The sequence below is a fragment of the Dyadobacter subterraneus genome (assembly GCF_015221875.1).
Lineage (GTDB): Bacteria > Bacteroidota > Bacteroidia > Cytophagales > Spirosomataceae > Dyadobacter > Dyadobacter subterraneus.
Genome location: NZ_JACYGY010000001.1, coordinates 1787813 through 2018498, shown reverse-complemented (window position 1 = coordinate 2018498; position 230686 = coordinate 1787813). Strand labels below are relative to the sequence as shown.

At 40.1% G+C, this 230686-nt stretch carries 197 protein-coding genes, 1 tRNA gene and 1 riboswitch (1 of these 199 only partly in view); of the genes, 104 read left to right on the top strand and 94 right to left on the bottom strand.

Annotated features, from left to right (window positions below):
* Window positions 1-488 precede the first annotated feature (488 nt).
* The gene (locus IEE83_RS08320) at window positions 489-1373 is read left to right on the top strand and encodes an NmrA family NAD(P)-binding protein (RefSeq protein ID WP_194120137.1); all 885 of its coding nucleotides are present in this window, start codon (window positions 489-491) and stop codon (window positions 1371-1373) included.
* Between the two features lie 60 nt (window positions 1374-1433).
* On the opposite strand, the gene IEE83_RS08315 is transcribed toward IEE83_RS08320, so the two are convergent.
* Entirely contained in the window at window positions 1434-1868 is a 435-nt protein-coding gene (locus IEE83_RS08315) for a hypothetical protein (RefSeq protein ID WP_194120136.1), read from the bottom strand.
* Between the two features lie 26 nt (window positions 1869-1894).
* Window positions 1895-2488: a TetR/AcrR family transcriptional regulator gene (locus tag IEE83_RS08310; RefSeq protein ID WP_194120135.1), complete on the bottom strand. Its 594-nt coding sequence runs from the start codon at window positions 2486-2488 to the stop codon at window positions 1895-1897.
* A 245-nt stretch (window positions 2489-2733) separates the two neighbouring features.
* Between IEE83_RS08310 and IEE83_RS08305 the strand changes: the two genes are divergently transcribed.
* The 5 genes from IEE83_RS08305 (at window position 2734) to katG (ending at window position 8874) form a co-directional block, all read left to right on the top strand.
* Entirely contained in the window at window positions 2734-3669 is a 936-nt protein-coding gene (locus tag IEE83_RS08305; RefSeq protein WP_228101728.1) for an alpha/beta fold hydrolase, read from the top strand.
* 42 nt (window positions 3670-3711) lie between these two features.
* Window positions 3712-4572: an alpha/beta fold hydrolase gene (locus tag IEE83_RS08300; protein WP_194120134.1), complete on the top strand. Its 861-nt coding sequence runs from the start codon at window positions 3712-3714 to the stop codon at window positions 4570-4572.
* Between the two features lie 106 nt (window positions 4573-4678).
* The gene (locus IEE83_RS08295) at window positions 4679-5359 is read left to right on the top strand and encodes a metal-dependent hydrolase (protein WP_194120133.1); all 681 of its coding nucleotides are present in this window, start codon (window positions 4679-4681) and stop codon (window positions 5357-5359) included.
* Between the two features lie 137 nt (window positions 5360-5496).
* Window positions 5497-6312 carry an alpha/beta fold hydrolase gene (locus tag IEE83_RS08290; protein ID WP_194120132.1) on the top strand — a complete coding sequence of 272 codons (816 nt, stop codon included), beginning with the start codon at window positions 5497-5499 and terminating at the stop codon, window positions 6310-6312.
* 204 nt (window positions 6313-6516) lie between these two features.
* Entirely contained in the window at window positions 6517-8874 is a 2358-nt protein-coding gene (katG, locus tag IEE83_RS08285; protein ID WP_228101727.1) for a catalase/peroxidase HPI, read from the top strand.
* 303 nt (window positions 8875-9177) lie between these two features.
* Here katG and IEE83_RS33550 read toward each other — a convergent pair whose 3' ends face one another.
* From IEE83_RS33550 to IEE83_RS33545, 6 genes are all read right to left on the bottom strand, one after another.
* On the bottom strand, window positions 9178-9378 hold the full coding sequence (locus IEE83_RS33550; RefSeq protein ID WP_194120131.1) for a recombinase family protein: 201 nt from the start codon (window positions 9376-9378) through the stop codon (window positions 9178-9180).
* A gap of 188 nt (window positions 9379-9566) precedes the next feature.
* A complete protein-coding gene (locus IEE83_RS08275) occupies window positions 9567-9998 on the bottom strand; it encodes a hypothetical protein (protein WP_194120130.1) in 432 nt (143 codons plus the stop codon).
* A gap of 697 nt (window positions 9999-10695) precedes the next feature.
* Window positions 10696-11487, bottom strand: a complete 792-nt coding sequence (locus tag IEE83_RS08270; RefSeq protein WP_228101726.1) for a type IV secretory system conjugative DNA transfer family protein — start codon at window positions 11485-11487, stop codon at window positions 10696-10698.
* Between the two features lie 20 nt (window positions 11488-11507).
* Window positions 11508-11867, bottom strand: a complete 360-nt coding sequence (locus IEE83_RS32880; protein WP_228101725.1) for a YWFCY domain-containing protein — start codon at window positions 11865-11867, stop codon at window positions 11508-11510.
* Between the two features lie 11 nt (window positions 11868-11878).
* Complete coding sequence (locus IEE83_RS08265) at window positions 11879-12277, bottom strand: NAD(P)-binding domain-containing protein (protein WP_194120129.1); 399 nt, start codon at window positions 12275-12277, stop codon at window positions 11879-11881.
* A gap of 397 nt (window positions 12278-12674) precedes the next feature.
* Window positions 12675-13049 carry a YceI family protein gene (locus IEE83_RS33545; RefSeq protein ID WP_369009352.1) on the bottom strand — a complete coding sequence of 125 codons (375 nt, stop codon included), beginning with the start codon at window positions 13047-13049 and terminating at the stop codon, window positions 12675-12677.
* Between the two features lie 526 nt (window positions 13050-13575).
* On the opposite strand from IEE83_RS33545, the gene IEE83_RS08255 reads away from it, so the two are divergent.
* The gene (locus IEE83_RS08255; protein WP_194120127.1) at window positions 13576-14178 is read left to right on the top strand and encodes a DUF1579 family protein; all 603 of its coding nucleotides are present in this window, start codon (window positions 13576-13578) and stop codon (window positions 14176-14178) included.
* A 288-nt stretch (window positions 14179-14466) separates the two neighbouring features.
* Here the strand turns inward: IEE83_RS08255 and IEE83_RS08250 are convergent, their stop codons facing one another.
* From IEE83_RS08250 to mnmE, 4 genes are all read right to left on the bottom strand, one after another.
* On the bottom strand, window positions 14467-15429 hold the full coding sequence (locus IEE83_RS08250; RefSeq protein ID WP_194120126.1) for a virulence RhuM family protein/type II toxin-antitoxin system death-on-curing family toxin: 963 nt from the start codon (window positions 15427-15429) through the stop codon (window positions 14467-14469).
* A gap of 80 nt (window positions 15430-15509) precedes the next feature.
* Entirely contained in the window at window positions 15510-16640 is a 1131-nt protein-coding gene (locus IEE83_RS08245) for a site-specific integrase (protein ID WP_194120125.1), read from the bottom strand.
* Complete coding sequence (locus IEE83_RS08240; protein ID WP_194120124.1) at window positions 16637-17101, bottom strand: helix-turn-helix domain-containing protein; 465 nt, start codon at window positions 17099-17101, stop codon at window positions 16637-16639. Before IEE83_RS08240 ends, IEE83_RS08245 begins: the two co-directional genes overlap by 4 nt.
* 383 nt (window positions 17102-17484) lie before the next feature.
* Window positions 17485-18852, bottom strand: a complete 1368-nt coding sequence (mnmE, locus tag IEE83_RS08235; protein WP_194120123.1) for a tRNA uridine-5-carboxymethylaminomethyl(34) synthesis GTPase MnmE — start codon at window positions 18850-18852, stop codon at window positions 17485-17487.
* 273 nt (window positions 18853-19125) lie between these two features.
* On the opposite strand from mnmE, the gene IEE83_RS08230 reads away from it, so the two are divergent.
* The 15 genes from IEE83_RS08230 (at window position 19126) to IEE83_RS08160 (ending at window position 37474) form a co-directional block, all read left to right on the top strand.
* Window positions 19126-19707 carry a 7-carboxy-7-deazaguanine synthase QueE gene (locus IEE83_RS08230; protein ID WP_194123340.1) on the top strand — a complete coding sequence of 194 codons (582 nt, stop codon included), beginning with the start codon at window positions 19126-19128 and terminating at the stop codon, window positions 19705-19707.
* Window positions 19707-21608, top strand: a complete 1902-nt coding sequence (locus tag IEE83_RS08225; RefSeq protein WP_194120122.1) for an OmpA family protein — start codon at window positions 19707-19709, stop codon at window positions 21606-21608. The genes IEE83_RS08230 and IEE83_RS08225 overlap by 1 nt, the downstream gene beginning before the upstream one ends.
* A 180-nt stretch (window positions 21609-21788) precedes the next feature.
* Window positions 21789-22757 (top strand): thioredoxin-disulfide reductase, encoded by a 969-nt coding sequence (gene trxB, locus IEE83_RS08220; RefSeq protein WP_194120121.1) that lies wholly within the window; start codon window positions 21789-21791, stop codon window positions 22755-22757.
* Between the two features lie 86 nt (window positions 22758-22843).
* A complete protein-coding gene (locus tag IEE83_RS08215; protein WP_194120120.1) occupies window positions 22844-23920 on the top strand; it encodes a M23 family metallopeptidase in 1077 nt (358 codons plus the stop codon).
* 68 nt (window positions 23921-23988) lie between these two features.
* Window positions 23989-24720 (top strand): bacillithiol biosynthesis deacetylase BshB1, encoded by a 732-nt coding sequence (gene bshB1, locus IEE83_RS08210; protein ID WP_194120119.1) that lies wholly within the window; start codon window positions 23989-23991, stop codon window positions 24718-24720.
* A 114-nt stretch (window positions 24721-24834) separates the two neighbouring features.
* Window positions 24835-25392 carry a peptide-methionine (R)-S-oxide reductase MsrB gene (gene msrB / locus IEE83_RS08205; protein WP_194120118.1) on the top strand — a complete coding sequence of 186 codons (558 nt, stop codon included), beginning with the start codon at window positions 24835-24837 and terminating at the stop codon, window positions 25390-25392.
* A gap of 311 nt (window positions 25393-25703) precedes the next feature.
* Window positions 25704-26876 carry a DUF4856 domain-containing protein gene (locus tag IEE83_RS08200; protein ID WP_228101724.1) on the top strand — a complete coding sequence of 391 codons (1173 nt, stop codon included), beginning with the start codon at window positions 25704-25706 and terminating at the stop codon, window positions 26874-26876.
* Between the two features lie 78 nt (window positions 26877-26954).
* Window positions 26955-28103 (top strand): imelysin family protein, encoded by a 1149-nt coding sequence (locus IEE83_RS08195; protein ID WP_194120116.1) that lies wholly within the window; start codon window positions 26955-26957, stop codon window positions 28101-28103.
* 68 nt (window positions 28104-28171) lie between these two features.
* On the top strand, window positions 28172-29521 hold the full coding sequence (locus IEE83_RS08190) for an HTTM domain-containing protein (RefSeq protein WP_194120115.1): 1350 nt from the start codon (window positions 28172-28174) through the stop codon (window positions 29519-29521).
* A gap of 22 nt (window positions 29522-29543) precedes the next feature.
* A complete protein-coding gene (locus tag IEE83_RS08185; RefSeq protein WP_228101723.1) occupies window positions 29544-31919 on the top strand; it encodes a TonB-dependent receptor domain-containing protein in 2376 nt (791 codons plus the stop codon).
* Between the two features lie 96 nt (window positions 31920-32015).
* A complete protein-coding gene (locus tag IEE83_RS08180; protein ID WP_194120113.1) occupies window positions 32016-34418 on the top strand; it encodes an ABC transporter permease in 2403 nt (800 codons plus the stop codon).
* Between the two features lie 147 nt (window positions 34419-34565).
* Window positions 34566-35084 (top strand): GFO_1088 family ECF-type sigma factor, encoded by a 519-nt coding sequence (locus tag IEE83_RS08175; RefSeq protein WP_194120112.1) that lies wholly within the window; start codon window positions 34566-34568, stop codon window positions 35082-35084.
* Window positions 35068-35865, top strand: coding sequence for a HEAT repeat domain-containing protein (locus tag IEE83_RS08170; RefSeq protein ID WP_194120111.1), 798 nt, complete (start codon window positions 35068-35070; stop codon window positions 35863-35865). Before IEE83_RS08175 ends, IEE83_RS08170 begins: the two co-directional genes overlap by 17 nt.
* 105 nt (window positions 35866-35970) lie before the next feature.
* On the top strand, window positions 35971-36753 hold the full coding sequence (locus IEE83_RS08165) for a DUF4097 family beta strand repeat-containing protein (protein WP_194120110.1): 783 nt from the start codon (window positions 35971-35973) through the stop codon (window positions 36751-36753).
* Window positions 36754-36778: 25 nt separating this feature from the next.
* Window positions 36779-37474 carry a DUF4097 family beta strand repeat-containing protein gene (locus tag IEE83_RS08160; RefSeq protein ID WP_194120109.1) on the top strand — a complete coding sequence of 232 codons (696 nt, stop codon included), beginning with the start codon at window positions 36779-36781 and terminating at the stop codon, window positions 37472-37474.
* Between the two features lie 66 nt (window positions 37475-37540).
* Here IEE83_RS08160 and IEE83_RS08155 read toward each other — a convergent pair whose 3' ends face one another.
* Window positions 37541-38020, bottom strand: coding sequence for a low affinity iron permease family protein (locus IEE83_RS08155; protein ID WP_194120108.1), 480 nt, complete (start codon window positions 38018-38020; stop codon window positions 37541-37543).
* Between the two features lie 147 nt (window positions 38021-38167).
* Here IEE83_RS08155 and IEE83_RS08150 point away from each other — a divergent pair, with 147 nt between their 5' ends.
* The gene (locus IEE83_RS08150; RefSeq protein WP_194120107.1) at window positions 38168-38920 is read left to right on the top strand and encodes a hypothetical protein; all 753 of its coding nucleotides are present in this window, start codon (window positions 38168-38170) and stop codon (window positions 38918-38920) included.
* A 17-nt stretch (window positions 38921-38937) separates the two neighbouring features.
* On the opposite strand, the gene IEE83_RS33540 is transcribed toward IEE83_RS08150, so the two are convergent.
* Complete coding sequence (locus IEE83_RS33540; RefSeq protein WP_194123339.1) at window positions 38938-39105, bottom strand: ATP-binding protein; 168 nt, start codon at window positions 39103-39105, stop codon at window positions 38938-38940.
* A gap of 357 nt (window positions 39106-39462) precedes the next feature.
* Between IEE83_RS33540 and IEE83_RS33410 the strand changes: the two genes are divergently transcribed.
* From IEE83_RS33410 to IEE83_RS08130, 3 genes are all read left to right on the top strand, one after another.
* Window positions 39463-39996: a TetR/AcrR family transcriptional regulator gene (locus IEE83_RS33410; protein WP_310588573.1), complete on the top strand. Its 534-nt coding sequence runs from the start codon at window positions 39463-39465 to the stop codon at window positions 39994-39996.
* Window positions 39965-40375: a nuclear transport factor 2 family protein gene (locus tag IEE83_RS08135; RefSeq protein ID WP_194120105.1), complete on the top strand. Its 411-nt coding sequence runs from the start codon at window positions 39965-39967 to the stop codon at window positions 40373-40375. Before IEE83_RS33410 ends, IEE83_RS08135 begins: the two co-directional genes overlap by 32 nt.
* A 659-nt stretch (window positions 40376-41034) precedes the next feature.
* Window positions 41035-43572 carry a M12 family metallo-peptidase gene (locus IEE83_RS08130; protein ID WP_310588572.1) on the top strand — a complete coding sequence of 846 codons (2538 nt, stop codon included), beginning with the start codon at window positions 41035-41037 and terminating at the stop codon, window positions 43570-43572.
* A gap of 70 nt (window positions 43573-43642) precedes the next feature.
* Here the strand turns inward: IEE83_RS08130 and IEE83_RS08125 are convergent, their stop codons facing one another.
* The 3 genes from IEE83_RS08125 to IEE83_RS08115 are packed head-to-tail and all read right to left on the bottom strand — an operon-like array spanning window position 43643 to window position 46264.
* Entirely contained in the window at window positions 43643-44215 is a 573-nt protein-coding gene (locus IEE83_RS08125) for a Crp/Fnr family transcriptional regulator (RefSeq protein WP_194120103.1), read from the bottom strand.
* A gap of 46 nt (window positions 44216-44261) precedes the next feature.
* Window positions 44262-45467, bottom strand: a complete 1206-nt coding sequence (locus IEE83_RS08120; protein ID WP_194120102.1) for an ATP-binding protein — start codon at window positions 45465-45467, stop codon at window positions 44262-44264.
* Window positions 45464-46264 carry an alpha/beta fold hydrolase gene (locus tag IEE83_RS08115; protein WP_194120101.1) on the bottom strand — a complete coding sequence of 267 codons (801 nt, stop codon included), beginning with the start codon at window positions 46262-46264 and terminating at the stop codon, window positions 45464-45466. The genes IEE83_RS08120 and IEE83_RS08115 overlap by 4 nt, the downstream gene beginning before the upstream one ends.
* An 899-nt stretch (window positions 46265-47163) precedes the next feature.
* On the opposite strand from IEE83_RS08115, the gene IEE83_RS08110 reads away from it, so the two are divergent.
* Entirely contained in the window at window positions 47164-47385 is a 222-nt protein-coding gene (locus tag IEE83_RS08110) for a hypothetical protein (protein ID WP_228101722.1), read from the top strand.
* Window positions 47386-47680: 295 nt separating this feature from the next.
* Here the strand turns inward: IEE83_RS08110 and IEE83_RS08105 are convergent, their stop codons facing one another.
* The 3 genes from IEE83_RS08105 to IEE83_RS08095 all read right to left on the bottom strand — a co-directional run bounded on the left by IEE83_RS08105 (window position 47681) and on the right by IEE83_RS08095 (window position 51101).
* Window positions 47681-48922 (bottom strand): cation:proton antiporter, encoded by a 1242-nt coding sequence (locus tag IEE83_RS08105; RefSeq protein WP_194120100.1) that lies wholly within the window; start codon window positions 48920-48922, stop codon window positions 47681-47683.
* A gap of 103 nt (window positions 48923-49025) precedes the next feature.
* The gene (locus tag IEE83_RS08100; protein ID WP_194120099.1) at window positions 49026-50306 is read right to left on the bottom strand and encodes an aminotransferase class V-fold PLP-dependent enzyme; all 1281 of its coding nucleotides are present in this window, start codon (window positions 50304-50306) and stop codon (window positions 49026-49028) included.
* Window positions 50307-50414: 108 nt separating this feature from the next.
* Complete coding sequence (locus IEE83_RS08095; protein ID WP_194120098.1) at window positions 50415-51101, bottom strand: phosphatase PAP2 family protein; 687 nt, start codon at window positions 51099-51101, stop codon at window positions 50415-50417.
* Window positions 51102-51440: 339 nt separating this feature from the next.
* Here IEE83_RS08095 and IEE83_RS08090 point away from each other — a divergent pair, with 339 nt between their 5' ends.
* Entirely contained in the window at window positions 51441-52181 is a 741-nt protein-coding gene (locus IEE83_RS08090; protein WP_194120097.1) for an Ig-like domain-containing protein, read from the top strand.
* Window positions 52182-52255: 74 nt separating this feature from the next.
* On the opposite strand, the gene IEE83_RS08085 is transcribed toward IEE83_RS08090, so the two are convergent.
* From IEE83_RS08085 to IEE83_RS08075, 3 genes are all read right to left on the bottom strand, one after another.
* A tRNA-Val gene (locus IEE83_RS08085) sits at window positions 52256-52330 on the bottom strand.
* 23 nt (window positions 52331-52353) lie between these two features.
* A complete protein-coding gene (locus IEE83_RS08080) occupies window positions 52354-53670 on the bottom strand; it encodes an MFS transporter (RefSeq protein ID WP_194120096.1) in 1317 nt (438 codons plus the stop codon).
* A gap of 78 nt (window positions 53671-53748) precedes the next feature.
* On the bottom strand, window positions 53749-54207 hold the full coding sequence (locus tag IEE83_RS08075; RefSeq protein ID WP_194120095.1) for a hypothetical protein: 459 nt from the start codon (window positions 54205-54207) through the stop codon (window positions 53749-53751).
* Window positions 54208-54366: 159 nt separating this feature from the next.
* Here IEE83_RS08075 and IEE83_RS08070 point away from each other — a divergent pair, with 159 nt between their 5' ends.
* Window positions 54367-56022 carry a T9SS type A sorting domain-containing protein gene (locus IEE83_RS08070; RefSeq protein WP_194120094.1) on the top strand — a complete coding sequence of 552 codons (1656 nt, stop codon included), beginning with the start codon at window positions 54367-54369 and terminating at the stop codon, window positions 56020-56022.
* A complete protein-coding gene (locus IEE83_RS08065) occupies window positions 56022-58031 on the top strand; it encodes a thioredoxin domain-containing protein (protein ID WP_194120093.1) in 2010 nt (669 codons plus the stop codon). Before IEE83_RS08070 ends, IEE83_RS08065 begins: the two co-directional genes overlap by 1 nt.
* Window positions 58032-58083: 52 nt before the next feature.
* Here IEE83_RS08065 and IEE83_RS08060 read toward each other — a convergent pair whose 3' ends face one another.
* Complete coding sequence (locus IEE83_RS08060) at window positions 58084-58605, bottom strand: DinB family protein (protein ID WP_194120092.1); 522 nt, start codon at window positions 58603-58605, stop codon at window positions 58084-58086.
* Window positions 58606-58851: 246 nt separating this feature from the next.
* Between IEE83_RS08060 and IEE83_RS08055 the strand changes: the two genes are divergently transcribed.
* The 3 genes from IEE83_RS08055 (at window position 58852) to IEE83_RS08045 (ending at window position 62056) form a co-directional block, all read left to right on the top strand.
* Window positions 58852-59400, top strand: coding sequence for a hypothetical protein (locus IEE83_RS08055; RefSeq protein WP_194120091.1), 549 nt, complete (start codon window positions 58852-58854; stop codon window positions 59398-59400).
* A gap of 152 nt (window positions 59401-59552) precedes the next feature.
* Window positions 59553-60473: a hypothetical protein gene (locus IEE83_RS08050; RefSeq protein WP_379993002.1), complete on the top strand. Its 921-nt coding sequence runs from the start codon at window positions 59553-59555 to the stop codon at window positions 60471-60473.
* Between the two features lie 23 nt (window positions 60474-60496).
* Window positions 60497-62056 carry a vanadium-dependent haloperoxidase gene (locus IEE83_RS08045; protein ID WP_194120090.1) on the top strand — a complete coding sequence of 520 codons (1560 nt, stop codon included), beginning with the start codon at window positions 60497-60499 and terminating at the stop codon, window positions 62054-62056.
* A gap of 78 nt (window positions 62057-62134) precedes the next feature.
* Here the strand turns inward: IEE83_RS08045 and IEE83_RS08040 are convergent, their stop codons facing one another.
* Together IEE83_RS08040 and IEE83_RS08035 are read right to left on the bottom strand one after the other, a co-directional pair.
* Window positions 62135-64297 (bottom strand): xanthine dehydrogenase family protein molybdopterin-binding subunit, encoded by a 2163-nt coding sequence (locus IEE83_RS08040; protein ID WP_194120089.1) that lies wholly within the window; start codon window positions 64295-64297, stop codon window positions 62135-62137.
* A 27-nt stretch (window positions 64298-64324) separates the two neighbouring features.
* Window positions 64325-64816 carry a (2Fe-2S)-binding protein gene (locus tag IEE83_RS08035; RefSeq protein WP_194120088.1) on the bottom strand — a complete coding sequence of 164 codons (492 nt, stop codon included), beginning with the start codon at window positions 64814-64816 and terminating at the stop codon, window positions 64325-64327.
* A gap of 177 nt (window positions 64817-64993) precedes the next feature.
* Between IEE83_RS08035 and map the strand changes: the two genes are divergently transcribed.
* Window positions 64994-65758 (top strand): type I methionyl aminopeptidase, encoded by a 765-nt coding sequence (map, locus tag IEE83_RS08030; protein ID WP_194120087.1) that lies wholly within the window; start codon window positions 64994-64996, stop codon window positions 65756-65758.
* Window positions 65759-65768: 10 nt separating this feature from the next.
* Here map and IEE83_RS08025 read toward each other — a convergent pair whose 3' ends face one another.
* The 3 genes from IEE83_RS08025 to IEE83_RS08015 all read right to left on the bottom strand — a co-directional run bounded on the left by IEE83_RS08025 (window position 65769) and on the right by IEE83_RS08015 (window position 67730).
* Window positions 65769-66224, bottom strand: a complete 456-nt coding sequence (locus IEE83_RS08025; protein WP_194120086.1) for an RES family NAD+ phosphorylase — start codon at window positions 66222-66224, stop codon at window positions 65769-65771.
* 3 nt (window positions 66225-66227) lie between these two features.
* A complete protein-coding gene (locus tag IEE83_RS08020) occupies window positions 66228-66737 on the bottom strand; it encodes an Xre family toxin-antitoxin system antitoxin (protein ID WP_194120085.1) in 510 nt (169 codons plus the stop codon).
* A gap of 78 nt (window positions 66738-66815) precedes the next feature.
* Window positions 66816-67730, bottom strand: a complete 915-nt coding sequence (locus IEE83_RS08015) for a sugar phosphate isomerase/epimerase family protein (RefSeq protein ID WP_194120084.1) — start codon at window positions 67728-67730, stop codon at window positions 66816-66818.
* A 129-nt stretch (window positions 67731-67859) separates the two neighbouring features.
* Here IEE83_RS08015 and IEE83_RS08010 point away from each other — a divergent pair, with 129 nt between their 5' ends.
* From IEE83_RS08010 to IEE83_RS07995, 4 genes are all read left to right on the top strand, one after another.
* Window positions 67860-68354, top strand: coding sequence for a VOC family protein (locus IEE83_RS08010; RefSeq protein WP_194120083.1), 495 nt, complete (start codon window positions 67860-67862; stop codon window positions 68352-68354).
* Window positions 68355-68418: 64 nt separating this feature from the next.
* A complete protein-coding gene (locus IEE83_RS08005; protein ID WP_194120082.1) occupies window positions 68419-69111 on the top strand; it encodes a molybdopterin-dependent oxidoreductase in 693 nt (230 codons plus the stop codon).
* Between the two features lie 38 nt (window positions 69112-69149).
* Window positions 69150-69497: a Rha family transcriptional regulator gene (locus tag IEE83_RS08000; RefSeq protein ID WP_228101721.1), complete on the top strand. Its 348-nt coding sequence runs from the start codon at window positions 69150-69152 to the stop codon at window positions 69495-69497.
* Window positions 69498-70129: 632 nt separating this feature from the next.
* Complete coding sequence (locus tag IEE83_RS07995) at window positions 70130-72730, top strand: hybrid sensor histidine kinase/response regulator (RefSeq protein WP_194120081.1); 2601 nt, start codon at window positions 70130-70132, stop codon at window positions 72728-72730.
* An 8-nt stretch (window positions 72731-72738) separates the two neighbouring features.
* Here the strand turns inward: IEE83_RS07995 and IEE83_RS07990 are convergent, their stop codons facing one another.
* The 8 genes from IEE83_RS07990 to ruvC form a co-directional block, all read right to left on the bottom strand.
* The gene (locus IEE83_RS07990) at window positions 72739-74163 is read right to left on the bottom strand and encodes an amidohydrolase family protein (RefSeq protein ID WP_194120080.1); all 1425 of its coding nucleotides are present in this window, start codon (window positions 74161-74163) and stop codon (window positions 72739-72741) included.
* Window positions 74164-74283: 120 nt separating this feature from the next.
* Window positions 74284-75120: a helix-turn-helix transcriptional regulator gene (locus IEE83_RS07985; RefSeq protein WP_194120079.1), complete on the bottom strand. Its 837-nt coding sequence runs from the start codon at window positions 75118-75120 to the stop codon at window positions 74284-74286.
* A gap of 194 nt (window positions 75121-75314) precedes the next feature.
* Window positions 75315-76889 carry a DHA2 family efflux MFS transporter permease subunit gene (locus IEE83_RS07980; protein WP_194120078.1) on the bottom strand — a complete coding sequence of 525 codons (1575 nt, stop codon included), beginning with the start codon at window positions 76887-76889 and terminating at the stop codon, window positions 75315-75317.
* A 74-nt stretch (window positions 76890-76963) separates the two neighbouring features.
* Window positions 76964-78076 (bottom strand): HlyD family secretion protein, encoded by a 1113-nt coding sequence (locus IEE83_RS07975; protein ID WP_194120077.1) that lies wholly within the window; start codon window positions 78074-78076, stop codon window positions 76964-76966.
* Window positions 78077-78145: 69 nt separating this feature from the next.
* Window positions 78146-79477, bottom strand: a complete 1332-nt coding sequence (locus IEE83_RS07970; protein WP_228101720.1) for a TolC family protein — start codon at window positions 79475-79477, stop codon at window positions 78146-78148.
* Window positions 79461-80102: a TetR/AcrR family transcriptional regulator gene (locus tag IEE83_RS07965; RefSeq protein WP_194120076.1), complete on the bottom strand. Its 642-nt coding sequence runs from the start codon at window positions 80100-80102 to the stop codon at window positions 79461-79463. The genes IEE83_RS07970 and IEE83_RS07965 overlap by 17 nt, the downstream gene beginning before the upstream one ends.
* 284 nt (window positions 80103-80386) lie before the next feature.
* Complete coding sequence (locus IEE83_RS33535; RefSeq protein ID WP_194120075.1) at window positions 80387-81493, bottom strand: acyltransferase family protein; 1107 nt, start codon at window positions 81491-81493, stop codon at window positions 80387-80389.
* Window positions 81494-81592: 99 nt separating this feature from the next.
* Complete coding sequence (gene ruvC, locus IEE83_RS07955; RefSeq protein WP_194120074.1) at window positions 81593-82180, bottom strand: crossover junction endodeoxyribonuclease RuvC; 588 nt, start codon at window positions 82178-82180, stop codon at window positions 81593-81595.
* Between the two features lie 7 nt (window positions 82181-82187).
* On the opposite strand from ruvC, the gene IEE83_RS07950 reads away from it, so the two are divergent.
* The 7 genes from IEE83_RS07950 (at window position 82188) to IEE83_RS07920 (ending at window position 92425) form a co-directional block, all read left to right on the top strand.
* Window positions 82188-83189 carry a lysylphosphatidylglycerol synthase transmembrane domain-containing protein gene (locus IEE83_RS07950; RefSeq protein ID WP_194120073.1) on the top strand — a complete coding sequence of 334 codons (1002 nt, stop codon included), beginning with the start codon at window positions 82188-82190 and terminating at the stop codon, window positions 83187-83189.
* 43 nt (window positions 83190-83232) lie between these two features.
* The gene (locus IEE83_RS07945; RefSeq protein WP_194120072.1) at window positions 83233-84384 is read left to right on the top strand and encodes a glycosyltransferase family 2 protein; all 1152 of its coding nucleotides are present in this window, start codon (window positions 83233-83235) and stop codon (window positions 84382-84384) included.
* A 119-nt stretch (window positions 84385-84503) separates the two neighbouring features.
* Window positions 84504-84740, top strand: coding sequence for a hypothetical protein (locus tag IEE83_RS07940; protein ID WP_194120071.1), 237 nt, complete (start codon window positions 84504-84506; stop codon window positions 84738-84740).
* 741 nt (window positions 84741-85481) lie between these two features.
* Window positions 85482-86387: a helix-turn-helix domain-containing protein gene (locus tag IEE83_RS07935; RefSeq protein WP_194120070.1), complete on the top strand. Its 906-nt coding sequence runs from the start codon at window positions 85482-85484 to the stop codon at window positions 86385-86387.
* Between the two features lie 198 nt (window positions 86388-86585).
* A complete protein-coding gene (locus IEE83_RS07930; protein ID WP_310588483.1) occupies window positions 86586-87959 on the top strand; it encodes a TolC family protein in 1374 nt (457 codons plus the stop codon).
* Between the two features lie 66 nt (window positions 87960-88025).
* Complete coding sequence (locus IEE83_RS07925) at window positions 88026-91268, top strand: efflux RND transporter permease subunit (RefSeq protein WP_194120068.1); 3243 nt, start codon at window positions 88026-88028, stop codon at window positions 91266-91268.
* 17 nt (window positions 91269-91285) lie between these two features.
* Entirely contained in the window at window positions 91286-92425 is a 1140-nt protein-coding gene (locus tag IEE83_RS07920) for an efflux RND transporter periplasmic adaptor subunit (protein WP_194120067.1), read from the top strand.
* 70 nt (window positions 92426-92495) lie between these two features.
* On the opposite strand, the gene IEE83_RS07915 is transcribed toward IEE83_RS07920, so the two are convergent.
* The gene (locus IEE83_RS07915) at window positions 92496-93071 is read right to left on the bottom strand and encodes a DUF1543 domain-containing protein (protein ID WP_194120066.1); all 576 of its coding nucleotides are present in this window, start codon (window positions 93069-93071) and stop codon (window positions 92496-92498) included.
* 18 nt (window positions 93072-93089) lie between these two features.
* On the opposite strand from IEE83_RS07915, the gene IEE83_RS07910 reads away from it, so the two are divergent.
* Both IEE83_RS07910 and IEE83_RS07905 read left to right on the top strand, forming a co-directional pair.
* Window positions 93090-95135, top strand: a complete 2046-nt coding sequence (locus tag IEE83_RS07910; RefSeq protein WP_194120065.1) for a T9SS type A sorting domain-containing protein — start codon at window positions 93090-93092, stop codon at window positions 95133-95135.
* A 73-nt stretch (window positions 95136-95208) separates the two neighbouring features.
* Window positions 95209-95275, top strand: a riboswitch (Fluoride riboswitch).
* A gap of 21 nt (window positions 95276-95296) precedes the next feature.
* Window positions 95297-96610 carry a voltage-gated chloride channel family protein gene (locus tag IEE83_RS07905; protein ID WP_194120064.1) on the top strand — a complete coding sequence of 438 codons (1314 nt, stop codon included), beginning with the start codon at window positions 95297-95299 and terminating at the stop codon, window positions 96608-96610.
* Window positions 96611-96616: 6 nt separating this feature from the next.
* On the opposite strand, the gene IEE83_RS07900 is transcribed toward IEE83_RS07905, so the two are convergent.
* Window positions 96617-96913 (bottom strand): GNAT family N-acetyltransferase, encoded by a 297-nt coding sequence (locus IEE83_RS07900; RefSeq protein WP_194120063.1) that lies wholly within the window; start codon window positions 96911-96913, stop codon window positions 96617-96619.
* Window positions 96914-97201: 288 nt separating this feature from the next.
* On the opposite strand from IEE83_RS07900, the gene IEE83_RS07895 reads away from it, so the two are divergent.
* The 4 genes from IEE83_RS07895 (at window position 97202) to IEE83_RS07880 (ending at window position 98721) form a co-directional block, all read left to right on the top strand.
* Window positions 97202-97366 (top strand): lmo0937 family membrane protein, encoded by a 165-nt coding sequence (locus IEE83_RS07895; RefSeq protein ID WP_194120062.1) that lies wholly within the window; start codon window positions 97202-97204, stop codon window positions 97364-97366.
* Window positions 97367-97528: 162 nt separating this feature from the next.
* A complete protein-coding gene (locus IEE83_RS07890) occupies window positions 97529-98068 on the top strand; it encodes a hypothetical protein (protein ID WP_194120061.1) in 540 nt (179 codons plus the stop codon).
* Between the two features lie 44 nt (window positions 98069-98112).
* Window positions 98113-98397: a hypothetical protein gene (locus IEE83_RS07885; protein WP_194120060.1), complete on the top strand. Its 285-nt coding sequence runs from the start codon at window positions 98113-98115 to the stop codon at window positions 98395-98397.
* A 39-nt stretch (window positions 98398-98436) separates the two neighbouring features.
* Window positions 98437-98721: a hypothetical protein gene (locus IEE83_RS07880; protein ID WP_194120059.1), complete on the top strand. Its 285-nt coding sequence runs from the start codon at window positions 98437-98439 to the stop codon at window positions 98719-98721.
* Between the two features lie 13 nt (window positions 98722-98734).
* On the opposite strand, the gene IEE83_RS07875 is transcribed toward IEE83_RS07880, so the two are convergent.
* On the bottom strand, window positions 98735-99415 hold the full coding sequence (locus IEE83_RS07875) for an arylesterase (RefSeq protein ID WP_194120058.1): 681 nt from the start codon (window positions 99413-99415) through the stop codon (window positions 98735-98737).
* 202 nt (window positions 99416-99617) lie between these two features.
* Here IEE83_RS07875 and IEE83_RS07870 point away from each other — a divergent pair, with 202 nt between their 5' ends.
* Both IEE83_RS07870 and IEE83_RS07865 read left to right on the top strand, forming a co-directional pair.
* Entirely contained in the window at window positions 99618-100307 is a 690-nt protein-coding gene (locus IEE83_RS07870; protein WP_194120057.1) for an ABC transporter ATP-binding protein, read from the top strand.
* Between the two features lie 43 nt (window positions 100308-100350).
* Window positions 100351-102921 carry an ABC transporter permease gene (locus IEE83_RS07865; RefSeq protein ID WP_228101719.1) on the top strand — a complete coding sequence of 857 codons (2571 nt, stop codon included), beginning with the start codon at window positions 100351-100353 and terminating at the stop codon, window positions 102919-102921.
* 52 nt (window positions 102922-102973) lie between these two features.
* On the opposite strand, the gene IEE83_RS07860 is transcribed toward IEE83_RS07865, so the two are convergent.
* Window positions 102974-103540 (bottom strand): Crp/Fnr family transcriptional regulator, encoded by a 567-nt coding sequence (locus IEE83_RS07860; RefSeq protein WP_194120056.1) that lies wholly within the window; start codon window positions 103538-103540, stop codon window positions 102974-102976.
* Between the two features lie 501 nt (window positions 103541-104041).
* Here IEE83_RS07860 and IEE83_RS07855 point away from each other — a divergent pair.
* The 11 genes from IEE83_RS07855 (at window position 104042) to IEE83_RS07805 (ending at window position 115683) form a co-directional block, all read left to right on the top strand.
* Window positions 104042-104686, top strand: a complete 645-nt coding sequence (locus IEE83_RS07855) for a hypothetical protein (protein WP_194120055.1) — start codon at window positions 104042-104044, stop codon at window positions 104684-104686.
* A 21-nt stretch (window positions 104687-104707) separates the two neighbouring features.
* On the top strand, window positions 104708-105214 hold the full coding sequence (locus tag IEE83_RS07850; protein ID WP_194120054.1) for a phage tail protein: 507 nt from the start codon (window positions 104708-104710) through the stop codon (window positions 105212-105214).
* A gap of 36 nt (window positions 105215-105250) precedes the next feature.
* Window positions 105251-105754 (top strand): phage tail protein, encoded by a 504-nt coding sequence (locus IEE83_RS07845; RefSeq protein WP_194120053.1) that lies wholly within the window; start codon window positions 105251-105253, stop codon window positions 105752-105754.
* 49 nt (window positions 105755-105803) lie between these two features.
* A complete protein-coding gene (locus tag IEE83_RS07840; protein WP_194120052.1) occupies window positions 105804-106319 on the top strand; it encodes a phage tail protein in 516 nt (171 codons plus the stop codon).
* Window positions 106320-106326: 7 nt separating this feature from the next.
* Window positions 106327-106830 (top strand): GNAT family N-acetyltransferase, encoded by a 504-nt coding sequence (locus IEE83_RS07835; protein ID WP_194120051.1) that lies wholly within the window; start codon window positions 106327-106329, stop codon window positions 106828-106830.
* Window positions 106812-107120: a DUF6916 family protein gene (locus IEE83_RS07830; RefSeq protein ID WP_194120050.1), complete on the top strand. Its 309-nt coding sequence runs from the start codon at window positions 106812-106814 to the stop codon at window positions 107118-107120. Before IEE83_RS07835 ends, IEE83_RS07830 begins: the two co-directional genes overlap by 19 nt.
* Before the next feature lie 78 nt (window positions 107121-107198).
* Window positions 107199-111362 (top strand): Ig-like domain-containing protein, encoded by a 4164-nt coding sequence (locus tag IEE83_RS07825; RefSeq protein WP_194120049.1) that lies wholly within the window; start codon window positions 107199-107201, stop codon window positions 111360-111362.
* Window positions 111363-111571: 209 nt separating this feature from the next.
* A complete protein-coding gene (locus tag IEE83_RS07820) occupies window positions 111572-112477 on the top strand; it encodes an alpha/beta fold hydrolase (RefSeq protein WP_194120048.1) in 906 nt (301 codons plus the stop codon).
* A gap of 104 nt (window positions 112478-112581) precedes the next feature.
* Window positions 112582-113352: an SDR family NAD(P)-dependent oxidoreductase gene (locus IEE83_RS07815; RefSeq protein ID WP_228101718.1), complete on the top strand. Its 771-nt coding sequence runs from the start codon at window positions 112582-112584 to the stop codon at window positions 113350-113352.
* A 93-nt stretch (window positions 113353-113445) separates the two neighbouring features.
* Complete coding sequence (locus tag IEE83_RS07810) at window positions 113446-113622, top strand: DUF6496 domain-containing protein (protein ID WP_194120046.1); 177 nt, start codon at window positions 113446-113448, stop codon at window positions 113620-113622.
* 246 nt (window positions 113623-113868) lie between these two features.
* Entirely contained in the window at window positions 113869-115683 is a 1815-nt protein-coding gene (locus IEE83_RS07805) for a glycogen/starch synthase (RefSeq protein ID WP_194120045.1), read from the top strand.
* 69 nt (window positions 115684-115752) lie between these two features.
* Here IEE83_RS07805 and IEE83_RS07800 read toward each other — a convergent pair whose 3' ends face one another.
* The 22 genes from IEE83_RS07800 to IEE83_RS07695 form a co-directional block, all read right to left on the bottom strand.
* Window positions 115753-116937 carry a PP2C family protein-serine/threonine phosphatase gene (locus IEE83_RS07800; protein ID WP_194120044.1) on the bottom strand — a complete coding sequence of 395 codons (1185 nt, stop codon included), beginning with the start codon at window positions 116935-116937 and terminating at the stop codon, window positions 115753-115755.
* A gap of 44 nt (window positions 116938-116981) precedes the next feature.
* Window positions 116982-117869, bottom strand: a complete 888-nt coding sequence (locus IEE83_RS07795) for a sensor histidine kinase (RefSeq protein ID WP_194120043.1) — start codon at window positions 117867-117869, stop codon at window positions 116982-116984.
* Between the two features lie 41 nt (window positions 117870-117910).
* On the bottom strand, window positions 117911-121618 hold the full coding sequence (locus tag IEE83_RS07790; RefSeq protein WP_194120042.1) for a sensor histidine kinase: 3708 nt from the start codon (window positions 121616-121618) through the stop codon (window positions 117911-117913).
* On the bottom strand, window positions 121615-124227 hold the full coding sequence (locus tag IEE83_RS07785; RefSeq protein WP_194120041.1) for a hypothetical protein: 2613 nt from the start codon (window positions 124225-124227) through the stop codon (window positions 121615-121617). Before IEE83_RS07785 ends, IEE83_RS07790 begins: the two co-directional genes overlap by 4 nt.
* An 11-nt stretch (window positions 124228-124238) precedes the next feature.
* The gene (locus IEE83_RS07780) at window positions 124239-125060 is read right to left on the bottom strand and encodes a class I SAM-dependent methyltransferase (protein WP_194120040.1); all 822 of its coding nucleotides are present in this window, start codon (window positions 125058-125060) and stop codon (window positions 124239-124241) included.
* 21 nt (window positions 125061-125081) lie between these two features.
* Window positions 125082-127760: a TonB-dependent receptor plug domain-containing protein gene (locus IEE83_RS07775; RefSeq protein ID WP_194120039.1), complete on the bottom strand. Its 2679-nt coding sequence runs from the start codon at window positions 127758-127760 to the stop codon at window positions 125082-125084.
* 18 nt (window positions 127761-127778) lie between these two features.
* Entirely contained in the window at window positions 127779-130925 is a 3147-nt protein-coding gene (locus tag IEE83_RS07770) for an nSTAND1 domain-containing NTPase (protein WP_194120038.1), read from the bottom strand.
* Between the two features lie 14 nt (window positions 130926-130939).
* A complete protein-coding gene (locus tag IEE83_RS07765; protein WP_194120037.1) occupies window positions 130940-131359 on the bottom strand; it encodes an ATP-binding protein in 420 nt (139 codons plus the stop codon).
* 11 nt (window positions 131360-131370) lie between these two features.
* Complete coding sequence (locus IEE83_RS07760) at window positions 131371-131691, bottom strand: anti-sigma factor antagonist (protein WP_194120036.1); 321 nt, start codon at window positions 131689-131691, stop codon at window positions 131371-131373.
* 135 nt (window positions 131692-131826) lie between these two features.
* Entirely contained in the window at window positions 131827-133947 is a 2121-nt protein-coding gene (gene glgX, locus IEE83_RS07755) for a glycogen debranching protein GlgX (RefSeq protein ID WP_194120035.1), read from the bottom strand.
* Window positions 133948-133950: 3 nt separating this feature from the next.
* The gene (locus tag IEE83_RS07750; RefSeq protein ID WP_194120034.1) at window positions 133951-134289 is read right to left on the bottom strand and encodes an STAS domain-containing protein; all 339 of its coding nucleotides are present in this window, start codon (window positions 134287-134289) and stop codon (window positions 133951-133953) included.
* Between the two features lie 27 nt (window positions 134290-134316).
* The gene (locus IEE83_RS07745; protein ID WP_228101717.1) at window positions 134317-136140 is read right to left on the bottom strand and encodes an AGE family epimerase/isomerase; all 1824 of its coding nucleotides are present in this window, start codon (window positions 136138-136140) and stop codon (window positions 134317-134319) included.
* Window positions 136141-136206: 66 nt separating this feature from the next.
* Window positions 136207-136629: a VOC family protein gene (locus IEE83_RS07740; RefSeq protein WP_194120033.1), complete on the bottom strand. Its 423-nt coding sequence runs from the start codon at window positions 136627-136629 to the stop codon at window positions 136207-136209.
* 4 nt (window positions 136630-136633) lie between these two features.
* A complete protein-coding gene (locus tag IEE83_RS07735) occupies window positions 136634-137212 on the bottom strand; it encodes a DJ-1/PfpI family protein (protein WP_194120032.1) in 579 nt (192 codons plus the stop codon).
* A 26-nt stretch (window positions 137213-137238) separates the two neighbouring features.
* The gene (locus IEE83_RS07730; RefSeq protein WP_159471397.1) at window positions 137239-137631 is read right to left on the bottom strand and encodes a nuclear transport factor 2 family protein; all 393 of its coding nucleotides are present in this window, start codon (window positions 137629-137631) and stop codon (window positions 137239-137241) included.
* 97 nt (window positions 137632-137728) lie between these two features.
* Window positions 137729-138151, bottom strand: a complete 423-nt coding sequence (locus tag IEE83_RS07725; RefSeq protein ID WP_194120031.1) for a hypothetical protein — start codon at window positions 138149-138151, stop codon at window positions 137729-137731.
* 32 nt (window positions 138152-138183) lie between these two features.
* Window positions 138184-139716, bottom strand: a complete 1533-nt coding sequence (locus IEE83_RS07720; RefSeq protein WP_194120030.1) for a GMC family oxidoreductase — start codon at window positions 139714-139716, stop codon at window positions 138184-138186.
* Between the two features lie 29 nt (window positions 139717-139745).
* On the bottom strand, window positions 139746-141452 hold the full coding sequence (locus IEE83_RS07715) for a thiamine pyrophosphate-binding protein (protein WP_194120029.1): 1707 nt from the start codon (window positions 141450-141452) through the stop codon (window positions 139746-139748).
* Window positions 141442-142269, bottom strand: coding sequence for a type 1 glutamine amidotransferase domain-containing protein (locus tag IEE83_RS07710; protein ID WP_194120028.1), 828 nt, complete (start codon window positions 142267-142269; stop codon window positions 141442-141444). The genes IEE83_RS07715 and IEE83_RS07710 overlap by 11 nt, the downstream gene beginning before the upstream one ends.
* 118 nt (window positions 142270-142387) lie before the next feature.
* Window positions 142388-142828, bottom strand: coding sequence for an ester cyclase (locus tag IEE83_RS07705; RefSeq protein ID WP_194120027.1), 441 nt, complete (start codon window positions 142826-142828; stop codon window positions 142388-142390).
* Between the two features lie 67 nt (window positions 142829-142895).
* A complete protein-coding gene (locus tag IEE83_RS07700; RefSeq protein WP_194120026.1) occupies window positions 142896-143309 on the bottom strand; it encodes an ester cyclase in 414 nt (137 codons plus the stop codon).
* A 34-nt stretch (window positions 143310-143343) separates the two neighbouring features.
* Window positions 143344-144204, bottom strand: coding sequence for an ester cyclase (locus IEE83_RS07695; protein WP_194120025.1), 861 nt, complete (start codon window positions 144202-144204; stop codon window positions 143344-143346).
* Between the two features lie 589 nt (window positions 144205-144793).
* Here IEE83_RS07695 and IEE83_RS07690 point away from each other — a divergent pair.
* The 8 genes from IEE83_RS07690 to IEE83_RS07655 all read left to right on the top strand — a co-directional run bounded on the left by IEE83_RS07690 (window position 144794) and on the right by IEE83_RS07655 (window position 153755).
* Window positions 144794-145795: a bestrophin family protein gene (locus tag IEE83_RS07690; protein ID WP_194120024.1), complete on the top strand. Its 1002-nt coding sequence runs from the start codon at window positions 144794-144796 to the stop codon at window positions 145793-145795.
* A 309-nt stretch (window positions 145796-146104) separates the two neighbouring features.
* Window positions 146105-147049 (top strand): GAF domain-containing protein, encoded by a 945-nt coding sequence (locus IEE83_RS07685; protein ID WP_194120023.1) that lies wholly within the window; start codon window positions 146105-146107, stop codon window positions 147047-147049.
* A 161-nt stretch (window positions 147050-147210) separates the two neighbouring features.
* On the top strand, window positions 147211-148191 hold the full coding sequence (locus IEE83_RS07680) for a GAF domain-containing protein (RefSeq protein ID WP_194120022.1): 981 nt from the start codon (window positions 147211-147213) through the stop codon (window positions 148189-148191).
* Between the two features lies 1 nt (window position 148192).
* Window positions 148193-149233: a sensor histidine kinase gene (locus tag IEE83_RS07675; protein WP_194120021.1), complete on the top strand. Its 1041-nt coding sequence runs from the start codon at window positions 148193-148195 to the stop codon at window positions 149231-149233.
* Window positions 149230-150003, top strand: coding sequence for a LytR/AlgR family response regulator transcription factor (locus IEE83_RS07670; RefSeq protein ID WP_194120020.1), 774 nt, complete (start codon window positions 149230-149232; stop codon window positions 150001-150003). The genes IEE83_RS07675 and IEE83_RS07670 overlap by 4 nt, the downstream gene beginning before the upstream one ends.
* A 508-nt stretch (window positions 150004-150511) precedes the next feature.
* Window positions 150512-151231, top strand: a complete 720-nt coding sequence (locus tag IEE83_RS07665; RefSeq protein WP_194120019.1) for an LCIB family protein — start codon at window positions 150512-150514, stop codon at window positions 151229-151231.
* A gap of 32 nt (window positions 151232-151263) precedes the next feature.
* Window positions 151264-151863 carry a glutathione-regulated potassium-efflux system oxidoreductase KefF gene (gene kefF / locus IEE83_RS07660; RefSeq protein WP_194120018.1) on the top strand — a complete coding sequence of 200 codons (600 nt, stop codon included), beginning with the start codon at window positions 151264-151266 and terminating at the stop codon, window positions 151861-151863.
* A complete protein-coding gene (locus IEE83_RS07655; protein WP_194120017.1) occupies window positions 151860-153755 on the top strand; it encodes a monovalent cation:proton antiporter-2 (CPA2) family protein in 1896 nt (631 codons plus the stop codon). The genes kefF and IEE83_RS07655 overlap by 4 nt, the downstream gene beginning before the upstream one ends.
* Window positions 153756-153832: 77 nt before the next feature.
* On the opposite strand, the gene IEE83_RS07650 is transcribed toward IEE83_RS07655, so the two are convergent.
* Window positions 153833-155344 (bottom strand): DUF1501 domain-containing protein, encoded by a 1512-nt coding sequence (locus tag IEE83_RS07650; protein ID WP_194120016.1) that lies wholly within the window; start codon window positions 155342-155344, stop codon window positions 153833-153835.
* Window position 155345: 1 nt separating this feature from the next.
* On the bottom strand, window positions 155346-158522 hold the full coding sequence (locus IEE83_RS07645) for a DUF1553 domain-containing protein (RefSeq protein WP_228101716.1): 3177 nt from the start codon (window positions 158520-158522) through the stop codon (window positions 155346-155348).
* A gap of 183 nt (window positions 158523-158705) precedes the next feature.
* On the opposite strand from IEE83_RS07645, the gene IEE83_RS07640 reads away from it, so the two are divergent.
* The 3 genes from IEE83_RS07640 (at window position 158706) to IEE83_RS07630 (ending at window position 164660) form a co-directional block, all read left to right on the top strand.
* Window positions 158706-159584 (top strand): helix-turn-helix domain-containing protein, encoded by an 879-nt coding sequence (locus tag IEE83_RS07640; RefSeq protein ID WP_194120014.1) that lies wholly within the window; start codon window positions 158706-158708, stop codon window positions 159582-159584.
* A gap of 207 nt (window positions 159585-159791) precedes the next feature.
* Window positions 159792-162194: an ABC transporter permease gene (locus IEE83_RS07635; RefSeq protein ID WP_194120013.1), complete on the top strand. Its 2403-nt coding sequence runs from the start codon at window positions 159792-159794 to the stop codon at window positions 162192-162194.
* 51 nt (window positions 162195-162245) lie between these two features.
* A complete protein-coding gene (locus IEE83_RS07630; protein WP_194120012.1) occupies window positions 162246-164660 on the top strand; it encodes an ABC transporter permease in 2415 nt (804 codons plus the stop codon).
* 31 nt (window positions 164661-164691) lie between these two features.
* Here the strand turns inward: IEE83_RS07630 and IEE83_RS07625 are convergent, their stop codons facing one another.
* Window positions 164692-165093: a PIN domain-containing protein gene (locus IEE83_RS07625; RefSeq protein ID WP_194120011.1), complete on the bottom strand. Its 402-nt coding sequence runs from the start codon at window positions 165091-165093 to the stop codon at window positions 164692-164694.
* Window positions 165086-165316 (bottom strand): hypothetical protein, encoded by a 231-nt coding sequence (locus IEE83_RS07620; RefSeq protein WP_194120010.1) that lies wholly within the window; start codon window positions 165314-165316, stop codon window positions 165086-165088. The genes IEE83_RS07625 and IEE83_RS07620 overlap by 8 nt, the downstream gene beginning before the upstream one ends.
* Before the next feature lie 150 nt (window positions 165317-165466).
* Between IEE83_RS07620 and IEE83_RS07615 the strand changes: the two genes are divergently transcribed.
* The 3 genes from IEE83_RS07615 to IEE83_RS07605 all read left to right on the top strand — a co-directional run bounded on the left by IEE83_RS07615 (window position 165467) and on the right by IEE83_RS07605 (window position 168985).
* Entirely contained in the window at window positions 165467-167878 is a 2412-nt protein-coding gene (locus IEE83_RS07615) for an ABC transporter permease (protein ID WP_194120009.1), read from the top strand.
* Window positions 167879-168088: 210 nt separating this feature from the next.
* Window positions 168089-168487, top strand: a complete 399-nt coding sequence (locus IEE83_RS07610; protein ID WP_194120008.1) for a hypothetical protein — start codon at window positions 168089-168091, stop codon at window positions 168485-168487.
* Window positions 168488-168619: 132 nt separating this feature from the next.
* Entirely contained in the window at window positions 168620-168985 is a 366-nt protein-coding gene (locus IEE83_RS07605; RefSeq protein ID WP_194120007.1) for a hypothetical protein, read from the top strand.
* A gap of 126 nt (window positions 168986-169111) precedes the next feature.
* Here the strand turns inward: IEE83_RS07605 and IEE83_RS07600 are convergent, their stop codons facing one another.
* Together IEE83_RS07600 and IEE83_RS07595 are read right to left on the bottom strand one after the other, a co-directional pair.
* Window positions 169112-169600, bottom strand: coding sequence for a hypothetical protein (locus tag IEE83_RS07600; protein WP_194120006.1), 489 nt, complete (start codon window positions 169598-169600; stop codon window positions 169112-169114).
* A gap of 19 nt (window positions 169601-169619) precedes the next feature.
* Complete coding sequence (locus tag IEE83_RS07595) at window positions 169620-170171, bottom strand: RNA polymerase sigma factor (RefSeq protein WP_194120005.1); 552 nt, start codon at window positions 170169-170171, stop codon at window positions 169620-169622.
* A gap of 169 nt (window positions 170172-170340) precedes the next feature.
* On the opposite strand from IEE83_RS07595, the gene IEE83_RS07590 reads away from it, so the two are divergent.
* From IEE83_RS07590 to IEE83_RS07580, 3 genes are all read left to right on the top strand, one after another.
* Window positions 170341-170682, top strand: a complete 342-nt coding sequence (locus tag IEE83_RS07590) for a DUF6249 domain-containing protein (RefSeq protein ID WP_194120004.1) — start codon at window positions 170341-170343, stop codon at window positions 170680-170682.
* Between the two features lie 131 nt (window positions 170683-170813).
* A complete protein-coding gene (locus IEE83_RS07585; protein ID WP_194120003.1) occupies window positions 170814-173261 on the top strand; it encodes an outer membrane beta-barrel family protein in 2448 nt (815 codons plus the stop codon).
* Between the two features lie 43 nt (window positions 173262-173304).
* Window positions 173305-174216 (top strand): Rpn family recombination-promoting nuclease/putative transposase, encoded by a 912-nt coding sequence (locus IEE83_RS07580; RefSeq protein ID WP_194120002.1) that lies wholly within the window; start codon window positions 173305-173307, stop codon window positions 174214-174216.
* A 127-nt stretch (window positions 174217-174343) separates the two neighbouring features.
* Here IEE83_RS07580 and IEE83_RS07575 read toward each other — a convergent pair whose 3' ends face one another.
* From IEE83_RS07575 to IEE83_RS07550, 6 genes are all read right to left on the bottom strand, one after another.
* Window positions 174344-176881 carry a zinc-dependent metalloprotease gene (locus IEE83_RS07575; RefSeq protein WP_194120001.1) on the bottom strand — a complete coding sequence of 846 codons (2538 nt, stop codon included), beginning with the start codon at window positions 176879-176881 and terminating at the stop codon, window positions 174344-174346.
* A 38-nt stretch (window positions 176882-176919) separates the two neighbouring features.
* Entirely contained in the window at window positions 176920-177366 is a 447-nt protein-coding gene (locus IEE83_RS07570; protein WP_194120000.1) for a hypothetical protein, read from the bottom strand.
* Window positions 177367-177369: 3 nt separating this feature from the next.
* Window positions 177370-178551, bottom strand: a complete 1182-nt coding sequence (locus tag IEE83_RS07565) for an ABC transporter permease (protein ID WP_194119999.1) — start codon at window positions 178549-178551, stop codon at window positions 177370-177372.
* A 6-nt stretch (window positions 178552-178557) separates the two neighbouring features.
* On the bottom strand, window positions 178558-179184 hold the full coding sequence (locus IEE83_RS07560) for an ABC transporter ATP-binding protein (protein ID WP_194119998.1): 627 nt from the start codon (window positions 179182-179184) through the stop codon (window positions 178558-178560).
* A gap of 121 nt (window positions 179185-179305) precedes the next feature.
* A complete protein-coding gene (locus IEE83_RS07555) occupies window positions 179306-180865 on the bottom strand; it encodes an amidohydrolase (RefSeq protein ID WP_228102009.1) in 1560 nt (519 codons plus the stop codon).
* A gap of 138 nt (window positions 180866-181003) precedes the next feature.
* The gene (locus IEE83_RS07550; protein WP_194123332.1) at window positions 181004-182584 is read right to left on the bottom strand and encodes an amidohydrolase; all 1581 of its coding nucleotides are present in this window, start codon (window positions 182582-182584) and stop codon (window positions 181004-181006) included.
* A 430-nt stretch (window positions 182585-183014) separates the two neighbouring features.
* On the opposite strand from IEE83_RS07550, the gene IEE83_RS07545 reads away from it, so the two are divergent.
* Window positions 183015-183491 carry a group II truncated hemoglobin gene (locus IEE83_RS07545; RefSeq protein WP_194119996.1) on the top strand — a complete coding sequence of 159 codons (477 nt, stop codon included), beginning with the start codon at window positions 183015-183017 and terminating at the stop codon, window positions 183489-183491.
* Between the two features lie 55 nt (window positions 183492-183546).
* Here IEE83_RS07545 and IEE83_RS07540 read toward each other — a convergent pair whose 3' ends face one another.
* Together IEE83_RS07540 and IEE83_RS07535 are read right to left on the bottom strand one after the other, a co-directional pair.
* Window positions 183547-184389: a sulfurtransferase gene (locus IEE83_RS07540; protein WP_194119995.1), complete on the bottom strand. Its 843-nt coding sequence runs from the start codon at window positions 184387-184389 to the stop codon at window positions 183547-183549.
* A gap of 130 nt (window positions 184390-184519) precedes the next feature.
* Entirely contained in the window at window positions 184520-184837 is a 318-nt protein-coding gene (locus tag IEE83_RS07535) for a DUF3175 domain-containing protein (RefSeq protein WP_194119994.1), read from the bottom strand.
* Window positions 184838-185086: 249 nt separating this feature from the next.
* On the opposite strand from IEE83_RS07535, the gene IEE83_RS07530 reads away from it, so the two are divergent.
* The 7 genes from IEE83_RS07530 (at window position 185087) to IEE83_RS07500 (ending at window position 190669) form a co-directional block, all read left to right on the top strand.
* Window positions 185087-186925, top strand: a complete 1839-nt coding sequence (locus IEE83_RS07530; RefSeq protein ID WP_194119993.1) for a right-handed parallel beta-helix repeat-containing protein — start codon at window positions 185087-185089, stop codon at window positions 186923-186925.
* Window positions 186926-187016: 91 nt separating this feature from the next.
* Window positions 187017-187337, top strand: a complete 321-nt coding sequence (locus IEE83_RS07525; RefSeq protein WP_194119992.1) for a hypothetical protein — start codon at window positions 187017-187019, stop codon at window positions 187335-187337.
* Window positions 187338-187340: 3 nt separating this feature from the next.
* Window positions 187341-187496, top strand: a complete 156-nt coding sequence (locus IEE83_RS07520) for a hypothetical protein (RefSeq protein ID WP_194119991.1) — start codon at window positions 187341-187343, stop codon at window positions 187494-187496.
* 276 nt (window positions 187497-187772) lie between these two features.
* Complete coding sequence (locus IEE83_RS07515; protein ID WP_228101715.1) at window positions 187773-188165, top strand: anthrone oxygenase family protein; 393 nt, start codon at window positions 187773-187775, stop codon at window positions 188163-188165.
* 205 nt (window positions 188166-188370) lie between these two features.
* Window positions 188371-189078 carry a DUF2490 domain-containing protein gene (locus IEE83_RS07510; protein WP_194119990.1) on the top strand — a complete coding sequence of 236 codons (708 nt, stop codon included), beginning with the start codon at window positions 188371-188373 and terminating at the stop codon, window positions 189076-189078.
* A gap of 195 nt (window positions 189079-189273) precedes the next feature.
* Window positions 189274-189942 carry a hypothetical protein gene (locus IEE83_RS07505; RefSeq protein WP_194119989.1) on the top strand — a complete coding sequence of 223 codons (669 nt, stop codon included), beginning with the start codon at window positions 189274-189276 and terminating at the stop codon, window positions 189940-189942.
* A 253-nt stretch (window positions 189943-190195) separates the two neighbouring features.
* Complete coding sequence (locus IEE83_RS07500) at window positions 190196-190669, top strand: VOC family protein (protein ID WP_194119988.1); 474 nt, start codon at window positions 190196-190198, stop codon at window positions 190667-190669.
* A gap of 53 nt (window positions 190670-190722) precedes the next feature.
* Here IEE83_RS07500 and IEE83_RS07495 read toward each other — a convergent pair whose 3' ends face one another.
* Genes IEE83_RS07495 through IEE83_RS07485 form a run of 3 tightly spaced genes read right to left on the bottom strand, consistent with a single transcriptional unit; the run spans window position 190723 to window position 196064 of the window.
* Window positions 190723-191424, bottom strand: coding sequence for an MBL fold metallo-hydrolase (locus IEE83_RS07495; protein WP_194119987.1), 702 nt, complete (start codon window positions 191422-191424; stop codon window positions 190723-190725).
* A gap of 54 nt (window positions 191425-191478) precedes the next feature.
* The gene (locus IEE83_RS07490) at window positions 191479-195120 is read right to left on the bottom strand and encodes an ABC transporter permease/M1 family aminopeptidase (protein WP_194119986.1); all 3642 of its coding nucleotides are present in this window, start codon (window positions 195118-195120) and stop codon (window positions 191479-191481) included.
* Window positions 195121-195176: 56 nt separating this feature from the next.
* Window positions 195177-196064 (bottom strand): ABC transporter ATP-binding protein, encoded by an 888-nt coding sequence (locus IEE83_RS07485; RefSeq protein ID WP_194119985.1) that lies wholly within the window; start codon window positions 196062-196064, stop codon window positions 195177-195179.
* Window positions 196065-196417: 353 nt separating this feature from the next.
* Here IEE83_RS07485 and IEE83_RS07480 point away from each other — a divergent pair, with 353 nt between their 5' ends.
* Entirely contained in the window at window positions 196418-196888 is a 471-nt protein-coding gene (locus IEE83_RS07480) for a DUF1801 domain-containing protein (RefSeq protein ID WP_194119984.1), read from the top strand.
* A gap of 24 nt (window positions 196889-196912) precedes the next feature.
* Here the strand turns inward: IEE83_RS07480 and IEE83_RS07475 are convergent, their stop codons facing one another.
* From IEE83_RS07475 to IEE83_RS07465, 3 genes are all read right to left on the bottom strand, one after another.
* Window positions 196913-197164: a hypothetical protein gene (locus IEE83_RS07475; protein ID WP_194119983.1), complete on the bottom strand. Its 252-nt coding sequence runs from the start codon at window positions 197162-197164 to the stop codon at window positions 196913-196915.
* Window positions 197165-197252: 88 nt separating this feature from the next.
* Window positions 197253-197531, bottom strand: coding sequence for a hypothetical protein (locus IEE83_RS07470; RefSeq protein WP_194119982.1), 279 nt, complete (start codon window positions 197529-197531; stop codon window positions 197253-197255).
* A 10-nt stretch (window positions 197532-197541) separates the two neighbouring features.
* Entirely contained in the window at window positions 197542-198135 is a 594-nt protein-coding gene (locus IEE83_RS07465) for a sigma-70 family RNA polymerase sigma factor (RefSeq protein ID WP_194119981.1), read from the bottom strand.
* 194 nt (window positions 198136-198329) lie between these two features.
* Between IEE83_RS07465 and IEE83_RS07460 the strand changes: the two genes are divergently transcribed.
* The 3 genes from IEE83_RS07460 (at window position 198330) to msrB (IEE83_RS07450) (ending at window position 200448) form a co-directional block, all read left to right on the top strand.
* Window positions 198330-199049, top strand: coding sequence for a cytochrome b/b6 domain-containing protein (locus tag IEE83_RS07460; protein WP_194119980.1), 720 nt, complete (start codon window positions 198330-198332; stop codon window positions 199047-199049).
* Between the two features lie 25 nt (window positions 199050-199074).
* Window positions 199075-199860: a molybdopterin-dependent oxidoreductase gene (locus tag IEE83_RS07455; protein WP_194119979.1), complete on the top strand. Its 786-nt coding sequence runs from the start codon at window positions 199075-199077 to the stop codon at window positions 199858-199860.
* Between the two features lie 87 nt (window positions 199861-199947).
* Window positions 199948-200448 carry a peptide-methionine (R)-S-oxide reductase MsrB gene (gene msrB / locus IEE83_RS07450; RefSeq protein ID WP_194119978.1) on the top strand — a complete coding sequence of 167 codons (501 nt, stop codon included), beginning with the start codon at window positions 199948-199950 and terminating at the stop codon, window positions 200446-200448.
* A 93-nt stretch (window positions 200449-200541) separates the two neighbouring features.
* Here msrB (IEE83_RS07450) and IEE83_RS07445 read toward each other — a convergent pair whose 3' ends face one another.
* From IEE83_RS07445 to IEE83_RS07435, 3 genes are all read right to left on the bottom strand, one after another.
* Window positions 200542-201480, bottom strand: a complete 939-nt coding sequence (locus IEE83_RS07445; protein ID WP_194119977.1) for a proline iminopeptidase-family hydrolase — start codon at window positions 201478-201480, stop codon at window positions 200542-200544.
* A gap of 26 nt (window positions 201481-201506) precedes the next feature.
* A complete protein-coding gene (locus IEE83_RS07440; protein ID WP_194119976.1) occupies window positions 201507-204800 on the bottom strand; it encodes a S41 family peptidase in 3294 nt (1097 codons plus the stop codon).
* 142 nt (window positions 204801-204942) lie between these two features.
* Entirely contained in the window at window positions 204943-205341 is a 399-nt protein-coding gene (locus IEE83_RS07435) for a cupin domain-containing protein (protein ID WP_194119975.1), read from the bottom strand.
* Between the two features lie 151 nt (window positions 205342-205492).
* Between IEE83_RS07435 and IEE83_RS07430 the strand changes: the two genes are divergently transcribed.
* Window positions 205493-206794: a YihY/virulence factor BrkB family protein gene (locus tag IEE83_RS07430; RefSeq protein WP_194119974.1), complete on the top strand. Its 1302-nt coding sequence runs from the start codon at window positions 205493-205495 to the stop codon at window positions 206792-206794.
* Window positions 206795-206861: 67 nt separating this feature from the next.
* Here IEE83_RS07430 and IEE83_RS07425 read toward each other — a convergent pair whose 3' ends face one another.
* The 5 genes from IEE83_RS07425 to IEE83_RS07405 form a co-directional block, all read right to left on the bottom strand.
* Entirely contained in the window at window positions 206862-209279 is a 2418-nt protein-coding gene (locus tag IEE83_RS07425; protein ID WP_194119973.1) for a T9SS type A sorting domain-containing protein, read from the bottom strand.
* A 314-nt stretch (window positions 209280-209593) separates the two neighbouring features.
* On the bottom strand, window positions 209594-210718 hold the full coding sequence (locus IEE83_RS07420; RefSeq protein ID WP_194119972.1) for a glycoside hydrolase family 18 protein: 1125 nt from the start codon (window positions 210716-210718) through the stop codon (window positions 209594-209596).
* A gap of 217 nt (window positions 210719-210935) precedes the next feature.
* Window positions 210936-213269 (bottom strand): xanthine dehydrogenase family protein molybdopterin-binding subunit, encoded by a 2334-nt coding sequence (locus tag IEE83_RS07415; RefSeq protein ID WP_194119971.1) that lies wholly within the window; start codon window positions 213267-213269, stop codon window positions 210936-210938.
* Window positions 213266-214249, bottom strand: coding sequence for an FAD binding domain-containing protein (locus tag IEE83_RS07410; protein WP_194119970.1), 984 nt, complete (start codon window positions 214247-214249; stop codon window positions 213266-213268). The genes IEE83_RS07415 and IEE83_RS07410 overlap by 4 nt, the downstream gene beginning before the upstream one ends.
* Window positions 214250-214264: 15 nt before the next feature.
* Window positions 214265-214900: a (2Fe-2S)-binding protein gene (locus tag IEE83_RS07405; protein WP_228101714.1), complete on the bottom strand. Its 636-nt coding sequence runs from the start codon at window positions 214898-214900 to the stop codon at window positions 214265-214267.
* 120 nt (window positions 214901-215020) lie between these two features.
* Here IEE83_RS07405 and IEE83_RS07400 point away from each other — a divergent pair, with 120 nt between their 5' ends.
* A complete protein-coding gene (locus tag IEE83_RS07400; RefSeq protein WP_194119969.1) occupies window positions 215021-215242 on the top strand; it encodes a hypothetical protein in 222 nt (73 codons plus the stop codon).
* A 68-nt stretch (window positions 215243-215310) separates the two neighbouring features.
* Here the strand turns inward: IEE83_RS07400 and IEE83_RS07395 are convergent, their stop codons facing one another.
* Both IEE83_RS07395 and IEE83_RS07390 read right to left on the bottom strand, forming a co-directional pair.
* Complete coding sequence (locus IEE83_RS07395) at window positions 215311-216018, bottom strand: LytR/AlgR family response regulator transcription factor (protein WP_228101713.1); 708 nt, start codon at window positions 216016-216018, stop codon at window positions 215311-215313.
* Between the two features lie 32 nt (window positions 216019-216050).
* Window positions 216051-217532, bottom strand: a complete 1482-nt coding sequence (locus tag IEE83_RS07390; protein ID WP_228101712.1) for a sensor histidine kinase — start codon at window positions 217530-217532, stop codon at window positions 216051-216053.
* 175 nt (window positions 217533-217707) lie between these two features.
* On the opposite strand from IEE83_RS07390, the gene IEE83_RS07385 reads away from it, so the two are divergent.
* Complete coding sequence (locus tag IEE83_RS07385; RefSeq protein WP_194119968.1) at window positions 217708-218991, top strand: aminotransferase class V-fold PLP-dependent enzyme; 1284 nt, start codon at window positions 217708-217710, stop codon at window positions 218989-218991.
* A gap of 64 nt (window positions 218992-219055) precedes the next feature.
* On the opposite strand, the gene IEE83_RS07380 is transcribed toward IEE83_RS07385, so the two are convergent.
* Window positions 219056-219397, bottom strand: coding sequence for a cupin domain-containing protein (locus IEE83_RS07380; protein ID WP_194119967.1), 342 nt, complete (start codon window positions 219395-219397; stop codon window positions 219056-219058).
* Between the two features lie 159 nt (window positions 219398-219556).
* Between IEE83_RS07380 and IEE83_RS07375 the strand changes: the two genes are divergently transcribed.
* The 8 genes from IEE83_RS07375 to IEE83_RS07340 form a co-directional block, all read left to right on the top strand.
* Window positions 219557-221614 (top strand): beta-L-arabinofuranosidase domain-containing protein, encoded by a 2058-nt coding sequence (locus IEE83_RS07375; RefSeq protein ID WP_310588482.1) that lies wholly within the window; start codon window positions 219557-219559, stop codon window positions 221612-221614.
* A 601-nt stretch (window positions 221615-222215) separates the two neighbouring features.
* The gene (locus IEE83_RS07370; protein WP_194119966.1) at window positions 222216-222857 is read left to right on the top strand and encodes a response regulator transcription factor; all 642 of its coding nucleotides are present in this window, start codon (window positions 222216-222218) and stop codon (window positions 222855-222857) included.
* A gap of 220 nt (window positions 222858-223077) precedes the next feature.
* Complete coding sequence (locus IEE83_RS07365) at window positions 223078-223965, top strand: oxidoreductase (RefSeq protein WP_194119965.1); 888 nt, start codon at window positions 223078-223080, stop codon at window positions 223963-223965.
* Between the two features lie 95 nt (window positions 223966-224060).
* On the top strand, window positions 224061-224879 hold the full coding sequence (locus tag IEE83_RS07360) for a helix-turn-helix domain-containing protein (protein ID WP_228101711.1): 819 nt from the start codon (window positions 224061-224063) through the stop codon (window positions 224877-224879).
* 298 nt (window positions 224880-225177) lie between these two features.
* Window positions 225178-225846 carry a hypothetical protein gene (locus IEE83_RS07355; RefSeq protein WP_194119964.1) on the top strand — a complete coding sequence of 223 codons (669 nt, stop codon included), beginning with the start codon at window positions 225178-225180 and terminating at the stop codon, window positions 225844-225846.
* A 62-nt stretch (window positions 225847-225908) separates the two neighbouring features.
* Window positions 225909-228740, top strand: coding sequence for a T9SS type A sorting domain-containing protein (locus IEE83_RS07350; RefSeq protein WP_194119963.1), 2832 nt, complete (start codon window positions 225909-225911; stop codon window positions 228738-228740).
* A gap of 235 nt (window positions 228741-228975) precedes the next feature.
* Window positions 228976-229929, top strand: coding sequence for a bifunctional helix-turn-helix transcriptional regulator/GNAT family N-acetyltransferase (locus tag IEE83_RS07345; RefSeq protein ID WP_194119962.1), 954 nt, complete (start codon window positions 228976-228978; stop codon window positions 229927-229929).
* A 628-nt stretch (window positions 229930-230557) separates the two neighbouring features.
* Window positions 230558-230686, top strand: partial view of a glycosyltransferase family 39 protein gene (locus IEE83_RS07340; protein ID WP_194119961.1) — the 5' portion only. 1377 nt of this gene lie beyond the right edge of the window; the window shows 129 of its 1506 coding nt (coding positions 1-129); its start codon is at window positions 230558-230560; its stop codon lies beyond the right edge, outside the window.

Below are 230686 nucleotides of genomic sequence, written 5' to 3'. Positions count from 1 at the left end.
ATATGCGGTAATTGCGCATACCACTTTTACCCGTGCTTTCGGGAAAGATAAAGCCGCGAAACCTTCAATTGACTGGAAGTCCTATATCCCGATGGGTTTTGTTACGCACAGCAAACGCCAGGTATTTTATTTTGACAAAAACGGATTAATAAATCGCCATGATTACTGGCCGGAAATATTATGAGGTACATCACCTATGCAGATTATAGAAGACCATAAGGTATTTGATGGAATCGTTCTTAGCACCAAACGCAGGGGTCTACATAATAAATGATGATGACAATAATAACCTGATAAATCCTGTCTTGGTTTCCCTCGACATATCGGGTGCTGGCTTCATGTAAGCGCTGTTACATCTCTCTGCCATTTTAAAAGCAGAAGCCGGACTCACCCAAAACTACACTGAAAATACACTATGAATTAAGGCTGTCAAAAGCTTGGATATTAAATATTTTTAACTAAAATATACCAATCGGTATAAAATAATCATGAACACAAAAGAGAAATTCCTGGTGACAGGTGCAACAGGCTACACTGCAAGTTATGTTATCCCATTACTGCTGGAAAAAGGTGTACACGTAAGAGGTTTGGTCCATAAAGTTGATCAGCGTTCTGAAAAGCTGGCTGAAATGGGCGTTGAAATTGTTCAAGGCGATCTGAACGATTTTTATGAAGTAAGCAAAGCTTTGAAGGGGATTACAGGGGTGTATTTCGTTTACCCGATCCTGACACCGGGTATCCTGGCCGGAACAACTTACCTGATACAGGCTGCCCGGGAAGAAGGTGTACGTAATATTGTCAATATGTCACAAATCTCAGCCCGTCGTGATGCGAAGAGTAACGGTGCCAGGGAACATTGGCTCGCCGAACGTCTTCTGGATATTTCAGGAATAAAAGTAACGCATATCCGTCCAACCTTTTTTGCGGAATGGCTGATTTACAGCGATACAATAAAAAAACAAGATCAGGTTGTACTTCCATTTGGTGAAGGGCGTTATGCCCCTATTGCAGCCGAAGATCAAGGTAGGGTCATCGCAGAACTGCTGATAAATCCGGATGGTCACGAAGGCAAGATATATCCGCTTTTTGGCCCAACCGAATATAATGTGTTTGATCTGGCAGACATCCTCAGCGAGGAATTGGGAAGAAAGATCACTTATGAGCCTATCAGTATCGAAACCTATCAAACTGAAGCAAAAAAACAAGGATACCATCCGCACTTCATACAGCATGTATCCAGTGTTGCACAGGATTGCAGAAACGGATTATTTGCCGGAACGAACACCGCTGTAAAAGATATTACAGGCAGGGAGCCAATGGGTATCCGGGAATTTATTCAAAAGCACCGTTCTAATTTTGAAGAAATCAATTAGAAAAAATAACCTTAACAGGTACAGATGGCCGGAAGCAAATTCCGGTCATTAGTACTCTAATTAATTATTAGTTACGATATTACCCAGATTGTTCTTTTGAAGCTCCCACATATCTTCTGGTATCATATCCTTCAAAAGCTCATACATGGCTGATCGAAAGAGCGTAATTACCGGATAAGGTTTAAACGCCACCGACCGGTATTTAATCTTGCCTTCTTCGTCATCGACAATTAACTCAAAACTAACGAGTTTATGGCCGTCAATAAAGCCTTCCCAGATCAATACGGTTTCATTACCTTGCTTAAACTCATGTGTGAATTTTCCGTCACGTACTGTTGTAGAGGTTAGCATTACTTTAGATACCATCTCTTTGCCAACAACTTCTCTGGTAAATATCGGGCTCGAGAAAACGACATCTTCTGCAAGAAGCGACTGCAACCCTTCCAGGCTTGCACCGGGCGTTTCTTTAAATTCCCTTAACGGATGCTTGTTCATATCGAATCATCTAAAAGTCTTCTTTTTTAAATTTCCCGTGTTTGCTCGGTAAGCTCTCTTTTCAAAAGGTTGATCAGCACTTGCATTTGCGTGATATTCTGGGATACACGCGCCACAAGAATACCCCCCTCGACCATTGCATAGGCCTTTATAGCAAATTCTTTATAATTCCAATCAGCGTTGAAGGCTCCGGTTTTAACCCCTTCTTCCAAAATATCGATCATATATTGTTGAACAATGCAGATCGTTTCGTATACCTTATTCCTGATCACCGGGCTTGTATCATCTGATTCCATCCCGAAATTCATCATAGGACATCCACCCTGTACTGGCGGGTTTAGTGGGTCACCCAAATAATCCAGCATTCCAAAAAATTTTGCCTTTGGGCTATTGAACTTTTCGGTTTCTGCTGATACTCTATCTATAAACTGCTGAAGGTTCCAGTCTACGGCACAGTAAGTTAACTCTTCCTTATTTTCAAAATGCACGTACAAGCTTCCTTTCGCCATTTGGGTGGCCTGCATAATATCGCTTACGGCAGTGCCTGCAACTCCTTTTGTATTAAATAATGGCGCTGTCTTTTCAATGATATACTGACGGGATTTCTCTGCCTTACTCATAATTCATTCTTTTTCTGCAAAGTTATTATCAATTTGATCTATCACAAATATTTATGAACATTCGTTCATTTTATTTTAATTTTCTCCAAATTTTCGCATTCTGTTTGGAAATGAACGATCGTTCATTTAGGTTTGTATTGTCGTTAAGGTCATGACAAAAATCCGGATAACGCAAAAACAAAGTGAACGATTTAAATCCGCATATGGGTGTGATCAGCCTTCTTGCGATTAATTAAAATAATTATATGAAAAGGAATGAATTTTTAAAACTGGGCACTATTGCTACTGCCGGGCTGGCATTACTTCCGAAAAGTAACCTGATAGCTTCGGTGCCTTCCAAAATAATGGCAAAGACCGTTCCGACCAGTTATGTTTTGGTGGATGGGGTTAAATTCGCTTACCGGAGATATGGTAAGAAGGTGGGAATCCCGATGGTATTCACTAATTATCTGACAGGCACCATGGACAACTGGGACCCTGCCATTATTGACAGTCTGGCTCTTAACCGTGAGGTGATCATCTTTGACAACAGAGGCGTCGCATCCTCTGAAGGAAAAACTCCTGACACCATCGCTGCCATGGCTAAAGATGCAGCAGCATTTATTGATACGCTTGGCCTGCATAAGATTGATCTTTTCGGTTTTTCAATTGGTGGTATGGTTGCCCAGCAACTTACCATTGACCGTCCGGAGCTGATAAGAAAGCTGATTTTGATTGGTACCGGCCCAAGAGGAGGAGAAAGAATGGCAGATTACTCAACGCATGTATGGTCGCTTTTTAAAAAGCAATATCCACACCCGGATGAACTTCTGTTGGATACATTTTTCACCCCGACCGCAAAAAGCCAGAAAGCCGGCTGGGCATACCTGACCAGAATCCGTTCAAGACCGGACAAGGAGCCGGCATTAACTGACCAGGTCGTACCGGCTCAGCTTTCTGCCATTTTTGCCTGGGGGAAATTACAAGAGCATAGTTTTGATTACCTGAAAGGCATCAGACAGCCCACGCTTATCATCCATGGTGATCAGGACATTATCTGTCCGGCAATAAATGCAGTTACGCTAAAAGAAAACCTGCCGAATGCCTCATTGATCATTTTTCCTGATGCCAATCATGCACCGCATTTTCAGTATCCCGAATTGTTTTTAAGCCAGATTAAGCAATTTATGACCGGGGTCTAAAGGTTTCCATTTAAAAAGCTAAAATCCAAAAACATTGAAATCATGAGTTCATACACCACATTGACCGTACCAACCTCTTTTGCAGACGTTAATGGTACTAAATTCGCTTATCGCCGATTTGGAAAGGCAGGAAAACTTCCCCTGGTACTTTTCCAATATTTTACCGGTACGCTTGATAACTGGGATCCAGCCGTACTAGACCCATTATCCCAGCAGCGTGAGATCATCATCTTTAACAACCGCGGAATCGCAGGTTCCGAAGGAGAACCACCGCATACCATTGCCGAGATTGCCAGAGATGCAGAAGATTTCATCGAAACTCTTGGCCTTACCCGGATCGATATCCTTGGATTTTCTATGGGTAGTTTTGTTGCTCAGCAAGTCGTTTTAGACAAGCCTGAGCTGGTAAACCGTGTAATACTTGTCGGCTCTGGCCCGAGAGGTGGTGAAGGTTTAGAAACTTTTAGTCCGGAAGTTTGGGCTCTGTTTGATAAACCTTACAATCAGCCTGATGAATTATTGTTGGATACTTTCTTCGCACCGACAGAAACGAGTCAGTCGGCCGGCTGGGCATACTTGGAAAGGACACGTTCACGTACCAAGGAACACGACGGCTCCCTGAGTGACAAAGTGGTTCCATCACAGCTAGCTGCAATCTCAGAATGGGGCAAAGTCCGCGCCGGTTCTTCCGACTACCTGAAAGAGATTAATCATCCGGTACTTATCGTTAATGGAAAAAGAGATGTAATCTTTCCGACCATTAATAGCTATACGTTACAGCAGCAACTGCCGGATGCCCGTCTCATCCTCTATCCGGATTCGTCCCACGGTTCACAATTCCAGTTTCATGAAAACTTCGTTATCCAGGTAAATCTTTTTCTTGACGAGATTCCTGCAAGATAAGTACCCCTCCTGAAACAGATTTACCGGTTGATATGATTAATTATATACCAACCGGTATTTTAATTAAGTATTTGGACATGATATTCTAATAAAACATCATAATAAAATGAAGCTAACTTATTATGGCCATTCTTGCTTTTCTGTAAATGCAGGTGGCAAAATCCTTCTGTTCGACCCCTTCATAACAGGTAATGAGCTTGCCAAAGATATTAATGTAGAAAGTATTAATGCCGATTACATTTTAGTATCACACGGACATTTTGATCATACGCTCGATGTTGTTACCATAGCCAACCGAACTGGGGCCAAAGTCCTTGGTGTCTGGGAGCTTTACGAGCATTTTACCAAAGCCGGTTTAAAAAATGTGCATCCGATCAATCCTGGCGGGCAGTTCAGTTTCGATTTTGGAACAGTAAAATCTGTGTCAGCCAACCATTCAAGCAGTTTTCAGGACGGAACTTATGCGGGCGTCGCTGCAGGATTTGTAATTAAAACCGAAGATGGCAATTTTTATTACAGTGGGGATACTGCACTCAACCTGGATATGACGCTGATTCCTAAATGGGCTAACCTTGATTTCGCTATTCTGCCAATAGGCGACAACCTGACCATGGGAACGGATGATGCTGTTGAAGCTGCTAAAATGATAAAAGTAGACAAGGTCCTCGGCGTTCATTACGACACTTTCGGCTTTATCCGGATTGACAAACAACAAAGTATTGACAAATTCAGACAATCCGGTATTCAACTTCATCTACCTGCAATCGGGAAGACTGTTGATTTATAATCGATATGTCAGATTACAAAAATGACGGTACACCCAACTCAGTTTCTATTAATATCAAAAAATCGAAGTGCTTATTCCGGATTCAGATTATCATTGTTAATCCGGATCAGTTTTTACAATTAAACAAAATAATAAAGATGAAAACAACAATAATGTCACTACTGTTTTTAATTTCATTTACAGTAGTCCTTTTCGCTTGCTCAAATGATGATGACAGTAAGCAGCCAGGCAAATCAGTAACATATGTTTTGGTACATGGCGCCTGGCAGGCCCCTTATGTATGGGATAATGTAAAAGCTTCCCTGGAAAAAAATGGACATCATGCCTTGGTAGTTGAGCTGCCTGGCCATGGTAATGATCAGACTGCGCCACAACACCTCAGCATTGACGTATATAGAGACAAGGTAATTGAAACGCTAAACAAAATTGATGGCAAAGTGATTCTTGTCGGCCATAGCCTTGGCGGTATGGTCATTTCCGCTGTTGCTGAAAAAGTACCAGCCAAAATTCAAGAACTGGTTTACATCGGTGCTTATCTTCCTTCCAGCGGTCAATCGCTACTTGATCTGGCAAATACAGATGCCGATGCACTTTTAGGTCCGTCACTCAGACCCTCAACAGATCAGTTAACACTTGACGTACTGCGTGATAACATTACCAATATCTTTATTCAGGATGGCACCGATGCTATAAAAAATCTGGTTTTGAAAAACTATCGGGCCGAACCGGCTATTCCATTTACCAACAAAGTTGTGTTGACCAGTGGAAATTTTGGTTCTGTTAATAAAATTTACATTAAAACACTTCAGGACCATGTTATATCGCCGTCGTTACAAGGTCGCATGATTAGTGCGGCTGGTATTAAAAATATATTTCAACTAAATACCGGCCACTCACCTTTTCTGTCTAAACCGGATTCTGTAAGTACCCTGCTGATAAACATCGGTCATTAATTTATTCCAATTGGTTCGCTGCCAGGGGAATGAAACGGACTCCTGGTGCGAACTACATATTGTTCAGCTGATTGAATAAATCAGCTGAAACAGGTAGTTTTTAGCTAGTTAATGCCCTCCATCTACCAGAACAAAGAGATTCTGGAACCAGGAATTTTCATTCCAAAATGAACACTATTTATTTTCTGATCAAATAAAATAACAATGGAAAGCAATTTAACTGACATGGGCAAATGCCCTTTTCCACACGGAGAAACATATCCAAAAGAAAGCAGCGCGTCCGTGGGCAACTCAGCTGATACCGGTAAATGCCCGTTCCCACATGAAGCACTAAAGCAAAGTGTACCCACTGCTTCCAGTGGTACGAAAAACAAAGATTGGTGGCCTGATCAATTAAAACTTAATATTCTACGGCAAAATCATCCGGGATCAAACCCAAGAGATGAAAATTTTATTTATTCACAGGCTTTTAAGACGCTTGATCTGGAAGCAGTTAAAAAAGATCTGCATGAGTTAATGACAGATTCACAAGATTGGTGGCCTGCGGATTTTGGACATTATGGAGGTCTCTTTGTTCGAATGGCATGGCACAGTGCAGGCACTTACCGTATTACGGATGGCCGCGGCGGTGCAGCACAGGGTCAGCAACGCTTTGCACCTTTGAATAGCTGGCCAGATAATGTAAGTCTGGATAAGGCCCGCCGATTGCTTTGGCCCATTAAACAAAAATATGGCCGTAAAATCTCATGGGCTGACCTGATAATACTCGCTGGCACTATTGCCCTTGAATCTATGGGCCTTAAGACAATTGGTTTTGCTGGCGGGCGCCAGGATGTATGGGAGGCTGATGAAGCTGTATACTGGGGTGCGGAAAAAAACTGGCTTGGTGGCGATGTCCGTTACAAACACGGCTCCAAAGGTGTAAGTAATGGGCATGGAGTATTGGTAGCTGACGACAATGCTGACGGCCATATCCATGAACGCGACTTACAAAAGCCACTTGCCGCAGTTCAAATGGGACTTATTTATGTTAATCCGGAAGGTCCTGACGGTAATCCCGACCCGCTTGCATCAGCAAAGGACATTCGTGAGACATTTACCCGAATGGCACTAAACGATGAAGAAACGGTAGCTCTGATTGCCGGTGGACACAGTTTCGGTAAGGCACATGGGGCTGCATCTGCTAAGCATGTAGGCAAAGAGCCGGAAGCAGCAGGCATGGAATCTCAGGGTTTGGGCTGGTCCAATAGCTTTGAATCCGGTAAGGGACCGCACGCTATTACCAGCGGGCTAGAAGTTACCTGGACCAAAACGCCTACCCAATGGAGCAATGATTTCTTTGAACACCTTTTTGAATATGAATGGGAATTGACGAAAAGTCCGGCAGGAGCTTTTCAATGGGTGGCCAAAAATTCTGAGAATGTCATCCCAGATGCATTCGACCAAAATAAAAAACATGCTCCTGGTATGTTAACCACGGATGTGGCCCTGAGAAGTGACCTGGAATACGAAAAAATTTCTCGTCGCTTTTACCAGAATCCTGACCAATTCGCCAAAGCATTTGCACGTGCATGGTTCAAGCTGACCCATCGCGATATGGGACCCCGCGAACGCTACCTGGGAACAGATATTCCCACCGAAGAATTTATATGGCAGGATCCTATACCGAAGATCGATCATGTATTGGTTGATGATCAGGATATATCAGACCTTAAATTACAGCTTCTGAATTCTGGTTTAACTATTTCGCAATTAATATCTACTGCCTGGGCTTCGGCATCTACTTTTCGTGGAGGCGATAAACGAGGTGGCGCTAATGGTGCCCGTATCCGGCTCGCCCCTCTAAAAGATTGGGAAGTCAATAATCCGGCTCAGTTAATTCATGTTCCAAATGTGCTTGAAGGCATCCAAAACAAGTTCAACAGTACACAAAAGGCTGATAATAAAAAGATTTCACTTGCAGACATCATTGTTCTTGGCGGAGCAGCAGGAATTGAACAAGCGGCAGATAATGCAGGATTATCTGTAATAGTCCCTTTTAGAGCAGGCCGTACCGATGCATCCCAAGAACAAACAGATATTGAATCTTTCCATTACCTGGAACCGGTTGCTGACGGTTTCCGGAATTATCAACGTGCTGGTTTGGATGTTCCTTCCGAGTACCTTCTGGTGGATAAAGCGCATCAATTGACTTTATCTGCGGCTGAATTAACGGTGCTGGTCGGTGGGTTGCGTGCCCTGAATGTCAATTACAACGGAGTTAAACATGGAGTATTAACTTCCAGACCCGGGCAGTTAACAAATGATTTCTTTATTAATTTGCTTGATATGGCAGTACAATGGAAACCTGTGGGTGACAGTAAACTTGTTTATGAGGGTTATGACCGTATAACCAATGAGGTAATTTGGACCGCGACCCGCGCTGATCTGATATTTGGTTCACATGCCGAACTCAGGGCCATAGCAGAAGTTTATGCCGAATCAGACGGGAAGGAACACTTTATACAAGATTTCGTAGAAGCGTGGAACAAGGTTATGAATCTGGACCGGCTAGTTGAATAAATTTGATCTATATAACGAAAATGGGCCGGTTAAGCCGGCCCATTTTCGTTATATCCAGAGCCAGTTGACTAAAATAACTATTTTACTTTAAAGAAACTTCAAAAACTAAGACATTTTTCGTTCCATGACCAACAAACGGTGTCACCATTCGCTGAATACAGGCATTGTTTGGTATAAATAAATGATAGCTATGTGTTGAATTTATGCCAAAAGTGTTTAAACTCATCATCTTTTAACTTTATTAGAAACTTATATGGATTCAAGTATTAGAAATCTGGAAGGGCTAAACGCAAGTGTTATTTTTTAAGCATTGATGAATCTCCAGACAACGATGACATCCCCTTTTAGAAGCTCCGAAATCATCCTTATATATTCCGGTCTTTGCAATGAAGCTCCGGATATCTTTTCATGATATGTTTTCTTACAACCTGCCTTCTTAAGCGCATCAAATTGCAGATCCTGGTTCTGCTTGGTCTTCGAGACCCTGATGTATCCAATTACCATTCCAAATAGTACAGTTTAACGTGCCGCTTCGCAGTATACGGTAATTTGTTTTGGTGTACCACTATAATGAAATTTCAATTTAGCAAAATCGGGCATTTTAGGAACCAAAAGGGAAGAAAAATGGAAAGGTGCTAGAGTACACTTATACCACCGTTTTCTGATACCTATACACTCGGGACTGTACAATGTCACTTTTTTGTTAGGGGGATGATCATATCAATGCCAAAATCTTGGTCGTCATATTTCAATAACATATCTAAGGTTAGAGTTGTTGACTTCAACGTCCCAATACCCCTATATCGAACAATTTGCCCGTTTCCAACTTCGCGAAATGAATTAAAGCTAAAGCTATCGGACGAAGTCAAAGTAATTTGGTCAAATGTATAACTATCCACATAGTCTTCAAATTTTCCATCCAGGCTTTCAAAGTGTTCATTTACATTAATGTGCAGTGACTTCTCAGTTGATCTACTTATCTCATAAGTAGCGAAATAAACTCGGTCATTTGATCTTTGCACGTCTGTCTGCCACGTCCCGAGAAAATTATCGGTAGCATCCGGTTCGTTTGAAGAGCAGGAAATTGCAAGTATCCCTACGAATAATAGAAGGATTCTTCTCATGATCGTTCTTATATTAGTTATTATGTGAATAACGTTGATCTATAAATGTAATTATAATCTAAATAAATCAAAAAAAGATCTAAGATTTGCTTGGCTGTAACTACCTATCCACGCTAAAAGTAAATAGACACCGCAATCAAATTTGTTAAACGGTCGTTGAGAAAACTTACTCTAAGAACAAATTGTTTAATTTTTCTTCTTAGCGGTCGTAAGTCGTTGTCTTGAAGTTATGGATTCTCTTAAAACTGTACTTGCCAAACCGATTAATGTCCTTAAAATGTGCAGGTTATAAAATCGAACCGAGTTGTTGGAGCATCATTTCGCCGACAACATATTCTTCCTAGTGTAGTTGTAGATAATTTGCAGTTGCTATACTGTGTTCCAGATCAGGAAATATTGTTCACTTTTGTTTACTAATCGTTATCGAAATATCCTTTGTATATGGAATCAGAAATCCGGTATACGGAATGTTGAGAAAATTACTTTGCTCCCAAAAAGGCATGATGGTTTCGCTTTCAGGAAGCCCAATATAATCAAAATTAAGGCATTGTACAGTTGTTCAAAATAACTGGTAACCGTGAAATAATTCATTGATCAAAAGTTACTAGATAGAAAAGGGTGCTGCTTTAGACCTCGAATTGTTATCGAAATATTTATGTGTTTGCTCTCCAAATGAGCTAAAAACGACGTTAGTAAACTATACTTTTAGATTTGACTTCTCAATTGTTAACGACCATTGAGAAGTCAAATCTAAATTTGTGTTCAGGTTTCCAACTACTTTTTCTGCCCGAAGGATTGTAAAAAGTTTATCATAGGGAACCTGCATGAGCTCAATCACATGAGGCAGCGTGCAGTACTCTCCGTCTTGATACCGCCGTAAAAACCAGATGATCGCTGTAAGAAAGTTGATGGGTGATTCTACGAAAAAATCGCCTTGTCTTTTGATCCATTCCCGGTTTAGTCCCATTAGAATGGTGCGGGCTGATTCGGCGGCATCTGTAATATCCAGAAGGCTCTTTGGATCCAGCGGATTACAGCGGTGCGTTCGCGCAAGATCATCAAAATTGATCACATAAAACTTAGGTACAATCTCGTAGGCGTCCTGATTATTCAGCCAGGTGTTGTAGGTAATAACAGTGAGATCATCGAATTTGAAGTCGTACACAAACATAGAAAATCCCTTTTTGATGTGTTGGGTGATCACATGGCGGATAACGAAATAACTCTTCCCTGCACCCGGCGATCCCAGTACTAGAAGGCCCCTAAACGGATTAATAATGTTAATCCAGCTACTGTGAACTTTGTCCTTTAAATGATAACGGGCAGGAAGATTAATCGAAAACTCGTTCTCTAACAGCCGCTGCTCCTGAGGAAAAGTCTCGTTTTCCTTATTAAAAATATCTTTGGTGTTCATCTTTAAATGAATCACCCGCGACAGCAGTGTTCCGCCCGTCAGCACCAGGCAAAATCCGCTGGTAGTGATCAGCATATAAGACATTGAAATCACAATCAGATCGCTATCACTACCAACAAAAACTGGCTTATAAAGTAAAGAAACGTTCCGACAGCGATAACAACGAACCCTTTTTTGACACTAAGGTTCTCCTCCTTTTTCCCCTTCGCTCCCATCAAAGAAATCAAAAGGAAGCCCAGCGCAATCAGTTTAGTCCTGTTAAATCCGTTGAAAAGACCGGTCCTGTAAATATTGGAAAGTATACGGTCGCTGAATACGGAAGACAATTTCCAGTGAGCGAATACACCATAAAAAAAATAATAAAAATGTAGCGCCAGAATCAGAATGCTGATGAGCCTTGTCATGTCCGTAATCCTATGCAGCGCCTGCTGATTTTCTCCGGTTTGTGAAGCCATGTTACGGTTGTTTAAAGGTGATTACTGATACTTTTGTTCTTTCTTTTCTTCTTTCTTCGCAGCGCAAAGGGCAGTGAACCGTCATCTTTAATTGGATCAAGTAATGAATCCAGCATTTCATATCGTCCGTTGTGCTCACCGGAATCATGCTCAAAAGATGCCACCTGATCTCTCCTTTTGAAATATTCTGCTTCGTGAGGAATCTTACGATTTGCCTGCTGCTGCCCCTTTTCCTGGCGGGAAGTTTGGCCCAATGTCGCCTGCCTGCACCGCCCCAAATCCTCAGAAAGCCGGTATAAAGAATGAGGGCCTCTGCTATTGCTAATAAGTACTGTTAAACCACAGTGTGTAAACCTCCTGGCTAAGGCTTTCGCAACCCTACCAGCTCCAATGATTCCAATTGCTGCCATATCAACCAATATTAAAATAGTTTGAAGCTTCTCTTCCAATACATTTTTAACAGAAGCGCTTGTTTTTACACCTGTTCGGTCGATGTTTTACCTATACAAATTGTAATCTTTAGCCGGCAATTGTTTCGTTCAAAAGGTGATCATTGTAAACCTTTTCGTTTCTAGCAGCCATCAGGGCATCAGTCAAACCCTACCAGCAAGAGCTTGTCTTTTTTTTAATCAAAAATAGTCATTTGTAAATTTGACTTTCGCTCTAACTTAGCTAACCTCAGGATAAAAAATTAGTGTTTTTGACCTCTGAACGAGAGAATTAATTTAAAATATTTTATTCAACTGGATCTCGGCATTGAATTTGACCTTATCTCCTAACACAATACCGGCTAATTGCGAAATAGAATCACAACTTAAGCCGTATGCTTCGCGACTTATTTCCCCAAATAACGAAAAGTCGATTTTTGTTACTCCATCCGGCGCAACCGTTTTTTCCGTTAAATTCAATCGTAATATCCAATGATTTGGTTATATCTTTAAGTGTCAAACTGCCTGTCAAATGACCTTTGTTATTAAGACTCCCGAATTTCTTACCAACAAATTTAAGCGACCTGAATTTTTCAACGTTAAGGAAGCTTGGAGACTTTAGCAAGTTGTCCCTTTGCTCATCATTAGTGTCCAGACATGAGAGATCAGCGTTGAATAAAACGCCGTAAAACTTGGTAAAATCATCATCCTCAGTTGCAATCTCTAGATAAAATTTTCGCAAGTACCCGGTCAGATCTTCAAAGACAAATTATGACACATTAAAAAGTACTTCGCTTGTCAGCGGATCCGCCTCCCACTTCGTTGTTGCCATGGCAATTTGCATTTAGTATTACCTTAATATAAACTGGAATTCAAATATCCAATTTGTAGTTAGTGAAATAAATGGCTGGACCGAGGGAAATGATGTACAACTTGACTATTACAAGATATTTTAAAAGTGCCGTTTTTTAGAAACGCCGTTGATTTAGATAGAATTAATATAGTAACTTATGGAAACTTCTATATAGCATTGAACCACTGTACAAGGAAAATACATGTTAAGCAATTAATCTTAACTTGGTATACGATTTTTGTTAACCGCATATTTTTATAATTTGTTAAATGTATCCGTGACTTTTTGTGGTAGCTCACACTCCTTGATCTACTTTGTCAAAGCTCTGTTTTAAATAATAAAGTGAACATACCTATTATTAAATTTAACTATGACCAGACCTAATACCTTACAATCTCTTGAACGGATTTTTTCTAAATTTGAAATAGTGGTAATCTTTGTTTTACTACTTTCAATAACGACGACTTTCGCCCAATTACCTTCCAATGCAAATAAACAGGGTAATACCAAAAACGAAAATGATATCATGACGCGGATGCTTGATTACTCTGGGCCTAGTGAAAACCACGCGATTCTGGATCAGCTAGCAGGCAAGTGGAATTTTATGGATCCAAAACGCTCGTTTATAAAAGGTACACTCAGCAGGAAACCCATCTATGACGGTCGTTTTTATATCGTTGAAATCACAGGCGGTAAGTTACCGCTTCCGGTTGGTAACGGAAAAATGAAAGATGGCAATTATCAAAACTTGCAAATCGAAGGTTACGATAATCCAAAAGCAAAGTTTGTTACAACTTCAGTTAATAATCACATTGGCAGCGATATTGAAATGCAAATCGGATCTTTTAATAAAGAAAAAAATACTTTTACATATGAATGGGAAACTGAGCTGGTTCCTGGATTAAAGAAAACCAACACACGGATATTACGGATTGTTGACAAGCAGCACTATATAGAAGAATATTTCGAAATGCAAGACGGCCGTCAAGTCAAGATTAGAGAATTAGATTATGCCAGGTCACCAGAGTAAAGACAATTTTTAACCCAACTTGGAACTCATTTTTAAGTCAAATAATCAGTCTCCTGGCCTCATAAAGCTCGAATCAAAAATGTTAAGTCGAAATAAATGCTAACCCAATTCTTGGGCAGCTAAAATTCAAAAACCGAGACTGTATTGAGGGCCTCCCAATTCTTGGACAACTAAAACTGGAAAATCGGGTTTACATTTTCCTCTTTTTTCACCAAATCACAATCTCATACATTAAATAAGTAATTGGCAACTATACTTGGAACATCGAATTTAAGAAATTCGAATAAGCTAACGATTCCTGTTTAAAACACTTATAATTAGCTTTTTAACTGTGCCCATTTCCTCTGGTTTACTTGCCGCAGCAAAAAGAGTCAGACTTGCCAGTGCTTCATTACTTATGATCATAAGTCCAGATTTTGTTTTTAAAATATTGTTATTTTCTAAAAAAAGTAAAAAGCAGGCAGCAGCAATTCGCTTATTCCCATCAACAAATGAATGGTTCTTAATAATCAGATAGAGTAATGTAGCTGCTTTTTCTTCAATTGAGGGATAGAAGTCGATATCGCCAAATCCTTTACTGATTTGTGCAACGGAGCTCTGAAAGCTATCATCCTTTTCCCTGCCAAAAATATCTGAGTCGAAATCTCTTCTCATACTCTCGATGATATTTCGGTAATCCGATAAATCCGGAAACTGTGCCTGGCGTGTTGTAATACCCTTTGAATCCAATTTTTCATGATCGTAATCGTCTAGTAATTCAAGACCTTTGGCGAATTGGTCGAGCAATGTTAGATCGGCATCGCCTATTTTTGTTACAATTGCCCGGCTTAGTATCCGAATTCCATCCTTCAGGGTCTGTACTTCTTGTTGCTTTTGATTCAAGCGTTTCTCGTTAATGGCATACCCCTGAACCAGATAATCTTTTAAACGCTGTGTGGCCCACTGCCGGAATTGAGTTCCTTGCTGTGATTTAACCCGGTAGCCAACTGATATTATTACATCAAGATTATAGTGATCTACCTGGTAAACCTTACCGTCTGCTGCAGTTGTCGCAATATTTGCGACAACTGCACACTTCTCTAATTCTGCTTCAAGAAATACATTGTTTACATGCTTACCTATTGTTTTCACATCACGACCAAAAAGGTCAGCCAATTGATTCCTATTGAGCCATACGGTTTCTTCTCCAAAATTTACCTCAATTTGAGTCTGGCCATCACTGCTACGATATATTTCTATTTGATTTTGCATAAAGCTGAAAAGGTTTGATCTTAAAATAAAAAAGGAAAACAATTAATGATGGATCAGATAAAATTGATGCTCAGGATAATTTAAGCTACCGATAGCCAATTCTTTCCAAAATCCAGCTTGATTCTGTGTGACGCATCTCTTTTGAGTTTGTCAACAATTTTCACATAGATCATCGTTGTTTTGATATCACGATGTCCCAGTAATTTAGAGACCGTCACAATGTCTGTCCCCAGAACTAACTGAAGTGTAGCAAATGTGTGTCTAAAACAATGGAATGTGATATGTTTATCTATCCCTGCTGTCTTAAGCCAATCCGGAAGTATATTGTCTACATTGTGATACTTCAACCCTTTAAAAACTTTGCCATCTCCCTTTTCACCAAGCAATCCATAAGCTTGATCTGAAATCGGTAAAAACTCAGCACTTCCTGTTTTATCGGTTGAAAATTGAATAAAGTAATTTCCTATCGAACCTCTTAATTCCTTCCATTCAAGCGAATGAATATCTGAGAACCTCAATCCGGTCAGAGCGGAAAAAAGGGACGCTTTCCTAACTACCTCAGATTTACACGGGGCGTCTGTAAGATTTTGCAATTCGTCAAGGAACAAGAACTCACGGTGTGTATCTTTGGGAGAGATGCTCTCGACGATTTCACCCAGATTGCTTGCTAAGAAGCCTTTTCTATATGCTTCTTTAAGCGTGGCCCTGAATTTTGCGAAATAACTTACGGCCGTGTTTTTGGAAATCTTTCTTCCTCTCCGGCCAATGCCTGGAGCCGACAAAAGATAATCAGCATATTCTTCACAAAAGGTTTCGTTTATATGCGGGAAAAGAAGTTTCTCACCAGCAAAACTCTTAAAATAATTCACTGACATTCGCCAGTTCTCAGCATTCCCCGTTTTTCGCTTGGCCCTTTGATCTTCAAAAAAACTAACAAAATCGCCATTGAGCATCCTGCTCGATAAAAAATCAAACCGCCGGTTTTGAACTTCCAGCTGCCTTCTAGCACGGATGGTTTCAGCCAATTCGATTGTTTCCCTGTTATGTGCTCTTTCAAGCTCGGTCTTAGGCTTATTATAAATGTAAATTTTCAAATAATGCTTCCGGGTCAAAATTCCTGTGTCAGGATGTACCACAGGCGGGTACATATCAAGAAATAATGAACTTCTTCCCTTCCCAATTACCTTTCTTCTTAAAGTTACTTTACTCATTTTCCTGCTCCTTTTGATAAACGATATGCTTTCTCAATGTGCTTTTTGGAAATATAAATCTCTTTCCCTTCCTGAAATTTGGGAATCCGCCTCCTATTAACCATGCTATACACTGAGTCCCGAGACACACCAAACAAGGTGGTAATCTGTTCAACCGTGTAGCAATTTGCCTTTGTAAGGGGTTCTTCAATTAATTCAACTTTTTTTACGGGCTTAACGGCTAATTCTGGTAAAACGAAAAGCTTCTGAATTTCACTCCGTAAAATCCCAGTCTTTCTTTGACTAAGATTGACTGCGTTTAACCTGCCGGATCTAATCATTAGATGTATTGCCTTTGTCGAGCAACCTAAAACGAAGGCAGAATCTTTAACTGTTAGGAATTCTTTATTGAGAACCAAATTCTTAGGTTCGTCCCTCAGCGCCTGAGTCTTTTTGTCACTTTCCAGAATCTTAGTTCTCATGATTTTTTGCTTTGCATTCTTACGTCGAAGCTTATAATCACGCTTTGCACACACGTCTCCACAAAACCGCGTTACAGTCGTTCTGGCGGTGAATTCTTGGTCGCAGTGCTCGCAGATTCTTGTTATACTAATGTTGGAACTCATAAGCGCCAATAAGGTTACCTAAGGGTAAATAAGATGATTTAAGGGTAAATAAGGGAAGTAATCTCTCCCCTATTTGTTACCCTCAATATTTTCCAAATCTTGAGGGACAAATGAGGGACAAAAATGAAAAAATCTACGTAAAAATCCAAAAAGAAAAGGTTTGAAAATTTCGCCTAATTGGCTAATTTTCAAACCTTTATATATTTTTGATTAGTGTTATTTATCGTTGTTTTGAACGCCTACTTTCCGATACAAAACTTCGAAAAAATATTATCCAACAAATCATCCGTAACAATAGTCCCCGTAATTTCCCCCAAATGATGCAGCGACAACCTGATATCCTGCGCCAGGAAATCACCTGTAATCCCAGTATCCAAACCATTGATAACTTCATTCAAAGCATCCTGCGTTTTTAATAGATGCTCGTAATGACGAAGATTAGTCACAACCGTATCCGTAGCCGCCTGCCCATAAACGCGATTTACCAAAACCTGCGTTAATGTCTGTAAACCTTCCTGGGTTTGAGCGGAAATGCCGATAATTTCCGGATTTTCAGATTTTAACTTATTGAAAGTTTCAGGTTCAATATCAATTTTGTTAAAAACCCATAGCAGATCTTTTCCAACAGCAAGTTCAGTAGCAACTTGCTTGTTTTCTTGAAATGTCTGTTCGCTGTCAAACAGAAAAATTACAATATCCGCTTTTTCCATCGCTCCGCGCGAACGTTCGATTCCTATCGATTCAACCAGATCCGTAGTTTCACGAATTCCGGCGGTGTCGATGAATCTGAATTTCAATCCTTCCAGAATCATCGTGTCCTCAATCACATCACGGGTTGTTCCTGCGACACTGGTTACGATGGCTTTTTCTTCATTCAAAAGCGCATTCAATAATGTAGATTTTCCAACATTTGGAGAACCGATAATCGCTACCGGAACACCTTCTTTCAGCGCATTTCCAAAATCAAAAGATTCAATTAACGGAGCGATTGTTTGGCGCAATTTCTGAATCAATCTTCTTAAATCGTCCCTTTCTGCAAACTCAACATCTTCTTCGCCGAAATCCAGTTCAAGTTCAACCAGGGAAGCAAAATGAATTAATTCAGTTCTTAGCGAAGCCAATTTTTTTGAAAAACCGCCTCTCAATTGATTTAAAGCAGTTTTATGACTGGCTTCTGAATCGGCTGCAATTAAATCCGCTACTGCCTCAGCCTGTACCAAGTCAAACTGTCCGTTCAAAAAGGCGCGCTGCGTAAATTCTCCCGGACGTGCGATTCTTGCTCCTTTTTTGATAAGAAGTTTTAAAATCTGTTTGATTATATAATCCGAACCATGACAGGAAATCTCAACGGAATCTTCTTTGGTAAAGGATTTTGGATTTTTGAAAACAGTTACCAAAACCTCATCAATCAATTCAGTATCCGATTGGATTGTTCCAAAATGTGCGGTATGGCTCTCAACCAAATTCAGGTTTTTACCTTTAAATATATCGTTGACAATGGAAATAGAATCTTGTCCTGAAACGCGGATCACGCCGATTGCGCCCACGCCGGATGGTGTAGCCAAAGCGCAAATTGCTTCCTGCTGTTGTACTGTGTTACTTATCATAATGCAAAGATGGCATTCATTCAGCTATTTTATTTGCTGACTATAAAGTTTTCATTATTTGAAGACTAACAAGCCTTGCACAAAATTCATTTTATCCCGACTGAAATTTTTTAAAATTCAGTATCTCAGACACAAAGACTTTTCCTGATTTTAAATTATTTCAGGATTTCTTTTGTTACCATCTATCTTTGTACTGAATTTTTATATCGTTTATCTACTTTTTGAATTTTGCTAACTGAAACATTACCCATCGTCACCAGCCAGCTTCCGGTCATGGAAGCCTTTTACACTTTGCAGGGAGAAGGCCAGCATAGTGGAAAAGCTGCCTATTTTATCCGTCTGGGCGGATGTGAAGTAGGTTGTCACTGGTGTGATGTGAAAGAATCCTGGGATGCCAATGCGCATCCGAAACAGGAAATAAGTACAATTGTTGAAGGTGCCCTGGAATACCGCGGCCGCCTGGCTGTCATTACTGGCGGAGAACCATTAATGTATCATCTTGATGCCCTTACCGGTGCTTTGCAAGAAGCTGGTTTCCAGACAAATATTGAAACTTCCGGTGTTTATCCGTTTACCGGACATTGGAACTGGGTTTGTTTTTCTCCAAAGAAATTTAAAACGCCACACCCGGATATTTATGAAAACGCGAACGAACTTAAAGCGATCATTTATAACAAGAGTGATTTTGAATTTGCAGAAGAACACGCTTCCAAAGTGAATGAAAACTGCACTTTACTTTTGCAGCCGGAATGGAGTAAACACGAACAGATGCTTCCTTTGATAATAGATTACATCAAAGACAATCCGAAGTGGAAAATGTCGTTACAAACTCATAAATATATGAATATTCCGTAATGCGCAGCCTTCTTCTGACACTGCTTTTTTCAGGTTGGTTTTTTTCAACAAACAGTCACGCACAAGATGCGCCTTTGTCGCGTCGTGGCAAGGAAAATTTTGATAAAGCGCAAAAAGCATGGCAGACAAGGCAGCTGAATGAAGCAATGGTATTGTTTGAAAAAGTGGAAGAAACAGATCCAAACAATTCCGAAATTCATTTAAGACTGGCGCAGATATATGAACTGCAAAAGAAAACGGAACTTACCAGAAAACATTTCGCCCGATTTGTGCAACTCCGTCCATCGGATCCTCAATCTTCTTCCGCTTATCAATGGCTGGGAAGTAATTTATTTAAGGAGGAAAAATATGATTCTGCGGCCGTTTATTTTGAAAAAGCGCTGGCACTTTCTCCACCAAAATCAGGATTAGCGCGCCTGGCAAAGAAAAGTTCGGCTTCTTCAAGGTTCGCACAAATGGCGATGAAAAATCCAATGAAGGTGCATAAAAAATCATTGGGCGATACGGTCAATTTTCTCAATTCCCAATTTTTTCCTGTTATGACGGCGGATGATGAAACACTTATTTTTACCGGATTGACGGAAAATCGGGATGAAAATATCTATGTAACACACCGCATTCCCGGCGGCTGGGATGTACCGGAGGAAATTTCAAAAGCAATCAATACCACAAATAATGAAGGAACCTGCAGTATTTCAGCCGATGGAAGAACATTGGTTTTGACCGCCTGTAACCGTCCTGATAGTTATGGCGGCTGTGATTTGTACATTTCTCACAAACAGGGAAATGAGTGGAGTACGCCGCAAAATGTAGGTGAAAATATAAATTCGAGAAACTGGGAATCACAACCTTCCTTGTCTGCAGATGGCAGGACTCTTTATTTCGCATCAGACCGTCGGGGCGGAATTGGGCGATCGGATATCTGGTTTTCGGTTTTGAAGGATAAAGGTCAATGGTCTGATCCTAAAAATCTTGGTCCGGTAATCAATACGCCTGATGACGAAAATGCTCCTTTTATTCACGCTAACGGCCGTACGCTTTTTTACGCTTCTAATGGATTGACAGGTATGGGCGGATTTGATATATTTTTATCAGAAAAAGCTGATACCACCTGGACAACGCCGAAAAATATTGGTTATCCGATTAATACACAAGCAGATCAGGTTGGTTTGTTTATTTCCTCAAATGGGAAAAAAGGATATTATACCGACGATAGTTCTGAAAAATCCAAAGGCCGTTCCTTATTATATACTTTTGATTTACCAGATTCACTGCAAAATCTGGTCACCCCTACCCGCTATGCAAAAGGTAAGGTTTTTGATAAAAAAACAAACAAACCGCTGGCGTCGAGTATTGAATTGTATGATCTGAAAAGACAGGAAAAAGTAGCTGAATTTTCTTCTGATACGCAAACCGGTAATTTTCTCGCTGTATTAAATAAAGGAAGTGAATATGCTTTCTACGTTTCCAAAAGTGGTTATCTGTTCAAAAGTCTTACTTTTTCAGTTACGGATTCTGCTTCTTCGGTGAATCTGGATATTCCTTTGGAGGCGATTGAAAAAGACAGGATTGAAGTATTAAATAACATTTTCTTCAATACCGGTGAGTTTACGCTAGACGACAAATCGAAAGTGGAACTGAACCGGATGGTTGAATTTTTAAAAAACAACAAACAGATCAGCATAGAAATATCCGGACATACAGATGATGTTGGGAGCGAACAGACCAATCTGGAATTGTCTAAAAAAAGAGCACAATCCGTTCTGGATTATTTGAAAAAATCAGGCGTTGAACCCGAAAGACTTACCGCAAAAGGTTTTGGAAAAACAAAACCAGTGGCAAAAAATGACTCCGAAGAAAATCGCCAAAAGAACCGCCGGATTGAATGGAGGGTTTTATAAGAAATTTGCATAAAGGAGTGAAATTTCGCACTTTTGTACAAAATGATATGTTATCCTTGCGTGAGCGTAAAATTACAAATCGCTCCATAATCACACTGACACACTGAATAGCAAAATGGCTGTTCTGCACTGTAAATACTTGAATTAAAGATTTTTGAATACTATAAGTAAGAAATTAACATGACATCTGAAAAAGTAGACTGCCTTATTATTGGTTCCGGTCCTGCCGGCTACACCGCTGCTATATATGCTTCAAGAGCTGGTTTAAATCCTGTTCTTTACCAGGGAGCCCAGCCTGGTGGTCAATTGACAATTACTACCGAAGTGGACAATTATCCGGGATATCCTGACGGAATCACAGGGCCTGAAATGATGGTCAATTTCGAAAAACAAGCAAGACGATTTGGTGCTGATATCCGTTACGGTATGGCCACAGCGGTTGACTTTACTACTTACCCTCGCAAAGTAATTATTGATGGTAAGAAAGAAATTCTTGCTGATTCAGTGATTATCTCCACTGGCGCTACTGCAAAATGGCTTGGCATCGAAGGTGAAGAAAGACTGAATGGCCGTGGGGTTTCTGCCTGTGCGGTTTGTGATGGTTTCTTTTTCCGTGGACAGGATGTTGTGGTTGTAGGCGCTGGTGATACTGCGGCTGAGGAAGCGAGTTATCTTGCCAAGTTAGCTCGTAAAGTATATCTGGTAGTTCGTCGTGATGAAATGCGTGCTTCTAAAATCATGCAGAAACGTTTGGAAACACTTCCAAATATTGAAATTCTTTGGAACACTGAAACCGTTTCTTTGAATGGAGAAGAAGGTTTGGAAAGTGTTTTGGTGAAAAATAATAAAACAGAAGAAGAAACACTTCTTGACGTAACCGGATTTTTCGTAGCGATTGGTCATAAACCAAATACTGAAATTTTCAAAGGTTATATTGATATGGACGAAACAGGTTATATCAAAACCATCAAAGGAAGTGCGCATACCAATGTTCAGGGTGTGTTTGCTTGTGGTGATGCTCAGGATAACGTTTACCGTCAGGCTATTACAGCCGCGGGAACTGGCTGTATGGCGGCACTGGACGCTGAACGATTCCTGATGGAACGTGAAGTGGAAGTGATCGCTGATGATATCCTTGAAATAAACTAAGAATAACCCTGGAATAAATTTGACATTTAAGTCGGGCTGGCCATTGTGGAAATCACAGTGACCAGCCCGATACAGTAATTATATTTATGAGAGAAAAGCTTATTGTTGGTTTGCTAATGGTCGTGTGTCTGATCCCCTGGAACACGCAAGCGCAAGAGCGAGGAAAGTTCAAAAAAAATCCAAAAATCAATCAGGCCGGCAGTAATGCCAACGAAGGCCCAACCAAAGTAGGGACACCTCAACCCGAGGACGAATTTCAAGTCGAAACTTCCACTTTAAAATTCCAAAGCCAGTTCGAACCCGTAAAACCGCTAAATCCGGTTGTCAGTGAAGATACCTCCACGATTGACGAAGGAGAAACGGATGTTGTTGAAGTTGTAGATTCTCTTCTTGTTGGCGACGAATGGGTAAAATCTGCTGAATATTATGTAATCTGGGATTCGCGCACTATTAATCCTTATGGATTAAGTCCGTTGGATTTTGATGAACCTGTTGACCTTACTTTATACAATCCTGCTATCAACCGTATGTGGAGTACGCCCATGACGGAGACAAAAACAACTTCGAATTTCGCATTTCGCTGGGGCCGGTGGCACAACGGAACTGACCTTGACCTGGAAACGGGTGATACTGTAAGATCAACTTATGACGGTATGGTCCGCATTGTTGCTTTTGACGGAAGTGGTTATGGTAAATTTATTTTGGTTCGACATTATAATGGTCTTGAAACCTTGTACGGCCACCTTTCTAAACAGTTGGTAGAATCCGGACAAATGGTAAAAGCCGGCGAAGTGATTGGTTTGGGGGGAAATACAGGCCGCAGTTCAGGCTCACATTTACATTATGAAAACCGGTATGAGGGAAATCCTTTTGATGCCCGAAACATTTTTGACTGGGACAATAAACAAATCAAATCTGATCATTTTCTGTTAACCAGCAGTGTCTGGAATCACCTTCGTGGCGGACGGGCGACAAAAAGCGAATTTGAATCAGGTGATGCTCCCGTAGCTTACACCCGTTCAATTTTGCACAAAGTACGTTCCGGAGACACTTTATCATCCATTGCCGGAAAATATGGCGTTTCGATTTCAACCATCGCCAAAAAGAACAGGATCAGTACCCGTTCAACCTTACGTTTGGGACAAAAAATAAGAATTAAATAGAGCAGAAAATGGAGCTGAATTTGATTCAGCTCCATTTTTTTTAAAAGAATAAATAAAAAATTCACCTAATGAAACTTGATATTCTGGCCATTACGGCCCATCCTGATGATGTTGAACTAGGCTGCGCAGGTACTTTGCTTGCACAAATGGCATTAGGAAAAAAAGTTGGGATTGTTGATTTGACACGTGGAGAACTGGGAACAAGAGGAACACCGGAAGGCCGCATTCAGGAAGCTGCTGATGCGGCGGATGTTCTGGGAATTTCAGTTCGTGACAATGTTGGTATTGCTGACGGATTTTTTGCGAATGACGAAGCGCATCAAAAAGCGATCATTCCGTTTATCAGAAAATACCAACCGGATATTGTCATTACTAATGCTTTCGACGACCGCCATCCTGATCATGCACGTGGTGGAAAACTGGTTTCTGACAGTTGTTTTTATTCAGGACTGAGAATGATTGAAACATTTGACAGTGAAGGAAACAAGCAGGAAGCATGGAGACCTCGTCTGGTATTTCATATTATCCAGGATCGTTATATCAAACCGGATTTTGTTGTGAATATCACCGATTTTCATGATCAGAAAGTTCAAGCCATCAGAGCATTCAAGAGCCAGTTTTTCAATCCGGATTATGACGAAAACAGCAACGAACCACAAAGCTATATTTCATCACCCGAATTTTTAAATTTCATCATCGCCCGCGCCCAGGAAATGGGACATGCGATTGGCGTGAAGTATGGTGAAGGTTTTACGACAACCAGAATGTTGGGAGTGCAGGATTTATCGTCGTTTATTTAATATTGAATCTCTCTATTTTTGACCAAACGGAACATTGACAAATTTCGTAATGTTTAATCTTTACGGATACAAATTTCGTATATTTTTTACATCAGGATTTCAAACTAAAAACATATGAGAATTAAGTTAGTGATGCTAGTTTGCAGCGTATTGGCATTTTGGTTTCAAAGTTCATATGCTCAGATTACGACACCAAAAAGCCCGGTTTACTCTCATACCGACACCAGTAAGGTCACAACATCAGAAACGGAGTGGAAAAAGATTCTTCCGGCAGAAGTTTTTCAGGTGGCGAGATTGAAAGGAACAGAGCGTCCCGGCACGAGCAAATTTGAAACTTCAAAAGAGATAGGAACCTATTACTGTGCAGTTTGTGGTAATCCACTTTTCAAAAGTGATACTAAATTTGATAGCGGTTGCGGCTGGCCAAGTTTCTACGAACCTATCAGCAAAACTTCTATCGTTTATCATACCGACAAATCGTTAGGAATGGTTAGAACGGAAGTTACTTGCGGAAGATGTAAATCGCATTTAGGCCACGTTTTTGATGACGGACCGCCACCAACAGGCTTACGCTATTGTATCAATGGTGTCGTACTGGATTTTGAAAAAGCAAAAACGGCTGAAAAAAGTTACGCAAAGAAAAACAAGAAAGAAGCCAAGGGCGGAAAGTAATAAAGTTTAACTAAGCCAACCTCGTTTTAAAACTCCTGAGAAATTCCCTAACCGGATTTTTCTCAGGAGTTTTTTATTTTTTATGCTTGTTTTATCCTGTTGAATATCATCTGGTTGAAGGCTGCGCTTCATTTGAAGTGTAATGATACTGATCAATTATTTCGTGCAAAAAGAATAAACAATTTGTTCTAATTCTAAATAATACATATGTTTGTGATGCTCATTTGGTATTAGTCTAAATAATTGGTGCCGAATGTTGCTTCATATCCTAACAAAAACTCACTTCACGAATGTTGAAAAGCAATTTTACAATGAAATCGCTGTTGTTCGCGGCAATAGTAGCGGTTAGTCTATCCTCATGCAGCGATGACGACGACGATGTTCCTGCACCACCCGTTGCTGTTGACCTACGCACCAAAATCGATTACGCAAAAGTTACTCCAACCACACCGTACAAAGCGCTTTTTATTGATGCAAAAGGCGACACAACAGTTGATCTGTCATCCGGCAACAACCGCTACAGAATGTTTCAGGCACTTAATTATTACTTGGGAGCAGCCGTTAGAGATTCAGCCACATTGGACGCTGCGGTGATGAAAAACATGTTTGCAAATACATCGAATGCTTTTGTTGACGTACCTTCTTTGAAAATCGTTGGAGCAACTTTGAATTCTTCTGGTGTTCAGTTGAAAGACAAAACGGCTTCTTCCAAAACTGCGGCGGAAATCACTGCCGCTAACACGTATCTTGAAACAAGTTTTGCAGCACATGCAGAAGCTAGTAAATCTGTCAAGAAAGCAGCTTCTAAAGGTGTAGCCGGAAAATCAGGAACTTATCTTCTTGATGCAAAGGGAATTGAGCATGCTCAAATTATTCAAAAAGGCTTAATCGGAGCTCTTCAGCTGGATTATATTTCCAATGTATTATTAGTAAAAGGTCTTGAAGCCGACAACAAAACGCTGGTATCAGGTCAAAAATATACTGCTTTGGAACACAACTGGGACGAGGCATACGGTTTGTTGACTTTAAATCCGGTTTACCTTGCAGGCTCTACGGATGCTGTTAGAGGAACTTCGGAATCTTTCCTTGGATCTTACATCTGGGAATACAACAAGGCCAGCTACGCAAAAATCCATCCTGCGTTTGTAAAAGGTCGTGCTGCTATCGTGAACAACGATGCGACCGAATTGAAAACACAGGCAACTTTCATCAGAACAGAAATGGAAAGAGCTATTGCACAAGCGGCAGTAGGTTATTTGGGCAAATGGAAAACTTCAACTACGGATGCTGCACGTGCACATGCCATGGGTGAAGGTCTTGGATTCATTTACTCTTTGCGTTATGCTTCGATCAATGGTGCGGATGCTGCTTTTTCTGATGCTATTTTGGTTGGACTTGTTGGTTCAGCAAATGGTTTCTGGGACTTAACTCCTGATAAAATCAATGCAGCTTCTGACGCTATCAAGGCTAAATTCAAGCTTTAAGATCTGATAAATTTCGTTATTAATTTCCCCGGTGGACTGGTGTGCATGCGCATCAGTCCACTATTATTGTTTAAAAAGATGACACTACTTAACTTTCAAAAAAGTGCCGTAATCTTGTTTTTAGCAAGTGTATTATGGTCGTGTTCAGGTTCAGGAAGCGGTGATGCTCCGGCAGAAACCATTGATGTCAAGGATAAGAATAGAAAAGATATGTTGACGAACCTGGCCGACAATATCATTATTCCTTCTTACGCCAGTTTTCAGACCAAATTTGATTTGATGGTTGCCAAAAAAACGGCTTTCGTCTCTAAACCTGAGCAATCGGAATTGACAGCCCTCAGACAAGCCTGGGCCGATGCATATGTAGAATGGCAAAAGGCTGAGCTTTTTGAATTTGGTCCGGGTGAAAAATATTCAATCCGAAATTATTTCAACATTTACCCTGCAAATGTTGCAGGCATCACCAGCGATATTTCTGATACCGCACCAAATTTTGAAGTCCCTGCCTCCTATGACAGACAGGGTTTTCCAGCTTTGGACTATATGATCAATGGTGTGGGGGCGAATGACGCAGCCATTTTAGCATATTACGCGGCACCAACGGAAGGGGCAAAACGTCTGGCACATCTGGATCGGCTTACCAACAGAATGAGCGGACTAATCACCAAAGTAAGAACCGACTGGGCGGGTACTGCGCGAGAAACTTTTGTGAGCAAAACGGGATTGGATATCAGCTCCTCATCATCTTTGATGGTCAACGCTTATGTGCTTCATTATGAAAGATATATCCGGTCAGGAAAATTCGGTATTCCTTCCGGAGCGATGTTAAACGGAATTCCGGCTGCTGAAAAAGTAGAAAGTTTTTACAAAAAAGATTTGTCGTTAACCCTGGCGAAAACTGCTCAACAGGCATTTGTTGACTTTTTCAATGGAAAAAACTTTACCACCGGTGTTGAAGGAGCTTCATTGAAAACCTATCTGAACGCTTTGGGAGCAAAAGACAGCGCAACCGGAAAAACTTTAAGTGAAACTTTAAACACACAGTTTGAAGCGATCAAAACCAAGCTGAATGTGCTAAAACCAAGTCTCTATGATGAGGTAAAAACAAATAATCAGGCGATGAAAGATACTTACACGGAAATGCAAAAAGCCGTTCGGATGTTGAAGGTAGATATGACTTCGGCGATGAGTATTGCAATTACCTATACTGATAACGACGGCGACTGACAATCATTAGCGCACTGATTATCAATGCACTAAACTCATTTCTACGTTGTTTGACTTGCTTATTCAGCATGCTTAAAATTTTACGATCTTATACTGCTGCCGCTCCCCTGGCCGTTTTCAGGATTGCTTTTGGAACCATGCTTTTTTTGAGCATAGTACGGTTTTGGAGCAAAGGCTGGATCGGACAGCTGTATATTCAACCCAGGTATTTTTTCCCGTTTTATGGTTTTGAATTTATAAAACCGCTGGGTGAATACACGTACTTTTTATTTACCATTTGCGCTATTTCGGCCTTCTTGGTGGCGTTGGGTTTATTTTACAGATTTGCCAGTATCGGACTATTCCTAAGCTTTACTTACATTGAACTGATCGACAAATCCACTTATCTCAATCACTATTATTTTGTAAGTATTGTCAGTTTTATGCTGATCTTTTTGCCCGCTCACGCTTACTTTTCCATTGACGCTTATCGGAATAAAAATATACAAGCAAGCTTAATTCCGGCCTGGTGCATTTTTTCAATCAAAGTCATGGTCTGCATACTTTATTTTTATGCTGGTCTGGCAAAATTAAATAGTGACTGGCTCCTGAACGCCTTGCCGCTAAGAATCTGGTTACCTGCAAAAAACGACATGCCAGTCATTGGTTTTCTTTTCAATTATGAATGGATTGCTTATGTATTCAGCTGGTTTGGATGTTTTTATGATCTGAGTATTCCATTTTTTCTTTGGAACAAAAAAACACGACCGTACGCTTTTGTGGCCGTAGTCATTTTCCATGGCCTCACCGCTCTGCTTTTTCCTATCGGCATGTTTCCATACATCATGATCGTTACGGCATTGATTTTCTTTTCCGGCCAATTTCATCAGAACATAATTTCCAGATTGGCAAGTCTGCTGAATTTACCGGTTTCGTTTTTATCAAATGACAAAAAGTATACGCCCAATAAACTGACTATTAATAGTATAATTTTTACTTTTTCAATTTTTTTTCTGATTCAGCTGACTCTGCCTTTCCGCTATTTATTATATCCCGGCGAATTATTTTGGACAGAAGAAGGCTATCGTTTTTCGTGGCGGGTAATGCTGATGGAAAAAGCAGGATATACCCAATTTCAAATAAAAGATAAAACAGGAAAAAGCCTGATTGTAAATAACAATTTGTTTCTGACCACTTTACAGGAAAAGGCTATGTCCACACAGCCGGACATGATTTTACAGTATGCCCATATACTCCGGGATTATTACAGTCGGCACGGATTCACGAATCCGGAAGTGTATGTAGATTCTTACGTCGCGCTTAACGGCCGTTTGGGAAGACCACTGATAAATCCCGATGTTAATCTGGCCGCAGAAACCGAATCATTCCAACACAAATCCTGGATAACTCACTTCGATAATGAAATTAAAGGTTTTTAATATTTTTCTATTTTGTCTGATAATGACCAAAACGCTGGCACAAACTCAGCTTTCGGGAATTATTATTTCAAAAAAAGACAGCCTGCCCATTCAAGGCTGTACAATTTTTGTGACCAAAGGAGGGCATAGTACAACAAGCGATGAAAACGGAAAATTCTCAGTTCCAGTTATAAGTCCGGGTAATCACACCGTGCACATCTCCCACCCCGATTTTAAATCATATCAGCATTCTATTAAAACAGATGGCCAGCCGATTATTTTAAAAATTGTATTACACAGCAGAGAAAACGATCTGGAGGAAGTTACTGTCACTGAAAAACAAAGCGATTTTGGTTATACCCGAATGCGCGGCGTTGAAAATATGGGAATTTATGAAGGCAAAAAAACAGAAGTAATTTTACCGGATAAGCTGGTTGCAAATCTTGCAACAAACAATGCCCGACAAGTTTACGCCCGTGTTCCGGGACTTAACATTTATGAAAATGACGGAGCCGGATTACAGCTTAGTATCGGCGGCCGTGGTTTGGATCCCAACCGGAGTTCCAATTTTAATGTCCGGCAAAATGGTTATGATATCAGCGCTGATGCGCTCGGATATCCTGAGAGTTACTACACGCCGCCGATTGAAGCTGTGGGAAGAATTCAAATTATCCGTGGCGCTGCATCTTTACAATACGGAACGCAGTTTGGCGGATTATTGAATTTTGTAATGAAAAAGCCTACTGAAAATCGAAAAGTGGAACTGGTCGTGAGACAAAGTACTGGCTCATTCGGTTTCTATAATTCCTTTACGAGCGTGAGCGGGACGGTTGGAAAACTTAGTTATTACACTTTTGTTCAATACAAAAGAGGTGACGGATGGAGACCAAATTCACATTTTAATAACGTGACCGTTTTTTCAAATGTCAACTATCAAATTTCTGAAAAAACGAAGGTTGGCATTGATATTACGCACATGAATTATCTGGCTCAACAGCCAGGCGGACAATCCGACGACATGTTTAATACAGATCCCCGTCAAAGTAATCGCGAACGCAACTGGTTCAAAGTAAACTGGAATATGCTTGCTTTAAATTTTGACCATAAGTTTAATGCGACAAATGAATTTAACCTTCGCGTTTTTGGCTTATCGGCTTTCCGATATTCGCTGGGTTTCCGGCCAAACCGCGTGGCGACTGTTGATGATAACAGCGAAAGAGATTTGATCAAAGGAGATTTTACAAACTGGGGCGCAGAAGCCAGATATCTTAAACGTTATTATACCGGAAAAATACAAAATGTTTTATTGGTAGGAACAAGATATTATCACGGTTTCAATCACAGCTTACAAGGAGCCGGAAGTAATGGGAAAGATGCGAATTTCAACTTTGTTGATGCGGATAAACTGGTAACTTATGACTACCGTTTTCCAAACCGGAATGTTTCTGTTTTTGCTGAAAACATATTATATGTCAATGATAAATTTTCAATCACCCCAGGCATTCGTTTTGAATATATTCGTACCATCGCAGACGGTTACTACGGAAATATTTCCAGAGATTTGGCAGGAAATATTATCAATATATCAAAAACAGATGAATACAGAACCAATGGGCGACAATTTGTAATTGCCGGTTTAGGACTGAGTTATAAACCAGCACCACATCTGGACATGTACGGAAATTTATCCCAGAATTACCGTTCGATCACTTTCAGCGATATGCGGATTTCGAATCCTTCATCCGTTATTGATCCAAATATGAAAGATGAAAAAGGTCATTCGCTGGATCTTGGAATCAGAAGCTATCAAACTTCACTTTATAATTTTGATGTTAGTGGCTTTTATCTGAATTACAACAATCGTATTGGAGAAGTACAATTTTATGATGAGAGCAACCGCGTCCTTCGTAAAAGAGGAAATGTTGGCCGGGCAGTAATTATGGGACTGGAATCTTATGGTGAAGCTGATTTTTGGAGATTATTGATACCAAAAACAAATTTCAGCGGCGTGTTATTTACCAATATTGCAGTCATTCATTCAACTTATAAAGAAAGTGAGATCGTAGGTGTTAAAGGAAAACAAGTTGAGTTTGTGCCAAAATTCAACCTGAAATCCGGTGTACGGTTTGGTTACAAAAACCTGAAAGCATCTTTCCAATATACCCATTTATCCGACCAGTTTACCGAAGCAACCAATGCAGTTGACGGCGGGGTGACAGGTGTAGTCGGGATTATTCCTGCCTACACGATTATGGATGCCAGCGTTTCATATGAATACAAAAAACTGAGATTTGAAGGAAGTATCAACAATCTGGCTAACCGCATGTATTTTACCCGTCGCGCTACGGGCTATCCCGGACCAGGAATTCTACCCTCAGACGGACGAGGATTTTATGTTACAGTTCAGGTGAAAATTTAAGAAGATTCTGATGTGTGAAAGTTAAAAATCGTTAAATAGCTTTCATACATTAGATTAGCAGTTTTGAGGCCGTTACTTTTAGTACAAAAAAACCTCATGCTGGAAAACTACTTCAAAATCGCGTGGCGAAATCTCGTCAAACGGAAATTCTTTTCACTGGTAAGTATATTCAGCTTGTCTGCCGGAATGACATTTACATTCCTGATCGGGAGTTATGTCTGGGGTGAATTGCGGGTAAATGCTGTATTAAACAATCCTGATAACCAATACATTCTGCAAAGCAAGTGGAAGCAACCGGATTTGGGCATCGACTTTGGAACGCTTGGTCCTTTGGGAAAAACGCTGAAAGAGGAATATCCGAACCTGGTCGCCAACTATTATCGTTATGATGGAATAACCGTCGCGGTATCAAATGGTGAAAAACATTTCCGCGAAGAAGTACAGGCTGGCGACTCGACTTTACTTTCCATGTATGGTTTTCCTTTGGTTTATGGTGATGCCAGGACAGCACTTTCACAACCCAATTCAATTGCCATCACCGAAGAAAAGGCCGTCAAGTATTTTGGGACAAATGATGTTTTAAATAAAAATATTACCCTTGATAATTTTGTCGGCGGCAAACAGGAATTTCGGATTACAGCCGTTTTAAAAAGTCTTCCCAATAATTCAGTAACCAATCTATTAAAACTCCCGGCCGAAATTTTCATTCCCTTAAAAAGCTTAAACGGCAGAAATGGCTCGGATAGTTGGTCATTTCCGTACATGATCACTTTTATCGAGCTTAGAAAAGGTATTACGCCAAAAGATCTTGAAAAGCCAATTGCACAGATTTTAGCAACAAATACACCAGAAAATGTCAGAGCTAATTTACAGGTTTACCCTACCCCGCTGAAAACTTTTTACATGGAACAAAATAACGGTCTGGTCAGAAAAATGATCTATACACTTTTGGGTGTTTCCATTTTCATTCTGCTCATGGCTGTTGTTAATTTTGTGAATATTTCCATAGGCAATTCGTCGTCAAGATTAAAAGAAATTGGCGTTCGGAAAGTACTCGGCAGTATGCGAAAACAATTAATTTTCCAACTCCTGGCCGAATCCTTCATTCTGGCATTTATAGCCATGTTCTTATCCGTCGGATTCTACGAAATATTCCGCCCATATTTTGAAGATATGCTGGGGAAAAGGATCAGTTCTGTTTTCACACTTCTTCCCTACTCCCTCATTATCATTGTGTTGATTGCATCTGTCACAGCTTTATTGGCAGGGATTTACCCCGCATTTATTCTATCCGCGCTTCCGGCTGTTGAGTCGGTTAAAGGAAAACTTAAATCCGTTAAGGAAAATATTCTTTTTCGGAGAATGTTGATCGCTTCCCAGTTTTCGATTGCGTTATTTGTATTTGTAGCCGCAACTTTGGTAGCCCGTCAAGTGAGTTATTTTTTCAGTAAAGATCTTGGTTATAACAAAGAATCCATCATTTCCATCGCTACGCCCCGCGACTGGACGCCGGAGGGAATTGTGAAAATGGAAGCGATCCGTGATGAAATGTCTCATTTAAAGGAAGTCAACCAGGTAAGTTTGTCTTATGAAATCCCTAATGGAAATTTTGGCGGAAATACGGGATTATATAAGATTGGCCAGGATTCAACCCAGTCAATTTATACACAGCTTCTTTCCACCGATGAAAAGTATGCGGACACTTATCAGTTGTCTGTTTTAGCAGGGAAATTTTTCCATGCTAAAGAAGACGCTTTCAGGCCGGACGAAATTGTCCTGAATGAAGAAGCGGCCAAATCACTGGACTACACAAACCCGACAGATGCTGTTGGGCAACAGATCCGTATGCATTTCAACTCGGCGCCACTTACCATTGGTGGAATTGTTAAAAACTTTCATTTTGAATCCATGCATAAGGCAATCAAGCCTTTGGCCTTTATCCACATTCGAAATGCGAATATTTACCGTTTCCTTTCTTTTAAAATCCCCGCCGGAAATGTTTCCCAATCCATTGCCGCAATTGAAAGTAAATGGCGAACCTTAATGCCGGATACTGCCTTTGAATATTCTTTTATGGACGATACGCTGGCCAAACTTTATAAAACTGAAATGCAGTTAAAAAAGGCTGCGAATGTGGCCACAATTCTTTCTGTCATCATTGTTTTGCTTGGTATTTTAGGAATGGTTTCACTAAATGTGTCACGAAGAACGCGTGAAGTTGGTATCCGAAAAGTTTTAGGTGCGTCCTATACCAGTGTTACCATGTTGTTTTTGCAGGAATTTTTGATGATGATTGCAGCAGCGATGCTGACGGCTTTTCCGCTCGCATTTTTCAGCATGAACAAATGGCTTCAAACTTATGCTTACCGTGTTGAAATTGGCTGGATAAGTTTTGCAGGCATAGGTATCATTTTCTCTTCGGTTGTTTGTCTATTGGTTGGTTTAGTAACCTACAAAGCTGCGGTTATGAATCCCGTTAAGGCGATAAGAATGGATTGATTTGAAATTTTTTTTCACAATTTAAAATACATAATAATCTATTAAACAGATTGTTATGGATTTTTTTTGATATAACTTCAATATTAAAAATAAAAAAATACCTTCTGGCTGTAACAGTTTTCCGGTTCAGTCGTCTTTGTCATTGAAATGGATTTACAAGCTTTTAAGCAACATATCATTCCCGTGCAGGGCCGCCTTTTCCGGCTGGCGCAAATGTTTCTTCGCAATCGCGAGGAGGCGGAAGATGCTACGCAGAATGTACTTTTAAAGCTTTGGACAAACAGACAGAAACTGGAAACTTATCAAAGCGTTGAAGCTTTGGCGGTGCAAATGACAAGAAATGAATGTCTTGACCGCATCAAATCACACAGCAGAAAAAAGATGGCTTATGATTTTGATATGACAGAGGTAAAAGCAAATCAGGTTTCTCCATACAAACAGGTTGAAAATGCAGACAATGCATCTCTCATTGGAAAACTGATTGAACAACTTCCAGAGCAGCAAAAACTTGTTCTTCATTTACGTGATGTGGAGGAATATTCCTTTGAAGAAATTGAAAAAGTAACGGGATTAAGCGCGGCTAATATCAGAGTGATTTTGTCCAGAGCGCGCCAGAGGTTGAGGGAGAATTATTTAAAAGACAATGACTATGAACCAGGATATTGAAGATTTATTAGACAAATATTATAATGGAGAAACGACAATTGAAGAAGAAAAATATCTTCGGTCGTTTTTTCTGGCAAGTGATATTCCTGAGCATTTGCAAAGCCACGCAGCACAATTCCGTTACTTTGCAGAAGCCGGGAAACAGCAACCTTCTTCTGAATTTTTGATACCCGCCGAATTGAATTCTGTGAATGAAAAATCAGGAAAAATCAGAAATCTGACAAGCTGGTCGTTACGCATCGCAGCCGGACTTGGTTTGTTAATTATGGGATTTGCCTCTGGATATATTTACAATTACAGGATTAACAAAAATCTGGATTCTGAAAATAATTATATTTCCAATACTGACACCAATCAGCCGGTAATGAAAATGAGAAAGGTACTGGCTTTTGATAAATCTGAAAATACCTCGGCCAGTGACCGGATTCAGGCAGTTTCTCAAAGCTACGATGTATCAGGTGCGGATGCTGAAATAACGGAGTTACTGGTCAATGTCTTGAATTTTGATGTCAACGTAAATGTCCGCCTCGCTGCTTTTCAGGCATTGTTAAGATTTGAAAGTGAACCCGGCGTACGTCAGGCTTTGATCCAGTCGCTTTCAATTCAAACGGATCCAAATCTTCAAATAAGACTAATTGAAGCGTTAGTGAGAATGAAGGAAAAACGTGCTGTCGAACAAATTGAACGTATCGCCAAAAATCAGGAAGTACTGGACGTCGTTCGTGCCAAAGCAGAAGAAGGACTCAGCTTTCTGAACCAAAAAGAAAATCCCGCTTCCTGAAAATAAATTATCAAGACATTTAAAATCTCTCTTTTGAAGAGCAGGATTTCTATGCCCTTTTGAAATAATTAACCCGTATCAAATCACAATTTAGTAATCAAATCCATGAAAAAAATCACCTTGTTAATTGCTGTAATTCTTTGGCTCGCAACACACGTTCATGCACAGGAATTCAAAACCAAACTTGCCAATTCAAAAGACCAAAAAGTACTTATTGAAATGAATGCAAGCGAAATCACCATAGAAGGCACCAACTCAGACGAGATTTCTATTGTCGCTTCTTCCAAGATCGATCCGCTTCCCGAGCGGGCGAAAGGTTTAAAACCAGTTTACTTTGGAGTGGAAGACAACACAGGAATTGGCTTGTCCGTAACGAAAGAAGACGGTGCCACCAAAATTGAAAAGGCAGTCAGAAAATCCATTAAGTATACTATTCGTATTCCAAAAAAAGTTAATGTGAAATTTCAGGAAACTAATTGGCAGGGAGGTTCAAGTCTTTCAATCAGCAATATGGACGGTGATTTGGAAGTAAGTACACTTAGTGCGGATATTGACTTGCTGCGGGTGACCGGGCCCATTGTAGCCAACAGTACAAGTGGCTCAATAAAGGTAGTTTACGAAAACCTGAACCAGACCAAACCGTCAGCAATTTCCACAGTCAGTGGCTCAATCGATGTTTCGCTTCCGGCTTCCGTAAAATCTTCGCTTAGCCTGCAAACCATTAATGGTGAAATATACACTGACTTTGACCTTGGTCTGAAAAACGAGAAAAATGGAATGTCTAAAATCAGTATGGGAAACACGGTAAAAGGTGCAACCAATGGCGGTGGCGTGGAAATTCAGCTGAACACGATCAGCAATAATATTTACATCCGGAAACAGAAATAAATACAAACCCTTGATCTTATTAGCTATGAAAAATTATATTTATCTGCTCCTGGTTTTAATATCTGGTCAGGCACTTTCACAAAAGATTATTGATAAAAAATTACCTTTCAACTCCGCTCAAACTGTAAATCTTAATTTGCGGTTTGGAGATAGTATCAAAGTACGGTATTGGGATAAGGCGGAAGTTTCTGTGCATATTTCGGCAATGATCAATGGTGGAAAATTGAACGATGCCCTAACGGTCACCACTGCTTCAACTGCTCAGCAATTATCACTTAAGACAGATCTGGATCAGGAAATTCTTTCAAAAGGAGAGGCAGCGGATTGTCCGGAGAAGAAATTCACCTACAATTCCGAAAAAGACGGAAAGCGGTATTATGTATGCAGCGAAATCAATTACCAGGTTTTTCTTCCGCGACAGGCAAAACTTGTGTTGGAAACGATCAACGGAAATATTGACATTGAAGGCGCAACAGCCGCTGTTAATGCAAAAACAATCAGTGGATTTGTAGATATGAGCTGGCCAAAATCAAAAGGTGCCAACCTTGGTATGAAAACAATTACCGGAGAAGTTTATACGGATTTCACGATTGATTATAAAGACAAAAAACAGAAAAATCCAATTGTAGGATATTTGTTGGAAGGAACAATGAACGGCGGCGGCCCGGAAATTAAACTTGAATCGATTAGTAATAATGTCTATCTGAGACAATCGAAATAAAAACATCAACCACCTGCCAGCATATCAAAAAATGACCCGGAACAAGAAGTTCCGGGTCATTTTTTATCAATTCTCCTCTACATTATCTGATTTTTTTACTCTTTTATAACTGTTCTTTTCCTTTTGTAAATCCTCAGCCGCATCAATGGAATGAGAATGATGAATGTCCTGATCGTCTTCTGAAATATCCGACAATTTTTGGTAAAACTTGTGCAATACATTCAGCTCATCTTCTGTCAAATCTTCAATATCAACCATCCGGTTACTGGCGTGTCTGCTTGCCGCAATCAATTCATTCAGTTTAAGATGAACGGCTTTAGAATCTTTATTCTGGGATTTCTGAATAATAAACACCATCAAAAAAGTAATAATTGTGGTCGAGGTATTGATCACCAGCTGCCACGTATCCGAATATTTAAAAACCGGCCCCATTACTCCCCAGACAAGAATAATTAAAAATGCAGTAATGAATGCTGGCGAACTCCCTGTCCAGTTTGTAATTTTTGTTGCGATTTTTTCAAACGCAGCGCTTGCTTTATTCGGCATAGGTATAATTATTTAGTGGATGGTTGTAAAATTTTTTATAGAATACTGATATCAAATTTTGTGCCCGGTATTTTGTTTTTCCTGGAAAACGCTAAAATCAGACCTCTTTTAACAACTATTTAATTTAACCATAGCTTACAGCCATTTATGAATTCAACATTACAAGATTATCACACCGGCACTAAAACTTCATCAGCTCTTTTTCTTTTTATACTTTTTTTTGTGACTTTACTTAGTGGATGTGCCGGCTTGAAAGATTCACCGAAATTCAAATTTGACGACGGTGTATATTTAACCAAAATAAATAATCAAAAACAGCATGTTTATATCGAAAATACAAATGATTCCATTGCGGTTTATTCGCTAAAAAAGGGCTGGCACCGGTTACCTCCTACGACAGTAAAACCACTGAAATCATACACTTTAAAAAATACCGGAAAGGAAGCGGGAAGTCATAAATACTGGCAAAACAGTTTTGACATCGATTTCATGACAATTCCTATAAAGTTTCGCCCATCGACTCAGTCATTTCCTAAACAGTTCAGTAACAATGTCAATGGAATTCTTTACCTGGGATATCGCAATGACACTTACCGGTTGTCATACAAAACAAATCCTGTAGGGAAGATCAGTCAAAAAATTGCTCATTTTGGAATCTCGGGAGGTTTTATCACAGGGTTTGGCGCTACTGCCATGAATCCATGGGTTACAAACAATCAGATTTCAATTGAATATGACGGCCTGATCTGGTCGAAAGGAGTTGCTGTGGTAATGGGCGTAAACAAATTCACCTTTGGTCTTATCGGTGCGATTGACCATTTGCTGGATAAAAATAAAGATTTCTGGATCTATCAGGGCAAGCCATATTTAGGTTTGGCTGTTGGTCTAAATCTGAATTAAGTCAAGTGACAAGATATTTACAACTGATAAGGCAGGAATATATTGGAGACATATCCAACTCCCGGATCGCTTTGGGCTGAAATAAATCCGCCGTGGTTAGATAATAATTTCTTACAAATCGCCAGGCCAATTCCGGTTCCTTCATATTGATTTCTGGTACGCGATCTATGGAAAAGCTCAAATATATTGTGTTCATACTGCTGGTCAAAACTAGACCATTATCCTCAACACTGATTCCAAATGATTGATATTTGGGTTCAAACAGTCAACACCAAATCAATTACCCAGCTTCGGGAAGACTACAACAGATCATACCAAATGTTGCTTTCATAAACATAAACTGTTCACACTCTGTGCCCTATACGCATCACAAAACACTTGTTTTCCCCTGATTACTACCATAGATGCATTGACTATTACAGTTGAACCCGGATCGGGCATACATATATTTGTCCGAACAAAAAAAACGGACTATTCTGTTTTCGAATATCAAGATTATGAAACACAATGAGATAAAACCCAGAGAACGGATCTTGGAAACAGTGTCAAACTTGTTTCATTATCAGGGTTATAATGCCACCGGTGTAAATCAAATTGTTGAAGAATCGGGAGTTGGAAAGTCGAGTCTTTATCAGCATTTCCGCTCCAAGGAAGAAATGGCCGTAGCCTATCTGAATGAGCGTCATATTTTCTGGTTTAGTAATCTTGTAGAATCAACCTCGACATCGGAAAGTGCAGAAGAAAAAGTGTTGGCAGCATTTGATTTCATTACTTTAATGAATGAAAAAGAGGAATACAGAGGTTGTTCATTTTTAAATATGCTATCTGAAATTCCGAAGGAAAATACCGTTTTACTTACTGTTATTCAACAACATAAAAACGAAGTTCAGGATTTTTTCAGAAATACTTTAAAGGATACGAATATTGACAGTGATCATATTTATTTCCTTTTTGAAAGTGCTATCATAGAGAGCAAATTATTTACCAATGCCTGGCCGGTTCATTCGGCAAAATCAATAATACAATCACTTTTCACTCATCACTATGATACAGAAACTTCCCTTACCGCCGTTTAATTTTGAAACTGCAACACAAAAAGTCCAGCTTGCAGAAGATGCCTGGAATAGTCAGGATCCCGAAAGAGTATCCCTCGCCTATACTGTAAATACCGAGTGGAGAAACCGCTCTGAATTCATAAATGGCCGCGAAGAAGTCGTAAAATTTCTATCTACAAAATGGCAAAAAGAACTAAGCTACAAATTAAAAAAAGAGCTTTGGGCATTTACAGATAACCGTATCGCCGTTCGGTTTGAATATGAGTACCATGACAAAGATGGAAAATGGTTCCGTGCCTACGGAAATGAAAACTGGGAATTTGACGAAAACGGATTAATGCAAAAAAGATTCGCAAGCATCAACGAGCTGGCCATTAAAGAAGAAGACCGAAGATTGTAAAGTCTCGGCAGGACCCATTACGTATATTGTTAAAGGTTCAAAATGTCGTAAACCAAAAAGCCAAAAGCTAATGGCCAGCAGCTAAATATATCGGATGATTTTGGTACTCCCTGGATTCTGAAAAATGGTAAAGAAAACGGTTTGCACAATTGGGGAATCTTTAAAAGATGAAAAAACATTTGTTTTTAGAAACCGATTAATTGGCAGAAAGTACTGGTGTGATTTTCCCTTTTAGCGTAACAGAAAGATTGCATATTTTGAAAGAATTCCAGCATTAAGTATACCGCAGCACCTGCTTGACAGAATTGAAAGTCACGATACCGAATCGGAAAGTCCGGTTATGATACTAGAATTAATTAAAGGAATCCGAGCGATGAAAAAGGATTTCCGGATTGCATTTTCGTTCCAATGGCGCAGAAAATTGGGTCCCAAAATTGATTATTCCTGCCGTTTTGGGAGGAACTGGTTTATTAATTTTTTAATAATAATATAAGTAAATGACTTAAATTCAACAGTATGTACTCAAAAGTTTTAACTTTATCTCTTTGTTATACAAATTCTTGACATCGTTGTAAAAAGCGGTTTTGAAAGAATACACCTACCACCACAAAGAACGAATGATTAGAACTTTTACTAGTATAATGCTGATTTGTTTGACTGTGAATCTCGCACTGGCGCAGTCTGTAAAAATATCAAAAGAAAGAGAGCAACCGATAAGTGATATTTCGGCATCAAAGACTTTTCTTACAAAAAATTCAACTACTCAGCTGAAAGGAATCCAACAAAATCCTCGTTTGATTTCTCTAAGTTTCAATGTTAATCTATTCCGGGACCTTACTGCAAAAAAGGAACAAAGTCTGGAAATTGAAATTCCTGGTATTGAAGATTTGCCAATTGAACTGGAACTGGCGCCGATTATCATCACTTCCTCTGATTTTAACATTACCAATACAACTGATAAAAATCAAACCCAGGCTATTCTTGATCAAAGCAAGTTTTATCGGGGAAAAATAAAAGGCGACGAGCATTCATTGGCCTCTTTAAGCTTAGTAAACAATGAGTTGTCCGGGATGATCATTGACAGTACCGGTACCAGGATTTTAGGAAAAAACCAAGATCCGGCTTCGAGCGAAACGAGTTATATTCTCTACTATGAAGATGATATTACTACCAACTTTCAGTTTTTATGCGGTTCAATAGAAAAGGATTTTACTGAAAGAAAAAACCTGCGTGTAGCAGAAGAAACAGAAGTAAACGAATGCAAATACCTGGGTGTTTACATAGAAACAGACAAAACTGTCTACGATAAGTTCGGGAGCAAAGCTAATGTGACAGCTTATGTCCTTGGGTTGTTCAATCAGGTAGCGACTTTGTTTAGCGCCGAGAATATTGCTTTTCGTATTTCAGGATTATACATTTGGGACACACTTGATCCTTATGCGTCAAGTCAAACCAATCTGGATGACGCCTTAAACGTATTTCAGAGTTATTGGAATGCCAAAAACAATAATTTTCCCGGGCAGTTTGCGCATCTTTTAACCTGCCGGAATTTGGGTGGAGGAAACGCCAATATGGAAGCCATGGACGACCGTAACAAAGCGTATGGTGTGAACATGATTTACGGAAACTACAAAATTGTCCCTGCTTACTCCTGGGATGTAAAAGTCTTTACCCACGAACTTGGCCATAATCTTGGTTCGCCTCACACCCACTCCTGCACATGGCCGGGCGGGGCTATCGACAACTGCGCGCCGGTTGAAGGAAATTGCGCTCCCGGACCAACTCCGGTAAATGGTGGCACGATTATGAGCTATTGTCAAAACACAAGCATTGGTATCAATTTAGCACTGGGTTTTGGCCCGATGCCGGGAAATCTTATACGCAGCAGAATTTCAAATAATGAAGCCTTACCTGTTTCAAACAGTGTGCCTTCCGACTTGCTGGCTTATAACATCGCCGCCCGGAGTTCACGTTTGCAATGGAATTTCAGCGGATCGAATACCAGTCATACCATTCAATATAAAACAGAAAATTCAACAGGAAACTGGACTGAAATTCAGACTACAAAAAATTCGATACTGCTTTCCAATTTACTCCCTAATACTACTTACAACTGGCGGGTAAAAGGCAACTGTTCAGCGTATACGGAAATCCAAACTTTCGCTACGAATAATGATCAACCAACCTATTGTCAGCCAGTTGATCAGTGTTCCAAAGCCATAGGCGTCGGACTAAACTCTATTTCAATTAATAATATTCCATTAAGTGTAGGCTCGGATTGCGCAACGGGCGGTTATACTTTTAATTCCTCAGCTCCTGTTCCTCAGCTTGTCATCGGACAAAGCTATGCATTTAATTTTTCGTTGATTGGCTATAACTTTGCTCAGCACATTAAGGCCTGGATTGATTATAATAATGATGGCGAGCTTTCTGCCGATGAGTTAATTGCGGAAACAAAAACTTCACCAAGCGCCAGCTTTTCAGGAACCTTTAAAATTCCGGATAATCAAATTTCTCTCACCACCAGAATTCGTATCAGATCAAATTATTTCTATCAAAACTTTAATTCCTGTGACAATCTTTCATTGGGAGAAACAGAAGATTATCTGGTAAATTTTGTTCCTGTAACACCTTTGCCGGTCAAATTCGTTTCCATAAATGTAAACAGGCAAAATAACAAGGCCATTCTGGCTTGGGAAACTACGGATGAAGATGGAGGCTTTTCCTTTGATATTGAGAAAAGTATCAACGCGAAAGATTTTAAAAGTATTGGAAAAATTCCCGAAAACGGACCGTCATCGCGAAACAACAAATATACTTTCAGTGAAGAAATTGCAGAACAAAACGTGCCTGCATTTTATTACAGAGTAAAAATGCCCGACAATTCGGATAACATCATTTATTCGAGAATTGTAGCACTTAATCTCAATGCATTGGCTAACCCCGATATCAATATCTGGCCCAACCCATTTCAAGATTACCTGCGATTTTCGATAAAAACCCAGAACAAAGGACTGGTTCATTTTACGCTTTACAATATTCAGGGAAGAGCAATTAAGAGAGGGCAAAAATATCTTTTCCCTGGTGAAACAAGTTATGAGATGAAGAATTTCCCCGGCTTAACGGCGGGAAATTACATTTTAAAAATTAACGATGACAAAAATTCGTATTCAAAGGTTTTGATAAAAACACCCTGATTGATAAATCATAAATAATCAGGATGCAAAAGAATTGTTAATTTGAAATGATGAATATTTTCAGCTTAAATCATCGAATATTTTTACGAATCCTGCTTAATGACTGCGGTGTGATCCCAAGATAAGAGGCAACATCGCTTAAAGGAACGCGGAGCGCGACTTCGGGTTGACGCATCATAAAAAGCTTGTAGCGCGTCGTGGAATCCTGTCCGAGATAAGCATTTCTTATACCGATTTTATCCAGTAGCGCCTGTTGTGTGATCTGGTGAATAAGCCCTTTGAGCTCCGGAATTTTTTCATAGAGTTCATACAATCTTGTTTTAGTGATTGCCAAAACTTCCGTATCACAAGCTGCTTGAATACTCTCCTGAGCAACAACCTGATTGTTAAAACTATTGAGTATTGTACAAAAAGTATTTTCCTTCAAAAAGAAATGCGTGACTTCCGAGCCTTTCTCATTTAGAACAACAATTCTGAGTACGCCATCACAAATGAAGAAAAAGTCTTTACAAACCTTGCCCGATTGAAAAAGATATTCGCCCTCCTTAAATTTTCTCGATTCAAAATAATCGGAAATAATCTGCTGCTCCTGATAAGATAGAGATCGAAATAATTCTAAATAGGTGATAAGCGGATTTGGCATAAAACTGATTAGTTTGCTATGAAGTAGCTTACAAAAAGCAAATTTATCACACCTGCTGCAAAACCGGAAGAATTATAATGATACTTGTTCCTTTTCCTTCCTGTGAACGGGCCGTAATGCTGCCATAATGTGAAGAAACAACCCGCTTGCAAAGTGCCAGACCAAGGCCCGAACCTTCTGAATTTTTATGCAGTTTGTTGAACAATTCAAAAATGTAAGCGCTATAAGCATTATCAAAACCAATTCCATTATCGGAAATTTCCAGTCTGATATGTTCCGTGTAGCGATATTTGTCGTTGGCTGATTTAAAACTGTTTTCTTCAATAAGAACTCCCCTGACTTTAATAACCAGCAATTCTTCCAAACTTCGATTTTGAACTGCATTTTTGAAAAGCTCAAAAAACAAGATTTCCATCTGAGCTGCTCTGCCTTCAAACAATGGTAGCGTATCCATTTCAAGATTGAAATCAGCAAATTGTAGTTCTGTTTTAATTCTGGAAGAGGCTTCATTGATCAATTCGCCTGGATTGATTTGGGAAGGACCTTCATCTGTCAAATCCAGTTCAACAAATTGATGGAGACTACTGGTTAAACTGCGGAGCCGGGCAACGGATTTATGTATTTTCTGTAAGGTTAACTCGCCTTTACCTTCGTGTATATGGCCGTGCAAAATGCCTGCAAAAATATCAATTTTGCGGATCGGCTCCTGCATATCGTGGGACAAAACCTTGCTAAGCTGAATATATTCCAGATTCCGTTGTTTGAGAGTTGAAAGCTGTTGATCAAGGATTTGATGTTGCAATTGCAGTTCAGTTTTCAACCCGATAAGGACTCCATTTTCCTGAATTGCCAATTGTTGCTCCTGCTTTGCCCGCAACAGTTCATCTTCATGTTTTTGCCGCTCAAAAACGGTAGTAAAAATGAAAATATATGCCGGTTTTTGATTCCAAAAGGTGGTTTTGCCGTGAAGCATTACAGGCAGGATAGTACCCTGTTTCATTTTTAGTGAAAGAAAAATTTCATCTGCTTTTCCTTTTAAGCGGATGAGCGGATAAAGCTGGGTTTGATAAAAAATCTGGCTTGATACTGTAAAAATTATCCCCAGTTTTTGCTGGATTAATTCCTCGCTTTTGAAGTCGAGAAGTTGACATAAAGTGTCGTTGACAAAACAGATTATTCCGTCATCGCCGAAAATAATACAGCCGCAGGGCATGGCGTGAAGAATTTTCTCAGCATCTGAAAAATCGTTCATTTGCGTCGTCTTACATACTGATCCATTAATTCAATTGTCTCCGTCGGGGCGCTCATGTGCGGACAGTGGCCGGTTGCTTGCATAACTTTAAAAGTACTGTTGGTTAGATTGTTATGCAGATATTGTCCAACCTCCAAAGGCGCAATCAGATCATCCGAACACTGCAAAATTAAAGATGTATGTTTCACTTTTGACAGATCTTTCCGATTATCGGAATAAAAGGTAACCTCTGCAAACTCTTTGGCAATAGCGCGATCTGCGGTGCAAAAACTTTCTGTAAGTTCTTCACCAAGAGCCGGGTTTTCCGAATTTTTCATCATAGCAGGTGCAAGAAATCCCGCCCAGCCTTCGTAATTTTTCTCCATCATAGAGAGCAGATCTTCTATGTCCTTTCGCTCAAAACCGCCTTGGTAAGTCTGATCATTAATATAACTCGGGGAAGGTGCCAGTAAAATCAGATCCTGAAAAAAATCCGGCTCTTTAATAGCTGCTAAAACGCCGATCATACTACTGACGGAATGCCCGACAAAAATGGAATTTTTCAAATCAAGCGCTTTGCAAATATCAAGTACATCTTCGGCATAGCCATTCAGATTCGAATATCTTTCACTATTATAGCATGTCAGATCCGAATTGCCGCTTCCCGTAAAATCGAATAAAATAATCTTGAAATCTTTTTCGAAAGCAGGCCACACTTCCCTCCACATGTGCTGGGAACAGCCGAAACCATGGGCAAAAATCATCGGTACGGTGCCACTTCCCAATAAGATTACATTATTTCTTTTGAGAATATCCATTTCGCGATTTTTTACCTCTTTCTACCAAATATACACAAAAATATCAAAGCCGGGAGAAACCAGATTTAGCGTACAAAATCAAGCCGTTGATAAAATTATAGCTTCATACCAAAATTTGAGTCTTCATTCGTAACCTGGAATTTCTGATCTATTTTATTAAATATCAGATTTAAAAGTGGATAAAACATTCTGAATCAGATTACTTGACATAAAAAAAAGAATCCCGGAAGCCCGAGATTCTTATATATGTTACCCTCCTCTACACACTTAGTAAGTGTGTTATAGTACAAATGTATCATAAAGAAGTAGAAAAACAAGAGCTTATAAGATAAGAAATTTTCAGGTAATATTTTTCACTACCTGTGATATACCGCTGATTATCTCCCAATGGCTATTTTCAAGAATATTTCTAAAATCAGTATCTTAAATTTCTACTAAACGGTATCACAAAACGGTGATGAGTTCCGAATCCGAATTTTCAGTTTGCAGATACTCCCACTGTACATTTGTATTTTCCGGGAAAACATTGCTTCAATCCTGTGCATTATAATCTGTAACTGATTCTAAATAAGCATTCATGTCCATCACATAAGTACCTCCCGGCCCACACCTCTCGCATCAGTGAAAAGCACTTTGGCGTGATCTGGTGGATATATTTTATCTTTCATAGCGACTTTCAGTAGTATTTATTCCGCACATTAAAAGATCAAATTAAAACTTACACCAGTTTGCTTCCTTAAAATTATTCATTTCAAAAAAATGGCATAAAGGTTAAATATTTTGATGGTTACTTTAAACCATTTTCAAATTTCATAATCCAAGTATTATGGCCGGAAAGTAATGACTCGTGAAGATTTCTGGCAGAAATGAAGTTTTATAAATCATCAACTTACTGTTTTATGAAAAATCTAAAAAAATTCGCTGCTTACAGTATATTTCTTTTATTCACCATGCTGGTATTCAGCTGTGTTAGCGAAAGAAGAAGACCAGGACCGCCGCCGGCACGTGTGGAAGTAATTCCAGTCGCTCCGTCTCCCAGACATGTTTGGGTTCCTGGCAATTACAGATGGAAACGGAATAAATATGTCTGGCATGAAGGGCGTTATCGCAGAGGACACTGATAGTTTGTCATAAAGACAATAACCTGACTAATTGCTTATTACAAATTAAATGGTCATTTCTCTTGCAGAAATGGCCATTTTTGTTTGAAGAAACTGACAATCCCTCGGATAGTTAACTAATTAAACACATCAAGGATATTAATTATAAAATTTATTTCCCACCGTACTCCAATTTTCACTATCCGTCAGATGGCGAAAAAAGCCATCAGACGGGAGATCCAACTCGTCCGACGGCTTTTTTTGCCGTCGGACGGGTAATAAAAACTCATTAACTAACAGAAAAACCAACTATAAATCAAAGCGATATTTCCTCAGAAAACTTGCTTTCCAGTGTTCTCATTACCCGTGTTGCTGTGAGTCCGTGTACTATGATTGACAATAAAACGATGAACGATACAATCGACCAGAGTTCATTGCTGTAAAGAAAATCTTTCTGGCTGAGGGCGAAAGACAGATAATAAAATGAACCAAGTCCCCGGATACCATAAAAGCTGATTCCCAGTTTTTCTTTAAAATGAAGATGTGTATTCATTAACCCAACGATTCCACTGAACGGGCGGATCAGGAATATAAATATTATCCCCACCACGGCCATTTCCCACGTCAGAGAACCTAATATGCCATGGATAAGACTTCCACCAAAAACCAGCAAAACGACGGCCACTAAAATCCGTTCAACCTGATCAGAAAAATTGTGAAGATCTTTATGAAATTCATTCTTGAACTCATAATTCCGGAGAGTCACCGCGGCAACGAAAACGGCTATGAAACCATATCCATGGACCAGTTCGGTCAAACCATATATTAAAAGTGCGGATGCAACTGCAATAAAACCGTCGTTGATATTGATGAATTTGGTTTTTTTTGATACATTAAAAATCAGGTATCCCAGAAATTTCCCCAATAAAAAACCGACGATAATTCCTGCAATTATTTTATATATAAAATCGTAAGCAAACCATTCCAGAATGCTTCCTGCATTATTGGGACCCAATGATGCCACGGAAATTGCCAGCCAGGTGAATGGAAATCCCATGCCATCATTCATACCGGCCTCCGCAGTCAGGGCAAAACGGACATTGTCTTTTTTCTTTTCCAATGGTGGTCCTACCTGCACATCCGCCGCCAATACGGGGTCTGTCGGAGCCAGTGCTGCACCCAATAAAAGGGACGATGCAAAGTCGAAATGAAGAAACAGGTAAGATAGCATGGTCAGCAAAAATATGCACAAAACCATGGTGATAGTAAGCAGCCGAAAAGGAACGATCCAGGTTTGCAGAGAAAATGGGCGGTCGATTTTCAATCCTCCGCCCATGATAGAAATAATGATTACAAACTCCGTAAAATGAACCGTATAATCTTCATATCTAACCGGATCCGGTTTTGGGAGTATGTCAATGAAATAGTAAGAAACAGCACCAAGTAGGACATAAACAACGGAATCCGATATACCAGTTTTCTTCGTAAAAGATGGCATCCAGGCCATTCCCAATGCTGCAATTCCTATTAAAGTGATCGTTATAATGTAGCTATCCATGGTTTTAGCATGGAAATAATCATGCCTGTTTACACCGGAAAGCAATCATTCCGGATTATAATTTAGCCGGAATGATTATATAACAGATAAAAAAACAGTTATTTCAGGCCGACTTAATAGCAGAGGACAATTCCTCTTTTATTCTTTTAGCCACAATTTTTTCTTCTCCCGGTTGAAGCATCCACGCTGTTACCCTGATCAGATTTTCACCTTTCAAAGTTTCAACGAGTGAGGGGTCTACTGAATCTGAACCAGCCTGATAGTGGTACAGTGGCAAACCGGCAAAACTGGCTTCAATTGAAGGATTACCATAGCGCAATTTGTCTCTGAGTTCCTTGCCTGTAAGTTTAACGATACTGTCGTCCCAGGAAATCGTTAAGGTTGGCGTAATATTGCCCAGTTCCGGTACGGCTACCTTTGTCGTAACTCCGGTTATATCTTTTACTGCATTTTGAATGTGTGCGATACTGCTCTCCCACCCTTTCCATTCTTTATCATGATCACCGGAAATGAATTTTTCAAGAGCCACATACATCCCTAAAATTTCTTCTTTATTTACCTTATGACCACGCGCGATTGTGAAACCTCTTGGCGGTGCATTTAATCTGGCCGCGGCAATAATATCTTTTCTTCCCATTAAAATACCCGCACTTTGTGGTCCGCGCATGGCTTTTCCACCAGAAATAAAGACAAGATCAAATCCCATGTCATTAAATTTCCAAAGGTTTGAAACCGGTGGAACGTCTGCTGCAATATCAATAGAAGTCGGAATTTTCAATTCTTTTCCCAGCGCCACCCATTCTTCATGTTTGATCTGGCCATGATTCGTCTCAATATTCAAAAAATGAAGTAAAGCCGTTTTTTCACTTACCGCTTTCCTAAAATCTTCCACTGTTTCAACTTCGATAACTTTACATCCTGTATTAAGAAAAGCGTGATTATAGCGTTCGTTATGGGATTTCTGACAAATTACCTCAGACTTCATTCCTGTCCCCTCCAAATGCGGAAGCTGTTCAACTTTTTTGATATCGAGACCGGTAAGAATACCTGCAAGTCCCAACGTCATGGCTGAAAAAGCACCACAGGAAACCATGGCAGCTTCTGAATGTACCAGTTTTGCGATTTTTTCTCCCACTTTATCCTGTACTTCATCAATCATACAGAAATGCCGGGAAGTATTTTCAATTGTTTCAACCACCTCGTCATCCATAATACACCCAGACATATACGTCAATGTACCGGCGGCATTAATGAAGGAGCGGATTCCCAGTTCCGCAATTACATCACGTTTTTTCTTCAAAGGAGCAGCCGTAGCCGACTGCACGGAAAGGGAGCCAAAAAGTGGCAAAGTAGATAGGCCTTTTAAAACTTTTCTTCGTTTCATGGGTTCAGTTATATCAGAAACCCAATTTACACAGCTTTCAATTAAATGTTTCAGATCAACACTTAATTGAAAGTTGTTTTATAATTTTTATTCAATTTATTCCATTAGCTAATAGACCGGCGTAGATTTTCTTCTGTTTTTTCCCCACTTATACTGGTGCGTCCAATAGGCCATTTTCATTGACAAAAACCCGAATCCTGCTCCAAAAAGCACATCACCTATATAATGCCGGTTATTGGCAATTCGCAATAATCCTGTGGTGCCTGCCATTGTGTAAGCTGCATAAGGCATCCATGGAAGCCGGTCTTTATATTCTTCGCTTAAAAATGTGGCCGTGGCAAATGCCTGTGCCGCGTGTCCGGAGGGGAATGAATAACGGTCGCTTCCATCGGGCCGGGTTTCATGGGAAACGCCTTTCAAAAGCGTTACCGAAGCATACATAAACAGTTCACCCTTGATCAGAATCGCCGTTCTGTTAGGAAAATCATTTTTTGATTTAACTCCAAAGGCATCCAGGCCATAGGCAATGGGTAATGACGCATATTCCATGTAATTATCCAGTTTGGTATGAAAATGCGGAATTTGTTTATTGCGCTCATCCCGGATTTTAAACTTGATCTGATCTTTGAAAAACACGGTTGTAAATAATCCGGAAACCATTAAAAGTCCCGGCACATATAACTGACTTTTGGTAAAAGAAAGTTTTTGATTGATTTGAACAGAATCCTGCTGCTGGCTAAATGAGGGCAACGACAAAACAACAGCCAGTTGCAGCAACAACAATTTACGAAACATAAAAAGGGGTTTTAAAACAATTGCAAGAGGGTGATAAAAGTATGAGCGGATTCTGAATTTTTTCTGAATACAGGAAGAATGATGATCAGAATTAATTTATGTTGGCTGTTCACTTCATTTTGACTCTCTCGTATTAAATCAAAATTTTTAGAAATTAATTCAAAACAAAAACTCATTTAATTCAATTTTAACTTGGCAGGGATGATCCTGGCGTTTTGTCTTTTCTGAGATTGTTCAAGCATGTGAATTTTCTCTGTTTCAGGTTATTTATTAAAGGGTTAGCTCGGGTCAAAAACAATTCTTAATATTGATCATTATTCACCTGACCAACTCACTGCCATGAAAAAAATCTATTTTCTTCCCCTGCTTTTCCTTGTCGTAACCGCCTGCTCCAAGAAGAGTGATCCTGAGCCGGATGTAACCATGGATTCTCCCACGCTTGTCTTGAAATACACCGATACCCATCAGTTTGCGCTTTCCAAAGGCACCACAGTTGTAACACCTTCTACCTATACCTGGAAGTCAAGTGACACATTAGTTGGTAAAATTTCAAAAGACGGAAATTTTACAGCCAGGAAAATTGGAAAAACAACCATTACGGCAACGGGAGATGGAAAAACGTTACAATCAAAAATCACCATATCGCCAACGAGCACGCTTGCTGCGGAACCGGTAACAGACTGGGGCGCTACCAATACGCAGATTAAGGCAAAAGAAAAAAGAACTTTATTATCAGAAACTGCTGAATCAATATTTTTTCAGGGCGAAAACGCCAAAATTTCTGCTTCAGGTTATGTACTTCAAAATGGCAAACTGACCTCTTCTGCCTTGTTGTTGACAACTACGCAGGCTGTGGCCACCGAAGCGGTTACTTTTTATCAGGAAAGATATCCTGATTATGGAACGCTCGATTCCAGTATTGTCTTTATTAATGACGCCCGGACCTTCGGAGTTTTACTAGGTATTGATGCTGATCTTGGCCTTTATGCCATTTACAGCCCTTACGATCCTAACGGAAGATTGACGACGGCTTCTGTTGCGGACAGATTGAAGCGTTTTAAGATTGGGCGGAAGCTTTGAACCGATTTTATATTCAAACCAAAAACCCGTTCAGCTGAACGGGTTTTTGGTTTATAATGCCAGATTAAAATCCGTAGGACGTAGCGGGCTCGAACCGCTGACCTTCGCGTTGTCGACGCGACGCTCTGAACCAACTGAGCTAACATCCTTTTTTGATAGCCGTAAATATATATTAATTTGCTTTTGTCTGCAATCCGAAGCGATATACTTTTTGGGAAGGAATTCTTGACAAAAGTATAAGCCCGATTATAAAAATCAGAAGCAAAGCCAGAATACTGTTGCGCATACTTCCTGTGATTTGCTCAACCGTTCCATAAATAAATGTCCCCAAAACTATGGCTATTTTTTCAGTCACATCATAAAAACTGAAAAACGAAGCCGTATCAATTGTATTTTCAGGAATCAGTTTTGAATAAGTAGCTCTGGAAAGCGACTGAATTCCGCCCATCACCATACCAACTGCACAGGCTACTATATAAAACTGTCCAGCGGTGGTTGTATAATAAGCACCGGCACAAATGCCAATCCAGATGGCCACGCCGATCATCAGCGCATAAATATTACCAATTTTAGAAGATAACCAGGAAAATAAATAAGACCCGGCAATACCAACAAGTTGAATTAAAAGCACTGTAATAATCAGGCTTTGCGAAGGGAGTTTTAACTCATTGGATCCGAAAATAGTCGCTACATACATAACCGTTCTCAGACCCATTGTGTAAACAAAAAAGGCAAGCAGAAATTTTGCAAGATATGGCTGTTCCCGAAGTTGTCCGTAAACTTTTACCAATTCCTTAAATCCGCTAAAAATCCAGTTTTCAACTTGTGCTTTGCCTTTATTGGCAGATGGCAAATACTTAAATGGAATCTGCGCGAATAAAATCCACCATACACCAACTGTAAAAAACGATATTCTCGCTGGCATCCCTTTATCCGTAATACCGTAAAAGGATGGAAAAAGTACCATACTTAAATTGAAAACCAGTAGTAACACACTTCCAAAATAGCCCATCGAAAAACCTTTGGCGCTTACGCGGTCGTAGTTTTCTTCGGTTGCAATTTCGGGAAGATAGGAATCATAAAACACAATACTTCCGCTCCATCCAATCAAACTCAAAGCAAAAATTAAAACCGAAAAATTTAGTGTATCTTTTGTAAAGAAAAAAAGCAGCATACAACTAACCGAGCCCAGATAACAGAAGAATTTCATAAATCTTTTCTTATACCCGGTAAAATCCGCGATGGCTGTGCAAATTGGTATCAGAAGCGCTGTCAGCAAAAAAGAAGCGGATACCGTATAGGAAAAAAGTACCGTGCTCTTGATCGATAAACCAAAAAAATCAATTAAACCAGTTCCGCCTGAGGCATTTAGCGCAGCAGCACTGAAATAAACCGGGAAAATACTGGAAACGATAACCAGTGCGTGTACCGAATTCGCCCAGTCGTACATACACCAGGCATTTATTATTTTGGGATCGTTCTTTTGCATAAGGGTATATTTCCTGTAAAACTAAGAAAAGCGACAGATTCCTCTGTCGCTTTTCTTACAATATTTATAAAATGCTGCTTACTTGATCACGGGTTCAAAAACCATTATCGTTTCTGTATCCACGCCGCCAACAGGCATTGTACTTTTTAGTCTCAGCTTACTGTTTGTCAATTCCACAACACCGAATTTCCCGGAAAAACCGGTTACGGCAATATCAAGTGTGGCGGCATCATCAATCAAATACCATGTACCACCGTTGATCACCTGACTTGTTTTTTGTTCAAGTGCTTTGGTCACATTATTTGCCAAAAACTGAATATCCATGTAATTGGCAATCGCTTTGGTCTCTTCATTGAGCAAAGAAGTGGAGATTGCTTTTCCGCTTAAATCTGTTACCGAACTCATACGCCATGGATAATTTACAAGAATTTTGCTCTTTTCCGCAGGCTTCACAGAATCGTCGTTATCTTTACTTCCACAAGAACCAAGTGAAAATAAAATGACAAATACAGCAACAAGATTAATTAATCGATTCATTTTTGTGTTTTTAAAGTAATAGTTTGGCTAAAATTCCGGTTTCCGATTTTAAACCTTTAAGAGTGAATATCTTAAAAAAGTTAAATTAACAGATTTTTCCGGGAGTTTTGCAAAATTAACGAATTTGTTTCATCAATTCTTATCGAACGACACACAAATATGTTATCAAGATATCTACATTTATTTATTACGTTATTGACAATCAGTACAATCCAATCTTTTGCACAGGATTGTAAGCCATCATATATCCTAAATCCGGTTACGGTTAACAATACTATTGAATGGAATAAGTTTCCGGAGTTCAGCCTGCCTTTCAAAATAATATACAATGGTCCACGATTTGGAGATACGCAGTCACTGCCTTTAAAACACGGATTTAGCCATCTTGCTTTGTTTTCAGGAAATGAGCCTGCGACTTTGCCTGCTGCAAATCGGGCGTTGCTTTGGAACAGTGTTGCCACTAATTCCGGCAATCAGCCATGGGGAATGGATGCACTCAGAAGTCCGTGGGGAAATGACACCACAGCTTACCGGCAGGGCTGGGCGCAATATCTGACTTTGCTTGCCAACAGTTTTCAAGATTCTCAGGGAAGCGGCGTACCGAAAGCAGATATTATTTGTCTGGATGTGGAGCGAATGCTTACAGAAGAACGTGATATTTTAAAACTCAAAACAAATGCCGCAACGCCAGCCAAATATGCAAGTCTTTCGGATGCAGATTTTATTGCGACCTATAAAAAAGACATACGCTGGTGGTACAGCGAAGCGGTTAATTATCTGAAAAATATAGGTTTTGACAAATCTTCAACCATCACAAGTTACAGCGATGTACCTGTGCGTGCAACCTGGCTGAATATTGAAAGTAACAGCTGGCAGGACTGGACTACCAATACGGCTCGTACGCATTATCTGATGCAGGATGATAACGGTAAAATCGGCGGTAGCTTTTACAATTCACTGACAGCCCTTACTCCTTCTCCTTATTATTACTATGGATACAGTAGTCCGATTGGAAAGGATTATCTTACCTATCTTCTTTTCCAGGTTGAGGTAAATAACGCATGGAGCAACAAACCCAATATTCCCTTTGTGTGGATGCGGATTCATGACAGTTTCGATCCGACCGTTCCAATGATATTGCCTTTTCAGGCACAGGCGACAGCTATTTTTCCATTCTTTTCGGGTGCCAAAGGATTATGGCTTTGGGAAAATTCAGGATTGGAAAATTCACGTCAGGAGAACTATGCGACTTATGAAAATTTCATTTACGGACTTTATCGGCTTTCTGAATTCAAGGACATGTTTGAAGGCAATTACAATCTTGTAATACCCGAAACAGCGAGAGATTTGATGACTTCTAAAAAACCGGTTTGGCGCGGTGTTGTAAAAGATGGAAATATTCTGATTGCCGCGCAAAATCCATATGCGGGCGATAATGATGTTACAAGTGTTACGCTTTCATATCAAAAATGGGTAAAAACAATAAGCCTCAAAGGCAAAGAAGTTTTTCTCTGCAAATTTGATCTGAGTCAGGATAATTCATCCACGGAACCTAATATCACTGAAGCATTTTTATATCCGAATCCGATGGCGGCGGATTCCAAAGTCCGGCTCACCGGAATAAATGGCACTGTCAGTGTCGATTTTGATCTTTTCAATAATCAGGGAAAGGCCGTTTATTCGGGAAAACTGCAAGCTATTGTTGGTTCAACAGATCAGAGCGTAACGCTTCCTGACCTTGGCATGGGTTTATATATAGCCCGTTTCAAAAGTTCTAATAAAACAATCACCCAGAAAATTATCATCACAAAATAATGAACCGCCTTAGCAAAGAAACCAGCCCGTATTTATTGCAGCACGCCAACAATCCGGTCGACTGGTTTGCCTGGGGAGACGAAGCTTTACAAAAAGCAAAAGCAGAAAATAAACCGATTCTGGTTAGTATCGGTTATTCTGCATGCCATTGGTGTCACGTGATGGAACGCGAAAGCTTCGAAGACCAAAATGTGGCCGATGTAATGAATGAACATTTTGTCTGCATAAAAGTGGACCGCGAAGAACGGCCTGACGTGGATGCCGTTTACATGGACGCTTTGCAGGCAATGGGTACACGTGGCGGCTGGCCGTTAAATGTTTTTTTACTTCCCGATAGTAAACCGTTTTATGGCGTTACTTATTTGCCGCCCCAAAACTGGGTGCAGCTTTTAAAAAGTGTGAATAACGCTTTTGTCAATCACTATGACGAACTGGCAAACTCTGCGGAAGGATTTGTTGAAAATATGGTGCAGCCGGAAACCAGCAAATATAACCTGACAAGCTCTGAATCGGGTTATACGATCGATGCGCTCGACCAGATGTATGAAAAACTCAGCCAGAATTTCGATACACAAAAAGGAGGAATGGACCGGGCGCCAAAATTCCCGATGCCTTCAATTTATAAATTCCTGCTTCGCTATTTTGATATAACACAAAATCCCGCGGCTCTTGCGCAGGTTGAGCTTTCTTTGAACCGGATAGCTTTGGGAGGTATTTATGACCACGCCGTTGGTGGATGGGCAAGATATTCTGTTGATGATGAATGGTTTATACCCCATTTTGAAAAAATGCTGTATGACAATGCACAGCTGCTCGGCATTTTTGCAGAGGCATACTCATTAACACAAAACAGTCTGTATGCTGACCGCGTAACAAAAACAATTTCCTGGCTGGGCAGTGAAATGCTGGGTCCGGATGGTGGTTTTTATTCGGCACTTGATGCTGATAGTGAAGGCATTGAAGGAAGATTTTACATTTGGAAAAAAGCAGAACTTCAAAGCATACTTGGTGATGATTTTGACTGGTTTTCCAAATTATACAATATCAGCGCACATGGCAACTGGGAAGATGGTTACAATCATCTTCATCTTACAAATTACGTTTCTGAAACGGCAAAAGCTGCCGGAATTTATTCTGATTCTTTTGAAGAAAAATATCAGAACGCACTCCAAAAACTTGCAGAAGCGCGTAAAAGCCGCATTCGTCCCGGACTGGACGATAAAATTCTGGCTTCGTGGAATGGACTTTTAATCAAAGGTCTGACTACTTCCTATCAGGCTTTAGGCGACGAATCTATTCGGGATATGGCTGTTAACGGAGGACGGTTTATGTTGGAAAAAATGACTGTTAACGGAAAACTTTGGCATAGTTATAAAAATGGAAAAACAAGTATAACAGCTTTTCTGGAAGATTATGCGGCAGTTGTTGAAGCCTACACTGGACTTTATCAGATAACGTTTGATACCTTATGGCTTACAGAAGCGGTTCGTCTGACGGATTACACCATTTCCAACTTTTACGATACCGCAGATGGTTACTTCTTTTTTACGGATTCAGAAGGTGAAGCTTTGATCGCACGGAAAAAAGAACTTTTTGATAATGTAATTCCGGCTTCCAACTCTATGATGGCGCAGAATCTGTACGTTCTTGGGAAAATTCTTGATCGTCAGGATTATCTTGATTTGTCGGATAAAATGCTTTCAAAAATGGATAAAATTCTGCTGGCTGATGTACAATGGGTTACCAACTGGGCAGCTCTTTATTGTCAGAAAGCCTCTCCTACTGCCGAAATTGCTATTGTTGGAGAAAATGCGGATGAGCTCAGAAAAGATTTTGACCGTTTTTTTATTCCAAACAAAGTGGTTGTCGGAACAGAAACTTCATCGCAGCTTCCACTTCTGGAAAACCGGACAAAGGTTAACGGCAAAACAGCGATTTATGTTTGTTATGATAAAACCTGTCAGCTGCCTGTAAACTCCGTGGAAGATGCACTGGAACAACTAGGCTGATTTATTTGATATGAAAAGGCGCGACCAGATGTAAGCGCCTTTTCATATTCTTTTATCCAAGCAATGGATAATATCTCTCCCGGATTATATTCATATGATGAACAGGATGCCCGATAATCACAAATCCCAGCGCTAAGGGAGAGATTTCTGTATTATTGGCAACTCCCGGATTAAGAATCATTTCCCCACTCATGTTTTTAAAAAGTAAAATTGTCGACTGACGAAGCAGATTAAACTCTTCCATCAAATCTGTAACTGAACGTTTACTTGCGACCGTGTTGGCAGCAAGTATAGCTTCTTCGTAACCCGGCAAAGCAGTTTTATCATTTCTTGAAAAACGAAGTGCACGATAAGCCATAATCCGTTCGTTATCAATAACATGCTGTAAAATATCCTTTACAGTCCATTTTTCAGGTGCGTAAATTTTGTCCTGTAAATCAGTCAGTTTGCTAATTTCAGAGTAAACTTTATCGGGTGAATATTTTTCAAAGGCATCAAAAATATCAATGTCTTCTACCAGATTAATATACCGGTCAAAAAATGGCGGCATTGGATTAATGTCAGATCTTTTCATAAAAACAGGCTGTTTTGAGGTGCCAAATTATAAAGATTCTTTAAGAATTAACTCATAAACAAGTTATTCCTTAATCACATAATTCTTTAAATAGATCAGAACGCGAAATAATATCCATGTTATTTTATTTATTTGAAACATTATATCACAAAAAGTTGATAACACGCAATTATCATATCTTTAATCGACGAAAACAGTTTAAAATCACAAATTAGTTATTATATTTGACTGAATAATCCCGGAAAGTTGAAAAAAATAGTTGCCATAGGCTTATTAATTTTGTTGCTCTACAATATGTTGGGGCTAACAACGGCTGTGTTGCTATTTGACAATCAATATAAATCAGCTGCATCTTCAAGCCACGGAGACGATTACCAGCTTTTGAAAGTATATGTACCTTCCCTGCCGTATACAACAAGTTGGGAAAATGATGAGGAAATTGAAGGGCTAACAAAAAGCAACGGAAATTTTTACAATACCACGCACGTTCTTCATACAAACGATACTTTGTATATCACGCTGAAATCAAATCAGCCTGCCCGTGACCGTTTTTTTGAATTGGCAAACCAGATGCAATCCATGACAGATCCTGGAAATACACCTGATTCTTCCCATGGCAAGGCTTTAAAACTGCTGGATAATTTTATTAAAAATTATGTTCAGAATATTTATCAATTTTCAATTCATCATCAGCTATCTTCTCCCGGTGATGTAATTGCTATTTATCCTTCAAAGGAAGTCAAGCCTACACGCTTTCTTATAAAACTTCAAACACCTCCACCGGAGCAGTGCTAAATTGTGTCCGTCACTGTTTCATAAAAACCTGATGCGGCCAAAATTCCGGCATTTTTATATTTCCTTGCTTTGGGTTAATTCCTGAAAGCAGGTAATCACTTTAATCCACCCATCGCTTTCAAAGCGGTAACTACCATCTTATTTAATACTATATGTTTTCAACTATACGGAATAAAAAACATCTTTGGATGTTAATTCTGGCAATGATCAGTTTCAGCGGAGCCTATGCGCAAATGCCGAATGATGCTGTTTACATGTCAAAAAATACAGCTTGTCTGGCTTTATCCTACACGCATAGTTCGTGGGATAAATACTGGGAAAACACTTTAAAAAGAGACAATCTTAACATTGGAACGCAAACCACTCAGGTTGGAATGGCCATGCTGGCTGTTGGTGTTACAAAAGATCTGAATGTGATTGTGAGCCTTCCTTACATCTGGACTCAGGCAAGCGGCGGAAATATGAAATGGAGTAAAGGATTCCAGGATGTTTCGGGCTGGGTGAAATACCGCTTTTTTAATAAAGCGGGGTTTTCTTTAAATGCAGTCGTGGGTGCGTCTATTCCCAGTTCAAATTATGTCCCGGATTTTATGCCAATGTCCATTGGTTTGCAATGCAAAACGGCGACTGGAAGACTTGTAGCACGATATCGTCACAAAACCGGTATTTACGCGACCGCGTATGGAAGTTATATTTTGAGAAGCAAAATCACGATTGACCGTGATTCTTACCTGATGGGAGAAACACTTTATAACACAAACCGTGTGAGTGTTCCTAATGCTTTTGATTATTCTGCACGTGTTGGTTTTACAAATAAAGCGATTCAGACAGAAATTTATGCAGAACGTAACGAATGTGTGAATGGAGATTATATCCGTCGTAACGGGATGCCTTTCCCAACCAATAACATGAAATCAACCACAGTTGGATGGTATGGAAAATTTCAGCCTAAAAATATCGGCTTTAACGCACGCGTTGCTTATGTGACCCGCGGAGAAAATTTAGGGCAGGCAATGACCTATTCCGCCGGACTTTTATATCAGTTCAGATATATTAAATCTGGCAAAAAATAAATTACAGTCATTACAAAAAGATCATGAACAAGATATTTTATTCCCGTGGCCGCGCTGCGTCTTTTGCAACAGGTTTATTTTTAGCTTTAACAGTTTTCTCATGCAGCAAAACGGTTGATGAGCCAACTGCATCCATCAATAATCCTTCTACCCTTGATGAGAATGCGGGTACATGGAAACCTTACATATTGGCTTCATCAAGCGAAGTTGCAGTGGACCAGCCCAAAGCAGCCACCTCGGCGGAATACATTGCAGAAATTGCAAAATTGAAAGAAACGATGGCTTCTGTCACGCCTCAGCAACGCGACCAGATAAATTATTGGGGTGCAGGAGCAGCTTTCCGCTGGAATGAAATTGCCCGTGAACTAGCCGCACGTTACAACAGTCCACCGGCTGTAAATGCAGAAGGAAAATATCCGGTTCCTGATGCTGCAAATCCATTGGCGGATCCAAAATTCCCTTTTGCAAATCCTCCATACACTGCACGTGCACTGGCTTATCTTAGTGTTGCCCAGTATGATGCGCTTGTCAGTGCGTGGAATTACAAATTTAAATTCAACCGTAAGGCACCATCAAAAAACGACGCTTCTATCAAGGCAATTCTTCCGGTTTCAGATTTACCGTCTTATCCTTCGGAAGACGCCGTTGTTGCTGCCGCTTCATATACGATATTGAAAGCGATGTTTCCTGGTGAAATTCCTTTTCTGGATGCTAAATTGGCCGAACATAAAAACAGCCGTTTGTTAGCCGGAATGAATGTAGAAAGTGATATTGTAGCGGGTAATGCATTGGGAAATGCCGTTGCAGCGAAAGTAATGGCAAGGGCCAAGACGGATGGAATGGGTGCGGCTAATAACCAGGCCAAAGTTCCGGATATCATTGCCAATGCTTTAAAAATTGGTATAACCGAGCCATGGAAAAGCCAGGAATCCCCGGCACGTCCCCCGATGCTTCCTACTTATGGTGGCGTTCTTACCTGGAATTTCAATACGGCAACCATACCTACACTTCGTCCAATTGCTCCGCCTGCAATTGGCAGCCCTGAGTTTGAAGAAAACCTGAATGAACTGTTAACAATCGCAAAAAGCCAGACAAGAGAACAAGCCAGGATTGCAAATTACTGGTCTGATGGCGTAGGAAGTTATACGCCTCCGGGGCACTGGCACCGTAAGGCTGCTAACCTGGCTCATGACAATAATTTTAGTGAAGTAAGAACTGCCAGAACATTGGCCTTGGTTGGAACTGCCATTCAGGATGCAGGGATTTGCTGCTGGGATGCGAAATATTATTACTACTATCCTCGCCCTAACCAGATGAACAGCAAGGTGAAAACTTCTGTGGGGTTGCCTAACTTCCCGTCTTATACGTCCGGGCACTCGATGTTTTCTGGCGCTGCGGCAGAAGTTCTTTCACATATTTTTCCTTCCGAAAAAGCTAACATAGATGCCATGGCCGTGGAAGCCTCGGTTTCAAGGATTTATGGACTTATCCATTATCGTTTTGACTGTGAGCAAGGTTTGGTTACCGGGCATAAAGTTGGAAATTATGCAGTACAGCGCGCTAAAACAGATGGTGCGGAATAAATAAAATAATGTAAAAATAAAGCGATGCAGTCGTGATGGGGCTGCATCGCTTTGTTTTTATGTCAATAATCAGTTTTTCTAAACCAGATTATTAATATCAAAAGGAAGTTTTCGCATCCTCTTTCCGGTTGCCGCAAAAATTGCGTTACCAAGTGCGGGAGCTATCGGAGGAAGTCCCGGCTCTCCTACTCCACCCGGCGCTGAACCGCTGTCAACAATATGTATCTCAATTTCAGGCATTTCGTTTAACCGCATAATGTTGTATTGATGGAAATTGCTTTGGTCACAAACCCCATTTGTAAATGTGATTCCATCTTTTATTGCCGCAGTAATACCCATTACGATATTGCCTTCGGTTTGTGCTTTCACATTATCCGGATTGACATAATAGCCACAATCGATTATTGAGATAACTTTGTCTATTTTAACTCCGTTGTCTTTTTTGGTAACCGTAATGCAGGTAGCAGAAATACTATCAAACGATTTAAAAACCGCTATTCCTTTTCCTTGTCCTTCCGCAAGCTTTTCGCCCCAGGCTGATTTTTCTGCCAGTGTTTCCAAAACTTTTCTGAAACGTTCATCTTTTATGATTTCCAAACGTGCCTTGACCGGATCTTTTCCAGCCAGATGAGCGAGTTCATCGATAAAACATTCCTGTCCCCAGCCGAAATTTGAAGCATAAACTGATCGCCACCAAACAATAGGAATATCCGTTTTTACGTGTGTCCAGCTTACTTTGGAAGCAATTTCAAAATTGTATTTATTATTATTTGTACTGATTTCTTCACTCAGCCATGGATCAGCCTCGTCAGGTTTTAATCCTTTATAAACCTGACTAACAATAGATTCACCAATGGCATGGTGATGATATCCGGCAATTTTGCCATCCTCCACAAAACCCTGCATATGACTCAACATACCCGGACGATAAGGCCCCTGAGAAATATCATCTTCTCTTGTCCAGACAACCTTAACCGGCTTTTTCAATTCCTTTGACAAATGACACGCTTCCAGAAGAAAATCATGATAAGCTTTTCTTCCAAATGCGCCACCTAACAACGTCACATTGATTTTTACCTTTTCCGGTGCCACTTTCATGTACGCGCATACATCGCGCAATGCCCAGTCAGGTCCCTGAACCGGAGCCCAAATTTCTATTGATCCGTCATCTTTAACGTGCACTACTGCATTTTCGGGCTCAATAGGTGCATGTGCTAGAAATGGCGTTTCATAATTGGATTCCAGTTTCTTTGTAGCTGAGCTGTATTTCGCGCTGAAATCTCCTTTTTCCTCAAAATTGATTCCTTCTTTTTTTGCAGCTTCATATGTTTCTGCAAAGTATTTTTCTGTGCTCAGCGTTTTTTCATAATCTGCATTATCCCATTTTACAACGAGTGCTTTTCTTCCTTTTAATGCTGCCCAGTAATTTGTACCAATTACCGCAACAGCTTCGGAAGTCCGATGAGGCATTGTCCGCTCCGTTTTTAAAACTTTAATAACGCCTTTGACCTTTTTCGTCTCAGAATCATCGATCGAAACAATTTTCCCGTGTATCGCAGGCGAGTGCAAAATACTGGCATAAACCATTCCCGGAATATCGATATCAATTCCATAAATTGCCTTTCCCGTTACGCGTTCGGGTACATCCAGGCGTTTGTTGTATTTTCCCAAAATTGTAAAATCCTTTGGATTTTTTAATTTTGGATTTTTAGGAATTTCAAGTTTAGACGCCTCGTCAGCAAGTTCACCATAAGTGAAAATTTTACCGGTTGGCTTATGGACAATGGTCCCATCTTTTGCCAAACATTCTGCAACCGGAACATTCCACCTTTTTGCAGCAGTCTCCGTAAGCATTTCACGGGCAGCAGCGCCAGCCTTGCGGATCGGTTCCCATAAGGATCTTACGGAACTACTTCCACCGGAAGTCTGGCTACCATATTTATCTTTTCCGTCACTCTGAATAATTTTTACCTGGTCAAGCCGCACTTCAAGCTCTTCTGCCAGAAGAGACGGCACTGCCTGCGTTGAACCTTGCCCCATATCCGGACGAGGATTGACAATCGAGATATTTCCGGCCGTATCAATAATGATAAACGGGTTGATTTCAAGTTTTAAAATTGCCGGATAAATCTTTTTGACGACTGCATCTTTTGAAAACGCAGAAATACCCAGAGCCAGCCCCAAAGAAGTCAAACCGGTGGTTTTCAGGAAATCACGGCGTGAAGTTTGTATATTTTCCAATGTCTGTAATTTGCTGTTTGTGAAAAACTATCTTTTCCCGATGCCCTTTTCCTCAACTTTGATCGTTTCCGCGGCACGGTGAATTGCTTTACGGATACGGTCATACGTTCCGCATCTGCACAAATTTCCACTCATGGCAGCATCAATATCCTGATCATTCGGACTTGCATTTGTTTTAAGAAGAGCTACTGCGGACATAATTTGTCCTGATTGGCAATAACCGCATTGCGGTACTTGTTCCTCTATCCAGGCTTGTTGGATAGCGTGCAGTTTGACATCACCAATCCCTTCAATTGTCGTTATCTTTGTGTTTTTACCAACACTGGAAACTGGTGTTTGGCAAGAACGTGCGGGCTGGCCATCCAGATGAACCGTGCATGCACCGCAAAGTGCCATTCCACATCCAAATTTAGTCCCTTTTAAGCCAACAACGTCTCTGACTACCCAAAGCAAAGGCATGTCATCTTCCACGTCGACTTTTACTTTTTTACTGTTAACTGTTAAATTATATATCGCCATAGTAATTGGAATTTTATCGGTCCAAAGCTATCTAAAAGTAGTAAAAAATTATGACAAGATAAAACCCTGATTCCGAGTATCGTTTTGACTTGAAAACTCGCTGGCTAAACTAAATCCTATGCTTTCGTGTTGGATTTTAAGAATAAAAATTAAATTATCAAGTCGGAAAGCAGCGTTATGTTAATTTCATCAGCAGCAGAATTAGAAGGAATTCAGAAAATAAGTGAGGCAGTTGCTACTACATTAAAAGAAATGCGGAATTTTGCCAAACCAGGTATGACCGCAAAGGAACTGGATGATTTTGGAGGAGAAATTCTAAATTCATTAGGGGCAAAATCAGCTCCAAAACTTACTTATGGATTTCCTGGGTGGACCTGTATTTGCGTCAACCATGAAGTTGCCCATGGAATTCCTTCTGCTGGAAAAATATTGAAAGAAGGTGACTTGATCAATGTCGACGTTTCAGCTGAGCTTAACGGATTTTGGTCGGATAATGGCGGCTCTTTTGTTTTGGGTGAAGATAGTAACAACCACCAAAAGCTGGTGAATGCCTCGAAGAATATTCTTCACAAAGCGATCTATCGTATCAAATCTGGTGTTAAAGTTTCGGATATAGGCCGGCTAATTGAAGTCGAAGCGAGAAAGGCTGGTTACCGTGTAATCAAAAACCTGGCCGGACATGGTGTGGGAAGAAGTCTGCACGAAGATCCGCATGAAATCCTTAACTGGTGTGATAACGATAACAAACAACGTTTTAGAAAAAACACGGTCGTTGCAATAGAAACCTTTATTTCCACAGCCTCAACAATTGCTGAAAAAGGAAAAGATGGCTGGACATTATTGGGAAACAAAGGCGGATATGTTGCGCAACATGAACATAGCATTATTGTAACAGATGGGAAGCCTGTAATTTTGACTGCGGTAAATGGGATTTGGGATTAAATTTTAATTTCTACAATCTGGTATCCCTAAGATAATCTTCAACGGCTATTACTTTAACCAAATCGTAATATCCTGGAAATAATGGATTAAGAATAAAATTATATTCCTGTGGCATTACGGCACTTCTAGCCTTAATCCCTATGTATTTTCTTGTTTTAAAAATTTCATCTCCCTTTTCTTTTAAAGCAAGATTTTCTGTAATTCGCCAGTCTTGTGGCAGGTCTTTATCCTCTATTTCGCAGAATGGAGCTGAGCTATCAACTTCAATAGTCATTACAAATAAGTTAGGAGGTAATTCTGTTTCGTCCACGTGTACCAGCAATTCCAACATAGCCAGTGCACGACTCTCACTTGTATATAAACAAAAAATGCCCTCACTATTCCATCTTCCTCCTTCGTTAGCCGCACCCTGACCACTCAAATCGTTAGCACGTTCCCGCTTTTTTGCAATCCTGTATACAATCATATATCAAGAATAAACACCATCTTCAATACGACCCAATATCTGATTTACTAGCTTGATACCAGTTGGGGTGTTTAAAAGATCAAATGGCCTTTGCATATTAAGTGCCTTATTCTCTTTGTGAAGCCAGCGATTTAGTTTTTCCGAATCTTCAAAAACTGACAATCCTTTGGCGATTGTATTGGCTATCTCAATTGACAAAGATGAAACAAGATCTCCAAAGACATCAGTCTTTTTTTTGCGCGCCAAGGTTTTATACGAAAGGCTCAACAATACTGCCATGTCTTTCATGGGAACGTCCATAACATTCGCCAGATTTTCAATGGATAGCTTTGGCACTCCTTTACCACTTGCAATTAAAAAATCCAAACCTGATACGGGTTCGTTTAGCATAAACTGCTTGCCGCCTAAAATCATCCACGTAATTTCATTTGCCGGCGCTTTCCTTCGAAGGACTACGGCCAGGTCTTCACCAAGTTTGGATGATTTACTGTTAATTTTGATTGATGATTGCATAAATGGACATTTTACCCAAATATACGGATAAAATGTCCATTTATCAATTTTCTTTTATCTGGCTTGCTTAATTTCCCCTCAAATTCCCTCAGTAACTTTCTTCATCTTCTCCAAACCAGTTTTCGCTACCAGCAAAGCATCCTGCGCATAGTAATCTTTGTTAAAAACTTCAAAGGAAAGAATAACTGGTTTTTCAGGATTTTTAAGTGTTTGAAGTAGTTTTTTTAATGGAGCCGTTCCATCTCCCGGATATACTCTGTCAGCATCCACAATGGTTTCTCTTGGCGGAGTTGCCGGATAGTCATTGATGTGAAAAATCTCGATCAAAGGTTTTCCCACATCTTTTACACTATCCATTCCCGAACCTCCTTTATGCAAATGATATACATCCATCAAAACTTTGGCCGACGGATGGTTTGATTCTACCGCCACATAAAGCAACTCTCCAACCCGGCTGAGATTTTTGGAAAAACCCCAAAGTTCGAGATGGGGAACTACACCTGTCTGATCCCCCAGTTCAAGTATTTTGCGATAGCGTTCTGCCATTTTAGGTAGTTCAAGAATTTCACCGGTAGTTGCGCCCATAGGAGGTGCAGCAACTCTTGGACAACCAATTTGGGCAAGCTGATCCATTTCCATCTTCAATTGATCTAAAGCTTTGGAACGCGCAGCCTGATCGTCGACAATCCAGGTAGCAAAACCGATGGCATCTTCCACTTTCAATCCAAGATCGTCAATAACACGTTTTGCTTCTGCAAGTGTTCCGCCGGTTTTAAGATAATCCTGCAAAGTACTGATCCATATTTCTACGGATTTATAGCCCGCTTTCGCAGCTACTTCCAGCTCTTTTTTAAAACCAAGTTTATGACCACGCAACGTGCTCATGTTGAGCGAGTATATAAAGGAACCTTGTTTTTCTTTTTTTATTTCCACTGGTATTACGGTGGCTGTTGATACTGCCAAAACGGAAGTAAGGGCTTCTCTGCGATTCATCAGGAAAGTGTTTTTATCTAATTGATTTTTTAACAAAGAATATTCGGGCAGATTTTTACCGGTGAAAGTTCAAATTTGATTGTTAAATTAGGGTTTACATTTCTTGTTGCTCAATATTTTCAAATACTTATGTCGTCCGAAGAATATACATTGCCTGCCCAAACGCGTATCGGTCACGTGCATCTGAAAGTTTCAAATCTTGAAAAATCACTGGATTTTTACTGCGGACTTCTGGGTTTTGAAATCATGGCGCGCTATGGTGACCAGGCAGCATTTATTTCTGCCGGCGGCTATCATCATCACATTGGACTAAACACCTGGTATAGCAGAGGATTTCCTCCTGCCAGTCAGCAAGGCGTTGGTTTATTTCACACTGCAATTTTATATCCCACACGCAAAGATCTTGCTGCCATTTATCAAAGATTGAGCAATGTGCATTATCCATTAAGCGGAGCAAGCGATCACGGTGTTTCAGAAGCCTTATACCTCAATGATCCTGACAACAATGGCGTGGAGTTATACTGGGACAGACCAATGGAGCTCTGGCCAAAATTAGAGGATGGATCTTTGGAAATGTATACGCGGACACTTGATATCAACGGATTACTAAACGAATTGAAATAATTTAAAATTTATTTAACATTAAAAAATTATCTTTAAATATTCTCCAACTTTCACTGCTACACCCATGTCCGAAGAAAATAAGCTCGATAAAATCATAGATGCAAGAATGAAACTTAAGGCGCGGTTTGAGGAAAAAATGCTGCAAACGCCCTCAGTATCGGATAGCAAGCCAATGGGAACTGGTGAAATCAACAGACATGGTATGCCCAAACTGCCGATCGGACAAATAAAAACAGTGAAATGGCCGGTATTAGACCTGGGATTTAAACCTGACATTTCACATCAGCAGTGGAAGTTAACCATAAACGGAGAAGTGGATTCCCCACTGGAATTGAGCTGGCAGGATTTCATGAACCTGCCCCAAACAACTGATGTAAGCGATTTTCACTGTGTGACAACATGGTCGCGCATGGATGTTCCCTGGGTTGGGGTGAAACTTGCGGATTTGGCTGCACTGGTGATGCCGAAGTCTACGGCAACTCATATCCTTTGTTACGGATACGATAAATACACGACAAATATTTCAATCGAAGAGGCATTAAAAGATGATGTTTTGCTTGTGCATTCTGCCGATAACAAACCTTTGGAACGTGATCATGGCGGACCGGTACGCATGATTACACCGCAATTGTATGCGTGGAAAGGTACCAAGTGGATTAACAGGATAGAGTTCCTAAATAAAAACAAGCCTGGTTTTTGGGAGGTAAGAGGCTATTCCAACACAGCTTATCCATGGAGAAATGACCGTTACAGTTGAGAAAATAATTCTCCATTCTAATCCCATTTTAACATGGTATGATATTTGTCATAAATGAGGTTATTAACAAATCACAGATAGGCATGTATTTCGTATCATACAATAATGGGAAACCTACAACCTCCTCTTCCGCAGTAGCTGATCAGTTCGGGAAGTCTCATAACGACATTTTAAGATCAATTGAGAAACTGGAGTGCAGCAAGGAATTCAAAAAATCGAATTTCTTTCCTTCACCAAGTCTTTGGCCATCAGGTAAAGCAGATCCATCTATTCTTATTACAAGGGAAGGTCTCGTACTTTTGGTCATGAGTTTGGAAAGTGCCGCGCCGGTTTCATTTCGAGAAAATGTGATTGCAAAATTTGATGGAATGGCTTCATTCCTGTAATAATACTTCGTTGTGAATAATGTTACCCGATTTTGTAAGGATCTGGTAACATCCGCTTTTTGGAAAATAGAAATATCCTTCCGATAGTGTGAAATAATTGTTACAGAATACGATATAGCTTATTAGCATTTATTTGCAATAGTATTTTGCCAAGAATATTTATCAAAATGAAATCTTTCATTTTGATAACTGTGTAGCTCCTTTAAATTTCTTTAACAGTAAAGAAGTTATTCAGGTTTTGATTGCTTCTGACTTTAAAGTGCCTCGATTAATGGTTTTTAGCTAAGACCTAATATAAACACCAATGATGGTCTTTATATTACATGCATTCCTTTCTTTCATATAGATACTACAAAAAGTTGATTGTGGATGCTTATCCATTACCTGTATAACGAATTTTCTAGAAACCTTCGGGTTTTGATGAATTACAGCAAATGATTAAAACCATCGTGGACTACTGGAAAAAATGAATAGCTCCCAATCGTTATGCCAACTAAGACGGCTAATTCTCTTCCGGCTTTTAATTAATTTCCGAACCAACAGGATTTAACTTTGCCCAAGTCCAAAATATTTTTACTTTCCCGGTAACAATATTACATTTGGTAAAGCTCAACGGAAATTATTTTCTTCACATGCAGTCATCAATAAAAGACAAAGCTCTTCGGTGGTCTTACGTTAGTATCTTCATCGGCTTGATCTTGATCTTCGCATCCCAATATTTTGCATATAAAAATGTACAGGATTTGTCGCTGCACAACCAGGGAGTAAATGTTACCATTGGCATACTAAATCAAACTGCAAATTTCGGATTATCGACTAAAGATATTCAATCGAATATGCACGAGTTCGTAATCACGGGAAATGAAAAGCTACTGGATGATACTTATGCCAAAAAGGTTAAACTTTTGGGCATGAGTGACACGCTTTTCAATTTGGTAAAAAATGATAAAATCCAGACTGAAAGGGTTAAAGAATTATTAGACATTTCCGGTAAAATTGTTGAGCATACACATGCGGTAATGACGGTTTACCGCAAAGAAGGCACACAAAAAGCTTTTGATATGATTCAAAAAGGAGAAGGATTAAATTTAAATCAAATCCTGATGAATAAAATTGAATCTATTGAACAAGCGGAGAACAGGCACCTGGAGACACAAAGAATGCTCATTCAGAAAACCCAGAAGAAGACCACTCTTTTTATTATGGGAACCAGCATCTTCGGCTTTTTCCTTACCGTTCTCTCAATCGTTTCTTTGATATGGAACCAGAAAAAACAACGTCAGCTGCAACTTGAAATCAGACAAAAAGAGCGGTTATTGTATCAATACATTGAAGCAATTCCAGACGGTGTCTTGGTACTGGATACTAATAAAGAAATTGTACTTTTAAACCAGTCGGGAAAGGAGATTCTGGGTCTGAACAAAGACAAACCGCTGACAGAGCAGATGAATGAAATCATGCTCCTTGACCCTTCGCGGTATAATATCCGGTTTACATCCGATACATTGCCCGTCAGTGAGGCGCTGGATGGTGTAAAATCTACGGGGAATAAAATTGATCTTCTCAAAGATAATACGCTGTATCACCTTGAAACCAGTGCCCGGCCAATCCTCGGTCTGGATGGAGAAATTACAAATGCCATTACTGTTTTCAGGGACATTACGCAACGCGCCAATTATGAAACGGCGTTGGAAAAAGCACGTTCTATCGCTGAAAAATCCGTTCGGGTAAAAGATATTTTCCTTTCAAACGTCAGTCACGAAATACGCACGCCTCTCAATGCCATTGTAGGTTTTACCAATCTGCTGGAAGAGCAGGTGAAGGATCTAAAAAGTGGTGATTACGTCAGTTACATAAAAATCGCCAGTAAAAATCTTCTGGACCTGATCAACGATATTCTTGATTTCTCCAAGATCGAAGCTGGACAAGTAATTTTGGACAAAACCAATACTTCGATACTAGAACTGGCTGATTCAGTTTCTGTCATTATAAGCCAGCGGGCCAGCGAAAAAGGAATTGGGTATGAAAAAATTCTTTCGCCGGGATTGCCTCATATGATCGTTTCAGACAAACTACGGTTGACTCAAATCTTACTTAATGTTTGTGGAAATGCGATAAAATTTACAGAAAAAGGATCCGTGAAATTAATTGTTGATCCGATTTCAGAATTGAAAGACGATACGCAAACCATTCGGTTTTCAATCATTGATAGTGGAATTGGGATTCCGGAAGATAAAATAAACCAGATTTTTGAACGTTTCGTCCAGGCATCAGAAAGTACAACACGATTATTTGGTGGCACCGGGCTTGGGCTGAGTATTGTAAAATCGCTCGTTCATTTACTTGGAGGGACAATACGGGTTGAAAGTGTTCTTGGAAAAGGAACGACATTTATTCTTGAATTTCCCTTTGAAGTTGTAACAGATCTGACAGAAATGGAAGTCACTGATGATTCTTCGTCGGTTATTACTCCAATCGGTGATATACGGGTTCTAGCGGCTGAGGATAATCTTCTAAACCAAAAATTACTGGAAGCAATTTTTGAACGCATGTCGATACCATTGACAATTGTACATAACGGCCAGGAGGCAATTCATGAACTCGAAAGAAGAGATTATGACCTCGTGTTGATGGATATTCAAATGCCGATTATGGATGGTTATACCGCGATCAGAAAAATAAGAAGCGATATTTCTCAAACCGTGCCGATTATTACAATGACGGCTCATGCCATGGTTGGAGAAAAGGAAGAATGCCTGAGCATAGGCGCAAACAGTTATATTTCAAAACCTTTCCGGGAAAACGAATTGTTACATGCTATTTCAAATCTGACCGGCAAACAAAACCTAAACTACAAAGAAATGAATCCAGCCAATCTTAATGGTGAAAATTCCCAGGATTCGGGAATATTGAACATGACTTATCTGAATGAAATTACCGGAGGTGATGCCGAGCTGAGAGATGAACTTATCTCTCTTTTCGAAAGTGATTTGGGGTCACAATCAGAATTAATTGTCAAGGCAGAGGAATCTGGTGATAATGAAAAATTACGTCAGGTAATACACAAATTCAGATCTTCACTATTTTCCGTCGGCCTACTTTCTACGGCGGATAAATTCAAAAAAATTGAAGGAGATTTGAAAAATAATATACGTCCGGTGGATTTAAAAGAACAATTAAGACAACTTTCACTCGAAGCAGAAGCTGGCTTAACTGAACTTAAAAATCTATAATATTTCTTTTAAAGACCGGCAGCTGTTTTCTTTTTTACATCTTCCAAAGTTGCTTTGACATCTGATTGAGTCATTGGCTGACCTTTTACTACAACGGTGTAAATTTTTTGAGTTGAAGAAATGTTTAAAAGCGGGTTTTCATCTAATAAAAGAATATCCGCTTTTTTACCTTTTGTCAAACTTCCATACTGACTTTTGTTTAAGAAAAGTGCCGGATTAATGACAGACGCCTGCAAAGCCTGAAGCGGTGTTAAACCTGCTGCAACCATCAGTTCAAGTTCCTTATGAAGGCCGATTCCCGGGTAAGTGAATGAATTCAAATAACCTGCATCAGTTCCTGCCATGATTTTTACACCAGCTTTTTGGAGCAAAGGAATCGGAGATTCGGATTTTACGTTCATCGCTTTTCTGAACTTTATGGCTTCGTCATCATCTTTGATTACACGATCAATTCGCATTTGATATGTTTTTTGAAGGCCTTTTCCGATGTATTGCAGGTAAGCGTCGTTCTGGTGATTATCTTCATCAAATCTGGCTAAAAGGTGCGGAAGTGAAAGTGTTGGTGTAACATAAATATCGTTTTTTGCCATTTCCTGATATACTTTCATGGCCGTTTTTTCATCAAAACCAGCCATGATTCTTTCGCTAAGTTCTCTGCCTTTCAGTTTTCCTGTGGACGATAATACAGCAATTTCCTTTTCATTCTTTGTACCTGCCCGCAATACGTAAGACATATGCTCGATAGAGCTCAATCCGGCTGCCATAACGTCCTGCATCGTAAGGGACGATGGAATATGTCCTGAAACTTTGTATCCTCTTTTTCTTGCCTGACGAACTGCTTCCAAAAACAATTCCGGTTTCATCGTATTGTCGGTGATTTTTACAAAATCAACTTTTAAACCATCCAGTGAATCCAGCGCTTTCGGAATTTCTTCGGCCGTGTCAATTTCAATATCTCCCAGCCAGACAGATTTGTAACCTTCAAGCTTCGGGCCTGATGTGAAAATCGTTGGACCAGAAAGTGTTCCCGCTTTGATTTCTTCACGCCATTGCAAAACACTATTGCTGATATCCGCGGAAGCATCACGAACCGTCGTGATGCCATGAGCCAGAAATAATGGTAGCAGGTTTTTGTTTTCCTGGATCAAAGCTTCGCCGCCGCCAAAGTGCATATGCATATCCCAAAGTCCCGGAATGGCATATTTTCCCTGACCAGAAACACTCCTTTCAGCCGTAACATTTGCGGCAGTTTTTTGATTATAAACGCCGGTAATGACATCTTTATCAACAGTAATATATTGATGAGGAATAATTTTTCCGGTTTTTACATCAATAATATTGACATCAGAAATGATCAGATCCGCTTTTATTTTTTGGGAAAATGATGAAAATGCAATCAGATTGATGAGGAGGCAAATGCATATCTTTTTCATAATAAACTATCGGAGTGAATTTAAATTATCAGTAAAAAGTCAGGAATGAATTGTTAAGTCACAAAATTACTTGTACCAAAATTAGTGTTATGGCACAGGTTAGCACTTTCATAGTACAGATTACTGATTTCTCCGGAAAGACAACGGCGTTTGTCCTGTGAATTTTTTAAAAAACCGTCCAAAGTAGGAAGTATCATTAAAACCCAGTCCAAAAGCGATTTCCTTGATATCAACATTTGTCAGGATCAGCATACGCTTGATTTCCAGCAAAATCCTGTCCCGGATATGTTCACCAGCCGTTTGTCCCGACTCTTTTTTACAAACTGTATTCAGATAATTTGCTGTGACGTGAAGTTTGTTAGCGTAAAATGCAACTTCGTTATGCTGTTGATAATTTTCATCCAGAAGTGATGCAAAATTTTGAAGCAATCTGTTCGGTTTCACGACATAAGAATCCTGATAACTTTCATCATACCAGCGCCTTAAAAGAGACAAAATGATAAGAAGTCTGTTTTGAATAATAGCATCCGTATAAGGTAAAGAAATTTTCAACTCCTTTTCCATTTGCCTGATTTCGGAGGTTAGCTGATCATAATATTCCTGATTGACAGGCAGAAATGGAATTGATTTTGTTTTAAAAAACGGGTTTTCAATTTTATAATTTTTAAGAAAATCAGCCGGGAAAAGAATTTGGTATCCGGTAGTTTCTGGTGAAAGATCCCAGTGATGCGCTTGTCCGGGCGCAAGAAAGAAAATAGTATAATCACTAACCTCATAATTTTCAAAATCAATGGTGTGTGTTCCGCTGCCCTTTTCAACAATCAAAAGCATGAAAAAATCATGTTTATGCGCTTCCCTTATCAACGGCATATTGATGGGCTGATGATGCATAATTCTAAAACCTTCTGTGGCGGCCGGAACCTGAATTATATTATCAATTCCCAAAGTTGGTAACATGGATCGATCAGGATTCAATTGAGGAAAAAATGATTATCATAAACTTACATACAAATCAGGAATTAGTTTACAAAAGAAGCAAGGGAGGGATAGTATGATAAAAAATTCAATGATTTTAAAAAAAAAGAAGCTTCCCTATAATGGGAAAGCTTCTTTGAAACTACTACTATACCAAATTTAACAAACACTTCTTTTTAATGTACTGATGAGGGATCTATCTTCGTTTTTCCTGGTCTTGTTATTAAAACGAACGGGACACAGAATAAAAACAGACATCCCAGGAAAAGAAATACGTCCATATAAGACAGCACTGTGGCTTGCTTGTAAACACTGTATTCTAGCATTTGATATCCACTTTTCAAAGCTACGTCAGGGGACATTCCTTTGCCCATAAAGTTTCTCTGTAAACCTTCAACACGTTGCTGCACAGCTGGATTATTGATATCCAGACGACTTACAAGATCGCTGCGGTGCTGCATATTTTGCCTGGCTATGTAAGTAGTAATTACCGCCACACCGAACGATCCCCCAAGCTGACGCATCATACCTGTAAATGCAGCACCTTCTCCAATTTCCCGACCTTTCAAAGTTGACAAAGCCAAAGTTGAAATAGGTACAAAAAGGAATCCCAAACCTGCTCCCCTGACGATCAGCATCCAGAAAAATGCATCTTTACTGGTGTCAGGAGTAAGTATATTGTAACCCCAGAAACTATATATAAAAAACACGACCATTCCGCCTGCTACCAGATATTGCTGCTTAACACCGCGCTGGATAAGTTGCCCGACAATGGGCATACAAAATGCTGTCACAAGCGCGGCGGGGACCATCAACATACCCGACTGTGTCGCTGTCCAGCCCAGTGTTGCCTGTGTGTAAAGCGGAATGATAAATGTTGAACCGTAAAGACCAAACCCTAATACAAATGATAGAACGGTCCCGACCATAAGATTACTATTTTTTAGTACTCTTAACGCCACAATCGGATTTTTGTAACTAAGCTCACGCCAGATAAAAAAGAAGAAGCCGAGCACTGCAAGGATTGAACAGATTACAATGATCTCGTCATTAAACCAGTCATCTTCCTGACCTTTTTCCAAAACGTATTGTAAAGATCCAACTGCAAGTGCCAACAGACCAATTCCCCACCAGTCAATTTCATTGGCTGATTTTTTCTCTGAATATTTTGGGCTGCGGATAAACTGCAATGTTAAAAGTGCAGCGATAATCCCTAATGGGATATTGATGTAAAAAATGTAAGGCCAGCTGTAATTATCTACAATGTATCCACCCAGCGGAGGACCTAACGTAGGACCAACAATAACACCTAAACCATAGATAGCCTGCGCCATTCCGCGTTTTTCGGGAGGATAACTTTCCGTAATTAAAGTTTGGGCAGTAACAAGTAATGCACCACCACCAAAACCCTGGATTAAACGGAAAAATACAAGTTCCCAGATATTATCCGAATTGCCGCAGCAAAAAGATGCTACTGTAAAAATGATGATCGAAGCGGCGAAATAATTCCGACGGCCAAATTGTTGTGAAAGCCAGCTTGTCATTGGTACTATGATTACGTTACCAATGGCATAAGCTGTAATTACCCAGCTCACTTCAGAAAGAGTTCCACCCAAATTCCCCCGCATATCATTCAAGGCCACGTTCACAATCGTCGTATCGACAATTTCCAGAAGCGCACACATTACGGCTGTGATTGTAATGATTACCCGTCGAAAGCCGTACTCTACCAGGGATGGTTGTAATTCCATATGCTAATTATTTTATTGATGAGAAGATAATCAGGTGAGTTTGCCGGGCAAACTCACCATTTAATTCCTGCATCTTAATCCAGCTCAACATCTACAAACACATTCATTCCAGGGCGCAGACGTTGAATAAATTCATCTCTGCTTTCTTTAAATTCTATACGAATCGGCAGACGCTGAACAACTTTTACAAAGTTACCACTTGCGTTATCAGGAGGCAATAGTGCAAAACGTGCTCCTGTTGCAGGAGAGAACGATGCTACTTTTGCTTCAAAAACGTGGTCAGGATATGCGTCAATATGCACTTTAACGTTCTGACCAAGTTTCATTTTTGTAAGCTGAGTTTCTTTAAAGTTTGCCACAACCCATGGCTGAGAACTTGCGATGATACTGAAAAGAGATTGTCCGGCCTGTAAATATTGTCCCAATTGCGCGTTCACTTTTGAAACGTGTCCGTCTGTTGGTGCAGTGATAATTGTGTATGACAAATTTAGTTTTGCATTGTCAATATCAGCCTGACGTGCCTTAATATTTGCATTAACAACACCTGTCTGGCGTGAAGTGGCAGCTGTTTGAGAAGTTGCTGCTTTTGCCTGACGTTGTGCTGCGTTTTTCTGAGAAATTAAAACCTGCAACTGACGTTCAGCCGTTTGTTTTGTTGCCAAAGCCTGTTCGTATTCCTGTTGTGTGATCGAGTGATCTTTGATCAGATTTTCATATCTCGCAAAATCCTGGTTCGCTCTCCATACACTTACTTTTGCCTGCTCAATTTGTGCTTCTGCAACTTCAACGTTAGCAACATAAGTGCTTCCGGTTGCTGCCGATGCCGTTGTTGTAGCATTTGCTACAACTAAATTTCCCTGAGAAGCATACAAATTAGCTTCTGCCTGTTCAAGCTTAATTTGCTGATCACGATTGTCAAGTACAATAAGCGTATCGCCTTTGTGAACCAGCTGGTTATCTTTTACTCTGATTTCTGTAATATATCCTGAAATACGTGGGATTACCGGGCTGATGTCAGCATCAACCTGTGCATCATCAGTTTCTTCATGGTGCAATCCGTGGTTGTATTTTGTATAACCCCAGGTTCCTCCCACAATAACAAGAACTGCCAGGATGATTGGGAAAGTGTAACTTTTCTTTTTAGGTGCTGGTTCGTTTGCAACGCCTGCTGTTTGATTGGTCTCCATAATCTTTGGAATAATATAATGTTAGAAAGTGCGAAGGAGCTGGCAAGATCCGCCGCTGTTAAAATTTGGTTAGTTAATAACTCCGGCTGTTTGTTCAAGCTTTTTGTAAGCCACGATCGCATCAGCTTTTGCAGCAGCATAGTTAATTTTAGACTGAACCTGCGCCACATCGGCATCAAGTAATTCAGTGGTAGTTACCAGGCTGTTGTCATATTTATTTTTTGTGATCCGGTAATTTTCAGTCGCCTGCTCTACCGCTTTTTCGTAAACCTCAATTTTCTTTTTACTTAACACATAATTGTAATAGGCAGTGTTAATGTCCAGATGCACACGGTCAAGTAAAATTTCTTCATTGGTTTTTAGCTGGTAAAGTCTTGTTTTGGCTTCCTCAATTTTCGAACCCGTTTTCCAAAGCGAAGCCAGATTGTAGCTAACCCCGATTCCTGCATTAAATGCATTTGGAACCGTAACAAAACCCGGAATACTTAGCGCAACATAACCACCAGTAAGGGCTACGCTTGGATAAAGATCAGATTTTGCAACGTGAATATCTGAGCCTGCAGCTTTCTGACGAACTGCGATGGCGGCCATATCTTTTCTGTGTGTGATTGCGGTTTGTTCCCAGTCCATTGCATTTCCCGCATCTTTCAGTACTTCAAAACTTGCTGAATCTGCCGCGATCGGGGTATCTTCCGGCAAGCCTAAAATCAGGTTCATGTTAATGGTTGTGATTTTCAAATCATTTTCAGCATCCATTAATGTTAATTGAACGTTAGATTCCTGCAACGTCGCTTTCAATAAATCGTTACGGGCGATAATTCCGTTTTTTTCTCGGTTTGTGAATTCCGTCACACGTTCATGTTCACGAACCAGGTTTTCCGCAACAAGATCAACCGATCTCTTTGCTTTATACAAATTACTATAAGCCATAATTGCGTTCTGGATCACGGCCTGACGATCCGTTTCTGCATCCAGTCTTGATGCTTCCTGCAAATATTTTGCAGATTCAAGGCTATATTTATATCGAAAACCTGAAAAAAGAGGTACCGAAGCACTAGCCATTCCATAAGCTACGGAGTTAACATGCAGTGAACTCATTCCTGTACTGCTTGTATCGCTTGACGACGATTTCAAATTAATATTCGGTGTATTTAATCTCAAATAAGAAGCCGAAACACTAAAACTTGGCAACTGGTTGTCTTTAATCTGGCGGATATTAAGTCCGGCCAAATCAACATTAGACTGACTTAATTTCAATTGTTTACTATTTTTCAGACTAAGCTCTACGGCTTCTTCCAGGGTAATATTCCGGATTGTCTGCCCGAAGGAATGGGAGGCGGAAGCGATCAGAATTAAACCGACTGCCACAAAAGCCATTCTTCTACTACTCGATGGTCTCATATGCTACTGTTGCTTTAAAGATACTTTTTAAGTGTTTGCTCAATTGTTTTTTCAGGGTTTTGTCAAATTCTTCCTGCCCTAACGATTCAAGATTATTTATTTTTCGATAAAAAGATTGTGTGGTAAGTACGTGGTTAACAGTTCCGTAAAGTGTTGCTGAAAGTAAGGAAACATCTATACCTTCTCTAAAATGTCCTTTAATCTGACCTTCACGAAGAATACTGTTGATTCCCTCCCAGTTTTTAAGTTTTAATTGATATATCAGATCCGATATCACCTGCGTACGTTCTTCACCTGAAAGCTGCTCGCGCAACATAATATTATGAAAGCACTGGTTTCCCAACAGGCGATCGATAACTCCGTCAATCAAAATATAAATTTTTTGAAGCGGCGAAAGATCCTCGTTAGAAACAATGTTTTCCATTCTTTCTGCCGATTCTACAAACCGTACTTCAAAAAGCGCCTCGATCAACTTCTCCTTTGAACCGAAATAATATGAAATCATCGAAACATTGATATCAGCTTCATGCGCGATATCGCGGATCGACGTCCCTGAAAAGCCTTTACCCGCAAAAAGCCTCTCCGCTACCTGAATAATCTGTAATTGTTTTGCGTTGTATTCCATTTCATCTGATCCTCAGCATATTAGTGATTAAATTTCAATTCTGTGCTGAATGATGTACAAATGTAATATGAGAAAAATTATAAATCAAACGTTTGTTTGATTTATCTAAACAAACGTTTGATTTATTCAAGCATTCATAGGATAAGTACCATTAAAATTATATTAAAGTATAAATCAACTAGGATATGAAATTTAACTGGGTTTACCCGGCTCCTCAAATTTCTGTGCCAGTTTACCTTTTAATTCACATCTCAACAATAATGTATACAAGTATCTGCTTAGGCTCAATTGAGAGATCGGCTATTAATCGATCTGGAAGATTTAGTTGTGGAAGTTTCGGCTTTTATTCCTAATACGGGAATTCGATAAAAATGTAAAATTTTTATAAATGCCGTGGTCAAAATGTAGCACAGTATGAACTGAATTATGAAAATTAATAGTACCAGCCAGAAACTGTCAATCGGGTACCAACCTTTATAATTCATCCATTCAATTATAGGACGCACCAAAAACATGACAAAAAATATGTGATACAAATAAATACCATATGTTTCCTGCCTGGGTTTAAGGATAAAAAAAGATGGCTTTTCCGGACAAATCCGTATCAGAAGGCAAAAAACTAAGACACCATAAATCTGATTAAAAAAACGCAGATTATTAAAGTAGAAGGTATTGTGGTTAATTAACAATGCGTAGGATTGTTTAGAAGCCAAGACAAAGGCAGCAACAATTAGACCAATTAGGACATCTATCCGCCATTTTTTTATTTTATCAATCAGTTTTTTCTCATTGATTAATATACCAAGCCAGACATAAAACGCAAAGGCAAAAAAGGCAGTAGTATGATCCTTTGTCTGACTACTCGGTGAAAATGTATAAAAAATCGTGATTAACAGAAGTAAGGAACCAAACCAGATTTTGTTCACAAATTTGTGAAATACAAGTATGACAATAAGAGCGATCAAATAGACGGGTATATACCAGTATGGCGAGTAAAAAAGTATATAAACAGCAATTTTAAAAGAACTTATGTTAGAATGCTTCATCAACTTTGCCACATCTCCATAAATTGACAAAAAGATTAGATAGATTGAAAAGGAGATCAGGTAAGGTATAATAATCACCTGAAGCCTCCGGATAAGAAATGTAATCGGCTTCACGACCTTTAATTGGTCAGCCAATAAGATCCCTGAAATCATAAAAAATGATATGACAGAGAACTTAAAGATCTGTTTGAAACCAATGTAAACCGCCAAATATTCTGGCCTAAAAAAAAGAGAAGTAAAAGCAATATTTCCAGGAAAAACATCTGTATGGGCCCATACAATTCCTGCCATCGAAAAAAAACGTATAAAATCAACAAACGGGTAAATTCTCTTATTACTATGCATGAGGAGGGTTTTGTCTTAGAAACCGCCTCATTAATCAGCATAGCCTATCGTTTGATGCGGGTTGACTAAATTTACAAATATCTTTTATAATATTTGCTATTATTTAACCCGGTTAGGATTTTCACTGACAAAAGCGCCCCATCCTCCTTTTTTCGATTTTTTGCTGCCAGCAGACGAAGCGGCCGCAGCCGGAGTATTTGCATGATAATGATGACAAATGGCAATCGCTATGCCATCTGTTGCATCCATAAATTCCTTGCTAAGTTCCATTTTCAGGATTTTTTCCAGCATGTAGGCAACCTGTTCTTTTGAAGCCGCTCCGCTCCCTGTCACAGACTGCTTTACTTTTTTAGGAGAATATTCAACAATTGGAATATCTCTTGCCAAGGCAGCGGCCATTGCAACACCTTGTGCCCTACCCAGTTTCAGCATGGATTGAGGGTTTTTTCCATAAAAAGGATCTTCAATGGCCATCTCATCGGGCAGGTAATCGTCGATCAATTGAGAGATACGTTCAAAGATTTTCTTCAACTTCAATTCATGGGTAGTATATTTGCTGAGATGAATCACACCATACTGAACCAACGTAATCTGTTGTCCTTTTACCGATATCACCCCATAACCCATTACCTGTGTTCCGGGATCAACTCCAATAATCACCTTTTCGGTAGCGTCGGCCTGCTGCATTTTTATCATGGTGCAAGATAAGCAACTCTCTTCTCCAAAAGAAAAAACAACCTGGCGAAAGCTTTTTTGGGTGGTCAAACTTGTAGTGACCTTATTGATCGTCAGCTACATTTATCACACTTTCGAAAATGAACAAAAAGGGATTCAGGATATTGGACTGGTGTATAAAACCATTTTTGCCGAAAATCATATTTTAATTATCTGCCTTATATTAATTCTGGTACCCGTAAACTGGGCATTGGAAAGTTTGAAATGGCAGCGATTGGCAAGAAAAGCAGTTCCAGTCAATTTCTGGGAAGCGTTTCGGGGCACTTTGACCGGACTCGCCATTGGCGTTGCAGCACCTGCCCAACTCGGCGATACCATAGGAAGAGTAGCTTCCCTCCGCTCCCACGACAGGTTGAAAGCAATCGGTGCTGCGCTGGTTTCCAACGGTATTCAATTCTACGTTTCTATCATCGGCGGTGGAACCGGCCTTCTCTGGGTTGGCGAAAAACTCGGACTTTCCCCTCTTGCAAAATCAGTTCTCAATACCTTACTTATTGTATTAATTATACTGGCGGTGCTGATCGTTTCGAGACGAAGAAAGTTGTCGGAATGGAAAACTGAAAGAGTATTTCTAAAAAAGCTTTTGTCTTATTTTGAAATAATAGGAAGATATAGTGCTACGGATCTTGCTGTGGCCACTGTGTTTGGTACGCTGCGTTATCTGGTTTTTCTGTCTCAATTTGTTCTGGTTTTATCGCTTTTCGATTTTGGACTGAGTTATGCAAATCTTTCAGCCTGCGCTGCGCTCATTTTTCTTGCCAAAACACTTATTCCTGCGGTCAATGTTTTGGGCGATCTCGGTTTGAGAGAATTCACAGCGCTATTCGTTTTTAAACAATACAATTTACCCGCCGAGCAAATCATTGCCGCCACATTTCTGGTATGGATAATCAACGTTCTTGGCCCGATACTCGTTGGAATTTTCTTAATATGGAAGTATAAATGGAAAGGCCTGAAATGAGCTTTGAAATTTTCATTTTCCCCGCTTTTTAACAAAAATAAAAATGTTTGAGCAATACATCGCTTCGTGGATGGTGCCCCTTTTATGGATTTTGATTTCGAGCTATGGATTTTTTACAATCCTATTATATGTACTCTGGAAATTCCTCCCTTCTGAAAACAAAAAACAAAGCAATACTTCTAATTTCTTATCTGTCATCATTCCCGTCCGTAACGAGCAGGACAATATTGAAAACCTGCTTAACGATCTTGAAAAGCAAAGTTTTCCATACGAGCGTTTTGAAGTATTGGTTGTAGACGACGGATCAACGGATCAGACTTCCGTCATTGTAAAAAGACTTAGTTTACATTCAGCATGTAATATTTCTTTGATTTCACTAACAGATACACCAACCAGTTCTCCTAAAAAACGCGCAATTGAAACAGCTATAACCGAATCAAAAGGAAATATTATTGTAACAACCGACGGCGACTGTCGCGTACAACCCGGATGGCTCCAGGCAATTTCCGATTGCCAGATGTCATCAAAAGCAAAACTAATCAGCGGACCAGTGACTTTTTTTAAGGAATCTTCTTTCACAGATTATTTGCAAACTGTGGAATTTTCAAGTCTGATCGGAAGCGGAGCCAGTGCTATTGCGGCAGGATTTCCTTCTCTTTGCAACGGGGCAAATCTGGCCTATGAAAAAAGTGCATTTTTTGCTGTTGACGGATATGATGGTGTGAGACATATAGCTTCCGGTGACGATGAATTTTTAATGCACAAAATCGCAGCAAAATATCCGGGAGGAGTCAAATTTTTAAAAAATCCGGAGGCCGTTGTTTCTACAAAAGCACACTCCGAATGGTCTCTTTTTTTCAAACAAAGAAAACGCTGGGCCAGTAAATGGAAACATTATCAGAACAAGACGCCACTTTTTCTTGCACTTTATATTTTTGCATGTAATCTTTCCATGATTGTCGCATTGGCATTATGCCTGACGAAAAATATAACTGCTCAAAACTTTGGAATTTTGCTGTTGATCAAATGTGCCCCGGAATGGTTATTTTTGGGTACAGTTCTACATTTTTTGAGAAAATCTGTGTCCATTTTCTTCATACCGTTTACTCAAATCTTCTACCCATTCTATGTATGTTTTTTTGGTTTAATTGTACAAAAACCAGAATATGAATGGAAAGGACGAAAACTGATCTAAATTTTTTAAAAAACCTTTCATTAAATCCAATCGGGCACGGTTTTCGTAAATATGCTGCGAACAGAAACGCAATGGGCCTGGTAACACCCATTTTCTGACAAACTAACCATCATAAAAACATGAACAGTATTTTATCATTTTCAAAACGTTGCCTGGATGCACTGCTGTGGTCCCTTGGATTATCCTCGGTTGTGCTTGTTTTGATGCTGGGTTTTTACATCTGCTGGACGCAGCCATTGTCAAAAACTCCGAACGTTACGGTGGCAGAAAAATCTGTAAAACAACAGCAGGTTCAATCTATTCAAAAAGCATCAGTACCTTTAATGGATAAACGTTCTATTTATGCAGGAATGTAATTTCAGGTAATTCAAATTCTGCTTTTAAATGAATCGCCCAGACAAGTAACCAATTTTTAATCTCCTCTTTCCGTTTAAATTACTCAGGTGCATATTTACTGCAAAGTTCTGAATCAAGACAAAAATTGCAGTACCATATTCGCCCTGACTTCTTTCCTGACCGATTTAACTCAACGTCTTACTGCTTGAAATTCTTAAATTAAAAGGTTGTGCTAAATCTTCTATATACATTGTAGAAGATTAACTAAATATTGCTTGACATTAATATAACGATTATGTAAGTTTGATCACCTAAATAACTCATCCTTAACTTTATGTTATGAGAGAGCATAGAAATAATCCACGATCAAACTTTGAGGAATTTACGCCCGGTAAGTCCGCTCAAACCGGTAAAACATATGCATGGAAGCCAAAAGATGATATTCGTATCAGCGAGCTGGCCAGATGTATTAATTTTGTATCTCATCCGATCTGTCACGATTTATCTTTGATTGATCCCGACTGTTTACGGCATTTTGAAATTATTGATTCCTGATCATTATTTAAACCGGATTTATATCCGGTTTTTTTGTTTAAATACGTGTTTGAGCCTTGCCAGTGCTGTTTTTTAAAGTTTTTATAAAAAATGGGTTTTGGAATTTTGTAACTTAAGCACGCCAAAAAAAATTAATTTAATATTAAAAAAACCGTCAATATTCGCTAATCTTTGCTGCTGTTATTTGAATTTCATAGCTTTATGGCATGATAATCAGTGAATCAATCGACGATTTTTACAAATCACATCCTGCTGCCAAACCCATTCTGGCGGATTCTAATAACGCACAACAAACACAAGGACACTTCAATGTATTTTCACGGAAATTTTGCAATCGTTATAATGCATACAGCCGCAGAGATTACTACAAAATTTCCCTTATTATTGGAAAGGGAAAATTGCTTTATGGAGATACAAAAATTGAGATAAACCAGAACGCTCTTGTCTTTTTCAACAGGAATGTTCCTTACTCCTGGGAAAATATTTCGGAGAACCAATCTGGTTATTTTTGTCTCTTCAACGACGAGTTTCTGAACGGAATGAGTCGCACAAAAAGTTTTATGGATTCGCCCATTTCTAAAATTGATACAATTCCCGTATTTTTCATAACAGAACAGCAGGAAAAATATCTTTTGGATTTATACCAAAAAATGTGCGCTGAGGTCGAATCCAGCTATGTTTACAAGTACGAGCTTATCAGAAACTATGTAAACCTGATCATTCACGAAGCCGTAAAAATGCAAGCTTCTCAAATAAGTGACAGTCATATAAATGGGTCGAGCCGTATCACTTCTTACTTTGTTGAGCTGATGGACAGGCAATTTCCAATTGATTCTCCTGAGCATAAATTACAGCTCCGCACAGCAAAAGACTATGCACAACGGTTATCAGTTCATATCAATCACCTGAACAGGGCGTTGAAAGAAGTAACCGGTAAGACTACAACAGAACACATCACAGAAAGATTAATACAGGAATCTAAATTATTATTAAAAAATTCCAATTGGAGTATCTCCGAAATTGCTTATTGTCTTGGATTCGAATATCCTGAGTATTTCAACAATCTTTTCAAGAAGCAAACCGGAATAACACCAAATTCATTTAGAAAGTGAATGTTTGAATTTTACAGTTTATTATTTGAAATACATAGTAATAAGTGCTTTGCCTTATAGTACTTTTGTAACCTTAGAATACAAGTTTAGAAAATGGTTAAAATGAAATTGAATTTCGCCCTAAGTCCCTATCAGACTTCAATAATCTTCCGGTCTTCTTGCTATTTGCCCAATTTGATAAAAAATAAAAGTCTATTCGTGCTTGTCATTCTGAGTTTTCTTTTTTCCGGGATAAAAACAAAAGCACAAACACTCACACTTCCTGATGCTATTGCAACGGCCAAAAGTAATTATGGTACGTTGAAAGCAAAGGCAAATTATATTAATGCTTCGAAGGCTTCGGTAAGTCAAAGTCAAAAAGATTACCTGCCTAATCTCAACCTTTCCCTTCAGCAGGATTATGGTACTGTAAATGGCCAGAATGGTCCTTTATATGGTTTGGGAGGACTTGGTGTGGCCTCATCCGGTTTGCCGCTTGGCAGCCAGAACTGGAATTCAGCTTTTGGTGCCATGTACCTTACAAACGTCAACTGGGACTTTTTTGCTTTCGGGCGTGCAAGAGAAAAAATAAATGTGGCGAAGTCTACCGTTGTTCGTGATCAGAGTGATCTCGATCAGGAATTATTTCAGCACGAGGTCCGTGTTGCGGCTGCTTACCTGAATTTACTCGCTGCACAACGACTGACCAAATCATGGCAGAATAACCTGGTGCGTGCAAGTGCACTTAAAAACGTGGTTGTAACAAGAGCCAAAAACGGATTAATTGCAGGGGTCGATTCTTCACTTGCGAACGCGGAAGTTTCTAGTGCAAAAATAGCAATTACGCGTGCAAGAGATTTTGAACAGGAACAAGCAAACCGATTGGCAGTTTTGATGGGTGTTGAGGAACAAAATTTCACATTGGATACTGTTTTTATCACTAAAATCCCTATTTCTTTCAGTGACTCAATTAATAATTCCAGTCCAGATCACCCGCTTCTAAAATATTATTCTAATCGTATAGCGCTTAGCAACCAACAGGCGAAATATTATCAGACACTCGCCTACCCGACATTTTCGGCATTTGGTGTTTTTCAGACAAGGGGTTCCGGATTTAATTCCAACTATGCGAGCGATCAGCATTCCTACACACAGAATTTTTATGATGGCGTAAAACCTGTAAGATCGAATTATCTTTTTGGCTTGGGTATCGTCTGGAATATGACCAGCGTCCTTCGTATCCGTCATCAGGTTTTAGCGCAGAAATTTGTTTCCAATGCCATGCAAAATGAGTATGATCTTGTGGACCAGCAAATTAAAAACCAGCTCCTTTTATCGAACAATAAGATAAAAAACGCACTCGATAATTATCAGGAGGCACCGGTCCAGATTAAATCTGCTTCTGACGCATTCATCCAGAAAAGCACGCTGTACAAAAACGGGCTAAGTAATATAGTTGATCTTACCCAAGCCTTGTATGTTTTGAACCGAGCGGAAACTGACCGGGATATTGCATTTAGCAATGTTTGGCAGGCGCTTTTGTTAAAGGCCGCCGCCGCAGGAGATTTTAGTTTATTTACCAGCAGTTTTTAGATTGTTATGATCAGGTGATATCATTTTCACAAATGACTCCTGCCGCATAATTCCTACCCAATTATTATGAATTTAATAAGAAATGCACTTCGCAAACCCATCTCGATTCTAGTACTTGTTGCCGGGATGTTCTTTTTTGGTATTAACGCGGTGCGTACCATCAAAGTGGATATTTTTCCGGCCATGGATTTGCCCGTGATTTATATCTCTCACCCATATGGTGGTTTTACACCAAACCAGATGGAGGCCTATTTCGGGAAGCCTTACGTTAATATATTTCTTTTTGTTAATGGTTTAAAAGCTGTTGAAACAAAAAATATTCAAGGGCTTACCCTGATGAAACTGAGCTTTTACGAAGGGACTAACATGGCGCAGGCAGCCGGGGAATTAAGTGCGTTTGCCAACAGGATGCAATCTTCTTTCCCACCCGGATCTCAACCTCCGTTTATTATCAGATTTGATGCTTCAACATTACCCGTAGGCCAGCTTGTTTTCAGCAGTGCAACACGGTCAAACAACGAACTTCTTGATCTCGCCCAGGTTTATATCCGTTCATCTTTTACCTCAATACCCGGACTTATTTCTCCGCCGCCTTTTGGAGGTAACCTTCGCACGATATTAATTAAAGCTGATCCACAGTTATTACGATCACATAATCTTACACCCGACCAGCTTGTAGAAGCGATCCGGGTAAATAATCAGGCAACACCTGCTGGAAATGTGCGTATCGGGGATAAAAACTACCTGACACCCGCCAATACTTCTATCAAAAATGTTAAGGATTTTGGAGACATTCCTTTGTTTAAAGGAACAATACAGAATTTATATTTAAAAGATGTTGCCACTGTGGAAGACGGAGCTGACCTTACAGCCGGTTATGCATTGATTAACGGAAAAAGATCTGTTTATCTGCCGATCACAAAATCAGCGGATGCTTCGACCTGGGAAGTGGTACAGAATCTGAAAAAGGCAATTCCTCGTTTCCAAAGTATTTTGCCGGAAGATGTAAAAATATCCTATGAATTTGACCAGTCAGCTTATGTAATTAATGCTGTTGAAAGTTTAATTACCGAGGGTGCGATCGGTGCGATTTTGACAGGGATCATGGTACTGATATTCCTTGGTGACCCCCGTGGCGCCTTGATCGTGATCATGACCATTCCTACTTCCATTATAGCTGGGGTATTATTTTTGAAATTGTTCGGACAAACCATCAATATCATGACGCTAAGCGGACTTTCGCTTGCGATTGGTATTTTGGTGGATGAGTCGACGGTAACGATTGAAAATATTCACCAGCATCTCGATCTCGGCAAGCCCAAGGCGCTCGCAATCTGGGATGCCTGTAAAGAAATTGCTTTTCCTAAACTCCTTATCCTGCTTTGTATCCTGGCCGTTTTTGCCCCGGCGTTTACAATGACAGGTATCCCGGGAGCCTTATTCCTTCCGCTGGCTCTTGCGATTGGATTTTCAATGCTTGTATCATTTCTTCTTTCACAGACATTTGTTCCGGTTATGGCCAACTGGCTGATGAAAGATCATTTGCACAAGATCCACAAGCCAGCGGCAGATTCCAGCATTACAGGTAGTGAAATCGATACCTGGGATGAGAAAAAACAATTGGTAGAACGTGAAGATTTCAATAATGATGGAAAAGTAAGCGGATTTGAAAAATTCAGAAATGGCTTTGTCCGGATGCTTGAAAAATTATTTCCAAGTAAAAAACTCGTTGTACTTGCCTATGTTGTGGTCATTACCGGTGCCGCCGGATTACTGCTCGTTAACATCGGTCGCGATGTTTTGCCAAAGGTCAACGGTCGCCAGTTTCAGCTGCACATACGTGTACCTGACGGAACGCGGATAGAGCGGACAGAAGAAAAACTGCTTAAAACAATCGGCGTTCTGGAATCTATTGTAGGAAAAGAAAATATTGCGATCACATCGGCCTTTGTCGGAATGCACCCGGCCCAGTTTTCAACAAATCCTATTTATCTGTTTACCAGCGGACCTCACGATGCAATTCTTCAGGTAAGTTTAAAAGAAGATTATAAAGTACAGCTTGACGACTTAAAAGAAAGTGTGAGAAGCAAAATGAAGCAAAACTTACCGGATGTAAAGGTTTCTTTCGAACCTATTGAACTGACGGACAAGATTCTGAGTCAGGGTTCCCCAACACCGGTAGAAGTCAGGATTATGGGAAAAAATAAAAAATTAAATGAAGAGTATGCGAACAAAATTGTCGCAAAACTGCAACAGATTAATTTCCTTCGTGACGTCCAAATTGCTCAGCCGCTTCATTATCCTGCTGTAAATATTGATGTGGACAGAACGCGTGCGGCGCAGCTTGGCGTTGACATGTCGGATGTTTCCCGTTCATTAACCGCATCAACCTCATCGTCACGTTACACAGAGAAAAACGTTTGGCTTGACGAAAAAATCGGTCTTAGTTATGCCGTTCAGGTTCAGGTTCCTGAAAACCTGATGAACAGCGTGAACAGTATTGGAGAAATTCCTGTTTTGAAAAATTCCACTCGTCCGGTATTAAGTGATGTGGCAACGATAAAACTGGATACAACCTATGGAGAAAACGACAATTTAGGAGCGATGCCTATTATGTCCGTTACAGCGAATTTGCATAAAACAGATCTCGGAACGGCTTCAAAAGCGGTTAAAGAAGCCATTGCTTCTTTGGGAGAACTGCCTCGTGGTCTTACAATTGAACCAATTGGTCTGAGTACTGTTCTTACTGAAACGCTTGACAGTCTGCAATCGGGATTAGGTGTTGCTATTGTGGTGATTTTCTTAATGCTGGCTGCCAATTTTCAGTCGTTTAAAGTTTCACTGGTGGTACTTACAACGGTTCCTGCTGTGTTACTAGGAGCACTTGCGATGTTGACAATTACGGGATCTACATTAAATTTGCAGTCTTATATGGGTATCATTATGTCGGTCGGGGTATCAATTTCCAATGCTGTACTTTTGGTAACCAATGCCGAGCAGCTCAGAAAACATAATGGTAACGCATTGCTTTCAGCAAAAGAAGCCGTCGAACTTCGTCTGCGACCGATTTTGATGACCAGTGTCGCGATGATCGTAGGTATGATTCCGATGGCCGCGGGACTTGGAGAAGGCGGAGATCAGGCATCTCCTCTGGCAAGAGCAGTGATCGGAGGCCTTATTGCTTCAACGGCGGCTGCACTTATTATTTTACCGCTGGTTTTTGCCTGGGTACAGGAAAAAACATCAACTGCTTCGGTTTCTCTTGATCCGGAAGATAAGGAAAGTAAATTTTATGTACCTGCTCATTAATTCTAAAATATAACCTGATGCAACCAACCAATAAATACTCTATCATTAGCGGACTGATATTCAGTATGCTGATTGCTTCTGTGATCGGATGCAGTTCCAATGCAGAAGAAAAAGAAAAAACCGAAAAGGCTGAAAAAGCTGCTGCTGCTCCCGCTGCAACGGAAACTTTTCCGCTTGAAAAAGAAGATCTGTCAACGGCCTTCCACACACCCGGAGAACTGATCTCTTTCAGGAATGTCGATCTTTATGCAAGAGAAACCAGTTTCGTAAAAAAAATATATGCTGATGTAGGTTCAGAAGTTAAAGAGGGGCAATTGCTTGTATCTATGGAAGCGCCCGAATTAAATTCAAGACTCGCAGGAGCCGAATCCAGAGTGAAAGCGCAGGAAGCCGCATACATTGCGAGCAAGGCAAATTATTCACGTCTTGTCGAAACCAGCAAAACGCCGGGAACAATTTCTCAAAACGATCTGGACCAGGCATTGGCGCGGATGGATGCGGATTATGCGCAGCTTCAATCCGCAAAAGCAAGTCAGAAAGAAATTGGTGCAAGTAAAAACTATCTTGAAATCAGAGCACCATTCGGCGGTATTATCACCGCAAAAAATGTCAGTCCCGGCGCTTATGTTGGCCCTGCGGGAAAAGGATCTGAATTTCCCATATTCACCTTGCAGGAACAAAGAAAAATGCGTCTGGTCGTTTCAATTCCGGAAGCTTATGTTGGTTATGTTACCAATCAGACTGAGATCAGTTTTTCTGTGAAGGCATATCCAAATCAGAAATTCAAAGCCAAAGTAAAACGTTTGGCCGGTGCACTTGACAGCAGATTACGTTCAGAAAGAATTGAAATGGATGTTTTCAATGACGACAAAAAATTGTTTCCTGGCATGGTTGCCGAGGTAGAAATTCCACTTTCTTCTGATGTTCCTTCTTTTGTTATTCCAAAAACTGCCCTTGTTAATTCAATGGAGAGAGTTTTTGTTGTAAAAGTTGTAGATAACAAAGCTTTGTGGGTTGATGTAAAAAAGGGAAGAGAAATGGACAGCACCATTGAAATTTTCAGTGGCGACCTTAAAATAAAAGATCAGTTAGTGAAGAAAGCAAGTGAAGAAGTTAGAAATGGTTCTGTTCTGCATACGAAATTAGCTTCTCTGTAAGAGATTCATTTTTTGATATAAACAAGACCTTGGAAGCCGGTTGCTTTCAGGGTCTTTTGTTTTATATCCTCTAAAATTCTTTTTCTATTTTTTGAAAAGGAAAAAAACCAAGATGAACCTCATCCTCCGTACCTTCCTCTTTTGAGATAGTCAAATAATATTTTTCTCTAAAAGCCGGACCTAATATCTCCTGAACCTGAAAAATATCATCCACATCGATTCCATATTTGTCATCCACATGCGATCGGGCGCCTTTGAATCCGGTATGTTTATAAAAAGCAGTTTCCTTGGAGCGAGCAATGGCTTCACTCTGGTTTCCAGCCACGGTAAGCATTTTATAATGAAATTCATCAAACTCTCCTTTTTTATACCCACCCAGATTGATGAAAAATAATTTAGAATTGTCCTCACTTTCAATTCTGGAATCCACGCGCTCAACAACATTTATTGAATAACCGTCCACTTGATTCACTTCCCGGAAAGCATCCAGATGCAGTTTACCTTTTGCCTCAGGCCAGAACTGAATAATATGTGGTATCATTTTTTTAAGTGATTCCCCGATTCCAAAGAAAATATCATGTTGCTCCGTAAAACGGCCCGCAGGTCTGCATCCCACCAGAATCATATAAAGTTTCAACTTATTCATTTTTTAAAATAACAGTCTGTGAATATTAATTTTTACCTCAACTTGTTATCGAGAACTTTTCCATTTTTCTTAACCTTACTGATATCAATTTTTCTTACCATTTCAACCGTAAACCCGGCAAATGCCCAAAGATTTTATTCTGTTGTATTTAACCAATTGCCACAGGATTATCAGCTTTATCCCCGTAATGAAAACAGCGAATCGATTGTGCCGATATCCGGAATGATTGAAACGACCGGCTTCAATTATATGTCGGTCCAGGTTTTTAGGGATGACAAATTAATCAATTATTTAAAAGCTCCGATCAGCTACAACAGTAACAAAACCGGATCTTTTGCAATGCAGGCAAAAATCCGTGCCGAACTTGCTGAATACAGCTTTAAAGTATATGCCTGCCAGGCGAAGGATTCTGTTCTTATAGTGGCCAGGGCAAATGTTGTCAGCGGAGACGTTTATATTCTTACTGGACAATCCAATTCCACTGGTTTTTTCACCGAGGCCGATACAAACCAATATTGTCGCACATTTGGAAAAATCACCGGAACGCTTAATACCGAAACTTACAATCCGGCTGATACACTTTGGGCTTTGTCCAACCAGCAGGCTTATTATAATGGAGTTGGAACCATGGGTTTTGAAATTCAAAAACAACTTTCCCAAACCTCAGGTATACCAAACTGTCTGATCAATGGAGGATTTCACTGGTCGTCTGCTGCTATGCATGCACAACGGACGGAAAGTAATCCGGCAGATTTGACAAATGGATATGGACGCATGTTATACCGGATTCAGAAAGGCGGTTTGACTGAAGCTGCCAAAACTTTTATTTTCAGACAGGGCGAAACCGAAGCATATCATGAAGGTGTGGACTGGCCGGGTAATTTTAAAAAATTATACAACAATCTCAAACTTGATTTACCTAACCTGGCGAAGCTTTATGTTTTTCAGATAGATGTGATTTACTATCAATCCACAACCGGTGCACAGATCCGGGATTACCAGCGGAAACTGCCAGAAATATATCCTGATGTCCGTGTTCTTTCCACCGTCGGAACCCAGGAATTTGATGGTCTGCATTATGGAAGAGAAGGAAACAGACAGAGTGGTCTGGAATTGTCAAGACTGATAGCCAAAGATTTTTACGGATTGAAAGACACGGTTAATATTAACTCACCAGCGCTAAAAAAAGCGTTTTATGCCTCAGCAGAAAAGAAACAGTTAATCTTAACTTTTGACGAAGGACAGCAACTGGTTTATCCTGAAAAATACAGCCCAAAAGCTGGCGTACTTTTAGACATGAAAGATTTCTTCTATCTGAATAATTCAGCAGGAAATGTTCTTTCCGGCAAGGCAGATAATAATAGAATAATTCTTGAATTAAACGGCTCACAAACGGCTACGACAATCGATTATTTACCACCATTTGTTGTAGACGGCGGTCCATTCTATCCATATACTGGTCCTTACATCAAAAATAAATTAGGCATGCGTGCGCTTACCTTTTATAATGTAAATATTTCCAACGCACTTCAAACTCCCGTCCTGGCAGCTTCAATTGATGAAATGGCAAAGGCTACGCTTTCCTGGTCGGCGGTGGCTGATGCAAAAAGTTATATTCTGCAAAGAAAATCTTCTTCCGAAACTGATTTCAAAACAGTTGCTGATCTGCAAGCAGCGGCTAAAAATTATCAGGACGATTTAAGTGCAGAAACCGGCAAAATTACTTACCGCTTGAAATCAGTGGGACAATCATCAGAATCAGTAGATTACGGCTATGCCGAAGTATTAGCTCCCGTTGTTCTTGGCGTTTCAAAAGAGGAAAATGATCTTATTTCCGTGTACCCTAATCCGGCCAGCAAAAACGAAAAAGTTACAATTCGCTTCAAACAAGCAGTTTCAGGATCTTTAAATTTGATTAATGCAACCGGAAAAATAATCGGAAAACAAGCTATGAAGCACCAAAATGAAGCCAGTTTTGATATTTCCATTCTGTCAACAGCCGTTTATTTTTTCCAACTTGATTCAGAAGAAAAACTTCCGGCGAAAAAATTGCTCGTACGGTAATTACCAGATATGATATTGTAATCCTTTTTTAATTTTTAAATATTGCCTGGACTAAACTGTTTTTTTATATTTGTGTATCAAAGGAAATGGTGTCTTCCTATTTGAACCGCCCTAAAAAAGCTGATGGCGCCTGGTTATGTTTATTTTAAGCCAGGATAATTATGCCTTTTTCAGATCAAAAAACTCAATTCAGAGAAACTAAAAGTTACCAATATTTTTCCAAAGCCAATCAACGATTTCCTTCATCGGGCTATATTATCAAATGGCTATTCATTTGCTCATTACTTGGTATTTGCGTCGGTTCTGTGTCAGCTTTTTTTCTTGTTTCGCTTCAATGGGCTACTGAGCTTCGCGAATCGCATCGCTGGCTTATAATATTGCTTCCCGTTGCCGGTTTGGCCATTGGGTTATTATACCATTATTTTGGAAAAGAAGTTGAAGGCGGGAATAATTTGCTGATCGACACCATTCATAATCCAAAAGACTGGATTCCTTTCAAAATGGCTCCATTCGTATTCATTGGAACTATAACAACACACATTTTTGGAGGATCCGCAGGACGGGAAGGCACGGCATTGCAAATGGGAGGCGCCATTGGCGAGCAGATCAGCCGGGTTTTTAAACTAAATTCAGGGGATAGAAAAGTACTTCTTATTGCAGCCATCAGTGCAGGTTTTGGCTCTGTATTTGGCACACCGCTTGCGGGAGCAGTATTTGGCCTGGAAGTTTTTCTGATCGGAAGATTACGTTATGACTCCATTTTCCCCGCATTTCTTTCAGCGATTCTGGCAAGTCTGGTAACGGATTCCTGGCAGGTTTCACACACCCATTATCACATCTCGTTCATTCCGAAAATTTCGGCTGTCAATATCCTCTTTAGTGTTATTGCGGGAATATTCTTCGGCATTACGGCTGCATTTTTCAGCAAAACAATCCATCAGGCTGGCAAATTATTTAAAAACTACATTGCCTATCCCCCACTCCGACCATTTGCTGGCGGAATTCTCGTGGCTTTGGGCGTTTGGGCAATTGGCACAACAAAATACATCGGACTCGGCATTCCAACAATTCTGGAATCTTTTGAACATAGTCTTCCCGCCTATGATTTTCTACTCAAAATCGTTTTTACCATTATCACTTTAAGCGCGGGGTTTAAAGGCGGGGAAGTAACTCCTTTGTTTTTCATAGGTGCAACGTTGGGAAATGCATTGTCCTATTTTATTCCACTTCCTGTTGGTTTATTAGCCGGTATGGGCTTCGTTGCTGTTTTTGCAGGCGCTACAAATACGCCGCTCGCATGCATACTCATGGCGATAGAATTATTTGGCGCCGAGTGCGGCGTGTATGTCGCCTGTTCATGTGTAGTTTCCTATCTGTTTTCAGGCAACAGCAGCATTTATCATGCACAAATCATTGGAGAACCAAAAAATTCAGTTTTCAATACAAATCGGGGAAAGAAAATTAGTGAGCTTTAAGCTCACTTAATAATTTGCAACCAGTCTTTTCCATTCCGGATGCCTTTCAAGATAATCAAGAACGTAAGAACATCTTGGAACAATTTTTCTGTTTTCGGATTCAATATATTCTAAGGTTTTTGTAACCATAGCTGATGCCACGCCTCTTCCTTCAAGCTCCGGCGCAACTTCCGTATGTATCAGATATACGTGGTCGTATTTAATTACATAATCAATGAAGGATCTGTAATTATCCACTATAAATTCAAAGTTGTGTTTCTCCTTGTTGTCTACCAAAGGAATATCGTCATATTTTCCACTCATATCTTATACTTTAAAATTAATTCGGTCAATTTAAGTGATCAATATACTTTATACAAAGGTTTACACCTTTCGGTTTCAATTATTCTGTTTATCAATTTCCGGCGTTTTCTTCCATTCTATTAGCTTCTGAGTGTTTTTTTCTACAACTCCCCTAAAATTTCAATATTCCCAATTGGAATAAAATATAAATACGGGGAATAATTACGCTTTAAAGGGCCAAAACAGTACTGGCATCTATTTTTAATACTCCGTAACATACATTTTATCTTAAACTAATTTACTACCACCATGGGAAATCTTCTTTATACAATAGCCGTTATTCTGGTTATTTTATGGCTTATCGGTTATTTTGGCTTTGCCAGTTTTGGAATGGGAAACATCATTCATGTTCTTTTGGTGATTGCCGTAGTTGCCGTAATACTTAGATTGATACGTGGAGACAGAGTCGTCTAAAACAATACTTCATCAATGATATTTGCTCAGAATTCCTAACCGGGATTCTGAGTTTTTTTTGTCCGTATAAAAAGAAACAACCAGCTCAAAAAACGATACTTTGGCACAATTGTTATGAAAAATGATATGCCGGTTTCAAAGTGGCTAACCTGATACATAATTATGGAAGATTCAGATTACAACCCCGTTCCTGATACAGTTACCTCTGTTTTTCAAACCAGAGAAGGAGCTCAAAAAGCTTACGACGAATTAATTTATCGTGGTTACAATGCAGATGAAATCACCGTTATAGTTTCTGATGAAACGCAAACGCTACACTTTTCAAAAGAAAATAGCGAAGAGCATTCTGAGCATAAAACGCTTGAAAAAGCAGGTTTGGGCACGGCCATTGGAGGAACAGCCGGAGCGGTTGCGGGGGCAATTGCAGCCATAGGAACGGCAGTGGTAATTCCTGGTCTGGGTATAGCAGTGGCCGGACCAATTCTGGCATCTTTAACCGGAGCAGGTGCTGGTGGTATTGCGGGTGGAATTATTGGCGCGCTCGTTGGTTCGGGTATTTCCAAACACCATGCGGAACACTATGAGAAAAGTCTGAAAAACGGCGGTACGATCGTTGGTTTCAAACCTAAAACTGTTGAAGACCGGATTGAAATTATTACAGCCTGGAATGGTTTCGGAGGAAGACAGGTTCATGAAGATTGACAGGATTTTTTTACATGGATACTGAAAAAACCTCAGTCATGACTATGGAAAAATACATTAAATGTCGCCATGAAAACGGGTTCTTCATCTTTGATACCATAGAGAAATACCCGGAAGATATTGCCAATGATATTCTTGAAGAATTTATCAATCAGGATTTGGAAGCAATCACGTATAAAATTGCGGACGACCACTGGTTTCAGGTAACCGGACGTATCCGCGAACAATATGTAAAACTGATTCTGGATGATGATGGAAATGATCCGGTTTTAGTTAAAATGAATACCATAAAAAGCATCCTGGAATACAGGATCAAGGAATTAGTTTAAGGCCGTTTGGGTTTTAAGTATTGAACAACAGCTATTTAAATGACGCACGAAAAGATATTTAAACGTAAGGATGGGAGCCGGGTAAAAGTATCAGTTTGGTTATATGTGCATCTTAACAAATCAAACTGGGGCTATTCGATATTCCTGCGTGAAGCGGATTCCGACCGTTGGATAGATCCTTTCAGCGACAGCGAATATATCACGCGGGTTATTAAACCGAAATTTAAAAACACTACAAAACACGATTCGTTTGACAACTATATTTCGAAAAAGGAAATTATGGAAGCCAAATTGGAATTATGGGAAATCATTAAACCTGTATGATTTCCCATCATTTTTACAAAATATCTTTTAGTGATTTCCACACCGTTTCTGCAACGATTTTGTGTCCTTCCGCAGTCGGATGAATTCCGTCGTTCTGATTTAATTTTGCTTCCCCGCCAACTCCCTGTAAAAGAAAAGGGATTAACGTAAGCTTATTGGTTTCAGCGATGTCTGTATAAACATTTTTAAACTCGCTAGTATATTTTTTGCCCATGCTTGGCGGCATTTGCATACCTGCCAATACAAGTTTTGCATCAGGATATTTTGCCTTCACTTTATCAAGGATGGATTGTAAATTCTTTTTAGTCTCACTTACCGGAATTCCTCTGAGACCATCATTTCCACCCAATTCCAGTACAAAAACATCAACCGGTTGTTTCAAAATCCAGTCGACACGACTATTTCCTCCGGCCGTAGTTTCTCCGCTGACACCACCATTTACTACCTTGTAATCCAGGCCAAGTGAATCAATCCGTTTTTGCGTCAGGCTGGCAAAACTTTTCGAAGGATCATCCAGGCCATATCCGGCGGTAAGACTGTTGCCAAAAAACAGAATGGTCTTTTTACCTTTTTTGACTGTTTGTTCTTTTCCGGCTTTTTCGGATTCAGCTGGTTCAGTTTTTTTGTTACCGTTGCAAGCGGCCAATACTAATATTAAAACGAATAATCGCGCAGTTGAAAATATATTGTTCATGAGTCAGGTACGATCGGTTTAAGCTTTTTTGATTTTGGTTTAAATACAATTTAATACCGCCTATTTTTATAATTGGCTGCAATCAACATGTAAAAATATAATATTTATACTTTATATTTCCTGTCAGGTAACCAGCTTTGATTATTTGATAAAAAGATCACGCCGGCATCGTCGCGGAAAAACCTTAACAACGGAAAATTTAATGAATACGATACTGAATTTGAATCAGGTTAGCAAAATTTATCAAAGTGGCAGCAGGTCACTGACGGTGCTGGATAATATCAGTTTTTCGGTTGAAGCTGGCTCAACCATGTCTATTGTTGGACCATCGGGAAGCGGAAAAACAACACTTTTAGGTCTCTGCGCCGGTTTGGACAGATCAACTTCCGGCAAAGTAGAATTGCATGAAACACGGTTGGACGGACTTAGCGAAGATCAGCTTGCGGCTGTGCGAAACAAATATGTTGGTTTCATTTTCCAGAACTTTCAACTGATGCCGACCTTGACTGCACTGGAAAATGTGATGGTACCGCTTGAACTTCGTGGAGAAAGAAATATAAAACCAAGAGCATTGGATTTACTGGACAAAGTTGGCCTTGCAGACAGAAGTCATCACTACCCTACCCAGCTCAGCGGTGGTGAACAGCAGCGCGTTTCTCTGGCAAGGGCGTTTTCAAATAAACCACAAATTTTGTTTGCTGATGAACCAACCGGAAATCTGGATGCCGAAACGAGTGAAAAAGTTGTGAAACTGCTTTTTGACCTCAATAAGGAAGCCGGAACGACGCTGGTAGTAGTAACCCATGACCTTGAACTTGCAGCAAAAACACAAAGAATCATTAAAATAAAAGGAGGAAAAATCATTTCAGATACATCTGGTCTGATTGTCTGAATTCTTAGTTTTTCATTTCCTTTTATAGTGAATTTGATACAAAATGATCCCATCAGAAACATTTTCGGAAGATAAATCAGAAGGCTTAAACTTTCCCTGGCTATTGCAAATGGCCTGGCGCGACAGCAGGCGAAACCGTTCGCGGCTGCTTCTGTTTGTGTCATCCATTGTCTTGGGAATTGCTGCACTGGTAGCCATATATTCCTTAGGCGACAATCTCAAACAAAACATTGACAGCCAGGCTGCTACACTTTTAGGTGCAGATCTGCAACTTTCAGGAAACAAGCCGGTAACGGGAAACGCAAAAAAACTCATTGATTCATTGGGCATAAAACGTTCGGAAGAAAGAAGTTTTGCTTCCATGATTTTATTTCCAAAAAATAATGGAAACCGCCTGGCGCAGGTGAAAGCACTGGAAGGAGATTTTCCTTTTTATGGTGATCTGGAAACGTCTCCGCTAAGTGCCGGAAAATCATTTAGAAATGGTAGAGAAGCCCTGGTTGATCAAACGCTGATGTTACAATACGAAGCAAAAGTTGGCGATTCAATCAAAGTTGGTGAGGTCACTTTTGCCATTGCAGGTGTATTGCTGAAAGCGCCCGGACAAACAGGTTTGACAAGTTCTGTTGCACCATCGGTTTATATTCCGATGAAGTATTTGAACCAAACCGGTTTGATGCAAAAAGGCAGCCGGATTGCGTATCGTCACTATATCAAATTTGCACCAAGAACGGATGTTGAAAAGCTGGTAAAATCATTGGAGCCAAGATTTGATTCCGCAGATCTGGACCATAAAACCGTCCAAAGTCAGAAAGAAGATACCGGCAGATCTTTTAAAGATCTTACTCAGTTTCTTGCCCTGGTTGGTTTTATCGCCTTGCTTCTGGGCTGCATCGGCGTTGCCAGTGCGGTACATATTTATATCAGGGAAAAACTGAATTCCATCGCCATACTCCGTTGTCTTGGTGTAAAAGGTTATCAGGCTTTTCTGATTTATCTTATTCAGATTGCAGGAATTGGACTTTTTGGTTCAGTCCTGGGTGCTATTCTGGGAAGTGTGATTCAACAATTTTTACCCATTGTCATTAAGGATTTTCTTCCTTTTGAGCTTACCACCGGTTTGTCGTGGCCGGCTATCGGGCAGGGAATTGGTATCGGTTTAGTCATTTCAATACTTTTTGCGATGCCTCCCCTGGTTTCCATCAGGAAAATTTCTCCGCTGAATGTTCTTCGTAATACCGCAGACACAGGAAAATCGCAAAGAGATCCGGTAACCTGGATCGTATACGTTCTGATCATCGCATTTATTTTTGGCTTTTCTTACCTTCAAACGCAGAACTGGATTCAGGCACTTTCTTTTACAGGCGGCATTCTTGGATCTTTCATTGTCCTTACCGGAATGGCTTCCTTACTTATGTGGCTGGTTCGCAGGTTCTTTCCAGCTTCATGGAGTTATCTGTGGCGTCAGGGACTGGCAAATTTGTTCCGGCCTAACAATCAAACAATTATCCTGATTGTCTCCATCGGACTTGGTACATTATTCATCTGCACTTTATTTTTCATCCAAACAATTCTTTTAAACCGGGTCAAACTTTCATCAAGCGGAAATAAACCCAATATTGTTTTATTTGATATTCAGTCAAGCCAAAAAGATGCTGTTATCGCACTTGCGAAACAGGAAGGACTTCCAGTAAACGAGACGGTTGCCATTGTCAATATGCGCCTGGAACAGGTAAATTCCAGAAGTGCGACAACAGCCCAAAGTGATACGTCCAAGGAGAATTCACGCCGTATTTTTGGCAGGGAATATCGCGTCACTTTCCGGGATTCTCTGACAGCTTCTGAAAAAATCGTGCAGGGTGAATGGATTGGCAAGTACAACAGTAATTCCCAATTAATTCCTGTTTCCGTTGAAGAAGGTTTTGCCAAACGAAGTAATATTGCGTTGGGTGACACTCTCGTTTTTAACGTGCAGGGTACCGTTATGCAAACTTACGTTGCCAGTACACGTGACGTAAACTGGGCGGAAGTCCAGACAAATTTCCTGGTTGTTTTTCCAACGGGAGTACTTGAAGATGCACCACAATTCCATGTACTTTTAACCCATGTTCCTTCGGCTCAGGTTTCTGCAAGATTTCAGCAGATACTCGTTCAAAAATTTCCAAATATCTCAATTATCGACCTCGCGCTTGTTTTAAAAGTAATTGACGATCTGTTTAATAAAATTGGTTTCGTCATCCGTTTTATGGCCGGTTTCAGTATCCTGACGGGTATAGTCGTACTCATTTCATCCGTACTGATTAGTAAATATCAGCGGTTGCAGGAAAGCGTTTTGCTGAGAACATTGGGAGCGAGCAGAAAACAGATATTTGCCATTACAGCACTGGAATACTTTTTCCTTGGTGCAATGGCGGCATTGACAGGGATTTTACTGGCACTTGTCGGCAGTTGGGCACTTGCCAAATTTACTTTTGAAACTGAGTTCAAGCCTGAGATATTACCTGTTTTAATATTGTTTTTACTTGTATCCTCGCTTACAGTCATTATAGGCCTGATAAACAGTCGGGGAATTCTGTCGAAATCACCTTTGGAAGTTTTACGTCAGGATGTTTAGTTTGGGAATAATACTGAAGAGAAATTCAATTTGAAGAGCTGAACGGTCTGAACTATTTTGCAGCGTTATGAATTTTTGTAAGTGTTTCTATTCTGATGCCAAGGTAGGAAGCAATATGAATTAATGGTACTCTTTTAATAATCTGGGGCTGAATTTTACACATGTACTCGTAACGTTCCCGGGCCGTGTGAAGTTTGAAAAGGTATGCCTGTTTCTCCTGTCGCCTCAGAATTTCTTCCATCAGTTTTCTGTCCATGGTATCAACTTCAACAGAGCGACTGAATAATTCGTAGAGTTTTTCTTTGTCAAAAATGATTACTTTCATATCCTCCTCGGCCTGGATAAAATATTCGGATCCAATGCCGAGTTTCATACTTCTTATGTTGGTGGCAAACTCATTTTCAAAGTAAAAATTTGTATTGATCGTTTGGCCTCCGTAATCATGCCATGCCCTGCAATAACCTGTTTCTATATAAAAAAGAGAATGGCATATTTCTCCGGTTTTTAGTAAATATTCACCCTTGGTAAAGTAACGTGTGCTCAGAACCATTTGCAAAGCACTCCATCCCTGCTCGGACAATTGTATTATGCTTTTTATATAAATGTAGAGATTTTCCAAGTCTTGAAAATTTAAGCAAAAATCTAACTTATAATCTAATAAAGCACGCTTTTACTATCCAAAATATAGTATTACTGAACATATTAATCCTAATATACAATTTTTTATTATTTTATTTATTCTTATACAAAAAATATAACATTAAGCTAACATCAGTCTTCTTTTATAATTATCAAACAATTTCCGACTTATGTCAAAAAATATGTTTACCCTAAAATACAAATTATTAAGGCAAGAATGATTAAGCTAGAAAAATGGAAACCTCGTATTACTATGCTCATTAACAGTGAATTAATTAACACTCACAAAGGAAAATGAAATATAATCAATTGACTTATCACACTTTTGTACTGTTATTCCAAAATAATGTACTACCCTCCCAATTAAAAGTTACAAACTTTTATTAATTTCAACGGTCAATAAATTTTTTCGATTGACAAGTGGTAAGTTTTTGCATTTTGACAACCAACAAACCTCACTATTTGAATACATTTTTACCCAATGAAAAGAAGAAATTTTATTTTTTGTACAGCACTTAGTGTTGGCAGCATCAGTACTGCGTTCGCCGCTTCCGATAAGAATTTACCTTCCATAGAAAATAATCTTCAACAATATCTTTCCGCTATCGGAGCGTACGGAGAACTTAAATTTCTTTGTGACGATCAGCTTATTGAGGATTTTACATTGAAATCAGCTTCTTACTTGCAAACCGGATACAAGTCGTACGGTTTGAAATATTATTTCTGTTCACAACAATCAGTGGCTGTTTGCCCTTTGGTATTGACTACTGACAGTTCCGGAATTATTGACATCGCTGTGCTCTTTTTTAGAAAAAACAGCTCCAACAACTGGACATATAGCAATTCATTTTCTGGTTTTCATCTGGAAAGTATTGTTAAAGCGCTGCCTGAACTGAATCAAAATTATTCTACTGAACAATGGGCAGATCTTCTCGTCCCGGTTCAGAGAATTCCTGGAAAAACCATTCCTCATACACTTTTTACTAAAAACGGTTCCTTACGTCTGGTTGTAAAAATTGAAGATCAAAAAACATTACTTGATTTCTCTCTCACTGAAAAAAACAGTGAAATTTTTGCACAGCAGAGCTTGTCGGATTACTCGCCAAAAAACAATTTACTGATCTAAAATTATCAAAATACCGATATCATGGCAGAACCATTTTTAGCTGAAATAAGAATGATGAGTTTCAATTTTGCACCGAAAGGCTGGGCATTTGCTGATGGACAGTTGTTAACTATAAATCAAAATCAGGGTTTGTTTTCACTTTTGGGAACGACTTTTGGCGGGGACGGACGAGTGAACTTTGCGTTGCCAGACCTTAGATCCAGGACGCCTATTCACGTGAGCAACTCCCATATACTAGGAGATAGAGGCGGAGAGCAGAATCATACTGTAAGCATAAACGAATTACCTACGCATACGCACACCATGAAGGCCAGTGATGCTGGTCCGGCAACTTCAAATCCGGTCGGCAATTCACTTTCAAGCTCAAAACCGGCAAATCAATATACCAGACAACAGATCAATCCGGTGACTTTGGCACCTGCAACCATTGCGAACGTAGGAGGAAGTCAGGCGCATTCCAATATGCAGCCATTTCTTACAGTAAGCTTTTGCATCGCCTTACAAGGGAATTTCCCGTCTCCAAACTAACATTTAAGGTTTATTTATCAAAATAGAAAATGAAAAATGGCACAGCCTTATATAGGTGAAATCAGAATGTTTGCAGGTAATTTCCCACCGGCAGGCTGGGAATTCTGCAATGGTCAGATTCTTCCAATTTCAGAATATGAATTTTTGTTCAATTTGATAGGAACAACGTATGGCGGAGACGGCCAGGAAACCTTTGCTTTACCGGATATGCAAGGCAGAATACCTGTACATCAGGGTAATGGGCGGGTTTTATCGGAAAATGGAGGCGCTGAGGAAATTACACTAAATGTGAATCAGATTCCCTCGCATACCCATGGCCTGGTAGCATCCTCTTCAATTGCAAATTCGTCTAGCCCTGTAAATAACTCGCTGGCTGTTTCCAGTCTGGTCAGCGCATTTGTATCGCAGGATAATCTTGCCAATATGAACACGGGCATCGTGACCAATACCGGAGGCAGCCAGCCTCATACGAATATGCAGCCGTCTTTGTGTGTCAATTTTATAATTTCAACTTCCGGGATTTTCCCAAGTCAGTATTAATAGTATTAATATTCCGATAAAAGAATTAATTCAATTTCTCATTTGCAGTATGGATCCCTTTATTGCCGAAATACGAATATTCCCTTTCAATTTTGCCCCAAATGGATGGGCATTTTGTGATGGACAAATTTTGCCGCTATCGCAAAACACCGCATTATTTTCGCTGCTTGGTACAACTTATGGCGGAGACGGAAAGAGCACATATGGATTACCCGACCTCCGCGGAAGAGCTCCGATGCATCCGGGCCAGGGACAAGGATTATCTCTGAGAGATCTTGGTGAAACTAATGGAGTTGAATCAGTAGCCTTACTTGAATCCGAAATTCCGGCGCATAGTCATACAATAAGAATAACAAATGCTCCCGGGCAAGTCAGCACTGCATCGGGAAATATGCTGGCACAATCACAGCATGGAACAATCTATTCTAGCTCCCCTCCTAATGTCAATATGAGTGCTGGTTCGATAGCGCCGACAGGTGGAAATCAACCTCACAATAACATGATGCCTTACCTGACCTTTTACTTTTGTATCGCTTTGCAGGGTGTGTTTCCCCCAAGACATTAATTCTGATATGGATTTATCATTAACAAATACAAGTATCAGATTAAGAAAAATTGAAGAAAACGACAAGTCAGTTTTACTTGAAATTTATGCAGGTACCAGAAAAGAGGAAATGGAAAGAGTGCCTCACTGGACTGATTTGATGAAAAAGGAATTCTTAAAACAGCAGTTCAACGCGCAGCACATACATTATCAGAACAATTATCCAGGTGCAGATTTCTGGATTCTGGAAAAAAATAAAAAACCAATCGGGCGGCTTTATGTGAGTGAAAGATATAATAATTCAACAATCCGGATCATTGATATTACACTTTTACCGGCTTTCAGAGGTAAAGGATTGGGAACCGGGATTTTGAAAGATTTAATACAAAAAGCATCAGAATCCGGAATTCCACTCAGTATCCATGTGGAATCATTTAATCCCGCCAAACAACTTTATGAGCGACTGGGATTCAAAAAAATCAGCGAAACAAACGGCGTTTATCATTTAATGGAATGGAAGCATACGATTTAAGCAAACTCACAGCAGATGATTTCAGAAATCATTTACATCAAAATATAGAGATTTATTTCAATCCGGAAATTCCGGTAAATATGGAGGTTCTGGAAGTCCAAGACCTGGAACTCTATTCTCCGCTTGAACGAAATTCATTTTCCATTTTATTTCGAATGAATGGTGAAAAAGGATATTATCCTCAGGGAACCTATCCGGTAAATCACCCGGAATTAGGGAAAATGGATATTTTTCTTGTCCCCCTGGGAGCCGATAAGGAAGGTATGAGATACCAGAGTATTTTTTCCTGAAAGCGTAAGTGAATCCCGAAGTGAGACTTCCAGTATTTGACAAAGCCCCTTTCTTTTAATGCATATTAATTACAGCTTATGAAAAACCTTTACCTCTATCTTGCAGGAATGGTAATGCTTGCATCAGGTTATTTTATTGTTGATACAAAAGATTCTGTCTTTCAAGATATCATTTATAAAAATGAGGCTGCCTTAAAAGAAAGTGGCAAAAAGTCATCTTTTTCAAAACAACTTCAAAAATCACCATTGACTGCCACTAAAAATAAATCGGCAAGCGTGGTGGCAGCCAGTATTACGGCCACAAATTCATATACTATCACCAATGACCTTGGCGCTCCGGGAGCAACAGCCGGTGACGAGATTACTTATACGGTAACCATCGCAAACGGCGGAACGGATGCCAGCGGAATTGTTTACAATAGCACCATTGATCCTAATACCACACTGGTTCCTGGTTCTGTAAAAGTGAGCCCGATTGTGCAGAACGATAGCTATTCAACCATAGGAAATGTGACCCTGAATATTCCTGCCGAGGGCGGGTTATTTGCCAATGATATCAGTCCTGACGGTTCTGCCTGGACTTTAACCAGTGCTTCTTCAATTGGCACAGCGCATGGTGGTATTGCCACCATCACTGCGTCAACAGGTGCATTTACTTATGTTCCGGCACCAGGTTATACAGGAGATGATACTTTTAATTATACTGTACAAAATGCCTCGGGCGCTGGCTTCACAGCACTTGTTACGATAACATTGACAAATAAAATCTGGTTTATAAATTCCGCGGCTTCGGGAACGTCAGTAGGAACCTTGGCTAATCCATTCACATCCATTGCATCTTTCCAGTCTGCCAATACTGGCGCAACAGGAAAACCGGGTACTGGTGATTATATATTTATTTATTCGGGTAATTATTCCGGATCAATGACGCTTCTTTCCGGACAAAAACTGATCGGGCAAGGTGCCAGCAATACTATACAGCAAATAACTACATTCGCCTCTCCAAGTGGTGTTAATTTACTTCCGCCTACCGGAACAGCTCCTGTACTTACAACGGCCGGCACCGGAGTTGATGCCATTATATTGAACCAGAATAATACAATCCGTGGATTTTCAATTGAGAATACGTCCGGAAAAAAGATAAAAGGTGCATCTTTTGGAACATTAACAGCAAGTGAAGTATCATTGACCGGCACAGGTGCGGCACTTGACCTGAACAATGGAATTCTTAACGCAGCATTTCCAACCTTATCATCAGCAAGTACCGGAACCGCGGGAATTAGTGTCACCGCCGTTTCTGGCACACTTAGTAATTCGGCAGGAACAATATCTTCTACCAACGCAACCGCAGTTCAGATTAGTGGGACCGGCACATTGACTCTGGGCTTGACTTTCGCGTCCATATCAAGTTCTGGAGCGACCAAAGGAATTTCTCTTTCCAATACTTCCGGAACATTTAAGGTAAATGGTACAGGAACGACGGCGGGATCTGGCGGAGTTATTTCCAATATATCACAACGTGGAGCTGAATTTATCAGCGCCAGCGGAGTGACCTTGCAAAATATGAATTTCACCACAGCCAATACAACTGATGGTAGTTCAGATGTTGATAATACAAACAGTAACGCAGCGATTTATGCCAGAAGTCTTGGTGGAATAACTTTAACGAATTTAAGCATTAACGGAGCTTCACAGTATGGTCTTAGCTTTATCAATGTTTCAAATTTCGCTTTGTCAAATACCTCTGTTTCGAATGCAGGAACTTCGGAAGATGAAGGTGGAATTTATGCCACCAATTCAACAGGAACCAGCACGATTACCGGCTTAACAATTTCAAATTCATCCGGCCGCGGCGCCTATTTCAGAAATTCCGGTTCATCGGCACTTACAAAGCTGACCATAGGCAGTACTACAATTTCAGATTTACCAAATGCAGAAGCACTTTTACTGGAAAGCTGGAATACTTCCAATATGAACGTCATTGTAAAGGAAAACTCTCAGTTTTTAAGAAGTCAGTCCACGGCTGTGGCGGTATATGCCAACGATGCATCGATAATTAACGCAGATTTACTTAACAATACTATCGATCCTGGAACCGGGAACGGCGCCGGGCTTGACATTTCCAGTTCCGGAACTGCTACTATTAACTTCAACGTATTAGACAATATAGTAAAAGCAAGAACCAGCACGGTAATCAATAATTTTGCCTACGACGGCTCTACTTTACAAGGTACAATTCAAAACAACACAGCAACATCACTTGGTGGTGACGGAGCCGGAATTGTAGTACGCACAGAAACACCAGGCGGCAGATCCGCAACGGGCACGGTAAAAATCGATAACAATACCATCAGCGGAGTTACTCAGGATAATGCCATCAGAGTTTCTGCTTTTTCTTTCAATAATACACCTATCAATGCTACTATTACCAATAATATAATAAATAGTAATATTTCGAACGGCTATCTATACAGCCAGATTGATTTGAGTTTAAATTCAATAGCAGGAAATAACGCGGTACTTTGCGCCAATATCTTGTCAAATCATTTGGAGGGAGGCTCCTCACAATTCGGACTATTAAATGTCAATGTACGCACCGGAACTGTTATTAAATTCCCACAGGCAGGAGCACTGGTGGATATATGGAATACTAATCAAAATAAACCGACAGGTACAACTTCCGGAAATACTAAGGTTTCAATAAACAATGCGGGTACCCAATTAACTGGTACTTGTCCCGTACCAACCAATCCCAAACAAAGAATTGCAGCTGATGAGACGATCGCTGCAACTGATGCTGTAAAACCTGAACCTGTTTCAACGGAAAAAATTAAGCCTGAAACTGTTAAGGAAGAAAACAACAAAATTGGTAACAGTGAAGAAAATTCACTTCGGATAGAGGCTCCTCTGGCTGTTGGAACAGTAAATGTCGGTGGCACAAACGGCTTTCCGATTCCCGCGGAAAAAAGTGTAACAATCACATACAAGGTTACAGTAAACAGCGTAATCCCTGCAAACGTCTGCAAAATTTCAAATCAGGGAACAGTAAGCGGAACTGGAATAACACCAGTTTTAACAGATGACATTTCAGTTGGCGGCGCCTCCGATCCTACCACTACTGCTGTAACACCAACTGCCCTTCCGACCATCACGCAAGGCCCGGTGAACAGTGCAGTTTGTGCGGGTTCAACGGCAACGTTCAGCGTAACAGTAACAGAAACCGGTTTAAGTTACCAATGGCAGAAAAAAATATCCGGAGGTACGTTCACCAATATTGATCCGGCAAGTAATGCTTCGGCTGCAACGGCAACATTATCATTAAGCAATGTTCCAACAACTGATAACGCAGCGCAATATCAGGTTATCGTTTTCTCACCGTGTGTTACCACTACTTCCGGTTTTGCCACTTTAACGGTTAACAAAATTGAAACGGCATCAATTACAGGCAGCACAAGTACCGACCAAAACAGTACCATGCCCACCATTACTTTCGCAGCAACGGGTGGTACCAAACCTTACACTTTCGCTTACACATTAAACGGTGATGCCAAAACGGTATCCACGGTGGGCAATGCATCAACCGCGGTAGCGAGCCAGCCTACAACACAGGCCGGAAGTTTTGTTTACGAATTGAAAAGTGTAACTGACGCTACTTCCTGCGGATATACACCTGCGACCACGCAATCTGTGACAATCAATGTAACGCCGCTGCCTGTAACTCTTACCGTTTTCACAGCAGCGAAAGAAGGAAATTCTGCCATGTTAAACTGGGAAACCACTATGGAAACAAATAGTGACCGTTTTGAAATTGAGCGGAGCCAGGATGGCAAAAGCTGGTTGAATATTGGTACAAAATATGCAAATGGAGAAAGTTCTACGACTATCAAATATTCGTTTTCAGATGCAAATCCAACAGCAGGCGAGAATCTTTATCGTCTGAAAATGATTGATAAAGACCAGACTTTTGCATACAGCCGGATCCGCAGCCTGACTTTCAGCATAGACCTGCAAGCTTCTTTTTATCCAAATCCGGTTTCTGATCAGCTTCATTTGAATGTTGCAGACTGGAATAAAGTTGCTGCTGTTGAACTGATTTCTGTAAAAGGGCAATCCATTTACAAATCAGAAAAAACATTGAGCACTGTAATAGATGTTTCCCGCTTTCCCGCAGGAATCTACATTGTTTCATTACGTTATGTTGATGGCAGTAATAAATCTTATAAAGTGGTAGTCAGCCATTAACAACATCTAATTTTTTACCAAAACCGCATGAAGGCTTTGTCTTTTATGCGGTTTTTTATTTTTAAGATTTCATAATACCAAAAGTAAAATCCGGGTTTGCTCAAATTTTTTGGAACGATTATTTTACTAACAGCAAAACAGACTGAATCAGAATTACCTGATAACTAGTCGTTTCATCAAACTATTAATTCAAATAATCTTTAATCGTTATGACTTTCATAGAATCAACTTCCGGACATTCAGATAAATCAGTAAAGTTATTCGTCCAGGATATCGGACAGGGAAAACCTGTAGTGTTTATTTCAGGATGGCCATTGAGCAGTGAAATGTGGGAGTATCAGCTCAATGTGCTGCCGAAACATTTTTTGCGTTGCATTGCCTATGACCGTCGTGGATTTGGAAAATCTGACAAACCTTGGGAAGGATATGATTACGACACGCTGGCAGGTGATTTAAATTCAGTTTTGGAAGAACTTGACCTGCACGAAGTAACACTTGTTGGTTTCTCAATGGGTGGTGGCGAGGTAGCTCGTTACATGTCAAAATATGGTGACGCGCGAATTGCAAAAGTAGTTTTCATAAGCTCTGTGGTACCCTATATGTTGAAAACGGAAAGCAATCCGGATGGGCTTCCAAAGGAAATGTTTGACGAATTCGTAGCAGCAACGGAAGATGATCGTCCGAAATTTTTAGCTGAATTTGCAAAAGGATTTTATGGTAACTCGTTTTTAAGTCCTAATGTAAGTGACGAAATTTTGACTTGGCATAATAATCTGGCTTTACAAGCTTCCGGTCGGGCTACAAGCAAATGTATCCGTGCGTTCAGCGAAACAGATTTCCGCGATGATTTAAAAGTGATCAATGTACCAACATTAATTATCCACGGAGATGCAGATAAGACCGTTCCGATTGATGTGAGCGGTAAAAGGACGTCAGAATTAATGCCGGCAGCAGAATACATTGTTTATGAAAATGCACCACACGGATTATTTATTACTGAAAAGGAACGGTTGAATGATGATTTAATTCGTTTCATTGCGGGGAAACCGCTCCATAGTGAAGTGGCAGGAGAGGCTATTAACGCCGTTCAAAATGGTGCCAACATTATCATATAGAAGTTCAAATTATCAATGCAAAAAGCTCCCGGACGTTAAAATCCGGGAGCTTTTTTTGGTATAATATTTAAGTCCATTTTACTTAATCTCACCTTCAAAATATCATGACCATGTTATCGGATAAACTTGATCTTACAGGAAAAACCGCAGTCGTAACCGGTTCAAGCCAGGGAATTGGCGAATCCATTGCCATGACGCTGGCGGAACATGGCGCTTCCGTTGTTTTACATCACCATGAAGGTTTGGAAAATGTTGAAAAAGTAAAGGCGAAGATTGACGGTCAAAAAGGTTATAGCCACATTGTTAAAGCTGATTTTTCAAAACCCGGTAGTGTAGATACGTTTTATGATGAGGTATTTAAATGCGTGAACAAGGTTGATATTCTGGTTCTGAATGCTTCCATACAAATTTCAAAAAACTGGAATGAACTAACAAGTGAAGATTTTGACATTCAGATCGAGGCTAATTTCAAAACGAATTTATTTCTCATGCAAAGATTTGCTCCCGCGATGGTCGAGCGAAAATGGGGAAGAATTCTGACCATTGGCAGCGTTCAGCAAATAAAACCGCATCCGGCTATGATTGCCTATGCCGCGACTAAATCGGCGATTCTGAATGTTGTGCAAAACGTAGCTATGCAGCTGGCTGACAAGGGAGTAACCGTGAATAACCTGGCTCCCGGTGTGATAGCAACACCACGAATTGCGGAGCCTGTACCAGAGGGTGAAGAAAGAATTCTACAACGTTTAAGAACACCATCCGGCCAGGTAGGAGAACCGGAAGACTGCGCCGATTTGGCTCTTTTCCTGTGCTCAGAAGCCGGCCGTTTTATAACAGGACAAAATATTTTTATTGACGGCGGTATGAGTTTGTAAACTGTTTGCAGCATTTTTAGAAAATTACCACTGGAATGATTCTGGTATAAATACGTGAAAGTCATAATTCAACAAATTTAAATCAATACCGAGATGGCAAAATATTCAGAAAAAGCCAGCGAAAAAGTAGGAACTGCACTTCATGAAGAAAAGGAAGGCAAACTTAAAACTGGTACCGGAAAAAAAGTAACATCAAGAAAACAGGCCATTGCAATCGGATTATCTGAGGCACGAAAAGCCGGTGCAAAGGTTCCGAAAAAGAAAGATTAAATGTTTTAGATTAGCCTGATAAATAGTTAAAGACCTGCCCTGCTTTTAAAGCAGGCAGGTCTTTTTTTATTTCAATCCCACTTTGAGACGCTTTAAGCCTGATTTTTTCTGCTTAAAGTTTTATATAATAATTCCATTTCTTATTATAATTATTTTCGTTTAAAAATCTGTCTCCGATGATCAGCTTTTTTTCGAACGCACTTTTGCCCTCTTTAAAAACTCAAATTTTTAATATCCTCCATCGTTTTGAAACTTGATACTATTTTATTTGAAGTTGCATGGGAAATCTGTAATCAAATTGGCGGAATTTATACTTTTATCAAGTCAAAAATTCCGGCTGTGATGGATGTCAGAGAAGATAATTATTATCTCCTCGGTCCGTATTTTCCGGAAACTGCGAAGCTGGATTTCAAACCAGTTGCTGTAATGGGCGAATGTCCTGTTGGCAAAACTATATTGCGCATGCGCGACATGGGTTATGAAATCCACTTAGGTTATTGGTTGTTGCCATCCTCTCGTCCATTGGTGATTCTGTTTAATCCTGATAACTCTTTAATAGATGTCAATCAAGTAAAAGCCACACTTTGGAATGATCATCAAATTTCTTCAATTCGGTCAGATGCGTTGACAGATAAGGTCCTCGCTTTCGGAGAAATACTTAGGATTTTCTTTACCACAGTTAGAAATTTTTCTAATGACGAACAGGATTTAATAGCGCACTTTCATGAATGGATGTCCGCAAGTTGCCTCCCGCAGCTTCATAAAGACAAAATTAAAATTGCCACCGTGTTTACCACACACGCGACTGTGGCAGGAAGATATCTCGCACCGAACGAATACGATTTTTACAATAGGCTGCACACCTTTGATATCCAGGAAAAAGCTGCACATTATAATATCGAAGCGCAGACAGGAATAGAAAAGGCGGCTGCTCAAAATGCAAACGTTTTTACAACCGTCAGTAAGCAATGTGCTTCTGAATGCGAAATTTTTCTAGGCCGAAGCCCGGATTCGATTATTCCGAACGGATTAAATTTTCAACAGAAGTTTCCACACGAAAGCTTTTCCCAGCATCAAAAATACCGTGGTATGATTGATGAATTTGTGAAGGGATTGTTCTTTCCGAGTTATCACTTCAACATGGAAAAAACCTTGTATTTTTTCACATCCGGTCGTTATGAATACAGAAACAAAGGTTTTGATATAACACTGAAAGCCCTGGAACAACTGAATGAAAAATTACAGGAAAATGATTTCGGAATTACGATCATCCTCTTTATTATTTCTCCAAGGCCGCACTATTCAGTAAAAGCTGATGCACTGGAGGCGAGGTCACGGTATCAGCATATGCAGAAGTTATGCCGAAAAATCAGCTCTGAACTTGGTCCGCGCATCTACGCCTCAGTCACCCATGACAAAAGTTCTGGACTGCCTGATATCAACAAACTTCTGGATGATGAACTGATTCAGGACTGGAAAAAAACAGTTGCCGGATTTAAGCAAAAACAATTGCCTGCGGTGGCAACCCATCATCTGGTCAACGAAGATGCAATTACAGATTTTTGCCGCTCCACAGGTTTTGATAATAGTAAAAATTCTGCTGTAAAAGTCGTCTACCATAACGAATTTATGGAAAGGGCCACTTCCTTATTAGGCATGGATTACGCAGAGTTTGTATCGGGCTGTCATTTAGGAATATTCCCGGATCTGTATCAGCCCTGGGGATATGCGCCGATGGAATCGATTGTACTGGGCACACCGGCCATTGCTAGCAACTTGTCAGGATTTGGACAATTCGTCCAAGCCAATGTTACAGATCATGATGCTCAGGAAATGTACATTCTTGACAGAAAATCCCAGTCAGACGAAGGAGCCGCATATCAGCTTTCGGAAATGCTGTATAATTTCACCAGGAGTTTTATTTCTAATCAATTCATTCCCAGAAGCAGCATAAAAAATACAGCAATTGCCAAATTATGCTGGTCGGAAATTCAGCCACGCTATGAAGAAATTTATAAACTGGCCATGATGAGAAGCCAGCCTGCTTCCAATTTATATTAAATTAAAAAACCACAAATTTTCACTTTTTATACTAGTGAAAATTCGCGGTTTCGTGGCTAACAATTGATATTATTCTCCATTCATAACCCTTAATGACAACATCGTGATGTCATCAAACTGGGTGGCAGGACCAATAAACTGTACCAGACTGGATAGCGTAACTTCATTCATTTCCTTGGCAGATTTCTGGGTTGACCCCTCACCGGTTGTGAAGAAATCCTGTAAATGATGCAATCCGTAACGCGCACCGCTCAGGTTATTTGCATCCGTTACACCATCTGTATAAAGTACAAATTTATCTCCCGGATTAAGTTTCAGTGAACGTGATTCGTATTCATATTCAGGATCAAAACAAAGTGCCATTCCCTCCTGTTTTTTAACCAGTTCGGTTGAACCATCGGCCCGTTGTATAATCGGTGGCTCGTGACCCGCGTCAACATATTCCACTTCACCGGTTTTGGTATTCAAAATGCAAATAAAGGCGGTGACGAACATAAACATGGAGTTATCTTCGCACAAAAATTCATTTACAATTTTTACTTTTCTAACCAGACTGTCGCCATTTCTGTTGGAAAACTGGCTTTTAAAAATCGCCTTGGTAATGGCCATAAAAAGAGCCGCCGGAATTCCTTTATCAGAAACATCGCCAATCATGAAAAACAGCCGGTCTTCATCCATCATGAAATAATCATATAAATCCCCTCCAACCACTTTTGCTGGCTGTAAAAATGCATGAAGGTCTATCCCCGCTTTCCCAATATTAGCCGGAACCGTTTTTGGAAGCATGGAAAGCTGGATTTCCTTTGCTACACTCAAATCATTTTGTATTGCAATCAGCTGTTCCCTACCCTTTTCAAGACTTGTCAGCATTTCGATATGCTCAACCGTTTTGCTGATCGTTATTTCCAGATCTTCAAAGTTGACCGGCTTTGTTACAAAGTCAAAAGCACCGCGGTTCATAGCCGTACGAATATTATCCATATCGCCATAAGCAGAAACCATAATTGCCTTTAAAAGAGGATTTTGCTTCTCATTGATCTTGGCCAGGAAAGTCAAACCATCCATGCCGGGCATATTGATATCGGATAAAATCAAGGAGACATCACCTACTTCTTCCAATTTTTCGAGTGCTTCAATACCATTATTCGCGAAAACAAACTCATATTTTTTTTCTCTGATTTGTTTTCTGAAAAGCTGAAGAATCAGCATTTCCATATCCTGCTCGTCGTCTACACTTAATATTCGGATTGCCATTATTGTGAAGTTTTTTTATGAGTATTTTATAAAAATCAGGTTTACTATGCAGGAATAACGATCAGAAATTCGGTCTTTTCGTTCAGTTCGGAAGTAACTTCTATCGTGCCCTGATGCGTTTCTACGATGGTGCTGTACGTGAGTGAAAGTCCTAATCCTGTACCTTTTCCATGCGGTTTTGTTGTAAAAAAAGGCTGGAACAATTTTGAAACGATATCCGCCGGAATGCCAATTCCATTATCCTCAAAACGGATTTCAATTTTGTCGTCCCGCTTTTTTGTTGTGATTTTGATACAAGGATTGTAACCAACATTCTCCCTTTTTGCTCGCTCATTTACCGCATAACAGGCATTATTGACAAGGTTGAGTATCACTCGCCCGAAATCGCCGCGTGATATTTTCACTTCTTTTACCAGCGGATCAAGATCATATTTTAAAGTAACATTAAAATCCTTGTCCTCTGCCCGAGCACCCTGATATGCCAGTTTACTGAATTCTTCCAGCAGCTGATTCAGATCCGTAGGTTCCAGAAACGCACCGTCCGTTCTGGTTTGCAATAACATTCCCTGAATGATCCGTTCGATCCGTTTCCCGTTTTCATTAATTTTTACAAGGTTTTTGGACAATGCGTCGAGCAGATCTTTTTGATCAGCCTTATCGTCATCGCTAAGTTCCTCAGCAGGTTTTTCCAGAATTTCGGCGAGTTCTTCCACCAGTCCCTGAGACAACCGTGAAAAGTTATTTACAAAACTCACCGGATTTTTTATTTCATGGAGTATGCCTGCGCTCAACTGACCGATATCAGCCAGTTTGCTTAATTCGGCTACTTTCAGCTGGTATGCTTCAATTTCCTTATTCAATTCTTCAATCCCGGTATGGAGACTTGTTTCCGTAGGCGGAGAATCTGCATGATTGTCTTGTTGCTGCTCCATATTAGGTATTGTTAAGTGTAAGTAGGTTCGATCAGTTGTATTTAGTTGATGACAGGCAATAGAATTTCTACTATTGTATATTCTCCGGATTTTGAATTTATAGACATTTCTCCTTTGTGATATTCGACAATGTCCTTACTCATATATAAACCTAAACCTGTCCCTTTGGAAGTAGGTTTGGTGGTGAAAAAGGGACTGAAAATCTGCTCAATTTCCTTTTGAGGAATCCCTTTTCCATTATCCCGAAACTGTATCCGGATTCCGTCCCTCGTTTTCGTTGTCTTGATCGAAACTTCCGGAACGTAATCTTTTTCAATCTTGCTTTTCTCAATTACCGCGTAACAAGCATTACTGATCAGATTTTGCAAAACCTCCGAGAATTCATAGGGCAAAAGGCTTACTTTTACAGGCACTTTATAAAGATCAAAATCAAGATGTAAATCGCAGCCTTTGTAATCTGCGAGCACTTCGGCAAGTGCTGTTTTTGCTTTTGTTTCAAGAAAAGGATTCAGTTCCGTCACCAGAAATTCAGTTGATTTTCCTTTCAAAAGTTTCTGCATGTCTTTTACAATACGGGTCGTACTGGCTCCGTGTTCGTAAATTTTTTCGAGATTCTTTTTAAGCATTACTACACCGCTGCCTAAATCATCCTGATCATCTTCGGTAAAACCAGCCTGGTATTTTTCTGTTACTTCTTCAATTTCTTCCAGCAGAGATTTAGAGGATTGAGAGAAATTGTTGATATAATTCAGTGGATTTAAAATCCTGTCTACAATACCTTTTGTTAACTGTCCAACTGAAGCAAGTTTTTCCTGTCTGATCAATTCCTGTTGGGTCGATTTCAGATTGGAAAGCGTATTTTCAAGATTTTCAAGAATACTGGTTTTGATATATGCGCCAATCAAATGTTCTTTCAGGTTACGGACCATGTTGAAATCACGCGGACCAAAAGCATGGCTGTGTTCCATATTCTCCATCGTGATAAAACTTTTCACCTCAGATTCAACGCGAATCACAATGGTAATCAGCGACTTGGGCGCGAACAGACTATCAATTGAATTGTCCAGATTTTCGTATAGAAAATCATTTTTAACAAAAATATCTTCAAAAACTTCCGTTGCCGAATCAATGTAGCGATGCGCCGCCTGTGCATAAGTCAGCGAAACATTTTCGACCGAAGTAATATCCACTTTTCCAGCCAAAGCTATGAACTGATAATTCTTGGTCAACTTATTGTATATCAACCCCGAAGCGCTGTCAACATTTTGAAATAAACAGAGACGATCCAATACCATTTGAAACAATTTCCCTGTATTCACCTCACTATTAATCGATTTCACAAATTCATCGATTCGTTCGAGCTGATCGTTGGTAGCAGTAAGTTCTTCTGACTGTTTTTCAAGTTCCTCTTTTTGCTGCACCACTTCCTCCGTCCGCTCATTAATCATCGATTCCAGATTTCTGGTTTTGTTTGCTACAAACTCGATCCGTTTTTGTCTGATAATCAGACTTCCGCCAACAAGCGCAGCCAGATAAATCAGCATCGCCCACCAACGCTGATAAAGCGGTGGAAGAATTGTAAAATCGAAAGAAGCTTCGTTACTCTGATTGTTGTAAACATTCTGAGCTTTCACGTGAAATTTATAATTCCCGGGAGGTAAATTGGTATATTCCTTCAAATATTTCGAAGTCCATGGCGACCATGTTTTATCAAAATTTTCCAGGTAATACTGAAACAAAAGATTGTCATCCGGTATCAGACTTGCACCCGAAAATTCGAAACTGATATCATTAAATTTATAATTCAACTTCGTGCTTTTTTCTCCCGGTTTGGTGGCTTCCTTAAACCCGTTGAAAAGTACTGTGTCACCTTTTGCAGTAATTTTTCGAATAAAAGCAGCATATGGAAGCGTGTAAGAAATGTTCTGGTTCCTGTCAAAACGCACCATTCCGTCGGCGCCGCCAAACCAGACGATGTTGTTGGCATCCGGATAAATCACGTTAAAAGTTCTGTCAGCGAGCGGAAGAAAAGGTACCGTCAGCTCTTTATATCTGCGGTTTGACTGCTTTTGGTAGAGGGTTATAAATTTTTCATCTCCGTTGGTTGTCCAGATATCACCCCTGGCATCCTGGCTGATCAGGCCTTTCCAGACCGCCGATTTATCTTTATTAAAAGCAGTAAAAGGGACAAACCGGTCAATGGATTTGTCATACTGAAATACACCTTTAACGTTACTGACCAGCAGACCAGCCGGCCCTGTTGAAATCCGGTTTAATAAACGAGTCGGCAAACCTTTACCCGAGCTATAATCTGTAACTTTTTGCGAGTCCTGATCAAATTTAAAAATCCCGTTTGTCTGTGATTCCAGCCACAAATTACCATCCTGATCTTCTGCCATTTTAAAAATCTGGCCGGTAATTCCTGGGATATTTCTGATTCGTCCACCCTTGGAAAAATCCAGTTCTGCCAGGCCATTTTCAAGCCCGAAATAAAGTTTTGATTTTATCTTTTTTGACTGATAAATACAAAAAGTGAAATCGTCCGAAAGCGGTGTCGCCTTGTTATTTTTTGAAATACTATAAACGCCTCTGCTCGTGGCTGCATACAAAATTCCATTCGCGCCGGTCAAAGACCAGACTGCTACTTTTATTGATGGAAATGACAAAAACTTACCGTTGTCCAGATAATACAATCCGCTGCTGGTTGCGGTAAAAAGCTTTCCGTCAAAACGAAAAACATCATTGATCTGACCCCTAAGATTCTCGTTTTCCGCGTATTCAGAAATTGGCGAAGTGATTGCCATTTGGGCAATACCATTATTCAACGCCATCCAGAGTCCGCCCATTCTGTCCTGAATCCAGTAGTTCACACGCTCACCGACAAAACGATCATTTTCTCGGACACGGCTGTTGATTTCCCCGTTTTCAGGATGTATCGAGAGGAAGTTTCCACCAGAAGCAAAAATCCCCAAAGTATTGTCGTTCATGACTTTACCACTGAAAATTTCCTTTCCGCTTAAATAGTCATTTGCGGGCGATTGAAGACTCCCGAGTTTCCCATTGATGAAGGTAAAAATACCCTGATGACTTGTTGTAACGAATGTTTTTCCATTTAAAAACAAGACAGAATTTGCATCCTGAATATTCTCTGCTTCATTTGCCAATGGAAAACGAAAGAAATTTCCATGATCAAAACGGGTCAAACCAATGCCGGCTTTAAACACGTAAATAATATTATTTGCTAAAAAAGCAGAAGTAATTGATTCCTTGGTTTTCCAGGATTTAAGCTTCTTTCCGTTCCATAGAAAAATTTTATTTTTTGCTACAAAATAGATCCCGTCGGCCGTTTGGAAAATATTGATTATGGCACCAAATTCTTTTTCTGAACCATTGATACTAACGAAATTATAGGAACCTGATTTGTCGGGCGCCAGATAGCCAAACTCATCGTTGGCACCCACCATAACCCGTTGGGTACCGTCCAGATAAAGTGCGGAAACTTTTGTAATATTCTTCGTTGGGATCGTTTTCCAAAATACGCCGTCATATTCCAGAACGCCTGAAAAATTGCCAAAATACAAGACTCCCTGTTTGTTTTGAACTATGGCAAAATTCTGTCCGTGCGCTTTATAATCTTTTGGTGAATAAAGCTTTATTAATGGCGCGGGCATCTCCTGCAAATTGCTCTGCGCCACCAAATGACCAGCTGAAATAATCAGAAAAGTGAGTATGTAAAAAAAGTATTTCATAAAGCCGGATTTGAAAAAGATTTAAAAACACTGCTTTCCAACCGGTTTCCGATTTTACAATGAAAATCATCTTTTTTCCAAACCATGGTATGAGCCAAAGTTGTAAAGGCCTGAAAATCTGTTGCCAGCAAAATTTCCATGGCAGTTTCGGATAATATTTCAGAGGAAGAAACAGCAATTGCGCAAAGGATAAATGTGGTTTCCTCAGACGGATAATCTTCCAGTTGTTTAATCGCCGCAATTTTTGTGGCGACGTTCAGTCTGGAAAAATCTTTATTGATAATGTCATACAATCTTTCCTGAACGGACATCCTTTGCTGAGGATAAAAATTCTTGAACCTGAGTATTTTTTCAGAGATTGATATGTCTTCAAAAAGCGGGATTACCTGCGGCTTATGCTCTGCCGGTATGGCCATATTGAGGATTTCCAAAAGATAACTTTTCGTATTTTCGTTTCGGGAGCTGATCGATTTTTGTACCACAAATAACCGGTTGTCTTTTGTTAGTAAAGTCAGGATATTGAGCAGTTTTAAAATCGCACGATTGTATTCTTTTACCAGTTCAGGACCTAAACTGCTATCAACCGGAAGCGTGCTGAACAAATCACGCTGCGCGGCAATAACCCAAATGATAAATCCAATATGCAGGCGCACCTCCGGAACCAGATTTGATCTTTCTATCAGATTGACTCCATAACCCATAGCCGCCAGCGACTCGTACACTTTATCTTTGACACACTGGACAGGGTCATTCAGTTTTTGACGCAACGAGCGGATTGCTTTGTCACCGCCAATTGTGAAAATGATCTCAATGCAGCTTAACTGAACATCTACATCTTCTTTTGAAAGATTGAAATATTCATCCAGCGCCGGAATGATGCGATCGCCTGTTTTTATAAGAGCAACTCTTGTTTCCCGGAAGTACTTTTTACTGCACAGATTTTCAAATAAATAATTCCAAAGCTCCGGATTCCCATTTTCGCCAGATGCGATAATAGCTGCTTTTTTAATGATTGAATTTGTACTTTGAAGATGTGGAATGAGGTTCTTGTATGCCAAAAATCTTTTGGATTTGCCCAGCAATGTTATGCCTTCCAACACCTCCGGCAGATTTTCAGATAACGATTTGCTGACGATTGATTCGAAGGAAATTCTTCCGTCGTCCTGTAAATTTGCTGCCGCCGGTTTTGAACTTTGCTCCGATGGATTGGTTCTGGTAATATTTGTCGATGGTAACGTAAAAAGGCTCGAAAGCATATTCTGGTATTCCGTCTGCATCCGGAAAGAAGCGAAGGCCCAGCCGATCAGGATGATAAGAAAGGCGCACATAATGTAGATCGGTGCACAAAGATTTACACTGACCAGCAATAACAAAATAACACCCGCCGAAATGTAGCCTAATGGCTTGGCATAAATTTCAATTTTATTCTGCAAAGCCATACTTTCCTGCTTTTCAAGCGGCTGGTAAAGTATCTGGAAAGATGTATCACTAAAAGATTTTTTGACCGAAATACATAAAAATCTGCTCAACAAAATGAAAAAGAAAACAGAAAGGTCAAAGGAGCTGATGGTAATTGCAAATACGAAAACGACAATCAGAGCCACAGGAAGCAATATTATTCCGGAAATCAAACCAAAAGTCCGGATAGTAAGACGGTAGAAAAACACTTTTACCAGCAATTCTATGATGGCGGAAATAAAGAAAAATTGTCCCAGAAAAACAGTAAGCTGATCTTTGGCCGGAAACTGATTTTTTACTTCAACAGAGAAAATAAATTCCGCGAAATAAACACCCAAAACCGGTACCATGCCCAAAAGAAAAACAAGATGTTTGTAATTCTTTTTTGTAGGAGAATCGTCAGCGGTGGTGGAAAAGAAATCTGGTTTGGGAAGTTTCATTTTACTCAGTTTCCATCCCTTTCTCACTTTGGTTTCGCCGCCGACCGTAGTAGCTTTTACAGGTTGTACTTCACTTTCCCTGGGTTTTGTTGATAGTTTATCGTCATACTTTTTTATAATCACCGTCATAATTCCAAGTGAAACCAAAAGGGCAGCCAGACTGATATAAAGCAATTCTTCGGTATGCAGAACTTTTGCACTTAGCAGTACATTAACCGCGAAATAACTGATTATAGAAGCTACTACATCGCCCGTTGCGATGAGACTGAAAATACGTTTTGCCTGTTCAAGATTGAAAATTTTTGACGATGAAGTCCAGAAGGTAACGTTGCTGACATAAACGGAAATCCGGTTCCAGATAAACATGACCAGCGTAATGCCTTTCCATGAAAAAGTTTCATAAAAATAAAGCATAATAGCAACTGAAATGAACTGGAAAATGATCAGCGCAATGGACAACCTTGTAAAATTGACCTTAGTTTGGAAGGAAACATTGATCTTTCCAATAAAAAAAAGCAGGATACCTCCGGCGATATAGGCTACCGGAAGCATTGCTTTGGAGTAGTTTACCAGAAACAGTGCATTGGCTACGATATAAAATATATAAATGGATATTCCGCTAAAAAAGGAATAGCCAAGTAAAAGCAAGACTGGTTGTTCCTCGTCTTTCTTTATATTAAATGTAGTATGTAGCGACTGCCTGGTTATCATTTGTTTACGTATTAAATAGATGCTTTCTGAGCCAGATAAACGCCTTGTTTGAAGAACAGACTAACGTTGTCATCTTCGAAAGTAAACCGGGTTTTTTCAGAAAATCCTTCACCCTCTGATTCCACCATTTCGAGCAGATAAGTATTCAGCGCCTGTAATTTTTCCATGTCTCCCTGCAACTCGGAATACAGGCGATATTTACTGTTGAAATTATATGTGAAAGCTTTGGCCAGTTCATATTTTTCGAAACGGGCGTTTTCAAGCAGATAGTAAAATGCTTCCTGTGTGATAAAGTTTCTATTTTCTACCAGTGAATCATATCCTGCCAGACTGTCTTTTTTACGGAACATATTTCGGTAAAAATGTACCGTCGAATCGTCCAGAATTGTTTGCCATAAAATCAGTTTTCCGCCAGGTTTTAGAATCCTGAAAATTTCGCTGATCATTTTGACCTGTTCACCTGCCGGCAGTTCATGCAGTACCATTTTGGTTACTACTTTATCGAAAAAATTATCCGGATAATCCATCGAAGCGGCGCTGTTTTGCTGATAAGAAACCGATCTCATCTGGCCGATAGAATCCAGAAGTTCAGAAACTTCTATCTGTGCTCTCTGAAGCTGGACAACACTGAATTCCAAAATGTAATAATCAATGTCAAGCATAGGCTCTCTACCAATAATTGCCTGTGTTACAGGCGCATATCCGGCACCACAATCCAGTATCAAGTCACCATCCTGCGGATCAATGATCGCTACGAGATCATCAAACATATCATCGCTGAAATTGGTAACGCTTTCATAACGGATCACTCTTTCATCATAGGAATTTTTCATAGAAGTCGGGTTGACATTTTGTTAAAAATTGAGAATAACGCGGAGCATTGAATTGATGCCCTTTTGAGGAGTTCGGTAAGCCTGTTCTATGCCATTAGCGCTTCGGATTCCCGGATCGGAATACTGGGCGTTCAGGACATTATTTACAATTAGTTGAGTCTGAATTGCCGTTGTCAGTTTGTAAGTAATCGCAGTATTGATCAGGCTAAAAGACGGAAAGAAGCCGTTTGGCTGTGGATTTGCAGGAACAGAAGTGCCCTGTCCAACTCTTCTTCTCGAAACATAATTAAATCGCAGGTTAACATTCAGCCTGTCGTTATTCAGGAAAACGCCATTGATTCCGGCGTTGAAATGATTGCGGGCAATATCACCTACGATCAGTTTTTTATTGGTAATGGCGTCCGTAACAATACCTCCGGCGATAGAATCTTTTTTGGCATCTGTAAAAGTATAATTACTGTACAAACTGAAATTTCTGGAAATCTTATAATCAAAAACAGCCTGAACACCAGTCACATAAGATTTCCCTGTATTATTTTTTTGCAGCGTGTAGCCGTTATTATACGGCACTGAAATTTCTTCAATGATGTCTTTGTAAATGGCGTGATAAACACTCACGTCCAGTCTGGCATTTTTTACGGGACTGAAATTGAAAGAGATCTCATAGTTATTGGCTCCTTCGGGTTTTAGATTTGGGTTGGCGATTAATCTGGTAGGTGCGGAAGTTGAGTATCGGTCGCGGCTTGAAGCGTCCTGGAACGATCTTGCATAAATGGCTTTTATCACAAATTTCCCGGGCGTATAAACAACGGCAACGCGCGGATTAAACTGTGCTCCATAACCGCCGCTTCTGCGTATACGACTGTAATCAAAACGCTCTCCCAGGGTCAAACGCAAAGATTTATTCACTTCGTAAGTTCCCTGCGCATATGCTCCGATGTTGATTTGTCCAAACAAATTTCCACCCAAAACATTATCAAAATCACTTTTTCCAAGATCTTCTGCGCTTACATAATAATCATCCCGCAGTGTGGAATCAATCGTTATTTTTTTATAATCACCCTGAATTACACTTTGACGAACTTCCAACCCACCGACAATATCGAGTCTGGAATTAGGGTTATAAAGCATTTTCAATTCGTTCCGGTATTGCTGTGATTGCTGGTAATAAAACTGGGTGCGCCAGAATGGTGCAGTGTTTTTCAGCAGACTCGCGCCTGTCAATGCTTTATTGGAATAATTACGGATCGTAACAATTCTGGAATGGTCATTGATCTGCGTGGTACGGTATTGGGACGTATTGATTATTACAAGTTTATCCTTGATAATCTCTTTCTCATAAATTGCATAATACAGGGATTGCCGCGGCTCCCAGATATTGCCGTTAGCAGAACCTGCCCGGGAATTGTCGTTGGAATACGTTAGCGAGCCCTGTATGTTTTGCCAGTTTTGAAAACCCAGTGTAAAATCACTGACCTTCAGACTTCCTTTGATATAAAAGTGCTCCAATTTGTTGGAGTAGCCAATCGGACTACCATTTAAATTTCCCTGCAAAGCTGCTTTATCGAAGTTTCTGGCTGCATTTGCTCCAAGATCTGTGAGATTTGCCGCGGTAACATTTCCGTTAATATCCCTGGCAACGGTATAATAAGGATTTCCATCCTGGATCTTGTTTGCAGTAACAAAAGCAGCCGCGCCGGTGGTGACGCTCATTATTTTTTTGTAATCGATCTTGTCGTAATCCGCCGGATTGAAATTGTACTCATTGTATTTTGATAAGTTCTGCTCATTGGAATAATATCCTCTCGAAGTAAGAGAGAAAACAACATTTTTAAACTTTGCTGCCGCGGTTACATCAGCAAATTTTGTTTTGTAGGCCCCATAACCCATATCCGCTGAAACACCCACTTTTTTGTCTTTTTTGATAAAATCACCCGGCTGTTTTGTGATCACATTGACCACTCCCAGAAAGGCGTTGGCGCCATACATGGTGGATGCAGGACCGTAAACTATTTCTATCCTGCTTACATTTGAAATCGGAAACTGTCGGTTCCAGTACACAAAATTTCCCCAGAAATCGTTTTCCTCAATACCGTTGATCATAAACAGCGTTCTTTCCGTATTACTGGAACGATAACCTCGCTGATAAATATTGGAATAGGTTGATCCATAGGTTCTTGACACATCAAAACCTGGCAAATCGCTGAATAAAGCTTCCAGATCAATATAACCACGCTGCCTGATTTCCTCTCCGGTAAGAACCATTACGGTTGCAGGCGCTTTATTGATATCTTCCAGTTTTTTAGAAACGGAACTCACCCGGACAACTCTTTCCTGCGCATTTTTCAGCTGATTGACAATCGCAATGAATCTCACAGAAACGGATAAATCCAGATCCGGCTCATAAGCAGGATTCATCGTCAGCATTTGTTTTATATTTTCCGTAGCCTTTTCAGTCGAGTCAATGGCCAGATATGTCATAGAAAGAATTTTATAAGCATTGATCTTTTCCAGATCAGTAAATCCTTCTTTCAGACAAGGATCCAGCAAGCCAAAAACTTCCTGAAAATTCCCGTTGCTATATTTTTTCTGCGCTTCGGCTATTTTGAACTCCCCACAAATATCCTGTCCATATACCGGCAAAAACTGCCCGGATATGCAAAGCACCAGAAGAATTAAAATGTAAATATTCAATTTCATAACCACGCTGATTAGAGATTACTCCCTGATTGTTTTCTGATAATCAATGTCTTTTCCGATATAGGTATTCCATTCGTCGGTAGTAAAATTTCGCTTTACCATAGACAGCACCTTGGCATACAGCTGATCCGTATTGATGTCCCAAACCCTCACAGATTTGTCTGCACCGCAGGAAATCAATTTGTTACTATCAGCCGTGAAACACAGATCCATTACCCAGTTATCATTATCTCTGATGACCACAGGCTGCTGCTGCAACAGAATATCTTTGTAGTTCCAGATATGAATAGAGCCGTCATAACTGCAACTGGCCATTTTTTTTCCGTTTGGTGAAAAAATGATACTGTTTACAGCCGAAGTATGTCTCCCGGTAATAGAATTTCCTCTACCATTGATTGCATTGTTTTTAAGATTCCAGGCATAGAGCGAACCGTAATTGTTGCTGGTAATAAGTCTTTTTCCATCCGGACTAAAAGCCAGTGAGGAAACCTGATTGCCAAATTCCAGACCGTTGTACACAACAGGATTTTTTTTCAAATCACTCAGATCAAAAGCCAGGATTTTACCTCCTGTTGAACCGCACATCAGAACCTCCCCATCCGGACTGATGGCTGCGCATAATAATGGGTGACGGGTACGGACATTTTGAATCGAATCCAGTGAATTTCCATTCACTTTCCAGGAACGGATATTTCCCTCAGAGCTAATCGAAATAAGCTTCGCTCCGTCGTGCAGCAAAGTATTGATAGGTGCATTTTGGGCGCGAATAACTTTTGGCGGAGCGGTTGCAATACCATCGTTCCAGCTAAACAGACGTCCGTCACTACTTCCTGCAAAAACATTTTTTCCGTCCGCAGAAAATAATACAGACCTCAAATCCTTATTTACCCCCTTGGGTATCGGGAAACTTTCAGGCTTTTGCGACATATTCGCGAGCGACCAGATTTTAACCGTACCGTCTTCACTTGCTGATGCAAGTTTGGTATGATCGGCATTAATGGAAATTGAGCGGACAATATCCGTATGTCTTCTCAAAACCATTTTGGACTCCGCCAGTTTCGAAAGCGCATTAAAAACATCAGGTGAATCCTTCGCATCCTTATCATTAAAACGGTAAGCCTGCAAAGCCAAAAGAGCTGCTATATCATCCTTACTTTCAGGCATTTGATACGACTGAATCGCAATGGAACGGGCCACTGCCAAAAGCCTCAGCTGCTTTTCTTTTTCTGTCGCCGCATCTGCTTTTACACGCTGCCTGTTTGCAACCAAAACAAGCGTATCCACCTTTACCTTTTGTTTTAAAACTTCCAGTTTTTCGTTTTCTACAATCCTTTTCTGCTCCTGGGTTTCTGCCAAAGCCTGCTTTGCCACATTCTCACTCTGATTTGCGGAAAGTTTTGCCTGTACAGCTTCCTTCTCTTTTTTGACCGCTATTTCCCTTTGCTGAAATGCAATCTGTTTTTGTTCATCAGTTAAAAGACGCTGCTGTTCAGCTATTTCCTGCTGCTGCTCTGCAATCTTACTTTGAACAACAGCTTCTTTGGATTGTTCTTCTGCACGTTTCCGCTCCGTTTGAGCCACCTGTTCTTTTATGTCGGATTCCTTTAAAGCTTGCTTCGTTTCTGCCTGTAAATAAGTAAGATAAAGCACAGCAACAGTTGCCACAATGGCCAAACCGATACCCATAATGGCCAGATAACGGCTTTGAGTCAGCGCTTTTCTTTGTTTATCTTCCTGGCTTTTAACTGCAAATTCGAATTCTTTCCTGCTGTATTCCAGATAGTTAATCGCTCTTTCAAAGTACGGATCGTATCTTTTTGCCCACTCAGCCGTTGGTTTATTTTCTTTTTGCCATTTTAATCCAAGCTGCAATTCGGGATTGACCCATAATCCTGCTTTTCCGTCATTATAAAGAAGTGCCGTTGTACTTAATTGTTTGTAAAGCTTGGCCGATTCCAGTTCCTCGTCAATCCAGCGACTCAAACGTTTCCATAAGTTCAGAATTCTCTCAGCAGTCAGGTCAATAATTGTGTCCGGACTCAGAAATATTCCCTGATGCGGGGATAAAAAAGAAACGCCTCTTTCCCGAAAAGCATCGATAACGTCAGTTAATTGATACTCAGGAACTCCCGTAATTTTTACAATATCTTTTAGTGGTGTAGGACGAAGTGTAGGCGCATCATTTGCACCCAGCACGATCAATGTCTTGAATAATTTTTCTGCTGCGTTTTTCCTTCTGTCGTCAAGTTTTTGGTTATAGATTTCCTCAGCATGCACTGTAATGGAATTTTTCATTGTGCCAATTGCCTCATATTCAGTGGTGGAAATCGGAACTGAAACGGGCTGCGTGGCATTCCACTTATTCCAGGTTCTTAGCAGCGCATGCTGCAGAATCGGTAGCGAATCCGGATTGTTGTCAATTTCTGAAAGTAATGTTTCAACCAGTTCCGGTGAAATTGTCGCTCCGGATGTTTCAATAGGTTTAACGATCACCTCTTTCACTTCCTTCCGCGTCATTTTCGGAAGCAAATAGTAACCAAGATTTATTGCCTCGGTTAATCCCTTAAAATCTGTACAATGGTCCAGATAATCAGAACGCATTGTAATTGCAGCATAAGCAAGGGCATGATCCGGGTTGATCAGTGTTAGAATTATTTCAATAAAAACCGAGGCTTCCGCTCTTATTTCCCGGTCTCCGCCAACGGCCATTTCATACCGGAATACTTCTTCAAATTGATCGATAACCAGTAAAAGCTTGTTTCCGCCCAAAGCGGAAACAAGCTTTAAAATCACTTCTTCGGCGGCATTGAGCGGAAGCTCTGTTTCAGAAAAATCTTCCGAAAAATCGGTAATAGCCATTTTTCTGAGCTGAGCGTGTAAAGCGCCAACAAGGTTGCGGACAGGATGAGCTCCTGGCTTGAACACCACTACCGTCCATGCTTCATTTTCCTCAATGGATTTTTCCAAAGACGGAATCAGCCCCGCCTTAATCAGCGAGGATTTGCCACTACCCGAAGAACCAATCAATGCGAGAAAACCGCTACCAAGGAGCTTTTGACGCAGCTCTTTGATATGACTATCCCTGCCAAAAAATAAAGCATGGTCTTCATATTCATAGCTTCTTAGCCCGGGAAAAGGATTGGACAGCGTGGTAATATCGACCATATTGTTATTTACTTTTACGCTTTTTTCATTATAAATTTATTCCGATTTTTTCCTGTCGAGAAATCGTAAGAAAAATCATCTACCCCATTGACAGTCAGAAAAATACCCAACCCGCCTATTTCTCTTTCTTCCAGCGGAAGAGAAAGATCAAGCGCTCCGGGCAATTCATTTTCCAGTGGATTAAATGGCTTGGCATCGTCTTCCAGAATGACGATCAACTCGTTTTCCGTGACTTCGCTCAGCAACCGGTAAGTCCCGTCAATCTTCTCACTTTCGTAACCATACAAGATGATATTGGTGGCAATTTCGTCGATTGCCACTTTAAGATTATAGGTAGATTTTTTGGATAATCCTGCCTGTTGCGCAAGCGCTCCTATGTAGTCCCGCAAGGGATCCAGAGAATCGACATTACCCGGAAAACTTCTGGTTTCCATGCCCATGAGATCTATACAGGATATTGATCAACAATTGTTACGCTATGGTGCAGACCCGTTTTTTCAAGCGTGTCAACGATTAATTCTTGTGGTTTTACGATATAAATGCTAAGGCCGACACCTATTTTTTGTTTAGAAAAAATAAGTACCCGAAGGCCGGCCGATGACATAAAATCAAGCTTTTCCATGTCCAATACCAATGTTGATATCGATTTGGTTGAAAGTTTTTCAATTTCCGTTTGAAAAACCCGGGCTGACAGTGAGTCAAGCTCTCCTACCAGTGTTAACGTTGCTACCGGTTCAGCTACAACAGAATCTATTTTGAAAGCCATGAGTATTTTTATTTTTTAGTTTTGGTCAAAAAGTTATTTTGGCTGTCGGCTTTCGGCAATCGGCGGTCAGTTTTGGGTAATCATAATTTCCTGACCACTCAACTAACCGCTAATTGCTACTGCCTAAAAGCTATTTCATTTGCCTACAAGAATTACTGTCGATCTGCCGCCAACCAGGAATCTGCCTTGTTCGCTCAGGATTGGTTCTTTTCCAATTTCGAAAATATCCTCACCTGACGGCATGCTTGTATTGACTGCCAGATACCAGTTTCTACCCGCAGAAAGTACAGGCAACTCGTAATAAAGAGCATCCCAATACGTGTTCATCGCGACGTAGATCATATCATCTTTAATACTGCCGTTTTTCGCATGCGCACCATCCAGCATAAACGCAAGGCATTTGCTCGAATCAGAATAATCCGGTTTCCAGGCTTGTGTTCCGTGGAAACTGATATCCGGAAATCCGCTGCCAACATAATCCCTGTGCTGGAAATGGGTGGCACTTCTTAGCACCGGATGCGCCCTTCTGAACCGCAAAATGTGACGGGCAAAATTGTAAATATCCGCGTTCTTTTTTAGCAATCCCCAATCCGTCCAGTTCAGTTCGTTATCGTGGCAATAGGTATTGTTATTACCAAATTTTGTTACACCCATTTCATCTCCTGAAAGAATCATCGGCACACCCTGACTAACCATCAGAATGGAAAGTGCATTTTTGATCTGGCGGTGACGAAGCTGATTGATACCTACATCTTCGGTTTCGCCTTCTACACCGTGATTCCAGGAATCATTATCGTTTCCGCCGTCATTATTATTTTCGCCGTTGGCGATGTTGTGTTTTTCATTGTAAGCGAAAAGATCGTACAAAGTAAAACCATCATGACAGGCAATAAAGTTAATACTGGCTGTTGGTCCGCGGTAGTAGTAAAGATCAGGAGAACCCTGAACGAGCTGCGCCATTTTGCCAACCAATCCGTCATCACCTTTCAGGAATTTACGGATTCCGTCGCGGTATTTTCCATTCCATTCAGCCCAACGGCCATAGGCAGGAAACGATCCAACCTGATAAAGTCCGCCTGCATCCCAGGCCTCAGCGACCAGTTTACATTTGGCCAGAATAGGATCATGTGCCAGTGATTCCAAAAGCGGCGGATTGCTAAGCGGCGCACCATTCTGATCACGACCAAGAATAGCTGCAAGGTCAAAACGGAAGCCATCAATGTGGTAATCGGCAGCCCAGTAACGCAGACAATCGAGTACCATATTTCTTACAACCGGATTGTTACAATTCAATGTATTTCCTGTTCCGGAAAAGTTGAAATAATAACCTTCCGGCGTCAGCATGTAATAGGTTTTGTTGTCAATGCCACGGAAAGAAATGGTATGTCCGCGGTGATCACCTTCGGCAGTATGATTAAATACCACGTCCAGCATTACTTCAATACCGTTTTTATGCAATTCCTTGATCAGCGTTTTCAACTCATCAACCTGCATTCCAAACTTTCCGGTAGCGGCATAACCTGCTTTTGGAGAAAAGAAATTCACAGTACTGTAACCCCAAAAATTGACGATCAAACCGCCTGTTACCGGATTTTCCTTACTGTTTTCCCATTCATCAAATTCATAGATCGGCATGAGCTCAACACAGTTGATACCCAGTTCTTTCAGATATGCAATTTTACTGCGGATGGCTGCGAATGTGCCCGGGTTTTTAACTTCCGAAGACGGGTGCTGCGTAAAACCTCTTACGTGCATTTCGTAGATCACAAGATCTTCAATCGGCGTTTCCAGCGGGTGATCATTCTCCCAGTCGAAATCTTCAAAAACAAGACGCGAACGGTAAGGATAAATATCATCCCAGTTAGGTTTTGCCAGCCAGGTATCTCGTCCGCCAATGGCTTTTGCATAAGGATCACTCAGGATAATGTTTTTGTCGAACCGATGTCCTTTTTCAGGATTGAAAGGACCGTCCATACGGTAACCGTATTCCAGTCTTTCATAATCCAGATCAAAAACAATCATCGAATACACATTTCCTGTGCGGAATTCCTCAGGAAAACGGATTTCAGCAAATGGTGCAGATTCTCCTCTTTCAAATAAAACCAGCGTACAATCAATCGCTTCACTGGAATAAATACTGAAATTGATACCATTTGGAACCATCGTAGCTCCAAACGGAAGCACGTGACCTCTCCTGAATTTTATTCCTTCCTGTTCGTGGGTTGGATAATAGTCTATGCGTATGTCTGTCGCCATGGCCTAATCCTGTTTTAAAAAGGAAAGTGCCTCATCCTGTTTTTCAACGATTTTGAAAAAGTTGATAAACCCGGTCATCGACATCACATCCTGAATTTCTTCGGAAACACCTACTAAAACCACTTTTCCGTTTTTCGCTTTTACGTTTCTGTAAAGCATCAGAAGTACCCGCAGACCAGCGCTGGACATAAATTCAACCGCTGTCAGATCAATCGCGATTATGCTTGATTTATCTGTTGCAACTTTGGTGTTGCGTTCAAATTCCGGCGCCGTTTTACTATCAATGTTGCCTTCTACTTCGACGACAGCGATGTCGTCGAAGTCTTTAATTGTAACTTTCATAGGAAGTTCGTTAGTATGTTTTTACAACTACTTGGCAGGGCTGATCTGTACTTTCACACGTACGGCTTTGTCGGATTCCGGCAGCGTTACTGTCAGCGCCTGGGCATCGAAATTTGTGTATGGAACGTCGTCAATAAATACTTCGCTGATGTAGATACTTCCCTGTGGCAGAATATCCGGCGAAACGCGAAGGATATTATCTTTAAATCCACCCGGATACGGCTTGAAGTAGAAATAAGTCGGCTCTTTTGTGATCAGCAAATTGATATAAACTGCTGACAGATAGCACAATTCAGTACTGTGATACGCGCTCATCGAGTGACTTCCTTTGAAACGTTCTGTTCCAAGCAGGTATGGCATACCATTTGAGAATACGTTGAAATATACACCGCCATCGTCTGTATCCAGGAAGAAAGCATTGTAGAAAGCAGCGGATTCACGGGCGTATTTTTTGTAGTCTTCATCACCAAGAACACCGTACATGATCAGGTAAGCCAAAATCGCCTGTTCCTGCTGCCACCATGCCTTGCGGTCGTGCCATACGAACTGGTGTTTTCCACCGGTTTTAGCAACCCGTTCCACCACATCATACCAACCGCCACGTTGCTGATCTGAACCAGCAGCCGGCATCAATTCTGCGATTTTTTTGGCAAAAGCAAGGTATTCGTCTTTTGGTGTCAAGGATTGCTGACGGATCAAATTCCATGCAATTTTCAGGTTGTGGCCTACTACCGCACGGTTTTGCTGCCATCCCCAGGTTTGGTCTTTGCTCCAATCTTCAAAGAATTTCTCCTGAACAAATGGGCTGTTTTCGTAATCCGGGAAATGTTTTGTGATTGTATCGAAGGTGTATTCAAGGAAATCAGCATGTTTTTTCTCGCCCGTTGCCAGATACAAATTGATCAAATACGCCGGCGCGTGATCACCAACCGAGTTCCAGTTTTTACGTGCACGGTTATGAGCCAGCGACTCTTCGTGTGCGTCCAGAGAAATCGGGTCAAGATGAGAGAAATAACCTTCCCCATTCTGATCTTTGAAATATTTTTCAAAAAGATCAATCGTTTTGTCAATGTCAAAACGGATTTTTGGATCTCCCGTGATGCGGTATGTCTGCGTAGGGCCGGCCAGTGCGTAAATCTGCTCATACATAGGAAGCGAATCCAGGTCATCACCAAATTCAGAAGTCAGAAGTTTGGTTTCTTTTTGACCTTCAACTTTCAAACCGTGATACCAGTAAACAAGATCGTCGTCCTGGTCAAAGAAACGCATGTGGTCACGAAGATATTCCGTACCCAGTTCTGCACCTTCAAGAAATTCTTCTTTTCCGGTCAGCAAATATGCCGAAGCGAAACCGTAGACCATACGGGAAATTGTGTCCGTTTCCTGAAGATAATCTCCTTTTTTCGAACCACCCAGATGTAGCATCGTGCGGTAGTTCTTGTAATTAATTTCGTCTTGTGGATAGTTGAACTGCCATTTCAAATAACTCGTAGCGATAGAACTAATTTGCTCAATCCACCAGTTTTGTTCTTCGTGACGATACTTCGAAGGCTCATTTCCCGGGAACACCAGTTGCTGCGCCTCAAAAGTTGCAGAATCCTGGCCTGCGTTTGGATAGAAAGTACCGTACGCAAAAACATACTGCCCGTTTGTAGCGAGGAAAGTATCAATTTCGCCCGGATTTTGCCATCCTTCGGTCAGGTTACGGGTTCCGCGCGCATAAGTAGAAGGAATCAGGTTTACCTTGAATTTTCTATTATCGGAAGTTTCTAAAAGAAACCAGCGTTCCTGTGGACTGAAGGCATACACATAGCCCGCAATGGTGTCTGAAAAGGTGAAGTCTATATTCATTTGGATTGAGAAAAAGGGTTGTTGATTTAAATTTTCAGATGAGAATAATTCAATATTTTGTGCGGGTCAGGCAAGGTCTTCCTGATCTTTATAACCCTGCGTGATTTCAATGATATTGCCTTCGGGATCTTTCAGCCAAACGGTTTTCCAACCCGGAATCACGTCGTCAAAATGTAGCGGACCAAGCGTTACAACCGCGTCAGAACCCATTTCTTCCAGTTTTCCTTCAACATCATCGACACTAAAAGCGAAGTGACGAAGACCTGGATAATGCGGACCGTCTGCTTCTGCCATCGGGCATGGACGGTTTTCTTCGGGAGGAAAAACTTCGAAATAAAAGCCGTGATCATTTTTTAGAAAAACGAGCTCGGCATCGTCTCCCAGACTGATCACTCTGGCTCTTCTGAAACCAAAATGTTTTGCGTAAAAGGCTTCAAATTTTGCGAGATTTTTTACCGTCACCGCCAAATGAAAAAAGGATGTTTCCATGGTTTCAATATTTTGTCGATTCAGATAAAATCTCAATAATTTTCTTCGCAAACAGATGCGCGTGTCCGCCGGAACGGCCTGTTACCAAGTCACCGTCAACGACCACATCTTCGTTGGTGTAAATCGCTCCATATGCTTTTGCATCACCGATCAGGTTGTTATGACAAACCAGTTTTTTGCCTTTTACCAGTTCCGTAGCAGGCGCCGTGAGCCACAAACCGTGACAGATTATTCCTTTTAAAATGCTTTCTTCTGCAAAAGCGCGTTTAAGAAATTCGGTAGCAGGTGGAATTTTTTCTACGTCCTCAGTATAGCGAAGACGGTCGGAAACCATACCCGAGGGAACGATGATCGCACTGTAACTGCGTAATTCTTCGTCGCTCATATTTTCAAAAGATTCCCAGCAGTCCATCGGCACTTTGTACTCGTGGCCGGTAAAAGTTATTTTGTCATTTCCCCAAAGCCGCGACAAAAAATGGATCTCGGCGCCTTCTTCCGGAAAGCGGTATTTATAGTAGAAAATTTCGTTTTCGAAGTAATCGGCTTCAAAGAGAATTCCGATTTTTTTGCCGGCAAGTTTCATGTCTTTTATATTGAGGAGTGATAGAATTAAGCCAAAGTTCCGTCCGGATGCTGCACCATACCAGCAAAGTGAATGGCGATTTTCCCGTCTTTCAAAACCCAGCTATCTGCAAAACGCATTTCACTTTTCGCTCCTCCGGCAGTCATTGTGATCTGTTCTGTGATCATCAATGTTTCAGGGTTTTCCGTTTCAGCCCAAAAAACGATATCTGTTTCCAGACCGTCAATTCCTAAAATTCCCTGCATATGTTCTTTCACCTGCTCTCTTCCCTGATAAATTACCGGAGATTTCGAAAAGCTGCTGATCAGCGTGGCATCATCTGTATATTGGTCCAAAAGCGCTTCAATATTCTTGTCCAGAATATGCTGAATGTGCTCCTTGTACATTTTTCCCAATTTGGTATCTGGTACGTTTTTCATTGTTCAGGATTTTAAAAAAGTGGTTATTTCGGGATGAACAGGGACCTGCCTTTTGTTGACAGATCCTGCTCTAACGTTGAGTAAAGCGGTGTTCTAATTACAGTGTTGCCGAGCCTTCGTGGTATTCCAGGCCGTCAACGATATATTTTGTGATGATGGCTTTGTCGCCAAGTGCTTTAACTTCCCAGGTTTGGAAGGCGTCACACTTGATGCGTTTGCTATAAGCTTCCGGCGCGTTCCATACGCTGGCTTCCCATTGTACCACCACTTTCACAGTAGCCGTATCGCCGTTAATTACAGGTTCAACGACTTTCACCGTATGCACTTCATCAAAGAAAATACGGATCACACGTTGAAACCAGCCTTCAAATCCTGCATATCCATATACCGTAGCTTCCGGAAAAACCATTTCAAGTTCTTTGTCGGCCAGGTGTGGCAGTACCTCAACCATCGGTACGTGCACGTCAAGTTTTTTATACCATTCGGTAGCTAATTCCTTTATCGATTCCTCAGTAAGCATTGCTTCTAAATTTTATATTGAATACTAGATTTCTAATCATTTAAATGGTCTTCAAGGATCATGTCAGCCGCTTTTGCACCGATGACAAAACTGGAAGCTACTGTATTTCCGCTGGTTACGGTCGGCATTACGGAAGCATCTGCAACGCGTAAGCCAATTATTCCATGCACTTTAAGTTTTGGATCAACGACTGCAAGTGAGTCCTTTCCAATACGGCAAGTGCCGGCAGGATGCCATAAGGTGGAGCTTTGCGAACGGATATAATCCGTGACGTCTGCTTCGCCCGGAGCCATTTCACCACCACTCAATTCCTGAAATGCAGGTGTCGTGGCGAGATTTCGAACCAGTTCAACCGCGTTTCTCAACACTTCAACATCCGCTTCTTTTTCAAGATAATGTGGGTTGATAATCGCTGGTTCCAGCGGATCTTTTGATGTTAATGTCACTTCCCCCCTGCTTTCCGGCTGAACCAGAATCGGAAGAAAAATACAGATCGGTCCGCCAAAATCTGGTAATAATGGGGCCAGTGGTCCGGGTAAACTTGGTGTAAAATTCAGCTGTAAATCAACCAGTCCGCCATCTTTTTTTGTATTGACAAAAAGGACATTTCCCGTCAAAAGCGTCGTTTGCGGCATTTCAATTTTGGAACGAAAAACCATAGGAAGCTGCAAATGATCCTGAAGATTTTTTCCAACGCCGGGAAGATCTGCCACTACTTCAATATCCAGGGCTTCCAATTCAGCAGCAGGCCCGATTCCTGATAATAATAACAGTTTAGGAGACGCAAGCGCACCGGCTGAAATAATCACTTCTCTCGAAACAAAAACCTGATTTTTTATTCCACTGATAATGTATTCAATTCCTATGGCAGTACCATTTTCAATGATAATTTTAGTCGTCTGGCAACCTGTTAGTATCGTTAAATTTTCGCGATCAAAAACCGGATCTATAAAAGCTGAGGCACCGCTTGCACGTTTGTCATTTTCTGTGATATGAAATTGAATCAAACCTGCACCATTTTCCTGACGAGCTCCGTTGTAATCCCAATTCGGTCCGTCGTAACCAAGTTCCATCGCACCTTTCAGAAAATGTTCAGAGCGCATTACATCATCAGGACAATCACGAATGGATAATTCTCCGCCGGTTCCGTGCAATTCCGAAGCACCGTTTTCGAAATTTTCAAGTTTAATAAAATAGGGCAAAAGATCATCATAACCCCAGCCATCTGCCCCCTGAGCTTTCCAGGCTTCAAAGTTTCCGGGATTGCCACGGACGTACATCATGGCGTTAATAGAAGAACTTCCTCCCAACACTTTTCCCTGATTAATAACAATCGAACGATCAGCTAATCCAGGCTGGTTTGTAGTTTTTAGCGCCCAATCCAGTTCCGAAAACCACAGACTTACAAAGCCACCGGGATCTTTAATCGCAGGATTTTGATCTGCACTTCCCGCTTCTACAAGCAGAACTTTATTGGCCGGATTTGCGCTCAGCCGATTCGCCAGCACACTTCCGGCAGCACCAGCGCCTACAATGATATAATCGTATTTAGAATCAGAATCCATAACTTTTTATAGAGGAGGGATTTATGATTTTATTGCGCGCAATTGGTTATTACCCAATCTGTCTTATAATTTCCTTCCAGAACCAGGTCAATCAAAAAAGGCTTATCATCCGCCAGCATACGATCAATCGCAGCCGGAATATCTTCTTCTTTTTCAACTCGAACAGCATCTACACCCAGTGATTGAGCCAGTAAATCAAAACGAATTGCAGGATAGGAAAGGTCAAAAGGCAAAGGCTGGTTATGGCCCTGAATTTCTCTTTCTTTCCAATAAACGTCGATGTTCAGTTGAAGCAATTTGTAAGAACCGTTATTACAAACCACAAACTTTGCACCTGTATTATGACGCACCGCAGACCAAAGTGCCTGAATAGTATACATGCTACCGCCATCACCGGAAAATCCTATTACTGTTTTATCCGGATTAGCCATTTTCGCACCAATTGCTCCCGGAAAACCTACGCCAAGAGAACCTCCACGCGTAGCGAAATAATGCCCTGGAATTGTTGGTGGAATGTATCGGGTTACCGGCGGAGAATTCGTTAGTGCTTCATCAAAAATGATCGCATCGGCTGTTAATTTCTCTGCCAGTACCGAGGCAAACTGAGACATATGAAGTGGCGATTTCCCAACCTGTTCCAAATCAGCTTTCTTTTCTTTTGCCAATTTTTCAGCTTTCAAATCACCGATTTCTTTAACTCTTGCCGCAGCTGTTTCTTTCTGTTCGTCGGTTATAAGTTCTTCAATGGCATCCGCCAATTCTTTCAGCGAAAGTTTAGGATCACTTACAATGCCTAGATCAACACGGTGGTTTTTGGCAATTTCGTAAGCGTTTAAATCAATATGAATTACCTGCGCGTCAGGGGCGTAAATATCGTCCAAACCCGGAAAGACTTCCGGCATCATATAGGTCCCTACAATAAGATTTGCGTCACCTTTTTGGGTAATTGGCAAACTGAATTCTCCAAACATATGACCCGTAGATCCCTGGTAAAGCGGATGTGTATTGTCCATAACCAGATCACCAAATTCTACGCCGTACACTTCTGCACCAAGCAGTTCCGATACTTTTGTAAGTTCAGGAATTGCATTTGAATAGGCCACACCATCGCCTACGAAAATCACTGGTTTTTTCGCTGCGAGCAATATTTCAGCTGTCTGTATGATAAGCTCATTAGCTGGTGCTACGCGGGTTGAAGGGATTGATGTAGGGAAAACCGGTTCATCATTTATTTCATCCAGAATATCCATTGGCAGACAAACATAAACCGGTCCCATCGGTGGTGTTGAAGCGATTTTTATCGCTCTTCTCAACGTCCGCAAAACGGATTTTGAAGACGTTACCATCGTTGAAAATTTCGTTACCGGCGCCATCATACCGACCAGGTCATTGGCCATTTGCGCGTCCATGTTAAGGTATTTCACCCCTGCATCTGAGCCTATTACGACAAGCGGTGCATGACCACGTTTTGCCTGATAAATTGCTCCGACTGCATTTCCGATTCCGGGCGAGCTGTGCAGCTGAACCAAAGTCGGTTTCTGCGTTGCACGCGCATATCCGTCACCAGCCATCACCGCAATAGTTTCCTGAAGAGTTAGGATATATTTCATTTCCGGATATTCGGCCAGTGCGTCAAGGAAACCTTGCTCCACCGTACCGGGATTTCCGAACATGTGATCCATGCCGTCAGCCAGGAATTGTTCAATAATTTTCTGATTTCCGGTTTTACCAGCCATAACGAGTCAGACCTTTATCAAGGACATTTACAAACTGATCACCAAACTCAAATGAACACTGCAATGAGCGGGCGGTAATGAATGGATAATCAACAATTACAGAAGTCTCTTTTCCAAAATTTCCGTGGTATTTGCCTTCCGGTCCAACGGCGTCAGAAAGAATGTATTCCAAAACATATGGCGGTGGCCCCATATTCAAATCTGTGTGAAGAAACCCGGTTCCGTCGTGGTAATCGTATTCGATACAGTGGCCAGTCACATGTTTTCCTTTGATGATCGAATCTCTTTCGTTGAAATCACGAGCGAAAACAAGCGGTGCAACTCCATAGCAAATTCCTGCAACCGGCATATTTTTCTTGTAAAATCCAAGAATCAGATCATGAACACGCTGATTATTAACCATATCAATAATTGGCCCGCTACCTCCTACCAAAAGAACAGCTGCGTATTCTTCTGTAATTTTATCCTGAGCGATTTTAAGATCAGCGTAATATTTCTCAAACGCTCTTAAAAAATCAGGTGTTGAAAAATACGGACGCTGCGGAATTACTTCGGAAAGATTTTGCCTTGTTTCCAACCGGTTTGTAGCTTCAAAAGCGATTACCTTTTCTGCTGCAAGTGGTGTGGTTACACAAGTACCAAGCGGAGGATCCACATACGTAGTGTCGTAACTGGGTGGCAAGGCTTCTGCTTTTTTTCCGTTTGGCGTTATAAATTCTACGGTGTATCCCGCAGCTTCCAATTTTTCAAGAGGGCCAACCAGCTCTATTCCCCAATATCCGTACTCGGAAAGAACTGCTAATATTTTTTTAGACATAAAACTGATTTTTTGAAATATGGGTTAACTAATTCAAACCAATTATTTGACAGAGTCTGTTATTTTTTCGATTAACGCTATTCTATATACGAAATCAAAAAGTTGACTTCCTCAATGATCAATGCGCTCCCGGAGGTGGCGGCACCACACCAAGTTGCTGCAGCAAACCAAGCTCATCCACGTTAGCCCAGCGTTCCGCAATTTTGCCATCAGCCAAACGAACCGTTGTTGTACCGGTCATCGAAATATGTTTTCCGCTCGGAGGCATGCCCATAATTCCTTGCGTATCTGTTCCGTTTAATCTCCATCTGTGAACGACTTTGTCATTCGCGTAAATAGCGTCTTCTATGCTGATGGCTGCATCCGGCATTCCGCCACGAAACATTCCTACTATATGCTTGAAGCTTCCGGAACCTGGTTCACTTACTGTTTTGCCTCCAACCTGAGAATGGTCGATAGCATCTTCTGATAACAAATCTTCACGAATTACACCTGTATTCCAGGCAGTTTCAAAAAATTCAACGCAGATTGCATTGTTTTGTTCGGCAGTATAAGACATGGTTTTTCTTAATTAAAAGGGTTGTTGTGGTCTTTCAAATTGTTGGCATAAGCAGGAAACGGATTTGTTATTGAAGCACTTTTAATTGCTGCAATAAACCCAGACTATCCTGAGCTACCCACATTTCAACGATCTTGTCATTTTCAATGCGGAAAATGTCAATGCCAAGATCCGTTACTTTTATGCTCGTCGTTTCGCGGCCAAGAAATGTTCCGGTATTTGTAGCTTCATAAGACCAGCGGCTAACGACTTTGTCGCCTTCGGCCAACTCGTCATGTAAAGTGAAATGTACATCAGGAAATGCGATCAGCGCAGTTTCAAACCAGATTCTTAGTGTAGCAGGTTTGTGCGCCTGGCCTTGCGGGAAGTGAAAAACAATGTTTTCAATCGCGATTTCGTCCAGTACTTCAATTCGCTTTTCATTCCAAAGCTCGAACCAGTAACGACGAATGATCGCCTTGTTTTTTTCTAATTCAGACATAACAGTGAGGTTTTAAAGAGAGGAGAATAACGGATCAGGATGGAATAGCACCTAATTGCTGCATCAATCCAAAGTCATTTTCATTCACATGAACAGAAAATATTTTACCGTTTTTGATCGTGAAAATGTCAATTCCGTAATCGATCAGATGATGTCCTGAAGCGGGAACGCCCAGGAATTCTCCCTGATGTGTTCCGGCAATGCTCCACCGCGAGGCAACTTTGCTGCCTTCAGAAGTCTGGCGCATTACAGTGAACTTGATATCAGGAAAAGCGTTATGCAAGTATTTAACAAATTCCGTAAAAGCTTCATAACCTTTGATTGGCTCCGGTTGTGTAGGAATAATAAAGGCAAATTCAGGATCAAGGATTTCTTCAATCACCTCTAAATTTCCCTGCGTCATGATTTCTTCAAAATAACGCGTTGCCAAAATCTCATTCGCAGCAAGATCCGGCTCCGTTTTCTTTTCACTTGGCAAAACACCCAATTGAAGCATTAAACCTAGTGTATCCTCATGACCAATTGATTCAACAATTTTTCCATTTTTAATGGTATGCCATGTCATTCCGTCAATTTCAAAGAAATTTCCGGTTGCTTCTACATTTCCTTTTACTGTTAAAAGTGGTGAACCTAAATGCGTACCTCCGCCAATCCAACGGGTAACTACCCAGTCGTCGCCAGCTACCATTTCCTGCGGATTGATATAAAAGTCTGGAAAAGCGCCGTGTAACATACCAACCAATCCTAAAAATCCGTCCGGTCCATGAAAAGGTTCAGGGTGTGTCGGGAGTGTAAAAATGAAGTCTTCTGATAGAATTTCGTGCGCGGTATCCGCATTCATTCCATTCATGATCTGATAAAAATAACGACGTGAAAGTGACTTGTTCGCGCTCATTAGTATTGAAGTTTTTGAGGGTTAAAACGTTTAGATCCTTAGACTCTTTAAGCTAGAAAAAGAAACCAGATTGCTTATGACTTATTAGCTTTTGCCTGGATTCTGTTGTAAATATCCTCACTAAAAATTCTGAGCGGATAGAAATCATTGCTGAAACTGACAAAAATTAACCTGAACCAGTTGATTCCGTACCTCAAACCGTCTACATGCTTTGGTGAACTTTCAAGACCGCAACATTAATCTATAATCAAGTCAGAAATATAAGATTTCATTTGATTATTAATCATTTAACAAAATAATATTTTATAAACATTCTTTAACGCATCAATAAAAGCTAATCAATAACAATATGTTTGCCATCCAATAAATAGATTTATTCTTATGTTTTATATAAAATTATGAATTGATAAAAAACCTGAATAACAATTAACGGTGACTTGTTCATTCTGACTTAAAATTTCATTCGCCAAATCCGTTGCTTCACCCCGTATATTTTCAGCTTCACGTTCAAATCAGGTATAAAATGTCTGTGAAGTGAAAAATTTGTATTTAAAATTTCCAACTCATCGTAACCTTTCAACAATTAAAAATGTACACTGCACGAGAAATCAAACCGAACCTTGTCCTTAAATTTTCCTGGCGTTCTGTTTTGTTTTTCCTACTCTATTCGGGCACACTCTTCCTGCTTTATTTTTATTTCGAAATTCACCTTGGCGTTTCTTTTGTTCCCATTGGACTAATCGGTACAGCCGTCGCCTTTTCAGTTGGATTTAAAAATAATGCTTCATATTCCAGACTATGGGATGCCAGACGTTCCTGGGGCGGTATGGTCAACGCCAGCCGAAGTTTTGGATCCTATGTTGTTGCCTTTCTGAAATCCGAGGAAATCTCAACCGAAGAAATAAGTCATATAAAAGAAGAAATATTATACCGGCACATAGCTTATTTAAACACGGTACGCATTCAACTCCGTCGTAAAAGTGTTTGGGGTGATATGAATACGGTCGCACATAAAGTGGTTGGACCTGATAACCATGCGCAGGTTTCCTCGGATGTCACGAGAATATTGCTTGAATTTCTGCCTGAAAACGAAGCTGAAAGTTATTCCAGGAAAAAAAACGTTGCCACGCAAATCATGAAAACCCAAACCGGGCGGATTACCGACCTGGCGGCCAAAGGTTACATTTCTGAATCGTGCCACCGCCGGTTAATGGAAGTAATCCAGGAATTTTTCAATCACCAGGGTGCCTGTGAAGCTATAAAAGGTTTTCCTTTTCCAAGACAGTATGCCTATTACAGCAAGCTCTTTGTCTGGTTATTCATTCTTATTTTACCTTTTGGTTTGCTTACAGAGTTTGCCAAACTCAATGGAGCTGCTGTCTGGCTGGGAATTCCTCTCTATGTGGTGATCGCCTGGATATTTCACACGATGGAAGTTGTTGGCGACACCAGTGAAAATCCTTTTGAAAATGCCATCAATGATGTTCCTATGACTGCCATTTGCCGGATTATTGAAACCGATTTGAGGGATATGCTGAACGAGGAAAATATACCGGCTCCGATTGAGGCTATTGATAATATTTTGATGTAAAATAAACTGCGCAGTAGCCCGAAAGAATATTTCGGCGTATTGAGAGTAAGTTTTAGAAATTAAAGAATAGCAAGAATTTCCTTTCCTTTTTTTATAAAATTATAATTGAAAATTTAAGGACTCTGTTATCTTTGTATTCCTTACACACGTCACCGACACCCTCCAACATATTATTAGCCATTTCGTTTTTATTGATTTGACTGACGACAGTAATTGATCTGTTATTCTGCACACATTATACCGAAATATACAAATCTGTTTGGAAAGCGATTGTGCTCCGGATAAGTAAACCCTTATAAAAATCACTCAATGGAATCCTTGCAATTATTGGTAGTGTCATTAAAAGGAAAATCTCAAACCCTTATTGAGAACTCACTTGCGGAAGCTAATTACAGCTTTGAAATAACCCATGCAGACAGCAAACAGCATGCGCTACTGGCTTGTGGCGAGAAAAAATTCGATGTATTAATTTCCAATTGCAAACTATCCGACGGGCCTGTTACTGATCTGGTCAGCGTTCTGGGAGATTTACTTCCTTGTCTTGTTATGGCAGAAGGAAAATGTCCTTTTACTGCGGAATCGATTCTTTTTATACCCGAAACAAATTATTATATCAGTTGCTCTGAACAAATTTCCTGGCTTACACATCTTGAAAATACGATGGCAATCTGGGAAAATGCTGCAAAGGAACGTATTGCTTTGTTTAATCAAAATTATAATAACCTTTTTGAAACTGCCCTTTTGCGCTGTGCAGAAGAATTGTCGCCGGGAAATGAATCCACAGACACTGCTATCCTTAACACGCTGGATTTACTCCGCGAAGTGCTGGATATAAGCCGGGTTTATATTTGCCGCAAATATGGGTCGGCAAACCATGCTACGGAAATTGTCCAGACTTTGGAAGTCTGCGCACCTGGTGTGGCTTCAAAAAATAGAAAAAATTCTAATGTTAATTATCCCTACTATAAAAGCTGGGACAGATCTTTTTCCGCACAAAAACCTGTCCAGATAAAATATGCTGCATTAGAACCAGACCAGAAATCGTGGTGGCAGACAAGGGACATGCAATCATTTCTTGCCATTCCGATTTCTTATAATGAAACCTGGGATGGATTTATAGGATTTGAAGACAGCATGCATCCGAGAGACTGGTCTACTTCCGAAATCAGTTTTCTGAAATCCGTTTCAGAACTGATCCATGAAAAACATATGCATTTTCAAAATACCCCGGTTTTTCAAAATAACAATGTCTAAAAAAATCGAAGATTCGTTCCTGTTTTAAAATAAAACATCTTTTTGCGCAACAGTAGTGATTTTTATACCGTACAAGCGTATGACCTCACTATTTTTTACATTGACAATCCCAGTGTTTTTATATAGTGGTTTTGAACCCGACCAACGTAAAGATTAACTTCATGGAACCCTTAAAATTATTAATCGTTTCAATTCGAAATGAGTGGCAGAGCCTCATTGTCGAGTCTCTGAACGCGGCAGGTTACATCTATAAAATTAAAATCGCTGCCACCAAGCAACTTGCACTCCAGGCGTGTTACCACGACAAATTTGACCTTGTTATTTCCAACTGCACCCTTCCCGACGGACAAGTTTCCGACCTTGTCAGTGTGTTAGGCAATCAGATTCCATGTCTTGTAATGGCCGAAGGTGTTTGCCCGGTAAATGCGGATAAAGCTTTATCAATTCTGGCAACCAACTTTTATATTACAAGTGCCAATAAAATTTCATGGCTCGAAGCCATGGAAACAACCCTGGCTAAATGGCAGCAAAATGCTTTGGTTCGCCTGGCGCAAATGGATCAGAACAAGCAAAGTTTCCATGAAAAGGTTTTGGCCAGATGTGAGGAGGAATTGACGTCGTTCAATTTCAGAAGCGAAAAAGATTGCTGTGTAATGAATACGCTGAACCTATTGACAGAGGCGCTGGACGTGAGCCGGGCTTATATTTGTCAAAAGGTAAAGCTTCCCGATACATTTTTTGGTATCATCAAAACAAGTGAATACCGTGCTCCCGGTGTATATAATCAGGATAAAACCTATTTGGCAGATTCTTCCTCTGCCTGGTATCCTTACTTCAAACGCTGGGACAAACTTTTTGAAAACCGCCAGCCAATTGCAAATTTATTAAAGGAACTGCCGGAAAGCGAGCAAAACATGTTTCAAAACCGCGACATCCAATCCATTCTTGCGGTTCCATTTTTTTACAAAAAACAATGGGCAGGATTTATCGGTTTGGAAGATACTATGAATCAGCGGGAATGGACATTTGACGAAATTGAGTTGGTCCAGTCCGTCTGTGCCCTGATTCATGAAAAACACGTTTACAGAGAAAAACCGGTACAATTTGAGACAAACCGCTTACAAGTGACTCCTGCCGCATAGTATGAAAATTCTCTATGACAAAGGTGTTGCGCTTGCATGGCGTTTCTGTATCATATGGAGTCTGTTTATCAGCGTTCCATGGTTATTTTTGATTATCAATTCTTCGCCCTCTCCTACTGTTGAAGGCTTTGGATTGGCGTATCTTGGCGTTCAGCTGATATCCAATTTTTTATTTTCCTGGATTTTCAGCAATCTGTATCTTTTCCATATTTGTAATATTCCGGGATGGTTCAACAGGCAAAAAACGTACGTCAAGGTTTTCCTGTCGCTGATTTTGTTTTTCGTTTTGACTGAACTTCTGTTTCAGTTACAGCTTTTAACTTTAAATTCTCAAAAAAACATTTTCTTTTTCAATGAGGTAACTTTCGGCTACAACATTTTGGTATTGCTGGCCATCCGGGTATTTGGTGATTTTCTGGAAGTGGATCAAAGAAATTATCAGATCAATCTGGAAAATGAACAGCTCAAAAGAGAAAAACTAAAAACACAGCTGGACGCGCTTCGGCATCAGCTAAATCCTCATTTTTTGTTCAATGCGCTCAATATTCTCAATATTTCCATCGCAAGCAATCCGGAGGAAGCACAGAGAATTGTGCATGATCTTTCAGATATTCTTCGCTATAACCTGAAAATTCAGAACCAGAATGTCGTACAACTTTCTGATGAGCTTGATATCGCGCGCTCTTATCTGGCTTTACACAAAGCGCGGTTTGGCGATAAACTGATGTACAAATTTGACAATGTTGAAACAAGCCGCGAGTGGTATATCATTCCGCTTTCATTACAAATCCTGATTGAAAATGCTATTAAGCACAATGTAATTACCTCCAATCATATTCTCCACATTGAAGTAAAATTGGATGAAACCGAGAAACAGTTGCTGGTCGTAAATTCTATTACCCGGAAAACAAATGTTGCAAGCAGCGGGATAGGTTTACAAAATTTGGATGCGCGTTACCGGCTGCAAACCGGAAAGGAAACCTCACAGATCCATGATGCACAACAATTCTTAGTTAAAGTCCCTTTAATCGAATCTCCATGACAAATATATTAATCATTGAAGACGAAGTCCCGGCAGCGAATTACCTGAAAGGTCTTTTACAACAAATGGATCCGCAGGCAAATGTGGTTGGTATGCTGGAAAGTGTAGAAATGGCCATTTTCTGGCTTCAAAACAATCCATTACCAGACCTGATTTTTATGGACGTGCAATTGGGCGACGGGACTTGTTTTGAGATTTTTGAACAGGTTTCAATAGCATGCCCGATTATTTTCACTACGGCACATGACCAATATGCTATGCGTGCGTTTAAATTTAACAGTATTGATTATCTATTAAAACCAATCCGTCCGGAATTGCTGCGGTTTAGTATGGACAAATATTATCAGTTAAATAAGGAAAATACAACGGCGAAGGTCAGGGTGCTGGAAGAAATTGTCCATTCACAAATCCTGAATAAAAAAAATGCGCGAAGGAGTTTTTTGGTACCGTATCGCGATAAATTGATTCCATTAAAAGCCCAGGATTTTGCCTGGCTCACAATCCAGAACGGAATTGTGACAGCTATGCTTCATGATGACCGGAGTTTCATTTTAGACAAATCACTTGAAGAACTTGAAAATCAACTGGATACTTCTAATTTTTTTAGGGCTAACCGTCAGTTTATTATTTCCCGTGATTGTATCAAAGATATTGAGCTATATTTTAACGGAAGGCTTTTGATGCGGGTTTACCCGGTTTCAACCAATCTTATTCTGGTTAGTAAAGAGCGCGTGCCGACATTTAAAAAGTGGTTTGAAGAAACACCTTGAAAATTAGATTAATCGGCCATGGATTTTTATTATTTCTATGGCCATTGACATTTCCACCCCGGGAATAATTTCCCGGCTACCATGTCGGTCATGCCTAAGGCATTTGGATTTTGGTGGAATATGTTTGATTGGCTTGAATCAACATTTTTTTGAATGATTTCTGTTTAAAATCATTGATTGCCAATTTATTTCGATTGTAAAAAATGCAGTAGGCATGGCCGATATGGTAACCCTGGAACTTATTCCGGGGAAAAATGACCGTTAAGGTTCCGTCTAAATGCCGTAGGCATGGCCGACATCCTAGCGCGGGAATTCATTCCCGGGGCTAAAATGTCAATTCCACGAAAAAATCATTTAAGTAGAAAATCTCTCTCCCTAAAACCTACACCCATCAAAATTTCAGCTTAGCCTACGATAATGTCAGTTTCAAAATCAAAAACCTGAAACTATCATATCAAATTAAAACCTTGCATCGTGAATCATTCCTCAATCAGAAATTCGTCTTGTTATGCTTGAAAAAGTCCAAAAACACTATCCCAACGCCGTTAGCTCATCTGATTTTATTTCAAATATTTACAAAAGTGTGGCAGGCTACGGCCTTGCTCCTAACCAGATTTTATTGGCACATTCAGTATGTTCTGATGATGTAAATAATATTGAATATCCCGAAGAAGGGCGACAAATGCTTGGACCATTTAATCTGGGCGGACTCAATGGCTATCCTTTTACAGGTATTACAGGAATGACGGCATTCGCGCACCACGTACCGGAAGAAGGTGCCGCCATGATTTTTTATGCGCCTCACATTGGCATTAATGCGGAAGGCAATACCGGCAAAATCCTTCGCGTAGGCCAAAATCACGATTCAACCTGCTGCGGAGCAACCATTCTTGCACTCAACCGGTTGAAAAATGATGAGATAAAATCCGGACCAAAACCGGCAGACGATTATCAGCAGCACTCTTTACAGGAATTTCTTTTTAATCAAAAAGACAGGGTTTTAAATTCGAACGATTTGGTTAAAGAAGCGACTGACATCATTTATGAAGAATCCGGAAAAATGATCGATCATATGATTAAGAGCACGGATTTCACCGGAAAATATATTTTTGTGATCGGAGCCGTGATCGTCAATACAGACTGGCAATTTGGATCCTTTGTCACCTTACGCCGTTTTGAAGAATGGGATATTGTTAGCCGGAAAAAGGTAAAAGATTTATATTTTTAAGATCAGATTACCGTCCACATTTAAGGATTATCATGTCAAATCGTGTACTGATTTTATTTGCCCACCCTCTTTTTGAAAAATCGAGGGTGAATAAAATGTTAGTGAACAGCTATCCTGCGGGAGTAACTTTTCACGACTTATATGAGCATTATCCGGATTTCAACATTGATATTGAAAAGGAAAAAGATCTTTTGACAGAACATGATATCATTATCTGGCAGCATCCGATTTATTGGTATAGTTGTCCTGCATTATTGAAACAATGGATTGACCTCGTTCTCGAAGCTGGCTGGGCGTATGGACCGGGAGGAATTGCACTTAAAGGAAAATCTGTTTTCCAGGTTATAACAACCGGAGCGCCAGAGCATTCCTATCAGAAAGAAGCGAATAACCGTTTCACCATCCGCCAGTTTCTTGCCCCTTTTGACCAGACTGCAACTTTATGCAAAATGAATTATTTGCCGCCTTTTGTGACACACGGATCGCATAGAATTCACAAAGAGCAGGTGAATGAGCAGGCTGATGCTTATTATTTTCTTTTGGAACATTTGACAAATAATGATCCTGACTTGGAGGCTTTGAAAAAATATAACTACCTGAATGATTGGGTAAAAGAAAACCAACTATCATGACAAGCGATTTTCTTTCTCAGGCTTTGGTATATCTTGGCGCAGCAGTTATTTGTGTTCCGATCGCGAAAAAAGTCGGTATGAGTTCCGTACTTGGTTATCTGCTCTCCGGAATTATTATCGGGCCTTTCGTACTTGGGTTTATTGGAAAAGAAGGCCAGGATATTATGCATGTTGCAGAATTTGGCGTGGTCATGATGTTATTCATTATCGGCCTGGAACTGGAACCGGCAGCATTTTGGAAAATGCGAAAAGCCATTGCCGGTTTTGGATTTTCACAACTTTTCGGCACCAGTATTCTTCTTTCTCTTGTGTTTATTTTGATGGGCTGGCAGTGGACTACCGCAGTTTCAGGCGGACTTACATTAACAATGTCGTCCACCGCCATTGTTCTGCAAACTCTGAAAGAAAAAGGTTTATCCCATACCTCCGCTGGTCAGGCGTCTTTCTCTGTTTTATTATTTCAGGACATCGCAGTCATCCCGATTCTGGCCATTTTACCTTTGCTGGCTACCACGGCGGTTGTCGCCGATGAAGCGCATCCATCTTTATTAAGCGGACTTCCGGCCTGGGTTCAAACGATTTTGGTCATTGCGGCGGTTGGTTCCATTTATGGTATCGGGACATATTTGGTCGTGCCTATGCTACGTGTTATTGCCAAAACCGGACTTCGGGAAATGTTTACGGCGTCTTCACTTTTGCTGGTTGTTGCCGTAGCTTTTTTAATGGAAATGGTAGGTTTAAGTCCGGCACTAGGCACATTTGTCGCTGGTGTTGTTTTGGCAAACAGCGAATTTCGGCATGAGCTTGAAAGCGATATTGATCCGTTTAAAGGACTTTTACTGGGTTTATTTTTTATGGGCGTTGGTGCGTCGATTAATTTTCAACTTATTCAGGAAGCTCCTATGCAAATCGCAACGCTGGTTTTGCTCGTTTTGTTTATCAAATTCATTGTCCTTTTTGGTATTGGAAAAATATACAAACTGAACAACGATCAAAATTTCCTCTTTGCCCTTGGATTGAGTCAGGTGGGAGAATTTGCCTTTGTATTACTTTCATTTACCGGTCAGCTCAACATCATCGACGAAGAATGGATTGGAAAATTGACGGCGATAACGGCGATCAGTATGATGACAACGCCGCTTCTTCTTTTGATGCATGAAAAATTTATTCATCCTTATTTTGGTATTAAGGAAAAGCCTGTTGAGAAACCAGGTGATGTTATTGATGAGCATCATGAAGTGATTGTCGCAGGTTTTGGGCATTTCGGAAGCACTATTGGAAGACTATTACGAGCAAATGGCATTGCGGCAACCATTCTGGACAACAATCCGGATCAGGTGGAATTGTTGAGACGCATGGGTTTTAAAGTTTATTATGGTGACGCGACTAGAATTGATATGCTTAAATCCGCCGGTATCGAAAGCGCGAAAATCTTAATTGCTGCCATTGATTCCCCGGATATTAACAGCACTCTGGTTCATACGGTCAGAAAACATTTCCCACATATTAAAATTCTGGCACGCGCCCGTAACCGATTTGACGCACATGATTTGATGGAAACCGGTGTTACCAATGTTTATCGGGAAACGCTGTATACCGCAGTTCAACTTGCTGTGGATGCGCTTGGAGAACTTGGTTTCAGAAAACATACAGCAACACGCCAGGGACAAAAATTCATCAAGTTTGATGAAAAAGCATTGGCAAAACTTGCCTCGTCGCGGCATGACCTGAAAGAATATGCGCTTAATTCAAAGGACGAAATTGCGATTCAGGAAAAGCTATTACAAAATGATTTACTGCTCAGTTTTTCTGACAATGACCATTCCTGGGACAGCAATTTTGTTAAGGAAGCCATACTTGGAAAAGATCCTGAAACTGCCCCGACAAAGTAATTAGGCACCTTGGGCAACACGGTATGGTCTGAGGCTTTCTACATATTTCGGCGCTACCGCACATGATAATCAATGATTTAGCTCAAAATATCTTTCACCACATTTCCATGCACATCAGTAAGCCGGAATCTTCTGCCCTGATATTTATAAGTTAATCTTTCATGATCCACGCCCATCAAGTGCATTAAGGTTGCCTGAAAATCGTGCACATGTACGGGATCTTTTACGATGTTGTAACTAAAATCATCAGTTTCACCATAACTGATTCCGGGTTTCACACCTGCTCCCGCCATCCACATCGTGAAACAGCGCGGATGATGATCTCTTCCGTAATCATCTGCTGTTAGCTTTCCTTGCGAATAAACCGTCCTACCGAATTCTCCTCCCCAAATTACCAGCGTATCTTCCAGCAAACCTCTTCGTTTTAAATCCATTACCAAAGCCGCTGTTGCCTGATCCGTATTTTTACATTGATGCGCAATCCCTTTGGGAAGTCCGCCGTGATTATCCCATCCCTGATGGTAAAGCTGAACAAATTTCACATCCTTTTCGAGTAATTTTCTTGCCAAAATACAATTCGCAGCATAGGTTCCAGAATCCCGGCTGTCAGGTCCGTAAAGTTCAAAAACTTCATCCGGTTCGTCATCAGTGTTCATAACTTCCGGCACAGAAGTCTGCATCCGGTAAGCCATTTCATATTGTGCAATCCTCGCATCAACTTCCGGATCGCCGTAAGCCTGGTTTTGAATCTGATTTAATTTTGACAAATATTCCAGCATTTCCTTACGGTCGGCGCCGTCGTAGCCCTCAGGATTATTCAAAAACAAAACCGGATCTTTTCCTGATCTGAATTGTACACCCTGATGTTTTGATGGCAAAAAACCATTTCCCCATAAACGCGCATACAACGGCTGATCTTTCGAGCCGTTTTTTGAAACCAAAACAATAAAAGTTGGAAGATTCTGATTGTCAGAACCTAACCCATAACTCACCCAGGAACCAATCGATGGCCTGCCCGGCAACTGATTTCCGGTTTGAAAAAATGTAATTGCGGGGTCATGGTTAATCGCTTCTGAATGAATCGATTTGATTATACAAAGTTCGTCCACAACCTTGGCGGTGTGCGGCATCAATTCGCTGATCCAGGTTCCACTCTTACCATGCTGGTTAAATTTATAAATCGAGGGTACCATCGGAAGTGCACTTTGATTTGCGCTCATTCCCGTTAACCTCTGCCCTTTTCTTACCGAATCAGGAAGATTTTGTCCGGCGAGATCAACCAGTTTTGGCTTATAATCAAAGGTTTCAAATTGAGACGGACCGCCGCTCATAAAAAGGTATACAACCCGTTTCGCTTTTGGCGCAATATGTGGTAATGCCTTTAAAATTTCCTCTTCCAGATTCGGAACATTTTCCGGTGTTTTTGGAATCGAACCTAAAAGTTTTTCCGCTCCAAACAAAGAACCCATCGCAAGCGCGCCCAATCCAAGGGAAGTTTTGGTCAGAAAGTGGCGCCTGTCCAGTTTTTTATTCAGCTCATTAAATTCCGGTGTATTTAATCTGAATTCTTCGTCGTGATGATGTGACATATTATCTCTTGGTTAAAGACGCATCTGAGTTTAATATAGTGCTGGCAACCACAGCATTCGCAGCGATTTTTGCAGTATCCACTTTTTTATTGATACGATACTGACCAGCATCAAGCCAACCGGCTGCCTTTTTAGGATTATTCTGAAACCGCCGATATTCTGATTCATACATTTTCTGCAACAAAATCACTTCCAGCGGCAGTGGAAAATGTCCGGTGAGCTTTCTGTAAGTATCAGTAATCGCTGTTTTAGAATTTTCTGCCATCGACATTTGCATACCCAAAACTTTTGCTGCTTCAACAAAAGTCGGATCATTAAGCGTGACAAGTGCCTGCAAAGGCGTGTTTGTTTTTTGTCTTCTCACCACACAAAAACTTCGGGAACCAGCATCAAAAGTTGCCAATGTAGGATTTGGTACTGATCTTTTCACAATTACGTAAAGACTTCTTCGGTAAACCGCGTTTCCGGAATCCGCTTTGTACGTTGTATTATTAATTTCCCACAAACCTTCTGGCTGGTAAGGTTTTACACTTTCACCACCAATTTTTTTATTAATCAAGCCGCTCGCCATCAACGCATTATCACGAATCATTTCCGCGCTTATTCTTCCCGACGGACCGTGAGCCAACCAACGATTTTCCGGATCTTTTTCCCGCATTTCTTTTGTTGCACGGGAATCCTGGCGATATGCTGCCGACATAACAATCATCCTGTTAAGCTTTTTCACATCCCATCCAGATTCCCGGAAATTGATCGCCAAATAGTCCAGCAATTCGGGATGACTCGGCATTTCTCCCTGATTTCCAAAATCTTCCGTCGTTTTGACAAGACCAGTTCCAAAGAAATTTTGCCAGAACCGGTTCACTGCAACACGTGCGGTCAGCGGATTGTCGTTACTGGTCAGCCACTGCGCCAGACCATATCTGTTTCGAGGCAGATTTTTCGGAAATTTCAAAATCGATTCCGGTGTGTCAGCGAAAACTTCTTCACCAAAAGCATCGTAATTCCCTCTGAGCAAAATGTGTGCTTTCTTAGGTTTTGGCATTTCCTGCATTACCATCAGCTCACGGATATTTTCCGTTGAATCCGATTTCGTCGTTCTTGTTTGCATTAATTCCAATTCAGCCTTAGCAACCGATGGAGAAACCGAGCTTAGATAATAATTTTCCAAAATCGTCATATCCGTGCCGGAAAGCTGGTTTTGAGACTTTGAAGTTATATCAGACCAGGAATTTTTATTCGCCAGAATTTTTATTTCAAAATCCGTAAGCACGCGGTTGTAAACACTGATATCATCAACTTTTCCACCTTTAAAACCCAGTCCGCGCCACCATCCGCCAATTTGTAAACCCGGCTGTTTGTCTGTTTTGAAAAGAATATCTTTTGTCAACTGATCCATTGTTGTTTCCATTGCCATTTTATTTCCATCCAGAAATAAATTGAAACCCTTGGCCTTTGAAGAACCGTCGTAAGTAACAGCAAGCTGAATCCATTTGTCTCTTGGAGTGCCTTTATTCGAAATTCGGGTTATCGCATTCGAAGGCGCCGTGTGAGCCATATTTAGTTCCAACCGGTCATTTTTCAAATACAAATGATAGCCTCTGAAATTATACAATCTTTCAGCCTGAGACTTATGCAGAATAACGCCTTCTTTAAGTTCTTTCGGGATATTGACCCAGACACTGATACTAAAAGGTTGTGATTTCCGGAAAACGCCCGTCTGATCCAGATCAAGAAAAATATCGCCGTTCATGGCCATGGCTTGTCCGTTTTCATGTGTTACAAAAACAGGCGCGTCTCCGGTTTGTCCGGATTCCCTTTTCATGATACCTGTTTGTTTCGGATTTATGCCGTTTTTCAAACTGCTTTTTTCAAAAGAATAGTAAGCCTGCAAACCTGATTTTGGCATTTTTTCATCTTTCAGATTTTTATATTTTCCATCCGAAATCCATTTTTCAAAATCCTGGTGTGAAGCACTTTTCGCAGCTTCCACCGCTTTTTCCTGTGATGTAATCTTTGATTCAATAAACCTCAGCATTTTTTCCTGCTGATCTGTTGGCAGCATTAACGTTGGTGTTGGTAAGGCATCATCCCAGGAAATCTGGCCTGCTTCTTTTACATTATTAAAAAAGCTAAAAAGCTGATAATAATTCTTCTGTGAAATCGGATCATATTTATGATCGTGACATTTGGCACAGCCAACTGAAATTCCCAGCATGGCATCACCAAAAGTATTGGTACGATCAATGACATATTCTGTTTGGAATTCCTGCTCTACAATTCCTCCTTCCATATTTTGCTGATGATTGCGGTTGAATGCCGTAGCAATAATCATGTCTTTTGAAGGCTTCGGCATCAGGTCTCCGGCCAATTGCCACTGCACAAACTGATCGTAATGCATATTTTTATTGAACGCATTAATAACCCAATCACGGTAAGGCGACATGTCCCGGAGTCTGTCAACCGTGTAACCGTGAGAATCTGCAAAACGGGCAAGATCGAGCCAGTCAACCGCCATTTTTTCTCCGTAATGAGGCGATTTTAATAACCGGTCGACTTGTTTTTCATATGCGTTTGGAGAATTATCTTTCAGGAAAATATCAATTTCATCCAGCGTCGGTGGCAGTCCCGTCAAATCAAGCGACAATCTTCTTAATAACAACTCCTTCCCCGCTTCCTTTGAAGGACTTAATTTTTCCTGTTCAAGTTTGGCAAGAATAAAATGATCTATCGGATTTTTAACCCATTCGGTATTTTTGATTTCCGGTAATTCCTGTTTCTCCGGCTTCACAAAAGCCCAATGCGGTTTGTATTCAGCGCCATCTTTTATCCATTTAATCAGAATCGCTTTCTCCTTTGCATTTAAACTCAAATGAGATTCACGGGTTGGCATCATATAGTCAGGGTCAGCCGACATAATCCTTTTAAAGAATTCACTGCCAGCCAGATCACCCGGATTTATCGCCACCTTTCCCGGATTTTTGGGAAGTTCTCCATACGCCGCTTCTTTTAAATCAAGCCGCAAACCTGCTTTTTGCTTTGCTTTATCCGGTCCGTGGCATGCAAAACATTTGTCAGACAAAATGGGTTTTACATTTTGGTTATAGTCCAGTTTATCAGGCAGTCCATCATAAGCGATTTTCACATCATCAGGAAGATCCGGTCCGCATGAAAACATGCAGAAAAGACTAAAAACGAAGACGATAGTCAGGAAAAAACGCATATGAATTAAGATCAGGATTCAGGCCACCACAAAAGTATAATTTAATAAAATGTAAAAATTATACAAAACAGCTGTAATTTTTCACAAATCCGACTTTTATGAATTAATTTGTAATAATTAATAGCTAATTAGCTGACCATGAAGAACCATTCCATTTCCAGATCAACGTTTTCGTTATTAAACGTTGATTATGTCAAGTTGAACAAAAGCTGGAATTACCGGAATGTGATCAGCCCGTTTTACAGACTTTATTTTATCGATGACGGCTTCGGAAAGCTCTATCAGGCGGGCAAAACAATTATTCTGGAAAAGGATTTTTTATATCTCGTTCCCAGTTTTACACTCTGCAACTATCAATGTCCGGAATATCTCAGCCAGTACTATATTCACTTTCTCGAAGAAGCGCCTGATGGGACTTCTCTGTTTTCTTCACATAAGAATATTATAAAAATCCCGGCTGGTCCATCCGATCTTGAACATTTAAAAAAAATTTTAAAATTAAATCCTGACAGGGATTTGAAACGATCTTACAATCCAAAAGATTATCAAAAACAACCTGTCATTCAGCATTCACAAGCGCTGAATAATGATCTTCCCATTTCAGCTTTTTTGGAAACAAAAGGGATTTTACTTCAACTTTTGTCACGGTTTCTGACTCCGGAATATTACAATATTTCAGATAGCAAAGTAATTCCATCCAAGGTTTTGGAAACGATTAACTACATCAATACGAATCTTGGAGAAAATCTAACCGTTAAAGATCTCGCAGAAAAAGCCAGGCAAAATCCAGACTACTTTTCAAGAATTTTTCAGGATCATACCGGTGCAAGGCCCTTACCTTACATCCAACAAAAAAGAATTGAAAAAGCCCAGTTTCTGATATTGACAACCGATCTTTCGCTAAGCCAGATTGCGAGTGAAACAGGTTTTGAAAGTCTTTCCTATTTTTCAAGAATTTTCAAAAATATGACAGGACAAACGCCAGGGAATTATGCGAAAAATAATTATAATATTTAGTAGACTTTGGCGGTCAGTTATCGGTTTTCAGGTTTTTGATAACTAAACATTATATGTTAATAAAATCAAATAATTGCTGTTCGCTACTGGACAGAAACGTCCGTTTTTGAACATATTTACTTTAAAATGAAATACAACTATCTGATTATCAAACTGGCATACAATTATTAAACTCACCGAAGGTGCAACCTAAATGATCCGTTAGCCATGATTAAAAATTATTTCAAAATTGCGTTCAGAAATCTTGTTAAACACAAGTCTTTCAGTTTTATAAATATCATTGGCGTCGCGATAGGTCTTGCCTGTTTTCTGCTGCTGACCTTGTATGTAAAAGATGAACTTAGTTACGATCGGCACAATGTAAATGCTGACAGAATTTATCGTCTATCCAGAACATTCCTTTCAAAAAATGGAACAGAATCGCTCAGACTTGGGCACGCCGCTCCTCCTTTTGGCCCGCTAATCCATCAGGATTTCCCAGAAACAGAACAAGTTGTCCGTATGCTTGAAACGGGCGGAATGGTTCGTTATGGCGAGCACATTTTCAATGAGGAACACATGTATGCGGCCGAAGAAAATATATTTAAGGTATTTACATTCAATATTTTACAGGGAAATGCAGACAAGGCTTTGGTTAATCCATTTTCAATCATGTTTTCAAGGCCAATGGCAGAAAAGTATTTTGGAAAGGAAAATCCGATTGGCAAAACAGTACGGTTTGACAATCAGTTTGATTATACCGTAACCGGTGTTTATGAACCTTTACCAGCACAATCAAGTTTCCATCCAAATTTCCTTATTTCTTTTTCAACCCTTAATGATAATCGTATTTACGGAGCAGAAAACCTGCGTCAAAATTGGGGTAATAATTCATTTGCAACGTTTCTTCTGTTACCAAAAAACTACAATCCTGAAAAACTGGTCAAAGCATTTCCGGCATTTCAAAACAAACATATTGACTCTAACGCTTCGTCTTATTCAGTCCTGAATCTGACAAAACTGACTGATATTCACCTGCATTCTCATCTTGATTCCGAGATGGAATCTAATGGAGATATTCAATATGTATATTTATTTTCGGCCATTGCTATTTTCATTCTTTTTATTGCCTGTATCAATTATATGAATCTGGCGACTGCCCGTTCTGCAAAAAGAGCGAAGGAGGTTGGGATGCGAAAAGTTGTGGGAGCGATGCGCAGTCAGCTTGTCAACCAGTTTCTTAGCGAGTCGATTTTACTCGTTAGTATTTCACTTTTGATTGCCATTATTCTGGTTGCATTTTGCTTGCCGCTGTTGAATGAATTTACACAAAAGCAGCTGAATCTTTCTTCTCTTGTCAATCCTTCATTTATTGCCATTGTTATTTCGATAACGCTTTTCACCGGACTTGTGGCAGGAAGTTATCCGGCTTTTTTCCTTACTTCTTTTCAGCCAACCAGTGTGCTTAAAGGTAAAATTGCTTCGGCTTTAAAAAATGGAAAATTACGTCAGACGCTAGTGGTGGTACAATTTGCGATTGCCGTTGTGCTCATTATCAGCACGGCAGTAGTTTATAGTCAGATGAAATATGTTCAGAATTATAAACTTGGCTATTCAAAAGATCAGGTTGTTCTGCTATCACCACCTTCTGATTCTACGACCAATTTTGAAGCAATCAGTCAGGAATTAAAGCAAAACAGCAGCATAGTTGAAACAGGCCGTTCTTCCAGAATTCCTTCTAACCGTCTGTTGGATTCATGGGAGGCTTACGTCATGAAAGGTGATTCCCTCACGCCTACTGACATCAATATAAAATCACTGAGTGTAAACGAAGATTTTATTCCTACGTATCAAATTGAGATGGCGGCAGGACGAAATTTTTCAAGACAATTCGGAACAGATAAAACGGAAGGTTTTATTTTAAACCAAACCGCAGCACGACTTCTTGGCTGGAAAAACCCGAAAGATGCAATTGGAAATCAGTTTGGATATGGTCATGTTCGCGGACAGATTATTGGCGTCACCAAGGATTACCACTTTGAATCATTACACCAAAAAGTAGCGCCTGTGGTAATGTTTATGCAGGGAAATAATTTGAGATGGCTGTCGGTACAGATTTCAGGTGCTGATATTAAAGGATCGCTGGCGCATATTCAAAAAGTCTGGGAGAGCAGATTTCCGGATAAACCTTTCACCTATCAGTTTCTGGATGAGCGTTTTGGAAATCTTTATGCGCGGGAGCAAACCCAGCAAGTACTCTTCGGAATTTTTGCCGGAATCGCTATTTTCATTTCCTGTCTGGGACTTTTAGGATTATCCATTTTTATGGCTGAACTGCGTGTGAAAGAAATCGGCGTCAGAAAAGTACTTGGAGCATCGGTTTCAAACCTGGTAATCCTACTTTCCGGCGACTTCCTGAAACTGGTTTTCATTGCCATCATCATTGCGTCTCCGATTGCGTGGTACGGGATGTATAAGTGGCTGGAGAATTTCGCTTATCATACTCAAATTTCGGTCTGGATATTTATTGGTGCCGGCATTTTATCAGCGGGAATTGCATTGCTGACAATCAGTTTTCAGAGCATTAAGGCGGCGCTGACAAATCCGGTAAAATCGCTGAAAAGTGAATAAAATAAATTCCTTTTGAATACCAGTTTACGATTACCATAAAACCAGACAGCCATGATAAAAAGTTATTTTAAAATCGCATGGAGGAATATTGTGCGCAATAAAGCCTTTTCAGCAATTAACATTGTCGGGCTTGCGCTTGGCATTGCTGCCTGCATTCTTATTTTACAATATGTTGCATTTGAGTTAAGTTTTGACAATTTCCACGCAAACGGCGACCAGATTTATCGTGTCCGTCAGGATCGGTATAATGAAGGAAAACTTAGTACGGAATGGGCTGCCGGGGCATTTGCTGTGGGAAATTCATTTAAAGAAGCATATCCGGAGGTTGAGGATTATGTTAAGTTGGTGGGCCGTGGTGCAACAATCCTGGATTATGGAGATCGCAGTTTCAAGGTTGAAAAGGTTTATCTTGGAAGTGCTTCCTTTTTCTCCGTTTTTTCATATCCTCTGCTTAACGGCAATGCAAAAACAGCTTTAACAGAACCAAATACAATTACACTTTCCGCTTCTGTGGCTAAAAAATTGTTTGGAAATGAAAATCCGGTTGGTAAAATTGTCAAATTAAATAAAAGGAAACCAAGCAAAGTAACTGGTGTGTTTGCTGATATGCCTGCAAACACGCATTTCAAAACGGATATTCTTATTTCTTACGCCACTTTTTTAAATGATGCAAAGCCTGACAATCCGGAACTTGCCTGGCAATGGGACGGCTGCCTTACTTATTTGAAACTTAGAAAAGGTACAGATATCCCAAAACTTGAAGCCAAATTTCCAGCGCTGGTTGACAAACTTGCAGGAGAAGATCATAAGAAATATCATTCTGCTGCGGTTTATTTGCTGCAACCGTTGAAAGATATCCACTTGTATTCTCACTTGATGATGGAAGCTGAGCCTAACGGTGATGGTAATACGGTTTACCTCCTTTTAGGAATAGCGTTTTTTATCGTTGTCATTGCCTGGGTTAATTATATCAATTTGTCGACAGCCAGAGCTATTAACCGGGCACGTGAGGTTGGTGTAAGAAAAGCGGTTGGTTCGCAACGTAGCCAGCTGATCGGGCAATTTATGATGGAATCGGTTTTATTGAATGGATTAGCAGTTGTTTTGGCGTTAATTCTGGTTGCGCTTTCTCTACCAAAATTCAATGAAATTTCCGGTCAGCAACTTTCATTTGCCTTGTTAGGAAGCCGCATGTTCTGGCTTCCGCTGATTACTTTATTTATTGTAGGCGCGTTCTTTTCAGGACTTTATCCGGCTTTTGTACTATCAGGTTTTAAACCTGTGGTCGTACTAAAAGGAAAAGTAAGTACTTCGTCCAAAGGCGTTTTATTGCGGAAATCGCTTGTTGTTTTTCAGTTTGCCGCTTCATTGTTTTTATTGGTTGGTACGTTGACGGTTTTTCAGCAAATCCGTTATATGAGACAGCAAAGTCTGGGAATTAATATAGATCAGACTCTAGTCATTAACCCTCCGATTGTGGCTGACGATTCTACTTTTATGCGACAAATGTCTGCGTTTAAAGATGAATTAATGCGGCAGTCGGGTGTGAAAGGCGTAACCGCTTCTACCGTAGTTCCAGGCCAGCCATCGCAGTGGAATGCCGGTGGAATCAGATTAAAAGGAAAAGATGAAAGTGAGGGAAAACAATACCGGATTATTGGTGCCGATTATGATTTTTTAAAAACTTATGATTTAAAATTATTGTCGGGACGAAATTTCTCCAAAGACTTCGGCAGTGATCCCAAGGCTTTAATTTTCAATAAAATGGCCGTTAAGCAATTGGGATTCAACGATCCTGAACAAGCCGTCGGGAAGGAAGTTAATTTCTGGGGAGAGATATTTACGATTGTTGGCGTAACAGATAACTTCCATCAACAATCTTTAAAAGATGCTTATGAACCACTAATCATTCGCTTGATTCCGGACATCAGAGGCTATTTTTCTGTCAAATTAACCACTGGCCAAGCCAACACTTCTGTCGCCGGAATACAATCTGAATGGAACCGTTTTTTTCCAGGAAATCCGTTTGAATATTCATTTCTGGACGATCGTTTCAACGATCAGTATAAAGCAGATCAGCGTTTTGGACAAGTTTTCGGAGTCTTTACAGGACTTGCAATTTTGGTTGCTTGCTTAGGTTTATTTGGACTTGCTTCCTTCACCACCGCTCAGCGTACCAAAGAAATCGGTATTCGGAAAGTTTTGGGTTCTTCTGTTTATGCCATTGTTGAAATGCTATACCGCGAATTTGCCATACTAATCCTGATTTCATTTGTAATTTCCGCTCCGCTTGCCTGGTTCGCAACAAGTCGCTGGCTGAATGGCTATGCTTTTCGCACGGATATTCAATGGTGGCTATTTGCCGCTCCTTTTGTTTTAGTATTAGTAATTGCCTTATTGACAGTAAGTTTTCAAAGTATTAAGGCAGCGCTTATGAATCCGGTGAAGAGTCTCAGAAGTGAATGATTTTAACATTCAACTTATTAATTTGAGGAAATTATAAAAAAGGGTTAATAATGGTAAGTCTGTTTTCTATCAGCTGTTTATGTTGCAAATCCTCGGAATACAGGATGCTGCAATTGGCTGCCAATGCAGATGCTATAATAATGCTGTCAAAAAGTTGGAAATCGTATCTTTGGATCAATTTTCTTGCGTGTTCTAAAATTGCCTTATCCAAATTAATAATTTCGCAGTCTTCAAGTAACACAATACTGTGCTCGATCAAACGTAGTTTAGGTAGTTTCAGAATTCTTTTTAAAACATTAAGATATTCTGAAATTACCTGGACGGATACAACTGGAATACCCAATACGATGGACTCGGCAATATTCTTTTTCGCCGAAGGAGTTGTTTCATGGAGATATACCAGAATGTTAGTGTCTACTGCATATTTATTCATCGTAATTATTGGCCTCGTCCCGATCAAATTTAAAGTTAGACAAGTCGACTTTCAAATCGGCAAGGGACTCGTGCAGTCTCTTTCTCCTCTCTTCAATATCTATTGCAGGCCTTGCTTCAATTTCAAAAGCAATAACCTCAACCTGCTTGCCAATCATTTCGTCAGGCAATTTGAGAAGGTAGGTATTGTCGGTAGGCACGATGATTTCCCTGATCAGTTCCATATCGGTTTCATTTGTTTGTTGCCAAAGCTAATTAAAAAAACATATAATCCGAAGATTACAAATTACTTACTGATTTGAAAACAGAAAGCATCAGTTTATAATTCAAGAAATATAATCCGATTTTCACTACCAACCTGTTAACTATTCGATATGCTTAAAAATTATCTTAAAATCACATTTCGGAGCCTTTGGAAATACAAGGCCAATTCCATCATCAGCATCACCGGATTATCCATTGGTATCGGCTGTTTCCTTTTACTGGCCACCTACATTCTTCATGAATTGCAGTACGATCAGTTTCAAACCAATGCAAAAGATATTGTCAGGGTTAACTTGTTTTATCAATCCGGCGACAGTGAACCTGTTTATGTCGCTATAACCCCAACGGGAGTTGCGCCGGTTTTTTCAAGAGAATTTGCAGAAGTGAAAAATGCGGTGAGGTTATATCCATTAAGTGGTTCAGGCGTGGTCCCGGTTCAGTATGAGGACAAATTATTTAATGAAAAGAAGGTGGTTTTTGCAGATTCTTCTTTTTTCAAAATCTTCCCTCAAACTTTTATTGAAGGAAATATAAGTACTGCTTTGTCTCAACCAAACTCAGTCGTGATTGATGAAACAACAGCGAAAAAATATTTTGGAAACGAAAGTGCAATCGGGAAATCGGTAAAAATTGCCGAGAAATATACCATGCAGATAACCGGCGTTGTCACTGATCTGCCTTCCTATTCACACATCAAATTCAACTTTCTGGCCAGTTACAGCACTTTGCCCCGTTCCAAAACAGAGGTATTTGAATCTGCTAATGATTACACTTATTTGCTCCTGAAACCAAATACTGATATCCGGACTTTACAATCAAAAGTTGATGGTTTTGTCAACAAAAATCTGAATAATCCGCAGGATCCGTCGTCAAAAGTTCGTCTTGAACTGGAAGCGTTTAACCGAATACATCTTTATTCCAAAGCCTCTGCTTCCATGGAAGCTTCCGGAAATTACAAGTACATTTACATCCTTTCGGGTGTTGCAATTTTAATTCTGGTCATTGCCTGTATCAATTTTATCAACCTGGTTACAGCACGTTCAGCCGTTCGTGCAAGGGAAGTTGGTGTAAGAAAAGTAATGGGCGCCGCCCGTTTTCAGTTGTTCCGGCAGTATCTTTTTGAATGCGGTATTATTACGATTTCCTCCATTTTCGTTGGTCTGATTATTTCATTTCTGGGTTTTCCGGCTTTAAGTAATTTAACAGGAAGTATCTTGAATTTTAGTGTTTGGCCAGCCTATTCTGTCGGTTTGGTTCTTTTTTTACTAGCAGTTTTGGTTACACTTTTATCTGGCGTATATCCGGCGGCAGTTTTGTCAGGATTTGAACCTATTAAAGTTTTGCAGGGAAAAGTTTTATCCAAAGCCAATGGAAGCGGATTACGCAGTTTTCTGGTGGTTTCTCAGTTTACGGTTTCTCTTCTATTCATCATTGGAACAATCATCGCAAATCAGCAATTATCTTATATTCAGAATAAAAATCTGGGTATTAATCCTTCACAAATCATAGTTCTGGATCTTAGTACAGGCATTTCTTCAGCAAAACTTGCATCGATAAAAAATGAATTGCTAAATAATTCCTCCATTGAATCTGTTACCGCATCGTACGATTCGCCTGTAAGCGTGGGAGGTGGATATAATATCACCGCAAAGGATAAACCTCCGGGTTTCAATATGAATATTACCGCCATTCCGGTAGAAAAAGATTTTGTTCCAACCATGGGAATGAAGCTTGTTGCCGGAGAAAATTTCAATGAAACTGATATTCTTCAAGCAACAAAAGACAGCGCTGAATTAAGAAAATTTGCCTTTATATTGAATGAATCCGCTGCGAAAGCGTTAGGCTGGACGGCAGCAAATGCCATAGGAAAATCTGTCAATATGAATGGCCGCGAAGGAGAAGTGAAGGCAGTTGCTAAGGATTTTCATTTTCGGTCGCTCCATGAAAAAATCGGCCCTATTGCAATCATTCCCGAATACAATTATTTTGGTAAAATGCTGGTGAAGATCTCTGGCGATAAAACATCGAAAGCTCTCGACTTTTTGGAAGCAAACTGGAAAACCAATTTCCCGATGCGTCCTTTTGAATACCACTTCCTGAATGAGGAATTTGATGAAATGTATAAAGCAGAAAGCCGTGTTTCTTCAATTCTGTGGTTATTTTCAACGATTACCATCCTTATATCCTGTCTCGGATTATTTGCGTTAGTCGCCTTTATTTCACAACAACGGACAAAAGAAATTGGAATACGTAAAGTCCTGGGTGCTACGGCCCCGAGTATTGTAATTTTACTTTCCAAAGATTTTATAAAACTGATGTTGATTGCTCTGGTTATAGCTTCTCCCGTCGCCTGGTATTTTATGAATCAATGGCTCCAGGATTTCGCCTACCGGATAGAAATTAACTACTGGGTTTTCGTTCTGGCTGGCATTATTGCAATAGCCATTGCATTATTTACAGTGAGTTTTCAGAGTATTAAAGCAGCACTGATGAATCCGGTAAAAAGTCTGAAAAGCGAATAATTTGTGAGCAGTGAATTATAAAAGTGCCGTAATTGATCTAACACATCAATTACGGCACTTTTATTTCATCTTAATGGAGAAAGATTTAATTAATAACTCTTATTAACATATAACTATATCGTCACAAAATAATAATATTTTAATAATGACTATTATTATTTGTAAATTAGGATAAGAATTTGAGTTATTTCTTACCTAAACAATAAGCTCATGCAAAAGTTTTCTTCCTTCCGCTCTGCTATTTTTCTTGTCATGATTTTGATGACATTTGCCTGCACAGATCACAGTATGCCTGGTCCGCCACAATTGGAAACACTTGTTACAGAAATGAATTGTCACGCTTCTTTTACCTACAAACTAAATGTCATTGAAAGTGGAAATATGCATGTGGTAGAATATGGAATTGTTTACAGCGGCACCGCTCCCATTAACCCTACACCCACTATTGATATCAATTCAAAAACAATTTTTAGTGAAGCGTTCACAGATGGAGCAAAAATACAACTTGGCTATTCCCTTTGCGTTCCTGAAACCTATTATAGAGCTTACGCGATTTTGGATGGAGGCACCGTAGTTTACGGCAATATTATTCATTTCCGTTATGTCTAAGCATTTGTCGATGTTAAAAGCCTCTCCGTCTATTAATATGGTCTATTGACCGATTATGCATTTCACCCGTTAAACTTCATGGAAAAAACACGCTCTAAAAGACATAACAAACAAATTAAACTTTTAGAAACCATGAAAAAGATCATCTTATCAATCGCGCTTTTAGCAACACTTACAGTTGGAAATTCTTATGCTCAGCAAGGACGGGCATACAGAAACAGACCAGTTCCAAATGCTCAGATCGACAATAATTTTGAAGAGTTTCAAATTAATAAACTTGACAACATTGTAGGATTGTCGCGCAGACAGGAAAATAAAATCAAGAAAATCGAAAACCATTATGACCGTTTAACCGCGGGCAGAAGAACGCCAAACCTGAAAGAACTGCAATGGAAAAAACAACAGGAAATCATGGCTGTTCTCACCCCGGCGCAACGCGAACGTCTGATGGCTTTTCAACATGGAAATAAATTTGACCGTCACAATCGCAGAGGCTGATTATTAATGGTTAATGGTTAATGGTTAATGGTTAATGGTTAATGGTTAATGGTTAAACGCCAGGAAATGAATGCAAACCATTCAATTCCTGGCGTTTAGTATTTTATAAAATATACAAACAATATGCTAATGCACTGCTCTTTTGCCGAATCTTTGCAGGATAAAATAATCAGCTAAAAGAAGTACACAAAGCGTCACGACAACAATAAAATAAATTACCGGCATTTGTCCGGCATTATTTGAAAAATCAAACATTGCATTGGTTATTTTGATAAGAGATGAATCCATAGCAGTTATTTGTGAGGATTTTGAAAAAAAGCTATACTGAATCATCAATGCAAAAAAAGTCGCCGCAATATACCAGGCATTTTTACTGATAATAGGTTTCTCTACTTTTTTCTTGACTGGCGTAATCTGAGCCATAATCCCTGACTCAAACGATAATGATGGCTGATCCAATTTATTATTTACCAGAAGAGCATGCAAAGCTGATTCCCGTACAAGTTCTTCCGCCTGAACCATTTTCATAACATGATCCGTAAAGTCAGAAGCTGTAAAATCCGGCTCCGACTTTTGGATAAGTTTTTTGAAAATTTCTTCTTTATCTTCCTCCATTTTCAGGCAATAATTTTTGTTACAACAAAAAATGTAATTCCTGTTCCAGTACTTTCCTGGCGCGAAACAATTTAACCTTGATGTTTGACTCTGTCAATCCCGTAATTTCCTCAATCTCTTTTATGGAATTTTCGTTCATATAAAAAAGAGTGATTAACAAACTTTCCGTTTGTGGTAGTTTTGCTATCGCATTTTTTATATACTTCGATTGTTCTGTTGCCAAAATTGTTTCAATTTGTGGTGCAGAAAAATCGAAAGCATAATTTTCTGTAATATCATCGTCAATGGGAAAAACAGGGACTTTACTCTTCTGCAACTTGGAAATTGAAGTCCTGTAAACAATGGTATACAACCAGGTTGAAAATTTGGATTTATTCTCAAATTTCCGGATCTGCTGATAGGCCTTTACAAAACTTTCCTGAGCCGCATCCTCGGCATCTTCTTCATTTTTTAGAATTTTTAATGCAATTGTAAAGGCCATGTCCTTATATCTTTTTACAAGAAAAGCGAAAGAAGACGGATCTCCCCTTTTAATTTTATCAATATAAAACTGGTCGTCCGTATTTTTCATTTGCTTCTTTGCATGGCATATAACTATAAGACTGCACTTGCAGAAACAAGGTTACAGATTCCGGTCACTTTCTTTCATTTAAAATAAATTTATAAAAAATCTGTAACCCCCGGAAAAGTATTGTTGTCTAATGCAGTATAGATAAATTTAACTCTAAAACTGAAAGACAATGAACGGAACCTCCATGATGGTATTTATTTCCATGTTTGCTGCAATATTTGGAATTGCATACGTATTTAGAATAACAAGATACCGCGAACGTATAGCCATGATCGAAAAAGGTGTCGACGCCTCTATGTTTGTCGGGAAAAACAATCAGTCACAATCCCTGACGTTAAAATTAGGAATGTTATCAGTTGGTATTGCACTAGGCATCATTATCGGCAGCATTCTTCAATACAACTACGACATAGAGGTTGCTGCTGCTTATATCTCCATGATTTTCCTTTTTGGCGGAATAAGCCTGATTATCAACTTTCTGATTGAGAGAAAACTTGATCGTACAAATTAAGTTTTCCTTTCACAAAAGCATTTCGATCTTTTTCGCTTCACAAATTTTTAGCCTGTCCTTTTTTTAATATCCGGATGTTCCGGGAAGGATAACTATGCCCTTTTCAATTTATTAGCCATAGAAATAACATCATGAAAATCAGAAAATTATTGCAAAAGCTATTGCTTTCTGCACTGGGAATATTGTGTACCTGCACAACAAATTTCGCGAAGACAAGCTTTAAAACTTACATAATCTCAGGATTTGTAAGCGATTCGACCACGCAGAAAAAACTGGATTTTATTACAGTCAATCTGTTATCTGAAAAGGGAATTCCGGTAAAAGCCGATTACACGAAAAGCGACGGATCTTTCTCATTTTCAGCTTTACAACCTCTAAAATATTCAGTTGTACTTGTTGGTGTTGGTTATAAAAAGAAGACAGTTTTAGTTGATCTTACTGATTCCACAAAACTCAATTCAGATCTTGGAATTTTGTTTTTAACACCTCAAACGGTAGGTTTAAAGGAAGTTACGGTAACTGCAATGAAACAAATTGTAAAACAGGAAGTTGATAGGATTTCCTATGATTTACAGGCGGATCCTGAAAGTAAAGTTTACAGCGTTCTGGACATGATGCGTAAAGTTCCGCTTCTATCGCTCGATGCCGACAACAATATTTTGATGAAAGGAAATAGTGATTTCAAGATTCTGATCAACGGAAAACCTTCCAGCATGGTAGAGAGAAATTACAAGGAAATTCTGAGAACAATGCCTGCTTCCTCTATCGAACGGATTGAGGTAATTACCACACCACCAGCGAAATATGATGCAGAAGGACTTGCCGGTATCATCAATATCATTACCAATAAAAAACTTGATAATGGTTACAATGGTTCTGTAAATGTCAGTGAACGCTTTCCAAGTGGAGGGCCAGGATTTGGCGGATCTTTTTCAGCGAAAATAGGGAAATTAGGTATGTCAGCACTTGGAGGAGCCAGTATTTACAAATCTCCTCAGATAATTAATTCCACTTCAAGAAATACTTTTGGAGATGAAAATACATTTCTACAACAAAATGGAACTGCGGAATCCAAAAATAAAAGTGCTTATCTGGGTTATGAAATTTCTTATGAACTGGACAGTCTGAATCTTCTGTCCGGTCAATTTAATATAAACGGCAGCAAGTTAAATGGAGAAAACGGGCAAAGAAGTTTGTTAACTGATACGGAGACAGTTTTACAAAAATATTCACTCGAGAATCTTACCCGTACCAGAGGTTCAGGAATGGATGCGGCACTGAACTATCAAAAGGGATTTAAGGCAGATAAAAACAGATTGTTAACATTATCATACCGTTATTTTGCCTATACAAATAATCAGAACAGCGATATTGTCATAACAGAGAGTATAAATTACGATCAACCTGATTACAAACAAATTAACGATCAGAAATTTTCCGAACAAACATTTCAGGCTGACTATGTTCATCCTTTAAAACAGTTAAATATTGAAGCTGGTTTTAAAGCGATACTGAGGAATAACGAAAGTGATTTTTCAAATCTTTTTGAGAATAACGAAACAGGATTTTATGAAGTCCAACCCGGATTAAGTAACAAGTTCAGAAATGATCAAAACGTTTTCGGAGCTTATAATACTTACCAATACAATTTCAAAAAATGGAGCTTTAAAGCAGGTGGCCGGGTTGAACAAACGGTGATCAATGCCAATTTTATTTCTAATGAATCAAAACTTTCTACACATTATTTCAACATAATTCCATCTCTTTCAATAAACAGAAAGCTGGCAGGAAGCAGCGATTTGAATCTGGGTTACACGCAAAGAATCCAGCGTCCTGGGATTTATCAGCTCAACCCTTTTGTAGACAAATCGAATCCCAATTTTGAAAAAACCGGTAATCCAAACTTAAAACCGGCACTTGTTAATGATTTTCAGCTCGGATATAACTGGTCCAAAAAACTTTCACTGAATGTTGGCTTAGGATTTACGTTTTTCAAAAACCTGATTTTCCCAGTTGCCGTCTATGATTCTACCACCAATATTACCAGAACTTCTTACGGAAATACGGGGCAAGCCAGACTGCCACAAGGAAACCTGAGCATTAATTATCCTATTACTAAAAAATGGAATTTCAGTCTTAACACAAGGTTTGCATACGGAATGGTTCGCGGCATAGTCAATGGCATTTTGATTAAAAATGAAGGGTTAATGTATAATTTATCCGCTTCTTCCGGCTACCGGTTTGAAAAATCATGGCGCATTAATGCAAACCTGAATGCTAATGGTCGTGGTGTTAATTTACAAGGATCAACAAACAGTTTTGTGAGTTATTCTTTTAGTATTAATAAAGATTTTTATCAGGATAAATTATCATTTTCAGCTTCTGTTAGCAACCCGTTTCAAAAATACCGTCGCAATGTTAATGATTCATTTGGTCCTGATTTTACACAATCTAATATTCGAAGAGACTATTTCAGAGCATTTAATTTTAGTGTAAATTATAAATTTGGGAGGTTGAAAGACTCTATTAAAAAGAACAAACGGGGTATCCGAAATGATGACGTGCAGAGTGGAAGTTAGGTGAAATGTTGCTACATTGTGGGCTCACACACTATAAAATATAATGCAGCAATCTTATCCTACCCCGGGTCGGTTTATCGATCCTTTGACAGATTTCGGTTTTAAAAGATTATTCGGAAACGAACCAAATAAAGAAATCCTAATTGACTTTCTTAATCAATTATTTCTTGGACAAAAAGCAATTCAGGACTTAACTTACAGTCAGACTGAACTTTACGGAGATAATGAAGATTCAAAAAGAGCGATCTTTGATCTGTTGTGCACAGGCGATAATGGTGAGCAGTTTATTGTTGAAATGCAACGTGGAAGACAAGATTTTTTCAAGGAACGAGCCATTTTTTACACTTCGCGTCTTATTAGCGAGCAGCTTCCCAAAGGAAATAAATGGGGTTATAAATTGAAAGAAGTTTATTTCATTGCTCTGTTGGAATTCACTCTGGAAGAAAATACCGACGAACAATATCTGCACGATTTGTGTTTAATGGATAAGCAGACAAAGAAAATATTTTACGACAAGCTGGAATATAAATTCATCGAATTACCTAAATTTACAAAGACAGAAAACGAATTATTAACCGATCTTGATCGCTGGCCGTTTTTGTTAAAGAATCTTGTGAAGATGGACAAAATGCCTCTGTTCATGAGAAAAAGTGTTTTTGAAAAAGTATTTAAAATAGCAGAAATTAATAATTTAAACAAGGAAGAGCGTATGTCATACGATTCAAGTTTAAAGGCAAAATGGGATTATGAGAATGTTCTTGACTATGCGGTCAAAACCGCTGTAAAGAGTGCTGTAAAAACAGCCGATGAAAAAGCGCGTGAGGAAAGTAAGGTTGAATTCGTTAAAAATCTTTTAAAAAATACCGATTTTACGGCTATAAAAATCGCCATGTTGGCAGAAGTTACTGAGCAACTGGTAATAGATATCAAAAATCAGTTGAACGAAAAGAATTAAAATAAAAATACAAATACGTTTAAAAAAATCTGATTCGAGAAACTCGAATCAGGTTTTTTGATTTCAGCTAGTTTCTTAATAAGACCAAATAATTTAGCCAATGAACCGTATCAATATAAAAACAAAACTATTCCCGACTAAAACTTTGAGAACAGCCCATAAAATCCATTAATCCCATAATTGGAGCGCCTGGCGGCATTTCCAGTACCGTTGCAGGCTCAAACTTATCCGGATTTTTGTGAAATTCTTCAATTTGGGAAAGACCGAAAAGAATATTTGCCTTTTGCTTCGGCGTTGCCGATGCCATTTTATCTTTCATCCATTGACCCAATTCTTCTACCTTCAAAAGCGTTTCTCCTCTTACATTTTCCGGTGCTTTGGAATCCGCAGCCAGCGTTAGCAAATACTTTAAGGAAAGATTGTTCACCAGTGTTTGTAGTTCGCCTTTATATCCCGTTACAACCGGAGCTTTCCAGGTTTTTTCTACAATCTTATCAATTACCGGCATTAGTCCCGGCTGGTTTTCATCTCTCGCGTTATATTCTATCAAACGCGCTGCACGTTCTGAACTGAATAAATAGGAAAGTGTAGTTCCTGCTGCCATTTCTGCTGCTGCAATCGGATCGAAAGTGGGGCCTGTATGACCTGTAAAAGTTTCCTGCGTTGATGGATAACCTGTTGGTCGCGGAGGAATTTTTTTGATCAAACCTTCCGGCAATGCCAGTGCTTCGGGAGAAATTGTATTAAGCAAAGATTCCAGCGCTCTCCATTGCTCTTTTGGCTCTACCATTCTGGTTATCACCTGACCGTCATTTTTTACAGCATGGGTAAAATACAATCCGCCTACTGATTTCGCCACAGCTTCAATCTGGTAACGATGCAGCAAATAAATGGGTACCAAAACCTCTTCCAATGTTGCCATCGGTTCCCCTTTTTGAATGGCTTTTTCAGAGAAATTATCCAGAACCTTTCTTCTGACCGTCATGATATTGGTCATTTGGTCAATAGGGTTTGAACCATCGTCCCATTGGTGAGAAGTTGGATGCGCGTTTCCACCAATATCCGGAATATAGATAAATCCTTGTTTCAGCGTTTCCTGCATGATTTTTTCCAAAGCAGCATCTTCATCCGTTCCTTTTGGGAATTCAGTATAACCCCACATTACGGCGCGTTTATCCCAGGTTCCGATTCCTTTTGCATAAGAGTCAGAAATGTCAACAGTTCCATCCGATTTTAAAGAAAATTTTGGAAAAGGATAATCCATCACCGAAGAACGATCTTTCGGACTTGCGGCGAAGTTGTGGTTGAAGCCCAAGGTGTGGCCAATTTCATGGGCCGAAAGTTGACGGATCCGGGCAAGTGCCAATTCTTTCATAGCCGTTGGAACAGGTTTTCCATCCTCATAGGGTTGCAGTAAACCTTCCGCAATCAGATAATCCTGACGGTGACGATCAGAACCAAGCGTTACCACACCTTTTATAATTTCTCCTGTTCGCGGATCGATAAATGACATTCCGTAAGAAAATCCGCGTGGACTTCCGTTACGATTCACCCAGTTAACAACGTTGTATCGAATATCCATTGGATCAGCTCCTTCCGGAAGTTCTTTTACCTGGAAAGCATTTTTATAACCTGCCGCTTCAAAAGCCTGATTCCAGAAAGCTCCTCCTTCAATTAAGGCCGCTTTTACCGGGGCTGGTGCGCCTCTGTCGATGTAATAAACGATTGGTTTTATTGCCTCGCTAGGTGCTGAACCCGGATTTTTCTTTTCAAGTCGGTGCCGTCTGATGAATCTTTTGTTAATCGGCTGATCCATCGGCGCGGAAAAATCCATATAACTGAACTGGCCAAAAGCAGAACGGGTATCAAATTTCCGCGACTTGTATTTATCATCCGGCAATTCAACAAAGGATTGGTGCATATTTACCGTAATCGCACTTGGATCTGGTGCCAATCCGCCTCCGCCACCAAAAAAACTCGTACTTGGATTTCCTCCTGTGAAGGTAATTAAAGCTTCAAATTCTGTATTTTTCGGAAAGTTTTTAGTGTTGTCAATATACAAAACCGAACGGGTTTCATCCATTTTGTAAACGCCACCGCCACCAGCAGGTTGAGAAACAGAAACAGGTCCGGCTGCTCTTCTAACACCTAAACGTGAAGCAATATTCTGACTGTCGCGAACGATAAAAGGCGTGATGTCGATCAGCATTTTTTCACCTTCCACTGCCACCGGAACAAATCCCCAGATAACAGATTTGGCAAAGTTATTTTCAACCGCCTTTTTTTCATCCGGATTTTGCGTGATCGCTCTATAATTATAAACAGGTTCAACTAGAAGTATTTTGGGGCCAACTTTTACAAATTTTGCAATCGCAGAGGATGCTTGTCCACGTTCCGGTCCGCCGCTGCCTACTCCATCTGTCAGTGATGAGAAATAGAGAAATTCTTTGTCGAGCTTATCTACTTCCAGAAATACTTTTCCAGTCTTTTCGTCATAGTAAAAATTAAAAAAACCATCGTATTTTTTCAATCCCTGAATCACCGAAGCAAAGGTTGCAGGTGTTGCCATCGGTTTGGCCGGAGCAGTATTTCCAGCCGGATTCTGGGCATAGGATAAAGTCCCGGCGGCCAGCAGAACGGCTAATGCATTAAAGGTTAATTTCATATAATTAGTAAGGAGTTATTTTTTCAAAATTTCGGTATTTATTTCACCAATTCCGCATTAAGCAGAAATATTTCAGAGCGTAAATCTCCTGTTTTATTCAATAAAAGTTTCCCACGAATCTTGATCGGTTTATCAGTATAGCCCAGTTCTTTTGCCATTTTCACTTCAATCATGGAAGGAATATCGCCTTGGCCGCAATACGGACACTGATCCATTGGTACCACCGCAAGCATGAATTCCTTGTGCTCCACATCTGCATTAATCGGAATCATATAACCTGGAAGTTCAACCAGTTTGTTTTGAAGCGCTTCAAGTTTGGCCGGAAAAGTCGGTACCATTTTAAAGTCTTTATTTTTCTTATACGATCTTTCCGCAATCAGTTTCCAGGTACTTGTCATTAAGGGCACATGCGTGGGTGGCTGCGCTTTTGCAAAGAAAGCAGTTACTAAAAAGAGAAAAAGAAGAACTGTTTTTTTTAAAATCATAAATTAACCTTTCGAAATAGTTTTGGAAATATCAGTGCTGTAAGCCTGAACAGCGGGTAAAATGGAAGCCAAAATCCCGATTATTAATCCTCCGACAATGAGATAGAATTCATCCGGCACAAAAAAGAATCCTGTTAGTTTTGCCTGCGACGAATCCTGAAAATGACCAATGAGTTCCAGTGTAAAATGGCCAAGAATAATACCTAGCAGCGATCCAATTGTTGTCAGAATTATTCCTTCCAGAATAATAATCAGAAAAAGCCGGAACTGGGAGGCACCCATCACACGCATAATTGCCATGTCATACATGTTCTCTTTCAGGTAGTTGTACAAACTTACAAAAACACTGATACCCGAAATAAACATCAGACTTACAGCGAACCATTGCATCGTTTCAACCCCAACACCAATTAAGGAAAATAGCCTGGCACTTTCTTTTGCCGGTGAAGCTGCCTGCATCGATGTAGATTTATTGACAAACATAGGAAGCACAATCATCGCCATCCGGGATTTGTATTGTATCAAAAGAGAAGTAATTTCTCTTTTATCATTCTGCTCGCCAGCTTCAATTCCATGAATATTCCAGATTGTTGAAATATTGGTAAGAATAAGATTATCAGTCGTATTTCCAGTCGGCTCCAAAATTCCGGTGACCCGGTTGGGGCGCCCCTCGTGGGTGCCCTCTTCGCCGGAAGTCAGTCCATGTGAGCCATGAAAAGTATCACCAACTTTCAATTTTCTGTTTCTTGCGACCTCTGAACCTATAACCACTTCAAAATCCTTTTCCCAAAACTTACCGCTCGCAAGCTTCAACTGATACAAATTGATATAACCGCTATCCGTACCCACAATCCTGTAACCAAAATAATTATCACCCAAAGCTAACGGAACCGCACGTTTGACCATTGGATTTTTCGCCAGTTGCTGCGCGTCTGCCAAAGAGATATTTCCGGTTGGAAAATCAATAAAATAAATACTACTCAGAATAAGCTGCAACGGACTTCCCTTAGCTCCTACCACCAGATCAATTCCTTTCGCATTCCCTCTCAATTTATCTCCGATCTGTGTTGTTCCGATTAAAAGTAAAGTCAGGATACCTGTTCCAAAAGCGATAAGCAGTACATTCAGAAAAAATGTCCACTTATTGTATAACAGGCTTTTCCAACTTATCTGAAATGGATTCATTTAAAATTAAAGTACATATTCCTTTGCGAAAGCTTCCTTTACCCGGTCGTCGTGGGTAGAAATAATTAACGTTGAATTTGAGGATTCGGAGAGTTTCAAAAGCAGATTAATTACCGCCTTTGTATTTTTATTATCCAGACTCGAAGTAGGTTCATCAGCTATCAGTAAGGCCGGTTTGTTCAAAACAGCTCTGGCGATAGAAGCGCGCTGCAATTGTCCCTGACTTAACTCGGATGGAAAACTTTTCATTTTTTGAACAATTCCTAATTCTGTCAAAACCTCTTCAATTCGCATTTTATCCTCAGGAAGTTTTGCAAAAGTCTGAGCCAGTTTCAGATTTTCTTCCAAGGTCAGACTTTTGATCAAATGCGGCTGTTGAAAAACCAGACCGATATTTCTACCCCGAAAACGGTCCAGTTCGCGACTGGAAAGTTTATACAAATCTGTTTCCTTAATAATAACCTGACCTTTCGTAGGTTTTATAATCCCAGTCAGGATATGCAAAAGCGTCGTTTTTCCACTTCCCGATTCCCCAAGCAAAAGCCAGTTTTCTCCACGCTGAATATTCCAGTCTCTGAAATTCAGAACTTCATTTCCATTGTAGGTATGGGAAACGGATTTTAGTTGAAGCATAATGGGCGGTCGGCTTTCGGCGGTCAGCTTTCGGCTATTCGTGGATAAGAAGTAATTTTAAGAAAATATTCGACAATCAGCTGCTAGCGTAATGCTGACAGCCGATTGCCGAAAACCGAAGTTATTCCCCCGTTCCTCCGCTTTTTGTTTCTTTTACTGTTGGATATTTAATTCCAAGCTGTTCAAGATACGTAGCGAATTTGGATGGATCGTAATAGTATTTTTTCATCTCTGGACGAAATTCTTCCATAATCTTTTCATTCAGGCGAATGGCTGGTTTGTCGGTTTTTGAAATGATCGCTTCGTATTTCACATCTTTTGTTTGGACATCTGTGAAATATGCTTTTGCGTTTTTAATTACTTCCGGTTTCACAAACATATCCAGCAAAGTCATCGCTTCCACTTTCGCTCCGGCTGTTACGCCTTTATGCGCAATCGGCGTTGCCATCGCAATTGCATTAGACCAGTGATGCCCAGGCAAACCAGGAATGTTGGCAGGATATCGCAAAACAACTGTCGGCAGATTCCAGGAAATATCAGCGATATCATCCGAACCGCCGCTTCCCGGATCTGTGATCGGAATTGGTTTGATCAAAGCAGCCAACGTTGTAGCCAATCCTTTCGTTTCCGCTGATCCGCCTTCACTATTTCCCTGTTCTTTTTGTGCAGCTTTTGCCAGAATCTGATCTTCTTCACTCCACTTTGGCAAACCTACGGCCTTGATATTTTCATACATTGTTTCCGCAATCGCTTTGTTGAAATGTCCCGGCCACGCACTTCCGTACACTTCGTAGGTCATTTTGGTATCTGTCATCATTGCGGCTCCTTCGGCAATTCTTATTCCGTCTTTATAATTCTGCATAATTCTCGGATAAGATCTTTCACGGAAATAATACCACACCGAAGCTTTGGAAGGTACCACATTTGGCTGATCGCCACCATCTTTTATAACATAATGTGAACGCTGCGTGGTTTCCATATGCTCGCGGTGATAATTCCAGCCAATATTCATCAATTCAACCGCATCCAAAGCACTTTTCCCACGCCATGGCGCACCACCGGCGTGAGCCGCCTGTCCTTCAAATTTGAACAAAACGGAAACCAGACCATTATTCCCGGCATCACCATAGGAAACCGTCATGTTATTTCCAACGTGTGTGAAAATACAAGCGTCGACATCTTTGAAATAACCATCACGAATGAAATAGGCTTTCGTACCAACCAATTCCTCCGCAACACCTGGCCAAAGCATGATAGTCCCCGGAATTTTCTCACGTTCCATTATTTTTTTCAAAGCCAAAACCGCAGTAATGTTTAACGGTTCACCGGAATTATGACCTTCTCCATGACCAGGCGCACCTTCAATAATCGGGTCATGATAAGAAACACCAGGTTTTTGAGATGCTTTTGGAATACAATCTATATCACTTCCAACCGCGATCACCGGTTTTCCTGAACCCCATTTTGCAGTCCAGGCAGTTGGTATTCCGGAAATTCCGTGTTCAATTGTAAAACCGTTCTTTTGCAAAATATCAGTCAGGTATTTTGATGTTTCCGTTTCCTGAAAACCAAGTTCTCCGAAACTGAATACCATGTCTACCATCTCCTGCGTCATTTTTTGCTGCTTATCAATTTCTTTGGTCAGCTCCGTTTTTAGTGCGTCAATTTTTGCCGGTGTCATCTTTGTCTGAGCCTCCGACGGCGAAGTCAGAAACGAACTCACCAAGCAACCGATACCAAAACGCAGTAATTTATGAGCATGGAAGGAAGCAAAATCTGTTTTCATAACCGTGTTTTAAAGTGAGTAGAATAGTCTGTTTTATTTCCCAACATTGGGTGTTTTCACATCACGAACGGTCGGATATTTTATCCCAAGCTGTTCCATGTAAGTAGCATATTTGGAAGGATCGTAATAGAATTTTTTCATCTGAGGACGAAATTCTTCCATAATCCTTTTATTCAGATAAATCGCAGGTTTGTCCGTTGCTGAAACCAACGGAATGTACTTGGTATCCTTCGTTTGTACGTCTTTAAAATACGTCCAGGCATTTTTCAAAATTTCCGGTTTTACAAAAAGATCAAGCAAAGTCATCGCTTCCGCTTTGGCGCCAGCTGTTACACCTTTATGCGCAATCGGCGTTGCCATAGCAATTGCGTCAGCCCAATGATGACCAGGTAATCCGGGAATGTTTGAAGGGTAACCCAGAACAATCGTAGGCACGTTCCAGGAAATGTCTGCGATATCATCGGAACCGCCAGAGAAACCAGATGGAACGGCTGTCGGCTTTCCAAGCGGACTTAATGTTGTGCTTAACCCCGAACCTTCCGCAATCGGGCTATTTACTTCTTTTTGAGCCGCTTTGGCCAGAATCTGATCTTCTTCACTCCATTTTGGCAAACCTACCGCTTTGATATTTTCATACGCCGCTTCGGCAATTGGCTGGTTGAAATGTCCTGGCCAGGCACTTCCCAAAACTTCGTAAGTCATTTTTGTATCCGTCATTTTCGCCGCACCTTCTGCAATTCTGAGCCCATCTTTATACATATCCATGATTTTAGGATAGGTCCGTTCCCGGAAATAGTACCAAACCGCCGCCTTGGAAGGAACCACATTTGGCTGATCTCCGCCATCCGTAATCACATAATGCGAGCGCTGCGATGGTTCCATGTGTTCGCGGTGATAATTCCAGCCAACATTCATCAATTCCACTGCATCCAACGCACTTTTTCCACGCCATGGCGCACCACCTGCGTGAGCAGCCTGTCCTTCAAAACTAAACTTAACAGAAATCATCCCCACCATTCCCGGATCGCCATATGCGGTACCTAAATTGCTGGCAACGTGCGTAAAAATACAAGCGTCAACATCTTTGAAAAATCCATCTCTGATGTAATAGGCTTTGGATCCTAATTGCTCTTCCGCAACGCCGGGCCATAGCATAATGGTTCCTGGAATTTTTTCCCGTTCCATTACTTTTTTCAAAGCAAGAACTGCCGTAATATTTAAGGGCTGTCCGGAATTATGGCCTTCTCCATGTCCGGGAGCGCCCTCTACAATTGGATCATGATAAGAAACGCCTGGTTTTTGGGAAGCCTTTGGAATACAATCTATATCACTACCAATAGCAATAACCGGTTTTCCCGAACCCCATTTTGCCGTCCAAGCTGTTGGCATTCCGGCTATGCCCATTTCTATGGTAAATCCATTTTTCTTCAAAATATCCGTCAGGTATTTTGATGTTTCTGTTTCCTGAAATCCAAGTTCACCAAAACTGAAAACCATATCCACCATCTCCTGTGAAAACTTTTTGTTGGCTTCAATTTCCTTGGTCAATTCCGTTTTCAGCGCATCAATTTTTGCAGGCGTCATTTTGGTCTGCGCCATTACATTACCCGACATAACAGCCAGTGTACCGGCAAAGCAGATTCCCTTTGCAAGCAGGCACTTATACTTTGAAAATGCGTATACATTTTTCTTCATTAAACGGACGGATTAAGAGTGAAAATTAGTTAGGTTAATAATATTCATATTGATTGAAAATTCCTTTCACAATTTACTGACATCATTATTATAATTTCAATAATATCGAATTTCATTTTAATATATTTGGATAAATAATATTAAACATTAGTATAATTATGTAATTGTCAATTTATCCCAAAATTTATTCCGCCAAATAAAAATAACATCAATTGTTATGTTTGGCCTTAATGAGATAGAAAATTTTCTATCCCCATAAATGCTTTATTATTTTTATTTAAATTAATGACTGTCAGAGATATAGAAACATATGAATTCAGTAAGTTTATGTTAAAATTAATTTTGAGAAATGGAAAAGAAAATCCCCACACTTTACGAATGGGCAGGCGGCAACGAGGCGCTGGAAAAATTAACCCAGGTATTTTACGACAAAGTATTTCAGGACGATTTGTTATATCCGGTCTTCAAAAATATGTCCGGTGATCACAGTAAACATGTAGCGCATTTTATCGGTGAAGTTTTTGGCGGACCAAAACTTTACTCTGAGGAAGATCAGGGAAGTCATTATAAAATGATAGCGCATCATTTGGGGAAAATGCTGGACGAACCGAAAAGAAAGAGGTGGATTGCTTTGTTGTTGGAAAGTTGCGACGAGGTAAATCTTGCAGATGATCCGGAATTCCGCTCCGCACTTGTTGGATATCTCGAATGGGGAAGCCGAATTGCAGTCATTAATTCAAAGGAAACAGAAAATCCCCTAAATGATTCTGAGCCGATGCCGGTTTGGGGATGGGGAGAAACAGGCGGACCTTATGTACCAAAATAAAATCCCTGATTCAAGTTTTACACTCAAATCAGGGATTTCAATATTTAAAAGGTTATCACAAATCGCCGGTAGCGACAGGTCTGTCATTTCTCGACCACTCGCTCCACGAACCAACATAAAGTTCTGCTCCTTGAATTCCTGCTTCTTCCAAAGCTAAAAGTGTATGGCAAGCAGTAACGCCCGAGCCGCAGTGGACAATTATATTTTCAGGGTTTTGTTCGCCCAAAGCAGCTTTGTATTTTTCTCTTAATTCATCGGAAGAAAGAAAATTTCCCTCGGCATCCATATTTTCTATATAAGGAATATTGATAGCACCAGGAATATGACCGGCTACCAAATCAATAGGTTCACTTTCTCCGCGGTATCTGAAATTTTCACGCACGTCAATCACTACATAATCTTCACTTGCAGCGGCTTCGGCTACTTTTGCTATATTGGCAACAGGTGAAATCCAGTTTTCTACGGGATAAGGAGGAAATTCTGTAAGCAAAGTTTCCGTCTCATCGGTGATATTCAAACCTTCTTTTTTAAGTGCTTCCAATCCACCACTTACTACATAAATTTCCTTATGTCCGATTGCCTTCATCATCCACCAGAAACGGGCGGCAGCCATTGCTCCTCTTTTATCATCGTACACAATTACTCTTGTAGAGGGCGTGATACCCAGCGTACCCAGAAATTCTCCAAACTTAACTGCTTCCGGTAAAGGATGGCGACCGCCAACAGCTGCATCTTCCGGTTTTTCTGATAAATCTGTTTCAAGATTTACAAAAAGAGCACCTTCTAAGTGTTCATTTTCAAACCGATCTTCTGCATCCGCGCCACCTCTGGCGTCAATAATTACCGTATCTCCGGTTATCGAAAGTGGCTTAATTTCACTTGCTTTGATAATATTCATAAGTTGTATTTGCTGATTAAGAACTCAATTTACCAAATATTCATAGCTTTTGGCTATTAGCGTTTAGCTATTATCCGGAAACAGCTTAGGAAAGTATGATTATCAGCAAGATGACTGCTTCGTCCTGCAATCATGCATGAACGGGTTTTCTGTCAAATAATTTTCTCAATTCATCTTTGGCATCTTCCAGTATTTTCTTTTGCGAGGCATCCAGATTTTTACCTGCGCGATTGACATAAAAAGTCAGCATGGACATGGCTGAACGGTATGGAGACGATTTTTTACGCTGGCTTTTTTCCGCCGAATGTTTTAACGATGCAGCAATTTTTGAAGGATCTTTTGACTCAAAAATATCTTTGTCCAAATCCAGTGCATCGCTGGTCTCTGTAACTTTTCCTGACCATTTTTTAGCGGCAGGTTTCTTTTTGGTTTTCGTTTCAGTTGCCATCTTTTTGGCTTTTAAGTTTCTACCTTATTTTTAATAAATCAATTCGAAAGATGTATTGAAACTAAAAATTGTACCAGTTATCTGCTTTTGGCAGAGGATATTATTTGCGGTATTTTCACATCATATCATCTTATTTCAATTTGAAAAGTTATTCCACTTATGATAAATTTTATGAATTTGCGGTAAAATGCTACACATAACCGCTTACTTTATTTGTGTATCAATTAAAGATTCAATTTGCCTTTTTCTATGCCTCTCTTTTCTAGATTAATACGATCAGCTGCATTACTGATTTCATTTTTATTTACTCATCAACTTACTTACAGTCAGACAATTTCAATTTCAGATTTTGGGGTAAAGCCGGATACTTATGAGAATATTACACCCCGGATCCAGAAAATAATTGATGAAGCTATTACCCGGCACAGTACAAAGTTGATATTTCCAAAAGGTCGTTACGATTTCTGGCCGGATGGCGCGATAAGAGCAAAATATTTTGTATCAAATACTTCAACCGAAGAAGAAGATTCTACCAAAATAAAAACCATCGGAATGCTTTTCAAAAACGCAAAAAACCTGACCATAGATGGTAATGGCTCACTTTTCATTTTCCATGGAAAAATGACGACCATTGTTTTAGATCAATGCGAAAATGTGATACTTCAAAATATTCATGTTGATTTTGAAAGACCTACCATGTCCGAGATGCGCTATGTGAAAGTTAGTGCTCAGGGTGTTGACCTTGAAATTCATCCGGATGCAAAATATTCCATCAGCAACGGGCAACTTATCTGGCATGGTGAAGGCTGGAAAACCACTCATTTTCATGGTGTGGAATTCGATACGACCATGAAAACAATGCGTTACAGCGACTGGAAAATTTTAAACAATAGTAAGGCTACGGAATTGCGTCCCAATCTGGTTCATTTTGATACACCTTCTGATTTTAAGCCTAAGCAGGGAAATATTTTGACCGTTCGCGATATTATAAGAGACCAGGTTGGAATGTTAATACTTCAAAGCAAAAATATTAAGCTGGAAGATGTTGGAATGCATTATATGCACGGACTTGGGATTGTGAGCCAGTATACAGAAAACATTACGATGCACCGCGTGACTTGTGCTCCGAGAGAAGAAACCAAACGCATAATTGCCTCCTCAGCTGATTTTATGCATTTTTCAGGTTGTCGCGGGCAAATCACAGTTGAGGATTGTAAATTTTCCGGAGCACATGACGACCCGATTAATATACACGGAACCAATCTCCGTATGATTGAAAAAATCAATAAAAACAGGTTGAAACTGCGTTTTATGCATGGACAAAGTTACGGCTTCAATGCTTTTTCCACTGGTGATACTGTGGCGTTTGTTCACGCTGCAACAATGATCCGTTTTGAAAAAGGAATTGTTAAAACAGTGGAGCGTGTTAATGACCGGGACATTATTTTAACATTTCAAAGTGTGGTACCAGCTGGACTTGAAGCCCATGATTGTGTGGAAAATATGACCTGGACTCCACAGGTTTTTATCAAAAATAATTATTTCACCAGAACCAATACAAGAGGAATCTTGCTTACGACTCCACGAAAAGCAGTGGTAGAAAGCAACATTTTTTATCGGACAGGTATGAGCGCAATCCTGATTGAAGCGGATGCTGAGGGTTGGTATGAGTCTGGTCCTGTGCGGGATGTGACGATCCGGAATAATCAGTTTATTGACTGCGCCTATCAGGGAGGTCCCGGAAATGCGGTGATTGGAATAAATCCGTCAAATAAAATCGCAGATTTCAAAAAACCGGTTCATTCCAATATCAGGATTGAAAATAATGTTTTTACGACATTTGACTTTCCTGTACTTTATGCCAAAAGTACCCAGGGACTTATTTTTAGCCGAAATACGATCATTAGAAGCAATACGCTGCCCGCAGAATCTGACAACAAAAAAATGTTTTATTTCAATGGATGTTCTCAGGTGGAAATTACGAACACAAAAATGTCCGGTGACGTATTGGGAAAAAATATTAAAACTGAAAATATGCCCAAAACGGGCTTAAAAGTTACAGGAAGCAAAAGACTGAGTATTGAATAGTAAATTTTTCAAAGAAAGGCCCGGTTACAAAATCCATCAGGATCTGTAACCGGGCTTCTTGCAATTATGATTTGGCAAAAAATTTACCAGGTTGAATTATTATTATTTTGGTCTTGATGTTGAACTTCCAGTTGATGGACGTGACATACCGCTTCCAGTTGTTGTTGATGAAGGCGTTGTTGTACTGCCAGGTGTGGTAGTTGACGATGGATACGTAGTACTTCCTGGTGTTGTAGTTGTACTTCCTGGCAAAGTTGAGCTGCCAGGCGATGTTGTGCTACCCGGGGTTGTTGATGACGGATATGTACTGCTTCCAGGTAATGTTGACGACGGTGATGTTGTACTGCCCGGAACTGTTGATGGATACGTATTGCTTCCAGGAACAGTTGATGGTGCTGTGCTGCCAGGATAAGTTGTGCTGCCTGGAACCGTTGACGATGGCGTTGTGCTACCTGGTAATGTAGATGGCTGCGTCATGGTTCCGTTGGATCCTGCTGAACCAGCCGGACGACTTGTACTTGGAACTGTTGCAGGTGTTGTACTGCTTGGTGTTGAAGCCGGAGTAGTTTGAGCAAAAGCGGCCGATGATCCTAAAAGCATTAATGCTATGATATTCAATTTAATACGTTTCATAATTTCTATTATTTATTTGTTGATAAGTTGTAATTGACTGGGACTAATAAATAATCGTACCAATCCATTCTAAAATTTATTCCATGCCACACTTCTGAAAACTGTCGAATCCGGATTTAGCTGTTTGATAATTTTAAATATCCCGGCAGATTTAGGAAGCTTTCAGTTTAGAATCAAAGTCACTATTTTCATAGCACATTAACTCACCTGTGCCATGATAAATTTTGCAAACATTACACTTGGTTTCACCGCATTGACAACCGCTCTAATTGCCGGACTATTTTACGCTTACTCGTGCTCGGTAAATCCAGGACTGGGAAAATTGCCGGACAAGGAATATCTGGCCGCCATGCAATCCATCAACGTGGCTATCCTAAATCCGGTTTTCATGCTGAGTTTTATCGGAACCCTCGTTTTACTTCCACTGGCTGCCTGTCAATTTTACTCACAATCCCTTTCTACCAGATTTATTTTTTTAATCGTCGCTGCGCTCATATTTATAACCGGTACATTTGGTGTCACCATTTTTGGTAATGTGCCGTTGAATAATGCCTTGGCTGCATTTGATATTAATTCAGCAAGTATTCAGGAAATAGCGACCCAATGATTAAATTTTGAACAACCGTGGAACCGGCTTCATTTGATCAGGACAGTTGCAGCGGTGACAGCTTTATGCTTTGTTCTCATCGCCTGCCTGTGCAATGAGAAACACAACTTAATCTAAAACTGAGGAAACATTAGCTTTTTCAGACACCCTTTTTAACGACAAAAGCCTGGCACAGATATAGCTTGTAATATTGAAAATCTATATCATGAAACCTTGTAAAGTTAGTTGTGCTCTTTTAAAATGTCTTCTGTTGTTTGGCTTTCAGCAAAGTTATGCACAGACAATCGAGCACAATGGCTGGCTTTTCTGGTCCCATCAGCAAAAGATTTCTGAAAGATGGCAGTTTAGTGCTGATGTTCAGGTACGTACTGCCGATAAATCTGAGTATGTCAATACTTTATTGATCCGTCCGGGAATCGGTTATAAAATTGCAGATAACCAGACCGTTACAGTTGGCTATACTTATTTCGGCACTTGGGACAAAGAGAGCGAGCACAAAATATATGAACCTGAGCACCGGATATTTGAGCAGTTTCAGATAGAAAATGAGATACAGAAGACAGAAATCACAAACAGGTTCAGATATGAACAGCGATTTCTTGATCAAAATAACAGCAAAGCCTTTGCACAGCGTTTCAGATATTACGTTCAGGCACAAATACCGCTTTTTACAAATCCCCTTTTTACAAAAGGAATATATCTTTCTGTACAAAATGAATTGTTTTTAAACGTTCAGGGAAAAGATCAGGTAAATAATCATTTTTTCGACCAAAACAGATCGTATGCGGGCCCGGGTTATCGGTTCACCGAAAATATTGATCTTGAAATTGGGTATATGTTTCGCTACCAGATTGAAAAGGAAACCAATATGCGTAACAACATTTTACAGGTGGTTATTAAGACTTCCTTTTAAATCTGTCCAGATTTGTCCAGATTTTAAGGTATCACTAGCGAATATTCTACAAGAATATCAAAATAATTGTACAGTCAATTATAATATTTGTAACATTTTTTCCTAAATTTACAAACACGATTATCCCTCTTCATATTTGTAGTTCTACGTAATAAAAGATTAATCTTATTTATTATTCATGAAAAATTCTACTGTATGAAAATCTTGATGCGCTACTATTGGGTAATGATATTACTTGTAGTAAATTTTGCCTGCACAGATAAAGAACTTACCAAAGAAGATGAAAAGGACATTGTTATAAATAAAGACGAAGTCCTGCCCCTCATTGAAAATAAAACATGGGGACTTATTAAAATTGAAAAGCAGATTGGTACCGGAAGCAGATCAGAATTGCCATCATCTCCCGAATATACTGCCTATAAAACCCAATGTTCTTTTGTCTATTCAAGCGGGTACGTAGGTTTCTATTCAGGAAATGAATCAACGAGTGATTCAGTGAAACAAAACCACAATTTCCCATCCTACGCAAGGACATTTTCCATTTTTACGCGAATCAGTCTTCCTGTTGGATTGGATTACAGCTGGGACGATACCGCCGGCACCATGGTTACACACTGCTACGACGGGACAAAAATTCTTAGAATCCCGTTGGACCAGACTGCTTATCTGGAAAAAGGCAGCTTGGTCCTTTATAAAGATATGGCAGCGGCCCAGGCTTCAAAAATTCCCGAAAATATAACATTTGTTGCACAGGAAAATGACCCAACACAGGGCGCGGTGACCTATTATTACTCTTTCAGGCCGCTTTATCCCTATAAAATTCATGCAACACAATGGGAAAACGATAGCTTTGTAATGTTCTAAATCTTCAATAATCCGACTCGCGCACACAACATGCCAGGAGACCTGCTCTGACTTCAAATGTCGTGGGCAGGTTTTCTTTTTGTGTACCCATAACAGAAAACTCTTTAAATCTCATTACAATAAAGTCGCAAATCCCCCTTAATAAAGTCGTTTTCAAACCCGCTCTCTCAAATCTAATGTGTTTAATTTTGTCATAATAAATCAGGAAAACCAATTCAGGAAATTATTACCTAAAACTTAAACCATTAACAAAATGCAAAAGATAACACCATTCCTGTGGTACGACAATCAGTTGGAAGAAGCCATGAACTTATATATTTCCATCTTTGACAATGCAAAAATACTGACTGTCACACGGTATCCGGAAGGAGCCCCAGGACCTGCGGGTCAGGTTATGACGGCTACATTTGAACTGGAAGGACAAACATTTTATGCACTCAATGGCGGACCAGCCTTCAATTTTACAGAAGCAATTTCATTTTTTGTTGATTGTAAAACACAGGAAGAAATTGATGATAAGTGGGAAAGACTTTCCGAAGGCGGATCGAAAAGTCAGTGTGGATGGCTGAAAGATAAATTTGGCGTTTCCTGGCAAATTGTTCCATCACTTTTATCTGAATTATTAAGCGATAAAAATCCTGCAAAAGCACAAAGTGTCATGCAGGCAATGCTGAAAATGTCAAAGCTTGACATTGCGATTTTACAGGAGGCATATGATAAAGCTTAAAAAGATTTCTGTCACCTCACGAACTTTAATTCCGTGAGGTGACAGAAATTTTTCTATTGTGAATTCAACTTATTATAGAAATCCTTTAACTTTTGATCTGCATCTTTTTCAAGCGAATTTCCGTGTCCGAAAACGGCTTTATCAAACATGAAATTCGTTACCTTTCCAATGCTTTTTATACCCAGTTTTATATCTTCATAAACCGTACTAATTGCCAGTCCGAATAAATTGGCACAAATATCACCTGAGATTAATACCTTTTCCTTTTCGATTAACAAGGCCACATGTCCTGCACTATGCCCAGGCGTATGTAGAATTCTGGTTCCTCCTGCTATCGGCAAAACTTCATTGTCCGTCAGTTGTTTTTCAACAATAACCGGCTCAATTGCACTATCCGAACGCTTGATAAACAAGTTAAAAATCAACCAGTTGACAATACCCGGAGACAAATGTGTTGCCCCCCGTACGCCTACACCCTGCTCCATTAACTCTGCGTCGATACCATGTGCCCACACAGGAATATTCAATCTTCTCTTAATTTCCGCAGCACTTCCGGAATGATCCGGATGCACATGTGTAAGAATGATTCTCTGGATATTTTCCGGATTTCTCCCTGCCTTTTTTATTGCTGAAAATATTTTATCAGCACTTCCTTTCATCCCGGTATCAACGAGTGTCAAGCCATCATCTTCCACTACAAAAACATTGACAGATCCCAGGCTGATCTGAAAAACTTTACTACTGATCTGCTTCATCAAGAATAGAAATAATTTGGCAATTTGATTTTGGAAAAATACATACAATACGTTTTAATCAATTTCACTCAAATTATCATCTGGTATGCGATCAATGAGTTTATTATAGGGGTCAATGCCCGCTTTTACAGGTTTTCCCTTTACACGAATTGTTACAGTTTGTGTACCCGGTTTTAGTTTGTATTTTTTTAGAAACAATGGATTTATCTGTTTCTGTCCCAATTTGTTTTTCGACTCTGCTGCGAAAACTCCTATGTCTACATAGTCATTCATTGGGGCAACCGTCTCTTTTCCTGAGCTATCCGCGTATAATTTTTTCGATGTGAATGTGAAACTTACATCGTATAAATCTTTACCTGCTGATTTGGAAGTAACCTTATCAGATTTGTTTTCGTACAGGGTAATTTTCTTCCAGGTATCATTCAGATAGTATTTGAGAGAATCGGGTGTATGTTTATTCAGATAGGAAAACAAATCATTGCTTCCCGGAAAAGGCGGATTCTCCTTCAAAGCAAATTCATCCCTGAATTCCCGAAGTGCATGATTTACAGCTGTATCTCCAATTAAATCACGAAGACCATACATCACAAGACTTCCCTTGTAATACCACTCGTAAGGGCGATTGCAGTTGATAAAAGTGTTTTCTTTTTTCGATTCATTCGCCCGGCCGCGTAAATATTTGTCAAGTTCATCTTTCAAAAACCGCTTCATATTATCCTTTCCGTATTTTTTTTCGGTCAGGATAAGGGCAGTATATTCTGCCAGAGCTTCGGAGATCAAATTTGATCCTCTTGTTTTGTTTGGAGCAATCTGGTGGCCCCACCATTGATGGGCCAGTTCATGCGCTGTGACAAAATAGGTGTAGTCAAAATCATCCGGATTTTTGAAATCGGCAACCCAGCCAAAAGCTTCCGAATAAGGAACCGTATTGGCAAAACTTTGCGCAAATCCTGCATATCTTGGAAATTCCATAAGCCGCATCTGGCGGAATTGAAATGGTCCGTACACATTCGAAAAATATTTCAGTCCATCCACATAAGCCGCCTTGAACCGGTTCAGATTATAGGGATGATGTTTATCGTAAAATATTTCGATGTTGACAATTTTGCCGTTATCCAGTTTCAGCGGCTCTCGTAAAACTTCGTATCGTGCCGACAATACGCTTTCAAATAATTGTATCGGAGTATCCTGAACGTAGTAGAAATATTTCCGTCCCTTGTCTGTCCAGCTCTTTTGCAAATAGCCCGGCGCAATAGCGATCTGATCTGCGGTTGTACTTACCGTGGCTTCAAAGTGCATGAGGTCCGCATTGTCATTGAACAACATTGTACTTCTTCCAACAGGATCATTTTGCGGCGGCAGATCATCCTTCTTTTCTTTCAAACCAAGTTTTTTTCGATACTCATCACTTTCAAGTTCAAGACCTTCCTGATATCCCATATGAGGAAAACCGCCACTGTAAAATGTACCATTGTACAGAACCTCCCTGCTAAAACCGTTATTCAAAAAGCCTTTATTTTGCTTCACCGAATAAATTTCCATAACGGCAGAATCACCTGGCTGCATGGTTTTATCCAATTTGTAAATCCGATAACCTGCAACCTTTTCACCCTTTTTGAAAAAGGTAAATTTGGAGTATGGCTGATGAAGCGGTTCAGTGAATTTCAGGCTTTTGCCATTGTAAACAAGCTTATATTCCAGATCATCACTATCCAGCATATGGATGGTCTGGATGGGTTTGTTTGTTTTATTTTTAACCAGCATTTTGGCGTACATATTTATCCTTCTTTCCTCTGGAAAAATATCAGCTTTCAGGATAAGGCTGGTAACTTTCGGATGCGGCAAACCTTCGTATTTCTTCATTTTTTTCTCGTACAACGACTGATTTCTCCTTTGTTCCGAGATGCTGTAATAATCGTTGAGATAACTGACGTTATAATAAATGTAGGCTCCGCTGGCCAGCCAACCGATAAAAAATAAGGGAACCAATAATTTTGGAGCGCCGGAAAACCTTTCTTTCGCTACACGAATTCTTTCTTTAAAACCACCAACAACGCCCCGTTGAAAAAACAAATAAGCAATAGTCGCAAGTAACGAACCAAACAAAAGCCAGTAGAAATTAAACCAGAAAAGCGGCTTGACAAAATGCCCAAGACCATTCATATCTGACCATCTGTATTCCGGTGTAAAAAAGTAAAAAAATAGGTTATAATCGAATTCACCGAAATTCCGAAGCAGAAACATAGCCACCCAAATAAGCATCGCGACACCATGTCCGGCAAATTTATTGTTGACAATCACGTGCACCGCAAAGGACAAAAGAATCATCTGGATAAAACCGGGCAACGTCAGCAAATAGAGATCAATAAAATAAACAGGTAGATTATAATCCGTAAAACCTTTGAGTGTCTGGATGATGGTTCCCACAAAAAGTGGAACCGTGGCCATGATAACGGCGATACCAAAAAGTCCGAAAAGCTTTGATAAATAGAGAATTGTATTTGAAATGGGAAGTGCGTCATTTAAAATATTGTAACGCGTTGCTTTCTCCCTGTGAACGGCTTCTCCTGTGTAAAAAAGCAAAATAATGAAAATGAAAACAGTATAATCATACCCTTTAAAATCCATTACAAAAATGGTAAGCGGCCTATCCCCTACGCTATACAAAGTATTCCCGATCCAGATATCCAATACCAGAAAAATAAGTCCCCCGAGTAAAATCGCCCTGAAATAGTTATCCCTGACAATGTTCAGAAACTCGATTTTAGTCAGATTCCACAGAATCGTTTTTTTATAATTTCCACCAAATTGCTGGGTTACATGTTTAAGTAAAGCCGGTGCTTTTTCATCCTTTTCCTTCGCAGATTTTTTCTCTCTGGAAATTTCCGGCTGCATAAACTTTTGAAAACTGAACTGGTAATAGGTGAATAAAATCAATGCAATGGACAACCCCAACCAGATTAATCGGTTCAGTAAATAAATGCTCGTCAACGGTACAGGTACATTGTTCTTTTCATAAGGTGTAGAAAAACGAGTTTCCAGATTGAACGTATTAACCGCAAACGGGTCAAGAAGCTTGACGAGATTACGATTTTCAATATCACGCACCAAAAAATTCCCTAACAAATAAGCTATCAACAGCAGAATGCTGGCAGAATAAATCACTTTGACATTTCTTGTAAAAGAAACGAGAGCAAAGAATATTGTTGACGACAAAAGTAAATTTCCTATCGCAAAAGCAAAGTATGGATAGAAATAATTCCATAAACCATAAGAGCCAACCCTTTCAGCAGGTATCCAGCCAAATAAAGGACCAATAAAACTTCCGGCCAGAGTGCCAAAACTAAAACCGGTTCCGACGAATAATACGAAAACAAAGGATCCAAAAAATCGTCCCCAGAAATAACCACCTTTGGTGATTGGTATTGCGTAAAAATAATTGCGGGTCTGGTACTCAATATCACGATATAAAGGAACGCCCATTATTGCAGAGCAAACCATCATCATCGTGAAACTAAAAAAGACATTTCCCTCGGCGATTGTCCAGGGAGCATTATACATCACTTTTTCAGAAGCCGCAGACCAGCCCCCAGCGACGGAAAGAAAGCCAACAAGAAAATAGATAAAGAAGTAAATCCAGGTAGCCGGCCGGTTTAGACGGTATTTTATTTCAAACAAAAATATTTGACGGAACATGCCAGAGTCTTTTTTGAGTCAGGAAACATTTAACAAGCGGAATTCAAGCAACTGATTTACTGCGCAATGGTGTCCAGTTTACTGGCGATCTGATGGAAATAAATATCTTCCAAAACAGGTTCAGCGAGTACAAATTCATTGCCCGGATTAGTTTCAGAAAAAATCCTGATACCCAGTTTGCCGCTTTTCATTTGTTCAGAAATTACCTGGTAATTTTCCCGGTAACCCAACTTATCACCCTTATCGATGAGTTTGCTGTAAATTTTTCCGTTCAGCTCATTTACAGCTTCATCCGGATTTCCGTTTCTAAGCACTTCGCCCTTACAAATAATGGCAAAATCGCTGCACAAGGTCCGCACATCTTCCACAATATGGGTGGAAAGAATTACGATCGTATTCTCGCCCAATTCGCTCAATAAATTGTAAAAACGGTTGCGTTCTGCGGGATCCAGACCTGCCGTCGGTTCATCTACAATAATCAGTTTAGGGTTTGCCAAAAGTGCCTGTGCAATCCCGAAACGCTGTTTCATACCACCGGAAAAAGTGCCGAGATGTTTTTTGCGGTCGTTATATAAATTTACTCTGTCGAGCAATGCCGCCACAGTTTGTTTTCTTTCATTCGCATCCAGAATCCCTTTCAACTGAGCAATATGATCAAGCATCAGCTCAGAACTGATTTTAGGATAAACTCCAAATTCCTGTGGCAAATATCCCAGAATCCTGCGTACCTCCGCTTTGTCTTTGAGCACATCAAGATCATCCAGAAAAATACTTCCGGCATCGGCTTCCTGTAAAGTTGCAATCGTGCGCATCAGAGAAGATTTGCCTGCGCCGTTTGGTCCAAGCAGGCCAAACATTCCGGTTTCAATCACCAGATTAATTCCTTTCAGCGCCTGAACACCATTTGGATAAGTTTTTTGAAGATTCTGAATTGTTAATTTCACAGAGTTGAGGTTTTTAAGATGGTAGGAATGATATTTTCAATTTCGTAAACTTCTCAATAATAACAAATTATGAATAGAATAAAATTTTTATCCTAAACAAATCTATAAAGAAATGATGTCAGAAAGTAACCGTTCAATCAGTTAACCTAGAGCCTATCCTTATATTTTTAGAAAATTATGAGATTTAGAAAATCTTTGTAGTGAAACACTCCACATGCATCGTAACGGATGGGCATATACATTCCGCTAGGATGATTTGCCGGAGATTTTTGAATTAATGTGACGATGGAAAATTTAGGATTAATCCTAACTCTTGCTAATTTTATATTTCCATAAAAATCAACCTCTTACATATGCAATCCAGCGCCTCAACTCCCCAGGAATATCTGGATTCACTTCCGGACGACAGAAAATCTGCCATCAACGAACTGCGTGCAGAAATTCTTAAAAATTTGCCAGAAGGATTTCAGGAGGAAATGAGTTATGGCATGCTTGGTTATGTGATTCCACATGCGCTGTATCCTGAGGGCTATCATTGCAACCCTTCCTTACCGCTTCCTTTCATGAATATTGCTTCACAAAAAAACTTCATCGCCGTTTATCACATGGGTATCTATGCGGATGAAGAAATTTTGAAATGGTTTACCACTGAATATCCAAAACACATCAAGACAAAACTTGATATGGGAAAAAGCTGTCTGCGATTTAAAAAAGCTGATCACATCCCTTACAAACTCATTGGAGAATTGGCTTCAAAAATGACTCCACAGGATTGGATCAGTATTTACGAAAGTCGGTATAAAAATAAAAGGAGGGATGTTTGATCCCTCCTCCAGCACAACTTTAATTTATTTTTTTATCGTAGAATCCTTCTTTGACATCTTACTTTTCTTTTCCATTTTGTCATTCATCTTACCCATTTTTCCTTCCATTTTACCCATTTTGTCATCTTTTTTATGACTCATTTTGGACATTTTTTTGTCCATTTTGGTCGAGTCCTGGATAGAAAAACTTCCAGGTGCAGCCTGAACCGTTATAGAAAAAGTTGCGATAGCAGAAATTACGATAAATGACAATACTTTTGATTTTAGCGTTTCCATTGGGCTTTGTTTAGAATGTGAAATTTGTTATTTTATTATTTGTCGGGGCTTACCGGAAATCCTTACAAAGTTTTGCAAAAACTTTTCCCTATCTATTTTTATTCAGCTCGCCTTCAATTTTATCCTGTAAATCCCGCTTAAAAGCATCGTCCAGTTTCCTATCTTTTTTTTGTGAATCATGAATCAGATTTTTAACCATACGGTTGATCATGACACTTTGCTTTTGAAACACACGACAAACCGAACACCCTGTAAGATGTATCCGCAGTTCAACACTTTCCCTGAATGTTAATTTTCTGACCTGTTTTTTCTCAATCAGAAAAGTGGCCTGACGGCAATTGTATATTATTCCTTTTAAAGAATTCATAACGGTTTGATTAAATCCAGTTTTTCTGAAGACAAGCACGAAGGTTAAGCTTAGCCCTATGCATGATCACCCAAAAATTAGAAGGTGTTATTTTCAACGTCTCACAAATATTTTCGGTTACCTCCTCATCCATATGTTTCAAAGTGAAAACAGCTGACCAAAGGGCGGGTAATTTGTCCATACATTTTTGAAGAATCATAGAGAATTCCGCATTTACAAGCAGGTCTTCCTCCGCTCCAAGTTCCTTTGGCCGGAAATCTTCATTCCAATGCCCGTCGTCCGGATCGAAAAAATTCTTTTGATCTTGTTCCGCCTCTGAAACACCGGATTTATTAGATAATCCGGAAGATTTTTTACGATAGACATCAATTATTTTATTTTTTAAAATTGCTGTTAACCAGGTTCCTTCCGAACTTCTCCCTTCAAAAGTCTTTACCTTTTCCAGCGCAGCGAGAAAAGTTTCCTGAACCAAATCTCTCGCCTGCTCTTCATCGTTAATGCGCGTTACAGCGTATGTATAAAGGTAATCGGCATACCTTTTAACCCATTGAAGCGGATCAACGGGTTCACTGCCAGTCACAGACTTATTCTTATCGATTAGCATTTAGTAGCGAAGATTTTCATTGATGGACTTTCTCCGGGTTGTTGTTTGTATCATTAGCGTTACCTTTTAAAAGATTAGTCTGAAAGGAAGGCAATACCTTACAAATCTTCAGACATTTTTTTGTAAGGTTTTTAAAAGATAAGCGACTAAGAGGAAAAAAGCTAATTTGAAATATTAATCAAACATCTGATCATATGAAAGTTATAAAAGAAAAACATTCACTTGCCATGCGCTGGACGCATTGGGTCAATTTCCCGATACTAACTGTCATGATTTGGAGCGGAATGTTGATATACTGGGCTAATGATGCTTATTCAGTAACTATTTTCGGCTATACTTTCTACCATTTCTTTCCGGACTCAGTGTTCACTTTTTTTCATATTCCTTACAGGCTGGCGGAAGGCATGGCATTTCACTTTTTGTTCATGTGGTTTTTTACCCTGAATGGAATATTTTATGTCTTGTACACCCTTTTCTCTGGCGAATGGAGAAATCTGGTTCCTCAAAAAAAGTCGTTCAAGGAAGCGTGGCTGGTACTTCTACACGACCTCCACATACGAAACACCGCACCTCCCCAGGATAAGTACAATGCCGCACAAAGGATTGCGTATACCGCGATTATTATCATGGGTCTGGGTTCAGTACTTACGGGTTTAGCAGTTTATAAACCGGTTCAGTTCTATTGGTTATGCTGGTTTTTTGGCGGTTATAACCTGGCAAGGATTCTGCATTTTTCTCTGACACTTGGGTATCTGTTTTTCTTTGTCATACATATCGTCCAGGTAATCATTGCTGGTTGGAATAATTTCAGATCTGTTATTTCCGGTTTTGAAGTTGTAAACGAGGAAAACACTAGTGGTCTGACTGATGAGAACCAAAATTCTTCGGGTCCTGAACATTTAATAATCGAATAATTTCTAACTAAACCGCGATCACAAAATGGAAATTATCGATCCAAAAAATAAGAAAGAAATTACCGTAGATCAAAAGATCAGGAGACGGACCTTCATTTCATTTGCTACTTTTTTTGCATTGAGCGCTGCGGCTTACGAAGGTTGGGATTGGCTTTATCATGCCCCTTCTGAAACAAATGGTATCACGGCACGCGCCCGAAAACCGCTGCGGGCTGCAATGAATAAAACCGAAATATTTTTCCGGAAGTTTTTCAGTGATAATCATCTTGTGAAAACATATCCAAAATCAATGGCCGCACAAAAGGTCAGGGTTAATAGTAATATTGGAAATGATGACAAAAACTTCAATCCTGAAAACTGGGAGCTTTCGGTTATAAAAAGTACGAGCGAAGTCTTGAAAGTAAATATGGAAGCCTTGAAAGCACTTCCTAAAACTGAAATTGTCTTCGATTTTAAATGCGTTGAAGGCTGGGATCAGATCCAGCATTGGGGCGGTGTGCGTTTTATTGATTTTATCAAACATTATAAACTGGTCAATTTGACCACGATGAAATATGTGGGTATGGAAACGCCGAACGGGAAGTACCAGGTTGGACTGGATATGGAAAGTGCTCTGCATCCGCAAACGATCCTGGCTTATGAAATGAATGATCAGCCTCTTCAAACTGTTCATGGTGCGCCGCTCAGATTGATAATTCCGGTTAAATACGGAATTAAAAACTTAAAATGTATTGGAAAAATAACTTTCAGCGATCAACGTCCGCCCGATTACTGGGCAAAGAGAGGTTATGATTATTATTCCGGATTGTAGTAAAATACAACCTGAAAATCAGAATTTTAATTGACAAATTATTGTTTTATAATGCAGGTTTAGATCAGACCACTTCATACAAAAAACATGAAAAAGTTAAATATAATAATTGCGTTCGTTTTGCTGCTGTCAATGAATGCATGCGGTCAAAGTCGTAAAAATAAAAATAAGGAAAGCACTGTGGATACCGTGACGTTTCCCGGAGCAAAGTCGGACGCCGAATGGAAGAAAGTTTTATCTTCCGAAGCATACCAGATTATGGTTGAAAGAGGAACGGAAACCCCATTCCGGAATCCGTATTGGAACAATCACGAGAAAGGAACTTATGTAAGTGCCGCAACAGGAAAGCCGTTATTCAGCTCTGATACTAAATTCGAATCTGGTACCGGATGGCCCAGTTTTTTCAAACCGATTGATCCCAAAGCTGTTAAAGTTGTGACGGATAATTCTTTGGGAATGTCAAGAGACGAAGTGGTTGAAAGCAGTACAGGATTACATTTGGGCCATGTTTTTGACGATGGCCCTGCTCCCACCGGAAAACGTTATTGTATGAATTCCTGGGCATTGAAATTTATTCCGGCTAAGTAACAAATTTTAAAATCCGGAAAAGTAAAAAACCTGGTCAGCCTGAATACATTTTGGCTGATCAGGTTTTTTATGAATTAGAATGCATCGTTCAGACTATTTGCCATTCAGAAATTTTCTGATCGCTCCCAGATACTGCTCCGGATTATCCCTGATTTTATTATGACCCGAATTTTCAACAATCTCAACTTTTGATCCCGGAATTTCCTTTTGAAATTCGTACATGGTTTCTGGTCGCGCCTCGTCGAAACGTCCCGTTATAAACAAAACGGGTTCTTTTATTTCGTGCAGGTTAGGCGTTCTTTCAAAGTTTTTCAAAGTACCGGTGGCGTTAAATTCTGTTGGTCCCCACATATATCGATAAATGTCACCATTCCCTTTTCCGGAACCTGCACAATCCGGTGCAGAAATTCTTGGACCGGGTTTTCTGCTTAGATAATGAATGTTAAAAGTATCGGTCGCTGCCATGTATGATTTGTGGTCATAAATATGCAGACTTTCATATTTATTTATCGAATCCTGCACCGGTTTTGGTAGTTGAGAAATCAGGATTTTGGCATCCCGCATCCATTTTGGTGTACTGATCAGCGGACCGGCAAAAATAACCGACTTCACGCCCTTCGGCTTTTTAGTTACCATATATTCTACCGCGACAGTTCCGCCCCATGAACTTCCAAGAATATTTAATTCTTTCAAATCCAAAGCTTTACGAAGTGCATCAATCTCATCTACAAATCTTGGAAGTTGCCAAAGCGTGGTATCCGTTGGTCTGTCCGAATGACCGGAACCTAATTGATCATAAAAAATAATAGGCCGGTCATTTCCCAAAGTTGAATATCCCGGAATTCCCTCACAGCTTCTGCTGCCCGGACCTCCATGAATCAACAAAAGCGGAACTCCTTTGCCAGTACCAACCACTTTATACCAGATCCGGCCGCCTTTAACTTCAACAAAACCTTCTCCCGGCTGAATCTTTTTCGGAGTACTTCCTGTCAAAAACACGGAAAGAAATAAAATGGTAACGAAATACTTCATGAATTGAGCGAATAAATTTGAGCTAATTATTTTTTAACGCGAATCGGAAATTCAGGTCTGACAGGTTCAACGACTGGATTTTTCTCCAATTCTTTCAGTGCCACTTCAATGGCTCTTTCCAGCTGCGGATCATTTCCTTTGATTACTTCCGATGGCGTTTGTTCAACTTCAATGTCCGGCGCCACACCAACATTTTCGATAATGAAACCATCTTTTGTCCAGATCGCAACATTAGGCGCAGTTACAGAGCCACCATCGAGAAATTCGGGAAAACCTAAAATTCCAACCAAACCTCCCCAGGTACGTTTACCAACCAAGGTTCCAACCTTGAATTTATGGAACATAAACGGCAGCATATCTCCGCCAGAACCAGCGGTTTCGTCAGTAATCATCACTTTCGGTCCTTGGATAGAGGCACTTGGTGATTTCAATTCACGGCCATAGCGCATATGCCAGTTTGCCTGATATGGTCTTTGTAAAATGTCAATGTAATAATCCGCCAAAAGACCGCCGCCGTTAAAGCGTTCGTCAATAATTATCGCCTTTTTATTGGCTTGCGGGAAGAAGTAACGCTTGAAATAATCATGACCTTCTCCGGCCGTGTTTGGCACATAAACATAGGCCACCCGCCCTTTTGTGGCCTCGTTTACTTTTTTCAAATTTCCTTCAACCCAATCACGGTTTCGCAAAGCGTATTCGTTTTCGACAGGTACAACCTTTACTATTCTCGAATTTTTTCCATCCGCATTCGGCCCGATTTTCAATTCAACAATTTTATCAGCCGTAGCCTCGAAAAATTTGTACAGGTTTTCAGCCGCAGTAACTTCTACGCCATTCACCGCCAGAATATAATCTCCTACTTTCGCATTAATTCCAGGCTCAGTTAAAGGCGAACGCAATTTTGGATTGTAATTCAGACCGCCGTAAATTTTTTTGATCTGATAATGATTGTTTGTAATCACATAGTCAGCTCCCAGCAAACCGCCATTTACTTTCAACGGTTTATTCATTTTATCACCCGGATCACTCACACGGTGATGTCCAATGGCAAGTTCGCTGCACATCCATTGAATCAGCATATTCAGGTCGTTGCGCGTTGCCAGATCAGGAAGAAAAACAGCGTATTTTTCTTTCATTGCTTTCCAGTCCGCACCGTGCATTTTTGGATCGTAAAAATAATCACGGTTGACGCGCCAGGCTTCATTAAAAATATTTGACCATTCAGCAACCGGATCAATTTTAACCTGAATATCAGAAACATTCAAAGTCCCTTTTCCGGCTTCCGGTTTTTCGCCCGCATTGGAAATTCCATAGGCACCGGCTTTCGAATAAAGCATTTTCTTTCCGTCAGCAGAGATAAAATATTCGTCCAATTCCATTACATCGGAATCTTTTCGTTTTTTGATATCATATTTGTGCAATATCGCCTTACCATCATCTGCATATCTTATGTATAGTAATTCGCCTTCTTTTGCCACGGCCAGACTGCTATGATCACCGTCTTTTACAGGAATATCAATGATCCGGTTTTCAATTCCTTCCATATCAATTTTGACAGAAACCGGTTTTTTATCAGTTTCTTTTTTCTCTGCCACAACAGTCGTTTTGCTGCTTTTACCTTTATCTTTCCCCGCTTTTTCCTCAACCTTTTTCTCCTCTTCTTTTTCTTCTTTCGCACTTTCTTCGTCACTTTCTTTCGCAAAAGGAGAAACAGTTTCTTTTTGAAGTGTCAGCAAATAAATTGAACTCGTCGCCCTCATATCAATGTTTGACTGATCAAACCAGTTTACGACCGGTCCCGCATTTGTTGAGGCGAAAAAGTATAAATATTTGCCGCTTGGATCAAAAACAGGATCCGAAGCATTACTCAATCCATCGGTAACCGGAAACGATTTTTCCTGATCGACTGAATAAAACAGGATTCTTTTAAAGTAAGTATCCTCCACTTTTGTGTAAGCAATCCATTTGGAATCCGGTGACCAGTCACCGAATTGTTCACGGAAAGGTCCTGGTGTATACAATTCATCCGCATCAATTTTTTTCGATACGCCGGATTTCAAATCGACCAGGTACAAATTCCTTCCGTTGTCAACATAACTTAATTTCTTACTATCCGGAGACCATCTGATATTGGCATAAAATCCGTTTCCAACCACAGAAATTGCTCTGACTTCTCCTTTTCCATCCTGAGATTTTATGTAAAGCTGATATTCACCGGAAGCATCAGAAAAGTAAGCAATTGACTTTCCGTCAGGCGACCAGGCAGGATATTTTTCGTGCGCTCCTGGTGTATTTGTTACGTTTCTCGGATCACCCTTTTCCGCGGGAACAGTAACAATTTCTCCCCGATAATCAAAAACAACACGAGAACCCGAGGGTGAAATATCAGCTGAACGGATGTAGGATGGACTTTTAACAAATCTTGGCCTTAGCTCCAACAAATCTGCTGCGATACCAATTGTCAATTTACCGGAAGTTCCCGAAGCCGGGTCAAGGGTATGAAGATAACCAGCTTGTTCAAAAATAATTTTACCATTTCCGGATGACATATTCAGTACCGGAAAATCCTTGAAGCTCGTGAGTTGTTTAATCTCTTTGGACATTACGTCGTAGGAATAAAGATTAAATTCACCATTACGGTCACTTCTGAAATATACTTTATTGCCCAGCCAGGATGGTCCGGTATCATTACATCCGCCAGTTGGCTGTGGAATTTTTACTATGGACTTGTCCTGAAAAGAAAACAGCCAGATATTTGCGATCGTACCACCGCGATAATTTTTCCACTGTAAAAAAGCATCCGCCAACGGCGTGTAAGCCATATATTTTCCATCAGTCGCATAAGAAGCATGAAAAGCATTTGGAATTTCGAGCTGGACAGGGAAACCGCCTGAAACCGGAACGGTAAATAACTGTGCATAACGGTTTGTAAATACCGCGCGTTTTGAAGTGAATAAAATATTTTTCCCATCAGGTGTAAATCCTTTTACCACGTCATCACCCGGATGCCAGGTAAGCCTAGTCGGAATTCCACCTTCAACAGGCAGCACAAAAACATCTTTGTTTCCGTCATATTCAGCACTGAAAGCAATGAGTTTTCCATCTGGTGAAAATGCAGGAACTGATTCGATACCTTTATCAACGGTTAACCTTCTCGGTTGTGAACCATCCGGATTTGCAATCCAGAGATCTTCCGCATAAATAAAGGCAATATGCCCGGCGCTGATTGTGGGCTGGGAAAGCATTCTGGTATTGTTGACATCAATACCAAAAGAAAAAAACGAAAAGAGAAGAAGCGTGAACGTAAAAGTTGTTTTCATACAAGCCCTGTTGTTTAAATATCTTCAAAAACACATGTTTTAAAGATAAGAAAAGTTTGAGTTAACAGGGCAGGAATCTTCTTCCTACGTGCAAAGAAAGCAAAGCTCAGGTTTAATCAATTAAAAAACTATTGAAAGTACCTTATGAATTGCAAACGTAAGTAGTCAGCATAAGCACAGAATCAGATAGTGCCAAAATAGTGTGCGCCATATTGGGATGAAAAACTGCCACCTGTCCCTGAACACTTTGTATGGTTTTTCCATCCGTTTCAGTCTGAATTTCTCCCTGCATTACCTGCAATGTGAAAAATTCATTCAGGCCCTTGTGGTCAAGAACGGCACCCGATTTTAGAGCAGTAATGACGATTGTCATACCCGAAGATTTGAAAACCGTTATACCGTTCCTGTCATTTTTCTCCCAGGATTTTTCACTTTTCAACTGTTCAACAAAACCCGGAATATCAATAAAAACATAAGGAGCATCAATGACACGGTCTCCTTCCGGACGATTTTTTGTGGCTTGATTTGTTTTAATTTCCATAACAATAATGGTTTAATTTTCCTGAACAACTCAAATTTCATGCCATCACGTGAGCATATAAACCTACACATTTTAAGCCATATTTCCTTGGCATAAAAATTTACCTGATGGAGAAAAATTCATCCAACAACTGTGAACTGTACAGACCGTCATGAACAAAATAAAATTTACCTTTTCGCTCATTAAAGATAGTTTTAATGAATTCATGAACGATAATGGCCTCAAACTGGCGGCTGCATTATCCTATTATACTGTTTTCTCGCTGGCTCCGATGCTGCTTGTTATTATATCTGTCGTTAGTTTTTTTTATGGTAGAGAGGCTTTTACGGGCGAATTATTTGGTCAGATCAGCGGTCTTGTTGGAAAAGATGCCGCGGCTCAGCTCCAGGAAATTATTAAGAATGCAGAAATCTCCAATAAATCAACCGTAGCTGCCACTGTGGGCGTTGTTACACTTTTAATTGGTGCAACCGGAGTATTTGCGGAAATCCAGGATTCTATTAACTACATATGGTCCATTAAATCAAAACCTAAGAAAAGCTGGCTGGCTTATCTTAAAAACAGACTTTTATCATTTTCAGTAATATTAACACTTGGATTTTTATTGATAGTTTCTCTGGGTGTTAATACTGCAATTGACCTTCTTAGCAGCCGACTTGAACGATATTTTTCCGAAGTTTCAGTGATAATTTTTAGCGGTTTGAATATCATTCTGGTGCTGATCGTTCTAACCGCTTTGTTTACTGCTATTTTCAAAGTTTTGCCCGACGGACATGTTCGCTGGAAAGAATGTATGATCGGGGCAGCATTTACGGCTGTCATGTTTGCAATTGGAAAATTCGGAATTAGCTTATACCTGGGACAGCAGGATCTTGGCGCAACTTATGGGGCATCGGCTTCCATCGTTATTTTATTAACCTGGGTTTATTATTCCTCAATTATTTTATACTTCGGTGCTGAATTTACTAAGGTTTATGCCAAAACGGACGGTGAAGATATTTCGCCGAATGAACATGCTGTTTTGATTTCGAGGAAAGAAGTGGTGGAAAAACAAGGTTCAAGCATGCCGGAAGTTGCGGAGCCATCAACAAAATCCGAACCATCGTTAAAACTTGTCGCATCCTTACCGGAAGAAGGCAAAAAGCTGATTCATACGGTTATCAAATTTATTGATGACAAATTTGATATTTTAAAACAACAAATTCTTCCGGTTTTCGAATCTGTTGCCGCCACCGTAACCTTTTATGTTTTAGTTGCAATTTCAGCTTTTACAATCCTGATTACCTGCCTGGTTCTGCTGGGAAATTTCCTGAATAAGGAATTGGACAGCTATTATCTGGGCTACGTAATCTTATTGGGCACATTTCTAATTTTAGGTGCTGCAAGTATATTTCTTAGAAAAAATGTACAGGAAGCCGTTCGTAAATTACTGATTTCTATGAACAAAGCCTGATTATAATAAAATAGAAAAAATCCTGTCCATATTGAGCCATTAGCTGATTATGGACAGGATTTTTTGTTTATTTTCCTTGAACAATTACTTTTCCAACGACTATGTCCTGCATTGAAATGATATATATTCCAGCAGAAAGTCCGTCAATGCTTATTTTTTGACTTTGCTTTAAAACTGTCTGGGATAATACAATTCTTCCTGATTGATCTATAATTTTAATTTTGGCCGGAAAAACATTTTCACTGGCCTTAATCTGGATAAAATCACGCGTTGGTGAAGGATAAACCACAACTGGATCAAAACTTTTTCTTTCAACAGATACTATGCCGGAATAGGCAAATGTTTCATCCAGATCCACCATTTTTAGCCGGTAATAATAGGTTGGTTCTATAAGTTTGGTATCTGCAAAATTGTAGTTGAAATTGTTTGAAGCAGCTTCAGGCTTCAAAATAGCCAATTGCTCAAAACGTTTTCCATCCACACTTCTTTCAAGTTCGAATTGTTTAAAATTGATTTCACTACTCGTTTTCCACTGAACCAAAATCTGGTTTTCTTCGGTTTCTTTTGCTTCAAAAGATTGTAATTTAACAGGCAGCGGTCCGCTCAAACATTGCACGTTCATTTTCGTGGCGTGTGTGGCAAGTCCAAAATTCGGATCATTTACAATCGTGTTTCCATAGGTTGAAAGATTGGTAAAACTGCCATTCATACTCATCCGCCGACCGTTTATTCCTTCGCAAAAATCATCAGTCCACGTCCAGGCCAGCCAGCCAACATTATGATTCTGACAGCTTTGAAGCAGATCTTTATAAGCCGGAATCGTATTAGAGCAAGGTCCCGTGGCATCCTGGATATTCGCAATTTCTCCCAAAACAATTGGAAATGCAGCATTGGCAATTTGCTGTACCCGGGTTTCCATGGCGGCAGCATTATCCGCATACCAATAGGCATGCGCACTCATAATAATGTTGTGCAGGGGATCCTCCATTCTGAGCGCGGCACCAGCCTGCAATGCGATATCCAGACTTTGTCCGCAATCCGGTGCATCAATCATAAGCGGAACCTGGATTCCGGCGCTACGCAAATCTGTGATGACAGCTTTATAATGATTCAACCAGGTTGTATAAGCTGCTGATTTATCCGAGGCCCAGTTCACATTTCCAAATTCGTTGGCCACATTTACAAGGACATAACCTTTGTGTTTGGCAATCAAATCTTTTACGGATTGCTGTTTCCACCAAGGTAAAATGATGTTATTAAATTGGGTATAATCGTTTGAGCAAGTCAGGTCATGCAGATCCATTACTGAAACAATTCCTGCATTTCGAAAACGGGTAATTACAACGTCCAGGTCTGCCACTGAATACGGTTTCCAGTTTGCAGCACGGTTGGCATACCATTCAATTCTGACAATATTTGGTTTTGCCTTAATTATTTCGGCCGACAATTCATTATTTACACCGGTTGGATCTCCATTCATATTGGCCGGAAATTCCCAGTCATCGGCCAGCGAATAATTCATTCCTCTTGGTATAAACACCTCATTACAAGGACTCATTATCGCATTTCCCTGCGTATGAATTGTGCCTTCAACATAGGTGGGTGTTTCGGGAACAACCACACAGGAAGGCACCGTTGTAATGGAATAAGCTTTGACAAAATCCCAGATAACCTGAGCCGGATTGAATCCCGCGACCGCAGGCCAGCTATGACCGGCACCCGCTACACGAATAAGCGAAATTTCCTTTGTAGCAGGCGGCGAGCCCACGCAAAATGAAAGTTTTGTAACATTGGTTGCAATCGTCGCGTTGGGAAGCGTGTATGTAATTTTGCCGCAGGTATAATAGGAAAACTCAGTAAGCGGCCACTCGCTCCAATTGGTTGGCTGGTGATCCGGGTCGGGATAATCGACAGTTCCATCGGGATCTCCATGGATATGCAGGATGGGAACAGGCTTGAAATTGGGACTGCTGAAATAGGAATAATTACCATTATTGGCATACATATTTCCGGCAACTGGGGCAAATGCGGCAATTCTTCCCGGTAAATTTACGGCCAGATTATAAGTCATAAAACCTCCGGCAGAATGTCCGGAAGCATAAACTTTTTGTGCATTGATATGATAGGTTGAACAAAAATAATCGATCATATCGGATGTAAAATTCACATCCTTTAACTGATCTATGGCACGGTTCCAGCCATTTCCATCATTATCTGCATTGGGATATACAACAATGAAATTATTTGCATCGGCTATGGCATCGAAGCCGGTACTTCCCTTAATGCCCGAACCACTGCCTCCATCACCATGAAAAACGAACAACAAAGGCAAATTTTGAGCTACGATGCTCCCCGGTGCATGAAAAACAAAACTCCTGCTTTTCCCTCCCGAAGTAATTGTCTGAGACAGATCTATGCCAAACGAAAGGGAAGAAAAAAAGCATAAAACAAATAAGGTAACCAAGCCACGTTGAGAATGTTTCATATTCCTGAATATTAAATTAATAGATTCGAAATAGTTCTACTAAATTAATATTTTTTGTAGAAAACATTTTAATGCCTAGAATCTAACTTGACTATCAGTTACTAACCGGTAAATTCAGGAATGATAGAATGATAGAATGATAGAATGATAGAATGATAGAATGATAGAATGATAGAATGATAGAATGATAGAATGATAGAATGATAGAATGAAAAAAGTGCGGGATCGAACCAATAAGTTCCCATAATCCAACATTCTTTCATTCACTCATTCTATCATTCAAAATTAATTATCCCTCATTCTCTCATTCAAAATTAATCCAGGTCCGCGTTGATTTCGGAGAGCAGATATCCTTTGGGATCGCTGAAATATTCCCAGAAAAAGATGCCTGCGAGTTTTTTCTTTTTTACGTATTTACACTTCGCTTTGATGGATTTTTCGTCATCATAAGTGATGAGAACCTTGGTTGTTGGATTGAAAAGGTAAGAGGCTTTTGCTTTTTTGTCGTAGAATTTTTTGTATCCGTTCTGGTTGATCAGCGTATCCTTAATTTTGGTATAACCTCCACCCTGCACAGATTTTATTCTTTTTTGACCCAAACCATTTCCAGTAATATTTTCAGCCTCCCAGCCTTTTCCATAAAATGCTGCACCCAATCCTATTTTCTCAGCTGGAACTCCGGCAGCAATAAAATTTTGCACGGAACGATCAGCGGATGACATGGTTGAATCAGCTTTATCTGCAAATAAATTGGTGTGGTGGCCTACTGTTCCATTTTTTCCACCGTAATCATATGTCATGATCAGTATGTAATCTGTGTACTTTGCGACGTTACCCATCTCGGTGTGCTCTACGAAAGATTTGGATCCTCCGACAGCAGTTGTAAGCAGATATTTTTTATTTTTTTCAAATGCCAGTTTATCAAGCTCCTCACGAATTGCTTTGAACATCAGCGTAAAATTCTGTTTGTCTTCGGGTCTGTAAATATTTCCTTCCTCACCTTTCATGCCTGGATATTCCCAGTCAATGTCAACGCCATCCAGATCATACTGACGAATTATCTCAACACTTGAAACAGCAAATTTTTTTCTTGAAGACTCTGTCAGTACTGCGTCTGAAAAATTCTCACTCCATGCCCATCCTCCAATAGAAATGACAATTTTCAAGTCTGGGTTGATAAGTTTAAGCGCATTCAGTTTTCTGAAATTTGTAGAATCGGTGGCCAGATTGGTAAGAACAGCCAGACTATCCTGCACATTTACAAAAGCATAGTTGATATGAGTAAGTTTTTTCGCATCAATCTGCTCCGTATTAACCAGTCCCCTAAAACCTCCTACATAACCGTTAACAATGTATTTTTTTGATTTTGATGTTTGTGCGGAAGCAATCGTTGACAAACTAAAAATAAGCAGTGCGCTCAGAATCTGATGAATTTTCATGGCTGTTACGGTGAAGATTTATTTCTCAAATAAGTCTTAATTGACGAATTTATACTTTGACGAAATTCTTAGGCATCAAAAAAAACCAGGGTTGAAGTCCTGGGTTAGTTAGTTTGTGCTAAATCACAAATACTTTATTTCCTTTACCGGATTCTCAGATTTGATTTTATTCTGATGATCAATAAGATTTAAATTTAAAGCCTCAGCATTGGTCAGTTTATACCATGATCAGTTTATCAGGCCGGATAGGCAAATCTCTCACCCTGATTCCTGTCGCATGATAAACCGCATTGACAATGGCCGCAGTTATTCCGGTTATTCCAATTTCACCTATACCTCTGGCACCAATTGGTGAAATGAGCAAATCTGGCTTATCAAGAAAGATGACCTCAAAATCGGGCATATCTGCATGAACCGGAACCAGGTAATTGGCAAGGTCTCGTGTTACTACTCTGCCACGTACCGGATCATATTCTGTTCCTTCCATGAGTGCCATTCCAATACCGAAAATCTGTCCGCCCATAATCTGGTTTTTGGCAAGTTTCAAATTCATAACCTTACCAATATCCATAACACCAACGATTTTATCGATGTAAACTTTCCCTAGTTCAGGATCGACTCGGACTTTGACAAAATGGGCACCAAACGAATGGAATGCATAACTTTTCCTGTCAACCGCTTCATCTGATTTTATAGCCTCATTATTTGCACTTTCCTTTTGAACCGCTTCCTCGGCACTTCCGGCAGCCGGATTTGCTTCCTGCTGCTGACCACGTGTAGAAACATTGACAGAAGCCTGACCTTCAATCTGAGACAAATTATTCCTTTTCAAAATATCAAATAAACTTTCTCCTTTTTTCCCATTTCCGTTGGAAACCAGTAGTCCATCTTTTAATACCAGATTTTCCGGATCCATTTTGTAAAGTGGAGAATTTTTATCGTTCACAACCAGTTTCGCCACTTTTTGAATTGCTCCTATTGCCGCAGCACGAATTGCCGGACCTACACTCGCCGTTACCTGAGAACCACCGGAATTTGCACCTTGTGGAAATTTACTATCACCCAGTTTCACTTTAACTTTATCAATAGGCAGATTCAAAGTATCAGCCGCCAGCTGAGTCATGACGGTATAAGTGCCGGTTCCAATATCCTGGGTTGCACATTCTATTTCAGCGTGACCGTCTGAAAAAAGTATTGCCTTAGCCGAAGATTTCCCTCTATTGGCAGGATATGTTGCCGTGGCCATCCCATATCCAACAAGATATTTCCCGTCTTTCATCGTACGGGGCTCGTATGATCTTTCTCCCCAGCCAATAGCCTGAGCACCTTTTTCATAACATTCTTTCAGATTTTTTGAAGAAAATGGTTTGTCCTTTTGCGGCTCCGTTTCAGTATAATTTACCAAGCGCAATTTCACCGGATCCATTTTTAACTTATACGCCAGCTCATCCATCGCAACTTCCAGCCCAAAGGTACCCGTAGCTTCACCAGGCGCACGCATTGGACACGGCGTTCCTTTGTTCAAACGTACCAGATTGTGACTTACATCCAGATTTTCACTTGCATATAACATGGCGGTTGCCACACCTGCCGGCTCTACAAATTCGTCGACAAAAGAAGTTTCAACTGTTGATGCATGTTTTATGGCAGAAATTTTCCCGGAGGCATCGGCGCCCAATGCAACGTTTTGGATTGTCTGCGACCGGCGGCCGCCTGTTGTGAAAACCTGTTGACGACTCAATACAAGTTTAACCGGACGATTGACCAGTTTTGCGGACATTACCGCCATAACAGTACCCGGCCACGAAAAACCTTTTGACCCAAAACCTCCACCAATATAATACGAGACAACGCGGATTTTTTCCTTCGGAACACCAATTAATTGCGACATTAAACTATGGCTGCCGGCCACCGATTGTGTAGCATCATAAATCATCAGCTCATCGCCATTCCATTGCGCAATCGTTGCATGCGGTTCCATGGCATTGTGATGATAAACGGGTGTGGTGTAGGTTTCATCAATTTTAACGGCAGCAGTTTGAAGTGCTTTTTCAGCATCGCCGCGCTTCAACTGAACTTCTGATCCACCAAGTCCCTTAGCCGGCTTATATGATTTCCCTATATTTTCTTTCAGGTCAAAAATGGCATCCTGCTTGTCATAAGTGATTTGCAAAAGCGAAGCTGCGTGTTCTGCCTGTTCAAAAGTTTCTGCAATAACCACGGCTATATGCTGTCCGTCATAAAAGATTCTGTCGCTTTGCAACGGCAATAAATCCTTTTCTGCAAATTTGCCCTGGCCTGGATCCGAGCTGGCCGGAAAGTGAAGCTGCATCGCATTTCTATATGTAAGAATGTCAATTACGCCCGGAGATTTCTTTGCGATTGTAGTATCAATTTTACTGATATGACCTTTGGTGATCGTGCTTTGCACGGTAACGCCATAAGCCAGATTTTCAATGTTAAATTCGGCTGCATATTTTGCGCCACCGGTAACTTTCAGGCGGCCGTCAACCCGGTCGACGCCCTGTCCAACTAATAATGGTGCGCTCATGACATTTCTCCAACTTTGGTTAAGGCTTGTACCAGTGTACGTTTGGCCAATTCAATTTTAAATCCGTTGTCCTTATATGCTTTTGCTTCTGCTAACGCCATATCAGCTGCCTTGCGGTAAGTTTCAGTTCCTGCACTTTTACCAACAAGCGATTTTTCAGCAGAAAACGAACGCCATGGTTTTGTCCCGACTCCACCCAGCGCGATACGGGCGTTTTCTATAATTCCATTTTTGATATCCAGCACGACAGCCGCAGAGGCCAGTGCAAACTGATAAGAAGCACGATCTCTCGCTTTTAAATAATGTGATTTTGAAGAGAAACTTAACGCCGGTAATTCCACCGAAGTAATTAATTCACCCGATTTCAGATTATGTTCCAGATGGGGGGTTTGTCCGGGCAGGAGATGAAAATCTGCAAACGGAATTGTTCTGGTACCTTTGGCACCCTGTAAATGTATGATGGCACCCAAAGCAGCCATTGCCACGCACATATCCGACGGATGCGTGGCAATGCATTTATCGCTGGTACCCAAAACTGCATTATCGCGGTTATACCCGGGAATAGCAGAGCATCCGGACCCTTGCACACGCTTGTTGCAGGCAAAAGCTACATCATAAAAATAGGGACAACGGGTTCTTTGCATCAGATTTCCACCGGTACTTGCAGCGTTACGCAACTGAGCTGATGCGCCTGCAAGCAAGGCTTCTGACAAAACCGGATAACGCTGCATAATCGTAGTGTCATAGGCGAGATCACTGTTTTTTACAAGTGCTCCGATCATTATATTACCATTTGCAAGTGTTTCAATTTTATTAAAACCAAGACCATTAATATCGATTATCTGCCTGGGTGTTTCGATATTCAGCTTCATCAGATCAACAATATTGGTACCACCAGCAATGAATTTTGACCCGGCAGTTGCAGCGGCAGTCATAGCAGTTTTACTATCTTTTACTGAGGTATATTTAAAAGGATTCATATTTTAAACGTCTTTTTAAGCTTGTTGCTGAACATCTTTAATCGCATCAAGAATATGCTGGTAGGCTCCGCACCGGCAGATATTCCCGCTCATAGATTCCCGTATATCTGCGTCCGTTTTGGCTCTCCCTTCCTGTATTAGACCGACTGCCGAACAAATTTGACCGGGCGTACAATATCCGCACTGGTAAGCATCGTGTTTGATAAAAGCTTCCTGTACAGGATGAAGATCCTCCCCTTTTGCCAATCCTTCAATGGTTGTAATTTCTGCTCCGTCGCACATGGCAGTCAAGCGTAGACAAGAATTAATTCTACGATTATCAACCAGAACTGTACATGCTCCGCATTGTCCGTGGTCGCATCCCTTTTTGGTTCCTGTTAAATCCAGTTTTTCACGAAGCGCATCCAATAAGGTCAAACGTGAATCGATGGTCAGCATTTGTTTTTTACCATTAACGGACATGGTTACTTTTAACATGTCTACTTCCGCAACTGGTATGGTTTGGGCTTTTGCCTGTGAAAATAATGGCACGGCCGCAAGTCCGACTCCTCCCAAACCCAATTGTGTCAAAAAAGCTCTGCGGGTAGATCCGCCTTCACCAATGCCGGAAGAATCTTCCGGATATTGATTTTCAAAATCTTCTGTTTCCATATCTTAAAATTTACCTGTTTTCATACTAAAACTTATTCCGGAATCTCTTCTTGCTAGTCTAATTTAAAACCATTAAAAACTAGACATTTTATCAATGAGGCAAAATTTCCTCATTCAAAAATGAAGATTACCCAAAGAATAATCGGCTATGTAATCCCTGTGGTTTATTGGCCTCGTAAGTTTATCTATCCAAATTATTCCAGAGGAACAATTACAGTCAGACTTGACAGTCAACCCGCCACTGAGCCGGATAGCCAAAGAGAGAAATCAAAAGTGGTGCCAGAAAATGGGATAGGAAGAAGTGCGGCAACGGAAAATCGTTTTGGCGAAAGAGGAAAATGATAATGAATTGAGAAGGATTTTGATAGGATGACAAGTTCAGGAAATTGCAGGTTACAATCAGATATACTTTACAAAATGACACCGGAGAAATAATTCGTTACATCTTCTGAAAACATACTGCCAACAGGAATTACACTTTTTCCAATGTGCAATTGATTCCGTTCAATTTTGCTGACATGATTTTTTGAAACAATGAAAGACCGGTGTACGCGAATAAAATCAGTTTCCGGTAAAAGGTGCAAAACTTCTTTCATAGTAAGACGGGACAAAATTTTGTCATTTTGCAGCATAAAAACCATATAATTTCCCGCACTTTCAATATACAGGATTTCATTGTAGAATACTTTTACCTGTTCAAAACCAGATTTGATAAATAGAAAATCTGGTTTTTGATTCAAATTTTTTCTACGAAATTCCAATACCTCTGCGGCTTTATTACAGGCTTTTATAAAACGTTCGGAAGAAAATGGTTTGAGTAAATAATCGATAGCATCCAGCTCATAACTTTTAACGGCATGTTCCGTATAGGCAGTGGTGAAAATAACAAGCGGCTGACTATCAAGTAATTTTAATAATTCAAATCCTGAAATATCCGGCATTTTAATATCCAGAAAAATCAGGTCGACAGGATTTTGCTGCAAATATTCTATTGCGTCAAAAGCATTGACAAAACTGGCCTGTAAGCTTAAAAAGGAAACTTTTGCTGCCAGCGATTCAATAATTTCTAACGCAATAGGCTCATCATCAACTGCAATCGATTTAATTGTTCCATTCATTTCAGACTATCGTTTCAAAATAAATATAGTATCTAAAAACTTAAAGTAAGGTGTACAAAATATTCTATCTGTGATTCCCTGATTTGTAATTCATATTTCTCGGGATACATCAATTCCAGCCTTTGTCGGACATTTTCCAAACCAATTCCTTTATGATCACTTTCCGGATCTGGCTGATTTTTGACATGAATACTATTGTAAACATCCAGTTCAAGTTTGCTTTCCTGACACCTTATGGAAATATTGATCCATGAACGATTCTGCAAACTTATTCCATGTTTGTAAGCATTTTCGATAAACGGAATCAAAAGCATGGGCGCAATAGAATGCTGACATGCATTTTCGGAAATATTTACTTCAACCTTGATATTTTCCGACTTTGCCAGGCGCAGATTCTGCAAGTGAATATAATCTTTCAGATAATCTATTTCGCGTGCTACCGGAATTTGGTCCAGATTATTCTCATAAAGCATAAACCGCATCATATCTCCAAGTTTTTGAATTCCCTCAGACGTCCGTTCCGCACGCTCCTGAATAGCCGTTCCGTATAATGTATTCAGTACATTAAAAAGAAAATGAGGATTGATTTGTGATCGAAGAAATTGTAGGTCGGCCGAAGATTTCCCCAACTCTGTTTTGAGTGAATATAGCTGTTGAAGCTGATCTTTATTTTGATTGTAAATAAACAATGAGAAAATAACCGCTATCGCAAAAACAAGAAAATCCATTGTTATAAATGCCATCGGCGGCGGAAGTTTGTCAATACCTTTTAAAAAGATCATTGAAACAAATCCTGAAAGAATTAATACAAACACGAGCCTGACAACATAGGCCATGATCTGATTAGGATCTTTGTGATAACGTGGGATTAAAAAATATAAGTTAAAAACATAAACGAAATAACCACATGGAAACACACCGAGCCAGAAAGGGCCAAAATCGTTATTATCGCTCTTGACCAAAACAAACAGAACTACCACCCATATCAAGAAAACTACAACGACTTCCCGTACGATTCTTGCACGTAAATTCTGACTTTGATTATCTACAACCAGATAAAATAAAATCAGGTTTTTAACAATTGTGTAGGCTAAAAACAATAGAAATATTTTGAACGTAATCGGGACACAATTAATAAAACTTTCACCAAAGGAAGGATAAGTCAGGAAGTTGTCGTAACGATAATAACTGGCGTATACCGTTGTTAGAAATGCAAATGTGAATAGCAAAAAAATGGCAATAATATTCCATTTTTTCCGTGGCTGATACTTTGGGAAAACCCAGTTGTTAAGAAAAATAAAACAAAGATATAAACCGGTAGCAACCGAAATTTGTGGTAAAAGATGATAGGTGTAATAATCGTACAGCAAACCTTTTTGTGCAAATAGCTGTGTCATCTCCTCAATATAGGCCCGGTGCGGCTGTTTTGCGGAAAAAGCATTATCCAGAAATGTATAAATACTGAAAATCCAGCAAAGTGTTGCCAGCCAAAATTCAATCAATCGTAGTTTCATATCTTATTTTTTTGACAATGTTATGGTGGTAATTTTCATCAAAAAAATATTTGTGACGGAAACCTCATTCCATGTGACGAAAAGAAAAAAAGCCCAAAATCAGCAGCATTTGTTTAAATTTAAATGCCTGCATTTTCCCTGCATCCGCATCACTCAATCACTCCTGTTATATTCTATGAAATTCAAATCTACATCTCAGAACGCAAGAAGAAATTTCCTGAAAAATCTGGGAACGGGCTCGCTTGCAGCTTTATCAATTCCGGCAATATGGAATCCGGAACCTGTTGTTGCCATGCCGGTACATCATTCCAGTATGTTACCCGATGAAAAGTTCTGGACACAGATTAAAAAGCAGTTTGCCATACCACCGAACCTGATCATGATGAACGCAGCCAATCTTTGTCCTGCTCCTTTTTCTGTTAATGAAAAAGTCACAGGCATAATGTCTGGTTTATCAAAAGATGTGTCATTTCAATACCGCAAACAATTCACGGAAGGCAGAAAAAATTCTATTGCTGCATTAGCTGAATATACCGGCGTTGGTGCCGACGAAATCGGGATTACCAGAAATACTTCCGAAAGTAATAATATTATCGTAAACGGACTGGATCTGAAAACTGGTGATGAAATTATTTTATGGGACCAGAATCATCCTTCCAATGGTATTGCCTGGGAGGAACGGGCAAAAAGATATGGTTTCAAAGTGAAAAAGGTGACAGTTCCGGAAAATCCTAAATCGCAGGAGGAGCTTGTGAAACCTTTCAGGGAAGCGATAACTCCGCAAACAAAACTGATTGCCTTTTCACATATTTCAAACACAAGCGGTATTGCGCTGCCTGCAAAATTGCTTTGTGAACTTGCCGGAACTAAAAATATTCTATCCTTTGTTGACGGCGCCCAGTCTCTTGGCTCTACGGATCTGGACCTGAAATCGATGGGTTGTGATTTCTATACCGGAAGCACGCACAAATGGTTTATGGGACCTCTGGAAAACGGGATTTTGTATATTAAAAAGGATAAAATGCCTCAGCTATGGCCGAATATTATAAGCGTTGGCTGGAAGGACAGCAGCAATACAGTGGATGAAAAGTACTGCGCATTAGGTCAGCGGAATGAAGCGACACTTGCCGGACTTATCGAAACTGTAAATTTTCATAAAACCATTGGTAAGGCCAATGTTGCAAACCGGGTTGTCCAGCTGAATGATTATTTGAAGGAGCAAATCAGAACTAAAATTCCTGCCATAACATTCCTTACGCCAATTTCGCCGGAACTGAGTGGCGGCATTACCAATATTAATCTGCCCGGCAAAAAACCTGCCGAAATCAGCCAAAAACTTTACGATCTGCATGGCATCGCAACAGCACCAACCGGCGGAATCCGGATTGCACCACACATTTATAATTCATTAAGTGATATTGACAAGCTGGTCAGCGCTTTGCAGACACTGGCTGTTTAGATACCAGCAATAACGGTCAAAATCGAAAATAGAATATTTTAAAGATTGTGACCGCTTTTACAAATCAGGACTGTTGTTTTTCTAATGCTACAAAATCTTCACGAACCGGGGTGAAGCAGTCAATTACCTTACATTCAGTTAAAGCTTTGGCTGAATGCGGTGCCATTGATGGTATGAACGCCGCCATACCTTTTGTCAGTAATTGTATTTCTCCGTTAATATTGAATTCAAGCTCACCTTCCAGAACGTGGCAGCACTGTTCGTGAATATGACTGTGCTCCGGTAAATCTGTACCGTTTTGAATTGTAAAATAGCCAAAAGTCGAGTTCTCCGTATGTGCCAGCGTACCGGAAATGCCATCCCATATCTGCACAACTTTACCCGAATTGAAATTTATAAATGCCATGACAAATTGCTTTAATATACTTTGTGCAAAGTAGCAAAAATACAAATGTGTAATCAGAAGAGATGAAATATAAATGAGGACGACTAAATCCACCGTTAGATATTATCCTATTCTGGCTTTTTTCCCTAAATTGGACTTTGGCTTTCCTAAATATTACGAATGAGTTCGCAAACGACAAAAAAATATACGCTGGCACTTTTCCTATCCGGTTTTTCCATTTTTGCTTTTGGGCAAATGCCAAAAAAACATATTCAAAACGCGAACTATGTAAACAGCCGTGCTCCCTTGCGTCAGAATACGTATCTGGAATTGCCTTTGGGTTCAATTAAACCGCAAGGCTGGCTTAAAGAAATGCTTGTGCGCCAAAAAAATGGTGCAACGGGAAATCTCGATAGCCTATATCCGCTTGTCATGAACCAGAGAAATGGCTGGCTTGGAGGCGATGGCGATCAATGGGAACGTGGCCCATACTGGATCGACGGACTTTTGCCGCTGGCGTATATTCTTGACGATAAAGATTTGATTGCCAAAACAAAACCCTGGGTAGAATGGGCCATAAACAGCCGTCAGCCGGATGGATATTTTGGGCCATCTAAGGATTACGAAAGCGAAGCAGGATTGCAAAGAGATAACAGTCGTGACTGGTGGCCGAAAATGGTTATGCTGAAAATCTTAAAACAGTATTATTCCGCGACGGGCGATCAGCGGGTTATTACTTTGATGACGGAATATTTCAAATATCAACTCAAAGAACTTCCAAAAAATCCGCTTGACCACTGGACTTATTGGGCCAAATTCAGAGCCGGAGATAATCTGATGGTCGTGTACTGGCTGTACAATATTACAGGTGATAAATTTTTACTTGATCTTGGTGACCTTCTTCATAAACAGACTTTTGATTATACAAATGCATTTTTAAACACCAATCTTCTATCGACATCGGGAAGCATTCATTGCGTAAATCTGGCGCAGGGAATCAAGGAGCCGGTAGTCTATTATCAGCATCATCCGGAACAAAAATATCTGGATGCAACAAAAAAGGGTTTTCAGGATTTGCGAAAATTTAACGGTCTGGCGCACGGTTTGTACGGCGGCGACGAAGCCTTACATGGTAATAATCCAACACAGGGATCTGAATTATGCAGCGCAGTTGAAATGATGTTTTCCCTGGAAAGCACGCTGGAAATTACAGGAGATGTTGACTATGCGGATAAAATTGAAAAAATCGCTTTCAACGCATTGCCAGTGCAGGTAACAGACGATTACATGGGCAGACAATATTTTCAGCAGGCCAACCAGGTTATGGCAACACGTCTGATGCGGAATTTTGCTGATAATCATGGAGGAACGGATCTCTGTTACGGATTGCTAACGGGTTATCCGTGCTGTACTTCAAACATGCATCAGGGCTGGCCAAAATTCACACAAAATTTATGGTACGCTACGGCAGATCAGGGTGTTGCTGCTTTGGTTTATTCTCCCAGCGAGGTAAAAATGAAGGTCGCGAATGGAACGGAAATATCATTTAAAGAAGAAACAAATTATCCGTTTGAAGAAAATATCAGATTCACTTTAACGACTGATGAAAAAGTAAAAGCACTTTCTTTTCCCTTTCACCTGCGTATTCCCGCATGGTGTAAAACGGGCGTAATTAAAGTGAATGGTAAGATCATTCAGGAAAGCAAAGGACAGCAAATTGTAAGAATTAACCGTCAATGGAAGTCTGGTGATGTGGTAGAATTATCGTTGCCCATGCATATTTTCCAGAACGAGTGGTTTGAAAATTCTATCTCCGTTGAACGCGGCCCGATTACTTATGCATTAAAAATCGGTGAGGAAAGTAAAAATATTGTGAATGAAAAAGATCCGGTGGATTATGGTAAATCTTACATGGAAATCCGTCCCACTACACCTTGGAATTTTGGAATTTTCAAAGTCCCGGAAGAAAAACTGGATGATCTTTTTAAGATTGAAAAAACTGGTGTAACGACAAATTATCCATGGAATCTTGAAAATGCGCCACTAATTATGAGATCAAAAGCAAGGCGGATTCCATCATGGAAACTATACAACGAAATGGCCGGCCCGATTCCCTTCAGCAAGATTTACAATATGGAAAACAGCCCCGAAGAGGAAGATATAATTCTTGTTCCCTATGGCTGTACCAAACTGCGAATTTCTCAATTTCCTGTTATAAATCGGACGAAAAACAGGTAAGATGATTCTTTCGAATAATTCTAAATCTGGTTGGAAAAGGTTACTAAATTGATTTCCTATAAATTATTACATATCTTTATAATAGATATTTCTCACTTTACTTAATTTAAATTATCATGAAAAATTATTTGAAACCGCCTCATCTTAACCCTCTCAGAATAGCTACACTTTTTTCATTTAAATCTCTGGTTTTCAATAGTAAAATCTATAACTGGACTTTAATTTGAAGTAACTCAAGCAGCATAAATAATTTAGCGGCATAGGTCTTGTCTGACGTCAGGATGATGCCACTTATATTGCTTTCGTATTTGTAATTCGGATCACTGGTCGAGATTGTCAATTTATTGCCAATTATTTCCGGGGGACGGAAATTTTTTGTCGCTGTAAATGAAGCATTTTACTGCCTGGTTACAGACAGCATATTATGGTATGGAAAAAGCTGATGAAATGATTAATTCTTCATTTCATCGGAATGAATGCTGCTGACTAACCATCAGTTTGAAATTATAAATGTTGCGCATGACTCACCTTACGGCATTGTCGTAGAGACTGAATAGCATTGCAAGTGCCAGCTTAAAAATTTAAATAACCCCTCTTTAAGATGATAACTATTGCCCTCGTGGATAAACATCCGGTTATGCGTATCGGCCTGAATGCTTTACTCAAGGATAACTTCAATGATATATTGATCCTGGAATCATCCTGCATGACCTCTTTTCTGAAAACCAATGCAAAAAGTGACGTGACAATTCTTGGAATTAATCCTGATTCCAACGCCGGAAATCTTCGTTTTCTGAACAATCTAGATAATAAAGATGCATTTGGACCAATCATTGTGTACGACGAAGAGCCCCGCCCCTACCTGGCAATTTCATTTTTGAAGGCTGGTGTTATGGGCTATCTTTCCAAACAAAATGACGAATCAGAATTGATCGAATGCATTACGGATGTATTGATTGGAAACCGGTATTTGTGCAAAGAAATTTTGGGCACAAACCGTGATGTGTCCGCCTTTGAAAAAACGACCAGGTTAAAGGAAAACAGCAATCTCACTTTCCATGAATATGAAATAGCCCAATATATTTGTCAGGGTGTAAATATTTCTGAAATCGCACAAATCTTTGACAGAAAAACGTCCACGATCAGTACTATTAAAATGAGAATCCTCAAAAAACTGAAAGTGAATAATGTTCTGGAACTGCGCAACCTTATGCTGGTTAATGAGACAGGAACATGCAGCTGAAAACTTATAACCAAAGTAGGACAGAACACTAACCAGAATTCAAACGTTTATAAATGCTCGGTAATAATTCGAGTCATCATCGTCAAAAAATGGGTTATCACGTCTAGAAATTATTTTAGGATCAAAAATTGAGCTTTTCAACAAAATAATCTGAGCTTTTGAACAAAAAGATCGTTGGTAATCCACTCTACCTTTGTCTTACAAAATAAAAACAGAAACAATGACAAAGGTATGGTTTATTACAGGAAGCTCCCGCGGATTGGGACGTAACCTGACAGAAGCAGTTCTTGAAAAAGGAGATAAAGTTGTAGCAACCGCCAGAAATACGGGACAATTAAATGATTTGTTGGAAAAGTATCCCGAGCAGATTTTCCCGGTAAAACTTGACGTAACTAACCTTGAAGAAATTTACCAGTCTGTCGCCGATGCCACAGCTCATTTCGGCAGAATAGATGTATTGGTGAACAATGCAGGATTTGGAATTATCGGCGCCGCAGAAGCATTTACGGATGAGCAATTCAGAAGTCAGCTTGATACAAATTTATATGCGCCTATTGAAATTACCCGTGCCGTTTTACCGCATATGCGCAAGCAACGTTCCGGACGAATTCTGCAAATAAGTTCCATTGGCGGACGTGTAGGAAATGCGGGTTTAACGATGTATCAGGCGGCAAAATTCGGTCTGGGTGGTTTTAGCGAGGCTTTGGCAAAGGAAGTTTCTCCATTGGGAATTTTTGTAACCTGTGTAGAACCAGGCGGATTTCGTACAGATTGGGCTGGCGCATCTATGAGTTATGCTCCTAAAATTGAAGGATATGAAAAAACAGTGGATCAGAGAGCCGACTTTATTTCAAGCGGCAATTTTATTCCGATGGGTGATCCGGAAAAGGCAGCCAAAGTAATGGTTGACCTGATTGAACACCCCGAACCTCCCGTTCATCTGGTATTAGGAAGTGAAGCCATAGGCATCTTAAAACTCGCCGACGCAGCCAGAACCGCAGAAATGGAAAAATGGTTGTCAGTCAGTATCTCCACAGATCATCATGAGGCTGTTAATTTCCTGGAAACCGAACTTGGCAAGCAATTTACAGAGTCAGCGGAAAAATAAATCTTTCAGTAAAAAAATTTGTTGATGAATAGTGATTGGCGGCAGGCATTCAGTTCCGGCTGAAATCAGAAAGCCGATCACTATTCTCATCATGCATGATCAATATGAATGCTTCTGAAAAAGACAAAAGATTTCCGCATATTTTATACTCCTGTTACTCTCACAAAAGCGGAGAGGGAGAGCAATTTATAGCAGACCACATTTTCGGTTTTATTATTTCCGGTGAATCCGAGATGTATCTCAACGGAAAAAATTATCTTTTCAAAGCGGGTGATTTCCGGTTTCTGCGTAGAAACCAACTGACAAAATATGTAAAACTTCCGCCTGTGGGAGGAGAGTATAAATCCATTTCCATATCCATGGATCAAAATACCCTTCGCAGTATCAGTGAAGAAAATAATGTGACAGTGGATAAACCCTATACCGGCGAAAACGCTCTGCTTTTAAAACCTAACCGTTTGTTCACCAATTATATGGAATCATTGTCTCCATATCTTAACGGAACAACAGAAATCAGTAAAGGGCTTACCTCGTTAAAAGTTAAAGAAGCAATTCTGATTTTGCTGGAAACCAATCCCGAATTGAAAAATATTCTGTTTGACTTTACCGAACCCGGAAAGATTGATCTTGAAGCTTATATGAATGAGCATTACAGATTTAATGTAGATCTCAACCGTTTTGCCTACCTCACAGGCAGAAGTCTGGCTGGCTTTAAAAGGGATTTTGATAAAATATTTCACATTTCCCCAAACCGCTGGCTGCAACAAAAGAGACTTGACGACGCCTATTTTTTGATCAAGGAAAAAGGTCTGAGATCATCCGACGTCTATCTTGAAGTCGGTTTCAAAGACTTTTCACATTTTTCATTTGCCTTTAAAAAAGCGTTTGGAATATCACCTTCCAGATTAGCCTGATCAGGTTTTGTGACGTCTGATTGATTCGTCCAGTAATATTAAAAACAGAAAACCACTGGTTAGATCCGGTGGTTTTCTGTTTTTGACCCACCCAATTAAACAGAGATTTTACTACGATATCTACAAAGAAATTACTACACAAGGCATCGGCTTACTCTACAAATAGATACTGTTTATCAATCTACATTTGTGCTAAAATAATGAGACAAGGGAATCATATTTATTTTATAACAATATATAAAATACCTTGTCTGTCAATAAGATACAATTTCAATCAAACCTCATCTATTTTACTCAAATGACAAGAAAACTACCATTTTCTAAGAAACATTTTGCAGTTACATTGGTATCTGCAATCATCTTTACATCATCAACGTTATTCGCTCAGGTGAAAATCGGAGCTAACTCTACAACCATTGGAGCTAACTCAAATCTTGAAGTTGAAGCTACAAACGGCAACAAAACGGCAGTCACAAAAGATGCCGGAAAACTTGTTGTTGATGGCAATGCACAAATAAAAACCTTACCAGCCGCTGCCTTGACTGACAAGAGTGTTGCCGCAGATGCCAGTGGAAATCTTACTTTGAGAAGCAACATAACCATTGCACCTCTTGGATTATTGACAGGCTCTACCCGTTATACAAGTGATCAGGTTAATGTTGCAGTTAATGCCGTGAGAACCGGTAATGTTGTATGTCTTGAAGGCAACATTAACGCTTTGGTAACATTAGCTCCAAACGAAAACGGAAACGAATTCAGAATAGCGCTTATCCCTGCTGGTTACACACCCAGAGTTGTACAGCAAGGACCAAGCGGAGGGAATTTCGGACCTCAGCACGCTGATGCATGGGAAATTTACACACCTATCATTTACACAAACGGAGCCGTAGGATTTTATCTTCCTGATGCAGAATTCACTGCCGGACACAATGTCTCTTTAAACGGAGTATGTTATATAGTTAATTAATGCTGTACCGACTTTCCAAACCGAAAAGAGGAAAATCATTATAGACTTATAACGCAACAGAAATGAAAATATATAAAAAATCTTCCAGCACCTTATGCAGGTTTTGGATAAGTTCAATATTTCCCTTGCTGGGATTACCACTATTTACCAACGCCCAGCAAGCAAGCCAGGGAAATACGACTGTTTTCGGTGGAGCAGAAATTACCGTTTTCGGAGCTCATAATTTCCTTACCGGCGGTAGTGGCACACAGCCTGGTATTATCAAAACCATACGGACTTCTCCTTTTGGCATATTAAGATTTGGTCCTGCTGCTACACAAACTGCCGCAGATGATGCCAATCATGTAGATGGTTACGTTTCTAAAATTGGTAATGCTGCATTCACTTTCCCTACCGGAAACGGGACTGATTTGCGTACATTGAGTATTTCTGCTCCGTCCACCGTCACTTCACAAGTTACGGTTGCCTGGTTTAGCGGAAATCCGGGGACGGTCAGCGATCCTTCGGATGCATCAACGCATAGTATTACTTCTCTTGGCGGTTCATTAACCTCGATAAGCCAGGCTGGCTTCTGGGACTGGATTCCGGTGGCAGGGACATTTTCAGGATTAAATATTACAGCTTCCATTCCGGATCTGACCTCCTACTCAGCTGCCGCCAATCTTCGTCTGGCAGGATGGAATGGGTCACAATGGGTAAGTTTAAGTACAAACGGCAATGCCACCGGAAATACAGAAGGAAGTACAATAACAGGAACGATTCCCGCAACAGGGACTATTTCTGCACTTGCTATTGGAAGTGTTTCGCCACTGGCAGTTGATCCCGTTACATTTGCGTGCAGTACCACTTCCTACCAGGTTGTTGGTGAAGGCTCATTTTCAAGACTTTACGAATATAATATTGTTACGGGTGAAAGAAACAGCGTCGCCCTTCTGGATCATTATGTGAATGCGATCGGATTTAACAATGTCGATAATCTTATCTGGGGATACGCACCAAATACAAATGAGGTCGTACGGATAGACGCCGCAGGCACAACAACCCCATACATCATTCCTGATCTCCCGCAAAGTGCTTATAATGTAGGGGATGTGTTGAATGGAGGCTATTTATTTCTCTATGCACAAGGTTCAGCCAGTTATTATGTTGTAGATATCGATCCGTCACGCACCGCGACTTATCTTAAACTGGTAGATCCCACAGCGGCTTATGCATTGGAAGCTGCTCCTTTTGGAACAGCAATAACTCCAATTGGAATTACAGACTGGAGTTACAGTCCACAGACCGGACTATTCTACACTTTACAAAATGGTTCAGCTGCCATTACAACACTCAATCCGGCAACCGGCCAGCTTACCATAGCGTCGACACCCGTGACGGGTGCAGATATTACGAGCGATGCGGCTGCTTTTGGAGCTACTTTTCTGGATAATGCAGGTAATCTTTACGCCTTCTCAAACGGTTCCGGGAAATTCTACAAGATTAATCTCGCTTCAAACACGGCCACATTTATGTCAACTTCTACACCATCAGGTGCTAATGATGGTGCAAGATGCAATCTGTCGGAGGTAACGCCAGCAGTTCCTTTTTCATGTACCACCAGTTCTTATCAGGTAGCGTCGACAGGATCATCCGTACCTTCAACACTTTATCAGTACAACATCACAACGGGTGTGCGTACCTCGGTGGCTACACTGGACCGTTACGTCAATGCAATTGGATATAACAATGTTGACAACCTGATGTGGGGATATGCACCCAATACAAATGAAGTTGCAAGAATTGACGCATCGGGCGCAGTAGCGGGTTTTATAATTCCAAATCTGCCCAAAATATCGTATAACGTTGGAGACGTCATGAATGGTGGATATTTGTTTTTATATTCTCAAAACAACGGGAGTTTCTATGTGGTAGATGTCAATCCTGCACGCCCGGCTACCTATCTAAAACTGGTAGATCCAACGGCTGGTTATGCGGCAGAAGTAGCACCGTATGGTACCACAATGTCAGCACTTGCAATAGCTGACTGGAGCTACAATCCAAAAGATGGCTTGTTCTACGCCCTGCAAAGTTTTACAGCAATATTGGCCACACTTGATCCGGCTACGGGAACAGTAACCAGGAAAACAGATGCACTTACATCAACCGGAGCCAGTATTACCGGCGACGCACAATCTGGTTTTGGAGCTACTTTCCTTGATAATGAAGGTAATCTTTATGTCTTTGCAAATGGCAGCGGAAATTTTTACCGGATCAATGCTGCGTCCAACACAGCGCTGTTGATGTCAACTTCCATTGCTTCCATTGCAAATGACGGCGCACGCTGTAATTTGGCTGCCCCGATTCCGCTGCCGGTAACACTTGTTAGTTTTACTGTGGAGAAAAACGTATCAGAAAGCCCTTTCGCATTGCTGAAATGGACAACTTCTTCCGAAACTAATTCGGATTATTTTGAAATTGAGCGCAGTGAAACCAGTAAAAACTGGAATACCATTGGAAAAATAATTTCCAATGGTGAAAGCAGTGCAACTCTAAGTTATTCCTTTAAAGATACGCAGCCAAAATCAGGAGAAAATCTTTACCGTTTACGCATGGTAGACAAAGATGGTACTTTTGCTTTCAGCCGTATTCAAAGTGTAACTTTTGATGAAACAAGTTCAGATTTGTCAGTTTACCCAAATCCATCGACTGATAAATTATATATCCGGGATTATAGTACTGTAAAAAATATTACGATAAGCAATCTTAACGGAACACCAGTTTACCAATCAATATCGTTTGCGTCTGGCAATGGTTTTATTGATCTTACCAACTTTCCACAAGGAATGTATTTTGTAAAAATATCACGTGCTAATGGTATTTCAACTACTCATAAAGTACTGATTGCCAAATAAAAAAAACTATTTTAGAAAAGCAGGAATCACAAAACCCTTCCAATTTTATTGGAGGGGTTTTACTTTAAATGCCAAACAGAAATATTCCCACTTTTAATAACTGAGCGTTTTGAATAACATTAACCAGATTAGTGTTTAGTCCAAATCTTAAAATTAGAATATCAAAAAAGCAAAAGATTTTTTGATATGAAAGTACTTTTATATATTTACAAAAGTACTTTCATATATAGTCACTATGTCAGATCAAATCACACAAATCGGATTTCTTGCCGGAGCAACCAGATTTCGCCGGATCAGTGAAAAATTGCATGTTGACGGAGACAAAATTTACAAAGACAACAATGTCGATTTCAAGGCCAGCTGGTTTTCTGTTTTCTATATCTTATCAATCTCAGAAGAGGCTAAAACGGTTGTCGAGCTTGCAGAGGAAATCGGTTTTTCTCATATTACGGTTAAAAATGTAGTCAGGGAATTGGAGACAAACGGACTGGTCACCGTTGTTGAACATCCAAAAGATGGCAGATCAAAACACATTTCAATTTCTGATGCCGGGAAAATACTTTTAGAAAAGCTGCGCATAATCTGGAATGATTTCTCCCTCGCGCTCAAACAAGTTCTCCACGCCGGACATCCGGATTTCCTGAATATTATCAACCGGATTGACCATGCTATATATAAAACCCCGATTCATGAAAGAGCAAAATTGATAGGTAAAGATGAGCCGCTGTTAATTCTGGATTACAAACCTTCCCTAAAAAAATATTTTTACGATCTGGCAGGAAACTGGCTGCTCGGTGTATTAAACGGTGTTTTGGAAGAAGAAGACCAATACACCCTCCACAACCCTGACAAAGCGTACATCGAAAAAGGTGGTTTTTTATTTTTTGCAATGTACCAAAATAAACCTGTCGGTGTGGTGGCCTTAAAACGTCTCAACGAAGACACTTTTGAATTTGCTAAATTATTTATCGATCCGGAAGCGCGTAAACTCGGTATTGCAACTAAGCTTATTGAAAGATGTATCTCCCGCTGCAAAGAAAATAATGTAAAACAGCTTTGGCTCCAAACCACAATGTCAATGCCGCAAGCACATAAATTATATTACAAATTAGGCTTCAGCGACCAGATGGCTCCACCTCAAATGGACGTTTTAAAACGAACGGAGAAGATCATGGTCATGGAAATGTAAATGATTCAAGTTTTACACCTTATGCCATAATTTTTATTTAAATAATTGTAAAACATATATTTGAAACTCCTGTTTTACTTTAATAATTACTTAGTATTTATCTTGGTATAGTAATTTTTTATTATTCAAATGATATTTATTTTCCACCTCTTACAACGTTATTTCCCCTAAATGGTGTCCTATACCTAACCGCGGAAAATAAATGGCTTTCAATAGACCTACGGAAATTGATTTAACAATTAAGATTCACAATGGCCATATTTCACCACAAAAAAATTATAAGAATTGTAAATATTAATCTTCTAATGGTTACATATTCTACACAAATTCATAAATTTGTCTGACAAAAACGAATACTCACCCTCAATAATAAAATTTGAAAACGTACTTACTTCTGCTAAATATAATACTGGGAATTCTCTCTCATTTGAATAAATCAGTCATTTGCCAAGGCTCATATGTGTATCGAAGCCAAAAATTATTCAACAACCCTAAGATTTAAAGTGCCATTGCCAGTTACCGATAATCATCTAATAGCTGCATATCTGTGACTCTGGTTAATAATAAGTTAAGCCCTGGCAAACTATTTGTTCCAGGTACCCTTTAAAAGAACCTAGCCCTGCACAAAATGATATTTTATAACTGGATAAGAATAAATTTGTTTAAAATTTCGGCAGCGATCAGCTTACTTTCTTCCTTGATTTTAATTATTATTAAGGTCTATTTTTCTACGAGTTTTCTTCCGGATATATCTGGA

Excerpts from the sequence above, each read along its gene's own strand:
- IEE83_RS07915 (WP_194120066.1), bottom strand. The coding sequence starts at position 93,071 with ATGAATAAGTTGAAACTTTATATGATTCTGGTGGGATGCAGACCTGCG.
- IEE83_RS07745 (WP_228101717.1), bottom strand. The coding sequence starts at position 136,140 with ATGAATATAGACTTCACCTTTTCAGACACCATTGCGGGCTATGTGTAT.
- IEE83_RS07580 (WP_194120002.1), top strand. The coding sequence starts at position 173,305 with ATGCAGCAATCTTATCCTACCCCGGGTCGGTTTATCGATCCTTTGACA.
- IEE83_RS07975 (WP_194120077.1), bottom strand. The coding sequence starts at position 78,076 with ATGGAGACCAATCAAACAGCAGGCGTTGCAAACGAACCAGCACCTAAA.
- IEE83_RS07850 (WP_194120054.1), top strand. The coding sequence starts at position 104,708 with ATGGCAGAACCATTTTTAGCTGAAATAAGAATGATGAGTTTCAATTTT.
- IEE83_RS07945 (WP_194120072.1), top strand. The coding sequence starts at position 83,233 with ATGTTTGAGCAATACATCGCTTCGTGGATGGTGCCCCTTTTATGGATT.
- IEE83_RS07750 (WP_194120034.1), bottom strand. The coding sequence starts at position 134,289 with ATGAAAGTTACAATTAAAGACTTCGACGACATCGCTGTCGTCGAAGTA.
- IEE83_RS07780 (WP_194120040.1), bottom strand. The coding sequence starts at position 125,060 with ATGAAAAATTCCTATGATGAAAGAGTGATCCGTTATGAAAGCGTTACC.
- IEE83_RS08265 (WP_194120129.1), bottom strand. The coding sequence starts at position 12,277 with ATGGCAGCAATTGGAATCATTGGAGCTGGTAGGGTTGCGAAAGCCTTA.
- IEE83_RS07625 (WP_194120011.1), bottom strand. The coding sequence starts at position 165,093 with ATGAATAAATATGCAGTAGACACTAACATTCTGGTATATCTCCATGAA.
- IEE83_RS07890 (WP_194120061.1), top strand. The coding sequence starts at position 97,529 with ATGGAAGATTCAGATTACAACCCCGTTCCTGATACAGTTACCTCTGTT.
- IEE83_RS07665 (WP_194120019.1), top strand. The coding sequence starts at position 150,512 with ATGCTTGAAAAAGTCCAAAAACACTATCCCAACGCCGTTAGCTCATCT.
- IEE83_RS08065 (WP_194120093.1), top strand. The coding sequence starts at position 56,022 with ATGAACCGCCTTAGCAAAGAAACCAGCCCGTATTTATTGCAGCACGCC.
- IEE83_RS32880 (WP_228101725.1), bottom strand. The coding sequence starts at position 11,867 with ATGGCTTCACAAACCGGAGAAAATCAGCAGGCGCTGCATAGGATTACG.
- IEE83_RS07380 (WP_194119967.1), bottom strand. The coding sequence starts at position 219,397 with ATGGCATTTATAAATTTCAATTCGGGTAAAGTTGTGCAGATATGGGAT.
- msrB (WP_194119978.1), top strand. The coding sequence starts at position 199,948 with ATGAAAAAGTTAAATATAATAATTGCGTTCGTTTTGCTGCTGTCAATG.
- IEE83_RS07545 (WP_194119996.1), top strand. The coding sequence starts at position 183,015 with ATGGAAAAGAAAATCCCCACACTTTACGAATGGGCAGGCGGCAACGAG.
- IEE83_RS07505 (WP_194119989.1), top strand. The coding sequence starts at position 189,274 with ATGAAAATCTTGATGCGCTACTATTGGGTAATGATATTACTTGTAGTA.
- IEE83_RS07995 (WP_194120081.1), top strand. The coding sequence starts at position 70,130 with ATGCAGTCATCAATAAAAGACAAAGCTCTTCGGTGGTCTTACGTTAGT.
- IEE83_RS08025 (WP_194120086.1), bottom strand. The coding sequence starts at position 66,224 with ATGATTGTATACAGGATTGCAAAAAAGCGGGAACGTGCTAACGATTTG.
- IEE83_RS07455 (WP_194119979.1), top strand. The coding sequence starts at position 199,075 with ATGGAAATTATCGATCCAAAAAATAAGAAAGAAATTACCGTAGATCAA.
- IEE83_RS08230 (WP_194123340.1), top strand. The coding sequence starts at position 19,126 with ATGGAAGCCTTTTACACTTTGCAGGGAGAAGGCCAGCATAGTGGAAAA.
- IEE83_RS07650 (WP_194120016.1), bottom strand. The coding sequence starts at position 155,344 with ATGTCACATCATCACGACGAAGAATTCAGATTAAATACACCGGAATTT.
- IEE83_RS08250 (WP_194120126.1), bottom strand. The coding sequence starts at position 15,429 with ATGCAAAATCAAATAGAAATATATCGTAGCAGTGATGGCCAGACTCAA.
- IEE83_RS08295 (WP_194120133.1), top strand. The coding sequence starts at position 4,679 with ATGAAGCTAACTTATTATGGCCATTCTTGCTTTTCTGTAAATGCAGGT.
- IEE83_RS07535 (WP_194119994.1), bottom strand. The coding sequence starts at position 184,837 with ATGGCAACTGAAACGAAAACCAAAAAGAAACCTGCCGCTAAAAAATGG.
- IEE83_RS08275 (WP_194120130.1), bottom strand. The coding sequence starts at position 9,998 with ATGAGAAGAATCCTTCTATTATTCGTAGGGATACTTGCAATTTCCTGC.
- IEE83_RS07640 (WP_194120014.1), top strand. The coding sequence starts at position 158,706 with ATGAAGAACCATTCCATTTCCAGATCAACGTTTTCGTTATTAAACGTT.
- IEE83_RS07695 (WP_194120025.1), bottom strand. The coding sequence starts at position 144,204 with ATGAGCGCGAACAAGTCACTTTCACGTCGTTATTTTTATCAGATCATG.
- IEE83_RS07390 (WP_228101712.1), bottom strand. The coding sequence starts at position 217,532 with ATGAAACTACGATTGATTGAATTTTGGCTGGCAACACTTTGCTGGATT.
- IEE83_RS08135 (WP_194120105.1), top strand. The coding sequence starts at position 39,965 with ATGATACAGAAACTTCCCTTACCGCCGTTTAATTTTGAAACTGCAACA.
- IEE83_RS08080 (WP_194120096.1), bottom strand. The coding sequence starts at position 53,670 with ATGCAAAAGAACGATCCCAAAATAATAAATGCCTGGTGTATGTACGAC.
- IEE83_RS08110 (WP_228101722.1), top strand. The coding sequence starts at position 47,164 with ATGAAAAATCTAAAAAAATTCGCTGCTTACAGTATATTTCTTTTATTC.
- IEE83_RS08050 (WP_379993002.1), top strand. The coding sequence starts at position 59,553 with ATGTTTTCAACTATACGGAATAAAAAACATCTTTGGATGTTAATTCTG.
- IEE83_RS07600 (WP_194120006.1), bottom strand. The coding sequence starts at position 169,600 with ATGGAGGAAGATAAAGAAGAAATTTTCAAAAAACTTATCCAAAAGTCG.
- IEE83_RS07775 (WP_194120039.1), bottom strand. The coding sequence starts at position 127,760 with ATGAAATTGAATATTTACATTTTAATTCTTCTGGTGCTTTGCATATCC.
- IEE83_RS07845 (WP_194120053.1), top strand. The coding sequence starts at position 105,251 with ATGGCACAGCCTTATATAGGTGAAATCAGAATGTTTGCAGGTAATTTC.
- IEE83_RS08245 (WP_194120125.1), bottom strand. The coding sequence starts at position 16,640 with ATGAGTAAAGTAACTTTAAGAAGAAAGGTAATTGGGAAGGGAAGAAGT.
- IEE83_RS07470 (WP_194119982.1), bottom strand. The coding sequence starts at position 197,531 with ATGAATTCTTTAAAAGGAATAATATACAATTGCCGTCAGGCCACTTTT.
- IEE83_RS07820 (WP_194120048.1), top strand. The coding sequence starts at position 111,572 with ATGACTTTCATAGAATCAACTTCCGGACATTCAGATAAATCAGTAAAG.
- IEE83_RS08035 (WP_194120088.1), bottom strand. The coding sequence starts at position 64,816 with ATGGCGATATATAATTTAACAGTTAACAGTAAAAAAGTAAAAGTCGAC.
- IEE83_RS07480 (WP_194119984.1), top strand. The coding sequence starts at position 196,418 with ATGCAATCCAGCGCCTCAACTCCCCAGGAATATCTGGATTCACTTCCG.
- IEE83_RS07885 (WP_194120060.1), top strand. The coding sequence starts at position 98,113 with ATGGAAAAATACATTAAATGTCGCCATGAAAACGGGTTCTTCATCTTT.
- IEE83_RS08200 (WP_228101724.1), top strand. The coding sequence starts at position 25,704 with ATGAAATCGCTGTTGTTCGCGGCAATAGTAGCGGTTAGTCTATCCTCA.
- IEE83_RS08015 (WP_194120084.1), bottom strand. The coding sequence starts at position 67,730 with ATGAATCGCAGAGAAGCCCTTACTTCCGTTTTGGCAGTATCAACAGCC.
- IEE83_RS08095 (WP_194120098.1), bottom strand. The coding sequence starts at position 51,101 with ATGTTTCGTAAATTGTTGTTGCTGCAACTGGCTGTTGTTTTGTCGTTG.
- IEE83_RS08045 (WP_194120090.1), top strand. The coding sequence starts at position 60,497 with ATGAACAAGATATTTTATTCCCGTGGCCGCGCTGCGTCTTTTGCAACA.
- IEE83_RS08115 (WP_194120101.1), bottom strand. The coding sequence starts at position 46,264 with ATGGATATTCTCAAAAGAAATAATGTAATCTTATTGGGAAGTGGCACC.
- IEE83_RS07515 (WP_228101715.1), top strand. The coding sequence starts at position 187,773 with ATGATAAATTTTGCAAACATTACACTTGGTTTCACCGCATTGACAACC.
- IEE83_RS07790 (WP_194120042.1), bottom strand. The coding sequence starts at position 121,618 with ATGAAATACTTTTTTTACATACTCACTTTTCTGATTATTTCAGCTGGT.
- IEE83_RS07350 (WP_194119963.1), top strand. The coding sequence starts at position 225,909 with ATGAAAATATATAAAAAATCTTCCAGCACCTTATGCAGGTTTTGGATA.
- IEE83_RS08240 (WP_194120124.1), bottom strand. The coding sequence starts at position 17,101 with ATGAGAACTAAGATTCTGGAAAGTGACAAAAAGACTCAGGCGCTGAGG.
- IEE83_RS07690 (WP_194120024.1), top strand. The coding sequence starts at position 144,794 with ATGTACACTGCACGAGAAATCAAACCGAACCTTGTCCTTAAATTTTCC.
- IEE83_RS07655 (WP_194120017.1), top strand. The coding sequence starts at position 151,860 with ATGACAAGCGATTTTCTTTCTCAGGCTTTGGTATATCTTGGCGCAGCA.
- IEE83_RS07970 (WP_228101720.1), bottom strand. The coding sequence starts at position 79,477 with ATGAGACCATCGAGTAGTAGAAGAATGGCTTTTGTGGCAGTCGGTTTA.
- IEE83_RS08155 (WP_194120108.1), bottom strand. The coding sequence starts at position 38,020 with ATGCCGAATAAAGCAAGCGCTGCGTTTGAAAAAATCGCAACAAAAATT.
- IEE83_RS08175 (WP_194120112.1), top strand. The coding sequence starts at position 34,566 with ATGGATTTACAAGCTTTTAAGCAACATATCATTCCCGTGCAGGGCCGC.
- IEE83_RS07920 (WP_194120067.1), top strand. The coding sequence starts at position 91,286 with ATGCAACCAACCAATAAATACTCTATCATTAGCGGACTGATATTCAGT.
- IEE83_RS07825 (WP_194120049.1), top strand. The coding sequence starts at position 107,199 with ATGAAAAACCTTTACCTCTATCTTGCAGGAATGGTAATGCTTGCATCA.
- IEE83_RS07435 (WP_194119975.1), bottom strand. The coding sequence starts at position 205,341 with ATGGAAATTAAAACAAATCAAGCCACAAAAAATCGTCCGGAAGGAGAC.
- IEE83_RS07990 (WP_194120080.1), bottom strand. The coding sequence starts at position 74,163 with ATGAAAAAGATATGCATTTGCCTCCTCATCAATCTGATTGCATTTTCA.
- IEE83_RS08300 (WP_194120134.1), top strand. The coding sequence starts at position 3,712 with ATGAGTTCATACACCACATTGACCGTACCAACCTCTTTTGCAGACGTT.
- IEE83_RS08070 (WP_194120094.1), top strand. The coding sequence starts at position 54,367 with ATGTTATCAAGATATCTACATTTATTTATTACGTTATTGACAATCAGT.
- IEE83_RS07735 (WP_194120032.1), bottom strand. The coding sequence starts at position 137,212 with ATGAAACTTGCCGGCAAAAAAATCGGAATTCTCTTTGAAGCCGATTAC.
- IEE83_RS07495 (WP_194119987.1), bottom strand. The coding sequence starts at position 191,424 with ATGAAGCAGATCAGTAGTAAAGTTTTTCAGATCAGCCTGGGATCTGTC.
- IEE83_RS07715 (WP_194120029.1), bottom strand. The coding sequence starts at position 141,452 with ATGGCTGGTAAAACCGGAAATCAGAAAATTATTGAACAATTCCTGGCT.
- IEE83_RS07610 (WP_194120008.1), top strand. The coding sequence starts at position 168,089 with ATGCAAAAGTTTTCTTCCTTCCGCTCTGCTATTTTTCTTGTCATGATT.
- IEE83_RS07370 (WP_194119966.1), top strand. The coding sequence starts at position 222,216 with ATGATAACTATTGCCCTCGTGGATAAACATCCGGTTATGCGTATCGGC.
- IEE83_RS07810 (WP_194120046.1), top strand. The coding sequence starts at position 113,446 with ATGGCAAAATATTCAGAAAAAGCCAGCGAAAAAGTAGGAACTGCACTT.
- IEE83_RS07345 (WP_194119962.1), top strand. The coding sequence starts at position 228,976 with ATGTCAGATCAAATCACACAAATCGGATTTCTTGCCGGAGCAACCAGA.
- IEE83_RS08170 (WP_194120111.1), top strand. The coding sequence starts at position 35,068 with ATGAACCAGGATATTGAAGATTTATTAGACAAATATTATAATGGAGAA.
- IEE83_RS08010 (WP_194120083.1), top strand. The coding sequence starts at position 67,860 with ATGTCGTCCGAAGAATATACATTGCCTGCCCAAACGCGTATCGGTCAC.
- IEE83_RS07840 (WP_194120052.1), top strand. The coding sequence starts at position 105,804 with ATGGATCCCTTTATTGCCGAAATACGAATATTCCCTTTCAATTTTGCC.
- IEE83_RS07440 (WP_194119976.1), bottom strand. The coding sequence starts at position 204,800 with ATGAAAACAACTTTTACGTTCACGCTTCTTCTCTTTTCGTTTTTTTCT.
- IEE83_RS07875 (WP_194120058.1), bottom strand. The coding sequence starts at position 99,415 with ATGAACAATATATTTTCAACTGCGCGATTATTCGTTTTAATATTAGTA.
- IEE83_RS07865 (WP_228101719.1), top strand. The coding sequence starts at position 100,351 with ATGATCCCATCAGAAACATTTTCGGAAGATAAATCAGAAGGCTTAAAC.
- IEE83_RS07445 (WP_194119977.1), bottom strand. The coding sequence starts at position 201,480 with ATGAAGTATTTCGTTACCATTTTATTTCTTTCCGTGTTTTTGACAGGA.
- IEE83_RS07415 (WP_194119971.1), bottom strand. The coding sequence starts at position 213,269 with ATGAGCGCACCATTATTAGTTGGACAGGGCGTCGACCGGGTTGACGGC.
- IEE83_RS07905 (WP_194120064.1), top strand. The coding sequence starts at position 95,297 with ATGCCTTTTTCAGATCAAAAAACTCAATTCAGAGAAACTAAAAGTTAC.
- IEE83_RS07935 (WP_194120070.1), top strand. The coding sequence starts at position 85,482 with ATGATAATCAGTGAATCAATCGACGATTTTTACAAATCACATCCTGCT.
- IEE83_RS08005 (WP_194120082.1), top strand. The coding sequence starts at position 68,419 with ATGTCCGAAGAAAATAAGCTCGATAAAATCATAGATGCAAGAATGAAA.
- IEE83_RS07425 (WP_194119973.1), bottom strand. The coding sequence starts at position 209,279 with ATGAAACATTCTCAACGTGGCTTGGTTACCTTATTTGTTTTATGCTTT.
- IEE83_RS08190 (WP_194120115.1), top strand. The coding sequence starts at position 28,172 with ATGCTTAAAATTTTACGATCTTATACTGCTGCCGCTCCCCTGGCCGTT.
- IEE83_RS08315 (WP_194120136.1), bottom strand. The coding sequence starts at position 1,868 with ATGAACAAGCATCCGTTAAGGGAATTTAAAGAAACGCCCGGTGCAAGC.
- IEE83_RS07980 (WP_194120078.1), bottom strand. The coding sequence starts at position 76,889 with ATGGAATTACAACCATCCCTGGTAGAGTACGGCTTTCGACGGGTAATC.
- IEE83_RS07605 (WP_194120007.1), top strand. The coding sequence starts at position 168,620 with ATGAAAAAGATCATCTTATCAATCGCGCTTTTAGCAACACTTACAGTT.
- IEE83_RS07575 (WP_194120001.1), bottom strand. The coding sequence starts at position 176,881 with ATGAAATTAACCTTTAATGCATTAGCCGTTCTGCTGGCCGCCGGGACT.
- IEE83_RS07870 (WP_194120057.1), top strand. The coding sequence starts at position 99,618 with ATGAATACGATACTGAATTTGAATCAGGTTAGCAAAATTTATCAAAGT.
- IEE83_RS08320 (WP_194120137.1), top strand. The coding sequence starts at position 489 with ATGAACACAAAAGAGAAATTCCTGGTGACAGGTGCAACAGGCTACACT.
- IEE83_RS07710 (WP_194120028.1), bottom strand. The coding sequence starts at position 142,269 with ATGTCTAAAAAAATATTAGCAGTTCTTTCCGAGTACGGATATTGGGGA.
- IEE83_RS07985 (WP_194120079.1), bottom strand. The coding sequence starts at position 75,120 with ATGTTACCAACTTTGGGAATTGATAATATAATTCAGGTTCCGGCCGCC.
- katG (WP_228101727.1), top strand. The coding sequence starts at position 6,517 with ATGGAAAGCAATTTAACTGACATGGGCAAATGCCCTTTTCCACACGGA.
- IEE83_RS08195 (WP_194120116.1), top strand. The coding sequence starts at position 26,955 with ATGACACTACTTAACTTTCAAAAAAGTGCCGTAATCTTGTTTTTAGCA.
- IEE83_RS07895 (WP_194120062.1), top strand. The coding sequence starts at position 97,202 with ATGGGAAATCTTCTTTATACAATAGCCGTTATTCTGGTTATTTTATGG.
- IEE83_RS07730 (WP_159471397.1), bottom strand. The coding sequence starts at position 137,631 with ATGAAAAACGTACCAGATACCAAATTGGGAAAAATGTACAAGGAGCAC.
- IEE83_RS08125 (WP_194120103.1), bottom strand. The coding sequence starts at position 44,215 with ATGCCAAATCCGCTTATCACCTATTTAGAATTATTTCGATCTCTATCT.
- IEE83_RS07680 (WP_194120022.1), top strand. The coding sequence starts at position 147,211 with ATGGAACCCTTAAAATTATTAATCGTTTCAATTCGAAATGAGTGGCAG.
- IEE83_RS07900 (WP_194120063.1), bottom strand. The coding sequence starts at position 96,913 with ATGAGTGGAAAATATGACGATATTCCTTTGGTAGACAACAAGGAGAAA.
- IEE83_RS07400 (WP_194119969.1), top strand. The coding sequence starts at position 215,021 with ATGAAGATTACCCAAAGAATAATCGGCTATGTAATCCCTGTGGTTTAT.
- IEE83_RS07795 (WP_194120043.1), bottom strand. The coding sequence starts at position 117,869 with ATGGAGCAGCAACAAGACAATCATGCAGATTCTCCGCCTACGGAAACA.
- IEE83_RS07420 (WP_194119972.1), bottom strand. The coding sequence starts at position 210,718 with ATGAAAATTCATCAGATTCTGAGCGCACTGCTTATTTTTAGTTTGTCA.
- glgX (WP_194120035.1), bottom strand. The coding sequence starts at position 133,947 with ATGGCGACAGACATACGCATAGACTATTATCCAACCCACGAACAGGAA.
- IEE83_RS07585 (WP_194120003.1), top strand. The coding sequence starts at position 170,814 with ATGAAAATCAGAAAATTATTGCAAAAGCTATTGCTTTCTGCACTGGGA.
- IEE83_RS08180 (WP_194120113.1), top strand. The coding sequence starts at position 32,016 with ATGCTGGAAAACTACTTCAAAATCGCGTGGCGAAATCTCGTCAAACGG.
- kefF (WP_194120018.1), top strand. The coding sequence starts at position 151,264 with ATGTCAAATCGTGTACTGATTTTATTTGCCCACCCTCTTTTTGAAAAA.
- IEE83_RS33535 (WP_194120075.1), bottom strand. The coding sequence starts at position 81,493 with ATGCATAGTAATAAGAGAATTTACCCGTTTGTTGATTTTATACGTTTT.
- IEE83_RS07965 (WP_194120076.1), bottom strand. The coding sequence starts at position 80,102 with ATGGAATACAACGCAAAACAATTACAGATTATTCAGGTAGCGGAGAGG.
- IEE83_RS33550 (WP_194120131.1), bottom strand. The coding sequence starts at position 9,378 with ATGGTAATTGGATACATCAGGGTCTCGAAGACCAAGCAGAACCAGGAT.
- IEE83_RS07670 (WP_194120020.1), top strand. The coding sequence starts at position 149,230 with ATGACAAATATATTAATCATTGAAGACGAAGTCCCGGCAGCGAATTAC.
- IEE83_RS07765 (WP_194120037.1), bottom strand. The coding sequence starts at position 131,359 with ATGGAAACCAGAAGTTTTCCGGGTAATGTCGATTCTCTGGATCCCTTG.
- IEE83_RS08020 (WP_194120085.1), bottom strand. The coding sequence starts at position 66,737 with ATGCAATCATCAATCAAAATTAACAGTAAATCATCCAAACTTGGTGAA.
- IEE83_RS07430 (WP_194119974.1), top strand. The coding sequence starts at position 205,493 with ATGAACAAAATAAAATTTACCTTTTCGCTCATTAAAGATAGTTTTAAT.
- trxB (WP_194120121.1), top strand. The coding sequence starts at position 21,789 with ATGACATCTGAAAAAGTAGACTGCCTTATTATTGGTTCCGGTCCTGCC.
- IEE83_RS07855 (WP_194120055.1), top strand. The coding sequence starts at position 104,042 with ATGAAAAGAAGAAATTTTATTTTTTGTACAGCACTTAGTGTTGGCAGC.
- IEE83_RS07510 (WP_194119990.1), top strand. The coding sequence starts at position 188,371 with ATGAAACCTTGTAAAGTTAGTTGTGCTCTTTTAAAATGTCTTCTGTTG.
- IEE83_RS08165 (WP_194120110.1), top strand. The coding sequence starts at position 35,971 with ATGAAAAAAATCACCTTGTTAATTGCTGTAATTCTTTGGCTCGCAACA.
- IEE83_RS07565 (WP_194119999.1), bottom strand. The coding sequence starts at position 178,551 with ATGAATCCATTTCAGATAAGTTGGAAAAGCCTGTTATACAATAAGTGG.
- IEE83_RS07940 (WP_194120071.1), top strand. The coding sequence starts at position 84,504 with ATGAACAGTATTTTATCATTTTCAAAACGTTGCCTGGATGCACTGCTG.
- IEE83_RS07550 (WP_194123332.1), bottom strand. The coding sequence starts at position 182,584 with ATGTCGGGTAATGTAATGGCGCAGACCAAAATGACGCCTGCAAAAATT.
- IEE83_RS07635 (WP_194120013.1), top strand. The coding sequence starts at position 159,792 with ATGATTAAAAATTATTTCAAAATTGCGTTCAGAAATCTTGTTAAACAC.
- IEE83_RS08060 (WP_194120092.1), bottom strand. The coding sequence starts at position 58,605 with ATGAAAAGATCTGACATTAATCCAATGCCGCCATTTTTTGACCGGTAT.
- IEE83_RS07410 (WP_194119970.1), bottom strand. The coding sequence starts at position 214,249 with ATGAATCCTTTTAAATATACCTCAGTAAAAGATAGTAAAACTGCTATG.
- IEE83_RS07615 (WP_194120009.1), top strand. The coding sequence starts at position 165,467 with ATGCTTAAAAATTATCTTAAAATCACATTTCGGAGCCTTTGGAAATAC.
- IEE83_RS08000 (WP_228101721.1), top strand. The coding sequence starts at position 69,150 with ATGATATTTGTCATAAATGAGGTTATTAACAAATCACAGATAGGCATG.
- IEE83_RS07705 (WP_194120027.1), bottom strand. The coding sequence starts at position 142,828 with ATGTCTTATACTGCCGAACAAAACAATGCAATCTGCGTTGAATTTTTT.
- IEE83_RS07720 (WP_194120030.1), bottom strand. The coding sequence starts at position 139,716 with ATGGATTCTGATTCTAAATACGATTATATCATTGTAGGCGCTGGTGCT.
- map (WP_194120087.1), top strand. The coding sequence starts at position 64,994 with ATGTTAATTTCATCAGCAGCAGAATTAGAAGGAATTCAGAAAATAAGT.
- IEE83_RS07540 (WP_194119995.1), bottom strand. The coding sequence starts at position 184,389 with ATGAATATTATCAAAGCAAGTGAAATTAAGCCACTTTCGATAACCGGA.
- IEE83_RS07555 (WP_228102009.1), bottom strand. The coding sequence starts at position 180,865 with ATGACACCGGCAAAAATTGACGCACTAAAAACGGAGCTGACCAAAGAA.
- IEE83_RS08120 (WP_194120102.1), bottom strand. The coding sequence starts at position 45,467 with ATGAACGATTTTTCAGATGCTGAGAAAATTCTTCACGCCATGCCCTGC.
- IEE83_RS07500 (WP_194119988.1), top strand. The coding sequence starts at position 190,196 with ATGCAAAAGATAACACCATTCCTGTGGTACGACAATCAGTTGGAAGAA.
- IEE83_RS07725 (WP_194120031.1), bottom strand. The coding sequence starts at position 138,151 with ATGCTTACTGAGGAATCGATAAAGGAATTAGCTACCGAATGGTATAAA.
- IEE83_RS07685 (WP_194120023.1), top strand. The coding sequence starts at position 146,105 with ATGGAATCCTTGCAATTATTGGTAGTGTCATTAAAAGGAAAATCTCAA.
- IEE83_RS07675 (WP_194120021.1), top strand. The coding sequence starts at position 148,193 with ATGAAAATTCTCTATGACAAAGGTGTTGCGCTTGCATGGCGTTTCTGT.
- IEE83_RS07785 (WP_194120041.1), bottom strand. The coding sequence starts at position 124,227 with ATGATAACCAGGCAGTCGCTACATACTACATTTAATATAAAGAAAGAC.
- IEE83_RS07560 (WP_194119998.1), bottom strand. The coding sequence starts at position 179,184 with ATGCTTCAACTAAAATCCGTTTCCCATACCTACAATGGAAATGAAGTT.
- msrB (WP_194120118.1), top strand. The coding sequence starts at position 24,835 with ATGAGAATTAAGTTAGTGATGCTAGTTTGCAGCGTATTGGCATTTTGG.
- IEE83_RS08305 (WP_228101728.1), top strand. The coding sequence starts at position 2,734 with ATGAAAAGGAATGAATTTTTAAAACTGGGCACTATTGCTACTGCCGGG.
- IEE83_RS07360 (WP_228101711.1), top strand. The coding sequence starts at position 224,061 with ATGATCAATATGAATGCTTCTGAAAAAGACAAAAGATTTCCGCATATT.
- IEE83_RS07835 (WP_194120051.1), top strand. The coding sequence starts at position 106,327 with ATGGATTTATCATTAACAAATACAAGTATCAGATTAAGAAAAATTGAA.
- IEE83_RS07590 (WP_194120004.1), top strand. The coding sequence starts at position 170,341 with ATGAACGGAACCTCCATGATGGTATTTATTTCCATGTTTGCTGCAATA.
- IEE83_RS08225 (WP_194120122.1), top strand. The coding sequence starts at position 19,707 with ATGCGCAGCCTTCTTCTGACACTGCTTTTTTCAGGTTGGTTTTTTTCA.
- mnmE (WP_194120123.1), bottom strand. The coding sequence starts at position 18,852 with ATGATAAGTAACACAGTACAACAGCAGGAAGCAATTTGCGCTTTGGCT.
- bshB1 (WP_194120119.1), top strand. The coding sequence starts at position 23,989 with ATGAAACTTGATATTCTGGCCATTACGGCCCATCCTGATGATGTTGAA.
- ruvC (WP_194120074.1), bottom strand. The coding sequence starts at position 82,180 with ATGCAGCAGGCCGACGCTACCGAAAAGGTGATTATTGGAGTTGATCCC.
- IEE83_RS07815 (WP_228101718.1), top strand. The coding sequence starts at position 112,582 with ATGACCATGTTATCGGATAAACTTGATCTTACAGGAAAAACCGCAGTC.
- IEE83_RS07530 (WP_194119993.1), top strand. The coding sequence starts at position 185,087 with ATGCCTCTCTTTTCTAGATTAATACGATCAGCTGCATTACTGATTTCA.
- IEE83_RS07880 (WP_194120059.1), top strand. The coding sequence starts at position 98,437 with ATGACGCACGAAAAGATATTTAAACGTAAGGATGGGAGCCGGGTAAAA.
- IEE83_RS07830 (WP_194120050.1), top strand. The coding sequence starts at position 106,812 with ATGGAAGCATACGATTTAAGCAAACTCACAGCAGATGATTTCAGAAAT.
- IEE83_RS07490 (WP_194119986.1), bottom strand. The coding sequence starts at position 195,120 with ATGTTCCGTCAAATATTTTTGTTTGAAATAAAATACCGTCTAAACCGG.
- IEE83_RS07760 (WP_194120036.1), bottom strand. The coding sequence starts at position 131,691 with ATGGCTTTCAAAATAGATTCTGTTGTAGCTGAACCGGTAGCAACGTTA.
- IEE83_RS08090 (WP_194120097.1), top strand. The coding sequence starts at position 51,441 with ATGAAAAAAATCTATTTTCTTCCCCTGCTTTTCCTTGTCGTAACCGCC.
- IEE83_RS08105 (WP_194120100.1), bottom strand. The coding sequence starts at position 48,922 with ATGGATAGCTACATTATAACGATCACTTTAATAGGAATTGCAGCATTG.
- IEE83_RS07630 (WP_194120012.1), top strand. The coding sequence starts at position 162,246 with ATGATAAAAAGTTATTTTAAAATCGCATGGAGGAATATTGTGCGCAAT.
- IEE83_RS07700 (WP_194120026.1), bottom strand. The coding sequence starts at position 143,309 with ATGTCTGAATTAGAAAAAAACAAGGCGATCATTCGTCGTTACTGGTTC.
- IEE83_RS07465 (WP_194119981.1), bottom strand. The coding sequence starts at position 198,135 with ATGCTAATCGATAAGAATAAGTCTGTGACTGGCAGTGAACCCGTTGAT.
- IEE83_RS08290 (WP_194120132.1), top strand. The coding sequence starts at position 5,497 with ATGAAAACAACAATAATGTCACTACTGTTTTTAATTTCATTTACAGTA.
- IEE83_RS07385 (WP_194119968.1), top strand. The coding sequence starts at position 217,708 with ATGAAATTCAAATCTACATCTCAGAACGCAAGAAGAAATTTCCTGAAA.
- IEE83_RS07570 (WP_194120000.1), bottom strand. The coding sequence starts at position 177,366 with ATGATTTTAAAAAAAACAGTTCTTCTTTTTCTCTTTTTAGTAACTGCT.
- IEE83_RS08100 (WP_194120099.1), bottom strand. The coding sequence starts at position 50,306 with ATGAAACGAAGAAAAGTTTTAAAAGGCCTATCTACTTTGCCACTTTTT.
- IEE83_RS07375 (WP_310588482.1), top strand. The coding sequence starts at position 219,557 with ATGAGTTCGCAAACGACAAAAAAATATACGCTGGCACTTTTCCTATCC.
- IEE83_RS08160 (WP_194120109.1), top strand. The coding sequence starts at position 36,779 with ATGAAAAATTATATTTATCTGCTCCTGGTTTTAATATCTGGTCAGGCA.
- IEE83_RS08185 (WP_228101723.1), top strand. The coding sequence starts at position 29,544 with ATGACCAAAACGCTGGCACAAACTCAGCTTTCGGGAATTATTATTTCA.
- IEE83_RS08150 (WP_194120107.1), top strand. The coding sequence starts at position 38,168 with ATGAATTCAACATTACAAGATTATCACACCGGCACTAAAACTTCATCA.
- IEE83_RS07620 (WP_194120010.1), bottom strand. The coding sequence starts at position 165,316 with ATGGAACTGATCAGGGAAATCATCGTGCCTACCGACAATACCTACCTT.
- IEE83_RS07770 (WP_194120038.1), bottom strand. The coding sequence starts at position 130,925 with ATGGTCGATATTACCACGCTGTCCAATCCTTTTCCCGGGCTAAGAAGC.
- IEE83_RS07950 (WP_194120073.1), top strand. The coding sequence starts at position 82,188 with ATGGTGCAAGATAAGCAACTCTCTTCTCCAAAAGAAAAAACAACCTGG.
- IEE83_RS08215 (WP_194120120.1), top strand. The coding sequence starts at position 22,844 with ATGAGAGAAAAGCTTATTGTTGGTTTGCTAATGGTCGTGTGTCTGATC.
- IEE83_RS07595 (WP_194120005.1), bottom strand. The coding sequence starts at position 170,171 with ATGAAAAATACGGACGACCAGTTTTATATTGATAAAATTAAAAGGGGA.
- IEE83_RS07365 (WP_194119965.1), top strand. The coding sequence starts at position 223,078 with ATGACAAAGGTATGGTTTATTACAGGAAGCTCCCGCGGATTGGGACGT.
- IEE83_RS07460 (WP_194119980.1), top strand. The coding sequence starts at position 198,330 with ATGAAAGTTATAAAAGAAAAACATTCACTTGCCATGCGCTGGACGCAT.
- IEE83_RS07355 (WP_194119964.1), top strand. The coding sequence starts at position 225,178 with ATGACAAGAAAACTACCATTTTCTAAGAAACATTTTGCAGTTACATTG.
- IEE83_RS08270 (WP_228101726.1), bottom strand. The coding sequence starts at position 11,487 with ATGCTGATCACTACCAGCGGATTTTGCCTGGTGCTGACGGGCGGAACA.
- IEE83_RS07925 (WP_194120068.1), top strand. The coding sequence starts at position 88,026 with ATGAATTTAATAAGAAATGCACTTCGCAAACCCATCTCGATTCTAGTA.
- IEE83_RS08310 (WP_194120135.1), bottom strand. The coding sequence starts at position 2,488 with ATGAGTAAGGCAGAGAAATCCCGTCAGTATATCATTGAAAAGACAGCG.
- IEE83_RS07740 (WP_194120033.1), bottom strand. The coding sequence starts at position 136,629 with ATGGAAACATCCTTTTTTCATTTGGCGGTGACGGTAAAAAATCTCGCA.
- IEE83_RS07395 (WP_228101713.1), bottom strand. The coding sequence starts at position 216,018 with ATGAATGGAACAATTAAATCGATTGCAGTTGATGATGAGCCTATTGCG.
- IEE83_RS07645 (WP_228101716.1), bottom strand. The coding sequence starts at position 158,522 with ATGTTTTCATGCGGACCGGATCTTCCTGATGATGTGAAAATCGCTTAT.
- IEE83_RS07405 (WP_228101714.1), bottom strand. The coding sequence starts at position 214,900 with ATGGAAACAGAAGATTTTGAAAATCAATATCCGGAAGATTCTTCCGGC.
- IEE83_RS07800 (WP_194120044.1), bottom strand. The coding sequence starts at position 116,937 with ATGGCAATCCGAATATTAAGTGTAGACGACGAGCAGGATATGGAAATG.
- IEE83_RS07475 (WP_194119983.1), bottom strand. The coding sequence starts at position 197,164 with ATGGAAACGCTAAAATCAAAAGTATTGTCATTTATCGTAATTTCTGCT.
- IEE83_RS08075 (WP_194120095.1), bottom strand. The coding sequence starts at position 54,207 with ATGAATCGATTAATTAATCTTGTTGCTGTATTTGTCATTTTATTTTCA.